The organism is Helicobacter heilmannii, from assembly GCF_001283065.1.
Classification (GTDB): domain Bacteria; phylum Campylobacterota; class Campylobacteria; order Campylobacterales; family Helicobacteraceae; genus Helicobacter; species Helicobacter heilmannii.
Window position 1 is genome coordinate 136,091 of record NZ_CDMK01000001.1, and the last position, 164,153, is coordinate 300,243.

147 protein-coding genes, 2 tRNA genes, 1 other RNA gene and 4 pseudogenes are annotated in these 164,153 nt (G+C 47.8%); 86 read left to right on the forward strand and 68 right to left on the reverse strand.

Annotation, left to right across the window (positions count from 1 at the left end):
* The 5 genes and pseudogenes from AOG36_RS08640 to AOG36_RS00780 all read right to left on the reverse strand — a co-directional run.
* Positions 1 to 298 (reverse strand): annotated as a pseudogene (locus AOG36_RS08640) (glucose/galactose MFS transporter); the annotation flags it as partial.
* 3 nt (positions 299 to 301) lie between these two features.
* Entirely contained in the window at positions 302 to 1,951 is a 1,650-nt protein-coding gene (gene pgi, locus AOG36_RS00765) for a glucose-6-phosphate isomerase (protein WP_015107634.1), read from the reverse strand.
* Complete coding sequence (locus AOG36_RS00770; RefSeq protein WP_015107635.1) at positions 1,948 to 2,934, reverse strand: glucokinase; 987 nt, start codon at positions 2,932 to 2,934, stop codon at positions 1,948 to 1,950. The genes pgi and AOG36_RS00770 overlap by 4 nt, the downstream gene beginning before the upstream one ends.
* Complete coding sequence (gene pgl, locus AOG36_RS00775; RefSeq protein WP_015107636.1) at positions 2,918 to 3,592, reverse strand: 6-phosphogluconolactonase; 675 nt, start codon at positions 3,590 to 3,592, stop codon at positions 2,918 to 2,920. Before pgl ends, AOG36_RS00770 begins: the two co-directional genes overlap by 17 nt.
* On the reverse strand, positions 3,585 to 4,907 hold the full coding sequence (locus AOG36_RS00780) for a glucose-6-phosphate dehydrogenase (RefSeq protein WP_015107639.1): 1,323 nt from the start codon (positions 4,905 to 4,907) through the stop codon (positions 3,585 to 3,587). The genes pgl and AOG36_RS00780 overlap by 8 nt, the downstream gene beginning before the upstream one ends.
* 67 nt (positions 4,908 to 4,974) lie before the next feature.
* Between AOG36_RS00780 and edd the strand changes: the two genes are divergently transcribed.
* Genes edd through AOG36_RS09195 form a run of 3 tightly spaced genes read left to right on the forward strand, consistent with a single transcriptional unit; the run spans position 4,975 to position 7,595 of the window.
* A complete protein-coding gene (edd, locus tag AOG36_RS00785; protein ID WP_053825524.1) occupies positions 4,975 to 6,771 on the forward strand; it encodes a phosphogluconate dehydratase in 1,797 nt (598 codons plus the stop codon).
* Positions 6,772 to 6,773: 2 nt separating this feature from the next.
* Positions 6,774 to 7,403, forward strand: coding sequence for a bifunctional 4-hydroxy-2-oxoglutarate aldolase/2-dehydro-3-deoxy-phosphogluconate aldolase (locus tag AOG36_RS00790; RefSeq protein ID WP_015107641.1), 630 nt, complete (start codon positions 6,774 to 6,776; stop codon positions 7,401 to 7,403).
* A gap of 57 nt (positions 7,404 to 7,460) precedes the next feature.
* Entirely contained in the window at positions 7,461 to 7,595 is a 135-nt protein-coding gene (locus tag AOG36_RS09195) for an HP0135 family lipoprotein (RefSeq protein ID WP_015107642.1), read from the forward strand.
* Between the two features lie 21 nt (positions 7,596 to 7,616).
* On the opposite strand, the pseudogene AOG36_RS00795 reads toward AOG36_RS09195, so the two are convergent.
* Positions 7,617 to 8,093, reverse strand: a pseudogene (locus AOG36_RS00795) (LysE family transporter).
* A 356-nt stretch (positions 8,094 to 8,449) separates the two neighbouring features.
* Here AOG36_RS00795 and AOG36_RS00800 point away from each other — a divergent pair.
* Entirely contained in the window at positions 8,450 to 9,196 is a 747-nt protein-coding gene (locus tag AOG36_RS00800; protein ID WP_015107645.1) for a BsaWI family type II restriction enzyme, read from the forward strand.
* Positions 9,193 to 10,389 carry a TRM11 family methyltransferase gene (locus AOG36_RS00805; RefSeq protein WP_053825357.1) on the forward strand — a complete coding sequence of 399 codons (1,197 nt, stop codon included), beginning with the start codon at positions 9,193 to 9,195 and terminating at the stop codon, positions 10,387 to 10,389. Before AOG36_RS00800 ends, AOG36_RS00805 begins: the two co-directional genes overlap by 4 nt.
* 837 nt (positions 10,390 to 11,226) lie before the next feature.
* Here AOG36_RS00805 and murI read toward each other — a convergent pair.
* The 5 genes from murI to hemH form a co-directional block, all read right to left on the reverse strand.
* A complete protein-coding gene (gene murI, locus AOG36_RS00810; protein WP_015107649.1) occupies positions 11,227 to 11,979 on the reverse strand; it encodes a glutamate racemase in 753 nt (250 codons plus the stop codon).
* Positions 11,976 to 13,277 carry a transcription termination factor Rho gene (rho, locus tag AOG36_RS00815; protein WP_015107650.1) on the reverse strand — a complete coding sequence of 434 codons (1,302 nt, stop codon included), beginning with the start codon at positions 13,275 to 13,277 and terminating at the stop codon, positions 11,976 to 11,978. Before rho ends, murI begins: the two co-directional genes overlap by 4 nt.
* A 116-nt stretch (positions 13,278 to 13,393) precedes the next feature.
* Positions 13,394 to 16,204 carry a cytochrome c biogenesis protein gene (locus tag AOG36_RS00820; protein ID WP_015107651.1) on the reverse strand — a complete coding sequence of 937 codons (2,811 nt, stop codon included), beginning with the start codon at positions 16,202 to 16,204 and terminating at the stop codon, positions 13,394 to 13,396.
* On the reverse strand, positions 16,194 to 16,823 hold the full coding sequence (locus AOG36_RS00825; protein WP_015107652.1) for a SoxW family protein: 630 nt from the start codon (positions 16,821 to 16,823) through the stop codon (positions 16,194 to 16,196). The genes AOG36_RS00820 and AOG36_RS00825 overlap by 11 nt, the downstream gene beginning before the upstream one ends.
* A 56-nt stretch (positions 16,824 to 16,879) precedes the next feature.
* On the reverse strand, positions 16,880 to 17,845 hold the full coding sequence (gene hemH / locus AOG36_RS00830) for a ferrochelatase (RefSeq protein ID WP_015107653.1): 966 nt from the start codon (positions 17,843 to 17,845) through the stop codon (positions 16,880 to 16,882).
* A gap of 67 nt (positions 17,846 to 17,912) precedes the next feature.
* Here hemH and gatB point away from each other — a divergent pair, with 67 nt between their 5' ends.
* Positions 17,913 to 19,352, forward strand: coding sequence for an Asp-tRNA(Asn)/Glu-tRNA(Gln) amidotransferase subunit GatB (gene gatB, locus AOG36_RS00835; RefSeq protein ID WP_053825525.1), 1,440 nt, complete (start codon positions 17,913 to 17,915; stop codon positions 19,350 to 19,352).
* A gap of 551 nt (positions 19,353 to 19,903) precedes the next feature.
* Here gatB and AOG36_RS00840 read toward each other — a convergent pair.
* The 8 genes from AOG36_RS00840 to AOG36_RS00875 all read right to left on the reverse strand — a co-directional run bounded on the left by AOG36_RS00840 (position 19,904) and on the right by AOG36_RS00875 (position 29,305).
* On the reverse strand, positions 19,904 to 20,695 hold the full coding sequence (locus AOG36_RS00840; RefSeq protein WP_231623703.1) for a VirB8 family type IV secretion system protein: 792 nt from the start codon (positions 20,693 to 20,695) through the stop codon (positions 19,904 to 19,906).
* The gene (locus tag AOG36_RS00845; protein WP_231850663.1) at positions 20,664 to 21,530 is read right to left on the reverse strand and encodes a pirin family protein; all 867 of its coding nucleotides are present in this window, start codon (positions 21,528 to 21,530) and stop codon (positions 20,664 to 20,666) included. Before AOG36_RS00845 ends, AOG36_RS00840 begins: the two co-directional genes overlap by 32 nt.
* Positions 21,531 to 21,593: 63 nt before the next feature.
* Positions 21,594 to 23,018: a bifunctional 2-methylcitrate dehydratase/aconitate hydratase gene (locus AOG36_RS00850; RefSeq protein ID WP_015107659.1), complete on the reverse strand. Its 1,425-nt coding sequence runs from the start codon at positions 23,016 to 23,018 to the stop codon at positions 21,594 to 21,596.
* A gap of 30 nt (positions 23,019 to 23,048) precedes the next feature.
* Positions 23,049 to 23,696 carry a YggS family pyridoxal phosphate-dependent enzyme gene (locus AOG36_RS00855; RefSeq protein WP_015107660.1) on the reverse strand — a complete coding sequence of 216 codons (648 nt, stop codon included), beginning with the start codon at positions 23,694 to 23,696 and terminating at the stop codon, positions 23,049 to 23,051.
* A 1-nt stretch (position 23,697) separates the two neighbouring features.
* On the reverse strand, positions 23,698 to 25,518 hold the full coding sequence (locus AOG36_RS00860; RefSeq protein ID WP_015107661.1) for a menaquinone biosynthesis decarboxylase: 1,821 nt from the start codon (positions 25,516 to 25,518) through the stop codon (positions 23,698 to 23,700).
* A complete protein-coding gene (gene serA, locus AOG36_RS00865; RefSeq protein WP_015107662.1) occupies positions 25,519 to 27,096 on the reverse strand; it encodes a phosphoglycerate dehydrogenase in 1,578 nt (525 codons plus the stop codon).
* Between the two features lie 11 nt (positions 27,097 to 27,107).
* Positions 27,108 to 27,614 (reverse strand): hypothetical protein, encoded by a 507-nt coding sequence (locus AOG36_RS00870; RefSeq protein ID WP_015107663.1) that lies wholly within the window; start codon positions 27,612 to 27,614, stop codon positions 27,108 to 27,110.
* Between the two features lie 8 nt (positions 27,615 to 27,622).
* Positions 27,623 to 29,305 (reverse strand): 30S ribosomal protein S1, encoded by a 1,683-nt coding sequence (locus AOG36_RS00875; RefSeq protein ID WP_015107664.1) that lies wholly within the window; start codon positions 29,303 to 29,305, stop codon positions 27,623 to 27,625.
* Between the two features lie 76 nt (positions 29,306 to 29,381).
* Here AOG36_RS00875 and AOG36_RS00880 point away from each other — a divergent pair, with 76 nt between their 5' ends.
* The gene (locus AOG36_RS00880) at positions 29,382 to 30,230 is read left to right on the forward strand and encodes a glycosyltransferase (RefSeq protein WP_015107665.1); all 849 of its coding nucleotides are present in this window, start codon (positions 29,382 to 29,384) and stop codon (positions 30,228 to 30,230) included.
* Here AOG36_RS00880 and AOG36_RS00885 read toward each other — a convergent pair.
* Complete coding sequence (locus tag AOG36_RS00885) at positions 30,227 to 31,150, reverse strand: LPP20 family lipoprotein (protein ID WP_053825359.1); 924 nt, start codon at positions 31,148 to 31,150, stop codon at positions 30,227 to 30,229. The genes AOG36_RS00880 and AOG36_RS00885 overlap by 4 nt on opposite strands.
* 47 nt (positions 31,151 to 31,197) lie before the next feature.
* Entirely contained in the window at positions 31,198 to 32,574 is a 1,377-nt protein-coding gene (locus AOG36_RS00890; protein ID WP_053825360.1) for a COG3014 family protein, read from the reverse strand.
* 70 nt (positions 32,575 to 32,644) lie between these two features.
* Here AOG36_RS00890 and ffs point away from each other — a divergent pair.
* The 17 genes from ffs (at position 32,645) to AOG36_RS00970 (ending at position 45,019) form a co-directional block, all read left to right on the forward strand.
* An RNA gene (gene ffs / locus AOG36_RS08110) (signal recognition particle sRNA small type) lies at positions 32,645 to 32,742 on the forward strand.
* Positions 32,743 to 32,769: 27 nt separating this feature from the next.
* Positions 32,770 to 33,678, forward strand: a complete 909-nt coding sequence (gene fmt, locus AOG36_RS00895; RefSeq protein ID WP_053825361.1) for a methionyl-tRNA formyltransferase — start codon at positions 32,770 to 32,772, stop codon at positions 33,676 to 33,678.
* Positions 33,678 to 34,298 (forward strand): biotin--[acetyl-CoA-carboxylase] ligase, encoded by a 621-nt coding sequence (locus AOG36_RS00900; protein ID WP_015107669.1) that lies wholly within the window; start codon positions 33,678 to 33,680, stop codon positions 34,296 to 34,298. The genes fmt and AOG36_RS00900 overlap by 1 nt, the downstream gene beginning before the upstream one ends.
* A gap of 60 nt (positions 34,299 to 34,358) precedes the next feature.
* Positions 34,359 to 34,784, forward strand: coding sequence for a F0F1 ATP synthase subunit B family protein (locus tag AOG36_RS00905; RefSeq protein ID WP_015107670.1), 426 nt, complete (start codon positions 34,359 to 34,361; stop codon positions 34,782 to 34,784).
* Between the two features lie 8 nt (positions 34,785 to 34,792).
* Positions 34,793 to 35,305, forward strand: coding sequence for a F0F1 ATP synthase subunit B family protein (locus AOG36_RS00910; protein ID WP_015107671.1), 513 nt, complete (start codon positions 34,793 to 34,795; stop codon positions 35,303 to 35,305).
* The gene (locus AOG36_RS00915) at positions 35,302 to 35,832 is read left to right on the forward strand and encodes a F0F1 ATP synthase subunit delta (RefSeq protein WP_015107672.1); all 531 of its coding nucleotides are present in this window, start codon (positions 35,302 to 35,304) and stop codon (positions 35,830 to 35,832) included. Before AOG36_RS00910 ends, AOG36_RS00915 begins: the two co-directional genes overlap by 4 nt.
* A 20-nt stretch (positions 35,833 to 35,852) precedes the next feature.
* Entirely contained in the window at positions 35,853 to 37,364 is a 1,512-nt protein-coding gene (atpA, locus tag AOG36_RS00920; RefSeq protein WP_015107673.1) for a F0F1 ATP synthase subunit alpha, read from the forward strand.
* Between the two features lie 8 nt (positions 37,365 to 37,372).
* Positions 37,373 to 38,275 carry an ATP synthase F1 subunit gamma gene (gene atpG, locus AOG36_RS00925; protein WP_015107674.1) on the forward strand — a complete coding sequence of 301 codons (903 nt, stop codon included), beginning with the start codon at positions 37,373 to 37,375 and terminating at the stop codon, positions 38,273 to 38,275.
* Positions 38,276 to 38,284: 9 nt separating this feature from the next.
* Positions 38,285 to 39,706, forward strand: a complete 1,422-nt coding sequence (gene atpD, locus AOG36_RS00930; protein ID WP_015107675.1) for a F0F1 ATP synthase subunit beta — start codon at positions 38,285 to 38,287, stop codon at positions 39,704 to 39,706.
* A gap of 9 nt (positions 39,707 to 39,715) precedes the next feature.
* Positions 39,716 to 40,078, forward strand: a complete 363-nt coding sequence (gene atpC, locus AOG36_RS00935; RefSeq protein ID WP_015107676.1) for an ATP synthase F1 subunit epsilon — start codon at positions 39,716 to 39,718, stop codon at positions 40,076 to 40,078.
* Positions 40,079 to 40,080: 2 nt separating this feature from the next.
* Positions 40,081 to 40,647 carry a MotA/TolQ/ExbB proton channel family protein gene (locus AOG36_RS00940; RefSeq protein WP_053825363.1) on the forward strand — a complete coding sequence of 189 codons (567 nt, stop codon included), beginning with the start codon at positions 40,081 to 40,083 and terminating at the stop codon, positions 40,645 to 40,647.
* Positions 40,637 to 41,035 carry an ExbD/TolR family protein gene (locus AOG36_RS00945; protein WP_015107678.1) on the forward strand — a complete coding sequence of 133 codons (399 nt, stop codon included), beginning with the start codon at positions 40,637 to 40,639 and terminating at the stop codon, positions 41,033 to 41,035. Before AOG36_RS00940 ends, AOG36_RS00945 begins: the two co-directional genes overlap by 11 nt.
* A gap of 29 nt (positions 41,036 to 41,064) precedes the next feature.
* The gene (locus tag AOG36_RS00950; RefSeq protein ID WP_015107679.1) at positions 41,065 to 41,715 is read left to right on the forward strand and encodes a TonB C-terminal domain-containing protein; all 651 of its coding nucleotides are present in this window, start codon (positions 41,065 to 41,067) and stop codon (positions 41,713 to 41,715) included.
* Positions 41,715 to 42,932, forward strand: a complete 1,218-nt coding sequence (gene tolB / locus AOG36_RS00955; protein ID WP_015107680.1) for a Tol-Pal system protein TolB — start codon at positions 41,715 to 41,717, stop codon at positions 42,930 to 42,932. Before AOG36_RS00950 ends, tolB begins: the two co-directional genes overlap by 1 nt.
* Before the next feature lie 73 nt (positions 42,933 to 43,005).
* Positions 43,006 to 43,554 carry an OmpA family protein gene (locus tag AOG36_RS00960; RefSeq protein ID WP_053825365.1) on the forward strand — a complete coding sequence of 183 codons (549 nt, stop codon included), beginning with the start codon at positions 43,006 to 43,008 and terminating at the stop codon, positions 43,552 to 43,554.
* Positions 43,555 to 44,496: a hypothetical protein gene (locus AOG36_RS00965; RefSeq protein WP_015105870.1), complete on the forward strand. Its 942-nt coding sequence runs from the start codon at positions 43,555 to 43,557 to the stop codon at positions 44,494 to 44,496. It abuts the gene before it with no gap.
* A 28-nt stretch (positions 44,497 to 44,524) separates the two neighbouring features.
* Positions 44,525 to 45,019, forward strand: a complete 495-nt coding sequence (locus AOG36_RS00970; RefSeq protein WP_015105871.1) for an FKBP-type peptidyl-prolyl cis-trans isomerase — start codon at positions 44,525 to 44,527, stop codon at positions 45,017 to 45,019.
* A gap of 293 nt (positions 45,020 to 45,312) precedes the next feature.
* Here the strand turns inward: AOG36_RS00970 and ligA are convergent, their stop codons facing one another.
* Positions 45,313 to 47,535, reverse strand: a complete 2,223-nt coding sequence (ligA, locus tag AOG36_RS00975) for an NAD-dependent DNA ligase LigA (protein WP_015105873.1) — start codon at positions 47,533 to 47,535, stop codon at positions 45,313 to 45,315.
* Between the two features lie 70 nt (positions 47,536 to 47,605).
* Here ligA and AOG36_RS00980 point away from each other — a divergent pair, with 70 nt between their 5' ends.
* Genes AOG36_RS00980 through AOG36_RS01005 form a run of 6 tightly spaced genes read left to right on the forward strand, consistent with a single transcriptional unit; the run spans position 47,606 to position 53,515 of the window.
* Positions 47,606 to 48,556 carry a chemotaxis protein gene (locus AOG36_RS00980; protein ID WP_015105874.1) on the forward strand — a complete coding sequence of 317 codons (951 nt, stop codon included), beginning with the start codon at positions 47,606 to 47,608 and terminating at the stop codon, positions 48,554 to 48,556.
* A 9-nt stretch (positions 48,557 to 48,565) separates the two neighbouring features.
* Positions 48,566 to 50,311 (forward strand): aspartate--tRNA ligase, encoded by a 1,746-nt coding sequence (aspS, locus tag AOG36_RS00985; RefSeq protein ID WP_053825366.1) that lies wholly within the window; start codon positions 48,566 to 48,568, stop codon positions 50,309 to 50,311.
* Between the two features lie 27 nt (positions 50,312 to 50,338).
* Positions 50,339 to 50,917 (forward strand): adenylate kinase, encoded by a 579-nt coding sequence (locus AOG36_RS00990; RefSeq protein ID WP_015105876.1) that lies wholly within the window; start codon positions 50,339 to 50,341, stop codon positions 50,915 to 50,917.
* Positions 50,918 to 50,919: 2 nt separating this feature from the next.
* Positions 50,920 to 51,447, forward strand: coding sequence for an inorganic diphosphatase (gene ppa / locus AOG36_RS00995; protein WP_015105877.1), 528 nt, complete (start codon positions 50,920 to 50,922; stop codon positions 51,445 to 51,447).
* Complete coding sequence (trpE, locus tag AOG36_RS01000) at positions 51,441 to 52,940, forward strand: anthranilate synthase component I (protein WP_015105878.1); 1,500 nt, start codon at positions 51,441 to 51,443, stop codon at positions 52,938 to 52,940. Before ppa ends, trpE begins: the two co-directional genes overlap by 7 nt.
* Positions 52,937 to 53,515 (forward strand): aminodeoxychorismate/anthranilate synthase component II, encoded by a 579-nt coding sequence (locus tag AOG36_RS01005; protein WP_015105879.1) that lies wholly within the window; start codon positions 52,937 to 52,939, stop codon positions 53,513 to 53,515. The genes trpE and AOG36_RS01005 overlap by 4 nt, the downstream gene beginning before the upstream one ends.
* A gap of 260 nt (positions 53,516 to 53,775) precedes the next feature.
* Here the strand turns inward: AOG36_RS01005 and AOG36_RS01010 are convergent, their stop codons facing one another.
* From AOG36_RS01010 to AOG36_RS01035, 6 genes are all read right to left on the reverse strand, one after another.
* On the reverse strand, positions 53,776 to 54,318 hold the full coding sequence (locus AOG36_RS01010) for an outer membrane beta-barrel protein (RefSeq protein WP_231622494.1): 543 nt from the start codon (positions 54,316 to 54,318) through the stop codon (positions 53,776 to 53,778).
* A 23-nt stretch (positions 54,319 to 54,341) separates the two neighbouring features.
* Positions 54,342 to 57,392 carry an efflux RND transporter permease subunit gene (locus AOG36_RS01015; protein WP_053825367.1) on the reverse strand — a complete coding sequence of 1,017 codons (3,051 nt, stop codon included), beginning with the start codon at positions 57,390 to 57,392 and terminating at the stop codon, positions 54,342 to 54,344.
* Positions 57,393 to 57,401: 9 nt separating this feature from the next.
* Positions 57,402 to 58,100, reverse strand: a complete 699-nt coding sequence (locus AOG36_RS01020; RefSeq protein WP_156294624.1) for an efflux RND transporter periplasmic adaptor subunit — start codon at positions 58,098 to 58,100, stop codon at positions 57,402 to 57,404.
* Positions 58,101 to 58,106: 6 nt separating this feature from the next.
* Positions 58,107 to 59,477 (reverse strand): TolC family protein, encoded by a 1,371-nt coding sequence (locus AOG36_RS01025; protein ID WP_015105884.1) that lies wholly within the window; start codon positions 59,475 to 59,477, stop codon positions 58,107 to 58,109.
* Between the two features lie 26 nt (positions 59,478 to 59,503).
* Positions 59,504 to 59,580 (reverse strand) — tRNA-Arg (locus AOG36_RS01030).
* A 68-nt stretch (positions 59,581 to 59,648) separates the two neighbouring features.
* On the reverse strand, positions 59,649 to 59,969 hold the full coding sequence (locus tag AOG36_RS01035) for an HU family DNA-binding protein (protein ID WP_015105885.1): 321 nt from the start codon (positions 59,967 to 59,969) through the stop codon (positions 59,649 to 59,651).
* 185 nt (positions 59,970 to 60,154) lie between these two features.
* Here AOG36_RS01035 and gap point away from each other — a divergent pair, with 185 nt between their 5' ends.
* The 3 genes from gap to corA are packed head-to-tail and all read left to right on the forward strand — an operon-like array spanning position 60,155 to position 63,362.
* Complete coding sequence (gap, locus tag AOG36_RS01040) at positions 60,155 to 61,144, forward strand: type I glyceraldehyde-3-phosphate dehydrogenase (RefSeq protein WP_015105886.1); 990 nt, start codon at positions 60,155 to 60,157, stop codon at positions 61,142 to 61,144.
* Between the two features lies 1 nt (position 61,145).
* Positions 61,146 to 62,366: a phosphoglycerate kinase gene (locus AOG36_RS01045; protein WP_053825368.1), complete on the forward strand. Its 1,221-nt coding sequence runs from the start codon at positions 61,146 to 61,148 to the stop codon at positions 62,364 to 62,366.
* Between the two features lie 42 nt (positions 62,367 to 62,408).
* Positions 62,409 to 63,362 (forward strand): magnesium/cobalt transporter CorA, encoded by a 954-nt coding sequence (corA, locus tag AOG36_RS01050; protein WP_015105888.1) that lies wholly within the window; start codon positions 62,409 to 62,411, stop codon positions 63,360 to 63,362.
* Here corA and AOG36_RS08875 read toward each other — a convergent pair.
* Genes AOG36_RS08875 through AOG36_RS01065 form a run of 4 tightly spaced genes read right to left on the reverse strand, consistent with a single transcriptional unit; the run spans position 63,359 to position 65,775 of the window.
* Positions 63,359 to 63,637 carry a hypothetical protein gene (locus tag AOG36_RS08875; protein WP_015105889.1) on the reverse strand — a complete coding sequence of 93 codons (279 nt, stop codon included), beginning with the start codon at positions 63,635 to 63,637 and terminating at the stop codon, positions 63,359 to 63,361. The two genes, corA and AOG36_RS08875, sit on opposite strands and share 4 nt — an antisense overlap.
* Before the next feature lie 7 nt (positions 63,638 to 63,644).
* Positions 63,645 to 63,884 (reverse strand): hypothetical protein, encoded by a 240-nt coding sequence (locus tag AOG36_RS08880; protein WP_197271378.1) that lies wholly within the window; start codon positions 63,882 to 63,884, stop codon positions 63,645 to 63,647.
* Complete coding sequence (locus tag AOG36_RS01060) at positions 63,884 to 65,056, reverse strand: glutathionylspermidine synthase family protein (protein WP_015105892.1); 1,173 nt, start codon at positions 65,054 to 65,056, stop codon at positions 63,884 to 63,886. The genes AOG36_RS08880 and AOG36_RS01060 overlap by 1 nt, the downstream gene beginning before the upstream one ends.
* Positions 65,057 to 65,064: 8 nt before the next feature.
* Positions 65,065 to 65,775 (reverse strand): UPF0323 family lipoprotein, encoded by a 711-nt coding sequence (locus tag AOG36_RS01065; RefSeq protein ID WP_053825369.1) that lies wholly within the window; start codon positions 65,773 to 65,775, stop codon positions 65,065 to 65,067.
* Between the two features lie 53 nt (positions 65,776 to 65,828).
* Between AOG36_RS01065 and rnhB the strand changes: the two genes are divergently transcribed.
* Positions 65,829 to 66,437 carry a ribonuclease HII gene (gene rnhB, locus AOG36_RS01070; RefSeq protein ID WP_053825370.1) on the forward strand — a complete coding sequence of 203 codons (609 nt, stop codon included), beginning with the start codon at positions 65,829 to 65,831 and terminating at the stop codon, positions 66,435 to 66,437.
* Here the strand turns inward: rnhB and AOG36_RS01075 are convergent.
* On the reverse strand, positions 66,382 to 67,167 hold the full coding sequence (locus AOG36_RS01075; protein ID WP_015105893.1) for a sulfite exporter TauE/SafE family protein: 786 nt from the start codon (positions 67,165 to 67,167) through the stop codon (positions 66,382 to 66,384). The genes rnhB and AOG36_RS01075 overlap by 56 nt on opposite strands.
* Before the next feature lie 58 nt (positions 67,168 to 67,225).
* Here AOG36_RS01075 and AOG36_RS08115 point away from each other — a divergent pair, with 58 nt between their 5' ends.
* From AOG36_RS08115 to AOG36_RS01090, 4 genes are all read left to right on the forward strand, one after another.
* A complete protein-coding gene (locus AOG36_RS08115) occupies positions 67,226 to 68,365 on the forward strand; it encodes an FtsW/RodA/SpoVE family cell cycle protein (protein ID WP_082333437.1) in 1,140 nt (379 codons plus the stop codon).
* A tRNA-Ile gene (locus tag AOG36_RS01080) sits at positions 68,327 to 68,403 on the forward strand. The genes AOG36_RS08115 and AOG36_RS01080 overlap by 39 nt, the downstream gene beginning before the upstream one ends.
* A 76-nt stretch (positions 68,404 to 68,479) precedes the next feature.
* On the forward strand, positions 68,480 to 69,112 hold the full coding sequence (gene rpe, locus AOG36_RS01085; RefSeq protein WP_015105894.1) for a ribulose-phosphate 3-epimerase: 633 nt from the start codon (positions 68,480 to 68,482) through the stop codon (positions 69,110 to 69,112).
* Complete coding sequence (locus tag AOG36_RS01090) at positions 69,109 to 69,840, forward strand: exonuclease domain-containing protein (RefSeq protein ID WP_015105895.1); 732 nt, start codon at positions 69,109 to 69,111, stop codon at positions 69,838 to 69,840. Before rpe ends, AOG36_RS01090 begins: the two co-directional genes overlap by 4 nt.
* On the opposite strand, the gene AOG36_RS09200 is transcribed toward AOG36_RS01090, so the two are convergent.
* Both AOG36_RS09200 and AOG36_RS01100 read right to left on the reverse strand, forming a co-directional pair.
* Positions 69,837 to 71,588 carry a methyl-accepting chemotaxis protein gene (locus AOG36_RS09200; RefSeq protein ID WP_053825371.1) on the reverse strand — a complete coding sequence of 584 codons (1,752 nt, stop codon included), beginning with the start codon at positions 71,586 to 71,588 and terminating at the stop codon, positions 69,837 to 69,839. The genes AOG36_RS01090 and AOG36_RS09200 overlap by 4 nt on opposite strands.
* Positions 71,588 to 74,248, reverse strand: a complete 2,661-nt coding sequence (locus AOG36_RS01100) for an ATP-dependent Clp protease ATP-binding subunit (protein WP_015105898.1) — start codon at positions 74,246 to 74,248, stop codon at positions 71,588 to 71,590. Before AOG36_RS01100 ends, AOG36_RS09200 begins: the two co-directional genes overlap by 1 nt.
* 177 nt (positions 74,249 to 74,425) lie before the next feature.
* Between AOG36_RS01100 and AOG36_RS01105 the strand changes: the two genes are divergently transcribed.
* The 10 genes from AOG36_RS01105 to AOG36_RS01150 all read left to right on the forward strand — a co-directional run bounded on the left by AOG36_RS01105 (position 74,426) and on the right by AOG36_RS01150 (position 83,339).
* On the forward strand, positions 74,426 to 75,463 hold the full coding sequence (locus tag AOG36_RS01105) for a peptidylprolyl isomerase (RefSeq protein WP_231623640.1): 1,038 nt from the start codon (positions 74,426 to 74,428) through the stop codon (positions 75,461 to 75,463).
* A gap of 12 nt (positions 75,464 to 75,475) precedes the next feature.
* Complete coding sequence (locus AOG36_RS01110) at positions 75,476 to 76,525, forward strand: tetratricopeptide repeat protein (protein WP_015105901.1); 1,050 nt, start codon at positions 75,476 to 75,478, stop codon at positions 76,523 to 76,525.
* A gap of 8 nt (positions 76,526 to 76,533) precedes the next feature.
* Entirely contained in the window at positions 76,534 to 76,971 is a 438-nt protein-coding gene (gene rnhA / locus AOG36_RS01115; protein ID WP_015105902.1) for a ribonuclease HI, read from the forward strand.
* Positions 76,965 to 77,633, forward strand: a complete 669-nt coding sequence (gene rnc, locus AOG36_RS01120) for a ribonuclease III (protein WP_015105903.1) — start codon at positions 76,965 to 76,967, stop codon at positions 77,631 to 77,633. The genes rnhA and rnc overlap by 7 nt, the downstream gene beginning before the upstream one ends.
* Positions 77,630 to 78,706: a chorismate synthase gene (gene aroC, locus AOG36_RS01125; RefSeq protein ID WP_015105904.1), complete on the forward strand. Its 1,077-nt coding sequence runs from the start codon at positions 77,630 to 77,632 to the stop codon at positions 78,704 to 78,706. The genes rnc and aroC overlap by 4 nt, the downstream gene beginning before the upstream one ends.
* A 36-nt stretch (positions 78,707 to 78,742) precedes the next feature.
* Positions 78,743 to 79,243 (forward strand): DUF2603 domain-containing protein, encoded by a 501-nt coding sequence (locus tag AOG36_RS01130; protein WP_015105905.1) that lies wholly within the window; start codon positions 78,743 to 78,745, stop codon positions 79,241 to 79,243.
* A gap of 2 nt (positions 79,244 to 79,245) precedes the next feature.
* Complete coding sequence (gene hemN / locus AOG36_RS01135) at positions 79,246 to 80,613, forward strand: oxygen-independent coproporphyrinogen III oxidase (RefSeq protein ID WP_015105906.1); 1,368 nt, start codon at positions 79,246 to 79,248, stop codon at positions 80,611 to 80,613.
* Positions 80,582 to 81,922, forward strand: a complete 1,341-nt coding sequence (locus tag AOG36_RS01140; RefSeq protein ID WP_231850665.1) for a (Fe-S)-binding protein — start codon at positions 80,582 to 80,584, stop codon at positions 81,920 to 81,922. Before hemN ends, AOG36_RS01140 begins: the two co-directional genes overlap by 32 nt.
* A gap of 80 nt (positions 81,923 to 82,002) precedes the next feature.
* Positions 82,003 to 82,713 (forward strand): outer membrane protein, encoded by a 711-nt coding sequence (locus tag AOG36_RS01145; RefSeq protein WP_015105908.1) that lies wholly within the window; start codon positions 82,003 to 82,005, stop codon positions 82,711 to 82,713.
* Between the two features lie 32 nt (positions 82,714 to 82,745).
* Positions 82,746 to 83,339: a hypothetical protein gene (locus tag AOG36_RS01150; RefSeq protein ID WP_015105909.1), complete on the forward strand. Its 594-nt coding sequence runs from the start codon at positions 82,746 to 82,748 to the stop codon at positions 83,337 to 83,339.
* 527 nt (positions 83,340 to 83,866) lie between these two features.
* On the opposite strand, the gene ccoG is transcribed toward AOG36_RS01150, so the two are convergent.
* Positions 83,867 to 85,291 carry a cytochrome c oxidase accessory protein CcoG gene (gene ccoG, locus AOG36_RS01155; RefSeq protein ID WP_015105910.1) on the reverse strand — a complete coding sequence of 475 codons (1,425 nt, stop codon included), beginning with the start codon at positions 85,289 to 85,291 and terminating at the stop codon, positions 83,867 to 83,869.
* A gap of 159 nt (positions 85,292 to 85,450) precedes the next feature.
* Between ccoG and AOG36_RS01160 the strand changes: the two genes are divergently transcribed.
* The 7 genes from AOG36_RS01160 to AOG36_RS08460 all read left to right on the forward strand — a co-directional run bounded on the left by AOG36_RS01160 (position 85,451) and on the right by AOG36_RS08460 (position 91,828).
* Positions 85,451 to 86,617: an MFS transporter gene (locus AOG36_RS01160; protein WP_053825372.1), complete on the forward strand. Its 1,167-nt coding sequence runs from the start codon at positions 85,451 to 85,453 to the stop codon at positions 86,615 to 86,617.
* Between the two features lie 339 nt (positions 86,618 to 86,956).
* Positions 86,957 to 87,256 carry a hypothetical protein gene (locus AOG36_RS08895; RefSeq protein ID WP_015105912.1) on the forward strand — a complete coding sequence of 100 codons (300 nt, stop codon included), beginning with the start codon at positions 86,957 to 86,959 and terminating at the stop codon, positions 87,254 to 87,256.
* A 4-nt stretch (positions 87,257 to 87,260) separates the two neighbouring features.
* Positions 87,261 to 87,665 carry a glycosyltransferase gene (locus AOG36_RS01175; protein WP_015105913.1) on the forward strand — a complete coding sequence of 135 codons (405 nt, stop codon included), beginning with the start codon at positions 87,261 to 87,263 and terminating at the stop codon, positions 87,663 to 87,665.
* A gap of 144 nt (positions 87,666 to 87,809) precedes the next feature.
* Positions 87,810 to 89,414: an ABC-F family ATP-binding cassette domain-containing protein gene (locus AOG36_RS01180; RefSeq protein ID WP_015105914.1), complete on the forward strand. Its 1,605-nt coding sequence runs from the start codon at positions 87,810 to 87,812 to the stop codon at positions 89,412 to 89,414.
* Between the two features lie 289 nt (positions 89,415 to 89,703).
* Positions 89,704 to 90,396 (forward strand): outer membrane protein, encoded by a 693-nt coding sequence (locus AOG36_RS01185; protein WP_015105915.1) that lies wholly within the window; start codon positions 89,704 to 89,706, stop codon positions 90,394 to 90,396.
* Positions 90,397 to 90,614: 218 nt separating this feature from the next.
* The gene (locus AOG36_RS01190) at positions 90,615 to 91,571 is read left to right on the forward strand and encodes a metallophosphoesterase (protein WP_238374870.1); all 957 of its coding nucleotides are present in this window, start codon (positions 90,615 to 90,617) and stop codon (positions 91,569 to 91,571) included.
* A gap of 116 nt (positions 91,572 to 91,687) precedes the next feature.
* Positions 91,688 to 91,828 (forward strand): hypothetical protein, encoded by a 141-nt coding sequence (locus tag AOG36_RS08460; protein ID WP_015105918.1) that lies wholly within the window; start codon positions 91,688 to 91,690, stop codon positions 91,826 to 91,828.
* Between the two features lie 748 nt (positions 91,829 to 92,576).
* On the opposite strand, the gene AOG36_RS01195 is transcribed toward AOG36_RS08460, so the two are convergent.
* The 3 genes from AOG36_RS01195 to AOG36_RS01205 are packed head-to-tail and all read right to left on the reverse strand — an operon-like array spanning position 92,577 to position 95,826.
* Positions 92,577 to 93,608, reverse strand: a complete 1,032-nt coding sequence (locus tag AOG36_RS01195; RefSeq protein ID WP_015105920.1) for an outer membrane beta-barrel protein — start codon at positions 93,606 to 93,608, stop codon at positions 92,577 to 92,579.
* A complete protein-coding gene (locus AOG36_RS01200) occupies positions 93,608 to 94,597 on the reverse strand; it encodes a tRNA dihydrouridine synthase (protein WP_015105921.1) in 990 nt (329 codons plus the stop codon). The genes AOG36_RS01195 and AOG36_RS01200 overlap by 1 nt, the downstream gene beginning before the upstream one ends.
* Positions 94,598 to 94,602: 5 nt before the next feature.
* Positions 94,603 to 95,826 carry a CCA tRNA nucleotidyltransferase gene (locus AOG36_RS01205; RefSeq protein WP_015105922.1) on the reverse strand — a complete coding sequence of 408 codons (1,224 nt, stop codon included), beginning with the start codon at positions 95,824 to 95,826 and terminating at the stop codon, positions 94,603 to 94,605.
* Positions 95,827 to 95,874: 48 nt separating this feature from the next.
* Here AOG36_RS01205 and queC point away from each other — a divergent pair, with 48 nt between their 5' ends.
* The 3 genes from queC to AOG36_RS01220 are packed head-to-tail and all read left to right on the forward strand — an operon-like array spanning position 95,875 to position 97,900.
* On the forward strand, positions 95,875 to 96,585 hold the full coding sequence (gene queC, locus AOG36_RS01210) for a 7-cyano-7-deazaguanine synthase QueC (protein WP_129593167.1): 711 nt from the start codon (positions 95,875 to 95,877) through the stop codon (positions 96,583 to 96,585).
* Positions 96,586 to 96,642: 57 nt separating this feature from the next.
* Positions 96,643 to 97,524 carry a DnaJ C-terminal domain-containing protein gene (locus tag AOG36_RS01215; protein ID WP_015105924.1) on the forward strand — a complete coding sequence of 294 codons (882 nt, stop codon included), beginning with the start codon at positions 96,643 to 96,645 and terminating at the stop codon, positions 97,522 to 97,524.
* Between the two features lie 10 nt (positions 97,525 to 97,534).
* Positions 97,535 to 97,900, forward strand: a complete 366-nt coding sequence (locus AOG36_RS01220; protein ID WP_015105925.1) for a heat shock protein transcriptional repressor HspR — start codon at positions 97,535 to 97,537, stop codon at positions 97,898 to 97,900.
* A 267-nt stretch (positions 97,901 to 98,167) separates the two neighbouring features.
* Here the strand turns inward: AOG36_RS01220 and AOG36_RS01225 are convergent, their stop codons facing one another.
* Positions 98,168 to 99,163 (reverse strand): SAM-dependent methyltransferase, encoded by a 996-nt coding sequence (locus AOG36_RS01225; RefSeq protein ID WP_015105926.1) that lies wholly within the window; start codon positions 99,161 to 99,163, stop codon positions 98,168 to 98,170.
* Complete coding sequence (uvrB, locus tag AOG36_RS01230) at positions 99,163 to 101,121, reverse strand: excinuclease ABC subunit UvrB (protein ID WP_053825374.1); 1,959 nt, start codon at positions 101,119 to 101,121, stop codon at positions 99,163 to 99,165. The genes AOG36_RS01225 and uvrB overlap by 1 nt, the downstream gene beginning before the upstream one ends.
* Positions 101,122 to 101,178: 57 nt before the next feature.
* On the opposite strand from uvrB, the gene priA reads away from it, so the two are divergent.
* From priA to AOG36_RS01245, 3 genes are read left to right on the forward strand one after another with little or no spacing between them, the layout of a single operon-like run.
* Positions 101,179 to 103,047, forward strand: coding sequence for a replication restart helicase PriA (priA, locus tag AOG36_RS01235; RefSeq protein ID WP_015105929.1), 1,869 nt, complete (start codon positions 101,179 to 101,181; stop codon positions 103,045 to 103,047).
* Positions 103,048 to 103,089: 42 nt separating this feature from the next.
* Complete coding sequence (locus tag AOG36_RS01240; RefSeq protein ID WP_015105930.1) at positions 103,090 to 103,311, forward strand: cell division protein ZapB; 222 nt, start codon at positions 103,090 to 103,092, stop codon at positions 103,309 to 103,311.
* 5 nt (positions 103,312 to 103,316) lie between these two features.
* Complete coding sequence (locus AOG36_RS01245) at positions 103,317 to 103,535, forward strand: hypothetical protein (RefSeq protein ID WP_015105931.1); 219 nt, start codon at positions 103,317 to 103,319, stop codon at positions 103,533 to 103,535.
* A 719-nt stretch (positions 103,536 to 104,254) separates the two neighbouring features.
* Here the strand turns inward: AOG36_RS01245 and thiE are convergent.
* From thiE to htpG, 4 genes are read right to left on the reverse strand one after another with little or no spacing between them, the layout of a single operon-like run.
* Positions 104,255 to 104,866, reverse strand: a complete 612-nt coding sequence (gene thiE / locus AOG36_RS01250) for a thiamine phosphate synthase (RefSeq protein WP_053825375.1) — start codon at positions 104,864 to 104,866, stop codon at positions 104,255 to 104,257.
* Positions 104,857 to 106,398, reverse strand: coding sequence for a glutamine-hydrolyzing GMP synthase (guaA, locus tag AOG36_RS01255; RefSeq protein WP_015105932.1), 1,542 nt, complete (start codon positions 106,396 to 106,398; stop codon positions 104,857 to 104,859). The genes thiE and guaA overlap by 10 nt, the downstream gene beginning before the upstream one ends.
* Positions 106,388 to 107,011 (reverse strand): hypothetical protein, encoded by a 624-nt coding sequence (locus AOG36_RS01260; RefSeq protein ID WP_015105933.1) that lies wholly within the window; start codon positions 107,009 to 107,011, stop codon positions 106,388 to 106,390. The genes guaA and AOG36_RS01260 overlap by 11 nt, the downstream gene beginning before the upstream one ends.
* A complete protein-coding gene (gene htpG / locus AOG36_RS01265) occupies positions 107,011 to 108,876 on the reverse strand; it encodes a molecular chaperone HtpG (protein WP_015105934.1) in 1,866 nt (621 codons plus the stop codon). The genes AOG36_RS01260 and htpG overlap by 1 nt, the downstream gene beginning before the upstream one ends.
* Positions 108,877 to 108,959: 83 nt before the next feature.
* Here htpG and AOG36_RS01270 point away from each other — a divergent pair, with 83 nt between their 5' ends.
* Positions 108,960 to 109,532: a formyltransferase family protein gene (locus AOG36_RS01270; RefSeq protein WP_231622483.1), complete on the forward strand. Its 573-nt coding sequence runs from the start codon at positions 108,960 to 108,962 to the stop codon at positions 109,530 to 109,532.
* Positions 109,525 to 110,682, forward strand: a complete 1,158-nt coding sequence (locus tag AOG36_RS01275; RefSeq protein WP_053825376.1) for a cation:proton antiporter — start codon at positions 109,525 to 109,527, stop codon at positions 110,680 to 110,682. Before AOG36_RS01270 ends, AOG36_RS01275 begins: the two co-directional genes overlap by 8 nt.
* On the opposite strand, the gene AOG36_RS01280 is transcribed toward AOG36_RS01275, so the two are convergent.
* Positions 110,679 to 111,461: an outer membrane protein gene (locus AOG36_RS01280; protein ID WP_015105939.1), complete on the reverse strand. Its 783-nt coding sequence runs from the start codon at positions 111,459 to 111,461 to the stop codon at positions 110,679 to 110,681. The genes AOG36_RS01275 and AOG36_RS01280 overlap by 4 nt on opposite strands.
* 120 nt (positions 111,462 to 111,581) lie before the next feature.
* Between AOG36_RS01280 and uvrA the strand changes: the two genes are divergently transcribed.
* Both uvrA and AOG36_RS09205 read left to right on the forward strand, forming a co-directional pair.
* Positions 111,582 to 114,407, forward strand: coding sequence for an excinuclease ABC subunit UvrA (gene uvrA / locus AOG36_RS01285; RefSeq protein WP_370696093.1), 2,826 nt, complete (start codon positions 111,582 to 111,584; stop codon positions 114,405 to 114,407).
* Positions 114,408 to 114,606: 199 nt separating this feature from the next.
* Positions 114,607 to 114,732 (forward strand): hypothetical protein, encoded by a 126-nt coding sequence (locus tag AOG36_RS09205; protein WP_015105941.1) that lies wholly within the window; start codon positions 114,607 to 114,609, stop codon positions 114,730 to 114,732.
* 601 nt (positions 114,733 to 115,333) lie between these two features.
* Here the strand turns inward: AOG36_RS09205 and AOG36_RS01290 are convergent.
* The gene (locus AOG36_RS01290; protein ID WP_015105942.1) at positions 115,334 to 116,716 is read right to left on the reverse strand and encodes a phosphomannomutase/phosphoglucomutase; all 1,383 of its coding nucleotides are present in this window, start codon (positions 116,714 to 116,716) and stop codon (positions 115,334 to 115,336) included.
* A gap of 8 nt (positions 116,717 to 116,724) precedes the next feature.
* Entirely contained in the window at positions 116,725 to 117,891 is a 1,167-nt protein-coding gene (locus tag AOG36_RS01295; RefSeq protein ID WP_015105943.1) for a class I SAM-dependent methyltransferase, read from the reverse strand.
* Positions 117,892 to 118,085: 194 nt separating this feature from the next.
* Between AOG36_RS01295 and AOG36_RS01300 the strand changes: the two genes are divergently transcribed.
* Genes AOG36_RS01300 through hemC form a run of 8 tightly spaced genes read left to right on the forward strand, consistent with a single transcriptional unit; the run spans position 118,086 to position 124,411 of the window.
* Complete coding sequence (locus AOG36_RS01300; protein ID WP_015105944.1) at positions 118,086 to 118,526, forward strand: Dps family protein; 441 nt, start codon at positions 118,086 to 118,088, stop codon at positions 118,524 to 118,526.
* Positions 118,526 to 118,804 (forward strand): DUF2018 family protein, encoded by a 279-nt coding sequence (locus AOG36_RS01305; RefSeq protein WP_015105945.1) that lies wholly within the window; start codon positions 118,526 to 118,528, stop codon positions 118,802 to 118,804. Before AOG36_RS01300 ends, AOG36_RS01305 begins: the two co-directional genes overlap by 1 nt.
* Positions 118,797 to 119,198 carry a hypothetical protein gene (locus AOG36_RS01310; protein WP_053825378.1) on the forward strand — a complete coding sequence of 134 codons (402 nt, stop codon included), beginning with the start codon at positions 118,797 to 118,799 and terminating at the stop codon, positions 119,196 to 119,198. The genes AOG36_RS01305 and AOG36_RS01310 overlap by 8 nt, the downstream gene beginning before the upstream one ends.
* Positions 119,198 to 120,091: a polyprenyl synthetase family protein gene (locus AOG36_RS01315; RefSeq protein ID WP_015105947.1), complete on the forward strand. Its 894-nt coding sequence runs from the start codon at positions 119,198 to 119,200 to the stop codon at positions 120,089 to 120,091. Before AOG36_RS01310 ends, AOG36_RS01315 begins: the two co-directional genes overlap by 1 nt.
* A 9-nt stretch (positions 120,092 to 120,100) precedes the next feature.
* Positions 120,101 to 121,402 (forward strand): glutamyl-tRNA reductase, encoded by a 1,302-nt coding sequence (gene hemA, locus AOG36_RS01320; RefSeq protein ID WP_015105948.1) that lies wholly within the window; start codon positions 120,101 to 120,103, stop codon positions 121,400 to 121,402.
* Positions 121,402 to 123,126, forward strand: a complete 1,725-nt coding sequence (locus AOG36_RS01325; protein ID WP_015105949.1) for a proline--tRNA ligase — start codon at positions 121,402 to 121,404, stop codon at positions 123,124 to 123,126. The genes hemA and AOG36_RS01325 overlap by 1 nt, the downstream gene beginning before the upstream one ends.
* Positions 123,126 to 123,503 carry an FxsA family protein gene (locus tag AOG36_RS01330; protein WP_015105950.1) on the forward strand — a complete coding sequence of 126 codons (378 nt, stop codon included), beginning with the start codon at positions 123,126 to 123,128 and terminating at the stop codon, positions 123,501 to 123,503. Before AOG36_RS01325 ends, AOG36_RS01330 begins: the two co-directional genes overlap by 1 nt.
* The gene (gene hemC / locus AOG36_RS01335) at positions 123,500 to 124,411 is read left to right on the forward strand and encodes a hydroxymethylbilane synthase (protein WP_053825379.1); all 912 of its coding nucleotides are present in this window, start codon (positions 123,500 to 123,502) and stop codon (positions 124,409 to 124,411) included. Before AOG36_RS01330 ends, hemC begins: the two co-directional genes overlap by 4 nt.
* Here the strand turns inward: hemC and AOG36_RS01340 are convergent.
* Both AOG36_RS01340 and AOG36_RS01345 read right to left on the reverse strand, forming a co-directional pair.
* Entirely contained in the window at positions 124,401 to 125,060 is a 660-nt protein-coding gene (locus tag AOG36_RS01340) for a potassium channel family protein (RefSeq protein ID WP_015105952.1), read from the reverse strand. The two genes, hemC and AOG36_RS01340, sit on opposite strands and share 11 nt — an antisense overlap.
* The gene (locus tag AOG36_RS01345; protein WP_015105953.1) at positions 125,057 to 126,382 is read right to left on the reverse strand and encodes a TrkH family potassium uptake protein; all 1,326 of its coding nucleotides are present in this window, start codon (positions 126,380 to 126,382) and stop codon (positions 125,057 to 125,059) included. Before AOG36_RS01345 ends, AOG36_RS01340 begins: the two co-directional genes overlap by 4 nt.
* A 283-nt stretch (positions 126,383 to 126,665) precedes the next feature.
* On the opposite strand from AOG36_RS01345, the gene AOG36_RS01350 reads away from it, so the two are divergent.
* Both AOG36_RS01350 and AOG36_RS08900 read left to right on the forward strand, forming a co-directional pair.
* A complete protein-coding gene (locus AOG36_RS01350; RefSeq protein ID WP_015105955.1) occupies positions 126,666 to 126,887 on the forward strand; it encodes a hypothetical protein in 222 nt (73 codons plus the stop codon).
* A gap of 166 nt (positions 126,888 to 127,053) precedes the next feature.
* On the forward strand, positions 127,054 to 130,473 hold the full coding sequence (locus tag AOG36_RS08900; protein WP_238374871.1) for an outer membrane protein: 3,420 nt from the start codon (positions 127,054 to 127,056) through the stop codon (positions 130,471 to 130,473).
* 1,199 nt (positions 130,474 to 131,672) lie between these two features.
* Here the strand turns inward: AOG36_RS08900 and AOG36_RS01365 are convergent.
* The 11 genes from AOG36_RS01365 to AOG36_RS01415 all read right to left on the reverse strand — a co-directional run bounded on the left by AOG36_RS01365 (position 131,673) and on the right by AOG36_RS01415 (position 141,883).
* Positions 131,673 to 132,632 carry an asparaginase gene (locus AOG36_RS01365; RefSeq protein WP_173380402.1) on the reverse strand — a complete coding sequence of 320 codons (960 nt, stop codon included), beginning with the start codon at positions 132,630 to 132,632 and terminating at the stop codon, positions 131,673 to 131,675.
* A 66-nt stretch (positions 132,633 to 132,698) separates the two neighbouring features.
* Positions 132,699 to 132,932 (reverse strand): hypothetical protein, encoded by a 234-nt coding sequence (locus tag AOG36_RS01370; protein WP_015105961.1) that lies wholly within the window; start codon positions 132,930 to 132,932, stop codon positions 132,699 to 132,701.
* Entirely contained in the window at positions 132,916 to 133,299 is a 384-nt protein-coding gene (gene fliS / locus AOG36_RS01375; protein ID WP_015105962.1) for a flagellar export chaperone FliS, read from the reverse strand. Before fliS ends, AOG36_RS01370 begins: the two co-directional genes overlap by 17 nt.
* A gap of 12 nt (positions 133,300 to 133,311) precedes the next feature.
* Positions 133,312 to 135,387 carry a flagellar filament capping protein FliD gene (gene fliD / locus AOG36_RS01380; RefSeq protein ID WP_015105963.1) on the reverse strand — a complete coding sequence of 692 codons (2,076 nt, stop codon included), beginning with the start codon at positions 135,385 to 135,387 and terminating at the stop codon, positions 133,312 to 133,314.
* An 18-nt stretch (positions 135,388 to 135,405) separates the two neighbouring features.
* Positions 135,406 to 135,783 carry a flagella length regulator FlaG gene (gene flaG / locus AOG36_RS01385; protein WP_015105964.1) on the reverse strand — a complete coding sequence of 126 codons (378 nt, stop codon included), beginning with the start codon at positions 135,781 to 135,783 and terminating at the stop codon, positions 135,406 to 135,408.
* Positions 135,784 to 135,861: 78 nt separating this feature from the next.
* Positions 135,862 to 137,091, reverse strand: coding sequence for a murein hydrolase activator EnvC family protein (locus AOG36_RS01390; RefSeq protein WP_015105965.1), 1,230 nt, complete (start codon positions 137,089 to 137,091; stop codon positions 135,862 to 135,864).
* The gene (locus AOG36_RS01395; protein WP_015105966.1) at positions 137,088 to 137,900 is read right to left on the reverse strand and encodes a cell division FtsX domain-containing protein; all 813 of its coding nucleotides are present in this window, start codon (positions 137,898 to 137,900) and stop codon (positions 137,088 to 137,090) included. The genes AOG36_RS01390 and AOG36_RS01395 overlap by 4 nt, the downstream gene beginning before the upstream one ends.
* The gene (locus tag AOG36_RS01400; protein WP_053825381.1) at positions 137,887 to 138,558 is read right to left on the reverse strand and encodes a cell division ATP-binding protein FtsE; all 672 of its coding nucleotides are present in this window, start codon (positions 138,556 to 138,558) and stop codon (positions 137,887 to 137,889) included. Before AOG36_RS01400 ends, AOG36_RS01395 begins: the two co-directional genes overlap by 14 nt.
* Positions 138,559 to 138,560: 2 nt before the next feature.
* Positions 138,561 to 139,712 carry a tRNA (guanosine(46)-N7)-methyltransferase TrmB gene (gene trmB / locus AOG36_RS01405; protein WP_015105968.1) on the reverse strand — a complete coding sequence of 384 codons (1,152 nt, stop codon included), beginning with the start codon at positions 139,710 to 139,712 and terminating at the stop codon, positions 138,561 to 138,563.
* A 1-nt stretch (position 139,713) separates the two neighbouring features.
* Positions 139,714 to 140,964 (reverse strand): fibronectin type III domain-containing protein, encoded by a 1,251-nt coding sequence (locus AOG36_RS01410; protein ID WP_197271770.1) that lies wholly within the window; start codon positions 140,962 to 140,964, stop codon positions 139,714 to 139,716.
* The gene (locus tag AOG36_RS01415; protein ID WP_015105970.1) at positions 140,912 to 141,883 is read right to left on the reverse strand and encodes an RluA family pseudouridine synthase; all 972 of its coding nucleotides are present in this window, start codon (positions 141,881 to 141,883) and stop codon (positions 140,912 to 140,914) included. The genes AOG36_RS01410 and AOG36_RS01415 overlap by 53 nt, the downstream gene beginning before the upstream one ends.
* An 83-nt stretch (positions 141,884 to 141,966) precedes the next feature.
* Between AOG36_RS01415 and feoB the strand changes: the two genes are divergently transcribed.
* The 4 genes and pseudogenes from feoB (at position 141,967) to AOG36_RS01430 (ending at position 149,980) form a co-directional block, all read left to right on the forward strand.
* Positions 141,967 to 143,838 carry a ferrous iron transport protein B gene (gene feoB, locus AOG36_RS01420; protein WP_015105971.1) on the forward strand — a complete coding sequence of 624 codons (1,872 nt, stop codon included), beginning with the start codon at positions 141,967 to 141,969 and terminating at the stop codon, positions 143,836 to 143,838.
* Positions 143,839 to 143,934: 96 nt separating this feature from the next.
* Positions 143,935 to 144,429 carry a ferritin gene (locus AOG36_RS01425; protein ID WP_015105972.1) on the forward strand — a complete coding sequence of 165 codons (495 nt, stop codon included), beginning with the start codon at positions 143,935 to 143,937 and terminating at the stop codon, positions 144,427 to 144,429.
* A 2,294-nt stretch (positions 144,430 to 146,723) separates the two neighbouring features.
* Positions 146,724 to 147,282: pseudogene (locus AOG36_RS08745) on the forward strand (transposase); the annotation flags it as partial.
* 274 nt (positions 147,283 to 147,556) lie between these two features.
* Positions 147,557 to 149,980 carry an N-6 DNA methylase gene (locus AOG36_RS01430; protein ID WP_015105980.1) on the forward strand — a complete coding sequence of 808 codons (2,424 nt, stop codon included), beginning with the start codon at positions 147,557 to 147,559 and terminating at the stop codon, positions 149,978 to 149,980.
* Between the two features lie 588 nt (positions 149,981 to 150,568).
* Here the strand turns inward: AOG36_RS01430 and AOG36_RS08905 are convergent.
* Positions 150,569 to 151,303, reverse strand: coding sequence for a hypothetical protein (locus AOG36_RS08905; protein WP_231630326.1), 735 nt, complete (start codon positions 151,301 to 151,303; stop codon positions 150,569 to 150,571).
* Between the two features lie 99 nt (positions 151,304 to 151,402).
* Here AOG36_RS08905 and AOG36_RS01445 point away from each other — a divergent pair, with 99 nt between their 5' ends.
* From AOG36_RS01445 to AOG36_RS08910, 6 genes are all read left to right on the forward strand, one after another.
* Complete coding sequence (locus AOG36_RS01445) at positions 151,403 to 153,166, forward strand: M3 family oligoendopeptidase (RefSeq protein ID WP_015105984.1); 1,764 nt, start codon at positions 151,403 to 151,405, stop codon at positions 153,164 to 153,166.
* Positions 153,166 to 153,633, forward strand: coding sequence for a hypothetical protein (locus tag AOG36_RS01450; RefSeq protein ID WP_015105985.1), 468 nt, complete (start codon positions 153,166 to 153,168; stop codon positions 153,631 to 153,633). The genes AOG36_RS01445 and AOG36_RS01450 overlap by 1 nt, the downstream gene beginning before the upstream one ends.
* Positions 153,634 to 155,127, forward strand: a complete 1,494-nt coding sequence (locus AOG36_RS01455; protein ID WP_015105986.1) for a DUF5644 domain-containing protein — start codon at positions 153,634 to 153,636, stop codon at positions 155,125 to 155,127.
* Between the two features lie 16 nt (positions 155,128 to 155,143).
* Positions 155,144 to 155,446, forward strand: a complete 303-nt coding sequence (locus tag AOG36_RS01460) for a hypothetical protein (RefSeq protein WP_015105987.1) — start codon at positions 155,144 to 155,146, stop codon at positions 155,444 to 155,446.
* Positions 155,446 to 156,150, forward strand: coding sequence for a TerB family tellurite resistance protein (locus AOG36_RS01465; protein ID WP_015105988.1), 705 nt, complete (start codon positions 155,446 to 155,448; stop codon positions 156,148 to 156,150). Before AOG36_RS01460 ends, AOG36_RS01465 begins: the two co-directional genes overlap by 1 nt.
* 84 nt (positions 156,151 to 156,234) lie before the next feature.
* A complete protein-coding gene (locus tag AOG36_RS08910; RefSeq protein WP_015105989.1) occupies positions 156,235 to 156,972 on the forward strand; it encodes a hypothetical protein in 738 nt (245 codons plus the stop codon).
* A gap of 314 nt (positions 156,973 to 157,286) precedes the next feature.
* Here AOG36_RS08910 and AOG36_RS01475 read toward each other — a convergent pair whose 3' ends face one another.
* The 6 genes from AOG36_RS01475 to AOG36_RS01510 form a co-directional block, all read right to left on the reverse strand.
* The gene (locus AOG36_RS01475) at positions 157,287 to 158,477 is read right to left on the reverse strand and encodes an acetate kinase (RefSeq protein WP_015105991.1); all 1,191 of its coding nucleotides are present in this window, start codon (positions 158,475 to 158,477) and stop codon (positions 157,287 to 157,289) included.
* On the reverse strand, positions 158,478 to 159,944 hold the full coding sequence (gene pta, locus AOG36_RS01480; RefSeq protein WP_015105992.1) for a phosphate acetyltransferase: 1,467 nt from the start codon (positions 159,942 to 159,944) through the stop codon (positions 158,478 to 158,480).
* Positions 159,945 to 159,983: 39 nt separating this feature from the next.
* A complete protein-coding gene (locus AOG36_RS01485; protein ID WP_015105993.1) occupies positions 159,984 to 160,508 on the reverse strand; it encodes a shikimate kinase in 525 nt (174 codons plus the stop codon).
* Complete coding sequence (gene eno, locus AOG36_RS01490) at positions 160,483 to 161,751, reverse strand: phosphopyruvate hydratase (RefSeq protein WP_053825384.1); 1,269 nt, start codon at positions 161,749 to 161,751, stop codon at positions 160,483 to 160,485. Before eno ends, AOG36_RS01485 begins: the two co-directional genes overlap by 26 nt.
* Positions 161,752 to 162,130: 379 nt before the next feature.
* Positions 162,131 to 162,394: a restriction endonuclease subunit S domain-containing protein gene (locus AOG36_RS01495; RefSeq protein WP_053825385.1), complete on the reverse strand. Its 264-nt coding sequence runs from the start codon at positions 162,392 to 162,394 to the stop codon at positions 162,131 to 162,133.
* Positions 162,395 to 163,183: 789 nt separating this feature from the next.
* Positions 163,184 to 163,345: a hypothetical protein gene (locus AOG36_RS01510; RefSeq protein ID WP_015106000.1), complete on the reverse strand. Its 162-nt coding sequence runs from the start codon at positions 163,343 to 163,345 to the stop codon at positions 163,184 to 163,186.
* Positions 163,346 to 163,972: 627 nt separating this feature from the next.
* On the opposite strand from AOG36_RS01510, the pseudogene AOG36_RS09295 reads away from it, so the two are divergent.
* Positions 163,973 to 164,127 (forward strand): annotated as a pseudogene (locus AOG36_RS09295) (transposase); the annotation flags it as partial.
* Between the last annotated feature and the right edge of the window lie 26 nt (positions 164,128 to 164,153).

Genomic DNA, 164,153 nt, shown 5'->3' on the forward strand with positions numbered 1-164,153 from the left:
GGTAAGAGGCTGTGGAGGCGGCGGGGTAAAAGAGGATACAGCCGATCGCGCTTAGCAAAAAGCCCCCCACCACGCCGGCCGGATAACCGATCTTTTCTAGCAATTTACCAAACAACCCGCCCGTGATAAAGTAAGCCCCGAAGAAACAAAATTGCACTAAAGCTGCCTCTGTGTGGCTGAGCTCAAAGATTTTCTTTAAGTGTGGGATCAGCACATCGTTTAACACGGTGATGAAGCCCATGGCAAAAAATAAGGCGGTCAGAGCCGCTAGCGCAAAAGTGTTGCTCTTGGTTTGCATTTATTAAACTCCTTCATTAAATGCTTGATAGACTTCCACTAAATGCTGTGTAGAAGCGTCTAGGGACTTTGTAGGCGTGGCACCTCTTAAGCGCGCCAAAATGCCCTTGGCCAACTCTTTACCCAGCTCCACCCCCCATTGGTCAAAACTATTGATATTCCAAATCACTCCTTGTACAAAGATCTTATGCTCGTAAAGCGCGATGAGTGCACCCACACTCTTGGGGCAAATGGTGTCTAGTAAGATCACATTGCTAGGCCTATTGCCCGAAAACATCCGGTGGTGGGCAAGACTCTTGGCCTTTTGCTCACTCTTGCCCATCTTGATGAGCTCCTCATAAGCCTGATTATAATCCTTGCCCTCCATGAATGCTTGGGCCTGGGCAAACATGTTGCTCACCAAAATGTCGTGGTGTTCGGGCAAATGCCCCTCTTTGCTTAAGGACACGATAAAGTCGATCGGGCTAATGTGTGTACCTTGGTGCAAAAGCTGAAAAAATGCATGTTGGGCATTGATGCCTAAATCTCCCCAAATGATGGGGCCCGTATCGTAACTTGCCGTCTGCCCCTCCAGCGTGGTGCTCTTGCCATTACTCTCCATGTCAAGCTGTTGGATGAATCTAGGGAAGTAGCGCAGGTATTGGTCGTAGGGGGCAATCAAGTGGCTACCCGCGTCAAATAAATTGATGTACCAAATGCCAAGCAAGGCCAAGATCACAGGCATGTTGTGCTCAAAAGGAGTGTTTTTGAAATGCTCGTCCATTTCATACGCCCCACACAACAAATCTTTAAAATTTTCCTTGCCTAAATAAATCATGATCGAAAGCCCAATGGCCGACCACAGACTGTAACGCCCCCCAACCCAGTTCCAAAAGCTAAACATGTTTTCAGTATCAATCCCAAAGGCCTGAACAGCCTCTTTGTTCGTGGAAACGGCGACAAAATGCTTGGCGATGTGGGCTTCATTGAGCGCATGGGCTAGGAACCATTGGCGCGCGCTTAGGGCGTTTGTCAGAGTTTCTTGGGTGGAGAAGGTTTTAGAAGCCACAATAAAAAGTGTGGTTTCGGGGTGGATTTTATCCAGCACGCCCTGTATCTGTGTTCCGTCCACATTCGACACAAAATACATATTCAGGCGTGGGCTAGCAAAGTGGCGCAGTGCCTTACACACCATCAACGCCCCCAAATCCGAGCCACCGATCCCGATATTCACCACATCGGTGATGACTTGATTTGTGTAGCCTAGCCACTGCCCGCAACGCACCATATCGCTAAACTTCTGCATACGATCTAACACTTGGCGTACTTGGGGTAAAACATCTATGCCATCGACTTTAATAGGCTCTTGGCCTTGATAACGCAAAGCGGTGTGTAAGGCGGCGCGCTCTTCGGTAGTGTTGATCTTCTCCCCACTAAACATGGCTTTTATTTTCTCAGGCAGGCGGCACTCTATAGCTAAATCTCTCAAGAGTTTTAAGGTTGTGTCGTCTATGCGGTTTTTGGAGTAGTCTAGGCTGATAGGGCCATTTTTTAAAAAGTAACGGGTGGCGCGCCTGGGGTCGGCTTTAAACATGTCTTTCATGTGCTGACCCTTTAAGATTTCAAAATGCTCTTGCAGGGCTTGGAAGGTACTCAGTTGTGTCAAGGTTTTCATACATTCTCTTTACATAAGTGGTTTTCTAGGGCGATGCCCACCCCATAGATGCCCGGGTATTTTGCCAGCACCACATACACGGGGATGGTGGCTAGATAGGCATCAAAGCGCCCCTTGTTTTCAAAGCGCACACGGAAAGGCGAAGTTTTAAAGTACTCCAAAAAGCGTGGGATGATCCCCCCGCACAAATACACCCCACTGCGCGCACCCAACACCAGTGCCATGTTAGAAGCCACCGTACCTAAAATGGTACAAAAAATATCTAAAGTCAAGCGACACAGCGCAGACTTGCCACTCAAAGCCTGCTCCCCGATGAGCTCAGGTGTCATGTTAGAAACTTTGATCCCCTCTCTATTGGCTAGGGCCTCGTGGATGAGCACCAGTCCTGATCCGCTTAAAAAGCGCTCAGCAGACACATGCCCGTATTTTTTCTTGGCGTATTTCCACAGCATGATCTCGGTATTATCAAAGGGTGCAAAGCTCACATGCCCGCCCTCGCCCGCCAGTGCCACATATGAGCCGTCATGGCAGGGGATAAGCCCGCTCACCCCTAGCCCTGTGCCAGGCCCTATCACCAACTTAGGCGCGTCAATGGCGCACATCGTCCCACCCACCTGCACCAATTCCTCATCCTTGAGCTGAGAGATGCCATAGGCTTGGGCGGTGAAGTCGTTGATGGCTAAAAGCGTGGTGAGCTTGAGTGCTTGGCGGGTGGTTTCCACAGAAAAGGCCCAATGGTGGTTGGTCATCTGGATCCAATCGCCCACCACGGGGTTAGCCAGCGCAAAGGCGGCGTGTGCCACGCTAGGGTTATCTATGCTCTTTAAATAGTGTTTGGCTGCGTCCACGATCGTGTCAAAATCCTGACAGGCCAAGACCTTTATAGATTCTAATTGTCCGGGGGCGACCTCCAGTCCAAAGCGGGCGTTTGTCCCCCCAATGTCGGCTAAAAGGCGTGGGTAAGTATTAGGCGCAGTAGACATGGCAAACCACCTTTTGAGAATGCAGGATGTAAGAAATGGGTAGGCTAGGCTCTAGGGCAAGGCAAGCGCGCTCAAACACCGCCTTTTTTTGATCCCCACTGATGAGCAAATACAGCATTTGGCAACTCTCCAGCGCATTTAAGGACATGCTAAGCCTTTTAAAGGGCGCGCTGGTGGGGGTCGTGGCGATGATGGGCTCTTGGCTTTTTAGGGCGTTTTCATACTCGGGCGCACAGGCAAAGAGCGAAGCCGTGTGTCCATCCTTTCCCATGCCAAGCACGGCTAAATCCGGCTGGATGTAGCTGGCCATCGCGTGTTTTAAGAGCTCCTCAGTGCCCACGCTTGCGTCCAAGACAAGGGGCGCAAAAGGGGCCACTTGGGCTTTGTTTTGTAAAAAATACATGTGCATCAACAGGGCGTTGTTCTCAGGGTCGGTTAGGGGCAACACGCGCTCATCTACCAAGCTGATGCGGCACTTACCCCATTCTAGGGGCATTTGGCTCAGCTCTTGTAAAAACACGATGGGCGACTTGCCCCCCGAAAGGGCAAGCCCTGTGCGCTCTTTCACGCTTAAAATCCGCCTTAGTTGCGTGGCAATCTCGATGGCTAGAGCTTTTGCACTCTCTTGTGGGCTGCTAAACGAGTAGAGTTTAAACATGGGCAAACCACTCCCGGTTGTCTTGTTTTAAGAGATCAAAGGCGGCTTTGGGCCCGAAGCTAGTGGCTGCATAGGGCAGCAGAGGGATTAAATTTTCTTGCCAGCTCTGTAAAATGGGATCGACAAAGTGCCAAGCGGCCTCTAGCTCGTCTTGGTGGTTAAAGGGGGTTTGGTTACCCGCCACCACCTCTAAAATCAGCCGCTCATAAGCGTCCATCCCCGCATCCAGCGCACTTTTTAATGCCCCCATGCCCTGCAGTTGCAACTCTAAAGAACATTGCGGTTGGATTGTATAAACCAGTGCCTGCGGGGGGCCTTTAAACACAAACACCACCTGCACCAAGGACGCGCCCATGCGCTTTCCCGTGCGCAAATAAAAAGGCACACCCCGCCAGCTTGGATGTTCTAGCTCTAATTTGAGTGCCACAAAGGTTTCGGTTTGGCTATGGGGGTTTACTTGATCTTCTTCTGTATAGGCTTTGAAGCCCCCTCCTGTGGTGTATTGCCCCCGCACCACTTGGCTTTTTAGAGTCTCCTTATTGAAGGGCTTGAGACTTCTTAGCATTTCTAATTTGGCTTGGCGGGTGTGCTCTAGTGGGGTGTTTGCGGGTATGGTGCTTAAAGCGAGCATGACGAGCATGTGGTTTTGCAGCATGTCGCGCAGCGCGCCCATGGGGTCGTAAAAGCCCCCGCGGCTCTCCACCCCCAAAGTCTCTAGCACACTGATTTGCACATGGTCTAAATAGTGCGCCCCGAGCAGGCCGGCCAAAAAGGAGTTTTTGTGGCGCAGGTAAAAGAGGTTTTGCACGCTTTGCTTACCTAAATAATGGTCGATGCGGTAAATTTGCTCTTCTTTAAAGTATTTGCCAATTTGAGTGCAAATGTCTTTACAGGATTGTAAATTGGTGCCTAAAGGCTTTTCAAGCACGATTTTAACATTGGGGGCGTTTAATCCCACAGCGGCTAAATTTTGGCAAGCTTTGGCAAAAAATGCGGGGGCGATAGAAAAGTAGATGATGGTGTTTGGATGGGTAGATCTTAGGGCATTAAAGTCTTCTTGGTTGTTGAAGTCTAGAGAAATGTAGCTGATTTTAGAGGTAAAGTCTGCCCACGCTTTGAAACCTGGGTCTTTGATGTATTCTTTGGCTTTGGCACTTAATTTGTCTAAAAACTCTAGTGTGTTTAAGGGGCTTCTGGCGCAAGCGGTGATGGTCGGACTTAAGCCCGCTTGGCTGGCTTTAAAGAGGGCAGGAAAGATTTTGCGTAGGGCTAAATCGCCTGTCGCCCCCAGTAAGATGAAGCAGCACTCCTGCATGGCACTCCTTTGAGGTTTTAAAAATTGTAGTATGATTGCGCCCACGAAAGATTACACGGAGGTGCATATGGCAAAAAAAGCCCTAGAGGATATTACAAAAGGTATCATTGAACGCTCTCAAGGCAGTAGAGAATCCTACTTAGAGCGCACTGCTAAGGCGCAACGCAAAATCCAGCGCCAGGATTTGGGTTGTGCGAACTTGGCCCACACCTACGCCGGCCTGCCCGAGCACATCAAAGCGAAAATCAAAACCAACGACAAGCCCAACTTCGCAATCATCTCCGCCTACAACGACATGCTCTCGGCACATAAACCCCTTAAAGCGTACCCCGATTGGATCAAGGAAACCTTGTTGCAACACGGGGCGTTTGCCCAGTTTGCAGGCGGGGTGCCTGCGATGTGTGATGGGATCACCCAGGGCTATGCGGGCATGGAGCTTAGTTTATTTTCCCGCGATGTGATCGCCATGAGCACGGCGATCGCACTCTCGCATAATGTCTTTGACGGGGCGTTTTATCTAGGTGTATGCGATAAAATCGTGCCCGGGCTTTTAATCGGGGCGCTTAGTTTCGGGCATTTGCCCGCGATTTTTATCCCCGCCGGGCCTATGACAAGCGGGCTAGCCAACGCCCAAAAATCCAAGGTGCGCGAGCTCTTTGCCCAGGGTAAGGTCTCTAGGCAAGAGCTTTTAGAGAGCGAAATGCAGTCTTACCACGCAGAGGGCACTTGTACTTTTTATGGCACCGCCAACTCCAACCAAATGATGGTCGAGCTGATGGGCTTACATCTACCCAATTCCGCTTTCATCAACCCCAACACCCCCTTAAGAAAAGCCCTAGTGCATAAGGCCGCCGTTTTAATGGCCACCAAAACCCCCAAACCCATTGGCGCGATGATCAGTGAAAAAAACATTGTCAATGCCATGGTGGGGCTGATGGCCACTGGGGGTTCCACCAACCACACCATCCATTTAGTGGCGATCGCCAAGGCCGCGGGGATTGTGATCAACTGGGACGACTTTGCCGCCATTTCTAAAATCACCCCCTTGCTTGCCAAAATCTACCCCAATGGGCAGGCGGATGTGAATCAATTTGAAGCGGCCGGGGGGCTAGCCTTCGTGGTGCATGAGCTCTTAAATGCCGGCTTATTGCACGAGGATTGTGACACGATTATGGGGCAGGGTTTAAAGGCTTACACCCAAAACCCCTACTTATTAGAGGGGGATCAAGTGGTGTATCAAGAGGGCGTGCAAACCAGCCAAAACACCGACATTTTAAGGGGGGTGCAAGAGCCCTTTTCGCCCAATGGGGGGCTGGAGATCCTTAAGGGCAATGTGGGGCGGGGGGTGATTAAAGTTTCTGCCATCGATGCCAAGCACCACACCATCAAAGCCCCCGCCATTGTCTTTGAATCCCAACAGGATTTGATCGAGCGCTTCAACCGCCAAGAGTTACAAAGGGATTTCATTGCCGTGTTGCCCTACCAAGGCCCGCGCGCCAATGGCATGCCCGAGCTACACAAACTCACCCCCATTTTGGGTTCTCTGCAAAACCAGGGCTTTCAGGTCGCCCTTGTCACCGATGGGCGCATGAGCGGAGCATCGGGCAAGGTGCCCGCGGCCATCCAAGTGAGCCCTGAAGCCCTTTTAGGTGGAGGGATTGCCAAAATTAAAGACGGGGACATCCTGCTCTTGGATGCCAAAGAAGGGGTGTTGCAGGTGCTGGTGGATCGACAAGAATGGGAGGCACGCCTGCCTTCCGTGCCCTTCATGCGCGAACCCTTTGGAAGCGGGCGTGAACTCTTTGCGGGGATGCGCCTTTTAGCTGGCAGTACTGAAACGGGTGCTGTGATCTTTGGAGAATAACCATGCAAGCTTTTGACATTTTAAACGCTGGGCGTATCATCCCCGTGATGGTCGTTGAAGAGGCAAAAGATGCCGTGCCTTTAGCTAGAGCGTTGGTGCAGGGAGGGATTAAGGTGCTAGAGATCACCCTGCGCACTAAAGAGGCTCTAGAGGCGATTAAAAACATCGCTAAGAAAGTGCCCGAGGCGATTGTGGGAGCGGGTACGGTGCTAAACCCCAAAGATTTTAAGCAAGCCCTAGAGGCAGGAGCCCAGTTTGCCATAAGCCCCGGGCTCACCCCAGCTCTAGCTCTAGCCGCTAAAGATTGCCCCATCCCGCTCATCCCCGGGGTGGCTAGTGGCAGTGAAGTGATGTTGGCCCTAGAGCATGGCCTGAAAGCTTTAAAGTTTTTCCCCGCGCAAGTGGCCGGGGGAGTGGCGATGTTAAAATCTTTTGCGGGTCCCTTTAGCGAGGTGTATTTCTGCCCCACGGGGGGGATTTCTTTGGAGAACATGGGCACTTACTTAAAGTTGCCCAATGTGCTCTGTGTGGGGGGTTCGTGGCTCGCCCCTAAAGAGTTGGTGCAGGCCAAAGAGTGGGCGAAAATCACGCAAATTGCGCAAAAAAGCGTGGCGGCGGCTAGGGGTATTTAGGGCTCTTTAACTTTTTGGGTTTATAATGAGCGTTTAAATTCTTTGAAAGGATTGCGGATGCGCGCATTGCTTTTGGTGGGGATTTTAGCTTTCTTATACACTGCTTGCAGCGAAACCAAACAACAAATCTTAGAGGATGAAAAAGATTACACCCCCTCAGAAAAAACCATTTGGCAACCCGAACAAAAATAATCCCCTAGAGCCATGCCTTCTTTAAAGCCATGCTTTAATGTGGTGGGCTAAGATGTAAATGACAAAGACGCCGAAGAACAAGGTACAGAGGTGATCGGCGGTCTTGTAGTACTTGGCATAGAGGGTGCGCATTTTGGTGTTAGAGAACAACAACGCCACCGCCGCAAAGTATAAAAAGGTTTCCACCACTAAACAGAAGGTGAGCCAAAAGAGCATGGTGTTGTTGTAAAAGAGATTTAGACCCGAAAAAATGCTACCAAAATAGAGCATGGCTTTAGGGTTTAAGATGTTAGTGAGAAATCCGCCTAAAAAAGCTTGTCTAGTGCTGGCAGGCTTGAACTTGATGGCGCGCTGGGTTTGATACGCACAAAAAAGCCAAGTAGAGCAGATAACACGCCCCTAAGAGGGGCTAAAAGCGTTTGCAGCAGTGGGAGCGTGGCACAAACCTTTTAAGCCAAATAAAGACAACATAATCCACACAAAATTGCCCAGCACCACGCCCAAAACTGCTTTTAAAGCATGCTTGAAGTGGGTTTTAGGGCGTAGGAGCTGATCAAAAAGAAGTCCGCCCCACGGGGGTCAAAAGTGCTAAAAAGTGGATGCCTAAAACCAACCACAAATCCACAATAAGCCTTTTTTGTAGAGATTATAGCGTGTTAGCCCCACAAACTTAAATTATCATATTCTTTTTATTTTGGTAAGCAAAGCTCCATGTCCAAAAAGACAGGTATAGGAGTTAAATCCACCGCTAAGCTAAGAAAAGGTTGATGCGAGCGGAAGGAGGCATGCGTTTTGGTGTTGCTGGCTAGTTTCTAGCACCCTCTATTTTTAAAAATTTACGCTAAACTGCAAAAATGCTCAATATAACCGAAACCAAAGTTCTCAAAGATATAGAATCCAAGTATTATTTGCAGCCTATCTTGGAGTTGATCAATCAAGATATCAACTCCGCCAAAATGACATGGCTTGGCGTTTTTGATCATCTCCACCATTACATGACAAAATCTAAAACTACAGTGGATGCCCTCATTAAAAAAAGGGTTGAGGCTGGAGAAATTAAAGACGCAAGCCAGGCGAGAAAGAGCATTGCCGGGAGTGCCTTTTCAAATCTCATCATTTACGCTTTTTTAAAGAATAAAAGTGAAGGCACGATCGCACCCTCCATTTTTATCAGCGCAAAGCCCACACAAATCCCCCATTTTAAAGAGTTGTTTTATATCCAAATAGGCGAAGAGTACCAAAAACCCGATGTAGATTTAGTGGTTTATAGCCTTGATCCTACCGGTGGATTGAAAAAGTGCCTCATTTTATCACTTAAAACTTCTTTGCGTGAAAGGGCGGCACAAACCTACAAATGGAAACTCTTGATGGAGATTGCCAACTCAGACTCTAAGCTGAAAGAAAAATACGGCATTGTGTATAACCCGCCCATTGTGCCCTTGGTGTGTTTTGCCACCATCAACTTCTACAACGAAATCGACCGCCCCCAGCAAAGAGGCATGTTTCAATTTTTTGATTGTGCTTTCATTGGAAAGCCCATTGATAGGGATTTCATTAAACCCCTAAGTCATCTCATCACATACATCAAAGATAAACTATGATCGCCAGTATTTATCATCCAAAATACGATTTTTTGGGGCAGAGCTATGCGTCCTTTACCCCCAATCTGCATAAATACCCAGCCACGATGTTGCCCCAGATTGGTTTAAAATTACTCCAAGAATTTAAAGCCCAAAAGACAAACTTGCTCGATCCTTATTGCGGGAGTGGCAGCAGCTTTATCAGTGCTTTAGAATATGGGATCAAGGACCTTAGCGGTTTCGATCTCAACCCTTTAGCCATCCTCATAAGCAGGGCTAAATTGAGCCACATAGACAAAACCGAACTTTTAGACGAAAAAGAGTCCTTGCTTGAATCGATGACACAACCACATGCCGTTGTGGATGTCCCCATCACAAACGCCCATTTTTGGATAGAAGAACAGGCACAACAAGATTTGAGCAGTATTTTTCACCACATCAGCCAAGTCAAAAGCCTAGCTAAAACTCTTTTTCTGCTGGCCTTTAGCGAAACTTTAAGGGAAGTGAGCTACACACGCAACAACGAATTTAAGCTTTTTAGGATGAAAAACCACCAAGAGTATAAGCCAAACACCTATGGAGTTTTTCGCCAAAAGTTAGAGACCACTACCGAGTATTATCTGCATTTTTACCAACGGCACACAAAGGACATTGTCTTTAATCTCTACAATTCTAGTTTTCAGGCACACCACAAGACTTTTGACACTCTGCTGACCAGCCCACCCTATGGGGATTCTAAAACCACCGTGGCCTATGGGCAGTTTAGCACCTTCATTAATGAGTGGTTAGGTTTTAAGGACGCACGGAAATTAGACACAAAACTCTTAGGGGGCTTGAGGGCGAAAACGCTTTACACAAAAGGGAGTGTGGGCGATGCCATCCAAGAGATCGCAAAATTGGATTTAAAAAGAGCTTTGGAGGTTTCCAGTTTTTATGCTGATCTAGAGCAGAGCATCCACCATATCTTGCCCTCTTTGGCAAGCGGGGCTTTGATGTTTTTTGTGGTGGGGAATCGGTGTGTGAAAAATTTAACATTGCCTACAGATCGTTTCATCGCCGAGGTGCTGAGCGCGTGTGGATGCAAACATTTAAACACGCTTGGGCGTAAAATTTCTAATAAATCTATGCCCCTTAAAAACTCTCCCACCAACCAAGCCGGCCAAAAAGCCAAAACCATGGATACAGAACAGATTGTTGTGTGTAAAAAACGCTAGAAAGCCTAGAACTTAAGAGGAGCTAGACACGAGGATAGACACAGACATAAAAACCAAAAAAAAGGTATTCGTTTTTCTATAGGTGTAACCTCACACGCTTGAATCTTGCCCACATCCTAGCCCTATCAATCAAGCATAACAAGGCGTTGATGTCCATTTGCAACCTGCTTGGGCAGATGAAGGGAATATAACAAGAGATGATCAAAGAGCAGCGCACCCACTCTTATACCGACAAACAGCCCACAGGGGATAAAAAGGAGATTTGCGAGATTTGCTGAAGAAACGACTTAGAAAATATAATTCCTTAAGATTTGCCCTGTTTAAGAACTCCGATTTGCAAATATTGTTTTACTTGAAACTCACAGAAAATGTCCCTTTGACTTTAAAAAACAAAGCTGCATTGATCGGTATTTAGAGGGCGTTAGTGTTGAGGAGGTGGAAAAAGAATGAGGGAGGGGGAATGACACATCATTCGAGTTTATAAGTGGCGTGCCTGATCTCATTGCTAAGGCTTCGAATTTGTTTTAACCTCACGGTTCAATGAATTTTTCACGATGATCTTTGGGGAGGGACAGATGTCTGGCTTGCTTTAAGAGAGGGCTAAAGGACGATATAGGTAGCGAAGATAGAAGACAGGATTTGTTGATGGTCTTTTTCTAAAGGCGTTTGGCAGCTTGGGCCTCGCCTAGAGCAATAAATGCGCCAAAATACCCAAAAACTACTCCTATTTGCTAAACATTGATAGCATTTTAGAGTGCAAAAATACCAAGCATTGGGTTTATGACAGCCACAGCCAAAATATAAGGGTGTTGTGTGAATTGAGTAACGATGTGGAGGTTAAAGGGCTTTTAAAGGTTTAGCTAATTGCTCTAAAAGCCCCTTGTCGCCGCTAGCAAAGAGTTCTAGTTTTGTGTCTGTGTGTGGGCGTAAGCCATAGACTTGCTCTAGACGCGCCACGATCGCCTCGCCTGAATGCACCAAGCGCACGGGGGTATTGAAGCGGGTTTTAAAATAGGTTTGCAAGGGGGTAGAAATCCAAGGAAAGTGCGTGCAACCTAACACCACCACAGCCGGCGCGCTTGTTAGGGGGGTGAAGTAATGCTGCATGCACGCCTCTAACAACGCGCCTTCAAGCACGCCCTCTTCAATTAAGGGGACAAACAAGCCTGTAGCAAGGCTCTCTACAAAATCATAGCCATGCTCTTGTAGCTCTTTAGCATAACGCCCCGAGCTCACGGTCGCCTTGGTGCCTAACACCAAAATGGGCGCGTTTTTGGGCGTGCTCTGTGTGATCGCTAACACCCCCGCCTCAATCACGCCCACAATGGGGATTTTTGTTTTAGCCCTCATTGCCGGTAAAGCCCACGCACTCACGCTATTGCACGCCACGACCAACATGTCAATGTTAAAAGGCAAAAAGAAATCCAACGCCTCTAGGGAGAATTTGGCGATCGTAGCCGGGTCTTTAGGGCCATAGGGCACGCGGGCAGTGTCGCCATAGTAGATAATGTGCTCGAACAGGCGGGCTTTTAACAGGCTCTCTAAGACGCTTAAACCCCCCACCCCGCTGTCAAAAACCCCGATTTTCAAGAACCCTCTTGCATGAGTTTTAAGAACTCTTGGTTGTCCTTGGTGGTTTGCATTTTAGAGTAAATGAAGTTCAGTGCCTCCACATCGTCCATTTGCTGCATCACATTTCTCAGCACCCACACCTTCGTTAAGGTGTCCTTGCCTAGCAAGATATTGTCTTTACGGGTGCCTGATTTTAAGACATCAAAGGCGGGGTAAATGCGCCGATCGGAGATGCTACGGGCGAGCACAATTTCGCTATTGCCCGTACCCTTAAACTCCTCAAAAATCACCTCATCCATACGCGAGCCCGTTTCGATCAAGGCGGTGGCGATGATCGTTAAACTCCCCCCCTCTTCAATGTTTCTAGCTGCACCAAAAAAGCGTTTGGGCTTATGTAGGGCATTGGCATCCACGCCCCCACTTAAAACCTTGCCACTTGAGGGCGTGATCGCGTTATATGCCCGCGCTAAGCGGGTGATCGAATCTAATAAAATCACCACATCCTTACCCATCTCCACCCGCCTCTTAGCCCGCTCGAGCACGAGTTCAGCAATGCGTATGTGGTTGGTGGAGGGTAGATCAAAGGTAGAGCTAAAGACTTGCCCCCGGACACTGCGTTGCATGTCTGTAACTTCTTCAGGGCGTTCATCCACCAATAAAATAATCAACTCCACTTCTGGGTGGTTGTAGGTGATCCCGTGTGCAAGCTCTTTCATTAGCTCCGTTTTGCCCGTGCGTGGTGGGGCGACAATGAGTGCCCTTTGGCCCTTGCCCATGGGGCTAAACAAGTCGAGCATCCGCCCTGTAACTTTAGTGGGCTCATATTCTAATTTGAGCTGCTGGGTGGGAAAGAGGGGGGTTAAATTGTCAAAGAGTGGGCGGTGGCGGATTTCATCTAGGGGCAGGTAATTGACCGCCTCGATTTTTAGCAGGGCGTAGTATTTTTCTTGATCTTTGGGCGCGCGCACTTGTCCGGTCACAATGTCGCCATTACGCAGGGCAAAGCGTTTGATCTGCGAGTGGCTCACATAGGTGTCGTTTTGGTTGTCTGAAAAGCTCCCATCCAAACCACGCAAAAACCCATACCCATCCCCGGCGGTTTCTAAAATCCCTGTAAAGAGGATATACCCGCCTTGAGACACTTGATTTTTAAGGATTTCAAACATCAAATCTTGGCGTTTAAACTCTTGGGGGTTTTCCACCTTGAGCTCGTTGGCGATCTCTAAAAGTTTTTCTGTGGGTTGGGCGCGCAATTCTTCAATGCGGTATCCGCTCACAGGGGTATGGGTCTTTTGTTTATGGTGGTCATGCGCCATTGCGATCCTTATGCTATGTGTTGTAACAATAAAAGCCTCAGTTTAGGGAAGCTAAACATCAAAAAGTAGTGAATAAAACCTAGATTCTAATGTAAAACGCCCTAAAAGTCAAGGTTTTACACCTTTGCCATCGGCAATTTGCGCTTCAAACCTGCCACAAAGACTAAAAGAAAAGTGCTCGCCACAAGGGGGTAAAGAAATGTGGGGATAGGTAGGGGGTCGCCCGCGGCATAGCTGTGCATGCCAGATAAGTAGTAATTCACCCCAAAATAGGTCATTAAAATGGAGTAAAAGCCCACCACACTCGCACTCGCAAACACATAGGGCATGAACTCAAAGCGCAAAAAGCGCAGGTGTAAGATGATCGCATACACGGCAATGGAAATCAAAGCCCAAGTTTCTTTAGGGTCCCAGCCCCAATAACGCCCCCAAGACTCGTTCGCCCACACCCCGCCAAGGAAATTGCCCACCGCAAGGAGCAACAGCCCCATGATCATCCCCATTTCATTGAGTGCGCTCAGGGCTAAAATGCTGGTGTCGATATGCGGGCGTTTTTCACTTCTTAGTAAGAATAAAAGTAGGGTGAGTAGCCCCAAGATAAAGCACAGTCCCAAGAAGCCATAGCTAGCCGTGATGATCGACACATGGATGTTGAGCCAATAGGATTTGAGCACGGGGACTAAATTGCTAATCTGTGGGTCCATAAAGCCCAAATGCGCCACAAACAGCGCAATGCCTGCCAAGAAGCTAGAGGCACACAGTGCCAAGTTAGAGCGTAAGATAAGCCCGGAGAGCATGGCCGCCCAAGAGATATAGAGCATAGACTCATACGCGTTGCTCCAAGGCGCATGCCCGCTCACATACCAGCGTAAAATGAGCCCCACGCTGTGCGCCAGCCAGCAAAGCAGCAAAACGCCATAAAAGCTAAAGTGCAACCACTTGGATACGGCTTTATTTTTAAAGATTGCGACCAGCACCACGCCTAAGAGCACCACGCCTAAGAGCAAGTAGGGGAGCATGAGCGTGTGGAAAAAGTTGCTGTGGTTTAAGAGGATTTCAGAATCCACACGCCCCGGGCTTAGGGCGAGTTTGCTATGCACTCTTTGATAGGCAAGCAGATCGTTTAGGGTTTTATGCACACTCTCCCATTGATTGCTATCCACGCCCATATCAAAGCCCTTGAAGAGATCCTTTAAAAAATGCGTGGCTTCGGTGGAGATTTTAATGTTCTCGTTTTTGAGCGCATCGGCAGGACTTAGCCATGTGTTGCCGCTTTTATCGGGGAAAATCTTTAAAATATTCCCGCTAAAAATCAAATACACCAGATTGACGCGCTCATCTAACTTTAAAATGTCCTTATCAAATTCATCTCTATCTTTGGGGGCTTTTTGATTGACCTCTTCGACAAAGTTTTGCAGTTTATAGCCATGCGGCCCGAAGACATCCAAAAACGCAATGCGCCGCTGATTTGTGGGTGTGCCAAGCAAAGCGCGCAGCTTGGGCGTGGAGGTGTAGATCATTTTAATGCTTTTGTAATCGTCTGGATAAAGCATCATGCCCAGCATCAGCTGCAAATTGTCCATGCCCTTAAAGCCGTCCTCTTTGGTGATTTTATGGATGAGCTCTATGCTAAGCGTGTCTAGGGGTTTAATGCGCCCTTCAAAGCCTTGCACCTGCAGGCGAGCAAGGGGGGTGAGTTGCCCTTTGGAGTGCGCCCTTAAATCCTTGAAGCGTTGCAAGATTTTGGCGTGCATTTGGGCGGTCGTGGGCTGCACCTTTGCCATTTTGTCAATGGGCGGAGCTAGGGGGGTGCTCTTGCCTCCGTGCATGTCAATCTTGCCTTCTTCAGCGTGTGCCACGGCACTAAGAGAGAGGGCACATATAAGGGCGACTATGTGTTGCGCTTTTAAAAAGCGCGAAAGCCTTTGGAAGCGCCCCTGTCGGCTAAAGAGCAGAAACAACGCCCCGGACATGAGCAAGCCGTAGCCAAAGTAGGTTAAATTCTTGCCCGGATCGCGATTGACCGATAAAATCGTGCCCTGTTCGTCTGTGTCATAGGAGGATTGGAAAAAGCGATAGCCCCCATAGTCTAAAACATGGTTCATAAAAATCCTAAAGGGCATGACAAGTTGCCCCTTGGCATTGAGTACTTCTACCTGGGAGGCATAAGAGGAGGGGCTCATCGAGCCGGGATAGCGGGTGAGCTCAAATTGTTTTAAATGTAGTTTAAAGGGCAGGGAGCGCTTAGTAACCCCCCAATTGAGCGCAATATGCACATCCTCTAAGGTGGTCTTTTCATCTTGGCTCGCAATGCCATGCCCGCCTAGGATATGCAAGGTGTGGCTTGCCCCCCCATAGCTTAGTTTCATGGCAAGCAGGGCGCGGTTATCCTTTTTATTCGGGGTCATTTTATGCACACTCAAAGGCTCTAAGAGCAAGGGCTTGCCATAGACCATCACTTCTTTGGTGGGCAGGTAGCGCGAATAGGGCGAGAGGGTGGTTTTTAAAGAAAAGTGCAAAGGCTTGGCGTTGTCCTTACTGAGGGTGAGGTTTAAATAGCTGTCGGTGGTGGTGATTTGGTCGCTGGTTTGGTTGGTGCGTAGGTGCATAGTGGCTTCAAAGCCAAAAAATCTCGTAACCCCCGCCCCCAAAATGATAAAGACTAAGGAGCTGTGGAAAAACAAGCTGGCGTAGCGCCGGCGCTGCCACGCTTTAGAGGTGATTAAAGTCCCCACAATCACCAAGAGCAAATACACATGCAAAGCACTAAACCACCATGTGTTATAGATAAGCGCGCGGCTGGCGGGCGTGCCATAGTCGTTTTCAAGAAAGGTCGCCAGCGCGCAGGCGGTCGCATACACCATCAATAGGGGGATTGCCACCCAAAAAGAGCCAAAGAAAAATCCAAAAATCTTTTTAACTTGCATGGCGGGCTTCTTGTGTTTTTTTCAGGATATATGCGCGCAATTTCTCAATGAATTGCTTGTCATTTAAGTCTTTATACAGCCCCTTACCTACAAACTCCAGCACCGCTAAAAGCTGTACATGGGGCATGTAGCCGGGCAATTCGTAAATGGTCTTGCCTGTTGGGTCAGCCAGCACGAGCGTAGGCGTGGAGTTGACATCGTAAATGGAAGAGAGATCCTGTGTGCTTAGCATGGTTTCTTTGGGCTTTTGGGCCGGGCCAATGACAAAATGGTGCATTTTAGAGTAGCTGATATTGATATAGTAGGCACTGAAGTGGTCTTTAATGTAGCCACGCAAATTAGCGTAGTGCTTTAGGTCCTGCTTTAGCATTTCGCAGTACGAACAGCCATTTTTGCCAAAGACAAGCAACATATACTTGCCCTTGGTGCGAATCTCCTGGGTGTCTTGGAAAATGTCCTCTAGACCAGCATAGCTTCGTTTGTCAAAGTTATTGCTCTCTTTAAAAGTGCTCTGCGGAGAGGTCGCCCCTGAACTTAGCATGCTCTCATCTACTTTGTCATCGGCAAGGGCAAAATGACAAAAGAGAGTTAAAAGGGAGAGTAAAAAAAATGGACGCATGAAAAACCTTTTTAAGAAAATGGGGGCATTGTAACTTTTTTTATATAAATCATGGGCTAAAGGGGCTTTCTAGGGGCATTATGGACTAAATCCAAAATCGCCTGCGCGAAGTTTAGGTTGTCATTTAAACACGGACAGACTAAAAACTCAGGCACAGCAAGGCGCATGGCTTCTAGGCGGTATTGGATCTGCAGTTCGTAAATAGTCTCCGAGTTGTCGATGCTAAAGGCTAGGGGATAGATGAGGATTTTATCCTTGCGGTGCGCTTCTATGGTTTGTTCAGTACTGGGCTCTAGCCATTTCATGGGCCCCACTTTGGATTGGTAGCTTAGAGTGATTTTTTTAAAGTGCAGGGGCAGGAGCTGTTGTTTTAACAGGCTCACATGGTGCAAGCACTCGGCTTGGTAAGGGTCGCCCTGTTTCACCACGCTTTCAGGCAGTCCGTGCACGGAGAAAATGAGCACAAACTCTTTAGGGTTATGCCCCTTGATGGTGTTTGTGATGCTCTCTACCACGGCTTGGTTATAGGGCGCGTGGGTGTAGAAGCGATCAATACAGCTTAAATGGGGAGTGAAGTTTAAAGTCTTGAGGGCGTTTAAAGAGTCTTCAATGGAGGATAAAGTCGTGGTGGTGGAGTATTGCGGATACATGGAGAAGAGCAGACAAGAGTTAAAGCCTTGCCTCTGTAGCTCGGCAAACACCATGGACGCGAAAGGGGGTGTGTAGCGCATGGCGTAGGTGTAGTGGCGGGTGGGGTCTAGGGCGTTTAAGCGTTGGGTGAGTTTGGTACTCAAATCGTTGATGGGGGATTTTTGCTCAATTTTTTCATAAATGGCTTTGGATTTTTCTTTACGCATTTTGACAATGAAAGAGGCTAAAAATTTGCGCCAAAAGGGGCTTTTGATCGCCAAAATATAGGGGTCGTTGAACATGTTTGTTAAAAACACTTCGACTTCATAAAGATTATTTGGGCCACCCATATTCAATAAGACAACGGCTTCTTTAGACTCTAAAACTGACATAAGCCCCTATTATGCCATGATTTGTCATTTTTGCATGGTAGAATGCGCTTTTATGCTATTAACAAGGATTGCCATGTTTGAAACGATCATTGGGCTAGAAGTACACGCCCAGCTCAACACCCAAACCAAGATTTTTTGCTCTTGTGCCACGAGTTTTAAAGACACGCCCAACAGCAACACCTGCCCCGTGTGCTTAGGCTTGCCCGGGGCTTTACCCGTGCTAAACGCCGAAGCGGTGAAAAAGGCAATTGCCTTTGGCACGGCGATCAACGCCACCATTAACCAAGACAGCGTGTTCGCCCGCAAGAATTACTTTTACCCCGATCTGCCCAAGGCCTATCAAATCTCGCAATTTGATCGCCCCATTGTGGCGCGCGGGTATTTAGACATTGAAACGCCTGAAGGCGTGAAACGGATTAACATTGAGCGTGCGCACCTTGAAGAGGACGCGGGCAAGAATATACACGCTGCCAACCACTCACAAGTGGATTTAAACCGCGCGGGCACGCCCCTTTTAGAGATTGTGAGTTGCCCGGACATGAGAAGCAGTGCAGAGGCGATCAGTTATTTAAAGAAATTGCACGCCATTGTGTGCTTTTTAGACATTTGCGATGGCAACATGCAAGAGGGCAATTTTAGATGCGATGCGAATGTGTCTATCCGCCCCAAAGGCGAAACTAAGTTACTCACACGCGTGGAGATTAAAAACTTGAATAGCTTTAAGTTTATCCAAAAGGCGATTGAGTATGAGGTGGAGCGCCAAGTGGAGGCGTTTGAGAGGGGCACATATGCAAGCGAAGTCGTGCAAGAAACCCGCTTGTTTGACACGGCTAAAGGGATCACGCAGTCCATGCGCAATAAAGAAGAATCCGCCGATTACCGCTACTTTGCTGACCCCGACTTGCACCCCGTGCATATCCCCGAGAGTTTGTTGCAAGAGGGCAGAAACATTAAAGAATTGCCCGAAGCCAAGAAAGAACGCTACATGAATAGTCTAGGCTTGAAAGCCGAAGAGGCGGGCACTTTAGTGGGGAGTTTAGAGCTGGCGACCTACTTTGAGAAAATGCTAGAGCTTGGCGCGAGCGCGAAGGGGGCTTGTTCATGGCTATGTGTGGAGCTTTTGGGGCGCTTAGAGGGCAAGCAGACTTTGCAAGAGTGTTCCATAAAGCCGGACACTTTGGCTAAAATCGTGCTAGATATTGAAAACAAGCGCATTTCAGGCAAGGCGGGCAAGGAGATTTTAGACGCATTAATGAAACAAACTAGCGTAAGTCCCAAAGACATAGACACCCTCATAGAGAAGCTCGGGTTGGCGCAGGTGGGCGATGAGGACACGATTTTAAAAGCCATTGCTGAGGTTCTTCAGGGCAATGCTGATAAAGTCGCCGAATACAAGAGCGGGAAGGATAAACTCTTTGGTTTCTTCGTAGGGCAGGTGTTAAAGAGACTCAAAAACGCCAATCCGGGAGTTGTCAATCAATTGCTTAAACAAGAGCTATCCAAATAGCCAAGGCGGGGAGCTAGAGAGCTCTAATAACCCCCATAGCCCATAAAAGTTTGCTTGTGGTTGGCCTAAAATTTAGATAGGTAGCCCAACAAGGGCTCTTCCTCCTTGTAGACTGATCAAGTCTATAAAGTCTTACAAATCCCACAAAGCTATAATTTCTACTGTATTCTTATTTGATCCACGCCCACCAAGCTTTGTTATTTTTGGTTTTTACACAGCAAACTTGTTTGTATAAAGTCCCTATGGGAGCAGTGTTGGTTTTTAGGGACTTAAGGGCCACTAAAGGCAATGTCTGTGTTGGTAGAATTTTAGGCTTTGGTGGCAAAACAACCTTATAAAAAATTTGTATTTTTGTGGATTTTATAGATTTTCTCTAGCTCTTTTTAGCCCCCTTAAGCACTCCTTCTAGCGGGGGGCTAAAAGGTTGCGCTTATTCAAACCACGCCCACTAAAACTCCAAATAAAAACAGAGATTTGCTTAAAGGGCATAGGCTAAGAGGGGGCAACACAAGCTAGATTCTGCAGGGCTAGAAGGGGACTTAAGTTATGGGCTAGGGCTTTAAAGCTTTGAGGTTTTGCATTTCGGTAACGCTGTAGCGGGTAACTTCAAAGCCCGTAGGGTTTTTAGGCATCATGGCGGTGTCAAAGGCAGGCAGGGGCTTAAAAGTAAAGCTCAGCACAATGTTGTAGCGTTTCTCGCTTAGGGGGCTACCCGCCCTAAAGAGCTTTGCCACGATCTGCACTTGGGCGATGTTGTGCTCCTTGCTTTGCTTGAGCAAGGAGATGTTGATGATGTGGATGTCCCTTGTAAGCTGCTGGGCGGTGTAGATGCTGTTTTTAGAGGCCACCAAGTTTTCAAAAACCTGCCAAACCTGTGCCTCGCTTTGCAGGCGCACCACTTCATAGCGCTCCTTGTCGTCGATGTGGTTGATCGACTCTCTATCGAGCACATACTGCCCCACCAAGGAGCGCACCAAAGCCTCGTTGCTGGATAAATTGCCATCTGCCTTTTGGATAATAGCGTAATGCTTGTCTTGGTTGGCAAAATCTATGAAGTGGTGTTCGGTTTGCTTTAGGGGCAGCAAGATAATCAACGCCACCACCAATGCCAAGCTGATGAAACTAAGCAAAACCACCAAGCGGTAGGCGATGGTGGCGTTGCGCCTTTGCACCTGAAAGACGCTGTTTAAGTCCAAGTTCTGCACCGCCAAGCTCTCGATTTTGCTTGCGATGTCCTTTTCAAACTTAGCCTGCTCGGCCTGGAGTTTCGCCCACAACTCGGCAACAACGGCATCTTTTAGGGGGTCGTTGTTATTCTCCATGCCCGGCTTTAAGGGTGCCAAATTTGCCTGCTTGCAGGTCTTCTAGGGCTTGCTCAATCTCCTCTTTGCTGTTCATCACAAAAGGACCCCGCCCTACAATGGGCTCATTTAAGGGCAAACCGGTCAACACCAACACCTTGGCAGATTCTTTAGCCTGAAGGTGTACCCCTTGGCCGCCTTTTTGGAAGGTGATGAGCTGTTGGGGACCTACCTTGTATCCCTCCAGCACCACCACCCCTCCCAACACCAGCATCAAGACATTATGGTCCTCGGGCAAGAGCAAATGTAAAGACCCCTTCAAGCTCAAATCCCACACATTAATGGGGCCAAAAGATTTGGTGGGGGCCTTCATCCCCTCAAAATCCCCAGCAATGATGCGTATTTGGCTCGCCCCTAGCGTGGCTGTGGGGATTTGCTCTGCATAGATCATCTTATGTTGTGGTGGGGTCATTTTGTAGGCTTTAGGCAAATTCAGCCAAAGTTGCACCATTTCAAAAATCCCCCCTTGTTGGCAAAACCGCTTAGAGAGCAATTCTTGGTGTAAGATTCCCGAGCCCGCCGTGATCCACTGCACATCCTTGGCCCCAATGAGCCTACTTAAACCCTGTGAATCGCTGTGTTCAATCTCCCCTTGGTACACAATGCCCACCAACTCAAAACCCCGATGTGGATGTGGACCCACCCCCAAGCAATCCGTGCTCGCTTTAATATGGCGGGGCGCGATGTAATCGATCAGCAAAAAAGGATCGCCACTCTTGTGGGTTTCTTTATAAGTGAACATCGTGGCAGCATAAAACGCATTGCCCACCCAGCGTTTGGGCGGAGTCGCGTAGACTTTCTCCACTCTCTTCATCATGGACATCCTTTTTCTGACACCTAAATGGGCATTCTTGATTAAAAAACGCTCATCATTATTATCCTATACAAAGGACAATAAATCGCAAAAGCGGTTAAAGTCCATTTTCTCTAAGCGGTCTTGATCGGAAAGCAGGGTTTCAATTTGGGCGGCTTTTTTGCGTGGATAGACTTCTTTAAGGGCGTTTTGACACTTGTGTTGCAGGGCACTCAAACCCTCTTCGCGTCTAAAGCGGTGCCCTAGGGGGTATTTCACCTCCACCTTTTGCGTGCTCGAGCCGTCTTTAAAAAACACCTGCAGGGCGTTGGCAATCGCGCGCTTATGCGGTTCTTTCGCCTCCTTGGTGTAAAGGGGGCTTATTTGCACCTCTATCAAGTCCATGAGCTGTTGTAAAAAGGGGTTTTTGGCGTTTGTATCGCTATAAGAGTCCGCTCTTAAATGCCCGCGCAACAAAGCGTAGGCGATGGGATAGGCTAGGCTATATTCGCGATCCAAGCGCTGGTAAGCCTGCCCCCCGCCTGCCATGATTTTCTCCACGCCCTCTTGGGTGGTGAGTACAATTTTAGAAATTTCATCCAAACGGGGCGCAATTTGTTTATGCAAAATCAGGGCGCACTCAATGGCGGTTTGGATGGGAAATAGCGCAGGGTAGGAGATTTTATACAAGACATTTTCAATCACATGTGTGCCTAAGTTATTCAGCACTAATCCGTCTTTGGTGTGCGGCATACACACGGTTTCAAAGCCCCATTTAGGTGCACTGAGTGCCTTCACACAGCCCATTTCTCCACTCATCGCCCTTAACGCAATTTGCACCCCCCGACTTGTGGCATCCGCCCCCGCCCACGCCTGTCTAGTCGTGCTAAAGGGAGCGTGGCGAAACACCCGCAAAATCCCCCCATCCACAAAGGCATGTGAGAGCGCGCTCAAAATCTCTTCTAGTCCCCCGCCTAGCATTTTCGCCCCCACGCCAGCACTCGCCACACGCACCAACAAAGTGTGGTCCAAACCCTCATCGTAAAAGGAATTGTCCATGGCTAACACCCCCTGTATCTCATAGGCCTGCACCATGGCGTGCAAAATGTCGCGCACTTTAAGGGGCTCTTCTTGTTGGGATAAGCGCAAGCGGCTCACATAATCACCCAGTGCCCAAATTGCGCCCAAATTGTCGCTAGGGTGGCACCACTCTTTAGCCAGCCAAGTGTCGTTAAAGTCCATCCAGCGCACCATGCACGACACATTAAACGCCGCAACCACGGGCTCAAGCTGGTAGGCCGTGCCTAAAACCTTTGCCCCTAAAGGCCTAAAATCCGCCCCGGGCACACTAGGGCCTAGGAACTTCGTGCACTCAGGGTCTTTGAGTGCCATTAAAGCACAGGCAATGGAGTCTATGAGGCTTAAGGTGGCACTTTGTGTGGCGTGTTTGGGAATCTCGCCATCTAAAATGTAATGGCCTAGGGTCGTAAGAGCCGAATCGTAACTTAACATAAAACTCTCCTTTTCAATCCTTGATAAACCTTAATGAAAAAGCGCGCTGCCCACACGCACCAAATTCGCCCCATAAGCGATGGCCAGCTCAAAATCCCCGCTCATGCCCATAGAGAGGGTTTTGGCATTGGGGAGTTTGTCAAACAAATCCCTAGCAGCACTAAAGACTTGTTCGCTCTGGGCTTCAGTGGCGTTAAGAGGCCCCATCACCATTAAACCTTGCAAATGGATTTTTGGGCAGATTTGGCTAATTTGGCCGTAGGTGTCTAGGGCTTGCTCTAAAGGCACCCCGCTTTTTTGCGTCTCATTGGCAATATTCACCTGCAACAGGGCATTTAAAGGCTCTTTCGCTCTTGTATCTATGGCCTTAGCGAGTTCTAAAGAGTGCAGGCTATGCAACAAGGCCGGCTTTAGCTCTAGTAGTTTATTGATTTTATTGTGTTGCAGGGGGCCTAGCATGTGCCACTCTAGGGGCAAGTCTTGCAAGACACTAGCTTTGCGCCCAAACTCTTGTATGTAATTCTCTCCAAAGGCGCGTTGTCCGCAGGCGTATAACTCTTGCACCTGCTTGATACTGGCGTATTTAGACACCGCCACAAGTTGCACGATGTGGTGCGGGCTGTAGGCGAGGCGGGCTTTTTCAATGCGCTCAATCAAATCAGCAAGCCGTTGTTGCATATCAGCCTTTCGGGGAGTGGTGGATGTGGTATTTTTCATAGAGTGGGTCGCTTAAAGGCGGGATTAGCCCCTTGTTAGCGAGGCTTTCTAGCACGCTTAGGGTGCAATCGGTTTCTTTAGGCCACTCTCTGGTGTGCCCCTCGAGCGCGCCTTTATCAGTCGCGTCTATGCAGATTAAGGGGGGCTTTAGCCAAATGTCGCGCTGTGCGTCTATGTTGTTGGTAACCCGCCAAAGGAGCATATAGGGGTTGTTTAAATCATTCTTGTGGCTGTCCACAAAAATGAGCGCGCTCACATGGGGGGCTAGGGGCTCTAAATCTTTGAAAAGGAGCACTAGGGGGGTGGTCTTTTCTACACCCACCACTGCAATGGGGTTTTTACTCTCTAAGCCGTATTGCCTTAAGTTTTGCACTTGAGGCATTAAATCTTGCAGGCGAGCTAAAAGCTCAAGGTCTCTTAGGGGGGTTTTGGGGTGTGGGGTGGGCTCTAGGGCGACTAGGCCTAACTTGCCCCCAAAGGCGTAGGTGGGGCTAGCGTGATCTAAGGCATCGCACACGCCTTGAGAAAATAGGCTTTGGCCTAAATCTAGGTGGTCTAAAATGTGGCGAAAAAGGGCGGGATAATCGGTGAGTTTGGGCGCATTCTTGCCAACAAAGATGGCATGCTTGACAAAGCTCATTTGCCCGGTGCCCCAAAAGTGGTGCATGATTTGGTGGGCGTGGCCCGGGTAGCTGGGCGCAATTTGGGCTAGGATGAGATTATGGAACACCCCATTTTCGGGCATGTGATAATCCAGTAGCCCATGTGCGCTCTTTTTGAGTAAGGGCAAAAACAGCCTTTCGGTGAAGTAGCCCATATACTTATCTTCTAAAGGGGGCTTGCCGACCACACTGGCTAAGTAAATGGGATTGTCTTTCAAGTGCATCGCCTGCACTTCTAACACGGGGTAGGGCTCTTTAGGCGTGTAAAAACCCGTGTGATCGCCAAAAGGCCCCTCCATTTCTAAACACTCTGCTTCCACCCACCCCTCAAGCACAATGTCCGCATCCGTAGGCACAGCAAGCGGGTTTGTAAGGCAGGGCATCAGCTGCGCGCTCTTGCCCCGAATCAAGCCATACAAGGCAAGCTCAAAGACTCCATAGGGCAGGGGGGCTTGCCCGCACCACGCATACAATGCGTCCCCACCGATCGCCACGCTCACGGGCATTTTCACTCCCGCCTCTTTGTAGGCGTGGAAGAAGTGGTTCGAGTCTTTATGGATTTGCCAGTGCAGGCCGAGGCGGTTCTTGCCCTGCACTTGCAAGCGGTAAAGCCCTAAATTGTGGTGTTTCTTGTCTAGGCTTTGGGTGTAAATCTGCCCCATGGTGATGAAGGGGGCGGCATCGTGCTCCCAAGTGGTTAAAATGGGCAGTTTGTTTAAATCCACCCGGTCATCCTTAAAGACTTGCCTTTTGGGGGGAGTTTTAGAGATTTTGGGCAAGCTAAAGCGTAGGTTGCAAAGGTTTTTGGCTAGCCCTAAGAAGTCTTTAAAGCTTTTGGGCTTTTGTAAATTGAGCAGGCTTTCTAGTTGCGCTTGGCAGTCCTCAATGGAGCGGTTGATGACAAATTCTAACCGCTCTTTCGCGCCAAAGACATTCATTAAAACGGGAATATTTATGGGAGTGTCGCCCCTTTTGGGCCGTGTGAACAACAACGCCTGCCCGCCCCTGGGTTTTTTGGCCTCAATGTAGGCGATGTGCGGGATTTCTAGGCAAATGTCTAGGGGCGTGTCTAGCACGCATAAATCCCCCCGCTCTTTGAGTTTAGCGATGAGCTCTTGCAACTAGATAGAGACCACGGACACGCCTAGGCAATGGGGGACTTCTTGCAGATCGTGTAGGATTTTTGGATTAATGGGCGCATCTACGAGAATGGCGGCCAAAGCCTCAGCTTTGGCGTTGCGCCCCAGTCTAAAGTCGGCGATGTTGATGTTGTGTTTGGCTAAAGTGTGCCCCACATTGCCGATCACCCCGGGCTTGTCAGTGTTTTTAAATAGAATCATCGTGCCTTGCGGCTTAACATCCATTTCAAAGCCATCTATGTTGGTGATTTTTAAAATGTCATCGCTAAAGGCGGTGGCACTGATTTGGGTGCTGTAATGGGGGGCACTTAATTGCAGTGTAATAAAATTCGTGTAGGGGGTCGCGTCCTCTAGAGTCTTGGTGGTTAAATGGATGTTGCGCTCACTAGCGACATGGGGGGCGTTGACATAGTTGATTTTATCGCCAAGGCTGGGCTTTAATAGTCCCATTAGGGCGAAGGTGAGTAAGGAATTGCCGTATTCACAAATGGGGCCAGCCAGGGTGAGCTCTAAGGCACTCCACGCGCCCTTATGCACCTGGGCGCAGAAGAAGCCGAGCTTTTGAGCGAGCTGTAAATAGGGCTTGGCATAGGGGGCGATGTTGTCTTGGATAGGGATGTTTAGGGCGTTTGGATAAGAACTCCCCCTCAAAGATTCGATCACCGCTTGGGCGGCTTCTTTGGCGATCTGTGCTTGGGACTCATAGGTGTTTGCCCCAATGTGCGGCGTACCATAGACATTGTCTAGCTCTAAAAGGGGGTTGTTTGTGCCCGGCTCTTTGCTAAAAACATCGATGCCAAGCCAGCGCACTTTTTTAGACTTTAAGGCTGCATATAGGGCTTCTTCATTGTAAAGCCCACCCCTAGCGCAGTTGATTAAAATCACGCCCTCCTTCATTTGGGCGATCTGCTCGCGGTCGATGATATTGATCGTCTCTTTGTTCTTGGGCGTGTGGATGGTGATGATGTCGCAGGCTAAAATGTCTTTAAAGTCCTTCGTGTAGAGCACGCCCAAATCGGTGGCTTTGGACTTGGGGATGTAGGGGTCGTAGGTGAGAACCTCCATGCCAAAAGCCAGAGCCCGAACACCCACCCTTGATCCGATATTGCCAAAGCCGATGATGCCTAGTTTCTTGCCATAAAGCTCTGTGCCATACCAATCCTCTCGCTTCCATAGGTGTTCGTGTTTGAGTTGGGTGTTTGCCCCGGGCAAGCGACGCACGGCGTTTAACATGTGTGCCATGGTGAGCTCCACGGCGGCGATCGTGTTGGCGGTGGGGACATTCATCACCACAATGCCCTTTTGTGAGCACAGATCAATGTCTACATTGTCCACACCCACGCCCGCGCGTACAATCGCCTTCAACTTGGTGGTGTGGGCGAGCAAATGTGCGTTTACGGCAGTCATGCTCCTTGTGATGAGCGCGTCCACCTCCCTAATCGCTTCAGGTAAGGCGGCCTTTTCAAGGGTGGAAAAATCCAAAACTTCTAAATCTGCGTGTTCGCATAAAAGGCGCACCCCCCCCTCGTGGATGGGGTCGCAAATGGCAATTTTTGGCATGGCACTTCCTTTTAATCAAGCTGATAGGGGATTTCGTAGTACTTCAAGTCTTCTAGAAATCGTGTCGTGGCGTTGGGGAGATAGATGATCAAGGTTGCTCTGGATTTCTTGCGGTCCAAAGCAAAATCAATGTGCTTGGTTTTCAAGATTTCTTGCAAACAAAAGAGCTTATAGTTGTCTAGGTTTTTCACTAAGACCTTGCGTACTGGGGTACTCTCCAAGAACTCAATGCCCATTTTCCTTTCAAAAGCGGGGTAGATGAAAGGGGGTTTTGCCACCGCTCCAGCAATGGGATGCGCTTCATGCAAGGATTGGCTAAACACCTCCTTTAAACCCTGTTCCTGCTCTAAGGTTGGGGCGTGGGCACGCACCGGTTCGTGTATGCTATATTCCTCGTAGGCAGTGTGGGGTTTGCGGTGTTTAGAAAGATACACTCTATAGCCCAAAAAGCCTGCCACCCCTAAAGCCACTGCCACCACAAACCACAGCACAAGGGCACGGAACTTGGCAATTCTCATCGATCAAGTTAGAACTTTTTGCTAAACCCGCCTATTTTGTCGCCTAGAGTCATTTTGCTATCTTTGGCATTGAAGGCGTGGAGTTGGTCCTGCTCTCTCTTGTGTTCTAAGCGGCGCACACTTGCCCTCACGCGGTTATTGCCTTTTTCAATCGCCACAACCACGCTGGTCACCATATCCCCCATTTTGAGCTCTTCCTTTTTCAATGGGTAGATATCCTCGGCCTTGATGAGCACATCAACGCCCTCCACACTCACAAAAATGCCAAAATCCTTCATCCCCACGATCTTACCCTCAATGATGCCGCCCACTTTATGTTTTTGGCTAAAGGTTTCTGTGGGCGAGGCCTTCGCGTATTTCATTTCTAAAGAGATTTTCTCATTGTCTTTGTCGATTTTAAGGATTTTAGTTTTCACCACATCCCCGACCTTGAAATGGTCTTTGCATTTTTGGTCCTGCTCCCAAAACGCATCTTTGTTGTGTAGCAGGCCATCCACACCCCCTAAATTGATGAACGCCCCAAAGTTGGTCAAAGTGGCGACTTTGCCCTCGATCACATCGCCCACGCGGTGTTTAGACACAAATTCGTTGAAGGGTTTGTCTGAGAGTTGTTTTAAAGATACACGCAAACGGCGGTTTTTGCTGTCGATCTCGATGATTTTAACATCGATCTCTTGGTTGAGCTCCAAGTAGTCGCTGGGGTGTTTGACATCTTTGTTCCACGAAATCTCTGAGATGTGTAAAAAACCCTCAATATCGTTGCCAATATCCACAAACACGCCGTAGTTTTCAATGTTGCTCACCACGACTTTAATCGCATAGCCCACTTTTAATTTGGTTTGAATCTCTTCCCAAGGATCTTCCATAGTGGCTTTAATGGAGAGCAACAGGCGTTTTTTCTTCTCATCGTAAGATAAGGCCTTCACCTGTACCACATCGCCCTCTTTAAAGTGTTTAGCGGGGTTGGTAGAGCCCCTATGGGTGATCTCGGTATAATGTACCAAGCCCTCGACCCCCTCTACCTCCACAAACACGCCAAAGCTCGTCACACTTTTGACCACACCCGTATAAATAGCACCCGATTCGACGAGTTTTTGGGATTGTTCGTGTTGGTATTTGCTGTAAATATCGAAGAAGCGTTTGCGTGAGATCGCGATCGAAGCGTTCTTAGGGTCGATCGCCGTGATGCAGGCTTTAATGTGCTTGCCAATGTGCTTGGCATCCCTTTTTAAAGACGATTGCGCCTTGGAGAGGAAATACTCCACGCCCTCATTGTCCACCACGATGTAACCACCCTTGTTCTCCCTAGCGACCTTGCCCTCCACGATTTTTTCTTTAAAATCTCCACCCAAAGATTGGATTTTTTCTTGGTTTTTAACAAAGGCCAGTGCCCGCTTATAAGACACGCTGGGCCGCTCGCCCTTTTGGGACACATAGACCTGGATCGTGTCGTTTACTCCAAAGAGCAACTCTCCTTGAGCGTCCCTAATTTCACTCAAGGGCAAACGCCCCTCTGTTTTGCCCCCCACACTCACCATCGCGTAGTCTTCTTGTTCGTTGATCGAAACAACCACACCCTCTCTAAGCGCGCCTTTTTGCTCCACCTCTTCGGCTTGCATATACTCCTGCATGTAGTCCTGAAACTCTTTGGACTCGCTATGGCTGCCTAGAGACTCTAATTCTTTATTCATTACAAACACCCTTTTTACAACAAAATTAGTTACAATTATAGCTTTAATTCCCTTATAATTGGTGAAAAAAGTGAACATGGAGAGCCATACTTACACCTTTAGAAACACCCATTTTAAAAGCGTGTCCTTGATCATCACCACCTATAACCAAGAGCGTCGCTTGCAAATGGTGCTTGATTCGGTGCTGAACTTGGCATGTCTGCCTAGCGAAGTGTTGATCGCTGACGATGGGAGCGGACCCAAGACTAAGGATTTGGTTGAAAGTTACCAACTCCTTTTCGCCCAAAAGAATTTGCCCTTAAAACATGTATGGCAAGAAGATTTGGGTTTTAGGGCTGCTAAGAGCCGCAACAACGCCATCAAAGAAGCCACAAGCGAATACATCATCACCATCGATACGGACATCATTCTATCTTCCATGTTCATTGCCGACCACATGCACTTTGCCCATCCTGGGGTGTTGGCGCAAGGTACCCGTTTGACCCTAGATTCCACAGAGAGCAACCAGCTTTTAGAAAGGGGAGATTTTCGCCTAGCCTACGCCAAGAAATCATTGAAAAATTTCCGTTGTTTGCCCCTTGCCCGCCTGGTTGCATGGCGGATGCGCACCGCTAAGGTGTTGGAAGATGCCCAGGTGTGGCGCAATGGAATTGGGTGGGTGAGGAGCGCAAACATGGGTTTTAGCAAGGCGGATTTTAACGCCATCGAAGGATTTAACGAGGAGTATATCGGCTGGGGCGGAGAAGATGGGGAGTTTGTCATGCGTTTTTTATTCAACGGGGGGCGGGTGCAAAAACTGCGCTTTTGCGCCCTAGCGTACCACATTTATCACCCCGAAAACAGTCGACACAATCTACACACCAACCACCTCATCACCATCAGGACCCTGCTTGGCAAAAAGATCAGCTGGAAAGACCCCCCCTAAAATTCTATATTGTCTGAATTGACATCGGCTGTGCCTGCCCCCACGCCATTTTGGTAGTTGCGCAGTTGTTTAAACGCCTGCGCTTTGATGCGCTCGATGGCAAAACTGCGGGTGCGCTGGTCGGCACTTAGGTGCTTGGAGTAAACAACATCCCCTTGGCAGTTTTTGATGTTGATGTCTAACCCGATATGAAACAGCCCATTACCCTCGCTGGTGTAAAGCTTATTGTTGATGGTATAAAAGCCTGGGGCTGTGGTTTGGTCCACAAAGCGTGCGTATTGGCCGGTGAGGGCATTGGCGATTTCAGGGTCTGCTCCATTAGCAAAAATAATTTGTGCCTTGGGTTTGGGGCTGTTGGCCTTGATGAGTTCTTGATAGGAGGTTAGAGAGGCTGAGGCGCGTCCATAGGCACTCAAAATCTCTTGCATGGGGGTCATTTTGTCTAAGAGGCTTTGGATTTGCTGCTTTTCTTTGATGAATATCCCCTTGCAACCTTGGGCGGGCTTAAAAGGGCTCAGGGTGTTGTAAAGGTCGGCGTAGCGTTTAGAGAGCAGGTTTAAGAACATGTTTTTATCCATGCGCACACGGGTGTAGCACTTGTCCCTATGGCACTCTTGTTTGTCGGTGTCTACATGCACCAATTTAAGCGAATCGACCACAAGTTTGATGTTTTGGCTGGATTTTTTATCCAGTGTCTTGTTGTGTCTAGTGGTGGTACTGGTGGTTTTAGAGGATACATGCACTGAGATGCTGCTGGCTAAATCGTTCAACGCCTTTTCCTTGGCGGCTTCTTTGCTGTTGCCTGAACCACTGCCGTAGAAAAACTGAGGTTTATTTGGGGTGTGCTCATACCAGTGGGGGATGGCTTGCAAACAAAGGGGTAAGCTAAGCACTGCAATCCAAGATTTTTTAGAAACCATGCAAAACTCCTTCATCAAAAAATCCATTTTAACACAAGATAACCAATTTACCACAATCTCCACACCCGCCCCGAAGTTTCAAAGCTGCGAATGTACAAAACATGGTCTTTGCCAGCGCAAAAGTCTTTAGACTCGGGCGGGGGGGTGCTTACTTGGCAGGACACAAACTTAAATCTAAAGATTTCTTGCCCATCGGCTAAGACATGGATGGGTTGTCTGTAGCTGTTTTTTAAGCGTAGGATGTAAAACTTATGGGGGAAAAGGGCGGGGGAGCGGATGTCTGCCGAGGTGCTCGCTGCCGCATAAATAGAGGAAAACAACCCGCCCAACACGCCCAAGTATTGATTGGATACCGCCTCTAGCCCCACTTTTAGGGCGGTGGATGTGAGTGCACGGGTGAGGATATAGGGCAGTTGTTTTTTAAACTCGCTGGCAATGAGCGCGTCTAAGAGTAATAGATTTTCAAAGATTTCTTGCCTTTGTCCCACTTGCACACTAAAGGAGCTTCTAAAGTCCATGCCGTCCTTAAGTTGCGGGAGAGCTAGGCTAGCATCATAAATCCCATTGGGCAGGGGCAAGGGAACATTGATTTTAAACTCTTGTTTGGTCGCCTGCTGTCCGTCCTCAATAAAAATCCATGTGAAGCGTTGCTTGGAGGGGTATTGGAAGAACAACAAATCCTCGCCTATGGTGGTGGAGTGGCTGATTCCATAGGCTTCTTTGAGATAGTCTAGTCCCTTGTTTAGGTCGTTGTTCTCCACAAAAAACAACCCAGATAGGTAGGACACCACGGGGTTGATGAGGTCATTGTAGGCATAGAAGTCGTTGAGGTTGGTGTATTCATTGTTTAGGATTTCTTGTACCTGGGCGTTGGATTGACGGGCACTAAGGTGGCCAGAGCCTTGTTGTTGCATTTTCTCAACTGCCTTGCGGATCTCTTTATTGTAAAACTCCTTAGCCCGTCTTTGGCGGTCATTTGCCCTATTAAACTCCACCCGTGCATCTTTAGGATTGCCCATCAAAAGGTAATCTATCGCCTTATAGTAGTTTAAAAGTACCCCCTCGTAGACATTGCCCGTGTAGGCCCTAACATTGTCATTCACCAACACCGCCCCCACAGTACCTAAAGAGCGGCTAAAGAGGTTATGGTGGTGGTCGTAGCGCAACTCGGCGAGGTTTAAAGCTCTAATGGATTGCGGGTATTGATCGGCCATTAAAGCGCTCATGCCCTGTTGCAAGTCCCACAATAAGGCATTGCTGTGGTCTTTGTGTGCCATTTTTTTAGAAAAAGCATAGGCCTCTTTAAACTGCGCGCCGTTGTAATAAATTTGGTTGAAGCGCTGCAACTGCTCTCGATTGCCCGTGCAACCCGCCAAAAAGCCCAACACCACCACCACAAAAATCCAAGCTGTTATTCTCTGCATCAACACCCTTAAACCTTTTTGCCATTTTATCAAAATGTAAGCAAACCTATAAGATAATTTAGTTTGCCTTTTCTTAGACCTATGCAATGGGGTATTTAAACAACGCTTCAGGGTGGGAACACAGCAGAGCATTTAGGTATCTTGTGTGCCTTAGCCATCTGAGAAGGGGCTTTAAACCACATTTAAGTTTTAAACATGCGTGTTTTGTTCATGGGAACTCCCCATTTTGCCCGTGTGGTGTTGCAACAGCTCTTTTTAGAGGGCTTTGACATTGTCGGGCTTGTAACCCAGCCTAGCAAACCCTTTGGGCGGCAATACCAGTTGAAAGACAGCGCAACCAAGACCTTTATTTTAGAAAATCACCCATACATTCCTATTTTAGAGCCAAATAAAATTGACGAAGAGGCCTTGCAGGCCATTGCCACTTTAGAGCCCGACAAAATCGTAGTTGTGGCCTATGGCAAGATTTTACCCCAAGCCTTGCTAGATTTAGCCCCATGTTTAAATTTGCACGGCTCGATCCTACCTCAATTTAGGGGGGCTAGCCCTTTGCAAGAAATGATTTTACACGATTTGCCCGCCTATGGCGTGAGCGTGATTTTAATGGACGCACACATGGACACGGGGGACATCTTGGGCGTGGCTTCATTTAAAAAAGACAAAGATTATAATTTGCAAGACTTGGGCACAAGGCTGGCCATCTTGGGCGCGGAGCTTATGGCAGGCGTGCTTAAAAACTTTGAAAACATCACACCTGTGGCGCAAGATCACAGCCAAGCCACCTATTGCAAGAAAATCAGCAAAATCGATGGCTTGGTGGATTTTAGTGAGGCTAAAGGGCTCTATTTAAAATATCTGGCCTACTACCCATGGCCTGGAGTGTTTTTAAGAAGCGGGCTAAAACTCCTTAGTATTGAGCTGCTAAGCACAGCAGAGAAACACCAAGAGGGCAAGATTTTAACGATAGATGGCGAGGGAGTACTCGTGGGGTGCGCTAGGGGGGTGCTAAAGATCGCTAAAGTGCAGGCCCCGGGCAAACAAAAAGTCGCAACAAGGGCGTACTTGAGTGGCAAGCGTTTGAAAGTCGGGGATATCTTAAGTTGATGCAAATTTTAGAGTTTGGGAGCCTGCCCTCCACGCAAGTGTATTTGGCCGAGCAGATTAGAAACAAGAGCCTCAAGTCCCCTATTTGCGTGTGGGCGCACAAACAAAGCGCGGGCATAGGCAGTCGCGGGCAGGCGTGGGAGAGCGTGGATAAGGCTCTCACTTTTTCCTTTGCGCTCAACATAGATACCCACATCCCTAAACAGAGTCTAAGCCTATACTTTGGTTATCTATTTAAACAAGCCCTACACAGCTTGGGACATACAGAGGTGTGGCTCAAGTGGCCCAATGATTTGTATGTCGGGGATGCGAAAGTGGGTGGGGTGATGAGCCAAATATACAAGGACATAGTCATTTGCGGGATTGGGCTGAATATCCACGCGCGCGCGCATGCCAGCGTTGCCCTGCCCCCTAAAGAGGCTCTACACGCCTTTTTAGAGAGCCTTCAACCCCCCCCCACTTGGGCGGACATTTTTAAAGCCTATAAAATCGACTTTGAGCGCACCAACTCTGGGCAATTCTTTAAACACGAAAGCGGATTAATCCCCCTATCTCAAGCCACCATGCGCTCCGATGGCGGGTTAGAGATTGCCGGGCAAGTCTATTACTCCCGGCGCTAAAGCCACTAACAAGCTTAAGCGTGCTAGAATAAGAGTTTTTATCGGTAAAGGATTTGGCGCATGAGCATTACAATCAATGTCTATTTAATGGCGGTGGTTTTCATCACCTTCATCACTCTTTTAGTGTCGCTGAGTGGCGGGGTGTATAAGCCCCTGCTTGCCAACATGGATGCAAGGGAGGATTCCATGCTTAAAGACAGGCGTAACATCGAGCAACTGCACCAAGAAGTGCAAGGCTACCAACAGGAAGCCCAAAATATCCTAAAAGAAGCTCGTTTGCAAGCGGATAAAATCATGCAGGACGCGCTTTACAACGCAAGGTCGAACTATGAGTCGGTCGTGGCACAAAAGGAGGAGGAGCTAGAGAAACAAGCCGAGCAAGTCGCCCTAGCATTAAAGGAAAGTAAAAGTAATTTGAAATTACAATTAGCCCGTGATTTGCCCGCTTTAGAGGCTTTGTTGAAACTAAAAATATCTCAAATTTAAGGTTGAATTTGTTACAGCGCATTTTTCTTGGGGTTTTGGTTTTTGGAGGTGTCGCCAGTGCTGCGCCTTTGGGGCATACAGACATTGTGATGCGAATCCTCAATTTCCTTTTGTTTATGGGGATTTTATGGTATTGCACCGCCAACACCTTTAAGAATATCCTAGCTACAAGGCGGGCAAAAATTTCTAAAAGCCTAGAACAGCTCCAAGAGGAACGCCAAGCTGCCAAAGAACAGAAGGAACAGGCACTCAAAGCCCTAGAGGAAGCCAAAGCCCAAGCCACCCAAATTGTCTCCAACGCCAAACAAGAAGCGTATTTACTCACCCAAAAGTTTGACCAGCAATCCAAAGCCACGATTGAAAAGTTGATCAAAAACCACCAAGCAACGCAAGAAAAAGAGGACGAGCGCATGCAAGCCGAGGCGATCGCCGAAGTGCTGGGCGATCTCTTTGAAGGGGCTAAGGCGGAGCTTAACACCCCCAATTACATGCATTTAATCCAACAAAAAGTTGCCCAATGATAGAGTTGATCGTTGCCAAATATACCCAAGCCCTAAAACATGCCCTAAGTCCCGAGGAGTTGAATCAAGCCATGGAGGCACTAGAAGCCTTATGCGCTCTGTATAGCCACCCCGACTTTTTAGCGGTGATCCACTCCCCCCACTACCCCGACAGTCTAAAGCAAGAAATTTTGGAGTGCTTTTTGGAGGACAAGGGGGGCAAATTACATAATTTGTTGCGCTTACTCGTTTTACATAAACGACTAGAATTGTTGCCCCTCATTTACAATACCCTAAAAGCCCAGGCCCAAAGAGAGGAAAACATTTACCAAGGCTATCTCTACAGCAATCAAGAGTTGTCTTTGGAGCAGGTACAACAGCTCGCTGGACAAGTGTCTGCCCACTTCAACATCACTTTAAAACTCAAGGCTCTACACCAAGACAAGGAAGGCGTGCGTTTGGTGATCCCTGATTTAGAAGTGGAGATTGCCTTTTACAAAGAGAATTACTTTAACCAGCTTAGACAACACATCTTGCAAGCGGTGTAAAATACAAAAAAGGAGATAAAATGCTAAAACTCAAAGCCGAAGAAATCAGCGCGATCATTAAAGAGCGGATCGAAAACTTTACCCCAGACATCAACATCACCCAAGTGGGGCGGGTCATCGCCTACGCCGATGGAGTGGCAAAAGTCTATGGGTTGAAAGATGTGATGTCTTACGAAGTCGTGGAATTTGACACGGGCGATCGCGGACTTGCCTCCAACCTTGAAGAGGGCTGTATCGGGGTGATCGTGCTAGGTGGAGGCAAGAACATTAAAGAAGGCACTTCGGTTAAACGCACTAAACAACTCATGAAAGTCCCCGTGGGCGATGCTGTGGTGGGGCGGGTCATCAACACTTTGGGCGAACCCATTGACGGGCGGGGAGCGATTGAAGCCGACACCTTTAGATTCGTGGAGCAGAAAGCCCCGGGCATTATGGATCGCAAATCTGTGCATGAGCCTTTGCAAACAGGCATTAAGGCCATCGATGCGCTCGTGCCCATCGGGCGCGGGCAAAGGGAGCTCATCATTGGGGACAAACAAACCGGCAAAACGACCGTGGCGATCGACACGATCATCAACCAAAAAGATCAAAATGTGATCTGCATCTATGTGGCCATCGGGCAGAAAGAATCCACCGTGGCGCAAGTGGTGCGTAAATTAGAGGAATACGGCGCGATGGAATACAGCGTGGTCGTCAATGCCCCAGCCTCCGACTCGCCGGCCATGCAATACCTCGCCCCTTATGCCGGCGTTACCATCGGGGAATATTTTAGAGATCAAGGGCGGCACGCTTTAATCATTTATGACGACTTGAGTAAGCATGCTGTGGCTTATCGCGAAATCTCCTTGATTTTACGCCGCCCCCCCGGGCGTGAAGCCTTCCCCGGCGATGTCTTTTATATCCACTCTAGATTGTTAGAGCGTGCCGCTAAAATGAGCGATGACAAAGGGGCCGGGTCGCTCACAGCACTTCCTATCATTGAAACCCAAGCCGGCGATGTGTCCGCCTACATCCCCACCAATGTGATCTCGATCACAGACGGGCAAATCTTCTTAGAAACCGACCTTTTTTACTCCGGTATCCGCCCGGCGATCAATGTCGGCTTGTCGGTGTCGCGTGTGGGTGGGGCGGCACAAATTAAAGGCACGAAGCAAGTCGCGGGCACTTTACGCCTAGACCTAGCACAATATCGCGAATTGCAAGCCTTCTCGCAATTTGCCAGCGACTTAGATGAAGCCAGCCGCAAACAGTTAGAGCGGGGACAGCGCATGGTGGAAGTGTTGAAACAACCCCCCTATTCGCCCCTACCCATTGAAAAACAAATTGTGATGATTTACACGGGAGTCAAGGGCTTTTTAGACGATGTGCCGGCAAAAAAAGTCGTGGATTTTGAATCCAGCCTTTATCCTTTCTTGGAGTCTAAATACCCTAATATCCTAGAGGACATCCGCACAAAAAAAGCCCTTGACAAGGATTTAGAAGCCATGCTTAAAAGTGCCATTGAAGAATTTAAGCTAGGCTTTTCACTCTAGGGAAGCACATGGGTAGAAGTCTCAAAGAAATCCGCAAAAAAATCGCCAGTGTCAAAAACACGCAAAAAACCACCAGGGCCATGAAGCTCGTCTCCACGTCTAAGCTCAAAAAAACTGAGGAAGTGGCGCGCCGATCGAAAGTTTTTGCGACCAAGCTCAACGAGGTTTTTGCCGACATTTGCGCCAAAATCAAAACAAGAGGGCTTAAGAGCATTGAGAGCCAGTATTTCTTAAAGCTTGAACAGCCCGAAGTGCAAAAGATCGACATCATCTTTGTTACGGCAGACAAGGGGCTTTGTGGGGGCTTTAACGCCGCTACCATTAAAGAGGTGGTGCGCCTCATCAACCGCTACAAAACTAAGAATGTCAAGGTGCGTTTAAGGGGCGTGGGCAAAAAGGGCATTGCTTTCTTCACCTATAATGGGATTGACCTATTAGACAAGGCGGCGGATTTGAGCTCCTCACCTGATGCCGACAGGGCAGCGGCGTTTGTGGATAATGCCGTGCAAGACTACTTAAATGGGCTCACTGATAGCGTTATCATCGTACATAATGGCTTTAAAAACATGATCTCTCAAGAGATGAAGGTGCAAACGATTTTGCCCATAGATTTCAGTGCCCACCTTGAGCATGCCAAGAGCGAGAGCGAGGGGATTGTGGTTGAGCCTGAAGATGAGGAGGGCGTGATTTTAGACTCTTTGGCACGCAAATTCATACACTTTAACATGTATTACGCCCTGCTCGATTCACTCGCCGCTGAGCACAGCGCGCGCATGCAGGCAATGGACACGGCGACCAACAACGCGGCGGATTTGGTCCGCACGCTCACCATTTCTTACAATAAAGCCCGCCAAGAGGCGATCACCACCGAGCTTGTGGAGATCAACGCCGGCGTGGAAGCGATCAAATAAAGGAGAACTATGGAAGGTAAAATCATTCAGGTTACAGGGCCTGTAGTGGATGTGGATTTTAAAAACTATCTGCCTGCCATTTACGAAGCTTTGGATGTGCATTATGACTTTGATGGGGAGGCAAAGCATTTGGTGCTCGAAGTCGCCGCGCATCTAGGCGACAACCGTGTACGCACCATCGCGATGGACATGACAGAGGGCTTAACTAGAGGGCAAAAAGTTGTGGCGCGGGGCAACATGATTGAAGTGCCCGTAGGTGAGGGGGTTTTGGGGCGCATTTTTAATGTGATCGGTGAGCCCATTGATAACCAACCCCCCCTAGAGGAAAACACCCAAAAGTGGCCCATCCACCGCCACGCCCCCGCTTTCGAGCAACAAAGCACCAAAACCGAAATGTTTGAAACGGGCATTAAAGTCGTGGATTTATTGGCCCCTTACTCTAAAGGCGGTAAAGTGGGGCTCTTTGGGGGTGCGGGTGTGGGCAAGACTGTCATCATCATGGAGCTCATCCACAATGTAGCTTACAAGCACAGCGGTTACTCTGTGTTTGCGGGTGTGGGGGAACGCACTCGGGAGGGCAACGACCTTTACCACGAAATGAAGGAGGGGGGCGTTTTGGATAAAGTCGCCCTGTGCTATGGGCAAATGAACGAGCCTCCGGGGGCAAGAAACCGCATCGCCTTCACCGGGCTAACGATGGCCGAGTATTTTAGGGATGAAAAGGGCTTGGATATTCTCATGTTTATTGACAATATCTTTAGATACGCCCAGTCAGGGGCGGAGATGTCCGCGCTTTTAGGGCGTATCCCTTCAGCCGTGGGTTACCAGCCCACTTTGGCTAGCGAAATGGGCAAACTGCAAGAGCGCATCACTTCCACAAAAAATGGCTCCATCACCTCCGTACAAGCCGTGTATGTGCCCGCGGACGACTTAACCGACCCCGCGCCCGCCTCTGTGTTTGCCCACTTGGACGCGACCACGGTTTTAAACCGCAAGATCGCCGAAAAGGGCATTTACCCCGCGGTCGATCCGCTCGACTCCACTTCACGCATTTTAGACCCGCAAGTGATCGGGGACGAGCACTATAGGGTGGCAACCGGCATCCAACAAATCTTGCAAAAATATAAAGACTTGCAAGACATCATTGCTATTTTGGGCATGGATGAACTCTCTGAAGAGGATAAAAAGATCGTGGAACGCGCCCGTAAAGTAGAAAAATTCCTCTCCCAACCCTTCTTTGTGGCGGAGGTCTTCACGGGCAGTCCGGGCAAGTATGTGACGCTCAAAGAAACCCTGGAGGGTTTTGCGGGGATTTTAGAGGGCAAATACGACCACATCCCCGAGAACGCCTTTTACATGGTCGGCAACATCCAAGAGGTCGTGGAAAAATACGAGAAAATGAAAACAGAGGGCAAAAAGAACGCTTCTTAAGGATCGCAGATGGAATTAGCGGTGAATATTGTGGTCCCACAGGGCTTGATTTTTTCAGGGCAGGTGGATCGGATCACTCTGCCCGGAGGCCAGGGCGAATTTGGGGTACTCAAGGGGCATAGCAATATGGTGTCCTTGCTCAAAAGTGGGGTGATTGAGATCATTAGGGAGGGGCAGGTGAGCCTCATTGCTATCAGTTGGGGCTATGTGGAGGTGCGTAGCAGCAGTGTGGATATCCTCGCCGATGGGGCGGTGTTCATCAAAGGCGATGACACCGTGTATGAGGCGAAAAAGCTCTTAGAGGATGCCAGCTCGGATCGGTTAGCAATCTCTAGTGTGATCGCGCGCATCGAGGCACATGGCTTGAGGTAGGCGTGGCAGTACTCCAAAACTTCCTAGCCACGAGCGGGTTTATCCCCTTGTTTGTACTCAGCTGGCTCTCTTTGTATTTAATCCTGACCTTTTGGGTTTTTTTCTATAAGTATGTCTCTATTAAAGGCCATGCCGTTAAAGAGCAACAATCCTTAGAGGCGGTCATGGCGGGCGCGCGCAAGGAATTGCGTTTGCGTGGCGCGCCCTATGGCAGTACACCTGAAAGGCCCACCAAAGAGTGGCTGGCGGTGTGGAAAAACCAGCTTTTAAAAGAGAACACCACGGGTTTGGTGATCCTTAGCATCATTGCCAGCACCGCCCCCTTTGTGGGGCTTTTTGGCACGGTGGTGGAGATTTTAGAGGCTTTTGGCCGTTTGAGCGGGCAGGTGAGTTTTGATGTGATCGCCCCCGTGATCTCTAAGGCTCTGGTCGCCACCGCTGCGGGGATTTTGACCGCCATCCCCGCCTACTCGTTCTTTTTGATCTTAAAGCGCAAGGTTTACGATCTGTCTGTATACGCCCAAATGCAGATCGATTTTCTCATGGCAAAAGAACATGATGGATTTTGAAGTTTGGGATGCCGATAAACCTGAACTGAACATCACCCCCTTAGTGGACATCATGCTGGTGCTTTTAGCTATTTTAATGACCACCACCCCCACCATCACCTACAAAGAAAACATCCAACTTCCGCACGGTTCTAGGAGTGCTAAAGCCCCCCAAACCCAGTTTTTAGAGGTGCGCATGGACTTGGCGGGTAAGATTTATGTCAATGAGCGCATCTATTCGCTCGCCAATTTTGCCGACTCTTTCCATCTGTGGGCCAAACACCTAGACAAGAGCATGGCCGTGCATGTGCGTGCAGACAAACGCCTCACCTACGACAAAATCATTTATCTTCTCAAGAGCCTTAGAGAAGCGGGGTTTTACAAGGTTTCTCTAGTTACAAGTGCCTGATGCGTGCGGGTCTATTTGTAGGCTGTGGCTTGTTAGCCCTTTTGTGCTATAGCCTGCTTTTAAGTTCACTACTTTTTCAATCCACTAAGAGCACCCCCCCCTTGGCTCTGCCCCCCATTGAGGTGGATTTGATCAGTCTACCTCCTTCTAGCCCCGCTCCAGCTGAGAGTGGTCCGGGGGTGAAGGACATGTTTAGTGCCATTCCAAATACACAAGCCCTCAAGACCAGCCTCCAAGAGGCCAAGGATTTTCAAAAAGCTCAAGATTTGTTCAAAAACATCAAATTCAACAAAATGGATGCCAACGCATTTAAGGACCTGCAAGAGAGCCTAGCCAAGCTCGAGGATATTAAAACCCTGCAGGCCAAAAAAATGGAAGTGCAAGTCCCCAAAGAAGAGCAAAACACCTTAAAAGAAGACAAGGCGTGGTTTAGCGCCATTTATCAAATTTTGTACTCCCAGTGGAAGTTGAGCTTTGATCAAAAAACTTCCGTGGGGGCGCTCATCACCATTTACCCCGATGGACAAATGCATTTTAGTCTTGTGGATTTCTCGCCCTTTAGAGAGTACAACCAGCAAATTGAAAATCTACTCACGCATTTACAACAACAACGCTTCCCCCCATACCCACAGGGGCGCGCGATCACTCTAAAGGTTAATTTTAAAACAAAGGACAAATGATGCGGATTGTGTGGCTTTTATGCTTGATCTTGGGATTTTCAAGGGCGGCGGACGCGACCCTAGACATTGTCAAAACCATTGAAAGCTTGCCTAAAGTTCTTGTAACCACCACAGGCAACGACCCCTATTTACGAAAGATCGCGGATTTGTTGGTGGCGGATTTTAAAGTGAGCGGGCATTTCAACGCTTTAGGGCTCAATGCCCCTGCCAATGAAACCCAAGGGGCCCAGCTCCTGGTGCAACTACAAGCAAGCCAGCCAAATGTCATCAATGCCAAGATTTACAACGCCAGCACAAAGGAAGTACAGGGCAATAAAGATTACCAGTTCAACACTAAAGAGCTCTACCCCTTCATCGCCCATAAAATCGCTATAGACGCGAACAACCTAGCCAAAGCCGCCCCCATTGATTGGATGGCGCGCATGGTGGTGTTCTCTAAATTTTTAAGGCCCGGGGTTACCAGCATTGTGGTTGCCGATTATACGCTGACCTACCAGCAAGAGATCATCAAAAATAATCTGCTCAATGTCTTCCCTAAGTGGGCGAATACCGATCAGAGCGCGATTTACTACACCCAGTATTTGCGCCAACCCACCATCGTTAAATACAATGTCCGCACAGGGGCAAGTGAGGTCATCACCCAGAGCCAAGGCATGGCGGCTGTGTCTAGTGTGAGCACAGATGGGCGTAGGTTGCTGCTTTCTTTGGCCCCCAAGGGCCAAACCGACATCTACCTTTACGACACCAAGGATAAAGAGCTCAAACAACTCACTTCCTACAGTGGGATCGATGTCTTGGGCAACTTCGTGCAAAATGAAAAAGCGATGGTTTTTGTGTCAGATCGCTCGGGTTATCCTAATATCTACCTTAAAAAGTTGAGCCTAAATGCTCCTGTGGAGCAGGTGGTCTTTTACTCCAAAAACAACGACTCGGTGGCCACCTTTGGGGATTACTTGGTCTATGTGAGCCGCGAAGAGAGCGATGCCAACGGGCAAAGCCCCTTTAATTTGCATTTAATCAGCCTAAAAAGCAATTATGTACGCCGCTTGACCGCTAGTGGGGTGAACCAAATGCCTAGATTTTCCAAAGACGGCAAGGCAGTGATGTTTTTAAAGAAGGCGGCGGCGCAAAATGCGTTGGGTGTGATTTTACTGGAAACCAACCAAAGTTACTTATTTCCCCTTAAAAATCTTAACATCCAGTCCTTTGATTGGTAGTGTTTTAAGTCTTGTTAAAAGACTGGGGTGTATAATTAAGCTTTGTTTTGTCTACCAAAATTGAAGGAGTGTTATGAAAAAGTGGTTTTTAGCCGCCGCAGTTGTGGCGTGTGTGTTGATGACAGGGTGTGCAGGTAGCCACGAGGATGAGGCGACCCACCAAGCCCCCCCCCAGGCTAAAGAAGCCACCCCCGCCCCCAAACCCGCCCCCAAACCTGAAGAACACACCGTGCCCAAAGAAGAGGCCCAGGCCAAGCCCGTAGAAAAACCCAAGCCCCATGTAGAAAGTGGCACGATTGTCGGGCAAGTGTATTTTGATTTTGACAAATACAATGTGCGTGCAGACATGCAAAGCGCAATCGATGAAGCCGTGAAAAAAGTCCAAGAATACGGTATGAAAGTACTCTTGGAGGGCAACACCGATGAGTTTGGTACAGGCGAATATAATTTTGCCCTAGGCAACAAACGCGGCCTTAGTGTGAAAGATGTTTTAACTGTCAAGGGCATCAGTGCGGACAGTATTAAAGTGGTGAGTTTTGGAGAAACCAAACCCATTTGCCAGGAAAAAACTCCAGAGTGCTACCGTAAAAACCGCCGTGTTGACATCAAAGTTGTGGACTAAGTGCGGTTTTTAGGCTTGCTTGTGGGGGGGCTCTTGTGCGCTGAGCCCTCCGCTTTTGAACTGCAAAGTGGGGCGACCAAGCAAGAGTTAAGTACCCTAAAAAGCAGCAATAAAAACCTAGGTGACATCTTAACCGCGCTCAAAGGGCAGACTAATGGTTTGTTGCAAGGACAAGAGGGGTTAAGAAGCCTTGTGGAGGGGCAGGGGATCAGACTTAAGAAAGCCACAGATGCCTTAAATGCCCATAGCGATGAACTCAAAGCCTTAAAAAGCACTCAAGATGCCCAAGCTGATCTTATCAAACAGCAGGCCGATCTCATCCACACCTTAAAAACCCAGATCCAAACTAACCAAGATGCCTTAGCCAATTTTGAAAAAAAGAATCAAGAGACCCAGCAACTCTTAGAGAACATGCGCGCCGATTTCGCTAAGAAATTACAAGATTTGCAACAATCGATTGAACGCCAGGCCAATGCCAACAATAAAAAGCTCAAAGAACTCGTCGCCCTACAAGCCCAGATGTTGCAAGCCAAGCAAGAACCTAGCTTCCACAAAGACCCCGCTCAAAAGGAAACCATCGAAAAAGAGGCACACACGCTTTTTAAAGAAAAACACTACAAAGAGGCGCAAGCACGCTTTGTGTGGCTGGCCAGCTTGCCCTATAAAAGTGCCTACACCAACTATATGGCAGGCGAGGCAGCTTACTTCAACAATGCCTATCAAGGTGCCGTCAACGCTTTTAAAAAGAGTGCCATGCTCGATGATAAGGCGGCCTATATGCCCACCCTGCTTTACCACACCGCCATAGCTTTCAAGCACCTCAAAGACCACACCAACTATAAAAAGTTCTTGCAGACCCTTTCTAGGCTCTACCCTGAGAGCGAACAAGGCAAAAAGGCTAAGAATCTTTTAGGGCAAAAGCCTAAAAAAACGCTAAAATAACCCCTCAGCTTAAGAAGAAAGGATCGACATGCAAAACCAAGTTGCCATCATTGAATACGAAGTACGCGACCACGCCACGCAAGAGGTATTGGACTCCAATATAGGCCAAAAACCCCTAGAGTTTTTGATCGGAGCGGGGCAGGTGATTGCGGGACTTGAAAAGGCCGTACAACAAGCAGAGGTGGGTCAAACCCTAAATATCGTGATCCCTCCCCACGATGCCTATGGCACCTACCGCACCGACTACCTCCAAGAAGTGCCCAGGGATCAGTTTGAAGGGATTGAGCTTAAAAGAGGTATGACCTTGTTTGGGCAAGGCGAAAACAATGAAAGCGTGCAAGTGAGTGTGAAGGACTTTAGCGAGCACATGGTGATGCTGGATTACAACCACCCTCTAGCCGGCAAAAAGCTCAGTTTCCAATTCACTCTTTTGGATTTAAGAGAAGCCACAGAGCAAGAGGTTCTTAAAGGCCAAGCCCCTGCCAAACAATGTTGTGGAGGCGGATGTGGTTGCTCGCATTAGAGTGCTTTAAAGCTAGATTAGCCACACGAGGCCGGTGTAGGTTGTGGCTTGCACCAGCACCTCACTTCATTTGGCAAAGCCCCGCCCCTTAAGGTCTCGTGCCTGTGCAGGGGTTGCACCCCTTAAGGTTCACGCCCATATAATGCCAAACCTCAGCCACTGCCCGCATAGCCTAGCCACACATAGAGCAAGCCAAAAACCTCTGCCTCTAAGGGTTTTGTTTGGCTAAACCCCGACCCCAGCGATGCTAGCAAACCCACAAAACCATTTCTAAGCAAACCCTGTAATCTAACTTAGCTTAAGTGGCTTAAGAGGGCTTTTTCGTCTAAGATTTGCACGCCCAGACTTTGCGCCTTTACTAGCTTTGAGCCGGGGTTTTCGCCACAAATGAGGTAGTCGGTACTCTTGGCAATGCTTGTTTGGATGTGCGCGCCTTGTTGCTCGAGTTCTTGGCAAATCTTGGCCCTAGGCTGGCTTAAAGTGCCCGTCAGTACCACATTTTTGCCCGCAAAAAACCCATTTATATTTGGTGCTTTAAGGCTTTGGATAGAGGGTGGGGTGGGGGCAATGTGGCTTAAAAGTGTAGCGATCAGCTCTTTGTTTTCTTGCAAGAAGTTCACAAAGGCGGAAGCGATGGTGCTCTCAAAGCCCTTAAGCTTGACGATTTGTTCAAGAGTGGCACTAAAGACCTCTAGTCCAAAGGCATTGGCTAGTGTTTGGCTTGTCCCCTTGCCAACATGCTCAATGCCTAAAGCACAAAGAAAGCGCCACAGCGAGGTGTGCTTGGTGTGAAAAATAGATTTAATGAGATTGTCTGCTCTTTTTTCTTGCCACCCTTCAAGTTTTAATAAATCCTGCTTTTGTAATGTGTATAAATCCGCCACGCCTTGGATTAGCCCCACTTGCAAGAGTTGCGCCACGACTTTATCACCTAGTCCCTTGATTTCTAAGCCCTGTTTGGAGGCAAAATAGACGATGCTCTCTTGAATCCTCGCGGGGCATTTGTGATTGGGACAAATGAGTCCTCTAGCCCGCTTGCTTAAATCCAAATCGCAGCGGGTGCAATATTCCCTGTAAACCAAATCCCCCCCGCAATCTAAACACACAAGGGGCATGCCGACCTTGTGGGTACACTTGGGGCATTTTTGTTGTTGGGAGCTTAGGGGCGTGGCACAGGCGGGGCAGTGGGTGGGCTTTTTAAAGAACTTGGCGCATTTGGAGCAGAAGTTGGGCTTATTTTTAAGTAGGAGAGCGTTGTTACAGACAGGGCAGATATTGAGGGCTTGAGGGCTCAAAGCAGTAGCACAGGCGGGGCAGTGGGTGGGGGGAGTGATTTTTGCCTGGCTATGGTCTCTTAGCTCTTTTAGAGGGCGTAGGATTTTAGGGATAACCTCCCCGCTTCTTATCACCACTACGATGTCGTTTAATTGTAAATCTTGTTGTTCTATTTGGGTGTAATTGTCTAAAGTCGCCCTAGACACCAACGCCCCTTGCACCAACACCGGCTCAAGCACCCCTACGGGCGTTATGGTCCCGCTACGCCCTACTTGGTTGATAATTTTTAGAAGTTTTGTGCATTTTTGGGCGGTGGCGAATTTGTAGGCAATGGCAAAGCGGGGGGCTTTGATGGTGAAACCTAGGGTTCGTTGGAGTTCTAAATTATCCAACATGGCAACCATGCCATCGGCCTCAAAGGGCAAGTTAGGGCGTTTTGTGCTGAGGGTGTTGAAGGCTTCTTGTATCTCTGCCGCATTTTTACACGCTATAAAGTCCAAACCCAAAAAGCCCCACTCACGCACTGCCTGCATGGCTTGCTTAAAGCTTGTAAATTCTTCATCGCAAAACCCGAGCCCCCATGGGTAGAAGGTGAGTTTTCTTTGTGCGCTGATGCTGGAATTGAGTTGGCGCAAGCTGCCCACGCTCGCATTTCTAGCATTGGCAAAGGGGGCTAGGTTTTGCGCAAGTCTGTCGGCATTCAGGGCATCAAAGTCTTTTTTGAGTAAGAGCACTTCACCTCGAATTTCAATGGGTTTTTGGTAGGGGATTTTGAGCGGGATGGAGTGGATGGTTTTAGCATTGTGGGTCACCAGCTCACCCACCACCCCATTGCCCCGCATGCTGGCACTCACTAACTTGCCCCCCTCGTAGTAGAGATTGAGTGATGCGCCGTCTAGTTTGGGCGAACAAATAAAAGACTCTAGGCGGACTTTGGCAAAATCGCTCAGACGCTTAAGCCACCCTAGGAGATCTTGAAAATTAAACACATTGTCTAAGCTCCACATGCGGGTTTTATGCTCTTGCTTTGGTAAGAAGGGCACGACTTTGCCACCCACGCGTTGGGTGGGAGAGTGGGCTAAAATGTCCGCGGGGTGCGCCTCTTCATAGGCCACAACTTCGCGGTAGAGTTGGTCGTAAATCTCATCGCTCACCAAAGGTTGAGCCAACACATAGTAGTGGTGGGCTAGGTTGCCAAGCTTCTCCACGAGGTTGTAATAGTCTTGCCGGGTTTGTATCATTAGCCAGTCTTTGCTATAATGAAAAATTATGCGGATTTTATAGTAGATGAGCTTAAGATAAGGGGCGTGATTGATTAGCGACATTGACAGTACCATTTCCTTACACCTTAACAACGAAGTGCAGTTTTTATGCTTCACCTTGAGTAGCGATGAAAACAACGATGCCGAGCTGTATGGGATCAATATCTTTAAAATCCGTGAGATCATCCACTACGATGGCGATGTAACTGAAACCGTGGGGGGCAATGACAGCATGATGCTAGGTTTTCTCACCATAAGGGGCGAGTCTGTGCCCTTGATTGATGTGAACCGGTGGATCTACTTTGACCCCAACAACCCCGAAAGGGATTTAAGCGAAGCGTCCATCAGGAGCGATCAAAATTTAGTCGTTGTGTGCGAGTTTTCTAGCTGTGTCGTGGGGCTTAAGATTTTTTCCATTAAGCGGATCGTGCATAAACATTGGGGCGAGATCAGCGTGGGGGGCAAGCAGGGCTTTAGTGCGGGAGGCAAGGTCAACGCGATCACCAGATTCGAGCAGGATCGGGTGATCCAAATCCTAGATGTGGAGCGTATGCTCGCTGAAACCTTTCCCACCATGCAGGAGTTAGACCAACTTAAAGAGCAGTTTGTGGAGGCCATTCGAAGCGACAAGCTCATTTTTATCGCCGAAGATTCGCAGGTAGCAATGCATAATTTAGAGCGTATCATAGACAGCTTGAAGCTCAAATACGAAGCCTTCCCAAATGGAGATGCGTTACTGAAGAGGCTTTTTAATGAGAACATGATCGATGAGGTCGGGGCGGTGATCACGGATCTAGAAATGCCCATGGTGTCGGGCTTTGAGGTCTTAAAGCGCATCAAAGCGGATGCAAGAACCAAGCATTTGCCCGTAATCGTCAATTCATCTATGAGCAGCGAGTCAAACAGGCAACTTGCTGATTCGTTGCATGCCGATGGGTTTGTGATCAAATCACACCCTGATGAGATTCAAGAATTATTGCAAGAATATCTAAAAAATTAAGGGCAAAACATGTTAAGAACGCAATTATGTGCCCAGGTCGGGCTATGTGATGTGCAAAAGAAAGTGAAGCTCTGTGGATGGTGCCACAACTACCGCGATCATGGAGGCGTGATCTTCATTGATTTGAGGGATAAAAGCGGGTTGGTGCAACTTGTGTGCGACCCCACTTCTAAGGCTTACGAACAGGCCAGCTTAGTTAGGCACGAGGATGTGTTGATCGTGGAGGGCGTGGTACGCCCTAGAGGAAAGGGCTTAGAAAACCCCAAACTTGCTACAGGGGCAATTGAGGTAGTTTTAGAGGACTTGCGCCTGGAGAACAAGAGTCTAACCCCGCCTATTGCAATCGGCGATCCTAGTGTGAATGAGGACTTACGCCTACAATACCGCTTTTTAGACCTGCGCTCGGCTAAATCCCACAGCATTTTTAAAATGCGCAGCAAGGTGGCTAAGGCGGTACGCGACTGCTTAGATAGCCTAGACTTTCTAGAGATTGAAACCCCCATGCTCTCTAAGACCACGCCCGAGGGAGCACGCGACTTTTTGATCCCCAGCCGTATCCACGATGGGGAGTTTTTCGCCCTGCCCCAAAGCCCCCAACTTTTTAAACAAATTTTAATGGTGGCAGGGATGGACCGCTATTACCAAATTGTCAAATGCTTTAGAGACGAGGATCTGCGCGCCGACCGCCAACCTGAGTTTACCCAAATAGATGTGGAGATGAGCTTTTGTACACAAGAAGATGTGATGGAGGTGGCTGAAACCTTGATCAAAGCGGTTTTTAAGGTGGTGGGTGTGGACATTAACCTCCCCTTTAGGCACATGTCCTACAAAGAAGCCACCGAAAGCTATGGCAGCGACAAACCAGACTTGCGCTTTGGCATGCCCCTTGTGGAGGTGGGGGATTTGTTTGTAAATTCGAGCAATGAGATTTTTAAGACCATCGCTAGCGACCCTAAACGCAACCGCTTTAAGGCATTAAAAGTCGAAAAAGGCGACACGCTACTAAGCCGTAAAGACTTAGCCGAGCTTGAAGCGTTTGTGCGCCAATTTGGCGCAAAGGGGCTTGCCTATATCCAAATTAAGCATGAGGGGCCCAAGGGGCCTTTAGTGAAGTTTTTAGAGCCTAGCGCACTCAATGAACTCTTGGAGCGCACAGAGGCCAAAGAGGGAGACTTACTCTTTTTTGGTGCGGGAGAGAAGGCGGTTGTGTTAGATTACATGGGGCGTTTGCGCTTGAAACTCGGGCAGGATTTAAATTTAATCAACCCCGATGCATTTAACTTTTTGTGGGTGGTGGATTTTCCCATGTTTGAGAGGGTGGAGGGAAAACTTAGTGCCATGCACCATCCCTTTACCATGCCAAAAGACATCGACAACACCGACCCTGAGGACATGCAATCCATCGCCTACGACATTGTGCTTAATGGCGTAGAGCTGGGAGGGGGGAGCTTGCGCATGCACCAAGAAGCTTTGCAGAAAAAAGTCTTTGCCCTGCTTGGTATTAGCGAGCAAGAGGCTATAGAGAAATTTGGCTTTTTACTCGAGGCCTTGCGTTATGGCGCACCCCCTCATGGCGGTTTTGCGATCGGCTTTGATCGCTTGATCATGCTCTTAGCCAAAGCCCCTAGCATCCGCGAAGTTATCGCCTTTCCAAAAACCCAAAAGGCGACTTGCTTACTCAGCAAAGCCCCAAGCCCTGCCAGCGAAGAGCAATTAAGAGAACTGCATATCCGCTTAAGAAACCCCAAACACTGACCAAACCATTAAAGGACATAAACAGACATGAAAGCGTTATTTTTAATCATCGGCGCGCCCGGGAGTGGCAAGACCACGGACGCACAGCTGATTGCTGAACGCAACAGCGATTGTATAGTGCATTACTCTACGGGGGATTTACTAAGGGCCGAGATTGCCAAAGGGAGCGAGCGCGGACAACTCATCGCAAGCTTTACAAGTAAGGGGGAGTTGGTGCCTTTAGAAATTGTCATTGACACCATCATCACGGCGATTAAAAACGCCCCTAAAGAAGTCATTATCATTGATGGCTACCCCCGCTCTTTGGAGCAAATGCACACCCTAGACCGGGTTTTAAAAGCCCAAGAGGAAGTCAAACTTAGGGGCGTTGTGGAGGTGAGTGTGAGCGAAGCTGTGGCTAGAGAGCGCGTGCTCGGGCGCTCAAGGGGCGATGATGACAATATCGAAGTTTTCAACAACCGCATGCAAGTGTATTTAAAGCCCCTAGAGAGCATTGTAGAGTTTTACAAAGCCCTAGAGGTGCACCAACAAATCAATGGCGAGCGCAGCATTGAAGAGATTGTCGCCGACATTGAAAGCTACATCAAAAATCACTTAAAAGGATAGCAATGGACTTAAATAAAATCAAAGCCGGCACACCACAAGCCCTAAATGCCGTGATTGAAATCCCCTACCAATCTAAGGTGAAATACGAGGTGGATAAGGACAGCGGAGCGGTGCTAGTCGATCGCATCATGTACCCTTCTATGGTGTACCCTGCTAATTACGGCTTTGTGCCCCACACTCTAAGCGCGGATGGCGACCCGGCGGATATTTTGGTGTTAAACGAAGACCCCTTAATGCCCGGTAGTGTGATTAAATGCCGTTTAATCGGGGTGTTGGTAATGGAGGATGAGAGCGGGATGGATGAAAAACTCTTGGCCATGCCCCTTGGCAAGATTGACCCCAGGTATGACAATGTTAAAGACCTGCACGACCTACCCCCCATTGTGCTCAAAAAAATCAAACATTTCTTTGAAACTTACAAGGATTTAGAGCCAGAAAAATGGGTAAAGGTGAAAGACTTTGGCAACAAAGCACACGCAGAAGAAATCTTTAAGAAAGCCCTAGCCAACTACAACAGCAAAGCATGTTAAGCCTACAAACAACAGCCCCCTACATCCTCCACCCGCTCACCCTCTATACCCACTTGCAGGGGGCCAACACGCTCTTATTAGAAAGCGCGCAGGTGGAGAATAAAAAACACACCAAATCCATCATCCTAGCCAGGGCGTGTTTAAAGCTTGTGTGCCAAGGTGCCAAGGTGCGCCTTGAAGCTTTAAACCCTAACGGGCAGGCTCTCTTAGAAAAAATGGCAAAGGTGTTAGAGTTAGAGCCTAAAGAGGGGGTGTTAGAAAAGTACTACCCCAAAGACTGCACTTTAAGCGATGAGTTTAGCAAGCTTAAAAGAGCCAGTCCGCTAGACACTCTAAGGGCGGTGTTTGCGAGCGTGGAGACTGCTGGTGTGCCCCCTTTTGGACTATTTTGCGGAGGGTATTTTGGTTTTGAGTTTGTTGGGGCGTTTGAGGACCTGCCGCATTTAGAAGCTACCGACAACACAGCCCCCGATTTTATCTTTTTGGTGGCGCAAAATTTGATTTTAATCGACCACCAAGCCAAGAGCACGCAAATTTTTGGTGCGTGTTTTAAGCCCAGCCTAAAAGCGCAAATCCAAGCCGAGATCGAGGCACTAGCCCGCCTAAATCCCCCCCCCTTTAGCCCCAAGACAAGCCCCCAAGACAGCGCATTAGATACGAATTGCAGCGATGAGGGCTTTGCTAAAATGGTGCTTGCCACCAAAGAGCAGATCAAACAGGGCGAGATTTTCCAAGCCGTGCCCTCTAGAAGTTTTTACATGGAGTGTAAAGAGCCTTTAAGTGCCTACCACCACTTAAAAGAACAAAACCCCAGCCCCTACATGTTTTACATGCAAACCGCGGACTTTACCCTCTTTGGTGCAAGCCCTGAAAGCGCGCTAAAGTATGACGCGCCTACCAATTTAGTCCAAATCTATCCCATTGCCGGCACCCGCCCAAGGGGTAAAAATCCCGATGGTAGCCTAGATTTGGATTTAGACAACCGCCTAGAGTTAGACCTGCAAAACGACCCCAAAGAGCGGGCAGAGCATATCATGCTCGTGGATTTGGCCCGCAACGACATTGCTAGGGTGGCTAAACCCTTAAGCCGCGTGGTGTCTAAGCTGCTAAAGGTAGAAAAATACGCCCATGTGATGCATTTAACTTCCGCCGTGCAAGGGGAGCTCAAAGAAGGGCTAGACGCGCTGCACGCCTACCAAAGCTTTATGAACGCGGGGACTTTAAGTGGCGCACCCAAAATCGCCGCTTTAAAGCTCATCGCCGCGTTGGAGGGCAAGAGGCGAGGCTCTTATGGGGGCTCTATGGGCTATTTATGTGCCGATGGATCAATGGATAGTTGCATCATTATCCGCTCGGCTTTCGTACAAAAAGGGCGGGCTGTGGTGCAAACAGGGGCGGGGATTGTGCTTGATAGCGTTGCCCAGGCAGAGATTGCTGAAACCAAGGCCAAGGCCAAGTCCGTGATTTCTGCCATTTTAAAAACCCACACATGAAAATTTACTTCATTGACAATTTCGACTCCTTCACCTATAACCTCGTGTATGATTTAGAGGGGCTGGGGCATTCTGTCTTGGTGTTGCGCAACACCACCCCTGCCCCCCTGCTCTTAGAGTGGTTGCAAGCAGAAAAAGAAAAGCCCCTATTGTTCATCTCTCCGGGGCCGGGCGATCCTAACCATTCGGGGCAACTTTTAGAGATGATTCGACTTGTGCGGGGCAAATACCCTATTTTTGGGGTGTGTTTGGGCTTGCAGGCGTTGGCGCAAAGCTATGGGGCACAAATTGTTCGAAGCCCTAGCATCGTGCATGGTAAAAGCTCCACCATCCAACTAGAGCCTTTTGAGGCGTTTAGGGGGCTTGGCAACTCTTTACAAGTGGGGCGTTACCACTCTTTAGTGGCTACGAATTTGCCCGAGTGTTTGCAAGTCATCGCCCATAGTGGTGGGCTCGCGATGGGCATTTACCACAAAGAGGACAAGGCCTTAGCCTACCAATTCCACCCCGAGAGCATTTTAACGCTCAAGGGGACGCAGTTGTTGCAACAAAGTTTAGAGTTTATACAGAGCTAGAAAGAATAATAAGCAATCTGTCGGATTCTAAAAAAGCTGGCAAGTTTTTATAGGGCTACTCTTGCCACAAAAACCCCTAGATTTTACCAGGCCACCTCTTTTAGCAGGAGCACTCACTGCCTGCCTGTTAATCGAGTGGGTCTGTCGACGCAAAACATGCAAAAATCCAAAACGGCTGAGGAGAGCATAGGGGTTAACAAAAATCCCAGTCTTGCAGAGGCTACAAAATTTTATAGAATTTTATAGAATTTTTAAAATGTCTAGAACAAATAAGCATAAGACACGATCCAATAGTAAAAATCCATGGCGAGGTTTTTGTGGCGGATGGATTGGATTTTGCCAAAGGGGATTTTCACGCCTAGCTCCACGCGTTGTTTTTGTGCGATGGTGCTGCCCACACCCAAATCAAGCACTCCATTATAGCCCATAAAAGAGCGATCGCCTACATAGCTGTGTAAAGTCATCGCGCTTTGGAAGTAGCCAAAGCCCAAACCTACATAAGTGCCAAAATTAAATTTCTTGCTGTGGTAAAAGTCGTTCACCATATCCATGTGGATGTTGAACAAGGAATAGACATTAGTGTTAAAAGCGGTGGGTTTGATGGTTTGGATGTAGTCTATCTGCCCCCTTAAAGCCACAAAGCGGTTAATGTCGTACTGATAACCCGCCTTCAAGCCCCATAAAAAAGCGTTGTTATAGGGCTGTTTCACCACATTGAGGGTGGAAAAGCCCGTGGTAACTCCGATAAAAATATGGTTCTTTGGCAGGGCTTGTTGCTTAGCTAAAGCCAAAGTAGAAAGCACTAAAACCCCTAAAAGCCATTTTCTCATTTATCATTCCGATAGAATTTTTTCAGCTTATCATCCAGGGGGGCAAGCAGGCGGTAAAAAATAGGTACGACCAACAAGCTAAGCACCATAGACACCAAGAGCCCCCCGCTCATGGCAATGCCAATGGGCGATTTCATCGCCGAGCCCTGCCCCACGGCGATGGCCAAGGGCAGCATGCCACACACCATCGCGATAGTGGTCATCAAAATAGGCCTTAAGCGCGATTCGCCCGCCAGTACGATCGCTTCTTCAATGCTATGCCCCTCTTTGCGGCGGTCGTTGGCGATGTCAATAATAAGGGTGGCGTTTTTGCCCACCATCCCAATCAGCAAGATGAGCCCCATTAAAGAGAACAAACTCATGGACTGGTGCACCATCCCTAGAGCAAAGAACGCCCCCGAGAAGCTTAAGGGCATCGTAACCATGATGATCAAGGGCTCTAAGAGCGACTCGTAAAGTGCGGCTAGAATCATGTAAATGAGGATGAAGGCGGTCGCGATCGCCACACCAAAAGCATCATTGCTCTCTTTAAGACGATCAGATTCGCCCGTGAAGCGAAATGCCGCACCTTTGACGAGCCACTCGCCTTGATGCTTCTGTACTTGGCTTAAAAGTTCGCCCAAACTTGTACCCTTAGCCGGGCGTGCCAGCACGGTCACACTTCTTTGGCGGTTGTAACGGGTGATGTTGGAGGGGACTTTACGCTCGATCACTTCGATCAAGCCGTCTAAGAACATCAACTTACCATTGATATTTCTGATCTGCAAGCGCTTGATGTCGTCCATGCTCATTTTTTTGTCGGAGGGAACTCTAATGATGATGTCGTATTCTTTGCCTTCCTCTTTAAAGTAGCTCACGCGATTTTCCCCAGAGAAGGCATTGGTCACGACATTGGCGAGGGCCTCTGCAGTGACACCGTATTTCACCGTGGCTGCTCTCAAAATGCGCAGTTGGTACTGCGTTTGGTAGTCGGAGGTGTTGGTGTGGTAGCCCGCCACCCTGCCCTTCATCTCAGGGCTTTCAAGCAGGAAATGTCGTAGCTTCGCTACGCTCTCATCCACGAGCTTTTGGGTGGGGGCGTAGACAAACACCTGAAACGCCGAGTTGTCTCCCCCCCCGATTAGAGGCACTTCGGCGAGGTTGATGGATTGCAGGTCTTTGGCTTCGGGGATGGCTCTTAATTTATGGCGCATCTCCTCCATGAGTACAAACTGGTTCTTTTTGTGGTTCTTCTTCAGCTTGACATAGAACTTGCCCTTAAAGGTGCTTTGGATGTTGCCATAACCCACTTGCATGGAGTCAAACTCCACATCGGGGTCTTTTTCAATCACCGCTTGCAGGGCTTTCATTTTCGCCAACATCGCCTTTAGACTGATATCGGTTTGCGCCTTAATATAGACATAGAACTTGCCTCGATCCTCTTTGAGTAAAAACTCCATGCCCAGTTTACCCGCAATGTGCATGGAAACGCCAAAAATGACCGCCACCACCAGCCCCACGAGCAATTTATGGTTTAAGAGCCAGCTGAGCAAACGGGCGTAGGCCTTCTCCATTCTTTGGAAAAAGGGCTCAGTGCGGCTGTAGAATTTAGAGGGTTTAGCAGACACGATGAGTGAGCTTAACATGGGCACCACGGTTACGACCACAAAGTAAGAGATCGTGATGGCAAGGGCGACGGTGATCCCAAAACTCTGAAACCACCGCCCCACCACCCCGCTCATATTACCCACAGGGATGAACACCGACAAGAGCATTGCCGAAATCGCGATGATTGCAAAGGCGATTTCATGCACACCCTCATAGCTGGCGGTCCTCTTATCCATGCCCGCCTCTAATTTCTTGTGGATGTTTTCGATCACCACGATCGCATCGTCGATGATGATCCCAATGGACAGAGTGAGCGCGACCATGGTCATCATGTTCAAAGAGAAGCCGATCCACTTAATGAGCGCAAAAGTCCCCATAATAGAGATAGGAATGCTCATCGCAGATACAAAGGTGATGGATAGGCTACGCAAGAACACAAAAACCACCGACACCGCCAAAATCCCCCCCAAAATCAAGTCAAACTTGACATCTTTAATGGAGTGGCGGGTGTAGTCTGTGGTGTCTAAAAAGGGACGCAACTCATAGCCCGGGCTCACTGCGCGCATGGCATCTAATTCCTTATAGATCGCGTCCACAATTTTGATCTCATTAGCCCCGGCGATCTTTTGCACTTCTAAAACAATGCCCTGATCGTGCCCATAGCTGGCATAAGTGATGTCTGGGTCGATGCCCTTTTCAATCGTGGCAATGTCTCTTAGGCGGACATGGTTACCGATTTGGATGTCGCCCAGCTCTTTAAGCGTGTAGCTGTTGCCGTCCACCAAGATCGCATAGTTTTTCTTAGGGCTGATGATCTTGCCCCCGTCCATTTCGAGATTTTGGGTTTTAAGGGTGTTGTAAAGGTCGTTGTAGGTGAGGCCGTATTTATTCATCAAGCTTGGGTCGGCGTAAATGCGGATTTGCTTTTCTTCATAGCCCTGCAGCTGGACATTACCCACACCCTCCACCTTTTGCAGCATGGGCTTAATGATGTTTTTGGCGTGGTCGTTTAACTCCGCTGGGGTCTTGGTTTTGCTGGTTAAGAAAATTGAGAGGATCGCCTGGCCACTGGTGTCCACCTTGTCAATGGCGGGGCGGCGGATGTTGGGGTCGTTAAAGCTCACCGAAGACACCTTATTGATGATGTCGTTTAAAGCGGTCATGATGGGCTTTTCAAGCACAAACTCCACCACCACAATGCTGACATTGCGTGCGCTGTTGGAGGTTACTTTTTTGATCCCATCCACACTCATCACGGCTTCCTCGATTTTGTCGGTGACCTTACTCTCCACGATGTCCGCGCTTGCCCCGGGGTAACTGGTTTTCACCACGATGATGGGGAAATCGATGTTAGGAAAGAGTGCCACGCTGATTTTTTTCAGCGCCATCGTCCCAAAGAAAACGATCATGCACGCGAACATTAAAGTCGTGATGGGCCTTTGGATCGCAAACTTATACACCAATGCCCCCTACTGGATGAAGCCATCCCCAAAGACACCGGGGACTAGGGGGCTATTAGCGGGCAGTAGAGCCTCTGCGCTCACTTTGCGGGTGCTCTCATCGATGGTGGGGTAGATTTTGGTGATTTTGACTTTTTGTTTCTCGGGTTTGCCATCGATGCTGTAAAGGAAGGTGTCGCCCACCTTGACAACGGGCAGGTATTTGGAGTCAAACTCGATCACCATTTTTCTCCCTTTGCTCACCAACCGAAACAACACGGTGCTATTCGCGCTCATCCCATCGCCTAGCTCGATGTTCTTGCTCGCAATCACCCCATCAAAGGGGGCGCGTAAAATGGTTTTATCCACCACCGCTTGGGAGTAATTACGATCATACTCTAGCTTCCTATAATCTGAGTAGTATTTGTCTAGGGTGTTTCTATCGATCGCCCGCCCGATTTTGCTGTAGCGCTCGTATTGCTTGCGGCTGAAGTCGTATTGTTGGTTGATCGAATCTACCTGTGATTTTTTGTCCTTGTTATAAAGGCTTAAAAGGACTTCGCCCTTTTTGACCTTGCTGCCCACATCCACATAGATCGCATCCACGATCCCGGCGGAGTCTAAAGTCAAATTTGCGTCTTGTAAAGCCCTGACATTAAAAATAGCATAAACTTCTTTGGCTGAGAGCCCCGCTACAAGAAGCAGGGCACATAAAAGATATTTCATCATCGTCCTTTAGCGTACATAGTCTTGGATATGGTGCCCGCTGTAAAAAATGTAGTTTGCCTTTTGCATTTCGTAGTTGTTGAGCGATTGGTTATAAACAACTTCAGCGTCAAAGCGGGTGCGTAGTGCCCGTAAATAAGTGGTGAAGTCCACTAAGTTAGCGGCGTATTTTTTCTTAATGCTCTCATAAGAGATGGTCGCTGATTTAAGGCTTGCCTCTGAGCTTCTAATTTTGGCCCGCGCCATGTCTAAAGACTTGCGGTAAAGCTGCTCGTCTTTGGCTTGCTCCATCCTTTTATACATTAAGTTTTTTTCTTGGGAGAGTTGGTTTAGGCGCAAATACTGCTTTTGTAAATTAATGCCTATGTCGTTTAAGATGTTTAAAGTCACGACCACACCTACAGTGTTTTGTTGGTCGGGATAGAGGTTGCCAAAGCGGTTGTCTTTACCCATTGCGTAGGCAGGTTTTTGGATGTAGTATTGCCAATCATCGTTGATGTCTACTGTAGGGTAGTAATTGAGCTCTTTGTTTTGGTAGTGGATGGCAGTGATTTGCTCCCTCAAAGACCGAATATCCGCCCGCTCTTTTAAGGAAAGCGTGGGGGGTAGAATGGTTGTACGCTTTAAGGAGGGGATTTTAGAGTTAGTGAGGTATTCCAAAGTCAAGCGGTTTTGTTCAATGGAAAATTGCATGTCTGTGATGTCGTTTTCACTAAGTGCCCCCTGCGCCTTTGCGCTCTCTAAGTCGTCAATCGTGGTTAAGCCTTCGTTGTAAAGGTCCCGGATGCGCTTGATGTTAGAGCGCAGTTCAGCCAGCTTCTTTTGCAAAGCGACTAACTGCGCCATGTTATTGAAGTACTGATAATATTGTTGCACCACTTGCAAGTAGATGTTTTGCTTGGTGTACTCCATGTTTGCGCTGTTGGAGCGGTAACTCGCTGCTTTTTCGCGCACATTGTTGATATCGCTAAAGCCGTTGAAAACATTGAGTTTTAAATTCGTGTTGAGCATTTGCATGTTGTAGTTTGGATAAAAAGGCGTGTCCCTATCCCTACGATTAAAGGTGTAAGTACTCGTCATAGAGGGCAAGAACTTTGCCTTAGCAATGCTGTGGTTTTTTAAGGCTTGAGCGACTTGCAAGCGCGCGGCCTGCAATGAGTAGTTATTGTCCGCATTCCTGATCAAATCCGCTAAACCCAGGGCATGTCCTTGCGTATCATTCCCATTGTCCTCGAGCCGCTCTAATCTCTTTAAATTTAGACTAAAATCATCATCGTCGGTGGCTGGAGCATATTCTTGTAACTCCAAAGCTTGTAAACCGATTCCCAAAAAAAATGTAAAACTAAATAAGAAAAATTGTTTCTTTCGTAAAAAGTGCATGTCAAAACTCCGTGCTTAAAAAAGCGTGGTGTCCTTGGCGGGATTTGAACCCACGGCCTCACGATTAGGAATCATGCGCTCTATCCAACTGAGCTACAAGGACACTGAAAAAACTAAAACCTGAGAAGGTTCGAGTTGTGTAGCACAACTCTAAAGAAAAAAGGACTTAAACTACTTTTTCTTGCTGGATTTGGTGGCTTTGCCTTTGGCTTTGTCTTTAACCACTAAATCTTTTAAAACCTTGCCGGGTTTAAACTTGGGCACCATTTTATCCTCTGTGGCGTAGGTCTTATCGCTGCCGGGCACCTTACCGCTCTTACCTTTTTGCAACGCCACTTCAAATTTGCCAAAGCCCACGAGCTCTACACTCTCGTGTTTGGCCAGGGCTTGTTGCACGGCTTTTACAAAGCCATCTAAGGCAAATTCCGCGTCTTTACGGCTCTCAAAGCCCCCCTCTTCTTTCATCAACTCCACAAATTCCGCTTTCTTCATTAGGTACCCTTTCCAAATTTTGCTCCAAATGTGGCGCATAAGGCGACCATTATACTACAAAAATTCTCAATCTGCGCCCTATTTTGCGTTTTATGCGCTTAAAACCCTCCATTTTACGCCCCCTTAAGAGCGATTCAAGCTAGCTACTTGTATGATAGAAGTCGATTGATGAAAAGAAAGGGTTTGTGTTGCGTGTTGCTGTGAATGGGGTTGGGCGGATTGGGTTGTGTGCATGCCGCGTTGTGGGGGCAAGAGAAGATTTAGAATTAGTGGCGATCAATGCCACTTATGGGATCGAAACCCTAGCGCATCTCTTGCGCCACGATTCACTGCACAAACACGATCTAGCCATTGAGATTTTAGATCAGGAGCATTTACGCATCGGGCACAGCCCAAAAGTTAAAGTGTTCAGCGAGCGCGACCCCGCTAAATTGGATTTTAGCCCTGCACAGGTGGTTTTAGAATGCACAGGTAAGTTCAACGAAGCCGCTTTAGCCAAGGCGCATCTTAAGGGGAGTGTGCAAAGGGTGGTGATCTCGGCTCCGGCCAAAAACACCCCGACCTTTGTCTATGGGGTGAACCACACCCACTACAAGGGTGAACCCGTCATTTCCAACGCCTCTTGTACCACCAACGCCCTAGCCCCGATCTTAAAAGTACTCGATGAAAACTTTGTTGTGCAGCATGTCTTGATGACCACGATCCACAGCTACACGAATGACCAAAACCTCCTAGACTCCAAGCATAAAGACCTGCGCCGCGCTAGAGCCGCTGCGCTTAATGTGATCCCCACAAGCACTGGGGTGAATAAGGCGATCGCTCTAGTGTTGCCCCATTTGGCGGGTAAAGTGAGTGGCCTTGCTTTAAGGGTGCCCACCCCCGATGTGAGTTTGGTGGATTTGAGCTTCGATGTGGCAAAACCCCTAGGACTAGAAGCCCTGCACGCGTGCATGGAGCAGGCCAGTCAGCACGAACTTCAAGGTATTTTAGGCATAGACAAAGACAAGCGGGTGTCTAGCGATTTTATTGGATCGTCTTTGAGTGCCATTTACATTGAGGATCAGAGCGTGGTTTTAGACGCGCACCATGCGAAAGTGTTGGCTTGGTATGACAACGAGATGGGCTATAGCCACCGCTTGGTGGATATGGCGGTTTATATTTGCCAAAAGGATTAACATGCTAGCAGGGATCAAGCGCATGCAAGAGGTTGTGGGGATACAAGATGTCGGCGTGAAAGACAAGCGGGTGTTGATCCGCGTGGATTTCAATGTCCCCCTGGATAAGGATTTTAACATTACAGAAGACACACGCATGCGTGAGAGCATCCCCACGATCAACTATTGCATCGATAATGGGGCGAAATCTGTGGTCTTGGTGGGGCATTTAGGCCGCCCGCAGCCACAAATCGAGGGGCAAAGAGAAGAAAAATACTCTTTTAGGCATTTGTTAAAAAGGCTTGAAAGACTCTTAAACAAAGAGGTCTTGTTTGCTAGCTCCCCGCAAATGGCTAAGAGCTTGCAGGAGAACCAAGAAAACCCCATCATTTTAGTGGAAAACTTGCGCTTTTATAAGGGCGAGAAAGAGAACAACCCTGAGTTTGCCAAGTGCTTAGCCGATTTGTGCGATGTGTATGTCAATGATGCATTTGGCACGAGCCATAGAAAGCACGCCAGTACCTATGGGATCGCCAGCTTCGTGCCCGTGAAAGTGGCCGGTTTCTTGCTTAAAAAAGAGATCAATTCTTTTGCCAAAGCTTTGGCTAACCCCCTACGCCCCGTGCTCTTAGTGGTGGGCGGGGCTAAGGTGAGTTCTAAACTCACTTTGCTTAGCAACATTTTAGAGCGGGTGGACAAGGTGATCATCGGGGGGGCGATGAGTAACACCTTTTTAAAGGCACTGGGCTACAACATGCAAGCCTCCCTAGTGGAGGAGGATTTGATCCAAGACGCGCTAGATATTCTTAACAAGGCCAAGCAAAAGGGTGTGCATGTATATCTGCCCGTGGATGTGGTGAGCAGCCCGCATTTAGAGCACACCGACCAAGTGCAGATCACCCCCGCACAAGACATTCCCCTAAATTATATGGCGGTGGATATTGGCCCGGCCACTTCTAAACTCTTTTCCTTGGTGATCCAAAGCAGCCAAACGATCATTTGGAACGGACCGCTTGGGGTGTATGAAGTGCCCCTATTTAGCCGGGGCTCCAGTCAAATCGCGCACAGCATCTCCAATACCTATGCCTTTTCGCTCATTGGCGGGGGAGACACGATCGATGTGCTCACGAGGGCAGGCTATAAGGATAGCGTGAGCTTCATTTCTACGGGCGGGGGGGCGAGTTTGGAGCTTCTTGAGGGCAAGATTTTAGTCGCCTTTGAAGTCTTGGATCGGCACCCATGAGCCACAAGAGCGCACCATGCCCATCGGGTTACAGGAGTGGGCATGATCAATGTCTTTACAAAAAATGCTGAACTGGTGGAGGTTTTTGCCTTTAGCGATTTTGCCAGCTTTCCCTTTGAAGAGAGAAACATCTTATGGTTTGAGCTCATCAATCCCACCTTTGCCGAGCTCTACTGCATTGCTCAAAACTACAATTTAAACCTCTACGAAGATCCCGAAAAAAGCGCGGTGGTGAAGTACTGGGAGAACAGCACTTCCATCACCATCAACACCTACTTTATCTATAAAGACACCCCCCTAGCCTTCCACACAGAAGCGGTAACCTATTTCATTGCCAACAACATTCTATTCACGCTCTATTATGGGGATTTCCCTATTTTTAGAGAAGTACAGGGGCGGGTGCTGGCTAGCCCTAAGAAGTTCTACGACGGCTTTGATATTTTGGCAAAGATTTTAGAGCTATATTTTGAAAAGGGGGCGGATTGTTTAGAGGAGGTCAATCGCGAAACCAGTGTGCTTAGAAAGCAAATTGTCTTTGACTTGGAAGCCTGCACGCACGAAGAAATCTTAATCTCTCTGTCTTTTTTGCAAGAGTTTAATATGGAGCTGCGCGACTCGCTCTTTGACAAACGGCGGATCATCACGGCATTGCTTAAAAGCAATAAAGTGGATAGTGAAACTAAAAAAGATTTTAACATTATCATCAAGGATTTTAGTTCATTAGTGGAGTTTAGCACCGCAAACCTCAATGCCCTAGACAATATCCAAAACCTCTTCACTTCACAAGTCAATGTGGAGCAAAACAAGATCATCAAGCTTTTCACCGTGGCGAACTTAGCGATGATGCCCCCCACCTTGATCGGTACAATTTATGGCATGAACTTTGAAGTGATGCCAGAACTGCGTTGGGAGTTTGGCTACCCGATAGCGGTGTTTGCCATGATTGTCTCCACAATCCTGCCCATCCTGTACTTTAAAAAGAAGGGTTGGCTCTAAAGGGCTAGGGCTAGAAACCCACCCAGCACCGCTATGCCTAGCAAGAACGCGCTAAGGATTTGGGCAGTGTTCTTGCGCTTAAAGTCCATCAAGAGCCCGCTGATGTAAAAGAAACACAAAAACACCCCAAAGGCCACTCCCATAGTCTGCAAAGCCACCCCCGCCCTGCCCTTATGTATCTGCATCAGCACCCCCAAAAAGGAGCACTCAATCACGGCAACCTCCCCCTTCTTGGGGTTAAACTCGATTCCATAAGCGGGTGTGCCGATGATCAAATCTCCCTTATGATGGCTTGGTTCTAATTTTTTTGGACTGTGCGATGTCGTGCGCCTTTAAAAACTTAAGCAAAAAATCCAAATCCTCCCCCGCCTTTTTTTTCACCTGCCATTTACGAATCTTCGCCCCGCTGTTGGAATTAAAGCCGAGCAAAAACGCTACCCCGCTTAAGACAAACAACAGCGCAAATGGCAAGAAAAACACGCTCGTTAAGGCATGGAATTTATAAACACTCTGCGGACGCATCATTGGATGATGTGGCTGACAAACTTAGAGTAATTGTCCATCACCAGCCCGCCCTTTCTAAAGCCCAGTCCACATGCCTCGTAAGCGTAAAAGACATTGGGTTGGTAGTAGAACTCCCCGACTTTATTTAGGGGCGCAAACTCTTGGTAAATGGGTTTGTGGTTGCCATAAATGCCCCCGGTTTCATAGATCACGCTCAAATCGGGGTTTAAAATCTGTGTGTTCGCCCCCTCTCTGCCAAAGGCAACTTTACGCACCTGTTTTTTATTGCGTAAGGGTTCGTAGCTCGTTTCTAAAAGCAGGGGGTGGTTGGGGAAGTGCTCCCAAAGCAGTTTTAAAAACCGCTTGCTTTGAAAAATCAAGGTGTAGGCAGGGTTTAAAAAGATGGTGTTTTCATTCTCCATCATGCCCTGCATGAGCATGGCAAGTTCTGGCTCGTCTATGGCGATGTTCTCCCAAGGGATGAGCTTAAAAAGAAACTCGTAATTAATGCCCTCGTAAAACACCCCCGTTTCGGCGTTGAACTCTACTTGATCGATGTAAGCAAAATGCGTGTTAAAGCCCGCGCTCTTGGCGCACTCTTGTAAAAACCGCGTGGTGCGCTCCTCTTCACTGCTGCCCTGCACGCAAGAGAATAAAATTTTCCAGCCCTCATATTCTTGGTTAAACACGCTCGTGTCCTCTTGCAAGGTTACCAAGCGTTTAAAATTCTCCCCCAAAGCCTCAAAGATATTGTTAAATTGCAACTCGGCGTTATAACCATTGTGTTTGAGCAGTGCCCATTGCACTAGAGCACTCTCATAAAGCAAGCTCGGGGTGTCGGCGTTAAACTCCAAAAGTTTAATGGGCTGCCCATCTAGCCCGCCGGCTAAATCAAAACGCCCATAAATATGCCAATGGATGTCATTTTCCCAACTCTGTTTAATCATGGGCACAATGCTATTAGGAATATCCAACTCAAAAAAGCGTTCTTGATCGATCACCATTTGCGCCGTCTCTACACACATGTCGTAAAGCTCGTTGCACGCGGCGTAGTAAGCGTCCGCCTGCTCTTGGTTGATGCTGATTAAATCCGTGCTGATATAATCCGTGTTGTCCGGATCAGTGTGCCACTCTAGCCCAATTTCTTCTAGGGCTTGTTTGCTTAGGGGGTTTAAAGTCTTGATCTGCATGGTTATCCTTAAGAGATACTAGAGCCGCGGTGTGCGCCAAAAAACCCGCTTTGCCCGTGTGTGGTGGTGGAGGGGACGGCTTGTGGGGTGGTGTGGGTGGCTAGGGGTCTGTTTGAGCTTGGGCTCGTGCTCGCGGGCGCGCTTTGGTTTTGTGGGCTAAAAAACCCGCTTCTAGTGGGGCTAGCCGGCGGGGGGGATCTAAAGCTGTTTTGGCTTCTTTGGTAAGCCTGCGGAGAGGTGTAGTTTCGTTGGGCATTTTGGTTGTAGTTGGGGTTGTTGAAAAGCTTGTTGCCAATGTAGCTGCCTAAAATTGCCCCGGCCGCGCTGCCTAAGATCGCCGCCCCGATGCCAAGCCCCGAGCCCCCACCCTCAGTGGGGGGTTTGGTGAGCTGGCTCGTGCCCTTATCAATTTTTACTTCTTCATCTTTAATGAGTTTTTGAATCTCCTCATCGCTTAGCATCCGCTCCTTGCCCTGCAAGTCGCGCACCACCACACGGGTTTTATCGCTTGGGTATTCTTCAGCGACCTTATAACTCTTGTCGGCTTGTTCTTGCAAGATCACAAACGCGCCTTTTTTAATGGGCGTGTTATTGCTGCTTTGCGGCTTCTGCTCTTGGTTGTGATCCGAGCCATTGCAGCCGGCTAAGGTCACCACCACGAGCGCGCTAAGTCCGCCCACAATGGCGTAATCCGAAATCTTTCTGAAAGGTTTTTGCATGGCTGTCCTTTTTGTTATAAAGTGCTATGATAGCATGTTTAAAGGGGTTTTCTATGTTACTGGGCATTGATGAAGCGGGGCGAGGATGCTTGGCGGGGGCGTTGTTTGTGGCAGGCGTGGCCTGTGCCAATCATTTAGCTCAAGAGTTTGCAGCACAGGGCTTAAAAGAGAGCAAGCAGTTAAGCCGTGCCAAGCGTTTTAGTTGGGCGCAAAAAATCCAAGCGCACAAGGACATACAAAGCGTGGTGGTGGCTAAGAGTGCTGAGGAGATAGACAGCAAGGGCTTAAGCGTGTGTTTGCAAGAGGCCATTAAAGAGATTGTGCTGGGCCTGCCACAAGTCTTAAGCGTTTGTATCGATGGCAACACGCTTTTTAAATTGCATTTCCCCCATTTAAAGAGCTTTCAAGCGGTGATCAAGGGCGATGATAAAATCCCCCAAATTGCCATGGCTTCTGTTCTAGCTAAGGCGCATAAGGATCAAGAAATGATCGAGCTGGACAAACTCTACCCAGCATACGGCTTTGCCACGAACTGCGGGTATGGCACACACACGCATGTTGTGGCTTTAGCTAAGCATGGCTACAGCCCAGCCCACCGCTACAGCTTCAAGTTAAAATCCACTTATAGATGGACACGGCTAAAGCCAGAGCATAGGCACTGATGAGCAAGTAGTGGTGTAATTGCGCGCTTACCTTGGTAACCAACTTCACACCAACAAGCACGCCCAGCACACTGCCCGCCCCCACCAACAGCCCCCATTGCAAATGCTGCCACTCCAAAATGTGGCTTTGGTAGAGCGAGGCCACCCCGCTGATGGAGGAGAACACCACGAAAAACAGGCTCAAAGGCACGCTTTGTTTAGGGCTTAGCCCCAAGTAATAGGACAAGAGAGAGACCATCAGTACCCCTCCGCCAATGCCAAGAGAAATAGCAAAAATACCCGTCAGTGCCCCGATCGCCACTAAAATGCACTTGCTTTTGAGGTTCATCACAAAGGCCTTTGTCTGTTTGTTCGCCTCTTTGGATTTTTTGGACTTGAGAAAAAAGCGCAAGAGGGAGTAAAAAGTCATCAAAATAAAGAGCCCGAGCAGGATTTTATGCGGAATGTGGGTTAAAATCACCCCGCTAAAGCCCGCCCCAATAAGTCCACCAAGCCCCACCCAAAAACCCACGCTTAAATCCAAGAGCCCTTTTTTGAAGTTCGCCACGCTCCCCACCACGGACGAACACGCCATTTGCAAAATGGAGATCCCCACCGCACTGTCGTAGCCATAACCCGCCACGAGCATGGCCGGCACGATCACCATCCCCCCCCCAATGCCAAAGAAGCCCGCCATCACCCCCGTAACGCCCCCGAGCAATAAAAACAACGCATGCAACACAATATCCATCTCTAACCCTTAAGTTTGTGCTAAAATAACCTACTACAAAAAAGCAGGTGCTGGTGCTATGGTTAATAGAAGGATTTTAACACACTTTGATTTTTTATTGCTTTTTTTTATTGTCCCTCTTATGGGGCTGTCTTTCTTTTTGATTTATGAGGCCAACACCGCCTTAAGCTTCAAACAAATCCTGTATTTCAGTGTGGGGTTTGTGGTGTTTTGGGTGATTTTCTTCATCCCCTTTCGGCAATTTGATCGCCTTTTCCATTTCTTTTATTGGTTTTGTGTGTTCTTGTTGGTGCTGGTGATTTTCTTTGGCTCGGTGAAGCTGGGTGCAAAACGCTGGCTCACCATCCCGGGCACCTCTTTTTCCCTGCAACCCAGCGAGCCCGTAAAAATCGCTATTTTATTGCTTCTAGCCCACCTTATCAGCACACACCCCATCCCCCCAGGAGGTTACGGCTGGAAAACCTTTGGCAAGCTTGCCCTTTACATCACTATCCCCGCGGGCCTCATCTTAAAGCAACCGGATTTAGGCACGGCTTTGGTGGTGCTCATCATGGGCTTTGGAGTGCTCTTTTTAGTGGGCGTGCATCCTAAGATTTGGATCACAATAGGCCTTGTCTTTGCCGTGGCTTCTCCGCTCATCTACAGTTCCCTGCACGATTATCAAAAAAAACGCCTGCACGACTTCATTGCCGAAAAGCCCAACTACCATGTCCGCCAATCCATCATCGCCATCGGCTCTGGCGGGTTACTCGGCAAATCCAAAGAAGAATCCACGCAGGCGAAGTTAAAGTTTTTGCCGATTGCCACAAGCGATTTTATCTTTGCCTACTTCGTGGAGCGCTTTGGCTTCTTGGGGGCGTTCTTTCTATTGGTGTTTTATATGGGCTTCATTTTGCATTTTCTCTCCTATTTTAACAGCGACCCACATGACCGCTTTTTACAGACCATCACGGGGGGTATTGCGATTTTACTCTTCGTCTATACCAGCGTCAATGTCGCCATGACTTTGGGCTTAGCCCCTGTAGTGGGCTTGCCTCTGCCCCTTTTTAGCTATGGGGGGAGCAGTTTTCTCACCTTCATTGTCTTGTTTGCAGTGTTTGAAAACTTACTTGCATTTAAGTTTGGATTTGGTTATAATCCCCCTTCTTACCGCAGAGGGGGATTCTTAGCTCAGCTGGTTAGAGCATTCGGCTCATAACCGATTGGTCGTAGGTTCAAGTCCTACAGAATCCACCACTTTAAGCCCTGCGGGGTTTGACAACTAAGCCTGAAACAACTAGAATACCCCCTATTCAAGGAGTGGCAAGGGTCGATGCAGGTAGCAGCGAGCATTTTAAGCGCGGACTTCATGGATTTAAAGCACAGCCTAGCACAGGTGGCTGGCGTGGATTTCTTACACATAGATATCATGGACGGGCATTTTGTGCCTAACCTCACCTTTGGCCCCTGTGTCTTGCAAAATTTAAAGAAGCACACAAGCACCCCCCTAGACATCCATTTAATGGTGGATAACCCCCTCTTTGGCATTGAGCTGTTTAGAGAGTTAAGCCCCGCTTACATCACCATCCACCTAGAGAGCACCCCCCACCTGCATAAGCTCATCCACCACATCAAAAACCTAGGTTTTAAAGCAGGGGTGAGCTTGAACCCCGCCACGCCCTTAAATGGGCTGGAGTATGTTCTCGCGGATTTGGATTTGGTGCTCTTTATGAGCGTGAATCCGGGTTTTGGGGGGCAAAAGTTCTTGCCCTTGGTGCTGGATAAAATCACGCATTTTAAACAAAAATTCCCCACCTACAGCGGTAAAATCGAAGTGGATGGGGGCATCAACGCCGCCAACGCCCCCCTACTCGCCTCCGTGGGGGCAAATTTATTAGTGGTGGGTAGTTATCTTTTCAGCCACAAAAACCCCACCCTAGCTTTGCAAGAATTGAAAAAGGCATGAGCCCAGAAGACCTCTACACCTCTTTAAAACAAGCCCCCCTGCCCCTAGAAGCCCTAAACCTGTCCTTTTGCCAAGACCCCCTACTCTCTTACGAATATCTCAAGGCCTGCGGTTTTCCCATCGCCTACACCCACCAGTTAGAGCTAAGCACCAATGTCCCCTACCAAGACTCGCTCTACTGCTTCATCGACATCGAAACCAATGGCTCCGATCCAAAGACCTCCCAAGTCATCGAAATTGCCGCTCTGCTTTACAAGCCTGCTAAAGACCCATTTATCTCTGGCATGGTGGTAAAAAGCTTTTCTAGCTTGATTTATTGCGAGCATGTCCCCCCTAAAATCGCCGAGCTCACAGGGCTTAGCGCGCAGCACCTGCGCCACGCTCCCCCTCTTAAACAAGTACTGAAAAAATTTAGAGAGTTCTTGGGCGATAGCGTGTTTGTGGCGCACAATGCGGATTTTGACTTCCCCTATCTAAGCGAGTGTTGCGCCCACAACTTGGGTGCAGGGCTCTTAAACCCCAAGCTTTGCACCTTGAGTCTTAGCCGCAAGAGCATTTTAAGCCCCAAGCACGGGCTGGGCTTTTTAAACACTTTTTTGGGGATCAACATCCCCACGGCACACCGCGCCGCCGCCGATGCACTGGGCTCTTTAAAGGTGTTTGAGGTGTGCTTGCGCTGTCTGCCCGCTTATGTGTGTACCACGCAAGATTTGCTCGATTACGCCTAAAACTTCTTGCTATTGGCCTCGTCTAAGATGGTTTGGGCAATGCTTTGAACATTCTTGCTGATTTCTAGGGAGGTGGTGGCGATTTGGGTATTTTGATTCATAGTTTCTTCTAGAGTCTCCATGGTTTGGTTGATCTGGGCAATGCTTGCCGTTTGCTCTTCAATGGCACTGGCCGACTCGTTGATCACCTGTATGAGCGATTGGGTGTTGGCCTCAATTTCGCTCAAAGATTTTTGGGTGCGTTCAGCCAGTTTTCTCACTTCATCGGCCACCACCGCAAAGCCCCGGCCATGCTCGCCTGCTCTTGCCGCTTCAATGGCAGCATTGAGTGCTAAAAGCCCGATTTGATCGGCAATTTCGTTAATGGTTACCACGATATTTTTAATCCCATTGGATTGTTCGATCACTTCATGGCTTTTATGGTTCACACTCTGCATGGAATCGCTGATACTCTCTAAGGTACGAGCAGCTTGTCCTAAAGACTGGGTTTGTTGTTTAGATGCATTTTGCAATCTATGGGAGGTTTCGTTTAAGTTTTGGGTCTCTGCACTCAGCGCATGGGCGATCTCTAAAGAGTGTTTTAAAGAGTCCACGATGTCTTGTTGCAAGGTATTGATGTCCTTGGCTAATTGCAAAAACCCACCCTGTATGCCCTGCGTATCTACCCCCTCTGTAAAGTCATTGTTGGAATAGGTTTGGATTGCCATGCTGATTTGGCGGAAGATTTGCTCCACGAATTGGGCAAAGTTGTTGAGATTGGTGCCCAAATTCTGCAGTTCTGGGTTAGCGGCACTGGCCTTAATGGCCTGTTGAAAATTCCCGGTTTGCATGCTCTCTAGAAGTTTGAGCGCATCTTTAGAAAAGACTTGATCGGCCTGAAAGTGGGTGATGGCCTCATCCACATTGGCTTGCAAGGCGTGCGTCATTTGACCCAGTTCATCCTTAGAGTGCAACACCACCACTTGAGGGACTTGTTTGTCCTTGTGGTTCACAAAGGCAAAAAAGTCGTTCAACCCCTTATTGAGGGTGCGGATGCTGCGCGTGATTTTACTATAGAAAATGTAGTAAATAGGGACCACCACCAGCAGTAAAAACAACACCACAATGGCCGCATAAATGTAAGAATTGCGCTTCATGCTACTAGCGATGTCGCGGGCGATTGTTTCTGTGCGGTGCTGGATGTTATCCATATACAGCCCCGTGCCGATCCACCAATCCTTCTCTCCCTTGATCTTTTGGGCGTAGGCGATCTTATCTATATCTTTCATCTGCCCATTGCCTAGTCGTTTAGGGTAAATATAGTTTACAAACCCGCCCCCATTCATCGCCACCTTGTATAATTCTTGCACATAATAGACTCCATTTTTGTCCCTCAAATACCACTTACTTTCCCCTAAAGTGCCCTTTGTATTGGGGTTGTAAAAATCCTTGTCTTTATCATAGATGAAAAAATACCCCGACTTGTCGTCTTCATAGCGGAAACCATCGAGGATGTGGGCGATGATGGCTTTTTTGCTCTCATCTCCTTTCGCATCCTCGATCGCTTTGGCAAGAGTGTGTGCCATCGCATTCGTGGCAAGTTTGATCTGTTCGCCCAAAAGGGCCCTTAAGTCCTGCCCCACGAGTTGGTTCGTCCGTTTGATTGACTGGCTATTGCCGTACACGAACAACAACACCGTGATAACCACTGCTACTATGGTGAGCGACCATAAAGAAATGATTTGTTTACCTAAAGAAAATGAGCCCATTAATATTCCTTAACCTCAATTGTGCCATTTTCCACCACAAACATGAGGTTTGTGCCCGCTAAATGGGTGCTGTCCGTTTCTAAAAGAAACGCCGCTAACTTGTCCTCCACCTCCTCATACAGTGTCCTTTTGAGCGGACGCGCCCCATAAATGGGGTCGAACCCGCTCTTGGCGATGTGCTCCTTTGCTTCAGGACTTAAGCTAATAGAAATCTCTCTTTCTTTGAGCCGCTGGGCAATTTGGTCAAAGAGCAAATCCACAATTTTTACAATGCTTTCTATACCTAACGGGTTGAAGATCACAATATCGTCTAAGCGGTTTAAAAACTCTGGCTTAAAATACGCCCTTAGTGCCTCTTGTACCACCTGCTGCAAATCGTAAGCCTCGCCCAGCTCTAAGATGTCCGCACTCTCCACACCATTGGCTCTAAGCACCTCTTGTTGTTCTTTCTTTTTAGCGTGTGTGCTCTGTTGCTCTAGGATTTTGTCGCTGGCGATGTTGCTGGTTAAAATGATGATCGTGTTTTTAAAATCCACCACCACGCCCTTGTTGTCGGTTAAACGGCCATCATCGAGCACCTGCAAGAGCATGTTAAACACCTCTGGATGCGCCTTTTCGATCTCATCAAACAACACCACGCTATAGGGACTCCGTCTCACAGCTTCGGTGAGTTGCCCGCCCTCTTCATAGCCCACATACCCGGGGGGCGCGCCCACCAAACGGCTCACCGCATGCTTTTCCATGTATTCGCTCATGTCTAAACGGATCAAATTCTTTTGGCTGTCAAAAAGAAACTTGGCTAAGGTCTTGGCACTCTCAGTCTTGCCCACCCCAGTAGGGCCTAGGAACAAAAAGCTACCGATGGGTTTATTTGGGTCGCTAAGCCCCGCTTTGTTGCGCTTGATCGCCCGGGCAATGGCCCTGATCGCATCCGCCTGCCCCACCACGCTTTTAGACAATTCGTCCTCAATGTGTAAAATCTTTTCCTTTTCCTCTTGCAACATTTTAGACACGGGGATTTGCGTCCATTGGCTCACCACCCGCGCAATGCCCTCCTTAGTTACTGCCGACTCTAGCAGGCTGCCATTGGTCTGCATTTGGGCTAGCTTTTGCTCTAGGGCTACAACTTCCCTTTCTAAAGTGGGGATTTTGTCGTGGTCGATCTCGGCGGCCTTTCTAAAATCCGCCTGCTGCTTGGCCAGGAGCGACTCGCGTTTTAAATTTTCAATGCTGTTCTTGCTCGCGGCGATGTCCTTAAAGACCTTTTGCTCATTGCTAAATTGCACCTCCAGGCGTTGCTTTTCCTCTAGAGCGTTTTGCAATTCCTTTTGAACCACTTTTAAACGCTCAGAATTAGCACTGCTCTCCTCCATCAAAAGGGCTTGTTTCTCCACCTCTAATTGCTGTATAAGCCGCTTGGTGTGGGCTAGGGCGTAGGGCTCGGATTCGATTTGCATTTTCAGTGCTGCCGCCGCTTCGTCGATCAAGTCAATGGCTTTATCGGGCAAAAAACGATCCGTGATGTAGCGGCTGGAGAGCTTAGCACTTGCCACTAAGGCACCGTCTGTAATGCTGACATTGTGGTGCGCCTCTAGGGTTTCTTTAATTCCCCTTAGAATTTGCAAGGTTTCGTTGATGCTGGGCTCATCTAGGGGGATGGGCTGGAAGCGCCGTGTGAGCGCGCTGTCTTTTTCGAAGTATTTTCTATATTCCTTGAGCGTGGTCGCCCCGATGGTGTGTAGCTCGCCTCTAGCTAGGGCGGGCTTTAAGATATTGGCCGCGTCCATGCTCCCCTCGCTCGCCCCTGCACCTACCAAGGTGTGGATTTCATCAATGAACAAGATCACATTGCCCGCCTTTTTGACCTCTTCCACGACTTTTTTTAAGCGCTCTTCAAATTCGCCCCGATACTTCGCCCCGGCAATAAGCATCCCCATATCCAAAACCACCACCCGTTTGTGTTGCAAAGATAGGGGGACTTCTTTTTTGGCGATTCTTTGCGCTAGCCCTTCCACCACTGCGGTTTTACCTACACCCGGCTCGCCGAGCAAAATCGGGTTGTTCTTGCTCTTTCTGATTAAAATCTGCATCATCCTTAAAATCTCTTCATCCCGCCCGATCACAGGGTCTAGGGCGTTATCCAGGGCTTTAGCGGTTAAATCAATCCCATAGGTTTCTAGGGCTTCAAGGGTCGCGTCATCGCCCGGTTGCTCGATTTTCGCCCCTTTGCGCAAGCTTTCAAAAGTCTTAATGAGTTCGTGCACATCTATAAAATTGCCAAAATAGCTTTTAAACAGCTCTTGGTTGGCCTCGATGAAGGTGTCGATCGCCACATAACTATCCCCCCTTTGCACGGCAAGCCCCAGCCCCGCGTGCAACGCATCTAATAACGCCTTGCTCACGCCTAGGCCCTGGGCACTCACGCTCGAGCTTTTGGGCAACTTGTCGGCAAGACTTCTAGCCTCTAGCTCTAGGGGGGATTTTTCCACACCCATTTTTAAAAGGGCTTGGCTTAAGAGCGAGTGGGTGTTGGTGAGCAGTGCCCAAAACAGATGGATCGGCTCAATCTCGGGGTTTTTGGCATGCAAAGCCAAAGAGAGGGCTTGATCTAGGCTCTCCTTTAAGTGGTTGGTAAGTTTCTCAAACACATTTGTAGGCATAGCTGTCCTTTCTTTTTAATCGTGTTTATTATAACGCCCTTGGGTAATTTTGCGCCTAAATCTTAATCTTGCTCTTAGCCCCACTACACTATACTTACCCCTATCATAAAAAATAAAGAGAACAATTTGACCCTTTTGCACAATAAACGGATCTTCAGACTCTTGAGACGGGTTTTCGTGTGCCTATGCCTTGTTTTTTTAAGTCTGCACGCCGTAAGTTCGGGATCGAATGTGGAGTCGGTTACGGGCAAGGGCGTGGGTGGTGCTAAACACAACGCTAAGAGCCTAGATGAGCAGATCAAGAAGGCGTTAAGAAAACCCGGCCAAGCCCCCCAAGAATCCCAAAAAACCCTAGAAGAACAAAAGCAAGAGGCATCCAAGCCCCTCCAGCCCTTTAGAAAACCCCCCTCCGAGGATTTGGTTGAAGAGCGTAAAGACGGCATCGTGGGTGGGATCGCTGTAACGGTGAACAACGACCCGATCACACTTTACCAAATTGAAATGTTGGAGAAGACAAACCACATCAGCCGCCAGCAGGCGATCAATGCGCTCATCATCCAGCGCATCCAAGCCCAGGAGATCAAACGCTTGAAAATCGATATTGAGGACGACAAGATCGATGCGCAGATTGAAGAGATCGCTAAACACAATGGGATGAGCGTGAACGATTTTATGCGCACGCTTGCCAATGAGGGGATCGACCCCATACACTACAGAAAACAGCTTAAAAAACAGCTGGAAACCAGAGAGCTTTTACGCAACATTTTGCTGTTTAATGTCAATACGAATAGCGAAACCAAAATGCGCGAGTACTACAACGCCCACAGGGATGAATTTAGCGTGCCTAGCGAGATTCTAACCACCCGCTACACCGCTAAGGACACCAAAATCCTAACCCAAGCCTTAGAGAACAAGAACATTGATATCCCCGGAGTGTCTAAGGGCGAAGAAAAGATCAATTTAAAAGCCCTAAACCCGCAGATCGCCCAAATGTTCTTATCTACCAAAGAACACACCTTCACGCCCATCTTGAATGCAGGTGGGGGTAATTATGTGTCCTTTTATATCCAGCAAAAACTCGGCAAAGAGGAAGTGTCTTTCAGCCAAGCCCGTGGCTTCATCGCCAATAAGTTGATTGAAGAGCAACAGGACAAAATCCTTGCCGAATATTATGAAAAATTACGCGTCAAAGCCAAGATTAAATTTTTGCGCTAGGGCTTATGGGCTGTGGAGCAACTAGCCTTTATCTATAAGGACTCGCTCTTTAGTGCTGCAGTTTTGGCGTTTATCATCGGGGGGGTGATTTTGATCGACTATTTGCGCTCCACCCTCGCCCATAGACGCAATTTGAAAGCCTTGAATGCGCTGTCTCACTCTTACGCCCAAGTGGAGTTGGCCTTTGAGGTGCAACAACTTTTGCAAAAGGAGCAGGAAAACCCCCTAGAGGTGCTGGGCTTTAAAACTTGGCTCTTTTTGGCCAAACACTACGCCAAACATGGCAACAGCGAGCAGGCAATTAAAATTTACCTAGCCCTGTTGCCTAAATACCAAAACGAGCGCATTGCCTTGTTAGAGAGCCTGGCTAAGGCGTACATTGATTTAGGCTATGTGCAAAAGGCCAGGGACATTTTGACCGAGGTGTTGCGTATCGACCCGCGCAACACCCACGCCTTGCACTCAATGGTGCAAGTCTACGAAACCATGTGTGAACCGCAAAAAGCCCTAGAGACTTTGGAGTGTTTGGACGCTTTAGGCGAAAGTGGGCTGTTAGACAATTACCACTACCTACAAATGCAAATCCTCATGCAAGAAGATTTGGGCTTGAAAGACCAAAGTCGGGCGATTTTAAAGCTGGGCAGAGAGCAGCATAAACTTTATAAAAGTGCGTTAAAACATTTAAAAACCTACCACAAAGCCCTTTTTTTACAAGAAATCGCCCAGGTCACAGAGGGCAGGGCGTTGGTGGATTTACTTTGGGATATGGAAGAGGGCGAAATCGCCCCTTATTTGGCCGAGTTGCACCCAAGCGTATTGGAGGTATTCATCGCCAAGGGTTATGCTAGGGGGCGGTGTGAAACCTTAGAGCTAGAGGTGTTTCGCACCTTGCATGCTGATTACCATTTGGATTTAAACTTTAGCTACCAGTGCATGGCGTGCAAGAGTGTGTCGCCCTTTGAGAGCTACCGCTGTTTAGTGTGCGCTAAAATCGGACCCAAGGAGGTGGTTTTGAGTCTAGACAAGCGTACCAGTGACCATAAGGCAAGCAATTTAAACTAGGAGGCTCTATGAAAAGCATTGAAATTTTTTGCGATGGCTCGGCTTTAGGCAATCCGGGCTATGGGGGTTACTGCTCCATTTTGCGCTACAAGGGTGTGGAGAAAATCATTAAAGGAGGGGAACTTTACACCACGAACAACCGCATGGAACTAAGGGCAGTCATAGAAGCACTCAAAGTCTTAAAAGAGCCCTGCAATATCCATCTTTACAGCGACTCCATTTATGTTTGTAAGGGCATCAGCGAGTGGTTGAAAATGTGGGTGGCCAAGAAGTTTGCCAAGGTGAAAAATGTGGACTTGTGGCAAGAGTTTTTAACGCTTAAGGGGGCGCACACCATCACCACGCATTGGATCAAAGGACATGACGGACACGCCGAAAACGAGCGTTGCGATAAACTCGCCAAAGAAGAAGCCCTAAGCTACAAACAAAAGGCTAAAGCGTGCTGAAGTTTACAAACCTCAACTATCATTTCAAAAACGACGGGCTCTTGCAACAGGCCTTAACCCACAGAAGCACACAATCGCCTACGAACAACGAGAGGCTAGAGTTTTTGGGCGATGCCGTCTTAGATTTAGCAGTGGCCGAGATTCTTTTTGAACGCTTTAAAGACTTGCAAGAGGGGGACTTGTCTAAAATGCGTGCGTCTTTAGTCAATGAAAAGGCGTTTCATAAATTGGCTCTGCTCTTAGACTTGCAAAAGCACATTGTGGTTTCCCCCGCTGAAGCGCATAACCAAGGGCAAAGCAAGCCGTCTATTCTCTCAAGTGCCTTTGAGGCCCTAATGGGGGTGATCTATTTAGAGAGTGGGCTAGAGGTGGTGCGTGCTTTGATGCAGGATTTATTGGATTTGGTCTACCCAGATTTGTCCCTGCAAGCTCTATTTACTGACTATAAAAGTGCCCTGCAAGAGCTCACCCAAGAACGCTTTAAAACCATCCCCACCTATGTGCTCAAAAGCGAAAGTGGGCCCGACCACGCCAAGCAATTTGAAATGCAAATTTTCATTTTGAGCAAGTTGTACGCCACCTGCACAGCTAAGAGTAAAAAGGAGGCGCAACAACTCTGCGCCAAAGAGGCGTTAGCGCAACTTTCTAGGGGGGCAGAATGAACATGTTTGGGCGTTGTTTGCGTTTAAGCACCTTTGGCGAGTCGCACGGGGTGCTGATTGGGGGCGTTTTAGAGGGCGTGCCCGCGGGGCTAAAAATTGATTTGAGTGCTTTGCAGGCTGAGGTGAATCGGCGCAAGAGCACAAACGCCTACACCACGCCTAGAAGAGAAGAGGACATGGTGGAGGTGGTGAGCGGGGTTTTTGAGGGGGTCAGCACGGGCGCGCCCATTGGCCTACTCATCTATAACCGCAATGTTAAAAGCAAGGACTATAGCAATATTAAAGAAGCCTTTAGGCCCGGGCACGCGGACTTCACCACTTGGGCGAAGTATGGCGTGCGCGACTACAGAGGCGGGGGGCGCACTTCAGCCAGGGAGAGCGTGGCACGGGTTGCGGGGGGGGCGATCGCCAAAATGCTTTTAAAGGAACTGGGCATTGAGGTGTTTAGCGGGGTTTTTAGTGTGGGTGGCATTGAGGCGCAAAAGATAGACTTTAGCCACGCCAAAACTAGCCCCATTTTCAGTTTAGATAAAGACATAGAGCCCGTACAACAAGAGGCAATTTTAAAGGCGAAGACTCTAGGCGATAGCGTAGGGGGCGTTGTTTTGGTACAGGCCAGCGGGGCGCATTTGCTCGGACTTGGCGAGCCCTTGTATGATAAATTAGATGCGCGGCTTGGCAGCGTGTTCATGGGGCTAAATGGGGTCAAGGGGGTGTTTATCGGCGCGCCTAATGCAGCGAGTTTAAGGGGCAGTGGCTACAACGATCCATTAAGCCCTACAGGCTTTAAGAGCAACCACGCCGGGGGGGTGCTAGGCGGGATTGGAAGCGGAGCGGACTTGATCGTGTGGGTGCATTTCAAGCCCACGGCAAGCATCGCCAAAACCCAAAACACCATCAATGCCGCCAACGAGCCCATCAGCCTAGAGCTCAAAGGCAGACACGATCCGTGCATTGCTCTTAGAGGGAGTGTGGTTTGTGAAAGCCTTTTGGCGTTGGTGGTGGCGGATTTTGCGCTTTTAAACATGCCCACCAAGCTCTCAAGTGTGCAGGCTTTTTATCGGCAAAGGTGATTTTATGCTAGAATAGTCCGAAAAAGAGAGGTGCGCATGGCAAGAGCAAAAAGCAAAAAAGCCACTGAGACGGGCATGCAAGACATTTACAAAAGTTTAGAATCCGGACAAAATAAAATCCAAGCCAAACAGATTTCTGCTAAAGAAGTGCTTTTGGAGCTAGAAGAGGGGAGCTTCAATACCAAAGAGGCATGGTTTGTCAGGGACGAGCAGGATCAAAAATTCGTGGTGATCCCCGAAGTGCTGTTGCAGCACATTGTGCGGGTGATCCAAAGAGCGTACGAGGACAAAATCATGGTGGAGTTGGAGCGCGACATGGCGACCTTAACGCCCATTGACTTTGCGGATGCGATGGCGGTGGTGTTTAAGAAGTTAGAGGGTTTGCGGGGCAAGGATGGGAGTTTGCCAAAAATCAGCTCGCTTGACTTTGTCAAACAAATTAAAAAGCAGCACCCCAATTTGTTTTTTAATCTGCCCGAGTTTTTAGAGAGCAAACGCCAAGAGCTGGACCTTGATAGTTTAGCTCTGCCCTTTTAGTCGTGCAAGAATTAGACTTTCACAAATACGCCTCTTACTCTAAGCCCGGTCCGCGCTACACAAGCTACCCCACCGCTGTGGAGTTTAACCCAAGCTTTCAAGAGGCAGAACTCTTAGAGGCGTTTAAGCGGGCGGACCAAAAAATCCCCTTGTCTTTGTATTTCCATTTGCCCTTTTGCAAAAGCGCATGCTATTTTTGCGCTTGCAGTGTGATCTACACGAACAGCCAAAGCAAGAAAGAACGCTACATTGGGTATTTGGCTAAAGAGCTGGAGCTGTTAAAATTCCATCTAGACACGCATAGGGAGGTGGTGCAACTGCACTTTGGCGGGGGCACGCCCACTTTTTACAACGCCGAGCAGTTAGATCGCATCATCATAAACATTAAAGCCACCTTCCCTAATTTTTCTAAAGAGGCGGAGCTCTCTTGTGAAATCGACCCGAGGCATTTTAGTCTAGAACAAATGCAGGTGTTAAAAAAGCACGGCTTTAACCGCTTAAGCTTTGGGGTACAAGACTTTGACCCACGGGTACAAGTGGCGATCAACCGCTTGCAAGGCGTGGATTTAGTGCACGAAAAAGTGCAAATCGCGCGGGATTTTGGGATCAACTCTATTAACTTTGACTTGATTTATGGCCTGCCCTTACAGACGATCCAAAGCTTTGAAACCACCCTATTGGAGGTGTTAAAGCTCAATCCCGATCGCTTGGCGGTCTTCAACTACGCCCATGTCCCCTGGGTGAAACACACCATGAAAATCGACCCCAAAACCTTACCCAGCCCACAAGAAAAATTAGCCTTGTTGCAATTTTTGATCGGGTTTTTAAAAGAGCATGGCTATGAAATGATTGGCATGGATCACTTCGCTAAGAAAGACAACGAGCTGTATTTGGCCCTGCAAAACAAGCAACTCAGGCGCAACTTCCAAGGCTACACCACGAAAAAATTCTCCCAAACCATCGGCGTGGGGGTTACTAGCATTGGCGAGGGGCAAGACTACTACACGCAAAACTTTAAAGACCTGAAACGCTACGAGCAGGTCCTAGATGGTGGGCATTTGCCCGTGGAGAGGGGGGTTAGGCTGAGTAGTGAAGATCGCCTAAGAAAAGAGGTGATCATGCACCTTATGAATAACCTAGAGCTGGATTTTCACAGCATTGAAAAGGCGTTTAACATTGACTTTAAAACACATTTTAAAGACGCACTCAGTGCCCTCAAACCCTACGAGCAAGAGGGCTTGGTGACGATCAGTGAGGGGAGGCTAAAGACCAGCCCCACGGGGGCGATGCTGGTGCGCAATTTAGCCATGGTGTTTGACGCGTATTTGGGAGCACAAAGTGGCGCACGCCGATTTAGCCAAACACTCTAGTCCTTTTGATATCAATGCCTCGATTCAAGAAGTTACGCAGAAATGCGTGAAATGCGCTAAATGCGTGCCCAGTTGTACCATTTACCGGGTGCATAAGGATGAGAGCACTTCGCCTAGAGGCTTTTTAGACCTCATAGCACAGGTAAAACAAGAGAGCCTAGAGCTCGATAAGAGCCTTAAAAAAATCTTTGAAAGCTGTTTTTTATGCACCACTTGTGTGCAAACATGCCCCTTCCATTTGCCCATAGACTCGATGATTGAAAAAATCCGCCTAGAGAGCACGCACAAACACGGGATCGCTTTGCATAAAAGGGTTTATTTTTACTTGCTAAGACATCCAAGGCTCATGGACATCGTCTTTAGGCTCTGCTACGCCCTGGCCCCCTGCGCCTTTAAACAAGAGGGAGATAAGTTAAAGTGGCGTTTTAAGGGCTCTTTTTCGTGGCAAAAGCGCGCGTTTTTCCCTTTTGTGGCTAAGAGTTTTTTACAAACTTATCAAGGCACCATCGCCCCTAAAGCTCCCCTAGAGCCCAAGGAGCCTTTAAGAAAAGTCGGGCTGTTCATTGGTTGTTTGGGTAATTACAATTACCCCCAGGTGGGTAAAAGCCTTTTAGCTTTGCTCGACAAGCTCAATTTTAGCGTGGCGATCCCCAAACAAGTTTGCTGTGGCGCGCCGGCGTATTTCACGGGGGATTTTACCACCGCTTGGTTTTTAGCTAAACAAAATATACAGAGCCTAGCCACTTTAGCTACTGAGGTGGAGGCAATTTTAGTGCCTGAAGCGACTTGCATTAGCATGCTTAAAAAGGACTACCAGCATTTGATCGAAAGCTTGAAAGATAGCCAAGAGCGTGTCCTTTGGACTGAAAAATTTGAAAAAGTCCAAGTCAAGTTACAAATGGCATCGCATTTTTTAGCCACACAAACGCCCTTAAGCAAGTATTTAGAAAGCAAAGCGCAAAACCCCATCAGTGTAACCTACCACGATCCATGCCACGCGAAAAAAGTGCTTGGCATCTACAAAGAACCTAGAAGTTTGCTTAAGATCAACTACCAAATTTTGGAAATGCAAGAGAGTGACCGCTGTTGTGGTTTTGGCGGGGTTACCATGCAAAGTGAGCATTACAAACTCAGTTTAAAGGCGGGCGCGCCCAAAGCCCTAGACATTGTCGGCACGAAAGCGCAGGTGGTGAGCGCAGAGTGTTCGGCGTGTCGGATGCAGTTAAACAACATCTTAGAGCAGATCCATGCCCCCGTGCAATTCTTGCACCCCCTAGAATTGCTGGAAAAAAGTCTAAGTGGGGTGTAGCTTTCTTTTTTATAACAACACATGTTAAAAAAATTATGCTAGAATAGCAAGAATCATTTAACTTAAAGAAGAGGATTACAATGAATAGAAGACTTTACGCCTTTTTATCGAGTGCCATGGTTTTTGGTGCGACAGGTTTGCAGGCTGAGAGGAACGCCTGGTATGTAGGTGCAAGTTACGAAGTCGGGCAAGTGGGGCAAACTGTAAACAACCCCAAACCCGATGATCCAGACACCTACAACTTCCCATTGTTGCCTACAGGGCATTACAGCAACTTGGCCGTGATGCAAGGTTTGGGCATCAGCGTGGGGTACAAACAATTTTTTGGCAAGAAGAAGTGGTTTGGATTGCGTTACTATGGCTTCATGGACTACGGACACGCGGTCTTTGGGGCAAATGAGCTCGTCCCCGGAACGCGCCCTTTTGCCAACTTGACCGACATGTTCACCTACGGCGGGGGCATCGACACGCTTTATGATGTCATCAATAAAAAAGATGTTACTTTCGGCTTCTTTTTGGGCGCAGCGATTGCGGGTAACTCTTGGGGTAACACCACAGGTGGCACGCTCTTGGGCATTACCTACCCCGCTAAATCCGAGCAGGTCCTAGACCCCGCCATGTTCCAGTTTCTCTTTAATTTAGGGATGCGCACCACCATCGGCAAACACCAAGAGTTTGACTTCGGGATCAAAATCCCCACCATCAACGACTACTACTTCAATAAAAAGGCTTTGGCGTTCACTTACCGCCGTCAGTACAGCTTGTATGTGGGCTACCGCTACAACTTTTAATGCGAGGATACCCCTAGAACAGAAGGGGTAAAATGCCAGAGACACAGCAACTACAAGCGATCTTGGAAAAGGCTTTGACCGACATCAAAGGGGTTTTAGCCTCCAGCTTTGAAGCCCACTTCAACACTCTGCTCGAAAAAGAAAAACTCCAGATTGAAAAACAATTTGCCACAAGGTTGCAAGAGAAAGATAAAAAGATCGCCAACCAGCAGAAAGCCCTCTTCGACACCACGACCAAATTAAAGGCGGTGAAAACCGAGCTAGGGCAGCTCAAACAACAGCAAAACAACGAGAAACAAAGAAATGAGAGCCCCAAAATGGCGGGCTTAAGAGTTGCCATCGAGAACCAACAAAGATGCATCGATAAACTCAAGGCCCGTTTAAAACAAGCGGGGCTAGAGGACGAGGGTGTGGAGGCTGAGGAGGGCAGTGCCCCCAATCTTCTAGAACTGCAGGAGCGCATCGCCCACTTGGAGCAGACCATCAAGGCACAGAACTACCACATCCAAAGCCAACGCAATTTGATCTTGGGCTATCAAGAACAATTTGAAAACACAGGCCTACCTTGGGACACCAAAGAATCTTTAAAAAACAGCCTAGAGGGTGAGAAAGAGGACAAGTCCTAGCTTGGTGAATTAGTGCTAACCCTAGGTGCATTGCTCACTTACGGAATTTAGGGGTACAAGATTTTGTTTAGCCAACCCCTTCAATAGGGTTGGAGGGCATGGGAAGTTTCAAGGTTAGCCAACTTGAAAGAGCTCTTTTAAGGGGGTACCTAGGGGGTTTTCATCAACTGCTTTTGAGGTTTATACTCTGCCCTTCTCACAGACCTACAAAATTCTATAAAACTTTGCAAAATCCTACAAAACCAGAATTTCTACTGTGTTCTTGTTTCATCCATGCCCGCTCTTATCAAAAAGCTCCGCTTTTGTCCTTTGATTTTCGGGAGGCAAGCAAAGCTTACAGCTTTTCGCATGGAGTCCCCATTGGGGGTAGCAAGCGTTAATTCGACTGGAACTCTGCCTACTAAAGGCAATGCCTGTTCTAGCAAAAATTGGAGTTTGTGAGACAAAAATAAATCTATTAAAAACTTGTATAGTTTTATTGATTCTTATAGGTTCCATCTTACTGTTTCTAGCCCCCAAACTTGTACCTAGTGCGCCTTTTTGCTATCTTGGCTAGGTACGATAAAAATCGTTTCTTGTTGTACAGAGATTTTGGGGTTATCCACGCTGTAAGCCTTTACCACAATTGGCAGAATTTCTTTTTTGGCATGGGTTACATCGTGTTTCTCATAGGCTTCTTTGGCGATCTTTAAAGGCATGCGCAAGATCACTACAACCTTAAGCTTGCCTTGTGGGTCGATGCTGAGCGTGTTTTTAGGGCGTACAATGCTGATGTGCGGCTCGTCCACATTAAAGGTGTAGGCGTGTGGACTGTTGCTTGTGTTTTGGAACAAAAAGACATAGCTGTTGTCTACAAAATCGTTATGGATGGCATAGAGTTGCCCCCCATGCGTGATGTCCAAGAGCATGGAAGCCTTTTTAAGTGAGCCGATAATGAGTGCTCCCATGACCACCAAGAGCACCCCCACATAGGCGATCGTCTTTGAGCGCCATAACTTCACCTTGCTGTGTGTGTTCGTGGCGTTGGTCGAAGACCATTGGATCAAACTTGGCTTGTTTAATTTGCCCATCGTCACCGTGCAAGCGTCCACACACTCTAGGCAGTTGATGCACTCTAATTGCATGCCCTTTCTGATGTCGATGTGAGTGGGGCAGACCAGCACGCAATGGTTGCAACTCACGCATTCATTGGCCTTGTTACGCTTTTGGGGCAGGCTGGGGATTTTGACATTGTTCTCATCATAGATCACCCCTCCCCTTGCGTTATCATAAATGGGATTTAGTGTATTGTCATCAAAAAGCACGCTTTGCACCCGTGCATAGGGACATAGGTAGATACAAAAATGCTCTTTTGCCACCACGATGTCAAAGAACACCACCGCGCTTAAAACCGCCCAAATACCAATGAGCAAGATATTGTCTGCTGGGTGGGCTAGGTGGTTAAAGAACTCATGGGGGGGGACAAAGTAGAACAGCAACACCGCCATCGACACAACGGGCACGGGGGCAAAAAGGATGAGTCCAATGATCTTTTTAAGCTGGTTGCTGGGGGTTTTGGGCGTGGGGCGTTGTTTATTACTGATCTTAGCATGCAAGCCTAAAAGCTTGGTTTCGATCAAATCTCTGTGGATTGCTCTAAAAATTGTTTGCGGGCAGCCCCATCCGCACCACACCCGCCCGAGCATGGAGGTGATAAAGAAGATAAAAATGAAGAGGAAGATCACCAAGAAGGGTAGAAGGTACATTTCTTGGGCACTGTAGATTTTGCCAAAGAGGTGGATTTGTCTATGCTCAAAGGAGAGCAAGAACACCTGCCCTTCGCCCATGTGGATGAAGGGCACACTGATCGCAAAAATCGTGATCGCAACCGCTGCTATGTAGCGTTTTAAACGAAAAGACTGGCGGAAATAATGGTCTTTATCCGCCCCTTTTATTGGGTTTTGTAAAACCATTGTATGAAAATCCTTGTCGGAGTGATGGGTGCATGGTAGCGAAGATTGTTTAAGGATGGTTAAATATTTTGAGGGATTTCTTAAGATTAGCTAGATTGTGTTAGAATGTATTCCATCCATTCTTAATACTTATCCACTGATTTTTTTGGGAGGTACGCCATGCGGCATTACATGCGCATCATTGTCCTTTTGGCTTTTTCGAGCTTTTGTTTGGGCGTGGCCGAGTTCTTGGTCTCTGGAATTTTGCCTAGACTTGGGGAGTTTTATGGGGTGTCGGTGGGCGAGGCGGGTAATTTGGCCACAATGTATGCTTTAGGCGTGGTGTGTGCACCCCTAATTAGTGTACCCATCTCCCGTCTTAATTACCGCAACCAGTTCATGTTCACTTTGGGTCTGTTTGCTCTCTCCAATGCCTTGATGTTCTTGAGCCACAGCCTTTTAAGTGCGCTCATCGCCCGCTTCATCGGGGGGCTCATGCACGGTTTATTCTTTGTAATCGCCACCATTGTGAGCATTAAGGTCGCCCCCAAGTCCAAAACCAGTATGGCACTTAGCCTCATGGCAAGTGGTCTCACCGTGGCACTGGTCACAGGTGTGCCCTTGGGGATTTTGGTGGCAAAACATTTCGGGCTTTTAGCCCCTTTTCTCTTGGTGGCGTGCATGGCGTGTTTGGCGACTTTCTTGGCGTTGTTCATCTTGCCCAAATTCACCAGCAAACAAGCCAGCTTTAAAAATTTGGGTGTGGCGTTTCACTTCAGACCTGTGTGGCAGGGCTTTTTGGTAACTGCCTTTTCGTGTGGATCGATGTTTGTGGTCTATATCTATCTGCGGGTTTTGCTTGAAAAACATGACTTTAGTGCTGAAAGCATCACCAACATTTACCTTTACTATGGCTTGGCGGCGATGCTTGGCAACCTCTTTGGGGGTAAGCTCACAGACTTAAGGGGCTCATTTTGGGCACTGCGCCTTCTGCTTAGCATGCAAGTGCTCGCCTTGTTTGCCATGAGCTTTAGTCATCACTTGCCCAAGCCCTTTGTGGTGATCAACACCATGGCTTTTGGCTTCTTTGGCTTTGCGTGCATCGCCCCATTGAAAATGCTGAGCAGTTACTTAGCCCGTGCCTTCACACCAGACACAACCAACAGTACCATCGCACTCAATGAAAGTTCATTCAATCTAGGGATCACTTTTGCGTCTTTAACCGGCGGGCTCGTGGCGCACTACATTAGTGTTGATGTGAATGGTATTTGCGCTTCTCTCTTTGCTTTGAGTGCCTTTAGCTTTTTGAGTTTTGGGCTCAAACAAGCCTATTTGCAAAGGCACTAAAAGTGTCAGGGAGTCGATTTGAAAAGAATCATCGCAAACGCTTCTATCCTCACTAAAAACCGGGGTTGGGGTTTACACCCTAGCCGTGCTCCAAGCCCTCGAAGAGCACTTCAAAGATAGAAAAGACATCGAAATCAAACTATACGCCAATGGCAAGCTCTGCAGCTTGCAAGACTTGCACATAAAAGCCCCTCCCTCCTCTAGACCTTCTCTTTTTTCATGTTTTAGTTGGTCGGCTTTAGTTGGTCGGCTTAAGGGGGGTTTTAAGTTTATTCAAGCAGTTGTGCACCCAAAAAAGGGTATCTGTGGCTCAAATACCGCCTTGTCTAGCCTTTTTTGATGCGCCGCCACCTAGAGTGCCTAAAATTGCCTCTCTTTGATCTTTATGTGGACCTATTTTTCATGGGGCCTCCTTTAAAAGCCCGCAAGGTTTTAGACTGTGTACACGATGTGCCCCTATGCGATGAGCAGAGTTGCTGCACCAAGGGCGAGCACCAAGTGCTCTTTGCTCACTACACGGCACAACGCCTGCTAGAATACGACGAGCTGATTTGTTTCGCTGAATGGGTGAAAGCGGGCTCCCCTACCACCCAACTTGGGAGAGTTTATTTTGGTTGTCGGGGCCAAGACAAAGCGTAAAAATGTGGCGGGCTTGATCGAAGCCTTTAAACTCTTAGATGAGCCCTTGCAAGAACGCTTTAAAATTGTGCTCACGGGGGCAGATTTTGATTTGAGTCCTAGAAGCCAAGCTCAACCAACCATTCATCATCAATTTAGGCTATGTAAGCGATGGTTTGTTACAGGCACTGTGTTCCCATGCCAGCTTGCTGTGGTGGGGAGTTTAGCAGAGGGGTTTGGCTTGCCCATGGTAGAAGCCATGCGCGCCTCTTGTGTGGTCTTGGCCAGCAATGTCTTTTGTATGCCCGAGATTTTAGGTGATGCGGGGATTTATTGCGACCCCTACAACCCCATAGACATCGCCAAGCGATTAGAAATTGCCCTCACACCGATGAAGCTTTACGCCAAGAGTGTATCGCCAAAGGCTTAAAGCGTTCTAAACTCTTTGACTTTAAAGAGAGCATGCGAAAACAGATAAAGGTCGTGGAGAGGATGTTAAATTAGTCTATTAGGGCTTAAAAAAGCCTATTTTCACCAAAAATAGCTATACTCAGCCCAAAAACACAGGATCACGATGTTACAAATCACCAACTTAAGCATGCGTTATGCGACCAAAAAACTCTTTGAAAATGTGAATCTCAAGTTAGATGCCCACAAACGCTATGGACTCATTGGAGCTAATGGCGCGGGCAAAAGCACCTTTTTAAGAATTTTAGCCGGTGCGCTCGAGCCAAGTAGTGGAGAAATTAGTATAGGCTCGGGGCTCAAATTAGGGGTTTTGGGCCAAGATCAATACGCCTTTGAAGAGTTCAGTCTCAAAGATGCCGTTTTAATGGGAAATAAAATTCTCTATGATGCGCTCAAAGAAAAAGAAAATCTCTACGCAAAAGCGGATTTGAGCGATGATAAAACCAACGCCCGCCTAGCCGAGCTAGAAATGATCTGTGTGCAAGAAGATCCCTTGTATGAGTGCGAAGTGGTGGTTGAAAAGATTTTGGAGGATTTGGGTATCCCAGCACACCGGCATAACGATTTGATGAAAAGTTTGCCTAGCAGCGATAAATTTAAAATCCTCTTAGCCCAAGTGCTCTTCCCCAAGCCCGATATTTTGCTCCTAGACGAGCCCACCAACAACCTAGATTTAAACGCCATCGCGTGGCTAGAGGAGAATTTAAAACGCCATGAGGGTACGATGGTGATCATCAGCCACGATCGCCACTTTCTCAATGCGATCTGTACCCATATTTTAGATTTAGACTTTAACAGCTTAAGAGAGTTTAGCGGAAACTACGATGATTGGTATATCGCTTCCACTTTGATCGCCAAACAAAAGGAAGCCGAGCGCAATAAAAAGCTCAAGGAAAAAGAGGAGCTAGAGCGCTTCATCGCGCGCTTTTCGGCCAATGCTAGCAAGGCGCGCCAAGCTACTAGCCGCCAAAAGCAATTAGAAAAGCTAGACATCCAGAGCATTGAAATCTCAAGCCGGCGCGATCCAAGTATTGTCTTTAAGCCAAACCGCCCGATTGGCAATGAAGCCCTAGAGTGCCACCACATTTCTAAATCTTATGGAGATTTAGTGGTGCTCAACAAGGTGAGCCTTAAAATTGCGCCCAAAGATAAGATCGCGCTTATTGGACCTAATGGGGTGGGCAAGAGCACGCTGTGTAAAATCTTGGTAGAGGAACTCACCCCAGATAGCGGCGCTGTCAAATGGGGCGCGACCGTGCAGAGAGGTTACTTCCCCCAAGATGTGAGCGAGAGCATAGAGGGACAGGAGAGTTTGTATCAGTGGCTCTTTAATTTCAACAAAAAGATTGAAAGCAGCGAGGTGCGCAATGCTTTAGGGCGCATGCTCTTTAGCGGGGCCGAGCAAGAAAAGAGTGTGAGTGCCTTAAGTGGGGGGGAAAAACACCGCATGGTTTTATCTAAGCTGATGCTAGAGCGGGGCAATTTTTTAGTACTCGATGAGCCCACCAACCATTTAGATTTAGAAGCCATCATCGCCTTAGGCGAAGCGCTGTATAAATTTGAGGGGGCGCTCATCTGTGTGAGCCACGATCGCGAGCTCATTGGCGCTTATGCCAACCGTATCATTGAGCTTGTCCCCACCAATAAGGGCGCAAAAGTGATCGATTTTAAAGGCAGTTATGAGGAGTATTTAGAGTCTAAAAACCCTTGACAAATCAGTCAAGTAGCACTACAATAGCAACATTTTTATTTTTGTATTTAAGGAGTTTTGGTATGGTAGTTAGCAAACAGCAAACAGCAAACAGCAAACAGCAAACAGCAAACAGCAAACAGCAAACAGCAAACGCGTAGCGTTTGCTTCTGCAAGCCTTCAAAATTCTCTTAAGACCTTTTTAGCCGGTGCTCTTAGCCTTTTCTCTTTAGTCCCTTTAAGTGCCGAAAAAAATGGCGCGTTTATAGAGGGGGATTTTTCGTATTCTAACTTTGGCGGGACACTGACGGTGAGCAACCCCGCTTTAGAACAGGTGCTAGGCAAAGAAAAACCTATGAATGGCAATCTCTTTGGGGCGGATATTCAGATTGGCTATAAGCAATTCTTTGGGGCTAAAAAGCGCTTTGGTTTGCGCTACTATGGCTTTTTTAGCGGACAGGGCGGGAGAGGTTCGTATAAAATACAACAATCTAACGATGCTGGCACTACCTATTGGGCAACTATCACCCAACAAGCCGCAAATTTATTCTATGGTGTGGGGCTCGATGCGCTCTTTAATTTCTATGAGAAAAAGCAACACAGCTTTGGAGTGTTTGCGGGCGTAATGGTGGGCGGAAGCTCGTGGTTAATGGGCAGGGGCTACATTAACAATGGGCAATGTGCCTATAGCAATGATGATGGGCAATGCGTGGGTATGGAGAGTTATTTTAAAGATAGGGTAAAAAATTTTAGTGGCGATGGTTTTAAGGGTAGCCTTTCACCCACCCATGTACAAGTTCTTGTCAATCTGGGCATACGAGCAAATTTGAGCAAACATCAGGGCTTTGAGTTAGGCGTGCGTATCCCCACAATCAATGACCCTTACCTAACCCTCACGCGCACACAAGACTATGAAGAGTATGGGGTTAAAAAGGGCGATTCTATCAACATGAGATTTAGGCGCAATATCGCCATTTATGCTAACTATGTGATCAATTTCTAAGAAAAATTAAGGTGGGCTGGTGCGCACAGCCCGCCACTTTTAAGATAAACATGGTAAAATTTCTAATGGGCGTAAGAACTTTTACCCTAGTTTTTCTTCTTGTCTTCTTTTGCATGAATCTCTTTAGCTATATGAGGCTAAGGAAGTTTGCCTATCCCTTTTTGCGCTTTCTGCCTATTTTTCTGTATGGTTTAAACATTCTCTATCGGGTCGTGCAAATGAAAACTTTTGCCCATTTGGAGACATTACAGACTTTCTTGTATGCCCTAGGCGGGCTGAGTATGGCCGCAAGTTTTATTCTGTTCTGCCTGTTATTGTTGCACCTCATCGCGCTTAAAACACTTCCTCAAAGCATAGACACACACAGACGTCAAAGCCTTAAAAAACTCTTAGATATAGGTCTATTAGGGGTTTTCTTTCCCTCTATGGCAAAAGGCTTTTACAATGCCACCAATCTTGTGATCACAAGGCGCAGCGTCAAGCTCAAGAATTTAAAAGAAGCGTGCCACCTTGTGATGATCAGCGATGCACACATAGGCGCGTATCTTAAAAAGGATTACTTGCAAGAGATTGTAGATCGTATCAACGCGCTTCAGCCAGATATCGTCGTGATTGTGGGGGATTTGGCGGATTTAAAGGCTCAGTTGGTACAAAAGGATTTAACCCCGCTTAAAAGTATCCAATCTCAATACGGCGTGTATTGTGTGCTGGGTAACCATGAATATTACCACGGGGTGGATGCGCTTATTAAAGTGTTTAAAAAGAATCATTTACGCGTACTGCAAAATGAGAGTGTTCAAGTAGCGGGGTTTAATCTAATGGGGGTGAATGACCTGATAGGGTATCGCTTCAAACGCTTTGAACCTGATTTTAAGGCTATCTTTGCTAGGGCCAACCCTAATCTGCCCAGTATTTTACTCTCTCACCAACCTAAATCCTTAAGGTATTTGGAACAAAAACCCGATTTGCTCTTGTGCGGGCATACCCATGCCGGGCAGATATTCCCCTTTAGCCTCTTGGTGTGGCTGGATCAAAAATACATCTATGGGCATTATCATTTCAAAGATTGCCAAATGATTGTGAGTAGTGGTTGTGGCTTTTGGGGTCCGCCTGTGAGGATACTAACCAAGAGCGAAATCGTGTCCATCCATCTAGAGCCTGCAAATCAAGTCTAGTGTTCAGATGCAAGGTGTCTTTTGGCTTTATTTTATTTCAATCACGGGCACAAACTCATCGGGACACATGCTCATCACATCATTGAGCTTGTTCCGACCCCAACAATGGCGTAAAAGTGATCGATTTTAAAGGCAGTTATGGAGAGTATTTGGCAAGTAGTGGGTTAAAGCCCTTGTTGTTTGCCGGCATTCTCAAGCCATTCTTTACTAAGAGGTTTTGCTATGCTAAAAAAGGCAATCCACAAGACAAACAATAAACTTCAAGACCCTCTCTTACACCCTTAAACATAAAACCCTAATCCTTTGACCACAAAGCAACAAGCCACTTAGCGTATGTTCTACTAAAGACTGGATCACATTTGTGGTGTACGGCTAGATACGCTCTCATGCCTATGGAAAATATGTGCGGTTTGTTGCGGTGAGGTAGGTGGCAGTCTCTCTAATGGGTAATGCGCAAGCCAACTACTTCAGGAGTGCATACAATTTTTCAATACCTATGCAGGATTTACTGACATCTCATTGATGATAGATAGTAAGAGGATGTTAGAATTTAGTAGAGACACCAAATTGGCTTGTCGATACAAGGAGGACTTGCTTGGTTGAGATGGCCAACATCGCTAGAAAGCACCGCCTCTAAGTCCTGTTCTTAGAAACTTCAAAAACCTACAAATCCAAAAAAAGAGTGCATTTTTTGTATTATCATTAAGGCATGGAAAAATTTTGGCTACACCCCCTACATCTCTGTTAAACACCTTTATCACCCACGGTAACACCTTAGCCATGGGTATTGTGCGCGGGTGTTGCAACCTTAAGGAGGGGTGTTTATTGGAAGGCTAGGGATACAGGAGTTACGCCTTTGGTATGGTTTAGAATCCATAGAGTGCAAAAAGTGGAAAGGTGGGTGGGATTTTATCATATCTCTAGCGTGGTTAGATTCTAAAGAAGGAATGGAGTAAGTTGTGTGTATATCTGTTGATGGGTTTATATTTGGGGAGTTAAGGGGAGTTAAAATAAATACGCATAGCTCACATAAAATTGGCTTTGGCGGGTGATGCTAAGAGTCTGTTTAATGGTTTGTTGGGTGCCTGGGTTGGTGTTACCGTAGTTGTACCAGTTGTGGGCGGTGATAGAGTAGTAGGGCAATTTCCAGCCCAAGTTAAAACGGTTGTGTTGCCCTAGATAAAGTTGGTAGCCCACATTTACATAAAAACCATTGCCCGCGGCAAAAAAGCGGGTCTTGTCAATGTGCCCCTTGCCTAAAGAGTTGCCCCCAAGCGCACTTAGGGCTTGGTTGTTGAAATTGTCGCTCCAAAGCATCGCATACTCCACACCCCCGCCCACAAAAATCCCCATTTTAAAGAACATCATTTTCGGGTGGCGCTTTCTTAGCCAAATGTCAATGGGCAGGTTTAAGAACACATCCACATTAAGCCCTAAAGTTACCATGTGCGCGGGGCGGGAGAGCAACACCTCTTGGGGGGTGGGGGTGGGGCATAGCCCTAGGGGGTTTGCACTTGTAAGGGCAGCACATGGCGAGCTGTAGCCTTGTGGGGTGCTATAAGTTACTTGCCCCGTGGTGGGGTCGGTGGTGGTCGTGGGGATCACCTGCCCCGTGGCAGAGTCGATCGCTTTAATGTTTTGCGGGTTGTAGTTTAGCCCGCCTTTATTTTGCACCTTGTAACGCCTGCCTAGATTCGCGTTGGCGTATTCAATGTCCCCATAAAAACGGATCCCGCTGATCCCAAACTTGTCAAAAAATAGCTCATCGCCTAGCGTGTAGGTGAAGGCAAAATTCGCGCTTTTATTGCTACTAGGCTTATAAAAGCCCACAATTTCGTTGTTTTTACACAGATTGTCCGGACAGGCATAGACGCTATTATTGTCCGGCAAAGTGCTGGGGTTACTCATGCTCAGCTGGTTGGCAAAGGTGCTCTTAAAGTTTTGTGCCATGCCAAAGCGCGCACCTGTGAAAATATGGTTTTTCACCGCACACAAGGGGTGCATAGCAAGCCCCACTAAAAGGAATTTCTTTAACATTAAATGCTCTTGTTGTTTAGGGTTACAAGTTGGGGCAGGGGGCTTAGGGGTGTGGGCGTGCTGAAAAACTCTTCAATTTGCGCCCGCGCCTCTGTAGATTCTTTCATATTATTGACCGCCGTTTTAAACACACTGGCGTTGGCATGCCCCTTAGCATAAGCGTGTAAGTTCTTGCGAAACATCACCACCCCCCGCTCTCCATAAAAAGACACCATTTTATCAAAATGCTCCAAGACTAAATCTTTTTTCAGCACGGCGGGCAGGTCCTCGGTGTTGTTTTTAATCTGCCAAAAAATCCACGGCTGTGTGAGGCTGGAGCGCCCAATCATCACCCCATTTGCCCCCGTGTAAGCGAGCACCTCTTTAGCCTTTTTGGGGCTGTCGATCTCGCCATTGGCGATGAGGGGTTTATTCAACACTTGGCGCATTAAACGGACACTCTCATAGTCTATGCGTTCTTTTTTATAGCGATCGGCTCTTGTGCGCGCATGCACCACCACAAAATCCACGGGCGCATCGTTTAGGGCATGCGCGATTTCTAAGGGGATTTTGCTCTCAAAGCCCAGCCTCACCTTCACACTGCTATAGGGCTTGTTGCTCTTGTCTTTAATGAGGCGCAAGAGTTTGACTAAATGGTTTAAATCCTTTAAAAGCCCGCTGCCATTGCCATGGTTTGCCACCTTTGGGGCGGGGCAACCGCAATTAAAGTCTATAATGTCAATGCCCTCAAGGGCGTTGATTTTCTCCACCGCCTCAGCCACGATTTGCTCTTTAGAGCCGGCGATTTGCACGCTAAAGGGCTTTTCCTCGGGCGACCTTTCGAGCATTTTGGCGGTCTTAGAGAAGGCATGCACTAGGGCGTGGCTGCTGATCATTTCGCTCACTGTTACATCCACGCCAAAGCGTTTCACCACGCTTCTAAAGGGTAAATCCGTATAGCCGGCTAGAGGGGCTAAAAACAATAAATTCTCAAAATTTAATTTCACCATAAATCTTATTTTAACGCATGTTCTCTTAAGTTTTTCGCCCACCCCTTGGCAAAATCTAGCAAAACCCGTGGTCGATTTTCTAGCCTCTCTTGCACCACTTCATTTAAGCACGCCAGCAAACCCGCCCCAATCTCTGCCTTTTTCAAGCCCACGCCCCTTAAACTGCGCCCATCAATGGCTAAAAAGCCCAAGCTATAAACCTCCCTTTGCGCCCCAATCTCTTTAAAATGCGCCCTTAAAATCGCCCACTTAGAGGGCTCATAGGCTTTAAGCCAGCCTAGCCACGCCCTAACTTGAGAGAGGCTTAAGCTTTGCATTTGGGTTTTGAGCCATATTTTAGAGGTGGGGGGGCTTTGGCGGGTGTAGGGGAGCAGTTTTTCTATATTTTTAAAAAGCTTTTTTGGGGGCTTTAGCTGTGCTAGGGTCTCTAGGGGGGTGCTGCAAGCGGTAAGCAGGGCTAAAAAACGGGTGGTTAAATTTAAAGGCATTTGGCTAAGCCTCTTTAAAATGTGCGGCTTTAAAGGGGCATTTAGGGCGCACTCAAGCACTTTTGTATAGGTGGCACACACCGTCCCCGCATTTGCTCCCATTAAAATTTTACACAGCTCGGCAAAAATGCGCTCTTTGCTGATGTGTTTGAGTAGGGGGGCGTGTTCTAGCACGGCCTGTGCGCTGACGGGCTCTAGCTTAAAACCTAAAACGCTCGCAAAACGCAAAGCCCGTAAAATCCGCAAAGCGTCCTCGCTCACCCGCGCGCTTGCCACACCCACAAAGCGCAGGCGTTTTAAGCGCAAGTCTTTCACTCCCCCGTGCAAGTCTAAAAGCCCCTTTTTAGGGTGGCAAGCTAGGGCGTTGATTGTAAAATCCCGCCTTTTTAAATCGGTTTCTAAAGTGGCGTTAAAGCACACTTGCGGGTGGCGGTGGTCGGTGTAGCCGCTCTCTTTGCGATAAGTGGTGATTTCAAAGACTTTTTTACCAAAAAGCGCGCCTAGCGTGCCAAAGGCAAGCCCTAGGGGAATGGTGGGGATTTTATGCGCCTTAAGCAAAGGAGCAAGCTCTTGTGTGGTGGCACTGGTGGCTAAATCGCAATCTTTGGGGATGCGCCCTAAGAGAAAATCGCGCACACAGCCCCCCACCACCACCGCCTCAAACCCCCCCGCCTCTAGGATGTCTAAAAGGCGCAAAATCGGGCGGGGCAGGTCAAAATGATAGTTGCGATCCCAAAGCACGCCAAGCCTTTTGCTATAATGGGCATTATTTTAGCAAAAGATACAAAGATGATTTTAGAACAAACCACTAACGGTTCTTGTGTCCTCTGCTTTAGCGGGGGGCAAGACAGCACCACTTTGGCCCTGTGGGCGAAAAAAGCCTTTAAAAAAACGCATTTGCTCACCTTTAACTACGCCCAAAAGCACGCTATAGAGCTGAAACAAGCGCAAAAAATCGCCACCCTGCTAGACCTGCCATTAAAAATTCTAGATTTAGCTTTTTTACAAGAAATCACCTTCTCCGCCCTGTTTGCGAGTAACTCGCAAAGCTCCAACGCCCCCCACCCCAAAAACCCGAACCTACCCGCCTCCTTTGTGCCCGACAGGAATGCCCTGTTTTTCACCCTAGCCCACGCCTATGCCTTCAACTTAGGGGCGGATTTTGTGCTGGTAGGGGTGTCGCAAGCAGACTACAGCGGGTATTTTGATTGTCGTAAAGAGTTTATAGAGAGTTTGCAAACTTCTTTAAATTTGGGGGCCTTTGGCGCGCCAAAGGGCATTGATTTTTTAGCCCCCTTTATGGATATGTCTAAAGCGCAAGAATTCGCCCTAGCGCAGGATTTAGGCGGACTAGAGCTTATTTTAGAGCACACGCACACTTGTTATGAGGGGGAGCGGGGCGTGCGCCACGCCTATGGGCATGGCTGTGGGGCTTGCCCGGCCTGTTGCCTACGCCAAGAGGCGTATCAAGAATTTTTAGAGCACTATAAACAAAATTGATAGCAAAAGACTAAAGTTTTATGCTATAATGAGCTCTATTTTATCAGTGGAGCGTTTATGAGCAAGAGTTTATACAGCACTTTAGAAGTCGCCGAGGGGGCAAGCCAAGAAGAGATCAAAAAATCCTACCGCAGGCTGGCTAGAAAATACCACCCTGACCTGAACAAGGGCAAGGAAGCCGAAGGGAAGTTTAAGGAGATCAACGCCGCCTATGAAATCCTAAGCGACCCGCAAAAACGGGCGCAATACGACCAGTTCGGGGACAATATGTTCGGCGGGCAAAACTTTAGCGACTTTGCCCGCGCGCAGGGGCGGGGGGCGAGCTTGGATGACATTTTGGCTTCGATTTTTGGGCGGGGGGGCTTTAAGAGCGATTTCATGGGCGGGGGGGCTTATGGCAATATGGGGGGCATGGGCGGATTTAATGGCTTTGGCTTTGCCCCCGATTTGGACTTGTCTGTGGAGCTACAAATCACCTTACAAGAAGCCGTTTTGGGGGGCAAAAGGCGGGTGCAATTAAGCCATGACAGCTTTGATATTAAAATCCCTGCCGGTGTGCGTGATGGCGAGGTGCTAAGAGCCAAGGGGCGGGGGCGCAGGCAAGGTGGGATGGTGGGCGATGTGCTCTTAAAAGTGCGGGTGCTTGAAGATAGCATTTACACTCAAAAGGGAGATGATTTATATAGAAACTTTGATTTGCCCTTAAAAACCGCCCTCTTTGGTGGGCGGGTGCAGGTGGAGACGCTGCAAAAGGAAGTTGCCTTAAAAATCCCGCCCAACACCAAGAATGCCCAAAAGTTTCGCTTAAAAGAATTGGGGGTGAAAAACCGCAAAACGGGGGGCGTGGGGGATTTATACTTAATGGCAAATGTCATTTTGCCCCACACAGATACTTTAAGCGCGCCCTTCAAGCAAACCTTACAAGAGCAGTTGCCTTAAGGAGGGCGTGATGGTGGATTACGATGCGCCCCTTTATTTGATCAGCGTGGTGGCAAAAATCCTAGGCGTGCACCCGCAAACCCTGCGCCAATATGAAAAAGAGGGGCTTGTAGAACCTAAGCGCACGGGGGGCAAAATGCGCCTGTACTCACAAAGGGATTTAGACAAAATTAAAACCATTTTGCGCCTGACTAGAGATATGGGTGTGAATTTAGCGGGCGTGGATATTATCTTACGCCTGAAAGAAAGGCTTGATGAATTAGACCGCCTCAACGAACAGCTGCAAGCCCACATGCAACAAAACGCCCAAAACAAAACCGAGACCAAGCAAATCACAAAAACCTCTTACGAATTGATTTTATTTAAAAAGCCCTAGTGCCTATGCCCCCTTTAAGCTTGAGGGTTTGACCTTGTAAAGATTAGGGCTTTGTGACGCGCTTAAATGGCTTGGAACCTTTGTGCTGTGTGCTTATGGGGTTATGGGGTTGCGCCCAACATGCTTAAATTTAAGTTTTACACATGTTTTGCGTTTATATGTGTGTTCTAACACTTTTAGGTTTTAAGGGGCTTGGTCCTCTTGGCGATAGTGCTTAGAGCTTTGGGCTAGAGCTTTCTTCTCTTTGCAAAAGGCACTTCCCACGCCTTAAGCACTTGCCACAACCAAGCCCTTAAACTTTTCGCCCAGCCCATCTGGGCTGATCAAGGCGTGGGCTTTAAACGCCTCTTTTTGGTAAGTGGCATAGGGCACATTCTTAGCGAATAAGTCTAAAAGCTTAGCAAAGCCCATTTCTAAAAGCGTGGCACATTGCGTGCCATAAAAAACAGAGCGTGCCCCCTGTGCTTGAAACAAGCCCTCCAGCAATTTAAAATCTATGTCATAGGTCAAATCAATCTTTTGATACAGCCCCTTTAGATCGCTTAAAATCTCCTCTAACCCCAAAACTTGATGCGCCCTGTATCCCCTAAGGCTGATGGGCTCAAAGCCGTATTGCCCGTAATCTAGGCTCACAAAATGCCAGTTTGCCCCCTCTAAATTTTGGCACAAATGGGCGATAAACCCCTCCCATGAAAAGGGCACGCACCCCCCAAGGGGGTAAAAGCCCTCAAGGCGTTTGTGCTCGCTGTCTTCTAAAGCCCGCCAAAGGGGTTTAAAATCCTTAACGCTTAAAATCCGCCCCTCTTGCACCACCTCACACGCAAAGCTATCCCAAAGCTCATTGCAGTATAAAAACGCGTTCTTTAGCCCGCTTAACCCCGCTACGCTTTCTATATGCTCTATTTCTATGCCCTCTTTTTCTAGCCGCACTTTTTGTAAAGCCGCTAACTCCTCTAAGGGCTCGACACAGATAAAGCGCACACCTTCTAAGACCTCCTTCACGCTTAAATCCTTTAAAAAGCTTGCCAAATCCGCCATTAAACGCCCAGAACCCGCCCCAATCTCCACCACGCTTAAGGGCAGCTCTAACGCGCCCTTCTCCAGCAACTGCAAGAGATAAAACGCCAACGACCCGCCTAAAAAGCCGCTTGCGCTCACAGAAGTGTAAAAGTCCCCCCTAGTGCCAATATGTGCGTGGCGATAATAGCCGTTTTTTCCATACAGCCACGCGCGCATAAAGGGCGCAAAGCTGTGCCAATCCACTACAGCCCTCTAATTCGGGCAATTTCATCGCGCAATTTTGCCGCCGCTTCAAAGTCAAGCACCCGCGCCCGCTCTTGCATTTGGGCGCGCAACTTTTTAATCAACTGCTCTTTTTCTTTTTTAGGCATTTTGTCCGTGGCTTTGGGTTTGGGCGGGGTGTAGTCTTTAAGCTCCTCTTCTAGGGGGCGTGCCGTGCTTTTGGGCGTGATATGGTGGGCTTTATTGAAGGCAATTTGTTTGGCGCGCCTGCTATCGGTGGTGGTCATCGCCTCTTGCATGCTCGCGGTGATTTTATCGGCGTAGAAAATCACCTTGCCGTGGATATGGCGCGCCACCCGCCCCATGGTTTGGATTAAAGCGGTCGCGCTTCGTAAAAACCCCTCCTTATCCGCGTCCAAAATCGCCACCAAAGACACCTCGGGCAGGTCTAGCCCCTCTCTAAGCAGGTTAATGCCAATCAAAACATCAAATTCGCCCAGCCTAAAGGAGCGGATTAGGTGGTTGCGCTCAATCGCGTCTATGTCGCTGTGTAGGTATTGCACCTTTAGCCCCCCCTCTAAATAGTGCTTACACAGCTCTTCAGACATTTTTTTGGTAAGGGTCGTTACCAACACCCGCTCTTTACGCGCCACGACCTCTTTAATCGTGTTGTATAAATCTTGCACCTGATTTTGCGTGGGGCGGATTTCATACTCGGGGTCTAGTAGCCCCGTGGGGCGGATGATTTGCTCGGCAATGTGCTCTTTAGAGAGCTCTAGCTCTAGGGGGTTTGGGGTGGCAGAGACAAAGAGAAAATGGGGGGGCTTGGTGATAAACTCTTCGTATTTGAGGGGGCGGTTGTCTAGTGCAGAGGGCAGCCTAAAGCCATAATCCACTAACACTTGCTTACGGCTGTGATCGCCCGCATACATGCCCTTAAATTGAGGCAAACTCACATGCGATTCGTCCACGATGACTAAAAAGGGGCGTTTTTTTTGGGCGAAGTAGTCTAGCAGGGTGTAGGGCGTGTCGCCCGCCTTTTTGTCGGTGAAATGCCGTGAGTAGTTTTCAATCCCCTTACAAATGCCCGTGGCTGCCATCATCTCTAAGTCAAATTCTGTACGGGTTTTGAGCCGCTCATATTCTAGGGGTTTGTTATGGTCTTTAAAGAATTTTAAACGGGCGTTTAGCTCGATTTCAATGCTCTTTAGCGCGCGTTTAAGGCGGCTTTGGCTCACAATGAAGGCGTTGGCGGCGTAAAGCACATAGCTTTCTAGGGCTTTGAGCGGCTTGTTCTCCAGCGCGTCAAAACTATAAATGCGCTCGATCTCATCGCCAAAGAACTCCACGCGGATAAAGTTGGTGTCGTTGTAGGCGGGGAAAATATCAACACTCTCGCCCACCACTCGAAACCGCCCCCGCTCTAGGATTTCTTGCCGCTCATAGCCCATCTCCACCAGCTTATGTAAAAACTCGCTGTAGGGTAGGCTCTGCCCCACCTCTAATTTGGTGAGCATGCTTAAATACTCCACAGGGTCGCCAAAGCCATAGTTTGCCGACACGCTCGCCACCACCACCACATCGTCATAGCCTAAAAGCGAAGTGATGGCACTTAGGCGCAAGCGCTCTAAATCTTCATTGATCGCGCTGTCCTTTTCAATGAATAAATCCCGTCTTGGGATATAGGACTCGGGCTGGTAGTAGTCAAAGTAGGAGATAAAATACTCCACATGGTTTTTAGGGAAAAAGCTTTTAAACTCGCTGTAAAGCTGGGCGCAAAGGGTCTTGTTATGCGACATGACTAAGGTGGGCATTTGCAATTTAGAAATGAGATAGGCCATGCTAAAGGTCTTGCCGCTGCCCGTAACGCCTAATAAGGTTTGATAAGCCACCCCATCAGCCACGCCACGGGCTAGTTTGGTTACCGCCTTTTCTTGCTCTAGGCTTGGTTGGTAGGGGGCTTGTAGGATAAAGTCCATTTGGCTCACTTTTTGCTAGAATCAGGGCTTATCATAGCTAAAAATTGGAAGGATTTTATGTTAAAGCACTACAGCGTGGCTGTGCTTAAACACAAGCTAAAGCCTTTGACTTATCAAAGCCAACACCTTCTGCGGGTGGGCGATGTGGTGCAAGTACCCTTAAATGGGCGCGCCTGCAAAGGTGTGGTGCTAAGTGAGTGCGCCACACCTAATTTTGAGTGCAAAGACGCAACTCCCACAGAGTTTTATTTAAACGCCCCCCAAATGCTGCTACTAGAGTTTATCGCCACCTATTACTGCTGCCCGCCCTCCCTAGCGGCCACGCTTTTTACCCCCTTTAGCAAGGCTAAACCCACAAAGTTCGCCTTTAAAGCCCCAAACTTAAGCCCGCTAAGCGGTGCGCAACAAGCTGCCCTAAATGTCCTAAAGCCCTTAAAAAGCGCCCTGCTCTTTGGGGACACGGGCAGTGGCAAGACGCACATTTATAGCCATTTGATTTTAGAGAAGTTGCAAAACAACCAAAGCGTGGTGGTGCTTGTGCCTGAAATTGGGCTCACCTCACAGACCAAGCAACTGCTTTTAAGCCTCTTTGGTGCGCAGGTTGGGCTGTGGCATAGCAAGCTAAGCCCCGCGCAAAAAAAGCAAACCCTAGCACACATCGCCAGCGGGCAAATAAAAATCGTTGTCGGCACACGAAGTGCCTTATTCTTACCCATGCCAAATTTGGGGCTGGTGCTCGTGGATGAAGAGCACGACCAAGCCTATAAAGCCAGCCTCGCGCCCTATTACAACGCTAGAGATTGTGCCCTTTATCTTGCTAGCAAATTGCCCATCCAAGTCATTTTGGGCTCAGCAACCCCCAATTTACGCAGCTACTACCGCGCCAAAAAAAATCAAAGCCTTGTGCGGCTAAGGGGGCGCTACTTTGCAAGCCCCCAAGAAATCATCTTTGAAGAGAGCAAAACCGTCCTCACCCCGCTTTTACTTGAGCATTTAAGCCAAAGCCTGCACGCCAAAGAGCAGAGCATTATATTTTTACCTACTAGGGCTTCGTTTAAAAAACTGCTGTGCTTGGCTTGCGGGGGCGGGGTTAAATGCCCCTTTTGCAGCGTAAATATGAGCCTACACCTCAAGGACAAGCGCATGCGCTGCCATTATTGCCAACACGAAGAGCCTATCCCCAAGGTTTGCCCCGCCTGCAAGCAAGACAGCCTAGCGGGCAAGCGCATCGGCACACAGCAATTAAAAAGCGAGCTAGAAAAACTCTTGCCAAGCGCACGCATAGGGATTTTAGACAAGGACCACACCCACACGAACAAGCAAATACAAACCATTTTAGATGACTTCAACGCCCACCAAATAGACATTTTAATTGGCACGCAAATGCTGGCTAAGGGGCATGACTACCATAGGGTGGGCTTGGCGGTGGTTTTGGGCTTGGATGAGGTGTTAAACAATGGGAGCTACCGCAGTTATGAAGAGGGGGTGGCTTTAATGCACCAAATTGCCGGGCGCAGCGGGCGCAAAAAAAAAGGGCGGGTGTTGATCCAAAGCCTCAACGCCCATTTTTTAGAGCGTTACACCGCCGATTTTGAAGAGTTTTTAAAAGAGGAGCTGCAGATGCGAACGCCCTGCTTTCCCCCGCTTAGGCGTTTGGCGCGCATTGAGTTTAGGGATAAAGAGCTAGAAGCAGCCACGGCGCATATGCAAGCGGGGTTGGACTTGTTAAAACCGCTTTTAGAGCAGCATAGGAGCGTGGAGGTTTTGGGCGCGGGGCAGGCGCGGGTGACTAAGATCGCCGGGCAAGAGCGTTTACAAATCCTCTTAAGCGCCACTTCCACCAAAGAACTACACCTTGTGTTGAGACATTTGCAAGAGCATGCCAAGGGGGTGTTTAAAATAGACATTGACCCGCAAGACATTTAAACTTTGCTATAATAGGCACTTAATTTTGTTTCAAGGATGCACATGGGGGCCGAGATTTTAGACAAACTGCAGGAGAAAGTAGAAGAGTTGATTTTACGCTTAACACTCCTAGAAGAAGAGAACAAAAACCTGCGGCTTGAGAACGCCACAATCGCCACGCAAAACGAGGAGCGCGACCGCCAAATCGCCAGCCTCTATGAAGACATTGCCGCCAAAGACAAGCGCATACAAGACATTTACGAGATCATCACCAAAGATTCTTAAGAAAGATGAACTCTGTCGAGCTAATTGAAGTGAGCATTGGGGGTAAACGCTATAAAATCACCCTAAATGAGCGCTTCAACACCCAAACAAGGGCGCAGATCAAAGAGAGTTTTCACAATAAAGAAATTGCTCCCATCGAGCTCTTTAAGCTCCATCTAAATAAAATCCAAGAAATCGCCGACTTGAATGCCAAACTCGGACAATTATTAAATAAAATTCCCTAATTGCTTCAAATTCCCCATATGGTGTTGTATGTGGGTTTTCTCTGTTCAAAACTCTGTACTCATATGTTCCTAGATCCACCTGTGTCCTTGATTTCTGCTTTATTTATACCGCTCTCTTTAACATTAAAATAAATAAAAACTAAAATAAAAGCCTTTATCCAATATCCAACTACGCATAAACTTCGTCCTTATCAGTGTGACTTAAAGGGTCTCTTGGGTTAGGAACTAGCCTTGGAAACTATAAATAACAAAGCCTTTCAAGTTTAGAAACGCTAGTTTCTATTATCAGGAAGTTTCTCCCTTTAGGAAGGGGTGGTTCACGAATCCACAATAATGAGACAAGGGGTTAAAGTGAGTGGTCAGAATGAAGTGCAAGAGTGGTTTAAAAAGAATCCAAAACTCCCAAAAGTTGAATCAAAAAATGCAGCACATGCAAGAAATCCCAAGCTAGTTAAACAAAATAGGGGCGAGTGCAATGGTGCATGAACTCTTGATCATTAAAGAGCAAAGATGTCTTAAAAAAGCGTTTACCCTAGAGTGCTGAGGGTTTGGACTTAACTAATCCCGCCCGTTTTTTATAAACAGATTTATCTATAAGGGTTGTCTGTAAGTCTCTATTGGTGAAAAGCCAAAGGTAGAATTGAAAGTGCTTTTGCACTAAAATGTGAATGAAGGGGGTTTTGAGTAGGAGCTGACTGGCTTTTGTAGCAAACTTAAAATTAGAGTCCTAGAGCTGTCTTTAAGGCCATGGCGTTTTGGGCTATGTCGCCTAGCCATAGGCTAGAGATCACGGCGGCCATATCAAGAGGGGGCAAAGTGGGAATGTTTTGGGCGGTGAGCCCCCCGATGGCACAAAAAGGTAGGTTTAGCCCCGCCCTTGCCTGCGTTAAAATCTCTTTGGTGATGGTGGAGGCATGTGGTTTGGTGGGAGAGGCAAAGCACGCCCCAAAGGCGACATAGTCTGCTCCCAAATCCTGCGCCTCTTTGGCCTTGTTTAAATCCCCATAGCACGACACCCCAACCACGCCCTTAAAATGCTTACGGGCTGCTTTTAAAGGCATGTCCTCTTGTCCTAAGTGCAGACCGTAAGCCTGACATGCTAGGGCAAGCTCTAGGCGGTCGTTGATGATGAAGCCTACCCCATGCCTAGCACACAACTTGGCTAAATCCTTGGCTAGGGGCAACAAGTCTTCATCGTTATGGGTTTTATCTCTCAATTGAAAAAGGCTAATCCCCCCCTGTATCGCCAGCCAAAGCATGTGGGGCAATTTGTCATAGGGGGTTAAAACCTCATCGCTAAGCGCATAGACCCCCCTAAGGGCTATTCCCACTCAATCGTCCCCGGGGGCTTAGAGGTGATGTCATAGACCACGCGGTTGATCCCCTTCACCTCATTAATGATTTTATGCGCCACACTCTCCAAGAAGTCAAAAGGCAGGGGCGCAAAATGCGCGCTCATCCCATCGCTGGCACACACCGCCCGAATGGCTAGGGTGTTGTCGTAAGTGCGGTTATCGCCCATCACCCCCACCGAGCGTACATTTAAGAGCACACAAAACGCCTGCCACACCGAGTCGTACAGCTTGGCATCGTGCAGGGCTTGGATCAAGATTTGATCTGCTTGACGCACGAGTTCTAGACTGTCATATCCGACAGCCCCTAAAATGCGGATCGCCAAACCGGGCCCGGGGAAAGGGTGGCGCTTTAGCATGTTTTCAGGCAGCCCTAATTGTGCGCCAAGTGCCCTAACCTCATCTTTAAATAACTCTCTTAAAGGCTCTAAGAGCACAAAGTCCATTGTCTCAGGCAAGCCCCCGACATTGTGGTGCGACTTGATGACCTTAGAGGGACCCTTCACGCTCACCGACTCGATCACATCGGGGTACAAAGTCCCTTGCGCCAAATACTTGATCTTACCCCCTTGCTCTAATTCTTTTGCCTTTTTTTCAAAGACCTCGATAAAAGTCCAGCCGATGATTTTGCGCTTTTCCTCTGGCTCACTCACCCCCCTCAATCTCTCCAAGAATAGATCAGATGCGTCCACCACATGCAAGGGAATGTTTAAACCTTTAAACATTTTAACGACCTGCTCTTTTTCTCCAAGGCGCAACAATCCGTGATCCACAAACACTACCTCCGTTTGTTTCCCCACTGCTTTATAGCACAAGCTGGCGACCACGCTTGAATCCACACCTCCGCTCACGGCGCATAAAATGCGATCCGCCCCCACCTTGGCTTTGATCTTGGCAATCTCGTGAGTGGCAAAGGCCTGCATGCCCCATGTCGGACTACACTGGCAAATGTTGAGTGCAAAGTTCTTTAAGATTTGCATACCCTGTGCGCTGTGCACCACCTCGGGGTGGAACTGCAGGCCAAAAATGGACTTGTTGGCATGCGCGATGGCGCAAAAGGGGGCGTTCTGGCTTTTAGCTAGGGCGATAAACTCAGCGGGCAAACTCTCCACCCGATCGGCATGGCTCATCCACACCACGCTAAAATTTTCTACACCCTCTAAGAGGGGGTGTTTTTCTATGATCTCTAAATGCGCCTTGCCAAACTCTTGATGGCTGGCGGGTTTGACCTGTCCGCCGAAAGTATTCACCAACAGTTGCATGCCATAGCAAATACCAAGCAGGGGCAGGTTGCTTTGAAAGAGCGCGGGATCGCAACAGTAAGCGTCCTTAGTATATACACTGGCCGGCCCCCCGCTTAAAATGAACCCCTTGGGTTTCTTGGCCAATAAGTCCTTGGCTGGGGTAAAGTAGGGGTAAATTTCGGTATAAACGCCTACTTCCCGCAAACGCCTTGCGACAAGCTGGGTGTATTGACTCCCAAAGTCTAAAACAAGAATATCAATTGCCATATGTATCCTCTATCGGGGTGAAAATGCGTTGGTAGTTGATTCTAAAATTTGCAAAAATACCCTTATGCCCCCCAAGCCACTTAAAGAGCTCATGGGCTCTAGCCGAGTGGCAGGGGTTTAGCCAAAAATAGTGCATATTCAAGGGCGTGTAAAGTACGCTTAGGGCAGGAGACTGTTGCACATACAGCCTCTGGCTCATCAACACCAAATCCGTGTTTTTATAAGGGGTTAAATGCGTACGGACAATCCTTAGCTTTTTGGCTAGGGCGGGACGGGCAAGCTCTAAAAGCACCGCTTTGGGGCTCTTGCCTTGAAAGAGTGTGGCGAGTTCAGGGTCGCCTAGTAAAATGAAGTTTTCTTTAAAAAGGGGGATGGCTTTCTTGTTTTTAAAAAAATGCCTCGTGCCCAGCGCACTTTTAGAAACCAAATAGGCAGACACCCCACAAAGGCGTTTGGTGTCCCTTAAAGGTTGCCAAAGGACCTTGACCCCCGCCTCTTCTTGAAACGCTAAACTCAAAAAATCCAAAAACCCCTCTTGGTTACCGATGTCGCTGGCGATACTCAAGGGTTTAGCGCATAGGGGCAAGCACAAAAACAGGGGAGCCAGGCGCATTAAAAGGCGCGTAAAATCGTGGCACTGAGCCGGTCATTGAAGGCTTTAGCGTTTTTCAGTGCCCCATTTTCTAAGAGTTTGGCACTATCAAACAACAAATGCGCCACATCGGCTAAAAGGGCACTGTCTTCCACACCTTTAAGCTTTTGGATAATGGCATGCCCGATGTTGAGCTCTAAAGTCTTGGGCTGCTCTTGCACACTCTGGCCCATTTGGCGCATGAGATTTGCCATCATGGCGTTTTGCTCATCGCCCACAAGAGCCACCGCCGAATTTAAATCTTTAGACAGCGCAACCTCCTTGACCTCATCTTTCAACGCCTCTTTAAACGCCTCTAAAACACCCTTAAATTCCTCTTTCTCTGCCTCGCTAATTTCTGCCAGCCCTAATTCTTTTAAGGTTTCACTGCTGCTCGCATCCTTAAAGGGGGTTTTGTCGTACTCACTCACCCCGGGCATCACAAAGGCATCCACCTCATCGCCCATCAAGAGCACATCAAAGCCCTTTTGGGCGTATTTCTCTAAAATGGGGGAGGCTTTAAGCAGGTCTAAACTCTCGCCGACCATGTAGTAAATGCTCTTTTGCTCAGTGGGCATGCTGGCTTTATACTCTTTGAGCGATAGGGGTTTTTCGCTTTTGGAGCTTGCAAAGCGCAACAAGTCTAAAATCTTATCTTTATTTTCAAAGTCGCTGTGCAAGCCCTCTTTTAAGACCCGCCCAAATTGGCTATAAAACTTCTCATAAATTTCGCTATTTTGGCTCAGTTTCTCAATCTCGGCCAGGATTTTCTTGGTGGACGCGCTTTTGATGTTGGCTAAGATTTTGTTTTGTTGCAAAATCTCACGGCTCACATTCAAGGGCAAGTCCTCGCTGTCGATGATCCCGCGCACAAAGCGCAAATATTGAGGCAAAAGCTCTTTATCGTTGTCGGTGATGAACACCCGCTTGACATAGAGTTTCACGCCTGATTGGTAATCTACCCTGAAGAGATCAAAGGGGGCTTGGCTTGGAATGTAAAAGAGCGTGTTGTATTCTAACACCCCCTCAGCGCGGCTATGTATCCACGCCAGCGGGGCGTTGTTGTCATGCGCCAAACTTTTATAAAACTCTTTGTAGTCCTCGTCTTTGAGTTCATTTTTTGGCATGCGCCAAAGGGCTTTAGCACTGTTGATTTGAGTGCATTTGTCCTCCGTCACTTCCTTTTTATTTTCGCCCTCACCCTGGCTCTTGGTCTCGGTGTAGCTTAAGAAAATAGGAAAGGGGATATGCTCGGAGTATTTTTTTACGATGTGCTCGATCTCCCAGCGGTTGGCAAATTGTGCCTCCTCGTCTTTGAGATACAGCGTGATCTCTGTGCCAAAACCTTCTTTGACGCAAGGACTGATTTCATAAGAGCCCTTGCCATCGCTCACCCAAGCAAAGGCCTCATCGCTAAGCGCCTTTTTGCTTTGCACCACGACTTTACTCGCCACCATAAAGCTAGAGTAAAAGCCCACGCCAAACTGCCCAATGAGCGCGCTGTCTTTCTTTTGATCTCCGCTTAAATTGGATAAAAAACTCTTGGTACCGGATTTGGCAATGGTGCCAAGATTTGAGATGAGCTCTTCCCTACTCATGCCAATGCCATTGTCGGCAATGGTTAGGCTTTTGGCTTTTTCGTCGAAACTCAAATGGATTTGGGGGCAAAACTCTAGGGATTTATAAACCTCATCGCTGATGACCATGTAATTAAGTTTGTCGAGAGCATCGGAGGCATTCGAGATGAGTTCTCGCAAAAAGATTTCTTTATTGGAATAAAGGGAGTGGATCATCAAATCCAAAAGCTGGTTGATCTCTGTTTGGAAGGTGTGTGTTGTGGACGGCATTAAAACTCCATTTTGAAAATAAACCCTTAGTATAGCAGAATGGGGCTTTTGCCCCCTTAAGAAAACATGCTAACATGCCCGCTATGCAGACTTTAACATTAGGCATTTTATTTAGTGGCACTGGCTCAAATATGCAAAATCTCATCGAGAAGTTACACCAAAAAGTCTTTTTACAACAAAACACGCCCCTAAAATTAGAAGTGGTGTTAGAAGTAGTGCTGTGTGCCACAAACAACCCAAGGGCAGGAGGGATTGATCACTGTCAAAAGCTCAACATGCCCTTTATTGTCGGCACAGAAGACGATTTTATTCCTGCCTTTAGGGGCTGCGCCCTGCTCCTTTGTGCCGGTTATAATAAAATCCTAAGCCCTGTGTTTCTTGCCCACTACAAAGCCCTAAATATCCACCCCTCTTTACTGCCAAAGCACAAGGGGGCAAGGGCCCTAGAAAGGAGTTTTAATAGCCAAAGTGCTCTCGGTGTGAGTGTGCATTGGGTGAGTGATGAGCTAGATAGTGGAGATCTCATTTTACAAGAGCGTTTGAGCTTAAACCCGCAAGAGAGTCTAGAGAGTTATGAAAAAAGGCTGCATGCCCTAGAGCATCGACTCTACCCACAAGCGGTGTTAAAAGCCCTAAAGTTACGCCCCTATGCATGATTTGTTTATCTTAGTCGCCATCACACCCCTGATTGTGATTGCCCCCTACACGAGCCGTGTGCTGAAAATGCCCGTGGCGGTGCTGGAGATCATTTTAGGCGCGTTGGGGGTTTACTTTGGGCTGTTAACACCCAATGAGAGTTTTAGTGCGCTGGCTGAGGTGGGGTTTTTGTTCTTGATGTTTTTATGCGGTATGGAGGTGGATTTGTATGTGTTCAAACAAATGGAGCGCCCCCTACTGCAAAAAATCCTAAGTTATTTTGGCATGATCTATGCCTTAGCCAGCACCATCACCCTAAGCTGCCATCTGCCCGCTCTTTACATCATTGCCCTACCCATTGTGAGCTTGGGGATGATCATGACTTTAGTGCGCGACTATGGTAAGGACAAGCCGTGGCTCTCTTTGGTGCTGAAAGTGGGGGTGCTAGGCGAACTTACTAGCATCATTTTACTGGTGGTTGTGGATGGAATTTACTTGCACGGACTTGGGGCAGATCTAGCAAAGGCTTTGGGGATTTTACTCGCTTTCTTGCTTATCACGGCGCGTCTAGTGCGTACCTTCAGGGTCTTGTTTTGGTGGTTTCCAAGACTAAAAGCCTTCATCATGCCAAGCAACGAGGCGAATCAAGACATGCGTTTTGCGCTCATGCTCTTTTTTCTTTTGGTGGGGATTGTAGCGTGGCTGAAGCTAGAGCTGGTCCTAGGGGCATTTTTAGCCGGCACGCTCATTTCGACCTTTTTCCCCCACAAGCATGAACTCTTTGACAAGCTCAACGACATCGGCTTTGGTTTTTTTGTACCTTTATTTTTTATCCATGTCGGCTCGACCTTGGATCTGCGCTTGATCTTGGTGCATCCCGAATTCATCACCCACGCCATCCTAGTCGTTGCGGGCATGGCAAGTTTGCACCTTATAAGTAGCTTCATCGTGTTTAAAGGAGAGCTAAAAAGCGTAAAAAACACCGCTATGTTTGCCATGAGCGCATCCATGCCCTTAACCTTCTTGGTTACTACGGCGAGCGTAGGACTAAGAGTAGGAGCAATTAACGAAGAGACCTACTACGCGTTTTTGTTAGCGGCGGTGATCGAGGGGATGCTCTTCACCACCTCGATCAAGGCCTTGCAAAAACCCCCCGTTAAAAGAAACTAGAAGGTGTAAAGGTAGCGCACATACACGGAGTAATCGCGCTTCAAGCTGTAGTAATACCCATTGGTATTTGCGCTCTTAGAGGGGAAGAAGGGGTTGACCAACATGGGGATTTTCACACCCAACTCTAGCCCATTGTGTTTGTAGATGTTGGTCCTAAAGCCGAAGTTCAACCACACATTGAAGTTGCCATGGTGGGGTAAACCAGAAAGGTTGGCACTGGGGTCCTTAGCCAAAATGGCATCCTTCCAAGCATGCAAGGTGGCGGCGTTGACCTGCCACGCGTTTCCACCGATAGCAAAGCCTCCGAACACACCCACATTGACATTTTTGCGGTCAATGAAGTTGCCCATAATGTCCGCACCGATCCCGTAGGCGACCATACTCAAGCGGACATTTTGGTTATAACCCACAAGGCTGTACTGAGGACCTAGGTCGCTAAAACCATAGTCTAAAAAGCCATAGTAGCGCACACCCAACCATTTGGTTCTAGCATGGGGAAGCTTAAAGAAGAACTTTTGCCCGATCAAAACTCCAAAACCGTTCATCGCCGCTTGGCCGTATTTGGCATGCCAGCTGATGTTTGTGCCTTGCCAGTTCTTATAATCGGGACCTGTACCGGGAGGGTAGCTCATCCCATCTATGGTTTGGTTGTAAACATTGGTGTTCATCCTCCCTTGCCCGATCTGGTAACCTGCCCCGACAAAAACCCCATTCTCTTCGGCTGCTAAACTCCCCACCACCCCAAGGGCTAAGGGCACACCCAGTAGAAACTTTCTCATCATAATCCTTTAAAGTTCATCATAAATAGTGAAAATAGACCGCAATCATAGCATGTTTCATCTCATAAAACAAGAAATTTATATTTTTTTATTGCACGCCCCTCCTAGAATTTAAGTATAATAGCCCGCTATCTTACCAAAAAAGAGTTATATTTGCCAGACAGCATTAAAATCTACGGGGCCAAAGAGAACAATTTAAAAAATATTAACCTAGAAATCCCCAAAAACCAATTCATCGTTTTCACAGGACTTAGCGGTTCGGGCAAGTCCACGCTCGCCTTCGACACGCTCTATGCCGAGGGGCAACGGCGCTATTTAGAGTCGCTCTCCAGCTACGCCAGACAATTCTTAGACAAGGTGGGTAAACCGGCGGTGGATAAAATCGAGGGGCTGATCCCCGCCATCGCGATCGATCAAAAAACAACTTCCAAAAACCCCCGCTCCACGGTGGGTACGACCACAGAGATTTACGACTATCTGCGCCTGCTATTTGCCCGCGTGGGGCGGCAACACTGCCACCTGTGTGGCGCACCCATCGCCTCCATGCAGCCTAGCGACATCATTGCCCAAGTCTTGCAAGAGTGCGCAGGGTGTAAGGTGTTGATCCTAGCCCCCCTCGTAGATAACAAAAAAGGGCATTTCAACGACATTTTGCAGGGCTTGCGCCAAAAGGGCTTTGTGCGTGCGCAAATTGACGGGGTTTTAACCCGCCTTGATGAGCCTTTGGAGTTGGCTAAGAATAAAAAACATAGCATTAAAGTCGTGGCTGACCGGCTTGAAGTGAGTGCACAAAACCAAGCAAGGCTTGCCAGTGCGCTAGAGCGGGCACTCTCTGAAGGCTATGGGCGGGTGGAGGTGTTGGACTTAGACACGAACCAAATCCGCCACTACAGCGAACATTTGGCCTGCTTTGCTTGTAAAGTAAGCTTTGAGCCTTTAGAGCCCGTGAGTTTTTCGTTTAACTCGCCTAAGGGAGCGTGCCCTGAGTGTGCGGGGCTTGGGGCAAAAGTGAGTTTAGATGCCCAAAAAATCTTAGACCCCAATGCGCCCACCAACCACATTAAAAAGGCGTTTTTTTGGAATCATAACTATTACAGCGCGCTCTTTGACGGCTTTTGTGTGGCCCATCAGATCGACCCCAATGTGTGCTTTAAGGATTTGAGTACGCTCCAGCAAGAGGCGTTATTGTATGGTAATGGGACAGAAATCAGCTTTTCATGGCGTAAGAGTGATTTAAAACGCCCTTGGAGTGGAGTGATCCAAATCGCCTACGATATTTTTAAAGACACACGCGATCTCAACCAATATATGAGTGAAAAGCCATGCCCGAGTTGCAAGGGCCAGCGCCTCAACCCAAAATCCTTAGCGGTGCAAGTGGCCGGGCTTAGCATTTCCAATTTGATTGACATGCCCATAAGTGCCGTGTACGCTTTTTTCCAAGACCCTAAGCACTTTGCCTATTTAAGCCCCCAAGAGCAGTACATCGCCGCCCCGATTTTAAAAGAAATCAGCGAGAGGCTGTTTTTCTTGGTGGATGTGGGCTTGGGCTATCTCACTTTGGGGCGGGATGCGAGGACTTTAAGCGGGGGCGAAAGTCAGCGCATAAGAATTGCTAGCCAAATTGGTAGCGGGCTTACTGGGGTGTTGTATGTGCTCGATGAGCCCAGCATTGGATTACACGAGCGCGACACGGCCAAACTCATAAGAACCCTCAAGAATTTACAACAAAAGGGCAACACCTTGATCGTGGTCGAGCACGATAAAGAGACGATCAAACAAGCTGATTTCATCGTGGATATTGGCCCCAAGGCAGGCAAGCACGGGGGGCAGGTTGTTTTTAGCGGCAGCATAGACAAGCTCTTGCAAAGCAAACACCCCACGGCTTTATATCTACAAGGGCTAAAGAACATCACAAGGGACAAATACCCCCCGCCTAAAAGCCCGCCTTGTTTGCACTTAAAGGGCGTTTCTATCCACAACATTAAAAACTTGCAGGTGAAAATCCCGCTCAAACAATTTGTGTGTGTTACAGGGGTGAGCGGGAGCGGAAAAAGCTCTCTCATTTTACAAACCCTGTTGCCCATCGCCCAAGAGAAGCTAAACCACGCCAAAAAGAGCGGGGGCGGGGTGGGGGTGGTGCAGGGCTTGGAGCATTTGGATAAGGTGATTTATTTAGACCAAGCCCCCATAGGCAAGACACCAAGGAGCAACCCCGCCACCTACACGGGCGTGATGGACGACATTCGAGAGTTGTTCGCCCAAAGCAAGGATGCGAAGGTGCTCGGATACAGCGCGAGCCGCTTTAGCTTCAATGTGCGGGGGGGCAGATGTGAGAAGTGCCATGGGGAGGGGGAGATTAAAATTGAAATGCACTTTTTGCCCGATGTGCTGGTGCAGTGTGGCAGCTGCAAGGGCAGCAAGTACAACGAGCAGACTTTGGCAGTGAAAATCAAGGGCAAATCCATTGCCGATGTGCTGCACATGAGCGTGGAGGAGGCGTTGGAGTTTTTCTCTAAAATCCCTAAAATCGCCACCAAATTGCAGACTTTAAGTGCCGTGGGGCTGGGCTACATCACGCTCGGGCAAAACGCCACGACTTTAAGCGGGGGGGAGGCGCAGCGCATTAAACTCGCCAAGGAGCTTGGCCGCAAAGACACAGGCAAGACTTTATATATTTTAGATGAGCCCACCACGGGGCTGCACTTTGAAGACATCCAGCTTTTGCTCAATGTCTTGCATTCGTTGGTGGTGCTCGGCAATTCCATGATTGTGATCGAACATAATTTAGACATCATCAAAAACGCGGATTATGTCATCGACATGGGGCCTGAGGGGGGCAGCGGCGGGGGGCAGGTGGTCGCGGTTGGCAGCCCCTCCACTTTAGCCAAGAACCACGCCAAGACGGGCAGTTGCACGGGCAAATACCTCGCCCTAGAGTTGGGGTAATCTTTAGCCTGTGGATTTTATGCTAGATTTGATAAACTTGAAACTCCTCTTAGAGGGACTTTAAGCACATATGTGGATGGATAAAATTTTTATTTACCAAAGTAAACAAAAGTTTTGGTATAGTCTGCGACATGAAAGCCAAGGGGCTAGGCGAGGGTCTAGCCCTAGAGAGTTTTCAAATTTACGGAAGGAGAGTGTTATGAGCAGCAACAGTAGCAACAGCAGCAACAGCAGGAACAGCAGCAACAGCAATAACAGCAACAGCAGCAACCGCAACAATAGTAATAACAGCAACAATAGCAACAATAGCAACAACCAAGACTAAGTTGTTCTTGCGCCTCTCCCCTTACGGGGGAGGGGAGATTCCAACCTCTTAGAGTTTTTATCGAATGTCTAGGAAGGTTAGGGTCATCGGAGGTCCAAATTTCGAAGAATTTGACCGTAATCTAAACGCCAGTTTTTTTTGTGAGCGTCTGTGTTTTTAATAAAGTGCAGGGTTTTTAAAAATTTTAGTTAACTATGAAAACAAATTCCCTCTACGACTAAAGAACTAAGACAAGCTTTTAAACGCTCATGCTCAGCAAAAGCACAAGTCCCTGTCACCCTGCTAAACCCCCAAAAAACCTAAGTCCGAGAGGTCTAAAGCAAGTTCAGCACTAGCATTTTGACACACTCCCCATAACTAAAGTTAGGGGATTCTAACTTGAGTGGAGATCGCGGCTTCAAGCCAGCTTCATTTGGAGTCTTATTTCCCTATTTAAAAGGTTAATGTCTCAACCCCAAGGGTATACCCCTTAATTGCAAAACGGATCAATGCTAGCCTTAATCCATCTAGCCAAAGCTAGGGGCTTTAGGGCGCGAGTGGCAACCAAAGTGTTGATCTTGCGCCCTTTGGTATGAATGGAGAGCCTATAAAGGTGAGCGGCTTACAAGCCAAGTAGGCCTAACACCGCTTGTTTGTAGCGTTGCGCACTCTTTTCATTCTTGCCCTCAAAGCGCGTTACAAGCGTGGGGGTGGTGTTGCTCGCCCTAACAAGCGCAAAGCCGTCTTTAAAAACCACCCGAACCCCGTCAATGTCGATCAAATCCACGATGGGGGGGAAGTGGGGCGGTAATTGCCTCTTTAAACTCACTTTGAGTTTGTCAATGATTTTAAACTTCTCCTCTTCTTTGACGGCGATTTTTTCTTCAGGGGTTTTGTAGGAGTAGGGCAGGGTTTTTAAACTCGCCTCTAGGGCTATGGGGGTTTGCTCCAAAAATAACTCTAAGAGGCGCAAGCAGGCGTAAAGCGCGTCGTCATAACCAAAATAGCGGTCGTTGAAGAACAAATGCCCGCTCATCTCAGCAGCAAAGTGGGCGTTTGTTTCCTTGAGCTTGACTTTTAAATTGCTGTGCCCCGTTTTATACATAATAGCCTGTCCGATTGTATTAATGGCATTGTACATGACCTGCGAACATTTAACCTCGCCAATTACCAAAGGCTTAATACCCTTTTTAGCTAGGTTTTTGGCAAATAAAATCGCTAATTCATCGCCCGCATAGATATGATCAGGGGTCAACAACGCCACCCGATCCGCATCTCCGTCAAAGGCAATACCAATGGGGATTTGGTGCACTTGCATGTGTACTTGCAGGTCTTTTAAATTCTTCGCCTCGCTAGGGTCGGGGTGGTGATTGGGGAAAGTCCCATCAGGGTTAGGATATAGGCTGTCAAACTTAATGTTGAGTGCCCTTAGCACGGGCTCTAAACCGATTGCTCCCACTCCATTGCCAAAATCCAGCGCAATTTTATAGGGGAAATCTTTTAAATGGGCGAAGGCGTGGGTTAAATAGGCGTGGTAGGCCTCTTTAGCGTTCAGGGGGTGGGCGGGGGTGCTCTTGGGGGTAAAAGGCGTGGGGGCGTTTAGCATGGTGTCTTTTAGCTCTTGGATCGCCTGCCCGTAAAAGGGCTTTTGGTCTATGGTGATTTTAAAGCCATTGTACTCGGGGGGGTTGTGTGAGCCGGTGATCATGATCGAGTGGGGGGTGTGGGTGTTCTTAATGGCATTGAAGGTGGCAAAGTAAGCCACAGGAGTGGGGATAAGCCCCATGTCATAGACTTCGACAAAATTTTCAAGCCCGCTTTTAAGCCACGCAAATAAATTAGGCGAGTGGGTGCGGGCATCGTAGCCTAAAGCCACTTTAGGACAGGTTTTTGCCATGATTTTGCCCAGCTCTAGCCCAATTTGGCGCACGCAAGGCTCGTTTAAGTTCTTGTTGAAAATCCCTCTAATGTCATATTCCCTAAAAATGCTCGGATCTAAGTGCATGGCTATCCTCACTCGTAAATGTAGGCGTGGGTCCAAGGGATGGTGTTGTCCACGCTGTTGGTTAAGAGCAGTTGGTAGAGATCCACACTGCCCACACGAAAGGCGGAAGCGCAACTGTTTAAATAAAGCGACCACATGCGGATAAAGCGGGCATCGTACATTTGGGAGATTTGCTCTTGTTTGCTACAGAAGTTTTTATACCACAAGTCTAGGGTTTTGGCGTAGTGCAGGCGCAAACTCTCGCCAAGTACCAAATGAAAATCGCTCTCGCTTGCGATAGAAATCACCTCACGCAAGGAGGGCAGATAGCCCCCGGGGAAGATATATTTATCGATCCACGCATTGGTGGTGCCCTCAAAGCAACATAAAATGGAGTGCAACAAGAACATACCCCCCACTTTCAGCACTTCTTTGACTTTCTTAAAGTAAAAGGGTAGGTTTGCCTTGCCGACATGTTCGAACATGCCCACACTCACCACCTTATCAAAGCGGTAATGCAAGCCGTCCAAATCTTGGTAGTTCAACAACTTAATGCTAACTCTATCATCTAGCCCCAAATCCTTCACTCTTTGGCTCGCCTGCTTAAACTGCTCTTCTGAAATGGTGATCCCCATCACTTCTACATTATACTCTTGCGCTGCTCTAATGGAGAGATAGCCCCACCCACAACCAATGTCAAGGAGTTTTTCGCCTGGTTTTAAGTCAAGCTTTTTTAGGGTGTGGTCGAGCTTTTGCAGTTGGGCTTGGTGCAGAGTGTCGCTCTCTTTTTTAAAGTAGGCACAAGAGTAGCTTAAGGTTTCATCCAGCCATAGGGAGTAAAAGTCGTTGCCTAAGTCATAATGGCTTTGGATATTGGTTTTTTCTTTGTCAGGGGGTTGGAGGGGCGTGGCGTTGTCGTGTTTGTGTAGGTGTTCATAATTGGTCTGCAAATACAGCACCCGCATCACCGCGTCCATCGAGCCCTCAATGTCGATCAGTCTGTCCATATAGGCTTCAGCAATGGTTAAGGACATGTCCTTTTTAATGTCGCTCATTTTTAGAGGGCGGTTGATTTTTATAGTGAATTGCGGTGTTTTGGTACCGTTTTGATAAACTTCCTTGTCCCAAAACACCACGCGGTAGTCCCCATTTTGCCATTTTTTAAACATGGACTTGAGAAGAAATTTAGAGAGCATTTTTAAAACCTTATACCCGTACTTCAAGAAATCTGCTAAAGCACTAAAGCGTGTAAAGTCGCCATTTTAAACTAATTTCATTTAAAAATCCTTAGTGCTGAGGAGGGCTAAAAGTTTGCATTAACTATTTTTAGGTTAGAATCAGCTACCGGTTTTTAGAGCCGGTCGGTAAAAAATTGTAAAAAAGGGAGTTTATGAAGACAAAAACACTTGACTTGCTAAAACAGCTCCAAGCCGATAGCATCGTATTGTTCATGAAGTTACACAATTTCCATTGGAATGTAAAAGGGCATGACTTCCATGTCGTGCATAAATTCACGCAAGCCGTGTATGAAGAGTTTGCCGACATGTTTGATGACTTGGCCGAAAGGGTGGTGCAATTAGGGCATGTCCCCGTCGTGACACTTGCTGAGGCATTAAAAGTTGCCCACATTAAGGAGGAGAGCAAGCACAGCTTCCACTCTAAAGAAATCTTTGAGGCAATTTTGCACGATTACGAGCATTTGGAAAAGCACTTTAGCCAACTCTCGGAGTTTGCTGATGAAGCGGGCGATAAGATTACTGCCGCCTACGCCGATGAACAGCTCGCCAAATTGCAAAAATCTGTGTGGATGCTCAAGGCCAGCCTCGCCTAATGGAACAGGATTTGGAGGTTTTGGAGGGTGACCCCCTTGCCAAATGGGGAGAAATCCTGCTACACGCTAGTCCCAAGCGTTCTTTGGAAGAATTAGAGCGGTTTTTGGAGTGGCGGGCTTTGGGTATGCTCTTTTTGGAACAAGAGGGCTTGGAGGACAAGTTTGAAACCTTGTTAAAACAGCTCAAATTTGACCCTGCTTTGCAAGAAAAAGTACATGCTAGAAAAATAGATTTAGCCGTGCAATCCATGACGGCTGTCCTAAGCGGGCATGAGTAGGGGGCTTTGGCTCGTGTTGCTCTTAGCCCCTATGTTGTTTACTAAACCTTTGGAGCGCACCCTCGCACTTAAAAAAGATGAAACTTTTAGCGGGAAATTGCGCCTAGGTAAGATTAAAAAGCCCTTAAGTTTGCGTTGGACCTTGTTTAAAGACCACGGGTTGGTGGTGCATTTAAACATCAACCGCTTCCCCTATCAATTCATTTTATATAAAGATTTTCGGCGCAACAGCTTTAGGGCGGACATTTTCAAAGAGAGCAGTGTGACGCAAGAGAGTAGCAGCAATTACGAACACCCCTATTTTTTAATCACCTTTAAAGACTTCAACGCCCAAGAGGGTACAGCCACGCTCAAGGTGAAGGCATCCCCAAACTTGACATGGATTGAGCCCTAATGTTAGAGCGCATACAAGAAAAAATCGGGTTGTATTTAAAGGAAGTGGATAGTCCACAGACCCTACACATGGCACAAAGTCTAGGCATGGGCAAAATGCTAAGAAGCCGTTTAATCTTGGCCATCTGCGCCAGGCACCCGCAGCTGGTGGATTTTTGCGCCATCATAGAAATGATCCAAACCGCCTCTTTGCTCCACGATGATGTCATTGACAACGCCACTACAAGGCGCGGGCACGAGTCGTTAAACCACGCCTTTGGCAACACTAATGCCATCATGCTTGGTGATATTTTCTACTCCAAAGCCTTTTTGGTTTTAGCTAACTTTGCCAAACCTATCATAGAGGTGGTTGCCCAAAGCGTGGTGGCCCTCTCTAGGGGTGAAATTAAAGACACCCAAATGGCTGAGGCGTTTAACCCCAGCCAAGATTTTTACATAGACATGGTTGCCGACAAAAGCGCAGCCCTGATTGCCGCAAGCAGTGGAGGGGCGGCTTTGTTAGCGGGCTTGGACTTTGAGAAGTACACCACCTTTGGGCGTAACTTTGGCATCGCCTTTCAAATCATTGACGACTTACTCGACATCACCCAGTCTAAAGAGGTGCTGGGCAAGCCCGCCTTCAGCGACTTTAAAGAGGGTAAGAGCACCCTGCCCTACATCCTTCTGCACCAATGCCTAAGCCCTGTAGAGCAGGGTATTTTAAAGGGGTATTTTAAAAGTCCCAAAGAAGAGGCAAGGCTGTGGTGCAGCGAAAAATTTAAAGAACATAATATCATCCAAGCCACACTTCAAGAAGCCAAAGGCTACACCCAAAAAGCCCTAGAGGCGATTAGGGGCGAGAACAACCAAGCCCTGGAGGCGATGGCTTTACGGGTTTTAGAAAGACAATTTTAGGGGGCTAGAGTGGATTCGTATTACAGCGTTCTCAGTTTCACGCACAAACGGCTATCCATTGAGTTGCGCGAGCAGTTAGCCTTTAAGGACAACGCCACCCTGTTGCGCTTTTTGCAAGATTTGAAGCACCGCTACCCCAGCTTAAAAGAAATCATCGGGCTTTGCACCTGTAACCGGGTGGAGTTTTATTGTTACGGCACGCTGGAGAGCACTGCACTTTTAGAGGCACTCACGCACGCCAAGAGCCTACCTCTAGCCCTCTTGCAAGAAAAGAGCATGCACTATACCCATACGGAGGCGGTGTATCACAGCTTTAGCGTGGCGAGCAGTTTAGATAGCCTCGTGGTGGGCGAAACACAAATCACGGGGCAGCTCAAAGAGGCGTATAAGGCGTGTTTTGAGGCAAAACTCTGCGGCAAGCATTTAAGCCGCTTGGTGCATTTTGCCTTTAAATGTGCGGGGCGGGTAAGGAGCGTTACGGCCATCTCTTCGCAAGTTGTGTCCATCGCGTCTATGGCGGTTAAGCAGGCTTTAGAGGTGCTAGAGAGTGAAAATCTACCCAAAAAGGCGGTGGTGGTGGGTGTGGGGCAAATGGGGCAACTTGTGTGTAAGCACCTGCTTTCTAAAGGCTTTGAAGTGCTTTTATGTAACCGCCATTTAGAAAATGTCCAAAATTTTATAACCACCTTAAACGAGCCCAACATCCACATGGATAGCCTAGAGAATTTAAAGGAACACATCAATAGCCACCCCTTTTGTTTTAGTGCAACCCACTCCCCAAACCCCTTAATCACCCCCGACATGCTAGAACAAACTCCCTTTAGGCGCTTTTGGTTTGATTTGGCCGTACCAAGAGATATACAAGACCCCAGAGACCCGAACATTTGGCTTTATAGCGTGGACGACTTGAAAGGAGTCATCACCGACAATTTAGAAAAACGGCAAAAGGACACTAACAAAGCGCACGCCCTCATCGCCGAGGAGGTAGCGCAATTCTTTGCGTGGCTGCAGACCTTGGAGCTAGACCCGCTCATCAAGGGGCTTAGAGAACAGGCCAAACAAGCTTCTCTAAGAGAGCTGAATAAAGCGGTGAAAAAGGGCTACATCCCCCAAGAGCTGCAAGACAATGTCGCCAAAATCCTGCACAACGCCTTCAACACCTTTTTACACCAACCCACCGCCACTTTAAAGAAAAACGCCCACAAGGAAGAGGGCGACATGCTAGGCGAGGCACTAAAAACCCTTTTTAGCCTAGGGGGCGACCCGCTGTTCTTAAACGCTTATCGTTGCGAACACTCCAAAGGACTTTAATGCGTTACTCCAAACTCTTTGTGCCCACTTTAAAAGAACCCCCCAGGGACGCAGTGCTCAAAAGCCACCAATTTTTAGTGCAAGCCGGCTACATCCAACAAATAGGCAGCGGAGTGTATAGCTTTTTGCCCTTGGGGCAGAGAGTGTTGCAAAAAATTATCAAGATTATAGATGAAGTCATGCAAGCGCATGGGGCGCAAAGCTGTTTGTTTAACTTGGTAACCCCGGCTGTTTTATGGCAAGAGAGCGGGCGTTTTAGCAAATATGGCAAGGAGCTTTTGGCCTTTAAAGATCGCAAGGACAACGATTTTGTGCTCGGCCCTACACACGAGGAAGTGGCGGTTGCCATCGCCAAAGCCCACATCAAAAGCTATAAACAACTCCCCCTGCACCTTTACCAAATCCACACCAAATTTAGAGATGAGATCCGTCCCCGCTTTGGGCTCATGCGCGCTAGAGAGTTTATTATGAAGGACGGCTACAGTTTCCACGCTAACAGTGCCGACTTGGATAGAGAGTTTACCAACATGCAAGAGGCGTACAGCGAGATTTTTAGGCGGCTAGGGCTTAGAGTGCGCTCGGTAGAGGCGGACAGCGGGGCGATTGGGGGCAATAAGAGCAAAGAGTTTGTGCTACTAGCCCCCTGTGGAGAGGACACTTTAGTGGCCTGCGTAAATTGCACCTATGTAGCTAATGTGGAGGTGGCTAAAAGGGCTAAGAGGAAGGAGCCGGACAATGTCCCCAAGGCCACCTTTGCCAAGTTCCCCACCCCAAACACCCCCAACATTGAGGCACTGAGCGCGTATTTAAAAGTTGAGCCCTTTTTTATTTTAAAGGCCGTGGTAAAAAAAGTTTCCTTAGAAAATAACGAGAGCCAACTTGCCGTGTTTTTCGTGCGTGGCGATGACAGCCTAGAGGAAACCAAAGCCATAAACGCCTGCAAAAGCCAAGTGCCTGCCTTGAGTTTAGAGGACATAGAGGAAGGAGAGTTGCAAAAATACGGGCTCTTTGCCGGTTACATCGGGCCCTATGGGCTTAAACACCTTGTGCCAAATGCTTTAGTGTTCTTTGACACGGACTTGTATGAGGCGGATAGTTTGGTGTGCGGGGCTAATGAAGAGGGGATGCATTTTGTGGGTGTGGATTTATCCACCTTCAGCGGACTCGATTATAAAGACATCGCCACGGCCAAATCAGGGCAGGCATGCGCTCTGTGTGGCGGAGTGCTCGAACACCACAAGAGCATAGAGGTGGGGCATATTTTTAAACTCGGGGACAAATACTCTAAAAGTTTGGGGGCGCAGTTTTTAGACCAAGAGGGGCGGGCGGGTTGCTTTGAAATGGGTTGCTATGGGATCGGGGTGAGTCGCCTGCTCGCCGCTATTTTGGAGCAAAATGCTGATGAAAAGGGCTGTGTGTGGAGCGAGGCTGTCGCCCCCTTTAAGGTGGTGTTGATTGTGGCGAACACGAAAGACAGCACACTAAATACCCTAGGCGAGGAGTTATACACCGCCCTTTTAGATGCCCATGTCGAAGTGCTCTTAGACGATAGGGCTGAACGCTTTGGGGCAAAAATGGCGGATTTTGAGCTGATTGGTTGTACTTATGCGCTCATTGTGGGCAACAAGGCCAAAGAGGGGGTGTTTGAACTTGTAAAAAGACAAGGTTTGAGCAAGCTTGAGATGACAAAACAAGATGTCCTAGACTTCTTTAAAGGCGTGTAGTGCCCTTTGTATTCCTGCTTGGACTTGGTTACTTGGCCTTTGAAATTTATTTAGTGGTGCAGGTGGTGGACCGCTTTGGGGTTTTCGCCTTTTTGTTTGAAGTAGCGGCAAGTGCTCTCTTGGGGGGCATGGTGCTCTTAAGAAGCCCGTTTCATAACCTAAGCGAGCTTGTTAATGAGCGGTTAAACCCCTTATCGTGGGCACAGGGGATGTTTTTGCGCTCTGTGGGCGGGGTGTTGCTACTCTTACCCGGGGTGCTGTGCGACATTTTCGGCTTGCTCTTGCTCTTGGTGGCGAGTGTGCGCAAGAAAGAGTCCTTGCAAGACCCCAATGAACCCGAAATCATAGATGTGGAAGTGAGCGATAAGAAGAAATGAAGGAATTGGTGATCGGCAGTCGGGGTAGCCAGTTAGCCCTGTGGCAAGCCCGCCACATACAAACACAATTAGACAATTTGGGTTTAAAAAGCCGCATTGAGGTTGTCAAAACCAAGGGGGATAAAATCTTAGATGTCCCCCTAGCCAAAATCGGGGGCAAGGGGCTTTTCACCAAAGAGCTTGAAGAGCTCTTATTGGTGGGGGCACTGGATTTAGCCGTGCATTCACTTAAAGATGTCCCTGTTGATTTGACCCCCCCTTTAGCCCTAGCCTGTGTGAGCAAAAGAGCGGATTCTAGAGATTGCTTTTTAAGTGTGCATTACCCCTCTTTGGAGGATTTGCCCCTAGGCGCAAAGGTGGGCACGACTTCCCTGCGCCGCTGCATGCAACTCAAACGCCTGCGCCCCGATTTAGACACCTTGAGCCTTAGGGGCAATATCCAAACCCGCTTACAACGCCTGCAAGAGGGGGCGTTTGATGCGATCATTCTAGCCTATGCGGGGGTGGAGCGGCTGCAAATCCAGATGCCCTACTGTGTACCCTTAAGCTTTAAACAAATGCTCCCGTGCATGGGGCAGGGAGCACTGGGCGTAGAAATGTGTAGCGACCATCCGCTCTTTGCCACCATCACACAATTAAATGACCCGAGGAGCGCGTTTTTATGCGGGCTGGAGAGGATTTTTATTACTAAACTCAATGGGGGTTGTCAAGTGCCACTGGGTGTGCATGCATCCTTGAAGGGGGATGTGCTAGACATGCGCGCTGTTGTGGGGGATGTGGATGCAAGCCATGTTGTGGAGGAGCGGGTGAGCGGGCATGTACAAGAGGCGGATGAACTCTTGCAGCTGCTCTTAGAGTGCTTTATAGAAAAGGGCGCGCTGGAGATTTTAGAGCGCATCAGCCTTTAGGCTTATTGGCTAAGAAGATATCCACTTCCTTAGCCATGCCCATTAAAAGCAAAATGTCCCCCTCGACTAGGAGCGTGCCCATAGAGATTTGGTAATCCCACTGCGCCCCGTGTTTTAGAGCTACCACCTTTAAATCCGCCTTAAAGATATCTAAGAAATCTTGCAACGACCTTTGGGCGTGTTCGGAGGTGATGAGAAAACGTACAAGGCGCATATGCGTGGTGATCTCTATGATGTCTAGATGAGTGTTGAGGCTAAGTCCGCGTACAAGCCGTTTAGCCGCATCTCTTTCGGGGTAAATCACCCGATCCGTGCCGATTTTTGAGAGGATTTTGCCATGGATGAGTGTAGAGGCCTTGGCGATGACCTCCTTAACCCCGCTCTCTTTGAGTGCCATCACAGTTAAAATGGAAGCCTCTACACTTTGCCCGATGCTCACAATCGCGATGTCCACTTCGCTGATGCCTGTTTCTTTAAGGGCTATGCTGTCGGTGGTGTCTAAAATAAATAAATTATCGCATAGGCTTTTAAAGAGCTTCACCCGTTCCTCATTGACATCGACGGCAATGATCTGCTCCCCATTGTCAATCAAACCTCGTGCGACATGTGCCCCAAATTTACCTAAACCTAAAACCGCGTACATTTTCATAAAACCACCTCTTCTTCAGGGTAGTGCACATGGCGCGTCTTGCTCTTGCCCACCAAAGCCAAACTAAAGACCAGCACCCCCACCCGCCCCATGAACATTAAAAGCATTAAATACAACTTGCCAAAGCTACTAAACTTTGCCACCAAAGAGAGATCACCCCCATTGCCTGTGCTCACGCCTACCGTGCCGAATGCCGAACAAATCTCAAAGAACAAATGCAAGAAGAATTTATTTTGGTGGTCTTCAGTCGCGCTTAAAAGCATGGCAGAAATGACAATGTAAAACAAAGCAACAATGAAAATCAAAAAGGATTTTTTCACCGTACTTTGGGGGATGGTACGCTTAAAGAGCACGACTTCTTGTCCCTTTAGGGCGTGGTAGGCGTAGGCCAAAAGGATGGTTAAGGTGGTGATTTTAATCCCCCCCGCTGTGCTGCCCGGTGCCGCGCCAATCACCATCAACAAAGATGAGAAAAACAGGCTCTCATCGTGCAAATTTGTCATGTCTATAGTGTTAAAGCCCGCTGTGCGTAAATTGACTGAGAGAAAAAACGCTGCCATCACTTTGGCCCATGTACTCAAACTCCCTATGCTCTTAGGGTTGTCCCATTCAAAGAGCAACACCACCGCCACGCCAAGGACCAAACAACCCAATGTCGCCCACAGCACAATACGCGTGTGCACACTTAAGCGGGTATTTTTACGGTAGTTAGCACACTCGCTAAGGACTAAAAAACCCAGCCCCCCCAGAATGATGAGGGCACAAACAACAAAGTTGATCGGGGCGTTTTGTTGGTAATCCATCAAATTAGAGGCAAAAATGCTAAAGCCGGCGTTGTTAAAGGCAGAAATGGAGTGAAACAGCCCCGCCCAAAGGGCTTGTTTGAAGGGCAAGCGCATAGCAAAACACGCGCTTAAAAGCAGTACTCCAACGCCTTCAATCGCTAGAGTGAAAAGCAGGATTTGTTTGAGGTATAAAAGCACACCCTGCATGCTAGGGTAATCTAGCGACTCTTTAAGCATCAAACGCCCCTGAAAGTCCATTTTCTTACCCAGGAGCAAGAACAACAAGCCCGCCAGCCCCATGTAGCCAAATCCACCAGCCTGTATGAGCCCTAAAAGCACCGCTTGCCCATAGTGGGTAAAATCCGTTGCCGGGTTTGCCGTGATGAGACCGGTTAGACACACCGCGGAGGTGGCGGTGAAAAACAAGTCCAAAAAGGCGATGGGCTTGGTGTGCATGGGGCCTAAATCCAGCACAAGTGCCCCTACGAGAGCTAAAAGTGCATAGCTACCCACGATCATACCAAAGACTTTACGCAAGTGCCCACCGCCTATGCTAGCTGTAAAGCTGTAACTAGAAATAAATCATTATAGCACAGTGGGATTGGTTTGTTGCCATATTACTGTGTAAAATTAATACAAAGTTGATTTTTTATGCTAGAATGAGAGCCATTAGACGGCACGGCCTTGAGAGTTGAGCCACCGCTTGAGTCTCGGGGTTTATCCCTTGGGTTTGGGGGGGCTTGCTGGCGAGCACAAGGCCCGCAAACCCCCATCTGCGCTCACTCTCTGCTTGTCCTAAATCCAACAGCAAGGAGTTCCTATGCGCTTACAATCCGTAATATTCTTGCCTTTCCTGATCGCTCCAGTACTTCTAGCTGAGAACAACGGAGTCTATGGGGAAGTGGGGTTTCAGTACTCCAACATGACAAAGGCATCTAAGGAGGGGCAACAAATGCTCACAACTCCCCTGCAACAAAGAAATCCTTTAAAAGGCATTGTGGCAACAAAGCCCATCTTGGTACCTCCGCAGCCGAATAAATGACCCGCTTTATATGTGGCACATGATCCAACGAAGGTAAGGGGATTTGATGAGGAGACCCACTTTTATTAAAAAAACGAAACCACTCTTCAGAAAATGCGCCAAGTGCGCCTGCCCGCTAGGCCTTTTCTTAGCCAGCACCTTTCTGTGTCCTCTAAAAGCCGAACCTATGCCTTCTAGGGTACAGGCACAAGTGGGCTTTGGCATGTTTTTAAGCACTACTGAAAGTGCGCAAAGCATCACCAAGGCTCTTTTGGGGAACCTACAAGGGGGTGTGGACCAGATCCTGCAAGATTTACAAACGCTGGGGATCAATTTCGGAAGTGCCAGCAGTGCCGTGGAGGGTCTGGGTCAAGCCCTATCACAAGTGGGAAGTAGCGTGCCCCAAGTTCCAAACAGCCTCAATGGAGGTCTACAAACAGTGCAGATAGGACAGGACTTTAGGCAAGCATTCCAAGCACTCCAAGACTACCCCAATACTCTCAAAGCCCTGCAAGGTGCTTTGCAAAATGCCCTAAGCAACCCCTCTAAAGCTCTAGACCCCACAGCGTCCCTACAAAATCTGCAACAAAATCTTAAGCAACCCCTAGATAACATCAACAACATTTTACAGCCCACCACAAAAAGCCTATTGGCTACAGAGCACGAGCTGGAGCAAAACTCCAATAACCTTACACAAAAATTAAACACCTTGAAGGGTTTGTTTCCCACAGGGGGCGCGTGGACCAACACAACCATCACCAAGAGCGTGGACAACATCCTAAAGGCTCTAAATGCCCTCGCTACCGACGCGAGCCAATCTACCCCAACCCTCCACCCAAGCCAGCAAGCGCAACAAGATTTAGCCAAAGCACTGGGGGATTTAAATGCGCTTAAGGGTGTTGCAGACACGCTATGGGGCATCAATAGTGCTGGTGCCCCAGACCTTGCCCAAACCCTTGCCACGGGCATCACCACCACGCTAAAAAAAATGATCAGCGATTACCAAGATGCCCAAAGTGCCCTAAAACAAGCACAAAACACCGCAGCACAAGCAACGGGCCAAGTGGCACTTTTAAAACAAGTGGGCGGCATTGTGGCAAATTTAAAAAATTTACAAGGGTTGGAGGCAGAGGCTAACAATGTCGCCAAAGAAGCGCAAAGCATCAACGGGGTTTTACAAGAATACACCAAGCAATACGACCGCTACAGCTCCACCTTCAAGGGGATCGGCACTAGCATCCAAAACATTAGCCAAGAAATCACCCAGGCCTACAACTACGCATACCCAACGGGAAAAACCAAGGAGGGCGATTTGGCCCTTTGCGCCTCAACCAGTGCTTGTTTGAACGGTGCCATCAAGGCTCTTGAGAGCGTTATCAACAGTCCAACAAACCGAAGAGATGTCGCGGGTTTACAAACCATCTCTCAAAACTTACGAACCAACACAAGCTTAACGGGTTTTAATGCCAATGATGTAGGTAAAACCCTCACTAAACTTATTGGCAACCTAACTTCTCTACAAAATATCAGCACCGCCCTAAGGGACATGCAAACCATTAACACCTCCGGCAACACCGCCACAAGCTTAGATTTAAAAAACACCATCCAAGCCATAGAAGGCGTTCAAGATGTCTTGCATACGATCAATGCTCAAAAAGGTGCAGATACGATTCAAACGCAGATCAACTCCCTAGACCAACCCGATGGTGCTTTGAACCAATCGGCAAACACTTATGATCATATAATGATTTTTTTAGAAACATTATTGTTACCAGTCAAAAGTGCACTAAAGAACGGGTCAGAGAACGCTCTTGGATTCCTTGCTGAGATGATGCCGCTAGCAGTTGTACAGGTTCAGCAGGCCTACATCCAATACCAACACGCTCAAACCGCCATCCAAACCGCTTGTGCGGACACAAACTTCTTCATCCACCTACCCGTTGCCATCAGCAACGCTCTGAACACCACCACGCAAGACCTACAAAACTTCATCAAAACCCTCACAGACCAAGACATCACCCAAACCCTGCAACAAGCCAATGCCAATGCTCTCGTGCACACAGCGCAACAAAATTATAAAAACGCCACCGACACCCTAGCAAATGCAGCAAATAATTACGGCACCATTACCCGCTACCTCCTCCCAATGGCCCAGGGCGACACCACCGCCAGCCAACAAGAATTTGCTAAGGCTCAAGCACTCATCAAAGAGATCGAACAGGCCCTTACCGGCTACCAAAATGCTCTAAAAACCCCACCACACCCCCCGCCCCCACCAGCCAACCCTCCACACACCGCGCACGAAAAAAACCCCGCAACCAACCCAAACAAAATCGCAGGCGGGCATCAGCCTTTAGGCTCCGACCATCAAGACGGCAACAAGACCAGCCCAAACAACCCCGCTTACACCCCACTGCCCACCATTGGCGGCCCTAGCAACAGCAACAACCCCTTGCAAATCCTCTCCGACCCCACAGACCCCATGAACCAGCGCGAAAACGCGTGGGCACTCTATGTCCAAACCCAAAACCACATCATGGAGAGCATCCAAACAGAGCTTGAAGCCCAGGCCAAAGCCCAGGGCATGGACCTTGCCCAAACCTTAGTGAACCTCATGGCGGGCATGCAACAAAGCGTGGGACAAAATTTAGGACAGAACCAAGAAAACTACATCAGTGCAGCCCTCATCGAGCACTACAACCACTTTTATAATGCAGTGCTCGACAACCCCAACATCAGTTTTTATGTAGTGCAAGAGAGCTTGAACAACCTCATCACAGAGGTGGCCAATGTCCGCCAAAATTTGTTCAATGACCTCAACCCAGATACCCCCATTGTGGGCGTGAAACTGCCCCCAAAAGTGGCCACGCTACTAAGCAAGAGCAACTTCAACTTACCCAAGCTCAACCTTGCAGTGGACGCTTTGCCCGTGGCTAAGAGCATGGGGGCAACCATCCAAGAGCTTAATGTCTTGCTCGCCTATCTCAACACCACCAAAGCTGACTTAAAGCAATACTTAAGCACCGCACACCAACCCAGTGCCACCGCGCCTAAATTCGCCACCCAAAACCTCTTGCAAAGCCAAACAGGCAACATGTACGGCGTGGATGCGCAAATCGGGTACAAACAATTCTTTGGCAAGGAAAGACGCTGGGGGTTGCGCTACTATGGGACCTTTAGCTACCAGCATGGCACTTTTTATCTAGACGACAAGCAGGCGGTGGATAATTTCACCTATGGGGCAGGTGTGGACGCGCTCTATAACTTCTATGAGAGCAAGGACGGTAAACACACCTCGGGCGTGTTCTTGGGCTTGATGCTTACCGGCTCGACTTGGCTAGCCAAGGGAGCGAGCAATTATAAAGCCTACATGGTCGATTTAAACACGCATGGCGGGCATGCACAGATGAACACGACCTATTTTCAAATCCCCATCAATGTGGGCTTTAGAGCCAATGTTACCAAGCACCAAGGCTTTGAAATCGGTCTACGCATCCCCTTAAGCACGAACTACTACTTCAAGGGTACAAGCATCGATGGCAATAGCCTCGATGTTACCTACAAGCGCAATATCTCGGTGTTCTTCAACTATGTCTACAGCTTTTAGCCTTTTTAGCTAGCTTGGGGGGTTCTTGGGGGGTTGTTACACATATTTCCCTTTTTTGATTTTTATCTTGTGTGGGTCAAACCCTCTTGACTCTCTCTCGTTAAGATAGCCCTATATTTCATTTTTGCAAAGGAGTCTACATGTTTATCCAAGATTAAACACAGAACAACAAGTGTTCTTGTATTTGACACAAATTACACAAAATGCGCCACGCTTTTAGAGTTGGTGCAGACGGTGGCATGAGAATGAAAAGGAACCAGTTCAAAGATTGGGTGGTGAAAAACTCCATGCTCTATAAAGGAGCGGCAAAGAAGCGGCCAAGTTGTTGGAAGATTAGGGGTGCTATACCAAGGTTTTAAAAAGCAATGGTGATAACCGTCGGGGTCGTTGTGGGGACTGTGGATGTGGCGCAGCAGTTACCACCGCATCGTATGCAGGGGATTTGGCTACAAGTGCCACCAACCATCTGATCCGCGACAAAGTGGGCGAACTTGCGGCGGTGTGGTGTGGCACTACGGGGGCTTGGAGCATACGGGCATTTATATGGGCACAACCAAATCGTCCACTGGAGCAAAATGGCCATGTTGAAAAATGTAATCTAAAAGCGTTTTTGCAAGGGGGTGGGGATTTAGCCTTGAGCATTTATGTTTCCAGGGCACAAGAACCCATCGGGTCCTTTAAGTGTCGCAGCGCGTAAATGCGCAAGTCGGGTATGGCATGGATGAGAGAGGCTCATATGACCCCTTAGTCAACAACAGCCATAGATTTACAATCGAGTGTTTGTAGGGGGTAAGTGGCGATGGTCTACCACAAAACCTAGTGTTATAAAGCAGTGTGTATTTTTCGAAGCTGCTAAAACCCCACTTTTTTGGAAACTGCCTTCCTTGCAAGGCTAGGGGTGCAGTGCTTGGTTCCCCAGCCCAATCTTGCATTGGATTTCTGTGGACCTTTTAAGTGTTTTTCAGTTTAAGGCAATCCACAAATTTCGTCCCTCCTTGCAAACTCTTGCATTACACGATCGCCCAACAGTAAGGGCAGAGTTTTACGCGTAGCGTGGATACAACCCCCCGCCCAGTCCGCCACCACCTACGCTTAAAGAACAGTAAGGCTTAACTCTGCCAAACACGCCAGTTGCTAAAAACACCTTACAATATTCTATAAGGGTCTTTCACCAAGAGCTCTTCTTGGCATTCTTGTCCCTAGTGGGTGTTAAAGAATTCTTGGATAGCCTTAGGGTCTGTGGTTTTGAGTAGGGCTAGTTGCAAGAGTATTCGGGCTTTTTGAGGGTTTAAATCCCCGGCACGCACGAAGCGATAATGTGCATCGTCCACTTCGCCAAGTTGCACACCCCCACTACCCACCCGGCTCGAGCGCACCACCACCACACCCCGTTTAACCGCCTGCGCCATCGCCTCTAAGAGTGTGTGGCTCGCATTGCCATTACCCATACCCGCCACCACTACGCCCTGCACGCCCGCCTGCAAAGCTGCCTTCAAGAGAAAATCCTCACAATCCACATGGGTGTAAATGACTGCCACCTGGGGTAGGGGCTTTATGGGTTCGCTTAAGGCCAGTTGGCTTTGCAAGGTGTGCTTTGTTATGGGCTTGGCGTGAAAAGACACTTGGCCATAGTAGACATGCCCGATGGGCCCCGCATCGGGAGCTTTAAACGCATCTAAGTGGCTAGTGTGCGTTTTGCTGGCATGGCGTGCGCTGTAAATGTTTTCATCCATCGCCACCAAAACTCCAAGCCCTGCACTCTCAGGGTGGGTACACACGGCTAGGGCATTGTGCAGGTTCATGGGCCCATCGGGGCTGATGCTCGTAGAGTTACGCATCGCCCCCGTGAATACAATGGGCTTATGGGTTTGTGCACTTAAATGCAAGAAGTACGCACTCTCTTCCATCGTGTCTGTGCCATGCGTGATGGTAAAGCCCTTGATGTCCTCCCTTGCGCTTAAAGTGTGGATGTACTCTAAAAGTTTAAGCCAAATAGCTGAATCCATATCCTGTGAGCCGACATTGGCCACCTGCACGCTCTCTATTTCTATGCCCCTGGGCACAATGCCCTTTAATAAATCGCCCACGCCCACTTGTCCGCTGACATACGCCCCCCCCTCTCCTGTGCCCGCAATTGTTCCTCCTGTCGCTAAAACCATGATTTTATCCACGAAAACCCCTTTTTCAGAGCATTGTAACGCTTTAAATTTAATGGTGTTTAACCGCTAAGAGATTTCTAAGAATTTTTGGGCGGCTTTGAGTTGGCGCATTTGTACACCTAAAGTACGCTGCTCTGCTTGTAGCCGTTCGATGGTAGTGGCGATGAGGGTTTTTGCGCTCTGCAAAACCTCTAAATCAGTGCAAGGTTCGCTTAAGAAAGGGCAAGTCTCGATCAACAAGGACGCGCGCTCTAGATTGTTCTCCAAGAGCGCGATTTTCAGATCATCGACCCAATTCATTGGGGTGTATCTCTCTCCAAGCCTCTAAGAGTCCACGCGCCACACGCATGATGAGATCAATTTTTGTACTGTCATTATCCACATTGGCTTGGGTGAGTAGTTTGATTTGGTGGGTATAAAGCCCGGTGAGATACACAGCGACCTCCCCACCCCGCTCGTAGTCTAAGATATTGAGCAACTCGGTAAAGATGTCGGTCACCTTGTTGATATAGGTGATTTTCCTTTCAATATCCTCCGCCTCCATGTGCCGTTTGGCTTGGGCAGCAAATTTTAAAATCCCCTCATAGAGCATTTCAATGAGCTTTGCGGGCGATTCTACGGTTACGGCGTTTTGTTGATACAGGTTATAGGCACTGGCTTTAAACATTCTTTCCCTTTCTTAGTTCTTTTTCGCGGCCGCTTGGTCGATCATCATCTGTACCGTGTTAAAGGATTTATTCGCTTTTGAAATACGCTCATCGTAGGCGGCGAAGCGTTCTGCCATGATGTCGTAACGGGTTTTGAGCGTTTCCATTGCGCTCTCCTTATCCTTTCTCAGATCTTTAGCATCTTGCTCGAGCGAATCTTCGTATAATTTCAAACGCGCACTTCCACCATCGACCAAACCGGCTAAAACTTTATCTAAACGGATAAAAATCCCGTCTTGGTGGGTCTCTTTACCCCCCATGCTTTTTACATCGCTCCCATAAAAGAAGTCTTGGGTGGCCTGGGGGTCGGTTTCAATTGCGTTTGTAAGCCTAGCCTCATCCAAACTCATTTTTCCATGCTCATCTAGGCTAATGCCGTACTTCATCAAGCTATCCACCCCTTTTGCACTCGTGATGCTGAAAGCGATGGCGTTGTTGATCGAAGAGCGGATGGTGCGGATGTCGCTCACCCCATTAAAGACCCCGGCGATATGGGTGTCCGGATCGTAGCGGGTGGTTTCATCTAATTTTGGCATCAATTCGTTGTAGGCTTTGACAAAGGCCTTAATGTTGTCCACGATTGCCTTGCTGTCTCTAGTGATGCTCACAATAGCGGGTTTGCCCGGATCGGTTTTGGAAAGTAAGGTCAAAGACACCCCATTGATCACATCGTTGACCTCATTGGTGGGGCGGGTGATGGTTGCGCCGTTGTAGGTGAATTTGGCATCTTTTGCTCTTTGCAAGTTTTTAAATCCAAAAAGACCATGGATTTTGGCGTAGGACTGACTCAAGCCCTCGCTCAAGCCCAAGTTAGACACCGCCGCCTTGCCCGCCACCCCCACGCCTGTAATGCGTAACTCTCCGCTGTCGCTGTTTAAGACCAACTTCCCATCTGCGCCTAGGGTGGCATGTAGACCATCGATAGTATTGATGGCCTGGACAATCGCCCTGCCATTGTCATCGCTCGAGCTGGCTACAGAGGTGATCTTGGAAAGGTCGATGGCGTGCCCATTGAAGTTCACCACCCCCTTCATTTTCCCGGAGGGGATGCCTGTGGTGCCCTTGACTAAATCATCGGTGCTCGAAGTGGTGTTAGCAAAGCCCAGCTCAGCCATCTTAGCCCCACCCACTTCTATGCCAAACCCCCTGCTATCATTGAGGATCAAAGACTTGCCATCGTTGATTAAACCTACATTGAGCTGTCCGCTCTCTAAGAGAGATTTTGTTTCAGGGTTGGCTTCTAAAGCCTTTTTGATCGCCTCTTGCAGGGCTTGGTTTTTGTTCTGCACAGGGGTTTTGGTGTTGATATTCAAGGTGATGGGGATTTTCACCTCTTGGCCCTGTGCGTCTTTTACTTTGATGAAAAAATCGTCCTCCGTGTTCTTGCCCGTGGCTGGGTCTGTGCCGCCTGCTGTCAAGGTGATGGGGGCATCGCTACTTAAATGCGAGATCACGCTGGTGCCGAAGTAAATGCGGCTATTGGCTCCTTGATTTTTGCTGTTAAGCATGAGTTGGTAGGGCTTGTCCCCCCCTGTTTTCATCACAATGCCTAAGACATTGCCATCGGTTGTATCCGTGATCGCCTGCGCCACATCGCCCAGGCTCATCCCGGCCTTGATGTTGATAGTGTAGTTCTTGCCATTGGTGTAAAAGTGCAACTTGGTGTTGGCTTGGCTGAAGGCATCGTCTCGATCCCTAAAGTGGGTGGCGACCTCGTTGATGTCACCCTGCGCCAAGTCTTCCACCTCGACTTTAATATTTTGCACGGGGATACCCGGACTCACCGTGGCTTTAATGGCTCCACCGCTCACACTGCTGGTGCGGCTCGTGTAGGTGGAGTAGTCAGTGAGCGCATTTACGGGAGCTTTGAGATTGGAGATAAGGGTTTTGATTTCAATAAGGGCTTTTTGTTTTTCAACATTCGCCTCCATTTTCTTTTCAATGGGGGCGACCATCATCTGCTCATCGGCTTTTTTGAGTTTATCGATCACATCGTAGTTTAAAACCTTGCTGCCAATCCCTAATGAACTAAGTTTTCCAATTCCCATGTGTTGCTCCGGTGCGCTCTAGCCTTTTTTGTCAAAAATGATCCCTAAAATATCGCGCATTTTCTCGGTTAATTTGATGGCCTCTTTGGAGGGGATTTCACGGATGATCCGATCCCCATTGCTATCCTTGATCGTTACGACCAAGCTACGCAAGACCTCGTTATAACTAAAGGTCAAATTCGACTCCATGCGCTTCATCTTCTCATTGAGCTCTTTTGTCAACGCCTGCAAATCCTGTTCCTTCAAGTGAGATTCTTCATCTTTGGTGTGTTCGGATTTGCTCCTATCAATAGAAGACACCTGCTGTGGGGTTTTTAAATTCATTGCATGTGTGTGGGGTAAATCTAATTGTGTGGTGTTGATGTGTGGGGTGATGCTTGCAATCTCTGTAGACATAGACACTCCTTTAAGCCCTAAATCGGCACAGCGTTGTTTTTATTTATGTTTTGGCGTTATTGGAGCGGGGGTTTTAGGCTACTGGGTGCGGGCAATGATCTCCAAAGGATTAATGTGTTTGTCTTTGAGGGTAACCTCAAAGCTCAAGCGTTGGTCGATGCGCCCGATCACATAACCCTTTTGCACCCGCAGACCGTGCCGAATGGTGGGGGCGATTTTGTCCAGCTGGGAGTAAATGGTGTGCATGCCGTCTTTATGCTCAATGATGATGACCTTTTTTAAGATTGGTACTTCCTTGGCATACACCACCCGCCCATCAAGGATGTTGCGCACCACTGCGTTGGGCTTGGTGGACACCAAAGTGACCGATTCGTTAAAGACCTTGAGTTTATACACGGGGTCAAAGTAGGGCCCAAATTTTTGCACAATTTTATAGCTAGCTAAAGGGGCGATGGTTTTTGGCCCATTGTAGGCGGTGGTGCTGATGTCCCTGTAAGAGCTCGCCACTTGGCGCACCTCTAGGGGGGCTTGCAGTCCTGCAGTGGTGTGGACTTGCTCTTGGGGGTGTTTTTGGTGCTCGAGCTCTTTTTGCTTGACAATATTTAGAGAGGCTAAGAGTTTGTCTAACCCCTTGCGTTCCTTGTCTAAATTTTCTAGCTTTTTATTGTAAAGGGCGAGTTCCTCTTGCATTTTAGCGATCACATTCTGTTGCTTAGCAACCATGTCTTGTAGATTGTGTTTGCGCTCTTTTTGGGCGGCGATGGTCGCGCCCATTTGACTGATGTTTTTTGTAATTTGGGCGATACGGGCATTGATCTGCTCCTCTTTAGCATTCAAGTTGGCAAGGCGTGTGCGTGAGTTGCGGTTCAAATACTTAAAGGCGGTTTGGAGCATGATGTCCTCAGTGGTGGCCAAATCCTGTTTATCTAGGATCATCACAAATAAAATGTCCTTTAAGAGAATGCTCGTTACTGAGTCTTGGATTTTACTGCGGCTCTTTTGTAGATTCTCCAAAAAGAGGCGATTTTCCTCCAAAGATTTTTCTTGGGCTTGGTTTTGGACTTGGTTCTTGTCAATGTCCCTTTGGATGTCTTGTATTTGTCTAGAGAGCTCCTGGCTTTGGCGATATTTTTGGTTAATGGCACTACCTAAGAGGTTGAGACGATTGCTGATCTTGCTCTTTTCTAGGGCTGTGGCTTTGAGTTTATTTTGACTCAAAGTGATGTTCTTATCAATGTCTGCGACCGATTGGCTGTTTAGTGCTCCCAACGCTAAACAACACACCAAGAGTACCGCTCTTTTTTTCATGCCACAACTCTCCTTCGGATGACAACGATCCATACACAAAACAAGGACACAACCACTGAGATGAATAAAAAGATCAAGGTGTCCTCTTGCCACACAAATAAACGGCCGTTGATCTCCAACACTTGAGCAATGGTTTGGAAGCGATCCTGCAAGGACAGATACAAGCTCCCCACAAACACCACCCCGCTAGCGATCGCCGAGTCGATCAAGGCAAGCCTAAACAAAAAGCCATTTTTGATCCGCATGGGTGCGCCCAACAAGTCCATGATCTCGATGCGCTTGGCGTATTGCAAATGCCACACACTGATTTGCTTGACAAGCAAGAGAATGGATAGCACGCCCACAATGGATGCAAAAATAAGCGTATTTTTTTTGAGCAAAAGCAATAGGCGGTATTCTTGGTCATGGGTCTTGCTAAAGACCTCCACCTTCTCCACACCCGGGATTTTTAAAAGCCGTTGGTTGATTTGGTTTAGTTGCTCTAAGGTGGGGAATAAGGACAATTTGAGCGAATAAAAGAAAGGCAGGTTCTTTTTAAGATTGGCAATGCTCGTCGCATTTAAATTCTGCTTCAAGTGTTCTAAAAGCGTATCGGGGCTGATAAGGTCTAAGGATATGCTGCTTGGGATGTTCTGGCGAATGAATTGTAGGGAGATCTTTTGGTGGCTCACGATGGTGATGGCGTAATTCTTAGACAGCTTTTCCTCACGGATATGCACCGCCCGCTGGATAAACAAAATGCTCTCCAAACTGAATAAAAGAGCGATTAAGGGCAGTAAAAAAGCCAAATGCTCCTTAAGTGTATTCATGCACCTCTCCATCCTTGATATAAAGCTTGCGGTAAGGGATGTTAAGATTGCTAGGGATTCTGTGCGTCACCACCACAATGGTGATGTCTAATTGTTTGTTTGCCCCCTTTAGCAAACTCCAAATCATGTCGCTTGAGTAGTCGTCCAAATTGCCCGTGGGCTCGTCGGCTAGGATTAAAAAAGGCTTGTGGGCGATCGCCCTAGCCATCGCCACCCTCTGTTGCTCTCCACCGCTCAGCTCCAAAGGGTAGCGGTTAGACTTGTAGAGCAAATCCACATGCGCTAAAAGCTTTTCGGCTTGGATATTGCACTCCTCTTTTTTGTAGCCATTAATGATCATGGGCAATTTAATGTTCTGCTCCACCGTCCACTCTTCAATGAGTTTATAATCTTGAAACACCACCCCGATATTGCGTCTAAGCTCGTTGATAAAACCCTTAGAAGCCCGGTTCACGCTGATATTACACACCTCTAAATCCCCCCCCAAAATGGGTAAATCCCCGTATAAGGAGCGTAAAAGCGTGCTCTTCCCGCTCCCGCTCGCCCCAGAGATGAACACAAAGTCCTTTTGTTCTATCTTAAAATGCGCCCCCTTGATCACCCACTCATCTCTTTTATAGCCCAAAGACAAGTCCCGCGCAAAAATGATGCTTCCCAACTTTAAACCTCCTGTAAAAGAGCGCACAACGCTTCGTGGGCGTGGCACTGCGCCCTCGTATTAAAAGGTGCACCCCCCACATACTCCACGCCCCCACCCCCACGATCCCAACAAAGGATTTTATTCAAGGGGGAGCGCACATCGCCTAAACTCACCGCGAGTAACCATAGTTCCTTGTATTCTAGCACATCTTGGATATTTAGGAAGTGATCTTCCCCCATTTGGGGTTTTTCCTGCCATAAACGCGCTGCTTTTGCCCCCTTTGATTTGACATTTTGGGTTATTGGCAACAACAAAGGCAAGCTAGGGCGCGTGGATTTCGTGCTAGATTTCAAGCGCAAGTCGTAAATGTCCTTTTCTTGGCGTACCCAACGGGCTTCGTATTTACTCACCACCTCTTGGGGAGCGTTCTTGGCAATGGTGGCGTGGCAAGTGGGCGCATCCAAGGCGAGCTCTAGGCTGGACTTAAAATACTCCAAACTATCTGTTCTTAGCCAAATCTCCCCATGTGGGCGCAAAATGGCGAGCATGTTCTTTAAAGTGTGGGGGGTGAAAATGCGCCGATTAGGTTGCTTGGGCCATGGCATGGGAAAGTGTATGTCTAACCTCTCGCAATTTGGGGGCAACACCTCTAAAAGTGTCCGTGCATCGGCGTGGGCGATATAAAGGTTTGTGAGCCCCAAGAGCTCGATTTGGCGCAACACCTGCTCTATAGAGGGGGTATGCACCTCTAAGCCAAGATAGATATTTTCAGGGTTTGCCCGCGCTTTTTTAAGCAAGAAACGCCCCGAGCCAAAGCCAATTTCTAAATAAAATTTCTCGAAGTCAAAACGCTTAAAATCCATCAAAAACGCCCGATTGGGGCAGTAGCTTAGGGCTAAATTGCCTCTAACCTGCTTGCCATAATGGCTTAAAATCTCTAGGGCGTGTTGCAAGAGCCCCACGGGGATGGGGCGACTGGATTTCTCTCCCTTGCATAAAACCCCTCCCTCTTGTGTAATTTTGAGCAAACAAAAATCACTGGAGGGGTGTTGCACCCGTATCAGGCTCACTTTAGAGTCTCTTAAACTCTTGGCTTCATAGCAAAATTTAAAGCCCCCCTCTTCAAAGGGCATGGGCGGTGTGGCGAGCTCTTTGGCATAGAAATGGGGCATGCTAGCGATCCAAGCGTAGTTCCACTTCTTTGCTCGGGCGCGACTCCAGTCCAGCAGAGTCGATACTCACCACTTGGTAGCGGTATTTCTGTCCATTTTCCATGTGCTTGTCAATGAATTGCGTGGTGGTTAAGTTGCCAAAACGCAGAGGGCTAGAATTGGAATTACCATCAAAGCGGTAAACGGCATAGGATTTCACTCGCCCATCGCTCACTCCCTGCCACTCAATGATTGCCTGCCCATCCTCAATCGTGCCCTTGGTGATGATGGGCGTGGCAGGGCGTGGCAAAGTCATGCCCCTAGTGGCTTCAGCGGGCATCGCCCCCTCCAAGCCACCGCTATCCACCGCCACAACTTTATAAAAGCGTTGTGCCCCGTCCATATCCACCTCATCGGTGTAGTGAGGGACCTTTGTTTCGGCAATACTCTTAAAATGCCCATCTATGTGGTTTGTGGCATACACGCGGTAAGCAACCACATCACTTTGGTTTGAAGGAGTCCACGAGATCTCCACCTTGCGTGTTAAGTTGGTGCTCGCCTGCAAATTTGTAAGGGGCAGAGGCAGGGGCTTGGTTTGCCCCTCCACCACCGCGCTAGGCAGAGATTTTGCCCCATCAAAGTTCTCGGCAATCACCCGGTAGCGTTGCTTCACCCCATTGGGTAAATTCTTGTCAAAATACTCCACATACAAGCGGTTTTTCACCACTCCGATATTAGAAAACTTGCCATCAGGGTTCTGCCGTTGTACAATGTAGCGGGCAATACTGGGGTTGGGGTGCGGACTCCAAAAGATTTTAATCTCTTGGGAGCTTGCTTGACTTGCAAAAACTCTTTCTACGGGGTTGATATAAGAAGTGTGCACGGGGATGGTCGCTGACATTTGCGAAATACCCCCATTTTTACCAATGGTGGCGATTTGGTAGGTGTAGTCGGTTTGCGGGGTCAACCCATCATCGTAGTAATGCGTGGCTAGGGGGTTTTTAATGGTGGCAACCCGCCGGTAGGTTTGGTCTTTTTGCATGCGATAAATCGCAAAGCCTTCAATGAGCCAAGGCTTGTCAATCGCCTGCCACTCAAAGCCCACCGACTCCACATCATTAATGGTTCTAATGCCCTGCACCACAGGCAGGTTAGCGTTAGTCGCCTCTTGCTGTTGGCTGAAAGAGAGCGTGTCGTTCTTACGGGGGTGGGCACAACTGCTAAAAATCAGCCCCAAACAAATCAAAAATACGGCGTTCCTGTAAAAACCCATCCCACGAAACCTCTTGAAAATTATTTTGCAGATATTCTAGCATATCAGGTAAAATTTGGGCTTTAAAAAACAGGCTCTGCCCTGTACTCGGGTGGGTACAATACAGCAAATAAGCGTGGAGCAAAATCCGCCCATTGTAGCTGTTGGCTTGCCCATATAAAGGGTCGCCCACAATATGGCGGTTTAAACTCTCCAAATGGGCGCGGATTTGGTGCGTACGCCCGCTATAAAGCTTTATGGCTATGAGTTGTTGCCCTTTGGCGTTGGTGATAAGAGGCATAAATGCACTTTTAGACCACTTGCCCCCATTGATTTCTTGGCGCAAAGCGTCTAAATTTGTCATTTTTAAGCGGTTCTTAGGATGACGGCCTAAATGGCACTCTACTTTAATGGGCGCGTTTAAAGGCGTACTTAAAATGGCTAGATAATAACGCCCCATCTCTTTGCTTTTAAGTTGTGCAGCTAGGTGAGCGTGGGCATGGTTGGTTTTGGCAATGACGATCGCCCCGCTCGTGTCCTTATCAAGGCGATGCACAATCCCACAGCGCAGCTCCCCACTAAGGCTAGACAAAGTATAGCCCTTGGCTTGTAAATGCTCCATTAAAGTCAGTTCATACACTCCACGGGCCGGATGCACCACCAAATACGGCGGTTTATTCAGCACCAACAAATCCGCATCCTCATAAATCACCTCAAAATCTAAGGGTGCACAAACGGGCAATTCTGCTGCCTTTGGAGGCGTGAAAACCACCAAATCCCCCACTTTGAGCTTTAGCCCCCCCTTGTTGCAAACCTTGGCATTCACCTGCACACAGCCTGCCTTGATGCACCGCAGGGCTTGATTGGTTGCCACGCCCAACTGCGTGGCTAAAAAGCGGTCCAAACGCCCCGCCTCTCTGACGCATAATTCCTGCTCCATGTTATCCTTTCACCCCTATTTTAACAAAACTTTGGATATAATTTAAGTTTTAATTTTCATAATCATTTAAGGTTTAACAGGCCATGCAAACAATCACTGTCGCCCTCGTGGGGCAACCCAATGTCGGCAAAAGTTCGCTCATCAATGCCCTAAGCGGGGCGCATTTAAAAGTCGGCAATTTTGCAGGCGTTACGGTGGAAAAAACCCAAGTACAAACCATCTATAAAGATACACAAATCACCATCATAGATCTGCCCGGTATTTACGCCCTAAACGGCTTCACCCTAGAAGAAAAGCTCACCAGGAAGTTTTTAGACACCCAAAACTATGATTTAATCTTGAATGTCTTGGATTGCACAAATTTGGAGCGCAATTTGGCCCTAAGTGCCCAATTACTCAAACTATCCCATAAAACCCTGCTTGCCTTGAATATGTTTGATGAGGCTCAACAAGAGGGGCTAGAGATAGACACCAAGACCCTAGCGTATAAATTAAATGCCCCCTGCATCCCCACCTCCGCCTACAAGCACATCAACATCAACGCCCTATTAGACGCGATCATTGCCCTACACAACGCCCCCCAGCCCACCCACAAATCTCCAAACCCCGAGCTAAGGTCCACCCAAGCCGACCTACATTTTTGCAGACAACTTGCCAAAGAAGTGAGCAAGCAGACCAAGCCCACCCCCACGCGCAAGCTTGATCGTCTCTTTTTGCACGAGTACTATGGCCTGCCGATTTTCTTAGGCCTCATGTTCCTCGTTTTTGCTTTAAGCTTCTTTGTGGGTGGGCTCGGGCAGGATTTGGTGGATAACCTCTTTGCCTTTTTAAGCCAAAGTCTAAAAGAATACATTCCTAATGCCCAAATCGCCTCAATGCTTAGCGATGGCGTGGTGGCGGGCGTGGGGGCGGTGCTCTCTTTCTTACCCCTCATTGTCGTCTTGTATCTAGGTATCGGGCTTTTGGAGGGCACGGGGTATATGAGCCGTGTTGCCTTCTTGCTCGATGGAATTTTGCGTAAGTTTGGCCTGCATGGCAAGAGTTTTATCCCTCTTGTGACGGGCTTTGGCTGTTCCGTGCCAGCCTACATGGCAACCCGCACCCTGCAAAATCAACACGAAAAGTTAATCACTTTATTTGTCATTGGGTTTATGAGTTGCAGTGCAAGACTGCCCATTTATGTCCTCTTCATCGGCTCGTTCTTCCCCCAAAAATACGCCAGTTTTATACTCTTTGCCATTTACATTTTGGGGGCTTTGGTGGCGTTACTGATGGCAAAGTTTTTAAATTTGAGTGTTTTTAGGGGCAAGCAAGAGTCTTTTGTGATGGAAATGCCAAAATACCGCCTACCAAGCGCGAAAGTGCTTTTCTTTGGCATTTACACCAAGAGCCTTTCTTACATCAAAAAGGCGGGGACTTATATTTTGGGCGGTTCGCTTTTAATTTGGTTTGCCTCGCAATACCCCAAGCCAGATTTAGCCCCCTATGAAGCCACAAGGGCGCAGATTCAAAAAAACTCCCTAAGCCCTAAAGCCAAAGAGCAAGTCCTGCGGGATTTGCAGGACAAACAAGATCGAGAGATTTTAGAAAATAGCTTCGTGGGGCGCATTGGACGGGGCATTGATGGGGTATTTCAGCCTATGGATTTTGATTGGCGTTTGAGCGTGTCCCTTGTTACGGGCTTTATGGCTAAGGAAGTGGTGGTTTCCACTTTGGCGGTGTTGTATGCGGGGCAAAAAGAGCCACACGCCCTAAGACAGAGTGTGCGTCTGCCTTCAGCGATCGCCTTTATCGTGTTTGTCATGTTTTACATCCCTTGTTTTGCAGCAACCATCACCTTTGGCAAGGAGGCGGGGGGCTTTAAATTCGTGGTGTATCTCTTCGTTTTCACCACCGCAGTGGCGTATGTGTTCTCTCTCATTGCTTATGGGGTAACAAGTTTGTTTGTTTCTTAAAATATTGGATATTTTGAGAAAATAGAGACTAAAAACCTTGACTTTATTTTCTCATTTAGGCTATAATAATGATACAAACTAGGGAAAGGAGTTTTTATGTTGCCTCAAGAAACTGTAAAATTACTTAACGGACAAGTGATGGATGAGTTCTACTCTGCAAACCTTTACATGAGCATGAGCTCTTGGTGCTACACCCACGGCTTTGATGGGGCGGGGTTATTCTTATTTGACCATGCCAGCGATGAATACGCGCACGCCACCAAGATCATCACCTATCTCAATGAAAACGAAGTGGGCGTGCATTTAAAGGAAGTCAAAGCCCCCGAACACGAGTTTAAAGACCTTTTTGAAATCTTTGAAAAGGCTTATAAGCACGAACAACACATCACCCACTCCATCAACAACTTGGTGGATCACATGCTTGCCCACAAAGACTACGCCACCTTCAACTTCTTGCAATGGTATGTCGCCGAACAGCACGAAGAAGAAGTCTTGTTTAAAAATATCCTCGACAAAATCAAGCTCATGGGCGAGAGTGGGCATGGCTTGTATCTTGCCGACCAGTACATCCGCAACATTGTAAAAAAATAAGGCGTGCGCCCCCCATGGCCAATGTTGGCTGTGGGTCAAGAGAGCATGGCAGATGATTTAGGACGCGGGTTAAGTGGCAAATGCTTGAAATCATCCTTGCTCTATGTTTAAAACCATCTGCTCCTCCGTTTGTACCTCTGCGATCCATTTCGTGTGGTTGTCCTCAATGCGAGTTTTTGACTTTGAAGGGGGATCGCGGCTTCAAGCTAGCTCTATTCTAGAGGTGCGTTTAAACGCCTTGATATGAGAAAGTCATCTGCACCGGTGGTTCGGACTTCCTCTAAAAGGGGGCACCTTAAATACCGTTTGGTCAAGTTTGTTGTGTCATTCTTCTTGTTGTGCTTAGATTTGTAGTCGTTCTTGTGTCATTATCTATCAATATTCCAAAATTGCCCAAATACCGATCCACATTGCCAGTAATGGCATCAAAGAGCATCAAATCACTTAGGGTCTGCTTACCCATCACCTTCTCTACGCTCTCTTGTGCTTGTGCATAGATAAAGCCTTGTTTACAGACTTGCGAGCAAATACTCACAAATGGCTAAAAACCACACTTCTTGGCTTGTAAAGAGCCCACAGGCACCAAACCTTTCTTCATTAGTTGCTCTAACGCATAGGCCACACAATCTAAGTCCAAAGCCTTAGCCACTTGCGGCATATAGTGTTCGCATAAGTTGCCCCCTACGGTTCATCCACTCCACACCCCCTTGACTCGCTTCAATGCTCTTGGCACTCTTGCACAAATATTTCTTGGGCATGTCAACGGGGTTAAAGGGGTTTCGTAGAGATTGACACGAGCCCACGCATAAAGGTGCGCTGTTGGTGTGGACCACACAAAACTATTTTTTTTAAGTATAGAGTAACAGCGGATTTATGGATTTACGCTCTATAATTCACGCCAATAAGCGGTTTTCACCCACTCCATTAAGGTGCAGATAGTGTGGCAGTAGACGATCATTGAGAACTTAAAAGCGTAGGTTTTTGCCCTCGTTTAAAACTTCAAACTCTAAAAACAGGCGGTCTTTGTCGAGTAGGGTGTAGTGCACGGGTTTGATTTTATGCTTTTAGGTACACTATTCTTAAAGAATTGGGGGTCAAGAGGAGCGATGTCAGGTTGTGATCTATGGGCGGTTTTGAGGGCTATACCACGAAAATCTGAGTAGGCACTAACCTCAAACAAGGGGGAGGTCATTAGTTCATCTGCAGGGGAAGCGGGCTTGTGTTTAATGCCATAATGGGCTGTTTGTAGATAGCAAGAATCTCCTAACCACCTGCATCAACCTCTAAATTACAAAGCTTAGGTTTACTTTTATTGTTCGCAAAGCCAAAGCCGTCTTTGACCCTTTAAGTAGCTTAGTCTATAGGGGTTATTTGGAGTGCATGGGGCTTTTAGAAAATTTATTAACCCAACACGCCCAAAGGGGGGTGTATAGGGCGCATCGGGAGAAATGTTAGATTTTTGTGCTGCCATGTGCCTGAAAGTGGTTTTTCCACAAGCTAGAAAAACCACACATTGAACACATGGGGTTTTGGCAACAAGGGTTATCATGCGTTTTATCTGCGTCAAAGGGTGGTCTTGGATAGAGTTGGGGCTTGGAACCAATCCCGCGGTCTGTGAGCATAGTGCTGTCTAGATTTGTTGGCTGTTGTGCGCCGGTACGCCTAAAGGCGCACCAATTGCTGTAATCCTAATGTTTGTGGTGGTTTTAGTCCCACCTGTGTGTAGCGATAGGGTACACAAAAATGAATGCTCTGATGATAGCATAATTTTGTGGCATAAGTGCCACTATAAAACCGCGCTCGTCTGTATACGATTTTGTGGTAGCCTAGCCGAAAATAGCGATGCTCATGAGTGGTCTTTCCCGCATAGCCCGCTGGCTCTGTGCGCTTCTTTGCTCTCTAGCCTATTTTCTAATCGCTTTTGAGCACCCTGTAGCGAGGTTTAGAAAAATGGGCGTTGAATTGGTGTTCGTTGTTGGTTTTCTTTGCCTGCTCTAGCTAAGGTTTAACTCTTGTATTTTTTAAGCGCGCTTGCATGGCTTTCTTGTGCTTTTCAAATTGGTAAATCTGGAGCAAACACTCTAGAGTTTGGCGTGGTGAAGTGTGTTGGTGATAAAAAGTGGCTTGGGGTTGGTAGGGCTTGGATTAGGGTCAATGGCTCTTGTGTGGGATGTGCCTCTTGTTGTTGGATGAAACAAAATCAAAGGGTATTGTAGCGCAGTTTAGCAAGTGGAAGGGTGTGGGGGTTTTGGATTGGTTTGTTTTTGTTAAATACCTTAAACAAGGGCTTTTAAATGTCTAGAAATGCTGAATTAGAGATTATTAACCAGCTCTTTATATTCTAACAATCATGATAAAAGCTTTTTAAAGGACTATAAACGACAAAGAAAGTTCTCAACCTGCCACACCTACTCAACAAGAAATTAAAGGGTGTCCTTGCTGTAAATCTACTGAATTTGTTAAAAATGGCAAAAAGATTAAACAAAGGTTTTGTGAAAGGCATGCAAAAAACCTTCACCTACACTAACAACACTATTCTTTCTAGCACTTTTTAGCACTAAAAAAGACATTGACATTAAGGTTTGGCAAAAATTCATTCATTGTATGGTTAAAAAATATTCTCTAAGAAAAACCGCTAAGATTTGTCATGTTGATCTAACAACGGCGTTTCATTGGCAACACAAGATTTTAGATGTTCCGCAAAGAATACAAGATAGAGTGAAATTAAGTGGCATCATAGAAGCTGATGAAACTTGTTTCCCCACTTGTTTAGGCCATCACAAAAACTTTAAGTGACCACACATGGCTAAAAAATGAGATATGTAAGCTACCGAGTGTGGGTTATCCAAAGAATAAGTTTATGTGAAAAGCGGGGTCAACTTAGATGGAAAATCTGTTGCTAAGCCTTTTAGGTTTATCACAACTTTGTAAATTTTGTTAAAGATAATTATAGAGAAATAACTTTATTTGGACATATACAAAGTAGTGGATATATCAGCTTGAGCAAACGAGCGAAAAACAGAGAGTGTAGTTGAAAACCAAGAACATTTTGATATTCTTGGACAATCATATACGGAGTTTTTGTAGTATGTCAACAGCGATTAACAAAAATTTTTAGGTGGAGATTATGGACGAGCAAACCATAAATAAATTGAGGGATTTTATCTCTGGTCAAGAAATTAGAGAAAGCCCTGAAGAGAAAGAGGCGGTGCAACCATTTTTAAAGATACTCCACGAAGACTATGGTTATCCCAAAAATCTCATACAAGCACACCCACAATACAGGGTCAAGGCAAGTCCATCTGATAAAAAAGGTTATCCCATTGACATTGCTGTTTTTGAAACAATACAGAACGAGAAAAAGCTAAAAATTGTCGTAGAGTGCAAGAAAAAAGATAGAAAAGATGGAATAGAGCAACTAAAAGACTATCTTAGGTTTTGTGAAGCGCACATAGGCATTTGGTTTAATGGTAAGGAGAGTGTTTATATCCAAAAGATAGAGAAGTCTGGAAATATCGCTTTTGAAGAAATCACCGCCTTTCCCAAGCACAATGAAAAATTAAGCGAGATAGGAAAGTATCTAAGAAGGGATTTAAATCCCACGCACAACTTAAAAGAAATTTTTAAAGAGATTAGGGGGCGGATTGTCGCCAACAGCACAGGCGTGAATCGAGATGAACAAATCGCCAAAGAGATGATTTTATTGATCCTTTGCAAAATTTACGATGAGCGTTTTACTGCTCACGATCAAATGGTGAGATTTAGAGCATCGATAGATGAGAGTGATGAAGAAGTCAGCAGTAGAATTAATGGACTTTTTGCGGACATACAGCAGAAGTATGACGATGTTTTAAATAAACAAGATGCCATAACCTTTGATGGCAAAACTCTTAAATTAGTGGTGGGCAAGCTCCAAAATATTTGTATTACTGAAACCGACAGAGACAGCGTAGGGGATGCGTTTGAGGTTTTTATAGGATACTCGTTAAAAGGTTCTCAAGGGCAGTTTTTTACGCCCAAAAATGTAGTGAGATTAATGGTGGAAATTGTCGCGCCAGACAAAAAGCACACCATCATCGATCCAGCGTGTGGGAGTTGTGGGTTTTTAGTTGAGTCGTTAAAATACCTTTGGCATACCCTAGATGAAACCATTGAAAACGAAATTTCCAGAGCCGAAGAAAAGATGGCTTTGGCGATCAAGAACATTAGGGGAATTGAAAAAGACAGCTTTTTAACAAAAGTGGGCAAGGCCTATATGACCATTTTAGGCGATGGCAAGGGGGGTATCTTTTGTGAAGACAGCTTGGAATTGCCCAAAAATTGGGGCGAGCTCACAAAAAGCCAAATAAAATTAGAAAGCTTTGACATCTCCTTTTCAAATCCGCCCTTTGGAAAAGATATAAGAGTAACGGGCAAGGATAAACTAGCCCAATATGCGTTGAATTTAAATAAAAAGGAAGGCAATGTTTCAACGCTGTTTTTAGAAAGGAATTTACAACTTTTAAAAAAGGGGGGCAGATTGGCGATCATTTTGCCTGAAACCTACTTCCACGCCCCCAGCACAAGATATGTCAGAGAGTTTTTATACAAACACAATATCGAGTGGCTCATTGACATTCCCCACAACACTTTTAGACCGCACAACAACGCTAAATGTATTATCTTAATCCTCCAAAAGGACACCAAACAACAGAAATTTATCCATATGGCTGTGGCTGAATTTGCAGGACACGATCATAATGGCAAAGTGATTTATAATGTTGATGGTAGTGTCAAAGACGACACGCTGACAATTATTGATGAAGTGAAGGGAAGGGTAGATGAAAAGAAATACACCTTTGAAGTAGAGGCGAACAAGGTGATTAAGAGCGATATCTTAATTCCTAGATACTTTTGGAAAAGTAAAGAGTTTGAAATTGCAGACATTGCCCATAGAAAAAATCTAAACATGGTTTCTTTGCAAGAGTTGATCGATCATGCGTCTATTAGTTTTTTTGATGGGCATGGATCGCCTAGGGGAGAGCTAAAGGGTGAGGGTTCAATCCCCTACATAAGAGTTAAGGACATTGTGAATTGGCAGATTTACAAAGACCCCACCGCTATGATCCCTTCAGACGAATACGATAGGCTTTTTTCTAAGGCTAAACAACTCAAGCCAAAGGATATATTATTTGTCAAACGGGGGAGTTATAGAATAGGCAGCGTAGCAATGGTTTCTAAAAATGACACGGATGTCATACTGACAAGAGAAATATTAGTCCTAAGAGTGAATACACAAAATGCTGCAAAGCAATATGGGATAACACCCGAATATTTGTTATATGCGATGTCTCATATAATCACTTATAAACAACTTGAAAACAAAATTTTTATAGACACAACTTTACCAAATATTGCTGATAGATGGAGAGAGCTAAAAATCCCTATCCCTAAAGATGCCAGTCAGCTAGAACAAATCACAAAAAAGGTTAAAAGTGCCATCACCAAACAATGGGAATTTTTAAATATAGTTGATGATTTAAAAAATCACAATGATGTTTTCTATACTTGAATTGTCAACACTAAATATACATGTGGATTGAGTGTGGTGATTAACATCGAAGAGTGATGTAGAGCAGTGATCGATTTTCCTTCATCAAAACTCCTTAAAAAATCAATACTTTTTTACAAAATACAGCCTTGTATGCTCTAATTATCTCTAAGAGCATGCGCCTTAATCCATCTAGCACCGCCATCTTGGGAATTGGGGGGCTTTTGGGCTGTCCACTTATTGCAAAAAGTAGCGTTAACCGCTAAAGCATGGCAAAAATAGGGTGTGTCTAGATTGTATTTATTCTAGGGTCTTTGTCAGCTCAATCTTTGCCATCATTATTTAGGTCATTTGGATTGCTAGAGAACATTGTGGCGGACTTTGTAGAGTCTAGAGTCAATGAGTTGATCAAAGAAGATTTGGTTAGAACCTACATTCAAAGGGTGTTTGCTGACATGTGGGTTGGAAGATTTTTACTTGCATTTGCCAACCAAGAAACCGGAGGAGTTCTTAGAGCTTTTTTGAGGTGGCTGTACCCGCTTTGATGACCCCTACTTTGGGGAATGTACAAGTCGAAGAGGACATCTTGAGGCAGTGCCTTTAGCCCTCCTAGTGCAATAACTCCGTTTGTATGGTGTAGAGCAGATGATCGAATAGGCGCCAATGCGAGGCGGAAAAATGGTATTGCGTGTGGACAAGTTGGCGGATACGGTCAAAAACCGCGCCATCCACGAGCAAGACCATAAAGGTTTTGCCATAGCGGGCAAGGGGGACTAGGGTTTTTTCTTTGTAGATTTGAGGGCTGTCTATAGCCTTGTCAATGGCGAAGAGCAAGACATTGCGTAGGTGCTCGGATTTCAAATGGTATGCGCTCAAAGACTGGCTTAGGCGGTTATAAAGAGTGAAGGTGAGTTGACGTCTAGCGTTGAAATAGGCACTCTCACGCGCATCTTCGGGGGTTTTAGTGCCGACATCGCTCACCCCATAGCCCACCAAGAAGTGTCCGCTGGTGTGTATGGGAGCACTCTTCGCTTTAGGGGCTGGGGGTGGGGTCTGTATGTGGGCTTGGGACTTGGGTTCGGGCTTGGGCTCTACTTTGGGCTTAAGGCTTGGGGGGGGTTTGAGCCTATGGTCTAAAGCATCCATTTTGCGCTCATTGGCAGCCACAGCGTTTTTGAGTTGCTCAATTTGTTGCTCTAAAGCGTGGGTTTCTTTGGCCTGCTCTTTGTATTTTGCTTTCTTGGGGGGTGGGGGGGTGGTGTCGGGATCTGAGCTTTGGTATACACTGCAACCCAAAAATATAGACCCAAACAACACCCCCGCTAAAATCGCTCTTGTTGACAAAGTGTCTCCTTAACTTCAAAGTATAGAAAGTATAACGGAAGCATTATAGCACAGACTAAAACATGCTAGAATAGGGGTTATTTTTGAAAGGAGTATTTTATGGGAAGCAAAGACACAAAAGATTTAGAACACCGATGGGATTTAAGCGCGCTTTTTAAAGACCAAGATGCGCTAGACAAGCACCTAGCCACTTTGGATAAAAAGGTTGTCAGCTTTGAGAAAAAGTACGCGGGCCACTTTGCCAAGGTCGAGCCTGAGAAGTTTGAGGGCATTTTGGCCGAGTATGAGACCTTGAGCGAGGGCATCTCAAGGGCGATGAGTTATGTCTTTTTAATTTTCTGTGTAGACGCAAAAAGGAGCGATCTTTACGCCAAATACCAGTTGCTATGTGCGGATATGGGCAAGCATTTGCTCTTTGTGGAAAATGAGTTTTGCGCGCTAGAGAGCGAAAAACAAGAAGCATTGATCAGTGCCACACCCAAATACGCCTATTTCTTGCGCCTGCTCTTGCGCCAAAAACCCCATATGTTGAGCCTACCTGAAGAAAAGGTGCTTTTGGCCACTTGTGGCGTGGGCGTGGAGGCGTTTTCGAATTTGTTTGACCAGATCATCACTTCCTTGAAAATGCCTTTTCAAAACAAAATGCTGAGCGAAGAGGAGATTTTATCCGAGTTGCACAACCCCGATCGCAAATTACGCAAGCAGGCACAAAAACGGCTTACTAAGTCTTTAAAAAAGCAGGAGTTGGTGCTCACTTATGTCTTAAACATGGTGCGTAAAGACCTACACATCGATACCAAATTAAGGAATTACGAAAAGCCCGAAACCTTTCGGCATTTGGGCAACCAAATCTCACAGGCCAGCGTGGATAGCATGATCGAGATTGTAGAGGAGCACTACCCTTTGGTGCACCGCTACTACAAAAACAAGGCAAAAATCCTAGGGTATAAGCTCAAAGACCACGACCGCTACGCCCCCATTGAATCCAAAGAAGCCCCTCTAAGCTATAAAGAAGCCCTAGATTTGGTGTGTAAGGCGTATCGGGAGTTTTCACCCAAGTTCTATGAGATCGTGCAACAAGGCATTGAGGAGGGATGGGTGGATTCACACCCTAGGGCGGACAAACGAGGCGGGGCGTTTAGCGACAGCACGGTGCCAAGTGCACACCCCTTTGTGCTCTTAAACTTCACGGGTAACCGCCGCTCTGCCTTCACCATTGCCCACGAGTTTGGGCATATGATCCACCAAAGCCTAAGCCGTCAAGTGGGCTATTTAAACACCAACACCCCCCTAACCACGAGCGAAACCGCCTCTGTCTTTGGCGAAATGCTTTTGTTTGAGAACCTCAAAAAAGACCTAGACAAAAAGGAACTCAAGGGCATTTATGCGGGCAAGTTGGAAGACATTTTCTCTACGATGTTTAGGCAGGTGGTGATGACAAACTTTGAGAGGCGCATCCACCAATGTGGGGAGCATTTTGAGGAGCTCAAGACCAAGGACTTTGACAAAATTTGGCAAGAGGAAAATGAAAAGATGTTTGGCAAGAGTTTGAAGCTTAGCAAAAACTACGCCCGCTGGTGGAGCTACATCCCCCACTTCATCCACTCGCCCTTTTACTGCTACTCTTACAGCTATGGGCAGTTATTAGTCCTAGCACTCTTTGGGCTTTACCGCTCCAAAAAAACACAGAAAGAAAAACAAGAATTTGTCGACACCTACACCACATTTTTAAGCAAAGGAGGTAGCCAAAGCCCTGAAGAATTGGTTGGGATGTTTGGCTTTAACATCGCTGATAAAGAGTTTTGGAAAATTGGCATGGGCGAGGTGGAGAAAATGCTGAAAGAATTTGAGGACCTGCTTTAATGGATATTTTGCAAAGATACAAGGCGATGACAAACCAACATTGTTTGGATTGCCTGATCTTTTTGCACGAAACCCACACGCATTTTAGTGTCTTCTGCGCCCTAGAGCATGTGCACTTTGACCCACCCATCCCCGAGGAGCAAATCGCCGACTTTGGCTCTTTTGTGCTCTTTGTGCTGGCCGGCTACACCTTTGAGAGCTTGAAAATCGCTAGAGACCCCCTACACATCAGCTTTGAAGCGGGGCTAGGGGACAACTTTGAAACCACCGTGAGAATCGCGCTTGAAGGGGTCGTGCAAATCATCGTTAAGGACAGAAACGACTCCAATGTGGTACTCTTCAACCGCTGTGACCCGCACAGCATGTTTGTCGACAGCACGGCCGAAGCCCTGCAAAGCTCTAAGGACGCAATTTTATCCGACCCTAGAAATCAAGAAACCATCGCCACTTTACAAAGAGAACCTTAAATGAGCCTACTCACCTTAAAACTTCGTGTGTTTAAATTCAACCCTAAGATTGATTACAACCCCGCCTATGTGCTCTACAGCGTGGATTACAACCCCAAGGGGCGTTTAAGCGAGGTGCTTTCCAAGATTCCCAATCTTGTCTACGACTCCATGCACTTGGGGCTAAAGATCAACCAAATCGCCGTGTTTGAGGACTTAGAAATTTCTAATTTAATCGCGCATTTTGGTAAGGAGTGGGTGCTAGAGCCTTTAGCCATCCCCTATGCCAAACAGGATTTGCTCTTAAATGAAGAAGCCCTGCTAGAGCCTTATGCCAACTTCTTTAAAAGCGCGCCCTTTTTGACAGCAGAGGAGAGGGCAGAGCTGGCCAAATACACGAACATCAACACCCTAACACCTAAAGAGCATGCGGGCTACTTTGGGGATGGATTTTTCTTGTATGCCAAGTGGCTGATGGAGCGTTATCCACACCGAAGCCCTGAGATTTTAAGCAGTATTGCTGACAAGAGGCATGGTGTGATGTACTTTGTACCCTTAAAGTATCGCCTCTACCCTGAGAGCGAGGCACTAGACATAGAGATTTACAGCTTGCAGCAAATGCTCTTAAGTGGCTCTAAATGCCCGCTAGCTAGCAACCCGTGGGCGCATTTAGGCAACATTGCCTATAACTTCTCTAAGCCCGATACAAGCAAGCAAGCTCCCTACTTGCTCTACACAGCCTACCCGCAAAACTACAATGTTGTTCCCCTACTCACAAGCACGCGCCTCCTTTTACAAAAACTAAAGGTACGCTTCGTGGAGTTGCCCTGTGTCTTTGATGGTGGGCATTGGGGGCGTTTGGCGGATTTAGAAAAATTTTTAACCGCCAACGCCTATAACCTTGCCCTAGCGCATAAAGTCGGGGGGGTTTTGCTGTGCGCTGACGAGGACGCTTACACAAACGCCACCTACGCCAAAGCCTTGCTAGATAGCGAGCCTAGCCTATTAGAAGCAGTGAATAACAACCTTGCCGCCTATGAATTGAGCTATAGCCAGCAGGCACAAGTGGTCTTTTTAAACGACTTGTTGGCAAAAGAGATCTTGCAGCTTGAGCCCCTAACCCCCTTTAAGGGCTTTAGTGCGGTGTGGTTTAAAGAGAGCGCACAGGAACACCCCACTCTCTTAAAATGGCTAGACCTACACATACATAGCCCCCTTTTTAGCAAGGAGTCTTATGCCCACTTGCTAGATATTGACCGCAAAATGGCACTTAAAGAGTCAGCGCGTATCCGCTATGCGGGCATTGATTTAGGTGTGGATTTTATCATGGTTAATGCGCTCAGCCAGTTTCATATGTTTGACACGCTTGCCAAGCAAGGCTCAGATGCTTACCAGCGCGACCATGATCACACGAGCGTTTTGTTTTTGTCTCAAGTGGTGTTGCTCGCTCTAGGGGAAAGAAACGCCAAGGCACTAGGGTTAGATAGCCACAAAAACGCCTTTCACTTCTTATAAAGGATAAAGGATTTTGATGACAACAGGGCTAAAACTCCTCTTTGCGATGGTGCTGGGCATGGCGTGGTACCTTGTCAATGGCGAAACTTCTGGGGACATAGCCCTAATGATTTTCTTTTTTGTGGCGTTTTTGCTACTCATCAAGCCCATATCCTTCCAGCCCCCAGAAAAGAGGGAGGATTACATCGAACAACTTAAAAGGAGCTACGAGCGTAAAATGGATTTAAAAAAGAAAGAGAAGGAAGAGAAACAGCGCTTAAACCAAGCGGCCAATGAGCGGGATTTTAAAAAACGCGACAGTAACACGAGTTTGCTCTAATGTTGGAAGTGGTGTTGATTGTGGGAGTGGCGGTGGTGTTGATCTATTTGTACTACACCTTGCAGGAGTATTTAAAAAACCCGCTCAAAAACCCCCCAGAGCCTAAAAAGCAAGAGTTTAGCCCGCTAGAGCCCCACGCCCTGCCCACCCCCCAAGAAACACTCAAAAGCAGCGAAGCGGGCTTGTTTGCCGCCCTAATGGGGGTGTTTAGCAAACACATCCAAGAAACCCCCTTAAGCCAAGCCTTAAGCCAAGTGTTTTTACAGGATTTGAGCCAAGAGTTCCACAAGGATTTAGAGCCACTCACCCAGATTTACAAAGAGGCCGATCGAACTCTAGAAGATCTGTGCAATGCGCTCTCTAGTCTTGCGCACGGAGAGTATAAAAAGCGGGTGAAGTGGGTAGAGCTCTTGTTTGTGCTTGCCTACAGCGATGGGGCACTTGGGGACGCAGAGAAAGAAGCCCTACTAGACATCGGGGCGTATTTGGGGCTAGAGAACGCGGATTTTAACCAGCTTTACGAGGGCTTTGAGAACCTCAAATTTGAGCCCCTAGAGAATCTAGAGGTGGCGGATTTGGAGGGGTTCAAAACAAAGGTGCAAGACATGCACATCAACCTTTTTGACCCAAAAAAATGGAATAAAAGCTACTTGCCCCAAGCCATGCTAGAGTTGTGGCAACTTCTTAAAAATCCACAAAGTTAGAATTTAAAATTTTAGAATAGTTTTGCAAACAAAAAGAAAATATGCTAAGATGTCCCTTTATTTTTTATGAATGGAGCGATAGCGGTGAAAAAAACACTTTTCTTGTGTGCGCTGGCTTATAGCGGCGTGGAGGGCTTGGAGTTTGGCGAAATGGGCAACACCAGCTTTGGCATGGGTGGGGCGGGCGTGGCTCTTGAAAACTCCGCTTGGGGCACTTACTACAACCCCGCCCTACTAGACATGGACGAGAAAAGCAAAGCCAAGCTGGGTTATAGCTTTGGCATTGGAGTGAGAGAGAAAAACATGTTGCCCCTAGTCTCTAGTGCCTTGCAGGGCATGGGTTTGGCAGATGCCAACAGCACGCCGGCCAATGCCCACATCGACCAAAATCAAGGCAGGGCGATTAGCATAGACACCAACCAAGGTTCAAAAGCCCAAACGATCGTAAGCACTGGTAACGCCCTTAAAAGCTTTTTAAAGCTTAATGGCTTGCATGTAGACTCACAAAATGGCATTTTGGTGCAATTTAGCCCCAAAGTTAAAAAGATTAAGGACGGGATTGGGGCTTTTAGTATCGGCATTTTTGCCAGTGTGTTTGCCAGCGCAAGCGCGGTTACCAACCCGCACTACAACCAGCTCATCTTGCCCCTATCCATAAACTGGCAAAACATCTACGCCGGGGCGCAAGTAAACCCTAGGAGCACTGCCTTCCAGCAAAGTACGCAAAGTGCGTATTTAAACTCCTCTTTGCTCTCTCGATCCATGTGGCTTATGCGAAGGGTTTTGATCTTAAAAAGGCGGGGTGTCTTTCTGTGGGCGTAACTCTTCGGTTGGGTGGCGACCAGTGGTACGACCTTCATCCCCAAAGCCGAAAACTTGATTTCAACTTTTCCTCACAGCATGCAGAAGGTGCGTTAAAGCCACTTTGGGCTGGACTTAGGCGTGGCTTACCGCATTAAAGGCTTTATGGTGGGGCTTATAAGCAAATATTTAAACATCCTTATCCGCTACGCCCATCTGCCCAGCATGCGCATCATTTGCTTAAGACATGGATTTTAATTTGACTTCGAATAAAATGCCCATGCTAGACAAGCGTAGCCAAATGCAAGGGCGTAGGCGGGGGGCTGGAAGGCAACTTAAAGCCCCTTAACCACCTGCACGGTCGCCTTGGCGATTGCCAGTTCTTCATTGGTAGGCACCCTTAAAATAGGAAGTTTACGCGCTTGGCTTAAAAGCGCAATCCCCGGGCGGGGGTTGGCATTGGCTTCTTCATCTAGGAAAATCCCAAAGTTTTCAAGCCCACTGCACACAGCATGGCGCACCTTGGCACTGTTTTCACCCACGCCAGCGGTGAAAATGATCGCATCCAAGGCCCCCAGCACAAAGGCGTAAGCCCCGATGTATTTTCTAATGCGGTGCGTATAGATGTCAAAGGCAAGCTTGGCCTTCTCGTCTTTATTTGCCATGCGCTTTTCAATGGAGCGCATGTCGTTGTCCCCACAAAGCCCTCTAAGCCCGCTTTCGTGATTGAGCATGTGCACCACGCCGGCGGTGTCCTTATTAGTGAGCTGCCCGATATAGCCAAGCAAAGCCGGGTCCAAATCCCCCGAGCGTGTGCCCATCACCAACCCCTCTAAGGGGGTGAGCCCCATAGAAGTTTCTACACTCTTGCCATCTTTAATGGCGCACACACTCGCCCCATTTCCCAAGTGCAAAGAGATGGCATTGAAGTTTCTATAAGGGATGTGTAAAAAACGAGCGGCCTCTTGGGCAACAAAGTTGTGTGAAGTACCATGAAAGCCATAGCGACGCAGTTTGTGCTGTTGGTAGAGCTCATAGGGCAGAGCATACATGAAGGCGTGGGGGGGGATGCTCTGGTGGTAGGCGGTGTCAAACACGGCCACTTGGGGCAGATTGGGTACTTGTTTTTGCATCGCCTTGATCCCAGCTAGGTGGGCGGGGTTATGCAAGGGAGCTAGGGGGCAAAGGTCTTCTAAATGCCCGATGACCTCTGGCGTGATGAGGGTGGGCTTAATGAACAAATCCCCCCCCTGCACGACCCGATGCCCCACGCCATCGATGTAGTCTAGACTTTTTAAAACCCCCATCGCTTGCAATTTTTCTTGCATTTTTAACAGCCCGTGGGCATGGTCGGTGATGTGTAGGCTCTCGCTTTGAAAGGCCTTGGCACTGGTGCTGATGCTGATCCTACCCTCTTTCTCGCCTATTTGCTCCACAAGTCCTTTAGCCAGCACCATACGCTTGTCCATGTTGAAGAGCTGGAACTTGATAGATGAACTGCCTAAATTTAAAACGAGGATACGCATTTACAGCTCCTGTGCCTGGATGGCGGTGATGATGATCGTGTTGATCACATCTTCAACCAAACAGCCACGGCTTAAGTCATTGACCGGTTTTTTAAGCCCTTGCAGTACGGGACCGATCGCCAAAGTATTCGCGCAACGTTGTACAGCCTTGTAGGCAATGTTGCCCGCATCCAAATCGGGAAAAATAAAGACATTGGCGTGCCCAGCCACGAGGCTGCCTGGCATTTTGCGTTTGCCGGTGAGCGCATCCACACTCGCATCAAATTGCATTGGGCCATCTAGAGCGGTCGTGTTGTCCAGCTCCCTAGCCACTTGCACAGCCTTAGCGACTTTATCCACATCCGGGCCCTTGCCTGAAGTGCCTGTGGAGTAGGAGAGCATGGCCACTTTGGGCTCAAAACCAAAGGCCTTGGCCGTTTTGACAGAGGCCAGCGCGATTTGGGCAAGTTCTTCGCTGCTTGGATTGGGGTTGATCGCGCAGTCGCCAAAGACATAGACCTTTGTATCAAGACACATGAAAAACACGCTAGACACTAAAGTATTGCCCGGGGAGAGTTTGATGATTTGTAGGGCGGGGCGCACGGTATCGGCGGTGGTGTGGGTCGCCCCTGAGACCATCCCATCAGCTTGCCCACTGTAGACCAACATAGTGCCAAAATAAGTCGGGGTTTTGACGAGTTTTTGGGCTTCTTCTAGGCTTAAACCCTTGTTTTTGCGCAGTTCGTATAAAGTGTTAGCAAACCCATCTAAATAGGGGGAAGTCTCTGGGTCTAACACTAAGGTGTCTTTTAAATCCAATCCCAAATCCTTGGTGTCCTTGTGGACTTTGTTTTTGTCGCCCAGCAAAACAAGCTTAGCTGCCTGTAATTGCAAGATCGCATGCGCCGCTTTTAAAATCCGTGCATCGCCACTTTCGGGCAACACAATGGTTTTTAAACTGCTCTTGGCCCGCTCTAGGATTTGGTGCTGGAAGGCTAACGGGCTTAGGCTAGCTGGCCTTACGCCCTCAAGGGCTTCAAAGGCTTGCTCGGCTTGCTTGGAGGGGGTGTTTAAATCCAGGGCATGCCCTATTGTTTCTTTGGTGAGAAATAGGGGGGTTATACCCAAATGCTCCCAAGAGCGGGTAGCGATTTTGGCCTCTTTGGGGTCTTTTAAAGCTTGCACCACGGCTAAATTTAAATGCCGTGCCAAGTCTTCATTAGCATGGGTGTAAAGCCCTTGCAAGGCGTTTAAACCCCTCACTAAAACATATCCGTGTGCAGTGTTTAAAGCGGTGTAGAAGTTTAGAAGCTGGGTAAAAAATGCCTCTTTATTCTCTGCCAACAGCTCCAGGTACGAGTCACCTAGTTTTTCTTGAGGGTCAAAAACACAAACACTCTTGCCATGGTGTTTTAGCAAGTTTTGTAAAAACTCTAATGTTGGGTTTTCTAGGTCCTTGGGGGCGGCGACTAAAATTCCTTTTGCCATGTTTCTCCTTTGCAAAAGAGACATTATAACCCACACATGTTAATGAGCCCTATTGTGAGGGGTTTGCTCCCTAAGAAGGGTTACAAGCTGTAATGCCAACTCTTTAGGCGCGCCTTTGGCATCTAAGCTTAAAGTCGCCATCTTTTTATAGAGCGGGGCGCGTTGTTCATAAAGGGCGCGCAGGCTCTTTTTATCTTTAAAGAGCGGGCGGGGGTTGGGATCGTTTAAGAGTCTAGCGTGCAAGCTTTCAAAGTCTAAATTGAGATAAACGATGGTGCCCTTTAGGGGGGTGTGCAGGGGCAGTCCACCTCCTGTGGCGATCACCAAGGGGCTAGCCACTTGCTCTAATTGCTTGACAAGCCCCCTTTCTAAATCCCTAAAATACATTTCCCCCTTTTCTTGAAAAATACGCTCAATGCTCAAATTCTCCTGGGCAGCGATCTGTAAATCTGTGTCTAAGAGTTTATAACTAAGCACCCTGGCAAGCTTGGCCCCTAAAGTGCTTTTGCCACAGCCCATAAACCCAATGAGCCAAATTTTATTTAAAGAGAGTGGGTCCAGCATACACGCCCTCAAGTGCCATTTCAATCTCTAGCAGGCGGTTGTATTTGGCCGTGCGCTCGCCCCTTATGGGCGCGCCGGTTTTGATCTGCCCCGTGTTGAGTGCCACGCTAAAATCAGCGATGAAACTATCCTCGCTCTCCCCGCTTCTGTGGCTCATCACACAGGCATAGCCCGATTTTTGCGCCAAGCGCATGGTTTGCATGGTTTGGCTTAGACTGCCGATTTGATTAGGCTTGATTAAAACCGCATTGGCTAGCCCCTTTTCTATGCCCTCTCTTAACAACAATTCGTTGGTTACAAATAAATCATCGCCCACTAACTGCACCTTAGTGCCTAGCTTTTTGGTAAGCTCAGCCCATCCATTGTAATCCTCTTCGCCCAGCGCATCCTCAATGGACACAATGGGGTATTTGTCTATCAGTGTAGTGTAATACTCAATAAGCTCACTAGATTCAAGCTCTTTATTCTCGCCTGCGAGCACATAATGTCCGGCTATGTTGATAAGTTCGCTGCTGGCGATGTCTAGGGCTAGGGCGATCTGCTCGCCGGGTTTGTAGCCTGCCTTTTCAATGGCTTTTAAAATCCATTCCAAAGGCTCGGCATTGTCCTTAAAATCCGGGGCAAACCCACCCTCATCGCCTACACTTGTGGGCTGCTTGGCATCGGCAAGCATGGCTTTTAGGATGTGATACACCTCCACGCTTGCCCTTAGCGCCTCTTTAAAACTCTCAAAACCTAGGGGCATCACCATATACTCTTGGAAGTCTAGGCGGTTGTTGGCATGCGCCCCGCCGTTGATGATGTTGAGCATGGGGGCGGGCAAAATATGGGCGTTGAGCCCGCCTAGGTAGGTGTAAAGGGGCAGATTTAAAGAGCGTGCCGCCACTCGAGCCAAAGCCATAGACACGCCAAGCACGGCATTTGCCCCTAATTGGCTGTAGTTATGGGTGTTGTCTAAACTTTGTAATAGGTGGTCTATTTTGGCTTGGTTGTAGGGGTCTTGCCCAATTAAAGCCTCTTGTATTGCCCCATTGACAAAGCCACATGCCTTTAAAACCCCCTTGCCTAAAAAACGCCCTGGATCTTTATCGCGCAGCTCTAGGGCTTCTCTTTTGCCCGTGCTTGCCCCGCTGGGCACGATCGCGTGTCCTAAAAAGCCCCCGCTAAGCGCAATTTGCGCCTTGAGCGTGGGGTTGCCCCGACTATCCAGCACCTCATACGCCTTCACCGATTCGATTTTCATGTTTTTCCTTGTTTTCGATTCATTCTTTTATTTCCAATCCAAAAAGAGACATGTTAGCAAAATATAAGGTTTTTCAATAAAATGGGCTTGCTGTGGGCTTTCACACCACAGAGATGATAAAAATCTTTTAGAGCAAGGCTTAAAGGTACGCCTAGAAAGATCACCCACTCTGTGCTTAGGGTGGCAGAGACTTGGGATTTTGTCGTCTTACTTTGATTTTTTCTTCACACTCCCATCGAGCGTGATTTTATAGTGACTCTTTGTGGGTATTTTAAACGCGCGTAAGCTGTGTTCGCCCAAAATATCGGTACCACTCGCTTTGGCCAAATCCCACAGTTCGTGGCAGCGGCAGGCAAGATGGCTGGCTTAGTGTTTGTACTCAATTATGCGCGTCTAAGAGCTTTTTATAACGCTCCATATTTTCCAAGTCCAAGCGTTCAATGATCTTTTTTGCACTGCGCGGATACATTAAAGGCACAGGGAGTGCTTTATGGTGCCGGCACTTGAGAGCGACAAATTCTAAAAGTTTAATGCGTTTGACTAAGCGATCCACAAACGCCATCGCCTGCTCGACTAGAATTGGGTAGTTGTTTAAATCCTTCTTGTTTATATGGGGTAAACCAACATTGGATGCATGGTGCATCGCTATCTCTTCGAGTGCACACACACTTCTGCCTACCTAGATCCATCCCCTGTTGCAAGTAAGCGATGCACCGATCGATTTTATCCTTCTTTAACATCCATCCCATCAACCCAATCAAAATTAAAATGCGCTATAGAGCAAAACGCATTAGCGCAGTCCAAATCACTAGCTTGTTCAAAAGCTGTATGACCGCTTGGTATCCTTTCCTCTCTGCTTTTTATTGGGCACTCTGCTTCCTCTTGAAAGACATACGCCAGCACCTCCTCACACAGGGTATAAGCCTTCCCATTGCCTTTTTCAGCCTACGCCCCTAAGAGAGGGATCGCCTGCTTACAATATTCCGTCGCTTTTTTTGCCCTCTTTACGCATTTCGCCCAAGCACTTATAATCACACAGGTATAATTTCTACAGCAGCCTTATGATAACTGTTCTCGAGTGTGAGGGTTTTGTCTTTAAACACTTTGCAATGCTCTAAATGGCGTAATGGTCATAAATACTGAGGAGTTAAAATGAATCGATCAACTCTTGTCCACTGATGGCCTTTCCACCTTCGTGTTCTAACATCCAAATTCCACAATAATTTGCTTTTGCAATCCTGGCTAGTTCCACCAAAGCCTCCACAGAGCCTAACTCTACGGCTTTTGAAAGACAACGGATCGCCACATTGTGATCTAGGTGAAGTACAACCCCCTCTATGGCCATTTTGTCTAGCTCTAGCCACGCTTTTGCACTGTAGGTCTTTGGCTTTCATGTAGTCTTTAAAGACTTGCAGAGTGTTTGTCCCGTATTTCATAGGGGTTTGACCTCGGGGGCGTTTGCGTTTTTGGCGATTTTGGTGGCTTGTGGGGAAGGGTGTATAGCACCCGCCTCTTGACTTGCCTTTTCATCTTGTTTATTTGGACATTCGGTTTGCAATAAATGGGTGTGCTTCTCTTCAAGAGTGTTTAGCAAGCCTTCTAAATCCTCCAAGGATTGAGACAATCTGTGGATATTTTGACTGCTTGTACGCCCTCAGGGACGCGCTCTAAGGCGTTTAGATGGATGTTTTCTCTCACTTTCACTCTTTTAAAATGCACGAGAGCTTTTTTTAGCTCTGTATCGTTTTCTTCACTTTGGCCATAGACATTCTCTAGGGTGATGTTAAAATTGCCGACATGTCTAAGAGCTTGTAAAAATTGCTCTTCATGGTTTTAACTCCTCTTTAATCGTGCTAAATCCCCTACCTTAAATCCTCAAGCACCAATAAAGCGTTTGTGGGTGCGCTTGGTGGCCTTTAGATCTTGACTAAGACCATTGTATACTTGTTGCATTTTGATCCTTTGTATTGAGATAGCATGGAAGTGCAGCAGAAAAAGGAGAAAAAAGACGAGGACAAGAACCCTAGATATGCCACAAGCTTTAGGGATTTTTGTGTATAGATGGAGACTTAATTCTGTAATAAAGTGCCGAGTGCAACGACTTTTTTATTGATTTGTTAAATTTAGACAATTAGTTTACCCCAAAAAAACCTCCTAGCTTTAGCTAGGCGGATTAAGGCGCATGCTCTCAAATATCACTGATGTTGTGTATAATATCCTCATGTTAATCGCCTACAAGCAGAAGCTTTTGCAGCACAAGCAAAATAAGCACATCAGCAAACTTCTACGACTCTATGGCATTTGCTATAACCATTGTATCGCTTTGCATAAGCGGTATTATAGGCTTTTAAAAAGCATTTAAAGCTTTATACCTTGTAAAAGCATATCACCAAACTAAAACG

Coding starts and splice junctions, on each gene's coding strand:
- pgi (WP_015107634.1), bottom strand. CDS start 1,951: ATGAAAACCTTGACACAACTGAGTACCTTCCAAGCCCTGCAAGAGCAT.
- AOG36_RS00770 (WP_015107635.1), bottom strand. CDS start 2,934: ATGTCTACTGCGCCTAATACTTACCCACGCCTTTTAGCCGACATTGGG.
- pgl (WP_015107636.1), bottom strand. CDS start 3,592: ATGTTTAAACTCTACTCGTTTAGCAGCCCACAAGAGAGTGCAAAAGCT.
- AOG36_RS00780 (WP_015107639.1), bottom strand. CDS start 4,907: ATGCAGGAGTGCTGCTTCATCTTACTGGGGGCGACAGGCGATTTAGCC.
- edd (WP_053825524.1), top strand. CDS start 4,975: ATGGCAAAAAAAGCCCTAGAGGATATTACAAAAGGTATCATTGAACGC.
- AOG36_RS00790 (WP_015107641.1), top strand. CDS start 6,774: ATGCAAGCTTTTGACATTTTAAACGCTGGGCGTATCATCCCCGTGATG.
- AOG36_RS09195 (WP_015107642.1), top strand. CDS start 7,461: ATGCGCGCATTGCTTTTGGTGGGGATTTTAGCTTTCTTATACACTGCT.
- AOG36_RS00800 (WP_015107645.1), top strand. CDS start 8,450: ATGCTCAATATAACCGAAACCAAAGTTCTCAAAGATATAGAATCCAAG.
- AOG36_RS00805 (WP_053825357.1), top strand. CDS start 9,193: ATGATCGCCAGTATTTATCATCCAAAATACGATTTTTTGGGGCAGAGC.
- rho (WP_015107650.1), bottom strand. CDS start 13,277: ATGGCGCATGACCACCATAAACAAAAGACCCATACCCCTGTGAGCGGA.
- AOG36_RS00820 (WP_015107651.1), bottom strand. CDS start 16,204: ATGCAAGTTAAAAAGATTTTTGGATTTTTCTTTGGCTCTTTTTGGGTG.
- AOG36_RS00825 (WP_015107652.1), bottom strand. CDS start 16,823: ATGCGTCCATTTTTTTTACTCTCCCTTTTAACTCTCTTTTGTCATTTT.
- hemH (WP_015107653.1), bottom strand. CDS start 17,845: ATGTCAGTTTTAGAGTCTAAAGAAGCCGTTGTCTTATTGAATATGGGT.
- AOG36_RS00845 (WP_231850663.1), bottom strand. CDS start 21,530: ATGATGAAGAGAGTGGAGAAAGTCTACGCGACTCCGCCCAAACGCTGG.
- AOG36_RS00850 (WP_015107659.1), bottom strand. CDS start 23,018: ATGTTAAGTTACGATTCGGCTCTTACGACCCTAGGCCATTACATTTTA.
- AOG36_RS00855 (WP_015107660.1), bottom strand. CDS start 23,696: ATGCAACAACGGCTTGCTGATTTGATTGAGCGCATTGAAAAAGCCCGC.
- serA (WP_015107662.1), bottom strand. CDS start 27,096: ATGCCAAAAATTGCCATTTGCGACCCCATCCACGAGGGGGGGGTGCGC.
- AOG36_RS00870 (WP_015107663.1), bottom strand. CDS start 27,614: ATGAGAATTGCCAAGTTCCGTGCCCTTGTGCTGTGGTTTGTGGTGGCA.
- AOG36_RS00875 (WP_015107664.1), bottom strand. CDS start 29,305: ATGAATAAAGAATTAGAGTCTCTAGGCAGCCATAGCGAGTCCAAAGAG.
- AOG36_RS00880 (WP_015107665.1), top strand. CDS start 29,382: ATGGAGAGCCATACTTACACCTTTAGAAACACCCATTTTAAAAGCGTG.
- AOG36_RS00885 (WP_053825359.1), bottom strand. CDS start 31,150: ATGGTTTCTAAAAAATCTTGGATTGCAGTGCTTAGCTTACCCCTTTGT.
- AOG36_RS00890 (WP_053825360.1), bottom strand. CDS start 32,574: ATGCAGAGAATAACAGCTTGGATTTTTGTGGTGGTGGTGTTGGGCTTT.
- fmt (WP_053825361.1), top strand. CDS start 32,770: ATGCGTGTTTTGTTCATGGGAACTCCCCATTTTGCCCGTGTGGTGTTG.
- AOG36_RS00900 (WP_015107669.1), top strand. CDS start 33,678: ATGCAAATTTTAGAGTTTGGGAGCCTGCCCTCCACGCAAGTGTATTTG.
- AOG36_RS00905 (WP_015107670.1), top strand. CDS start 34,359: ATGAGCATTACAATCAATGTCTATTTAATGGCGGTGGTTTTCATCACC.
- AOG36_RS00915 (WP_015107672.1), top strand. CDS start 35,302: ATGATAGAGTTGATCGTTGCCAAATATACCCAAGCCCTAAAACATGCC.
- atpA (WP_015107673.1), top strand. CDS start 35,853: ATGCTAAAACTCAAAGCCGAAGAAATCAGCGCGATCATTAAAGAGCGG.
- atpG (WP_015107674.1), top strand. CDS start 37,373: ATGGGTAGAAGTCTCAAAGAAATCCGCAAAAAAATCGCCAGTGTCAAA.
- atpD (WP_015107675.1), top strand. CDS start 38,285: ATGGAAGGTAAAATCATTCAGGTTACAGGGCCTGTAGTGGATGTGGAT.
- atpC (WP_015107676.1), top strand. CDS start 39,716: ATGGAATTAGCGGTGAATATTGTGGTCCCACAGGGCTTGATTTTTTCA.
- AOG36_RS00945 (WP_015107678.1), top strand. CDS start 40,637: ATGGATTTTGAAGTTTGGGATGCCGATAAACCTGAACTGAACATCACC.
- tolB (WP_015107680.1), top strand. CDS start 41,715: ATGCGGATTGTGTGGCTTTTATGCTTGATCTTGGGATTTTCAAGGGCG.
- AOG36_RS00960 (WP_053825365.1), top strand. CDS start 43,006: ATGAAAAAGTGGTTTTTAGCCGCCGCAGTTGTGGCGTGTGTGTTGATG.
- AOG36_RS00970 (WP_015105871.1), top strand. CDS start 44,525: ATGCAAAACCAAGTTGCCATCATTGAATACGAAGTACGCGACCACGCC.
- ligA (WP_015105873.1), bottom strand. CDS start 47,535: ATGATACAAACCCGGCAAGACTATTACAACCTCGTGGAGAAGCTTGGC.
- aspS (WP_053825366.1), top strand. CDS start 48,566: ATGTTAAGAACGCAATTATGTGCCCAGGTCGGGCTATGTGATGTGCAA.
- AOG36_RS00990 (WP_015105876.1), top strand. CDS start 50,339: ATGAAAGCGTTATTTTTAATCATCGGCGCGCCCGGGAGTGGCAAGACC.
- ppa (WP_015105877.1), top strand. CDS start 50,920: ATGGACTTAAATAAAATCAAAGCCGGCACACCACAAGCCCTAAATGCC.
- trpE (WP_015105878.1), top strand. CDS start 51,441: ATGTTAAGCCTACAAACAACAGCCCCCTACATCCTCCACCCGCTCACC.
- AOG36_RS01005 (WP_015105879.1), top strand. CDS start 52,937: ATGAAAATTTACTTCATTGACAATTTCGACTCCTTCACCTATAACCTC.
- AOG36_RS01020 (WP_156294624.1), bottom strand. CDS start 58,100: ATGATGAAATATCTTTTATGTGCCCTGCTTCTTGTAGCGGGGCTCTCA.
- AOG36_RS01025 (WP_015105884.1), bottom strand. CDS start 59,477: ATGCACTTTTTACGAAAGAAACAATTTTTCTTATTTAGTTTTACATTT.
- AOG36_RS01035 (WP_015105885.1), bottom strand. CDS start 59,969: ATGAAGAAAGCGGAATTTGTGGAGTTGATGAAAGAAGAGGGGGGCTTT.
- AOG36_RS01045 (WP_053825368.1), top strand. CDS start 61,146: ATGCTAGCAGGGATCAAGCGCATGCAAGAGGTTGTGGGGATACAAGAT.
- corA (WP_015105888.1), top strand. CDS start 62,409: ATGATCAATGTCTTTACAAAAAATGCTGAACTGGTGGAGGTTTTTGCC.
- AOG36_RS08880 (WP_197271378.1), bottom strand. CDS start 63,884: ATGCGTCCGCAGAGTGTTTATAAATTCCATGCCTTAACGAGCGTGTTT.
- AOG36_RS01060 (WP_015105892.1), bottom strand. CDS start 65,056: ATGCAGATCAAGACTTTAAACCCCCTAAGCAAACAAGCCCTAGAAGAA.
- AOG36_RS01065 (WP_053825369.1), bottom strand. CDS start 65,775: ATGCAAAAACCTTTCAGAAAGATTTCGGATTACGCCATTGTGGGCGGA.
- rnhB (WP_053825370.1), top strand. CDS start 65,829: ATGTTACTGGGCATTGATGAAGCGGGGCGAGGATGCTTGGCGGGGGCG.
- AOG36_RS01075 (WP_015105893.1), bottom strand. CDS start 67,167: ATGGATATTGTGTTGCATGCGTTGTTTTTATTGCTCGGGGGCGTTACG.
- AOG36_RS08115 (WP_082333437.1), top strand. CDS start 67,226: ATGGTTAATAGAAGGATTTTAACACACTTTGATTTTTTATTGCTTTTT.
- rpe (WP_015105894.1), top strand. CDS start 68,480: ATGCAGGTAGCAGCGAGCATTTTAAGCGCGGACTTCATGGATTTAAAG.
- AOG36_RS01090 (WP_015105895.1), top strand. CDS start 69,109: ATGAGCCCAGAAGACCTCTACACCTCTTTAAAACAAGCCCCCCTGCCC.
- AOG36_RS09200 (WP_053825371.1), bottom strand. CDS start 71,588: ATGGGCTCATTTTCTTTAGGTAAACAAATCATTTCTTTATGGTCGCTC.
- AOG36_RS01100 (WP_015105898.1), bottom strand. CDS start 74,248: ATGCCTACAAATGTGTTTGAGAAACTTACCAACCACTTAAAGGAGAGC.
- rnhA (WP_015105902.1), top strand. CDS start 76,534: ATGAAAAGCATTGAAATTTTTTGCGATGGCTCGGCTTTAGGCAATCCG.
- aroC (WP_015105904.1), top strand. CDS start 77,630: ATGAACATGTTTGGGCGTTGTTTGCGTTTAAGCACCTTTGGCGAGTCG.
- AOG36_RS01130 (WP_015105905.1), top strand. CDS start 78,743: ATGGCAAGAGCAAAAAGCAAAAAAGCCACTGAGACGGGCATGCAAGAC.
- AOG36_RS01145 (WP_015105908.1), top strand. CDS start 82,003: ATGAATAGAAGACTTTACGCCTTTTTATCGAGTGCCATGGTTTTTGGT.
- AOG36_RS01150 (WP_015105909.1), top strand. CDS start 82,746: ATGCCAGAGACACAGCAACTACAAGCGATCTTGGAAAAGGCTTTGACC.
- ccoG (WP_015105910.1), bottom strand. CDS start 85,291: ATGGTTTTACAAAACCCAATAAAAGGGGCGGATAAAGACCATTATTTC.
- AOG36_RS01160 (WP_053825372.1), top strand. CDS start 85,451: ATGCGGCATTACATGCGCATCATTGTCCTTTTGGCTTTTTCGAGCTTT.
- AOG36_RS08895 (WP_015105912.1), top strand. CDS start 86,957: ATGCGCCGCCACCTAGAGTGCCTAAAATTGCCTCTCTTTGATCTTTAT.
- AOG36_RS01180 (WP_015105914.1), top strand. CDS start 87,810: ATGTTACAAATCACCAACTTAAGCATGCGTTATGCGACCAAAAAACTC.
- AOG36_RS01190 (WP_238374870.1), top strand. CDS start 90,615: ATGAAAACTTTTGCCCATTTGGAGACATTACAGACTTTCTTGTATGCC.
- AOG36_RS01195 (WP_015105920.1), bottom strand. CDS start 93,608: ATGTTAAAGAAATTCCTTTTAGTGGGGCTTGCTATGCACCCCTTGTGT.
- AOG36_RS01200 (WP_015105921.1), bottom strand. CDS start 94,597: ATGGTGAAATTAAATTTTGAGAATTTATTGTTTTTAGCCCCTCTAGCC.
- queC (WP_129593167.1), top strand. CDS start 95,875: ATGATTTTAGAACAAACCACTAACGGTTCTTGTGTCCTCTGCTTTAGC.
- AOG36_RS01215 (WP_015105924.1), top strand. CDS start 96,643: ATGAGCAAGAGTTTATACAGCACTTTAGAAGTCGCCGAGGGGGCAAGC.
- AOG36_RS01220 (WP_015105925.1), top strand. CDS start 97,535: ATGGTGGATTACGATGCGCCCCTTTATTTGATCAGCGTGGTGGCAAAA.
- uvrB (WP_053825374.1), bottom strand. CDS start 101,121: ATGGACTTTATCCTACAAGCCCCCTACCAACCAAGCCTAGAGCAAGAA.
- priA (WP_015105929.1), top strand. CDS start 101,179: ATGTTAAAGCACTACAGCGTGGCTGTGCTTAAACACAAGCTAAAGCCT.
- AOG36_RS01240 (WP_015105930.1), top strand. CDS start 103,090: ATGGGGGCCGAGATTTTAGACAAACTGCAGGAGAAAGTAGAAGAGTTG.
- AOG36_RS01245 (WP_015105931.1), top strand. CDS start 103,317: ATGAACTCTGTCGAGCTAATTGAAGTGAGCATTGGGGGTAAACGCTAT.
- guaA (WP_015105932.1), bottom strand. CDS start 106,398: ATGGCAATTGATATTCTTGTTTTAGACTTTGGGAGTCAATACACCCAG.
- AOG36_RS01260 (WP_015105933.1), bottom strand. CDS start 107,011: ATGCGCCTGGCTCCCCTGTTTTTGTGCTTGCCCCTATGCGCTAAACCC.
- htpG (WP_015105934.1), bottom strand. CDS start 108,876: ATGCCGTCCACAACACACACCTTCCAAACAGAGATCAACCAGCTTTTG.
- AOG36_RS01270 (WP_231622483.1), top strand. CDS start 108,960: ATGCAGACTTTAACATTAGGCATTTTATTTAGTGGCACTGGCTCAAAT.
- AOG36_RS01275 (WP_053825376.1), top strand. CDS start 109,525: ATGCATGATTTGTTTATCTTAGTCGCCATCACACCCCTGATTGTGATT.
- AOG36_RS01280 (WP_015105939.1), bottom strand. CDS start 111,461: ATGAGAAAGTTTCTACTGGGTGTGCCCTTAGCCCTTGGGGTGGTGGGG.
- AOG36_RS09205 (WP_015105941.1), top strand. CDS start 114,607: ATGAGCAGCAACAGTAGCAACAGCAGCAACAGCAGGAACAGCAGCAAC.
- AOG36_RS01290 (WP_015105942.1), bottom strand. CDS start 116,716: ATGCACTTAGATCCGAGCATTTTTAGGGAATATGACATTAGAGGGATT.
- AOG36_RS01295 (WP_015105943.1), bottom strand. CDS start 117,891: ATGCTCTCTAAATTTCTTCTCAAGTCCATGTTTAAAAAATGGCAAAAT.
- AOG36_RS01300 (WP_015105944.1), top strand. CDS start 118,086: ATGAAGACAAAAACACTTGACTTGCTAAAACAGCTCCAAGCCGATAGC.
- AOG36_RS01305 (WP_015105945.1), top strand. CDS start 118,526: ATGGAACAGGATTTGGAGGTTTTGGAGGGTGACCCCCTTGCCAAATGG.
- AOG36_RS01310 (WP_053825378.1), top strand. CDS start 118,797: ATGAGTAGGGGGCTTTGGCTCGTGTTGCTCTTAGCCCCTATGTTGTTT.
- AOG36_RS01315 (WP_015105947.1), top strand. CDS start 119,198: ATGTTAGAGCGCATACAAGAAAAAATCGGGTTGTATTTAAAGGAAGTG.
- AOG36_RS01325 (WP_015105949.1), top strand. CDS start 121,402: ATGCGTTACTCCAAACTCTTTGTGCCCACTTTAAAAGAACCCCCCAGG.
- hemC (WP_053825379.1), top strand. CDS start 123,500: ATGAAGGAATTGGTGATCGGCAGTCGGGGTAGCCAGTTAGCCCTGTGG.
- AOG36_RS01340 (WP_015105952.1), bottom strand. CDS start 125,060: ATGAAAATGTACGCGGTTTTAGGTTTAGGTAAATTTGGGGCACATGTC.
- AOG36_RS01350 (WP_015105955.1), top strand. CDS start 126,666: ATGCGCTTACAATCCGTAATATTCTTGCCTTTCCTGATCGCTCCAGTA.
- AOG36_RS08900 (WP_238374871.1), top strand. CDS start 127,054: ATGCCTTCTAGGGTACAGGCACAAGTGGGCTTTGGCATGTTTTTAAGC.
- AOG36_RS01365 (WP_173380402.1), bottom strand. CDS start 132,632: ATGGTTTTAGCGACAGGAGGAACAATTGCGGGCACAGGAGAGGGGGGG.
- AOG36_RS01370 (WP_015105961.1), bottom strand. CDS start 132,932: ATGAATTGGGTCGATGATCTGAAAATCGCGCTCTTGGAGAACAATCTA.
- fliS (WP_015105962.1), bottom strand. CDS start 133,299: ATGTTTAAAGCCAGTGCCTATAACCTGTATCAACAAAACGCCGTAACC.
- fliD (WP_015105963.1), bottom strand. CDS start 135,387: ATGGGAATTGGAAAACTTAGTTCATTAGGGATTGGCAGCAAGGTTTTA.
- flaG (WP_015105964.1), bottom strand. CDS start 135,783: ATGTCTACAGAGATTGCAAGCATCACCCCACACATCAACACCACACAA.
- AOG36_RS01390 (WP_015105965.1), bottom strand. CDS start 137,091: ATGAAAAAAAGAGCGGTACTCTTGGTGTGTTGTTTAGCGTTGGGAGCA.
- AOG36_RS01395 (WP_015105966.1), bottom strand. CDS start 137,900: ATGAATACACTTAAGGAGCATTTGGCTTTTTTACTGCCCTTAATCGCT.
- trmB (WP_015105968.1), bottom strand. CDS start 139,712: ATGCCCCATTTCTATGCCAAAGAGCTCGCCACACCGCCCATGCCCTTT.
- AOG36_RS01410 (WP_197271770.1), bottom strand. CDS start 140,964: ATGGGTTTTTACAGGAACGCCGTATTTTTGATTTGTTTGGGGCTGATT.
- AOG36_RS01415 (WP_015105970.1), bottom strand. CDS start 141,883: ATGGAGCAGGAATTATGCGTCAGAGAGGCGGGGCGTTTGGACCGCTTT.
- feoB (WP_015105971.1), top strand. CDS start 141,967: ATGCAAACAATCACTGTCGCCCTCGTGGGGCAACCCAATGTCGGCAAA.
- AOG36_RS01425 (WP_015105972.1), top strand. CDS start 143,935: ATGTTGCCTCAAGAAACTGTAAAATTACTTAACGGACAAGTGATGGAT.
- AOG36_RS01430 (WP_015105980.1), top strand. CDS start 147,557: ATGGACGAGCAAACCATAAATAAATTGAGGGATTTTATCTCTGGTCAA.
- AOG36_RS01445 (WP_015105984.1), top strand. CDS start 151,403: ATGGGAAGCAAAGACACAAAAGATTTAGAACACCGATGGGATTTAAGC.
- AOG36_RS01450 (WP_015105985.1), top strand. CDS start 153,166: ATGGATATTTTGCAAAGATACAAGGCGATGACAAACCAACATTGTTTG.
- AOG36_RS01455 (WP_015105986.1), top strand. CDS start 153,634: ATGAGCCTACTCACCTTAAAACTTCGTGTGTTTAAATTCAACCCTAAG.
- AOG36_RS01460 (WP_015105987.1), top strand. CDS start 155,144: ATGACAACAGGGCTAAAACTCCTCTTTGCGATGGTGCTGGGCATGGCG.
- AOG36_RS01465 (WP_015105988.1), top strand. CDS start 155,446: ATGTTGGAAGTGGTGTTGATTGTGGGAGTGGCGGTGGTGTTGATCTAT.
- AOG36_RS01475 (WP_015105991.1), bottom strand. CDS start 158,477: ATGCGTATCCTCGTTTTAAATTTAGGCAGTTCATCTATCAAGTTCCAG.
- pta (WP_015105992.1), bottom strand. CDS start 159,944: ATGGCAAAAGGAATTTTAGTCGCCGCCCCCAAGGACCTAGAAAACCCA.
- AOG36_RS01485 (WP_015105993.1), bottom strand. CDS start 160,508: ATGCTGGACCCACTCTCTTTAAATAAAATTTGGCTCATTGGGTTTATG.
- eno (WP_053825384.1), bottom strand. CDS start 161,751: ATGAAAATCGAATCGGTGAAGGCGTATGAGGTGCTGGATAGTCGGGGC.
- AOG36_RS01495 (WP_053825385.1), bottom strand. CDS start 162,394: ATGCACCATGCATCCAATGTTGGTTTACCCCATATAAACAAGAAGGAT.